Source organism: Amycolatopsis sp. NPDC114505 (genome assembly GCF_055633615.1).
Map to the genome: position 1 here is coordinate 1 of NZ_JBVKDV010000001.1, position 223,988 is coordinate 223,988.

Sequence of the window (223,988 nt, forward strand, 5' to 3'; positions counted from 1 at the left end):
TACTCAATCATTCTCAAAGGAACCTCATACGAGGTTCTATATAAGCTCTACTGGCTTAGTTCACTAGCACACTGTTGAGTTCTCAAGCAACACACTCCGGACTCGCCGCCTTATCAGCGGCTATATCCTCGGCAGTTGTTCCAAGCGATATTCAAAGCTTTTGGTCGAGCATGCCTCAGCCTACGGTGTTAGTCGTAGGGATTCGGCGGCCGCTCGTGGGCCGACGCTGAACATTACCCGGTCCGATCCGCGGTGTCAACCCGCTCGGCCCGGCCGGATCTTCGGGGCTTGCGGCCCCGGGGCGACCCGGTGTTCCTGGCGACGAAGAGAAGATTACATGCCCTGAAACCGGTCCCGAACAGGGGGGTCACTTAACGCCATTGCCGCAGGTCAGAGCGTGTCCGACACCCTACGACGGCAAGGTCGCCAAGTACCGGGGCGGGACCCTCGCCGGAGCCACTCGCGAGAAGTCCGCCGCGAGCGCGAGCATCCGGGCGTCCGACCACCGGGCACCCATGAACGAGATACCCACGGGGAGCGGTCCGGCAAACCCCGCCGGCACCGTCACGTCCGGGTAGCCGGCGACCGCGGCCGGGGTCGACGACGGGATCACGTCGTTGTCCCCCACCGCGCAGTCGGTCTTCCACGCGGGCGGGTTCGTCGGCGACGCGATCGCGTCCAGGTGGTACTTCGCCAGCGTCTCGTCGAGGGAGCGGCGAGCGAGGTCCGACAGCTCGGCGCGGCCGGCGAGGTAGCCCGGGTCGGTCGGCGGCGGCGCGGCCAGTGCCTGCTCGAACAGCTCCTGGCCGGCGAAGCACGTCTGCTCGAGCGGGTCCGCCCGGTTGTAGGCGATCAGCTCCGCCAGGTTCCGCGGGCCGCGCGGGCGGGTCGCCAGGTAGGCGTCGATGTCGCGGTGGAACTCCGTGAGCAGCGCCGGGAACTCCAGCTCGCCGAGGCGCGCCTGGTACGGCGGCGTCACTTCGACGACCGTCGCACCGGCTTTGACCAGGGAGTTCTTCGCGGACGTCATGACCGCGTCCGTCGAAGGGCCGAGCACCGGCAGCCGCCACAGCCCGATCCGCGCGCCGCGCAGGACGCCCGGCTTGAGCAGCTTCGCGTAGTCCGTCGGCTGGGACTTCGGGTACTGGAGCGTCGCGGGATCCGACGGGTCCCGCCCCTGCAGGACCGAGAGCGTCAAGGCGACGTCGACGACGTTGCGGGCGATCGGCCCGGCGGTGTCCTGCTCGGCGGAGATCGGCACCACGCCGGTGCGGCTGACCAGACCGAGGCTCGGTTTGTGCCCGACCGTCGCCGTCATCCCCGCGGGGCACACGATCGAGCCGTCGGTTTCGCTGCCGATCGCCACCTGGGCCAGCGACGCGGCGACGCCGGCCGCGGACCCCGCGGACGACCCGCACGGGTTGCGGTCCAGCACGTACGGGTTGTTCGTCTGTCCCCCGACGCCCGACCAGCCGGACGTCGGCTTCGCGGCGCGGAAGTTCGCCCATTCGGACAGGTTCGCCTTGCCGAGGATCACCGCGCCGGCCGCGCGAAGCCGCGTGATCAGCGTCGCGTCCTTCGCCGGGTAGCTGCGCAGGGCCCGCGAGCCGGCGGTCGTGTGCTGGTCGCGCGTGTCGACGTTGTCCTTGACCAGTACCGGGATGCCGTCGAGCGGGCCGCGCAGGTGGTGCGCGCGACGCCGGGCGTCACTCTCGCGGGCCTGCCCCAACGCGGCCGGGTTGAGCGCCAGGACCGCGTTGACCTTGCCGTCGAGCCGGTGGATCCGCTCGAGGTACGTGCTGGTCAGGCCCACCGCGGTGAGCCGGCCGGCCGCCATCCGCGCCTGCAGCGCCGGGATGTCGGCGGTGTCGAGGTCGAACTTCGCCGGGGAGGCCACGGCGGGTGCCGCGGGGACGAGCACGAGTGCGGCGGCCAGGATCGCGAGGAACACCGGCCGCCGCCCCATCAGAGCACCGGGAGCAGGGTTCGGAGCTCGTACGGGGTGACCGCGCTCCGGTAGTTGTCCCACTCGACGCGTTTGTTCCGGAGGAAGAAGTCGTAGACGTGCTCGCCGAGCGCTTCCGGCAGGAGCTCCGACTTCTCCATCTCGGCCAGCGCCTCTCCCAGGTTCTGGGGCAGCTGCGCGTACCCGGCGGCGCGCCGTTCGGAGTCGCTCAGCTGCCAGATGTTGTCCTCGGCGGGTGGCGGCAGCTCGTAGCCCTTCTCGATCCCCTTCAGCCCGGCGGCCAGGATGACCGAGTACGCCAGGTACGGGTTGCACGCCGAGTCCAGGGTACGGATCTCCACCCGTCGGGATGACGCCTTTCCGGGTGAATACATCGGGACGCGGACGAGCGCGGAGCGGTTCGCGCGGCCCCACGAGACCGTCGTCGGCGCTTCACTGCCGCTGATCAGGCGTTTGTACGAGTTCACCCACTGGTTGGTGACCGCGGAGATCTCCTTGGCGTGGTGCAGCAGGCCGGCGACGAACGCCTTGCCGGTCTCCGACAGCTCGTGCGGGTCCTCGGCGTCGTAGAAGGCGTTGCGGTCGCCTTCGAACAGGCTGATGTGGGTGTGCATGCCCGAGCCGGGCTGGTCCGTGAACGGCTTCGGCATGAACGTCGCGCGCACGCCCTGGGTCAGCGCGACCTCCTTGACGACGTAACGGAACGTCATCACGTTGTCGGCCATCGTCAGCGCATCGGCGTAACGGAGGTCGATCTCCTGCTGGCCCGGTGCCCCTTCGTGGTGGCTGAACTCGACCGAGATGCCCATCGCTTCGAGCGTCTCGATGGCGTGCCGGCGGAAGTGCGTCGCCGTGGCGTGGCTGGCCTGGTCGAAGTAGCCGCCGTTGTCCGCGGGCTCCGGCTCGCTGCCGTCGTCGGGCAGGGTCGAGAGCAGGAAGAACTCGATCTCCGGGTGCACGTAGCAGGTGAAGCCCGCTTCGGCCGCCTTCGACAGCTGGCGGCGCAGGACGTGCCGCGGGTCGGCCCACGACGGCGAGCCGTCCGGCATCGCGATGTCGCAGAACATGCGGGCCGAGTACGGGCCGCCGTCCGGGGTCTCCCACGGCAGCACCTGGAACGTGGACGGGTCGGGCTTGGCGACCATGTCCGATTCGTAGACGCGCGCGAAGCCCTCGATGGCGGAGCCGTCGAAGCCGATTCCCTCGGTGAAAGCGCCCTCGAGCTCGGCCGGGGCGACCGCGACGGACTTGAGGAACCCCAGCACATCGGTGAACCAGAGACGGACGAAACGGATGTCGCGCTCCTCGAGCGTGCGGAGCACGAATTCCTGCTGGCGATCCATGGCCGCACCCTAACGACAGCGTGTTAACGGCATGTTTCACGACGCGCCGAGGGTGACGAAGTCACGTCGTGAGCACCGGGACGGGCTTCTTCGCCCGCTTGATGGCCAGCGAGGCCACGGACGCCAGAACGGCCAGTACCGCGGCCGAATACCAGGCCAGGTTGTAGTTGCCCAGCTGGTCGCGGACCAGGCCGGCGGCCGATGCGGCGAACGCTGCTCCCAGCTGGTGGCAGGCGAAGACCCAGCCGAACACGATCGGGCCTGCTTCGCCGAATGCGCGGACGCAGAGGGCGACCGTTGGCGGGACCGTGGCCACCCAGTCGAGGCCGTAGAACAGGATGAACGCCCACATGCTCGGCTGCACCGAATCCGTGAACAGCTGCGGCAGCAGGGCCAGCGAGAGCCCGCGAAGCGCGTAGTACACGCCGAGCAGGATTCGCGGGTCCACGCGGTCGGTGAGCCAGCCCGAGAAGATCGTGCCGACCACGTCGAAGACGCCGACCAGCGCGAGGAGTCCCGCGGCCGTCGTCTGGGGCATGCCGTGGTCGTGGGCAGCCGGGACGAAGTGGGTGCCGACCAGGCCGTTCGTCGTCGCGCCGCAGATCGCGAAGCCGACCGCCAGCAGCCAGAACGTGCGGGTCTTCGCGGCCTGGCCCAGCACTGAGAGAGCGCGGCGGGCCGAGCCGGTCTTCGGCGCCGGGCGCGCGACCTCCGCGTCCGCGGGTGTGCCGTACGCCGTGGTGCCGACGTCGGCGGGGTGGTCGCGGATGACCAGCAGGACCACCGGGACGACCGCCAGCGCCGCGATCGCGATCACCAGCGACGCCGTCCGCCAGCCCGAGCCGACCGCCAGGTTCGCGATCAGCGGCAGGAAGATCAGCTGGCCGGTGGCGCCCGCCGCGGTCAGGACGCCCGTGACGACGCCGCGGCTGCGGACGAACCACCGCGTCGCGACGGTCGCGGCGAAGCTCATCGCCATCGAGCCCGTGCCCGCGCCGATCAGCACGCCCCAGCAGAGGACCAGCTGCCAGCTCGCGCTCATGAAGACCGTGCCGGCCGCGCCGATGGCGATGACGAACAACGCCGTCGCCGAGACGCGGCGGATGCCGAACCGCTCCATCAACGCGGCCGCGAAGGGCGCGAAGAGGCCGTAGAGCACGAGGTTGACCGAGACGGCCGAACTGATCGTGGCCGTGGACCAGCCGAACTCCTGGTGCAGCGGGTCGATGAGGACACCCGGTGCGGACCGGAAGCCGGCGGAGGCGAGCAGCGCGACGAAGGCGGCACCGGCGATCAGCCAGGCGCGGTGCAGCTTCGGGGCAGGGCGGGTCTCGACAGTCACCAGTGCAGTGTCATCGCGCGCGCGATGACACGAAAGTGGCTTGAAGGACATCATCCGCAAGGATCGGGCCACGGCTAGGCTTCCGGCATGTCCCGCATCGCCCTGCTGCTCGTGGTCCTCCTGACGGCCGGGTGCGCCGGTTCGCCGGACACGCGCGGGCCGTTCCCCGCGGGTGCCGAGCTGGTCCGCGACGCGGCGACGTCGTTCGCGTCGGTGCGGAGCGTGCACTTCGCGGCCGGGGTCAACGGCGTGCTGCCGGACTTCCCGCTGCGGCAGATCGAAGGCGACGCCTCCCTCGACGACGGCGGGTCCGCGACCGGCACGGCCGACGTCCAGGAAGGCGAAGGGCACACCAAGTACCGCTTCACCGTCCGCGGCGGCCAGGTCACCACGGAGGACGGGCACGGGCCGCTGCCCGAGATGTACGCGGTGGGGGCGTTCCTCGGCCCGTCCGCCGGGCTGAAGCGGCTGCTCGACGGCGTCACCGACGCGAAGACCGAGGGCAAGGAGAACGTCGACGGCGCCGCGGCCCTGCGGGTCGGCGGCCGGGTGCCGGCGGCCGTCGCGCACGGCGTGCTGCCGCAGGTCACCGCCGACATCATCGTCAAGGTGTGGGTCTCCGCGGACGGGCCCCGGCGGTTCGCCCGGCTCTGGGTGCAGGTGCCGCCGGCCGGCGACCACCTCAGCCCGGTGATGTTCGAGCTCTCGCTGACCCAGCAGAACGAGCGTGTCAACCTCGACTAGCAGCGGCTGTCGGCGGCCGTCCCGTCGATCAGGTACGCGATGCCCGCGCGGTCCACGCAGGCGTCACCCTGCAGGAACACCGTGTGCTGGACGCCCTCGTAGGTCAGCAACGCGCTCTTGAGGTCCTTCGCGAGGTCGACGCCCTGCTGGTACGGCGTCGCCGGGTCGTGCGTCGTCGAGACGACCAGGGTCTTCGGCAGCCCGGCCGGGTGCGGCGCGTGCTCGGCCGACGTCGGCGCGACCGGCCACGTCGAGCAGATGTCCAGCTCGCTCGTGTCGGGCGTGCCGCCGGCCAAGAAGGGCGCGCCGGCCAGCATCTTCTCGTGCGCGCGGTCGATCGCGGCCCGGTCGGTGACGCGGGTGTGGTCGACGCAGCGGACCGCGAAGTACGCGTCGATCGCGCCGCTGTACTTCCCGTCGCGGTCGCGCTGGTAGTAGCCGTCGGCGAAGGCCAGCAGGGTCCGGCCGTTGCCCTGGGCGATCTGCGCGAGCGCGGCTTTCAGGGCGGGCCAGTCGCCGCGTGAGTAGAGCCCCGCGAACGTGCCCGTGATCGCGTCCTCGAACGACAGCTTCCGCGTCCCGGCCGGAAGGGGCTTGGCGATCAGCGGACGCACGAGCCGCTGGAACGCTTCGGTGGTGCCGGCGGTCGCGCACGCGCACCACTTGCCGAACTCGTTCAGCGCGTCCTGGAAGCCCGCGGCCTGCGTGACCAGCGAATCGACCAGGCCCTGCGCGGGGTCGATGGCGCCGTCGAGCAGCAGCGCGCGGACGTTGCGCGGGTACGCCTCGGCGTAGGCCGCGCCGATCTGCGTCCCGTACGAATAGCCGAGGTAGGTCAGCTTTTCGTCGCCGAGCGCGGCGCGAAGGACGTCGAGATCGCGTACGACGTCTCGCGTGCCGACGTTCGAAAGAAGCGTCTTGCCGTACTTCGACGCTTCGGCGCACTTCGCGCCGTACGCGGTCGTCTCGGCGAGCTGCTTTTTCACTCCGTCGGGCGACATGTCGCTCTCGACGTCGGACGCGCGGTCGGCGTCCTGCTCGGCGCCGGTGCGGCAGGTGATCCGCGGTTCGCTCGTGCCGACGCCGCGCGGGTCGAAGCCGACCAGGTCGAAGCGGTCGAGCAGCGGCGCGGCGGCCGGCGTCTTGGCCAGCGCCGCCGCCGTCGACGTGCCCCAGCCGCCCGGCCCGCCGGGGTTGACGACCAGCGACCCGATCCGCTGCTTCGTGGCCTTGTGCCGCAGCAGGCCGACGGTGATCGCCGGCCCGTCCGGCGCCGCGTAGTCCAGCGGCACGCTCAGGTGCGCGCAGTCCAGCGCGTCTCCGCACGGAGTCCACGCGAGCTTCTGCTGGGTGAACTTCCCCAGGTCAGGAGGCCGGGACGACGACGGGGCGGGCGGCGGCACGGGCGCCGGGGCACTCGTGCACGCCGCCAGCAGCACCGCGCACGCGGCGAGACCTACTGCCCGGTGCACCGGGTCCCCTCCGGCGGCACCGTGCCGTCGACGAGGTAGTCCGTACCCGCCTGGTCCACGCACTTGACGCCCTGCAGGAACACCGTGTGCTGCGTGCCCTCGAAGGTGAGGAGCGCGCCCTTCAGGCCCTTCGCGAGGTTGACGCCCGCCTGGTACGGCGTCGCCGGGTCGTTGGTCGTCGAGATGACCAGCGTCTTCGCCAGGCCTTCGACGTTCGGCACGTGCGGCTCGGACGTGTTCGGCACCGGCCAGAACGCGCACGCGTCGCGAGCCGCCGAAGCCGGGCGGCCGTCGTCGAGGAACGGCGCCACCTTCACGTACTCCTCCTGCGCCTTGAGGATGACGGCCGGGTCGGTGACGCGCGGGTCGTCGACGCAGCGGATCGCGGTGAAGGCGTCCTGCGTGGTGCCGTACTTGCCGGTGGAGTCGCGCTCGTTGTAGATGTCCGCGAGCTTCTCCAGCGTCGCGCCGCGCTGCTGCTTCAGCTCGTTGAGGCCGGTGTTCAGCGCGTCCCAGAGACTCTGCTGGTAGAGCGCCTGGATGACGCCGGTGGTCGCGTCCTCGTAGGAGAGCTTGCGGCCGTCGCCGACCGGCACCGGGAAGTCGATCAGAGGCCGGACGAGGTCCTGGAACACCTTCACCGCGGCGGCCGGGTCCTGGCCGAGCGCGCAGTCCTGCTGGGCGGTGCACGACTTGGCGAACTCCGTGAACGCCGTCCCGAAGCCCTGGCCCTGCGCGACCAGCGACTCGACCGCGTCCTGCTCCGGGTCGACCGCGCCGTCGAGGATCATCGCGCGGACGTTCTTCGGGAACGCCTCGGCGTAGGCCGACCCGATCCGGGTGCCGTAGGAGTAGCCCAGGTAGGTGAGCTTTTCGTCGCCGAGGACCGAGCGGAGGACGTCCAGGTCCTTCACGACGTCGCGCGTGCCGACGTTGGCCAGCATCCCGGTGCCGTCGTCGGTGCGCTGGGCGCACTTCGCGGCGAAGTCCTTCTCCTGCGACTCCTGCTTGAGCACCCCGGCCGGCGAGCCGTCGGTCTCGCTGTCGTCGGCGCGGTCGGCGTCGCGCTCCTGGTCGGTGAGGCAGTGGATGGCCGGCTGGCTGGCGCCGATGCCCCGCGGGTCGAAGCCGACCAGGTCGAAGCGCTTGGCGAGACCAGTGCTCGTGCCGGGCTTGACCAGCCCGGCGGCCGCGACCATGCCCGACGCGCCCGGGCCGCCGGGGTTGACCACCAGCGACCCGATCCGGGAGCCCTCGTCGGTCGCCTTGTGGCGGAGCAGGCCCAGCGTGATGGTGTCGCCGGCCGCCTTCCCGTAGTCCAGCGGCACGGTCAGCCGGGCGCACTGGAGGTCGTTCGCCTGGAACGCCGACCGGGCGTCTTCCGACGTCGCGTAAGGTGCGCAGTCGCCCCAGCTCAGGCTCTGGCCGTAGAACCGCTCCAATCCGGCGGGGACCGGCCCGGACGGCGGGTGCGACTCGGTCGTCGGCGCGACCGGTGCCGGCTTGCCGGTGGACGTGCAGGCGGCCAGCGAGGCCGCGATCAGCACGGATGTCGCAATTGCGGTGATCCGGCGGCGTCGGATACGACCGGACCTGGCGCTGGGATGAGGGAACACGGTTGGATCGTCCCATCCGGCCGCGGAACTCGAACGCACCACCGCCACGTTGGGTGGGGCAGGCCGGTCGAGCGAGAGAGAACGGGAGACCAGGGGTGGCAGCACTGATCAGCCGGGTGGGCAAGAAGCTCCGCCGGATCATCCAGCGGCCGGGCAGCGTCGAGCTGACCCGCTACGAAGCACTGCTGCCCGCGGTCGAGAAGCTCGAACCCGAGCTCGAGAAGCTCTCCGACGAGGAGCTGACCGAGCGGGCGGGCGAACTCCGCGAGAAGCTCAAGGACACCGCCTTCGGCGACAATCACCTGATCGAGGTGTGTGCGCTCGGTCGTGAGGCCGCGCGACGGGCGCTCGGCGAGCGCGCGTTCGACGTCCAGATCCTCGGCACCATGGGCCTGCTCAGCAAGCACGTCGTGCAGATGGAGACCGGTGAGGGCAAGACGCTCGCCGGGGCGCTGGCCGCGGCCGGCTACGCGCTGCGCGGCAAGCGCGCGCACGTCGTCACGGTCAACGACTACCTGGCGCGACGCGACGCGGAGTGGATGGGCCCGGTGTACGCCCTGCTCGGCGTGTCGGTCGGCTGGGTCGAGCCGGCGCACTCGCAGGAGGAGCGCAAGGAGGCCTACGCCAAGGACGTCACGTACGGCGCCGTCGCCGAGATCGGCTTCGACGTGCTGCGCGACCGGCTGGTCAGCTCGGTCGACGACCTGGTCCAGCCCGACCCCGAGGTCGCGATCGTCGACGAGGCGGACTCCGTGCTGGTCGACGAGGCCCGCGTCCCGCTGGTGATGGCCGGCTCGATCGACCACACCGACGCCGACGAAGAGGTCGCGAAGGTCGTCCGGCGGCTGCGGCTCAACCTGCACTACGAAACGGACAGCGAGGGCCGCAACGCCTGGCTGACCGACGCCGGCGCGTCCGTCGTCGCGAAGTCGCTCGGCCTGGAGGTCGACGACCTCTACGACGAGACGGCTTCGGACCGGCTGCCCGCGGTGAACGTCGCGCTGCACGCGCACGCGCTGCTCACCCGCGACGTCGACTACCTGGTCCGCGACGGCAAGGTGCAGCTCATCAACGCCGCCCGCGGCCGCGTCGCCGAGCTGCAGCGCTGGCCGGACGGCCTGCAGGCGGCCGTCGAGGCGAAGGAGCAGGTCACCGCGACCGACCGCGGCGAGATCCTCGACTCGATCACCGTGCAGGCGCTGCTCGCGCGCTACCCCGAGGTCGCCGGCATGACCGGTACCGCGGTGGCCGTCGCCGAGCAGCTTCGGGAGTTCTACGAGCTCGAGGTCGCGGTCATCCCGCCGAACACCCCGAACGTCCGCGAAGACCAGGAGGACCGCGTCTTCGCGTCGCCGTCGCAGAAGCTGCGGGCGATCGAGGAGGAGATCCGCACGGTCCACGAGACCGGGCGGCCGATCCTCGTCGGCACCCAGGACGTCGCCGAGTCCGAAGAGCTGGCCGAGAAGCTGGCGAAGGTCGACCTCGAGTGCGTCGTGCTCAACGCGCGCAACGACGCCGAAGAGGCCGCGATCATCGCCGAGGCCGGCAAGAAGGGCGCGGTCACCGTGTCCACGCAGATGGCAGGCCGCGGTACCGACATCCGGCTGGGCGGCACCGACGGCGCGACCCGCGAAGAGGTCGTCGAGCTGGGCGGGCTGCACGTCATCGGCACCGCGCGGTACCCGTCGAGCCGGCTCGACGGCCAGCTGCGCGGCCGCTCCGGCCGCCAGGGCGACCCGGGCAGCGCGATCTTCTTCGCGAGCCTGAACGACGAGCTCGTGCTGTCGAACGCGCCGGACGTGCCCGAGGGCATCACCGACGACGAAGAGACCGGCGAGATCGTCGACAACGCGGCGCTGCGGCAGCTCAACCACGCCCAGCGCGTCGCCGAGGGCGTCGACCTGGAGATCCACCGCAACACCTGGCGCTACACGCGGCTGATCGAGCGGCAGCGCCGTGACCTGCTGGTGCACCGCGACAAGGTGCTTCGCACCGCGTACGCGGCGGAGCACCTTGAGAAGGCGCACCCGGAGAAGTTCGGCGAGCTGAAGGAGAAGCTGGACGACCAGGACAAGCTGGAGCAGCTGTGCCGCGAGGTGCTGCTGTTCCACGTCGACCAGCTCTGGTCCGACCACCTGGCGTTCCTGACCGACGTCCGCGAGAGCATCCACCTCCGGGCGCTGGCGCGGGAGACGCCGCTGGACGAGTTCCACCGCGCGGCGATCCCGGAGTTCCACAAGATCATCGCCGAGGCCGACTCCCGGGCGGCGAAGACGCTCGAAGAGGCCGAGCTGACCGACGACGGCATCGATCTCGGGGACGCCGGGGTCCGGCGCGCGAACACGACGTGGACCTACCTGGTGCACGACAACCCGTTCGACTCGGACTTCGAGCAGACCATCAAGAAGGTCCGGAGCATGATCAAGCGGAAGTAGCTCGGTTCTCCGAAAACCCCCGTCCGGATTCGTCCGGGCGGGGGTTTTCTCGTTTGCCCGGAGCGAGAGAATCGGGGCATGCGCAAGATCCCGACGCTGTTCCGTCGCGACCCCGAAGACCTCCGGCGTGTGACCCGCGAGGTGCACCCCGAGTGCCAGTGGGTGCTCGACGGCCAAGGCGTGGCCACCCGCAAGTACGACGGCACCTGCGTCCGGCTCGACGAGTCCGGCGACTGGTGGGCGCGGCGCGAGGTGAAGCCGGGCAAGACCGCCCCGGACGGGTTCGAAGCCGTGCAGACCGACCCGGAGACGGGCAAGACGGTCGGCTGGGAGCCGGTCGGGCAGTCGTCGTTCGCGGCGTTCTTCGAGGAGGCGCAGGAGCGGCTCTTCGGCGCGGCGCCCGGCACCTACGAGCTGTGCGGGCCGAAGGTCAACGGCGATCCGGAGAAGCTCGGCACGCACCGGCTGGTCCCGCACGCGACCGCGCAGGAGTTCGCCGGCGTCCCGCGCGACTACGACGGGCTGATGGCGTGGCTGCTCGCGCACCCGGAGTTCGAGGGCGTCGTCTGGCACCACCGGGACGGGCGGATGGCGAAGCTCAAGCACCGGGACGCGGTCGCGTCGGCCTAGGTGGCGTTTCGCCCACATTCGCTCGGCTGGGCGGGTGGCGGTGGGACAGAATGACGGCATGCCGCAACTGCGCATCGCGCTCGCCCAGGTCAACCCCACCGTCGGTGACCTCGACGGCAACGCCGACCTGCACGTCGCCTGGACCCGCCGGGCCGCCGAGGCCGGCGCCCACGTCGTCGTCTTCCCCGAGATGTCCCTGACCGGTTACCCGGTCGAGGACCTTGCGCTGCGCAAGACCTTCGCCGCCGCTTCCCGGCAGGGCGTCGAGTCGCTGGCGCGCCGTCTCGACGAAGCCAGCTGCGGCGAGGTGCTGACCTACGTCGGGTACCTCGACCTCGACGAGGTCGGCCCGCGCGACGCGGCGGCGGCGCTCTACCGCGGCGAGGTCGTCGCGCGGCAGTTCAAGCACCACCTGCCCAACTACGGCGTCTTCGACGAGCACCGCTGGTTCAAGCCGGGCACCGAGCTCGACGTCGTCCGGTTCCACGGGCTCGACATCGGCATGGTCGTCTGCGAGGACATCTGGCAGGACGGCGGGCCGATCTCGGCGCTGGGCCGCGCCGGCGTCGACCTCGTCGTGGCGCCGAACGCGTCGCCGTACGAACGGTCGAAGGACGAGCAGCGGCTGCCGCTCATCGCGCGTCGCGCCGCCGAAGCGGGCGCGCCGCTGGTCTACACCAACCAGATCGGCGGACAGGACGACCTCGTCTTCGACGGCGACTCGCTCGTCGTCGGCGCGGACGGCACGGTGCTGGCGCGCGCGCCGCAGTTCGTCGAGCACCTGCTCCTGCTGGACATGGACCTCGCTGCGGGCGGGCACGCCGGGGACGGCGAGCTCGAAGGCCTGCACGTCCGGCGGCGCGTGCTGAGCGAGGAGCCGGTGCCGTCGTACGAGCCGACCGCCGAGCCGGTGATCAGCGAGCCGCTGTCGGACGAGGCCGAGGTGTGGTCGGCGCTGGTCGTCGGGCTGCGGGACTACGTGCACAAGAACGGCTTCTCGTCGGTGACGTTCGGATTTTCCGGCGGCATCGACTCGGCCGTCTGCGCGTCGCTGGCCGCGGACGCGCTGGGCGGCGACAACGTCTACGGCGTCTCAATGCCGTCGAGGTACTCGTCGGGGCACTCGAAGGACGACGCCGAAGACCTCGCGCGGCGGATCGGGGCGCACTACCGCGTCGAGCCGGTCGAGGACATGGTCCGGGTGTACGTCGAGCAGCTGCACCTGACAGGCCTGGCCGAGGAGAACATCCAGGCGCGGACGCGGGGCATGCTCCTGATGGCACTGTCCAACCTGGACGGTCACCTGGTGCTGGCCACGGGCAACAAGACCGAGCTGGCCGTCGGGTACTCCACGATCTACGGCGACGCGGTCGGCGCGTTCGCCCCGATCAAGGACGTCTTCAAGACGCACGTCTGGCAGCTGGCGCGGTGGCGCAACGCCGAGGCCTTGAAGCGGGGCGAAACCCCGCCGATCCCGGAGAACTCGATCTCGAAGCCGCCGTCGGCCGAGCTGCGGCCGGGTCAGATGGATTCCGACTCGCTGCCCGACTACGCGCTGCTCGACGACATCCTCGACGACTACGTCGAGGGCGACCGCGGGTACGCGGACCTGGTGTCCGCCGGGTTCGAGCCGGAGACGATCGACCGCGTGGTGCGGATGGTCGACAAGGCCGAGTACAAGCGGCGCCAGTACCCGCCGGGCACGAAGATCACGTTCAAGGCGTTCGGCCGCGACCGCCGGCTGCCGATGACCAACCTGTGGCGCGAGGGCAAGGCCTAGGTCAGAGCGACCTGACGGCCTTCGCTCGAGCTGAGGGCCGCCGTCAGGCTGGCTTTTGCGGTGCGGCGGACCAGGAACTCCAGGCCGAGCGCGTCGGTGGCCGTCTGGACCGATGCCGGGTCCGGGTGGGTGCCGGTGACCATCAGGAGCGGGATCGACGGCAGGCCGCGCGTCGTCGGGTGCGGCGTGGTGCCCCAGTCGATCAGGAACGGGCGGAGCGTGCCCGGGGCGCTCGGTGGGGTCAGGCGCCAGCGGAGGAGTTCGCCGTCCTGGGTCTCGCGGGACATCTCGAGCGCGTCGCCGGGGTCGAAGCCGTGGGCTCTCGCCTGGGCGATGGTCGCGTCGAGGTCGGTCGTGCGGACCGCCCAGGCGACGAGCGCGGGCTCGGTCAGGTCGTCGATGCCGAAGGGGCGCGGGTTCGCGGGCTCCGGCTGCGCCGGGTCGGGCCCGACGACCTCCAGGTACATGCCGGCGCCGAGGTCGGCGAGGTGGTTGGCGGTGCCGAGGCCGACGTGGCTGCCGCCGGGAGCGGGCGTGACACCGGTGAGCGCGGTGACGCGGGCGACGGCCTCGGCGAGGTCCGGGCCGGCGTAGACGAGGTGATCGAGCACGGGCCTATTTTGTCGTACCCCGGCCGTAGGCTGGCAAGATGACGATGGGGTTCACGGTGTTCGACACGGCGATCGGCGCGTGCGGGCTCGCGTGGCGCGAGGACGTCGTGGTCGGGGCGTCGCTGCCTTCGCCCGCTTTGGCCGCGTGGTTCGCGCGGCAGTACCCGGAGGCGGTTCCCGGGACGCCGGGTCCGGTGGTGCGGGCCGCCGTCGACGGGATCGTGGCGCTGTTGAGCGGGTCGCGAGTGGATCTGGCTTCGGTTCCGCTGGACTTCTCGGGGGTGCCGTCATTCAACCGGCGCGCGTACGAGGTGGCGCGGACGATCCCGCCAGGCAAGACGCTGACGTACGGCGACATCGCGCACCGGCTGGGGATGCCGGGCTCGGCGCAGGCCGTCGGGCAGGCGATGGGGCACAACCCGTTTCCGCCGATCGTGCCGTGCCACCGGGTTTTGGCCGCGGGTGGGAAGGACGGCGGGTTTTCGGCTCGGGGCGGCGTCGAGACCAAGCGGCGGATGCTGGTGATCGAGGGGGCGTTGGCCGACGAGCCGACGTTGTTCTGACGGTCGTGTCGTGTTCGCGGCCTGCTCACCCTCGCTGGAGAGGGTGAGCAGGGTCGCGGAAGGACGACACGCGTACCCAGGCGGACGACTCGCGTGCCTGGATGGACGACACGCGTGATTGGGGAGTCGACACGGGCCGGTGGGCGGGCCTGGGTCAGGCGGGGGTTGGGGTCCAGGGCTTCATCCATGGGGTTTCCGGCCAGTTCTCCGCCGCGGCCATCAGGGGGATCGCCGTGGCGCCGTCGACGTGCTCGCGGATGATGTCCGCGTGGCCCGCGTGGCGGGCCGTCTCCTCGATCAGGTGCAGCAGGACCCAGCGGACCGACCACGCCTCGACGTCCTGCGGGTACCACGGCACGCCCTTCGGCACCGGGACCGCCTGGCCGAGGTCCTCGATCCCGGCGATCACCTCCGCCGTGCGCGCGGCCACCTCGTCGTAGCGGGCCAGCACGCTCGCCAGCGTCTCCGACGGCCCCAGGGTGTACGCCGCCTGGTAGTCCGCCATCGCCTCGTCGAACGGCTTCTGCGGCAGCTGCAGCAGGATGTCGAGCCAGCCGTCCTCTGTCGACGCCACGTGCTTGACCAGGCCGCCCACCGACAGCGAGCTCTTCGTCGGCGTGAGCCGGGCCTGCTCGTCCGTCAGCCCGTGGGCCGCCACCTTCAGCACGTGCCGCTGCTGCTCCAGGTACCGCAGCAGCCCGTCACGCTCGTCGGCCACCGGGGGCACGTTTCCCGCCATCGAGATCAGCTCCTTCGCGTTCGTCCCCGGAATCGTGCCATCGACCACCGACATTTCCGGCACAAACGGCCAGCACCAGGCCCGCCGCGATCGCGAGCACGCCGCTAGCGGGCCGGCCAGTGCCGTGCCCGCCGGGGTCAGCCCGAACCCGGCCGGCGCCGCGGAGAGACACACCACGAAAACCGGGGCGCCGACGGTCGTCGCGACCAGCGGCGCGGCCGTGAGCGCACCGCACGACGCCGGTCCGGGCGCTGAAGGTGCCCTCGATCCGGATCGCCAGGCCGAGGACGATCGCCACGGCGAACGTCAGCGGGGTCCAGCCGGGCCCGGTGGCCGCGACCACCCCACCCGCCGAGGGACGCGCCGCCGATCTGAGCCAGGTTCAGGGCCAGCCGGAACGCGGCGAACGCGCGTGGCCTTGGCCGTCACCGGCGCCGGCCGTGAGCGGCTCAAGGAAATCGAAGAAATCCAGCACGGGCGCGCCGACGAGACGTTCAGCCGCCTCGAGGCGCGTGTCGGGGCGCGGGCTTGATGAACGCGTACGCCCCGCCCATGCCGTACAGGACGGCGCGCACCACCTGCTGAATCCGGCTGACCACACCTTCGGCGCTGTCCAGCTGCCGCGCCAGCACGAGGGCGGCCCAGGTGAGCACCACGACCACGAGCCCGGCCACGGCGAGCGCGCGCCAGCCCGGTGGCCACCACAGGATCAGGCTGACCACGCCGACCATGAGCACGACGGTCGCCAGCGACGAGAGCACGCCGCTCTGCTCCGGGTAGGCCGCCTGCAGCAGCGCGACCAGACCGAAGACGCTCACCGAGATCGAGCTGAGCCGCGCCGTCCAGTGGACCGGGCCGAGCCGGTGCAGCGGCGGCCCTGCGAGCAGGAACGCGACCCCCGAGACGGCCAGCAGGACGCGGAAGACCGGCGGACCGGTCAGCAGCGCCTCGACCGGGTCGTGCACCGGCGAGACGCCCGTCGGGAGGAAGAACTCCAGGAGCCATCCCGAATACGCGAGGACGGCCAGTCCCATGAGGAGAGCCGAGGCGATCCGAGCCGTGCGCACGAAGCACACATTAAGCGACCCTTGGCGTCTCGGCCGCACCACCGTGATCAGATCGTTCGAGTCGTTACGCCTGCGGACGGACGAAGGGGAACAGGACCGTCTGGCGGATCGAGGCTCCGGTGAGCATCATGAGCAGCCGGTCCACGCCCAGGCCGAGCCCGCCGGTGGGCGGCATGCCGTGCTCCAAAGCCAGCAAAAAGTCCTCGTCCAGCTCCATCGCCTCGACGTCCCCGCTCGCCGCGCGCAGCGACTGCGCCTCCAGCCGGCGCCGCTGTTCGATCGGGTCGGTCAGCTCGGTGTAGGCGGTGCCGACCTCGGAACCGAACGCGATCAGGTCCCAGCGCTCGGCCAGCCGCGGGTCCTCGCGGTGCTGGCGGGTGAGCGGCGAGACGTCGGTCGGGTAGTCCGTGTAGAAGGTCGGCAGCACGGTCGCGCCCTCGACGAGGTGCTCGAACGCCTTGAGCACGAGGTCGCCGTGGCTCGGGTCCTCCCCCACCGGCACGCCCGCCGCCAGGCACAGCCGGCGCAGGTCGGCCACGGGCGTCCCCGAGTCGATCCGCTCCCCGAAGGCCGCCGAAACGGCGTCGTGCACCGTGATCACCGGCCAGTCGCCGGAGATGTCGTGCTCGACGACCCTGCCGTCCGCGTCGGGCCGGCGCACGACCTGCGCGCCGTACGCCGCTTCGGCCGCGTGCTGGACGAGCTCGCGCGTCAGCGTCCGCATCGTGTCGTAGTCGGCGTACGCCTGGTACGCCTCGAGCATCGTGAACTCGGGGTTGTGCGTCGCGTCGACGCCTTCGTTGCGGAAGTTGCGGTTCAGCTCGAAGACGCGCTCGACGCCGGCGACGCACAGCCGCTTCAGGTAGAGCTCCGGCGCGATCCGCAGGTACATCCGCATGTCGTAGGCGTTGATGTGCGTGACGAACGGCCGGGCGTTGGCGCCGCCGTGGACCGTCTGCAGCATCGGCGTCTCGACCTCGAGGTAGTCGGCGTGGTGCAGGCGCTCGCGCACCGCGCGGACCACCGTGGACCGCAGGCGCAGCATGTTCGTCGAGTCCGGGTTGACCGCGAGGTCGAGGTAGCGCTGCCGCACCCGCGTCTCCGGGTCGGTGAGGCCCTTCCGCTTGTCCGGCAACGGGTGCAGGCACTTCGCGGTGACCGTCCACTCGTCGACGAGCACCGACAGCTCGCCCCGCTTCGACGTCACGACCTGGCCGCTGACGCCGACGTGGTCGCCGAGGTCGACGCCGGTCCGCCAGCCCGTGAGGTCGAGCTCGCCGGCCTCCAGCATCAGCTGGATCTCGCCGCTGAAGTCCTTGACGCGCGCGAAGCACAGCCCGCCGAGCGTGCGCATCGCCAGCACGCGCCCGGCGATCCGGACGCGGTGGCCGGTCGCGCTGTCCGGCCGCAGGTCGCCGAACTTCTGCACGACGTCGCCGATGTGGTCGTCCCGGCGGAAGCCGACCGGGTACGGGTCGATCCCGGCCTCGCGCAGCTTGGCCAGCTTGGCCATCCGGACGCGGACCTGCTCCGGGCGCCGGGCCGGCTTCGCCGCCGGGACCGCCGCGGACTCCTCGATCTCCCGGACGCGCGCGACGAAGTCGTCGCCGACCGTCTCCAGCCGCAGTGCCCGCGACCGTCCGGTCGGGACGAACCCTTCGAGCGCGCCCGCGACGATGCCGACGCGCGGGAGCCGCCGCGCCGAGGAGTAGCAGAGGAACCGCGGCTCCCAGTCCGGCCCGTACTTGGCGTTGGACCGGTACAGCGACTCCAGCTGGAAGAACCGCGACGCGAGGCTGAGGATCCCCTTCCAGGCCCGCAGCACCGGGCCGGCGCCGATCCGCTCGCCCTCGGAGAAGACCGCGCGGAACATCGCGAAGTTGAGGGAGATCCGCTGCGCGCCCAGGTGCTGCCCGGCCGCGACGACCTCGGCGATCATGTACTCGTTGAGGCCGTTCTCGGCGTCGCGGTCGCGGCGCATCAGGTCCAGAGAGAGCCCCCGCCGTCCCCACGGGACGAACGACAGCAGGCCGCGCAGGTCGCCGCGGGCGTCGTAGGCCTCGACCATGACGCTGCGGCCGTCGCTCGGGTCGCCGAGGCGGCCCAGCGCCATCGAGAACCCGCGCTCGGTCTCCGCGCCGCGCCAGGCCTGGGCGCGGGCGAGCAGCTCGGCCATCTCGTCGCCGGGGATCTCGCCGTGGCGGCGCACGCGCGAGGTGTAGCCCGCTCGCTCGATGCGCTTGACGGCCTGGCGCACCGAGCGCCGTTCGGGCCCGGCGAGGCTGAACTCGCGGATGTCGAGCACCGCTTCGTCGCCGATTTCCAGGGCACGCAGGCCCGCGTCGGTGTACGCCTTCGCGCCGCGCTCGCTCGCCCCGAGCACGCCCGGCGTCCAGCCGTACGTGCGCGTCTCGTCGAGCCACGCGCGGACGGCGTCCGGCCACGCCTCGGGGTCGCCGATCGGGTCGGCGCTGGCGACGCTGGTTCCGCCGAGCACGCGGTAGGTCACCGCGGCACGGCCGTTCGGCGAGAAGACGACGCTCTTGTCGCGCCGGGTGGCGAAGTAGCCGAGGGAGTCGTCCTCGCCCTGTTCGGCGAGCAGCCGCCGCACGCGAAGCTCTTCTTCGTCCGTGCGCAGGCGACGGCTGCGCACCCCGCGGAAGAGCATGTACAGCGCGGCGGTGGCGACGGCGGTCGCGCTCAGGTCGATGAACACGTCCAGCCAGGCCGGCCCCTCGCCGACACCGATCCGGCGCAGCTGCAGGTTCTCACCGGTGGCGTGGTTGACGACCCAGGCGAAGCGCTCCCACGAGTCGCCGAGCTGCCCGGGAAACGCTTCCGCCAGGCCCCAGCCGACCAGGACGACCGCCGCCAGCCCGCCGAAGAGCATGGTCAGGCCGTCGCGCCAGGCGCTCGGCGCGAGCCGGGCGGGGAACGCCTTGCGCAGCGCGAGCAGGAAGACGATCAGGGCGACCGACAGCACGTCGGCGGCGGTGAGGGCCCACAGCTGGACCGGGATGTGCCGGACCTGCTTCGACCCGAGCGAGAGCAGCTCGGGCGACCACAGCAGCGTCGCCTGCAGGGCGAGGGTGAGCACCAGCCCGACGACCTGGAACAGCACGAGCGTGTACAGCGCGGCCTTCTTGCGACGGCGCAGCGCGCCACCCAGCACCACCAGCAGCAGCACCATCACCAGGCTCGCGCTGGTCGGCACGCTCAGGCTCGAGAACGCCATGTCGATGCCGTTGAGCAGGTGCCCGTGCGGGCCGTTCGTGAACAGGAGGAGCACCGAGAAGACCGCGGCCAGCTGGACCACGGTCGCGATGATGCCGCCCGCTCTCGCCTTCCAGGCGGGGAGGCGCGGGCGCGTGCTCGCGAGGGTTCCCATGGTTGGTTTCGTCGCCTTTCGCGGCCGATCGGTCGTCATGCCCTCTTCTTGACGTAAGTGAACACAGGTTGGTTGTCCCCCGGCATCAACCTGAAGGCTGACGGCGCCTCGTCCCCGAGGGTGTGAAGCTTGTCGCACGCGGTTGGGACGGCTCCGGGAGCGTGTCACGCTTTGAGACGCCCCTGCTCCACGACCCGGGGACCTCACCGAGGCCTCGAGGGAAGGACGGTCGACGACGATGTCTGCTGCCACCGCGAACGGGCCGGAAGAAACGGCCCCCTACGGCACCGGATCCGCCGCTCCCGCGGCACCGGCTCCGGGCCGGAAGGTCCGCGTCCACCACCTGCGCGAGCTCAAGGAACGCGGCGAGCCGTGGCCCATGCTCACCGCGTACGACATGTACACCGCCGCACTGTTCGACGAGGCCGGGATCCCCGTGCTGCTCGTCGGCGACTCCGCGGCCAACAACGTCTTCGGTTACGACACGTCGCTGCCGGTGACGGTCGACGAGCTGCTTCCCCTGGTCCGGGCGGTCACCGGCGCGGTCAAGAAGGCCCTCGTGGTCGCCGACCTGCCGTTCGGCTCCTACCAGCTTTCGCCGGAGCAAGCGCTGGCGACGTCGGTCCGGTTCATGAAGGAGGGCCGCGCGCACGCCGTGAAGCTCGAAGGCGGGCGGCGGTTCGCCACGCACGTCGAGGCCCTGACGTCGGCGGGCGTGCCGGTGATGGGCCACATCGGGTTCACCCCGCAGAGTGAACACAACCTCGGCGGCTACCGGGTGCAGGGGCGCGGCGAAGCGGCGGAAGCGCTGCTCGCCGACGCGCTGGCGCTGCAGGAGGCCGGGGCGTTCGCGGTCGTGATGGAGATGGTGCCCGCCGAAGCCGCGAAGCGCGTCACGGCGGAGCTGAAGATCCCGACGGTCGGCATCGGCGCGGGCCCGGACTGCGACGCGCAGGTGCTCGTCTGGCAGGACATGGCCGGACTGCGCCGCGGGAAGGCACCGCGGTTCGTCAAGCGCTACGCCGACGTCGCGACGGTGCTGCAGAACGCGGCGACGGCGTTCGCGGAGGACGTCCGGCGCGGCGAGTTCCCGGCGCCGGAACACGCTTTCCACGACTAACCCCGCCCCCTGAACCGCTCGGCCAGTGCCGGGTCGTTCTCCCACCAGAGTCCCGATGTCGATGCGGCGCCCGAAGCGGCTTCTTCGTCCAACTGGACGTCGATCTGCTTCGCGCGCCGCTCGTCGTCGCGGGCCCAGCGGACGAACAACGCGACGACGAACGGCAGGCCGGCGACGTCACCGCCGATCCACAGCACGCCCGCGCCGATGATCTGGTCGGTGCGGGGGTCGGGACCGTGCCCCGGGTGCGCGGCCGCGTAGTGCGCCGGCGCCAGCAGCGGCCCGAGCCACAGCACCAGGCCGAGCGCGCCGTCGAAGATCACCTCGGTGAACGCGATCCACACCGACACCAGGTGCGGGTCGCGGCGCGGGGTCGGGTCGAGTCCGAGCCGCGTCCAGAAGTACGTGAAGCCGGACAGGACGAGTGCGAGCCGGACCAGGCCGTCGGCGACCGGCGAGCGCAACGTGAGGTCGTAGAGCGGGGTCAGGTAGAGCACCAGCACCGGTACGACCAGGGTGAGCGTGACGACCGGCGGGAACGTCAGCGCGCGGGCCACCTCGCCGCGGCCGTGCCGCCGCAGCCGGACGGCCGGGCGCGCGTCCAGCAGGAGCCGGATCGGGGCGCCCAGGGCGAGGAGCAGGGGCGTGATCATCAGCAACGTCGTGGTCTGGACCGCGCGGACCCAGAAGTACGTCGTGTCGTAGACCGCCAGCGGTGAGCACGTGACGGCCAGGATCGTCGCCAGGCCGGTGAGGAACGCGGCGGTGCGGCCCGGCGGCCAGCCGCGCCCGCGGGCCGCGCGGACGTAGAGCGTGCCCAGAACCAGCACGCACAGGATCGCCGGGGCGTCGAGTGTCATCTCAGACCGTGAAGAAAATCAGGCTGCCGATTCCGGCGACCACGCAGTAAATGGCGAAGGGGGTCAGAGTACGCGTTTCGAAGTAACCGGTGAGGAACCGGACAGAAATGTACGAAGCGACCCCGGCGACGACGCTGCCGACGAGTGCCGGCCCGAGCGAGGCGTGGTTCTCCGGGGCGAACAGCGTCGGCATCTTCAGCACGCCCGCGGCGAGGATCACCGGGGTGGCGAGCAGGAACGCGAAGCGCGCGGCGTCTTCGTGGCCGAGCCCGCGGCGCAGGCCGGCGACCATCGTGATGCCCGAGCGGCTGATGCCCGGCAGCAGCGCGAAGATCTGCGCCGCGCCGATCAGGACGGCCTCGCCGATGCCCAGCTTCGCCAGCCGGGCGTCGGTCCGCTCGTCGACCGAGACGGCCCGCATCACGAGGGTTTCCTCGGCGGAGAAGTCCACTGTGTCCGCTTCTTCGACGGGCTTCTTCCGGGAGAACTTCTCGGCGGCGTAGAGGACCCCGCCGTTGAGCGCGAGGAAGATCGCGGCCGGCACCGGCTTGCCGAGGTGGTCGCGCAGCAGGCCTTCGAACAGCAGGCCGGCCAGCCCGACCGGGATCGTGGCGAGCACCAGCAGCCACGCGAGCCGCTGGTCCGGGGTGCGGACCTCGCGGTGGCGGATCGACGTCCACAGGCCGCCGATGATCCGCACCCAGTCCTTCCGGAAGAACAGCACGAGCGCCAGCGCGGTGGCGACGTGCATCGCGACGAGCACCGCGAGGTACGGCGAATCCTTGCCGATGCTCAGGTCCCGCTGCCATTGCCCGCCGAGCCAGGCGGGCAGCAGGATGCTGTGGCCGAGACTGGACACCGGAAACAATTCCGACACCCCTTGCAAGGCACCGACGACAATCGCCTCGACATAGGTCACCGCGGACATTCCGAGCCTTTCCGTGCCACTTTTCGAAGCTCCGACACCGGAACGTACCGGCCCATTCGTTAACCACGGGCAAGGGGCACGGCCACGCTCAGCGTCCTCTCAGCGCGCGTTCACGTACATGAACTTCAATCATGTCCTTGACCGACGTTCGGACCTTGGCTTAGCGTTTAGCCCGTCGCCGCCACGACGAAGATTCGAACCCTCGACGAGGAGGACGGGAATGCGTGTGCGGACCACCGGCCGTCGTGACCACACCGACGGCGTCGTCCCTCCTCGCTCGGACGTCAGCGCAGGCGGCTGACCCACGGACGGGAGCCCGCTCAGCCCGGCGGCGGGGGCGGGCTCCCACCTTCTTGGTCGTCGTCCCGGCACCCGGCGGCGGGGCGTCGGGGCGACGGCCAGGACCCTCCGGCAGAGTGTCGGGCATGGACGAGCTCTACCCGCCGATTTCCCCACGCGCCGAAGGGTTCCTGGACACCGGCGACGGGCACCGGATCCGGTGCCAGGAGGCGGGGAACCCGGCCGGGAAGCCGGTCGTGGTCCTGCACGGCGGGCCCGGCAGCGGGATCGCGCCGATGGCGCGGCGGCACTTCGACCCCACGGCCTACCGGATCATCCTGTTCGACCAGCGCGGATCGGGGCAGTCGACGCCGGACGCCGGCGACCTCACGGCCAACACCCTGTGGCACCTGGTCTCGGACATGGAGGCCCTGCGCGAGCGGCTCGGCATCGAACGCTGGCAGCTCTTCGGCGGTTCCTGGGGCGCGACGCTCGCACTGGCCTACGCCCAGACGCACCCTTCCCGCGTCAGCGAAATCATCCTGCGCGGCGTCTTCACCGTGCGGCAGAGCGAACTGGACTGGATCTACCGGGGCGGCGCCGCGAACATGTTCCCCCGCGAATGGGAGGCGTTCCTGGCGCCGATCCCGGCTTCGCTGCGCGATGACCCACTGGCGGCGTACGGCGAGCTTCTGGCCGACCCGGACGAGGAGGTCCGGCACCGGGCCGCGGTCGCGTGGAGCACCTGGGAGGGCGCGACGGTTTCCGTGCAGCCGCAGGAGGCTTTCCTCCGCCAGTACGCGGAACCGGCGTTCGCATGGGCGTTCGCGCGGCTCGCGGTCCACTACTTCCGCCACGGCGCGTGGCTCGAGGACGGGCAGCTGATCCGCGACGCGGGCAAGCTCGCCGGCATCCCGGGCGTGATCGTGCAGGGCCGGTTCGACACGGTGTGCCCGCCGACCACGGCGTACGAGCTGCACCGGGCGTGGCCGGGTTCGGAGCTGAAGCTGCTGGAAGGCGCCGGGCACGCGGTGACGGACCCGGGCGTGCTGGCCGCCCTGCGCGCGGCGACGGACTCATTCCGCCAGTAGCACCGCGAACACCTTCTCGAGCTTCTTCACGACGACCTCTTCGTCGGCGCGCGCGAGCGCGGTGCTGCCGATGAGCGTGCGCATCACCCAGAAACCGGCAATCACCGCCAGTGCCAGCGCCGGTCCTTCGGTGTTCTCCGTCGCCGGGAGGACGTCGGTGAGGTGCTTCTCGACGTGCCGCTCGATGCCCGCGCGCAGGATCTCCGCGGCACGCGGGTTGGGCGCCGAGCGCAGCATCAGCAGGAACGGGTCGAGCTGCCCGGCGTCCGGGGCGGTCCGGCGCACCAGCGCGGCCGCGATGTCCGCGGCGAGCGTCGCCGGGTCGTCGGTGAGCACGGTCCGCTCGGCCATCGCCGCCTCGACGACCTCGGCGAAGAGGCCTTCCTTCGAGCCGAAGTAGCGGTTGACGAGCATCGCGGTGACGCCGGCGGACTCGGCGATCTCGCGCACGCCCACGGCGTCGTACCCGGCCCGGGTGAAGGCTTCGAGCGCCGAGGTCAGGATGGCTTCCCTGGTCGCGGCGGCGTTGCGAGGTCTCATGTATACGAGTGTAGACTTATCGTAAGTCTACAGGTGTATACCTCTTGGGAAGGTGCTTCATGGACCTCGAAATCGCTGGTAAAAGGGCTCTCGTCACCGGCTCCAGCGCCGGCCTCGGTTCCGCGATCGCCCGGCTCTTGGCCGCCGAAGGCGCTTCGGTGGTGGTGCACGGCCGGGACGAGTCCCGCGCCTCGCGGGTCGCCGCGTCGATCGGCGCGGCGGGCGTCGCGATCGGCGACTTGTCGACCGACGAGGGCGCCGACGCGGTGGCTTCGGCGGCGGGCGAGGTCGACATCCTGGTGAACAACGCCGGCTCGTACGACCACCTGTCGTGGACCGAAGCGACCCCGGAGGTGTGGGCGTCGACGTACGAGGCGAACGTCGTGTCGGCGGTCCGGATGATCCACAGGTTCGTCCCGGGCATGCGTTCGCGCGGCTGGGGCCGGGTGATCCAGCTCGGCGGCGGCCTGGCGATCCAGCCGATGGCGACGCAGCCGCACTACACGGCAACGCTGGCGGCACGGCACAACCTGGCGGTGTCGCTGGCCCGGGAGCTGGCGGGGACGGGCGTGACGTCGAACGTGGTGTCCCCGGGGGCGATCCTGGTGGACTCGGTGCGATCGTTGCTGACGTCGATCGCGCCGTCGCAGGGATGGGGCGATTCGTGGGAGGAGATCGAGTCGGGGGCGGCCCGGGACCTGGTCCCGAACGACGTGGGGCGATTAGGGCGTCCGGAGGAGATCGCGGCGGCGGTGGGGTATCTGGTGAGCCCGGCGGCGGCGTACGTCAGCGGCGCGACGATCCGGGTCGACGGTGGCACGATCCGGTCAGTGCACTGACCTTGGCCGGTAGGGGTCGACGGGTGCGGACGACCGGCGTTTTCCGGCTATGGTCGGCCCTCCACGGCTTCGGGGAGGAACCATGCGGGTCAAAGCATTCCTGTGCGCGGTGCTGAGTGCCGCCGGACTGGCCGTCGCTCCGGGGCCGGCTTCGGCCGCGGCTGCCGAGTGCAGCATCGACTTCGACCACATCTGCCTGTGGTCGGACATCAATTACCACAACGGCTACGGCGCTTGGGCGGGCTCGGTGGCGAAGCTTCCGACGGCCCTGAACGGCAAGGTGTCCAGCCTCAAGAACATCATGCCCGGGGCGGTCTTCTTCTATTCCGGCGAGAACTACGGCGGCAGCTCCTTCTGCATCGAACCAGGCGACGTGGACCACGACCTGACCGCTCGCTACGGCGGCGGCATCAGCTGGAACGACCGCATCAGGTCGTTCCGGTACTACCCGGGCGGGTTCTGCAACCTGCCGTGACTCAGAGCCGTCCGCCGGAAGCCGTGTCGCCGGACAGCTTCTGGGCCAGGTACACCGGGACCGTCGACACCACGATCAGCACCGCCGCCACCACGTTCACGATCGGGGCCTGGTTGGGCCGGAACAGGTTGTTGTAGATCCAGATCGGCAGCGTCTCCATGCCCGTGCCCAGGGTGAACGTCGTCACGATGATCTCGTCGAACGACAGCGCGAACGCCAGGAGCCCGCCCGCCAGCAATGCCGAACGCAGCATCGGGAACGTCACCAGGCGGAACGTCGTGAACCCCGTCGCGCCGAGGTCCATCGACGCCTCCTCGAGGTTTCCGCCCATCCGCCGCAACCGCGCGACGACGTTGTTGAACACCACCACGATGCAGAACGTCGCGTGCGCGATGATCGCCGTCAGCAGGCCGAGATCGATGCCCAAGATGGTCCTGAACGCGTTGTTCAGCGCGATGCCCGTCACGATCCCCGGCAGCGCGATCGGCAAAATAATGAGCAGCGACACGGGGTTCCGGCCGAAGAACCGGTAGCGCTGCAACGCGAACGCCGCCATCGTGCCCAGCAGCAACGCGATCGCCGTCGCCGCCAGGCCCGCCTGGACGCTCGTCCACAGCGCGTTCAACGCGCCTTCGTTCGACGAAGCCCGGCTCCACCACTCCAGCGTGAACCGGGACGGCGGCCAGCCGAACGTCGTGTCCGCGTTGAACGAGTTGAGCAGCACCACCAGCAGCGGGAAGTAGATCACCGCCAGGCCCAGGCCCAGCGCCGTCCACAACAGCGCCCGAGACGTCCGCACCGAGACTCCTAGAGGTTGTCCAGCGCGCCGGTGCGGCGCACCGCGGCCAGGTACACGAGCATGATCACGACCGGCACCGTCGCCACCGTCGCCGCGAACGGGAGGTTGTTCGCCGCGCCGATGTTGTCGTAGACGACGTTGCCGAGCATCTGGGACGTGCCGCCGACGATCTTCACCGCGATGTAGTCGCCCAGCGACAGCGAGAACGTGAAGATCGAGCCCGCCACGATCGCCGGGAACGTCAGCGGCAGGATCACCGAGCGGAACGTCCTCAGCGAGCGGGCCCCGAGGTCACCGGAGGCGTCCACCAGCGAGTCCGGCAGCCGGTCGAGACCCGCGTAGATCGGCAGGATCATGTACGGCAGCCACAGGTACGACAGCGTGATGATCGTCGCCGTGACGCCGTAACCCGGCGAAAGCCAGCTCAGGGCACCGTTCCCGGACAGCATCGTGCGCCACGCGTACGCCTTCACCAGGTAGCTCGCCCACAGCGGCGTCATCACCGCGATCACCAGGATCCGCTGCGCCCGCGGCGACGCCAGCTTGGCCATCGCGAACGCCATCGGGAACGCGATGACGGCGTCGATCACCGTCACCAGCGCCGCGATCCCGACCGTGCGGAAGGTGATCGTGCGGTAGACCGCGTCGCTGAACAACGTCGTGAAGTTGTCCAGCGACCACTCGATGACGACCTGGCCGGTGAACGCGTCCGTGTGCCAGAACGCCGTGACGAACAGCGCCGCGAGCGCGCCCAGGTAGGCCAGGCCGAGCCAGAGCAGCGGGGCCGAGAGCAGGAAACCCAGGCGCAGCTTGGGCTTCCGGTAGAAGAAGGCCGACAAGGCGGTCATGTCAGCCCTTGATCTCGGTCCACGCCTTGGTCCACTCGCCGTAGTCCTTGCACTTGACGTCCGTGCGGCCGTCGAGGCACTGCGGGATCGGCGTGGTCCAGTAGGCGATCTTCGACGCGTACGCCGAGTCGTTGGCGTGGTAGGTGTCGCAGAGCGTCTTGTCCGTCATCTCCGCGCACGCCTTCGAGTTCGCCGGCGCCTCGCCGAAGTACTCGGCGACCTGGGCGTTGACCTTCGGGCTGATGATGTAGTCGAGCCACTTGTACGCGCACGTCTTGTGCGCCGACTTCGCCGCGACCATCCAGGTGTCCGACCACCCGGTCGCGCCCTCGCTCGGCACGGACGCCTCCAGCGGCGCGCCCTCGCCCTTGGTCAGGTTGACCGTGACCTGCCAGGCGGTGCCGACGACGGCGTCGGCGTTCTTCAGCGCCTGCGACTCCTTGAGGTAGTCCGACCAGTACTCACTCACCAGCGGACGCTGCTGCTTGAGCAGGTTGACCGCGGCGGTGAACTGCTTGTCGTCGAGGGCGTACGGGTTCTTGATGCCCAGGTCCGGCTGGTGCGTCATCAGGTACAGCGCGGCGTCGGCGATGTAGATCGGCGAGTCGTACGCGATCACCTTGCCCTTGTAGGGCGAGTTCGCGTCGAACATGACCGACCACGACGTCGGTGCGGGCGTCACCTTGTCGGTGCGCCAGGTCAGCAGGTTCGCGCCCCAGCCGTGCGGGATGCCGTAGGAGACGCCGCCGACGCTGTTCCACGACTTGTCCTTGAGGAACGGCTGGACGTCGGCGTAGTTCGGCACGAGCGCGGTGTTCACCGGCTCGGCGTCCCCGGAGGCGACCAGCCGCAGCGACGCGTCGCCCGAGGCGGACACGACGTCGTACTGCCCGGTCTTCATCAGCGTCACGGCCTCGTCGGAGGTGCCGAACGGCTTGACGTTCACCTTGCAGCCGGTCTGCTGCTCGAACGGCGTCACCCAGTTGACCTTCGGGTCGTTGGAGCCGTTCTCGGCGTACCCGGGCCAGGCCAGCACGTTCAGCTGGCCTTCCGGCTGCCCGAGCGCCTTCAGCGCTTCCAGCTTCGGCGGGGTGAAGCCCTGCGCGCCGGGCGGCGCGGCGGAGTTCGAACCCGACGTGCCACATGCAGCCAACAGCAGGCTTGCGCCGAGGAGCCCGGCCAGCCGCGTCTTCCTGTTCTTCATGGCAAACCCTTCACTGACCGGGAACCTGGAAGCTGTGTTCGTGGCGCCAGCTGAGCCGGACCCGGCCCGCCGCCAAGGCGCCGTCGGTGTTCTGCCGGACGACCGAAAGCTGTCCCCCGGCGTCGAGCGCGACGGTGTAGCGCACGGTCGCGCCGGCGTAGACGACGTCGGTGACCGTGCCGGTCGCGCTGGTGTCCCCCGCGGCGGCGGGCTCGGACAGCTCGCCGTCGATGCGGATCTTCTCCGGCCGGATGCTGAACAGCCCCGGCCGGCCGATCACGGACTCGGCGCCGCGCCCGCCCAGGAGGTTCGACGTCCCGACGAACCCGGCGACGAACGCGCTGGCGGGGCGTTCGTAGACCTCTTCGGGCGGGCCGACCTGCTCGATCTTGCCGTCGTTGAACACCGCGATGCGGTCGCTCATGGTGAGCGCTTCGTCCTGGTCGTGGGTGACGAAGACGAACGTGATGCCGACGTCGCGCTGGATCTGCTTGAGCTCGAGCTGCATCGCCTGCCGCAGCTTGAGGTCGAGCGCGCCGAGCGGTTCGTCGAGCAGCAGCACCTTGGGCCGGTTGACGAGCGCGCGGGCGAGCGCGACGCGCTGACGTTGCCCGCCGGACAGCTGCGCGGGCTTGCGCGAGCCGTAGTCGTCCAGCCGCACGGTCTTCAGCGCTTCGAGCGCCCGCTCCCGGCGTTGCTGCTTCGGGACGCGCTTGACGCGCAGGCCGTATTCGACGTTCTGCTGCACGGACATGTGCGGGAACAGCGCGTAGTCCTGGAACACCGTGTTGACGTCGCGTTCGAACGGCGCCAGGTTGCTGACGTCGCGGCCGTCGAGCTCGATCGTGCCCTCGGTGGGCAGCTCGAAGCCGGCGATCATGCGCAGCACGGTCGTTTTGCCGGAGCCGGACGGCCCGAGCATCGAGAAGAACTCGCCGGGCGGGATGTCGAGGTCGACGCCGTCGACCGCGTGGACGTCACCGAAGTGCTTGCGCAGCCCGGAAAGCCGGATCGCTGGCCCGTCGGTTCCGCTCGGCGGCGCGGCGTCCTCCCGCGTCTCGGTGGGTGCTTGGTTGGGCATCGCCAGCCTCACAGTGCGCTCATGACGTGCTTGACGCGGGTGTAGTCCTCCAGGCCGTACAGCGAGAGGTCCTTGCCGTAGCCGGACTTCTTGAAGCCGCCGTGGGGCATCTCGGCGACCAGCGGGATGTGGGTGTTGATCCAGACGCAGCCGAAGTCGAGCTTCGCGGCCAGGCGCATCGCGCGCTGGTGGTCGCGGGTCCAGACCGACGACGCGAGGGCGTACTGGACGCCGTTCGCGGCCTTCAGGGCCTCGGCTTCGTCGGAGAACCGCTGGACGGTGATGACGGGCCCGAAGATCTCGTTCTGGCTCATCTCGTCGTCCTGCTTCAGCCCGGAGACGACGGTGGCCTCGTAGAAGTAGCCCTCGTCGCCGGCGCGGTGGCCTCCACAGTGGACGGTCGCGTGCTCCGGGAGCCGCTCGATGAAACCCGAGACCTTTTCCAGCTGGGCCGCGTTGTTGAGCGGGCCGTACGCGACGTCTTCGTCGTCCGGCTTGCCGGTCTTGGTCCCTTCGGCCTGCCGGGCGAGCGCCGCGACGAACGTGTCGTGCACCTCGTCGGCGACCAGCACGCGGGTGGCGGCCGTGCAGTCCTGGCCCGCGTTGAAGTAGCCCGCGACGGCGATCGCTTCGGCGGCGGCTTCGAGGTCGGCGTCGCCGAAGACGATGACCGGCGCCTTGCCGCCCAGCTCCAGGTGCACGCGCTTGACGTCGTTCGCCGCACTGCGCGCGACGTCGATGCCGGCCCGGACCGAGCCGGTGATCGACACCATCGCCGGGATGTCGTGCTCGACCAGCGCGCGGCCGGTGTCGCGGTCGCCGCAGACGACGTTGAACACGCCCGGCGGCAGGAACTCCCCCGCGATCTCGGCCAGCAGCAGCGACGACGCGGGTGTCGTGTCGGACGGCTTCAGCACGATCGTGTTGCCCGCGGCGAGGGCGGGCGCGATCTTCCAGATGGCCATCAGCAGCGGGTAGTTCCACGGCGTGACCTGCGCGCAGACGCCGACGGGCTCGCGGCGGACGAACGAGGTGTGGCCTTCCATGTACTCGCCCGCGGCCCGCCCTTCGAGCACGCGCGCGGCCCCGGCGAAGAAGCGGACCTGGTCGAGGACCATCGGCATCTCTTCGGCCAGGGTGAGCGCGATCGGCTTGCCGGTGTTCGCGGACTCGACCCGGACGACCTCGTCGGCACGGGCTTCGAGCGCGTCGGCGATCTTGAGCAGCGCGAGCTGGCGCTGGGCCGGCGTCGTCGCGCGCCAGGTCTCGAACGCGGTCGCGGCGACCTGGAGCGCGTTGTCGACGTCGTCGGGCCCGGCGATAGGCGCGGTGCAGTAGGCGCGCCCGGTGACCGGGTCGACGATCTCCGCCGTCCGGCCGGACTTGGACTCGACGTACGCGCCGCCGACGTAGTGCTTCAGCTCCTGCACGGTCACTCCTAGCTCCGATCGGGGCTAAAACATATAAGTCCATATGTAATAGGACAAGAGGATCAGGCAAGATTGGTGCGAACGGGTACCGACGGGCGAAGGGTCACGATGCGCAAGGGCATGTCGCACAGCGCGCGGTCCGCCATGTTCGCGCCGCTCGGCCAGGTCGGCCGGGCGGAAGCGGTGGCGGCGCGGCTGGTCGACGCCATCACGCTCGGCCTGCTCGCCGACGAGGAACAGCTGCCCAGCGAAGCCGACCTGGCCGCGCAGTTCGGCGTCTCGACCGTGACGGTCCGGGAAGCGCTCGTGGCGGTGAGGCAGCAGGGACTGGTCGAGACGCGGCGCGGGCGCAGCGGCGGCAGCTTCGTCCGGGCGCCGGCCAACCCGCCCCCGGACGAGTGGCGCGCGCGGCTGCGCGAGGTGTCCCTGTCGGATCTGCGCGACGTCGGCGACCACTACCTGGCGATCGCCGGGGCAGCCGCGAAGCTCGCCGCCGAGCGCAGCTCACCCGAGGACGTCGCCCGGCTGCGGCTGGCGACCGACGACCTCCGCACGGCGCACGGCATCGACTTCACGCGCGCGGAGCGGCAGTTCCACCTGGAGGTCGCGGCGGCCGCTCAGTCACCGCGGCTGACACACGAGGAGCTCCAGCTGCAGAGCGAACGCGGCGGGCTGCTGTGGCTGCCGCTGGGGGCCCACCCCCACGAGGAGCACGCGGCGATCACCGCGGCGATCGCGTCCGCGGACGGCGAACTGGCCCGCAAACTCACCGAAGAGCACATCCTCGGAGCGCTCGACCGGCTCGCGGACGTGCACCTCGACCTGCTGGCCCCTTAAACTCTGCCGTACTCCCGCGCATCGAGGTGAGCACTGTGAACGACACCCGCACGCTGACCGGCGACGAGGTCGTCGAGCAGGTCTCGGCGTTGGTGGAAGGGGTCTTCGAACGGCTGAAGCCCCTGCTGGCGGCGGCCGAGTCGGTGCTGGCGGACGCTGCTCCTGTCACAGAGGCACTGCACCGGATCCGGCCGCAGGTCACCGAGGCGCTCGGCGGCCTGATCGTCGGCGCGGGGTTCGTCAGCGCACCCCACGTGCTGTCCGACTCGGAGTTCGGCTTCGAGTGGTGGACGGGCTCGGCCGCGGACCCGTCGCAGCTGTTCATCAGCCTGGACCCGGCCGCGGAGAACTTCCTGGACTACACGCGCCAGTCGTGGTTCACGGTCCCCCGCGACACCGGGCGCCGGCACATCAACGGGCCGTACGTGGACTACCTGTGCACCGACGAGTACACGCTGACGTTCACGATCCCGGTGGTCCGCGGCGGTGCGTTCGCGGGCGTGGTCGGCGCGGACGTGTACGTACGCGAGTTCGAGCGGGCGGTCCGGCCCCGGCTGCGGTCACTGGGCCGCGGGGCGGCGCTGCTGAACGCGCAGGGGCGGGTGATCGTGTCCAACAGCGTCCGGCAGCCGACGGGATCGCTGGTCCGGGAAGCCGACGTCCCGGCGTGGTGGTCGGCGGGCGCGGCGCCGGGCCCGGTCCTGCGCCGCTGCGGGGACTCACCGATCGTGCTCGTGAGTGAGAAACAGGGTTAGAACACTGTTTCTCACTCACGAGCCTGCAGCGCGACCCACAGCTCCGCGCGGACGCCGGGTGAGTCGAGGTCGCGGCCGAGCAGTTCCGCCACTTTGCGGATCCGGTTCCGCAAGGTGTGCCGGTGCACCCCGAGCCGCGCGGCGGCGACGTCCCAGTGACCGTGGTGCTCCAGCCAGCAGCGCAAGGACGTCTCCAGGTCGCCGCGGCCCGTCGTGTCGTGGGTGCGAAGCGGGGTGAGCAAGCCGCGCGCAAACGCTTGCGCCACCGTGGGTTCGATCAGCGACAGCAGGCCGCGACCCGTGTGTTCCGCCGCCGACACCAGGGTTTTGTCCTCCGCCAGTGCCGCTTGGGCGGCCAGCTCCGCCTGCTCCAAGCCGGCCGCGAAGTCCGTCGCGGACACCGGGCCCGCCAGTCCACCGTGCAAGCCGCCGATCCGCAGCGCCGCCTCCGCCGCCGGGTCGGCCGGGCCGATCGCGACCACCGACGAGCCGCGCCGCGCGGCGAACACCGGCTCGCCCTCCAGCGCCGCGAGCAACTTCCTCCGCGCGGCGGGCGTCCCGGCGAACACCAGCACCGACCACGGTGCGCGCGGCGGCTCACCGCCCGTCTCGGCCAGTACCCGCAGCGCCAGCTCGGCCTGGCCGCCGATCAGCAGCTCCAGCAACCCCGACCGCAGCGCCTGCCGCGCCGCCGCCTGCGCGCGATCCTGTTCCAGCGCCAGGGAAAGCACCGAGACCGCGGTGTTGACGATGTGCCGCCCCGCGGTGTCGAGCGACGCGCCGACGGCGAGCACCCGGCGCGCGCTCGTGTCGAGGGTCTGCAGGACGACCTCCTGCCCGTCGAGTGCGACCACCCGCGTACCGACGCGAAGGCGCTCCAGCTCTTCTCGCAGCGAAGCGCCGTACGCACGGGCGCCCGCCGGAGCCGCTTCGGTGACGGTTGTCCGGTCGAAGAGCAGCACCCAGCCGTCGATGAGCTTCGCCAGCTTGCGCAGCACCCCCGCCGGGCCGCCTTTGCCGACCGCCGTGCGGGTCAGCTCCTGCTGGGCCTTGCCGATCCGGACCGTCGTCGCGTACTCGTCCGCCGCCACCGCCCGCGAAACGGCGCGCGTGATCGCGATGAACGGCGTCTCGCGCGGCACCTCCAGCACCGGCAGCCCCACCTCGGCCGCCGTCGACACCAGCGCGTGCGGGACGAAGTCGTGGCTGAGCCCGACGCCGAAGCCGAGCCCGGCCACGCCCGCCTCGACCAGGCGGCGCACGTAAGCCGGCGACGTCTCTTCGGCCAGCGCCAGCCCGGTCGTCAGCAGCAGCTCGCCGCCTTCGAGGAACGCCTGCGGGTCCGTCAGCTCCGTCGGGTGCACCCACCCGATCGGGCGGTCCAGGAGATCACCGCCGGTCAGCACCCGCAGCCCAAGCGGGCGGTCGGCGGCCAGTCCGGCCAGCGTGAGTGCCATAACGGCCAATTCTACGCGCCTTCCTGTACGGAAAGGCCAGCTGACGGCCGTCCGGCGGCAGCTCATCCTGAGGACGTCCACCCGACCCGCGTCCGCAGGAGCACGCCGTGACCGCAAGCACCACCGCCGAGCCGCAGGCGCCGGCGCCCCGGCAGCGCAGGCTGCGCACCGAGATCCCCGGCCCCGTCTCGCGCGAGCTGCAGGAGCGCCGCGCGAACGCCGTCGCCGCCGGGGTCAGCTCGGTGCTGCCCGTCTACGTCACCTCCGCCAGCGGCGGCCTGCTCACCGACGCCGACGGCAACGTCCTGATCGACTTCGGCTCCGGCATCGCCGTGACCAACGTCGGGCACTCCGCGCCGGCCGTCGTCGACCGCGTCCGCAAGCAGGCGTGCTGGTTCACCCACACCTGTTTCATGGTCACGCCGTACGAGGGGTACGTCGAGGTCTGCGAAGCGCTGGCCGAGCTGACGCCGGGCGACCACGCGAAGAAGTCGGTGCTGTTCAACTCCGGCGCCGAGGCCGTCGAGAACGCCGTGAAGATCGCCCGCACGGCGACCGGGCGCCAGGCCGTCGTCGTGTTCGACCACGCCTACCACGGCCGCACCAACCTCACCATGGGCATGACCGCGAAGTCGGTGCCCTACAAGCACGGCTTCGGCCCGTTCGCGCCCGAGGTCTACCGCGTGCCGGGCTCGTACCCGTACCGCGACGGCCTGTCCGGCCCCGAGGCGGCCGCGCTGGCCATCGACCGCATCGAGAAGCAGATCGGCGGCGACCAGACGGCCGCCGTCGTCCTGGAGCCGATCCAGGGCGAGGGCGGCTTCATCGAGCCCGCGCGCGGCTTCCTGCCCGCGATTTCCGCGTGGTGCCGCGAAAACGGCGTCGTGTTCGTCGCCGACGAGGTCCAGACGGGCTTCTGCCGCACCGGATCCTGGTTCGCCTCCACCGACGAGGACGTCGTCCCGGACCTGATCGCGACGGCCAAGGGCATCGCGGGCGGCCTCCCGCTCTCGGCGGTCACCGGCCGCGCCGAGCTCCTCGACGCCGTCGGCCCGGGCGGGCTCGGCGGCACGTACGGCGGCAACCCGATCGCCTGCGCCGCCGCGCTCGGCTCGATCGAGACGATGAAGACCGAAGACCTGGCCGCGTCGGCGAAGCGCATCGAAGGTGCTGTCCTGCCACGGTTGCGCGCGCTGGCTGCCGAAACCGGCGTCATCGGCGACGTCCGCGGGCGCGGCGCGATGCTGGCCGCGGAGTTCGTCAAGCCCGGCACGACCGAGCCCGACGCCGGCCTCACCAAGCGCGTCGCCGCGGCCTGCCACCAGGCCGGCGTGATCGTGCTGACCTGCGGTACCTACGGCAACGTCGTCCGGCTGCTGCCGCCGCTGTCCCTGTCCAACGACCTGCTCGACGAGGGCCTCTCGGTCCTCGAGCACGCTGTCCGCACGGAGGCTCGCGCATGACTTTCCCCTTCTGGGTCGCCGGAAAGCCGGTGACCGGCGGCTCGACGGCCGTCGTCCGCCACTCCTACGACGGTTCCGAGGCCGGGTCGCACTTCGTGCCTTCGGCGGAGGACGTCGAAGCCGCGGTGCAGGCCGCGCACGACGTCGCCGACGAGTTCGCGACGCTGCCCGCGCACGTCCGCGCCGGGGCGTTGGACCACGTGTCCCGGGCCTTGGGCGAGCGGTCCGAAGAGATCGCCCAGCTGATCACGGCCGAGTCCGGCAAGCCGCTGAAGTGGGCGCGCGGCGAGGTCGGGCGCGCGGTCTCGACGTTCCGCTGGGCCGCCGAAGAAGCGCGCCGCTTCTCGGGCGAGCTGCAGCGCCTCGACACCGACCCGGGCGGCACCGGCCGGCTGGCGCTGGTCCGGCGCGTCCCGCGCGGGGCCGTCCTGGGCATCACGCCGTTCAACTTCCCGCTGAACCTGGTGGCGCACAAGGTCGCCCCGGCGATCGCGGTCGGCGCGCCGATCGTGCTCAAGCCCGCGCCGGCGACGCCGCTGACGGCGTTGCTGCTCGGCGAAATCCTGGCTGAGACGGACCTGCCCGCGGGGTCGTGGTCGATCCTGCCGGTGGACAACGAGACGTCGTCGAAGCTGGTCGAGGACCCGCGGCTGCCGGTGGTGTCGTTCACCGGCTCGGTCCCGGTCGGCTGGGCCATCCGCGACCGCGTGCCGCGCAAGCACGTGGCGCTGGAGCTGGGCGGCAACGGCGCGGTGCTCGTCTGTCCGGATTGGACGGACCTCGACTTCGCGGCGCAGCGGATCGCGACGTTCGCGATGTACCAGGCGGGCCAGTCGTGCATTTCGGTGCAGCGGGTGTACGTCCACTCGGACGTCTACGACGCTCTGGCCGAGAAGGTCCTGGCGCAGGTCCAGGCTTTGCGCACGGGCGACCCGCGCGCGGACGGCGTCGACGTCGGACCGCTGATCAACGCCGACGCCGCTTCCCGGGTCGAGTCGTGGGTGGCCGACGCGGTTTCGGCCGGCGGCACGCTGCTGACAGGCGGCGGGCGATCGGGTGCCACGGTCGAGCCGACGGTGCTGGCGGACGTCCCCGAAGACGCGTCGGTGATGGCCGAGGAGGTGTTCGGGCCGGTGGTTTCGCTGGTCCGGGTGGCTTCGGTGGCCGAAGGCGTCGAGCGGATCAACGCGTCGCGCTTCGGGCTGCAGGCGGGCGTGTTCACGCGCGACCTGCCGACGGCGTTCGAGGTGTCGGCCAAGCTCCAGGTCGGCGGGGTGCTGGTGGGCGACGTCCCGAGCTTCCGCGCGGACCAGATGCCCTACGGCGGGGTCAAGGACTCCGGCGTGGGCCGCGAGGGCCCGGCGTCGGCGATGGCGGACTTCACCGAGGAGCGCGTCACGGTCCTGACGGGATTGACGCTGTAATCGTTCGCACCCCGCCCGGCGCCAAGCCGACCTACTCGCAGGGGCTCGGCGCGACGATGACCTTCGCGGTCGAACTCGCCGAGCGGCCGGGCGCCACCCTGGTGGTCGACACCGGACGGCCGCGGCCGGACAACTGGCTGCACCTGGCGACCGAGCCGGTCCGGCCGGCCGAGGTCGCCCGCGGCGTTCGCGCCGCGCTGGCCCGCGGGTTCGACTTCACGGCCCGGTAAGAGCTGCCGTCAGCGCGGCGTGCGCCTCGACGAGTGAAGGTCCGTACCACGTGAGGTGGCGGCCCGAGACCAGGACGTACCGCGCGTCCGGGAAGTGGTCCGGGCCGTCCTCCTCCGTGAACAGGTACGGCTCGTCCGGCAGCACCAGCAGGTCCGCGTCCGCCGCGAAGTGCGCGCGCAGCTCGTCGACGTCCGGCCGCGGGTACCTCTCGGGCGACCCCGCGTAGACGTTCGCCACGCCGACGCGCCGCAGGACGTCGCCGCCGAACGTCTCGCGGCCCAGGACGATCCACGGCTTGCGCCACACCGGGACCACTGCGTGGAACCGCACCGGCCGCACCGCGCGCCAGACCTCCTCGGCCTCGACCAGCCAGTCCGGCTCCTCCAGCTCGTACGCCTGGGTCAGGATCCGCCGCAGCGACCCCAGCGCGGCCGGGACCGTCGCCGCCGCGGCCATCACCCAGACCGGGATCCCGTTGGCGCGCAAGCGTTCCACGTCCTCCGGGCGGTTCTCCTCCGAGTTGGCCAGCACGAGGTCCGGCGCCAGGTCCAGCACGTCGTCGATCTTCGGGTACTTCGAGCCACCCACGCGCGGGACGTCCAGCGCGGCCGGGTGCGTGCAGTAGTCGGTCGCCCCGGCGAGCCGGCCGGGCGCGCTGACCTCGACCGCCTCGGTCAGCGACGGCACCAGGGAAACCACGCGGGAAGCCGGGCCGCTCAACGGCACCGGCTCACCGAGATCGTCGACCCAGGTCATGCGCGTTCGAACGACACTTTCCGCTTCTCGACGTCGACCGCGGTCAGCCGGACCCCGATCCGCTCCCCCGCGGTCAGCTTCTCCCCCGCGCACTTCGCCATCACCGTCGGGTCTTCGACCAGGATCTCCGCCTTGTTCTCGTCCGCGCGCAGCACCACCGCGCTGAACTCGCCGCCGATGTGCTCGGCCAGCACCCACGCTTCGACCTGGTCGATGCACGCCCGCTCGACCTTCGCGGCGAGCGTGTCCGACGCCGTCATGCGCTCGGGGACGTCCGCGAGCGCCGCCCGCACCCACGCCGGCACCTCACGCCCGGCCGAGACAGCCAGGCAGATCTCCGTCGCGAACCGGTCGACCAGCCGCCGGATCGGCGCCGTAACGTGCGCGTACGCGCCGCCGATGCCCGCGTGCGTCGTCAACGCCGGCAGCTCGCCGTCGAACGCCGTGTACCCCGCGCCCCGCAGCAGGCGCGTCGTGTCGGCGTAGAGCGCCATCGACGCCGGCTGCCCGGGATCCAACCGGGACAGGAACTCCGAAACGGTCGTCTCCCGCGCCCAGGTGATGCCCAGCGCTTCGGCCGAGCGACGCAGCCAGTCGACGGCTTCGGGCTCCGGGTCGGGCAGCGTGCGCAGGACGCCGACCCGGGCGTCGATCATGATCCGGGCCGCGGCCATGCCGGTGAGCAGCGAGATCTCGGCGTTCCAGGCGTCGACGGCGGTGCGCGGCCGGCGGGCGAGCACCCAGCCGCCGTCCGGGTCGCCGCTGATCTCCTGCTCCGGCAGCTGCAGCTCGACGGCGCCACGCCGGACGGCCAGCTCGCGCCGTCGCCGTCCCAGCTCGGGCAACGCGGCCACGGAGGGGTGCGGGTTGCCGGCGTCGAGCGCGGCCTGCACGGTCTCGTAGTCGAACTGCTCGGTGGACCGGACCAGTGCGCGGCGCACCCGCGTCGTTGTCAGCTCGCCCGCCTCGTCGGTCTCGATGGTCCAGAGCACCGCGGGCCGGATTTCGCCCGGCAGCAGGCTCGCCGCGCCTTCGGAGAGCACCGGCGGGTGCAGCGGGACGTTGCCGTCGGGCAGGTAGAGCGTCTGCCCGCGGGAGCGCGACTCGCGGTCGAGCGCGCCGCCGGGCGGGACGAACGCGGCCAGGTCGGCGATGGCGTAGTGCACGCGGAAGCCGTGCGCGGTCCGTTCGACGACCATCGCCTGGTCGAGGTCCTTGGAGCCCGGCGGATCGATGGTGACGAACGGCAGGTCCGTCGCGTCCTCGCGCGGGCCGGCGCTCGCCAGTGGATCGAGCACCGCGGCTTCCGCTTCGGCCAGCACCTCGGGCCCGAACGACTCCGGCAGCGAAAACTCGGCACGTAGGGGGCCGAAGTCCCCGCCCGCCGAGTGTGTCCTGATCACGAGGGGAGGCACCCCCCAACCCTAACCCTCGAAGAGCCCGATGATCGCCCGATCGGGCGCGGGCCGGTCGGGTGTACGTTGACTTCCGCAATAATGAAAACCGTCTTCATTTCCAGAAGGGGCTCCGACCGTGAAGATCGCGTTCGTCGGCAAGGGCGGCAGCGGGAAGACCACGCTGTCATCGCTGTTCGTCGCGTACCTCGCCGACGCCGGTGCGCCGGTGCTGGCCATCGACGCCGACATCAACCAGCACCTCGCGGTGGCGCTCGGCGCGCCCGAGGAGGAAGCGCTCGCCTGGCCGACGCTCGGCGACAACATGGCCCTGATCAAGGACTACCTGCGTGGCGACAACCCGCGGATCGCGGACGCGGCGTCGATGATCAAGACGACACCGCCGGGGCGCGGGTCGCGGCTGGTCCGGCCGTTCGAGGACAACCCGGTGTTCGCGGCGTGTTTCCGGCAGCTGGGCGGCGTGCGCCTCGGCGTCACCGGGCAGTTCGACGAGGACGACCTCGGCGTCAAGTGCTACCACTCGAAGGTCGGAGCGGCCGAGCTGCTCCTGAACCACATGGTCGACGTCGAGGGCGAGTACGTCGTCATGGACATGACGGCGGGGGCGGACGCGTTCGCGTCGGGCCTGTTCACGCGGTTCGACGTGACGTTCCTGGTGTGCGAGCCGACGGTCCGCAGCGTGGGCGTGTACCGGCAGTACGCGGACTACGCGCGCGACTTCGGCGTGCGGCTCGTGGTGGTGGGCAACAAGGTGACCGACGCCGAGGACGTCGAGTTCCTGCAGGAGCAGGTAGGCGAGGCGCTGCTGGGGTGGATGTCGGCATCCCGCCACGTCCGCGCGGCGGAGCGCGGCACGACCCGGCCGATCACCGAGCTCGAGCCGCGCAACCTCCAGACGCTGTCCTCGATGCGAGCGACGGTCGACGCCGAGCAGCGCGACTGGGCGCGCTACCAGCGTCAAGCCGTCGAGTTCCACCTGCGCAACGCACGGGCCTGGGCGGGCGAGAGCCTGGCGTCGCAGGTGGATCCGGAGTTCGTGCTCGGCCCGCGGCTGCCGGTCTAGTCGTCGGCGTCCTCGGCATCGGCTTGCCGGGTCCGTTCCCGCGCGATGTCGAGGGCCCGCCGGGCGGTGGCCTCGTCGGGGTACGGACCGAGCAGGTCGATGCCGCGGCTGCGTTCGAGGTGCTCGACCTGGCGGGTGCGGGTGTTGTAGTACCAGCCCTTGTCCGGGTTCGGATCGTTCGACATGGTCCTAGGTTCGCACCCGCGAGCCGGGTTGTCAGCGCTTGTACCGGTAGGGGATCTCGGTGGGTTGTCCCGTGGGGCCGAAGTCCTGGTTTTCGTCGGGTTCGGCGGGCTGGTCGGGTAGCTCGTCGAACCAGCCGCGGGGGGTCCCGCGGGGCGGGGTGGCGGGTTCTTGCCGGGAGGGTTGAGGGAGGGCGGTGTCCCGGCCGGGGAAGACGGGCGGCGCCGAGTTCGGGGGGACGGGCGGCATGGTGCCGGGGCCCGGGAAGACCGGGCGGGCCGGGGCGGCGTGGCGGGCCGGGAAGGGCTGGGGGGTTGACTCTGGGCCGGGGAAGACTGGTTTGGAGCGTGTTGGTGGGGTGGGAGCTGGGGCCCAGGGAGGGGTCGCCGGGGCTGGGGGCTGCGGCGGGGTGGGTTGGTGGCTGGCTGGTGGTGGCTGGGGGGCCGGGGGCGGTTGGTGCTGAGCCGCTGGCTGCTGGGCTGCGGGCGGCTGGTGCTGGGCCGGTGACTGCTGGGCTGCGGGCGATTGGTGCTGAGCCGTAGACGGTTGCTGTTGGACCGGTGACTGCGGGGCCACGGGCGGCTGGTGCTGGGCAGCCGGCTGCTGAGCCGCAGACGGTTGCTGTTGAGCCGGTGACTGCGGGACAGCGGGCGGCTGGTGCTGGACCGCTGGCTGCTGAGCAGCAGACGGTTGCTGTTGAGCCGCCGACTCCGGGGCCGCGGGCGTTTGGTGCTGGGCCGCTGTCTGCGAGGCCGCGGGCAATTGCGGTTGAGCCGCTGGCTCCGGGGCTGCGGACGTTTGGTGCTGGACCGGTGACTGCGGCACGGCGGGCGGCTGCCGCTGATCCAGCGGCAGCCGCGCGGCAGGCGATTGCTGCTGGTTCGACGGCTCCAGCGACTGCTGTACGGCGGGCGACTGCTGCTGATCCGGCGCCTGCTGCTGCACGGCCGAGGTCTGTTCCTGGTTCGGCACCTGCGGCAGCGGCTGCACGACCGACGTTGGCCGCTCGTCCGGCGACTGCAGCTCGGCCGCCGACGGCTGCGGCCGATCCGACGATCGCGGACCGGCAGGTTGCTGCGCGGCGGGCGACACCTGCTGCTGCTCGGTCGGCGGCTGCGAACTAGCGGGTTCTTGCTGGCCCAGCGGCTGCGAACCGGCAGCGGGCTGCTGCTGAGTCGGCGATTCCAGGCTGGAAGGTGGCTGAGTCGGCGATTGCGGGCCCGAGTGCGGTGGTGGCTGCGCGGCAGGCGGCTGCTGGCCGGAACCCTGCGAACCGGCAGCCGGGTCCTGCTGAGCCGCGGCCGGCGGCTGCTGGGCCTGCGACGGCGGTCCGGCCGGCTGCGGCGAAGCCGGCGCTTGCGCCATAGTCGGCGGCTGTTGCCAGCTCGGCGACTGCGGCACATCAGGCGACGGTGCAACGGCGGCCGGCGGCTGTGACATGGGAGGTCGCGAAGCCCCGGTGTCCGTCAGCTGTGGCACGGCAGGCTGCGGGGCCGCGGCTGACGACTCGGGCTCCGGCGCAGCAGACGTTTCCGACTGCCCGACGGCAGGCGGCTCCTCCACCTGCGATGCGGTCGGCGCGGCCGACTGCTGCTGGTGCGAACCAGCAGGCTGCTGGCCAGCCGACTGGGGTTCGGCCGCCTCGGACTCCGCAAGATCCCGCGACTCGGACTCAGTCGACGAAGGCGCAGACGCCTCGCGCTGAACCGCGTCCCGCGACTCGTGCTCGGTCGGCGCGGATTCAGCCGCCTCCGGCCGAGCCGCCTCCCAGGGCCTCGCCTCGAGCTGGGGACCGCCCAGCTGTGGCTCATCCCGCGACTCGGGCTCAGCCGACGGAGGCGCAGACGCTCCGGGCCGACCCGCATCCTGCGGCTCACGTTCGGTAGGCGCGGGTTCGGCCGCCTCCGCCCGAGTCGCTTCCTCCGGCTCACGCCCCGCGGGCACGGGTTCGGCCACCTCCGGCCGAACCACATCCTGCAGCTCACGCCCGATAGGCGCGGGTTCGGCCACCTCCGACTGAACCGCTTCCTCCGGTCCACGCCCAGCGGGCACAGGTTCGGCCGTCCCGTGCGGCTCACGCCCGGTTGGCGCAGATTCCGGCTCGACCACATCCCGCGGCTCGTGTTCGACAGGCGCGGGTTCAGCCGCCACCGGCCGCACCGCTTCCCAAGGCTTTGGCTCCGCAGCCGTCTCGGCTCGTTCCGGCGGCGACGCCACCGGCTCGGCCGTGCTCCCAAAACCCGGGCCGGCTGGCTCAGGCGACGACGCCACTGGCTCCGGCGCGGACTCGGCCGAAGCCGCCTCGGCTGACTCCGAGGGCGACGTCACCCGCTCGGCCGCGTACCCACGCCCCGGCTCGGCTGGCTCCGGCGGCGACGCCACCGGCGCGGACGCGTTCCCACGCCCGGGCTCGGCTGGTTCCGGCGCGGCCGCTCGCGCGGGCCGAGGCGCGGATTCGCCCTGCGACGGCGCATGCCCTGCCACTGCCTCAAGCTCATCGATCGACGGCTCCGCACGGCCCGCCCGCGAAGCCGCCACAGGAACATCTGGCACCTCCGGAGCCGCATGGCGAGGCGCCCTCACCGGGCCCGGGGACTCGGACTCCGACGCCACCGACCACTCGCGATCCTCCGGCTGCGGACGCCCGCGTCCCGGCTCCTGGCCCCACGTCGGACCCGCCCCGGACTGCCCCGGCCCCCACCCGGACGGAGGTTGCGGCACCGTCCGCCACACCGGCGCCGGCCCGATGTTCATCGGAGCCGGAGCAGGCGCCGGGGCCTGACCCGGCCGCGCACCCGGAGGCGGCGGCGAAGGACGAGCCGCCGGCTTCGGGATCGGATCCAAGGACGACACCAAAACCGACGTGTTCTCCGGGTCGTCGACCTTCCGTCCACTGCGCTCGCGGTAGACCATGTCGCCGTCGACGTCCATCTCCACCAGGTAGCCCGCCTCCGCGAGCTGCTCCTCGTCGAGGTCCGCGAGCCTCTCGTAGCGCGACGGCACCACGCGATAAATCGGCCAGGTCAGCGATGCGTGCTCCGCGTGGAACTGGGCCAGCAACGCCGACATCTGCTGCTGCCACGGCAGCGACATACCCTCCGCCAGCGACCTGGGCAGCACCACGTACCCCGCGTCGACGCCCGGGTAGCCCTGGCTCAGCTGGTCGGACAGGGGCGTGCTGGACGCGGGGCGCGCCGACTGCCGGGGTGGCTGGGGCGCGCCGAACAGCGATGCCGGGTCTTGGGGCTCGCCCGAACCGGGCTTGCCTCGCTTGCCGAATTTGCGTCCCACGTGCTCATCCTCTGCCAGTACGCGGCCACCTGCTCGTGGAAGCGCCGCGACGTCGGGTGAATCGGCCGAATCCGCCGGCCCCGTTCGGGTCAAGGGCCTCAACCCATGCTAAACGCCGGGACGGACGGCCTGCGGCACCACTTCGGCCTCGTCGAACGAGAACGCCCGTGTGTGCACCGGAACACCGGTCTGCTGCGCCTCGACGACCTTGCCGTCGCCCAGGTACATCATCACGTGGTGGATCGTGTTCGGGTTCGACGGGTCGTTGGCGAGGAACAGCAGGTCACCGGGCTGCGCCTCGCGCACCGGCAGCAGCGCGCCCGCGTGGTACTGGTCGCGCGAAACGCGCGGCAGGATGATCCCCGCCGACTCGTACGCACGCAGCATCAGGCCCGAACAGTCGTACGAATTCGGGCCCGTGGCGCCCCACACATACGGCTTGCCCTGTTCGCCCAGCGCGAAGCTGATCGCCTTCGCCGCGGCCTGGCTCGGCGGCAGCAGCTGACCCAGCCCGGTGCCGCAGGCGACGACGTCGACGACCTGGCCGACGTTCTCCACCAGCGTCGCCGCCATCGGCTCCCACTTGTGGTAGCGGTCCGGGAAGCCCGAGCGCTCGACCGCCTGCGCCGCGTCGCCCGGGCGCTTGTTCTCCCAGTCCGGGACCGCGAGCAGGACGTCGTAGAACTTGTTGACCTCGTACGTCGGGTCGGTGACCTGCGCCACCGTGCCCCAGCCCATCGACGGGCGCATCTGGAAGACGCCCAGCGAATCCCGGTCGCCGTAGGTGAGGTTGTGCAGCCCGGACTCGGTCATCCCGGCCTGGATCGCGACCTGCCACGCGCGCGGCGCCAGCGACCGCTGCTTGCCGATCGTGATGATCAGCGCGACGATCCCCTTTTGCTCGTCGTCCAGCTTCGACGCGTCGACCGTGCCGCGCTCGCCCTCGCCGGGCTGGGTCGGCCCGACCGAGGCGTCGCAGCTGGTCAGGGACACGCCCCGGGCCTGCGCCTGCTGGTTGTCCATGACCACTTTGGCGGCGACGGCGGTGACGATCAGGGCACCGATCGCGACGAACACGACCAGTCCCAGCCACAGCCCCAGCCGCCGCACGCTCAGCTCGCCTGGTCGTAGTCGGCGACGCGCCAGCCGGCGTTGGTGTTCACGACCGTGATGGCCAGCTTCGGCCCGTCGGTCGGGATCGTCAGCTGCACCGAGCTCGTGTACGACGTGCCGACGACCGGCTCACCGGTGACCTTCGTCGCCGGGATGTTCGCCGGGTCGACCGACGCCATCACCGGCAGGTACTCCTCGGTGGTGAAGGGTTTCAGCTTGGCCAGCCACTGGTCGGAGGTGATCCCGGCCGGGTGGTCGACCCACGCCGCGGCCCACTCCTTGGCGACGCGCACGGCGTCCCCGTTGGGCGCCGCCGTCGTCGGGGTGGCCAGCGGCGCGGACAGCCGCGTCGGCAGGTTCGACGTCGGCACCGGCGCCGCGACACCCGGCGGGGTCGCGGTGACGGACGTGGTGGTCGTCCCGGTGGGGGGCGACGCCTTGGCCTGCGGCTTGCCGACCACCTTCGGCAGCACGATGCCGAGCGCGGTGACCAGGATCGCCAGGAAGATCAGCGCCCCCATCAGGTGGCGGGGCGAGCGCAGCGGCCAGCCCCACAGGCGGCGGTAGACCGCGGCGCGGCCGCGGTTGGTGCGGATCGGCATCGGTCACCGCCCCATGGCTTGGTCGGTGTCCCGCTCTTCGCGGACCTCGATGCCCCGGGACGGCCGGTACAGCACGAAGACCGGCTTGCCGGCGACGACTTCGGGGTCGACGCGGCGGGGTTGCGCCCGCACACCCGGCGTCCGCGGCACGTCCTGCGGCGTGTAGTCGCTGAAGCCGGACTCGGGCGCGCGCAGGTCGGACGGCACGACGACGGGCTCGGGCTCGTCGTTCCAGCGGCGGTCGGCCACCGGCGAGGTGTCGACGCGCCGGCTTTCCTCGCCCCGCAGCGTCGGCCGGCCGCCGGCACCGACGACGACGTAGTCGCCGGGGTCGCCGTTGGCCGGGTTGTACTGGCCGAACACGGGGGAACCGGGGCGGCCGCCCGCGGGCAGCGCGCCCGCCGGACCGCCGTTGATGGCCCCCGGCCAGGCCCCGGACCAGGCTGCGGCCGGGCGGCCGGAACCGTTGTCGAGCCGCTGGGAGTTGGCGAAGATCGTGGCCTCCGGCCGGAACCGGCCGCCCCCGGCGGTGGCGCCGAGCGGACCGCGCTGCTCGCCGTCGACGACGTCGTCGGTGTCACGCACGTTCTGCCAGAACTCGTCCTGCGGCGTCGGGCCGTTGCGGTTGCGTTTGAAGCGGGAGAAGATCCCGCCCCCGGGCGACGGCACGGCGGCGCCGACCATGCTGACCGACATCTCGACCATCTGCCACAGGCGCCGCACCGGCCGCCCGACCATGAACAGCAGCACGGTGATGAGCCCGGCGAGGACCATCTGCGTGAGCATGTTCAGCGAGTTCCCGGCGTCGAAGATGGCCTGCAGCAGCAGCGCGTGCACCCCGGCGAGGACGGAGAGCACGACGAGGTTGAACGCGACGCCGCCGGCGACCTTGAGCACGCGGCGCAGGATCTCCGGGTGCAGCAGGGCGACGAGCCCGATCAGCGGCGCGGTGAGCGCGAAGAGGCGGATCAGGACCTGGGCCAAGAGGACACTCGCCTTGGCCAGGAGCTGGAAGAGCGAGTAGACGAGGGCCTGGCCGAGGGAGAGGAAGCCCGCGCCGGTGCGGCCGCCGGCCTCGCCGGTGAAGTAGCCGGTGGCGGGGCCGAGCTTCGTTGAGATGTCCTTGTAGGCGTTCTTCTTGCCGTCGATGACGGACTGGTTGCCGTCGTCGCCGTTCACCAGCTGGTTGCGGGTGAACGCCTGGGCGTCGAGCAGGGGCTTGCCGTACTGATCGGCCTGCGGTGCCGTGGGCGTGCCGAACTCCCCGCGCAGCCAGTTGTTGTAGACGATCTGCGTGTGGAGCTGGGTCGGCAGGATGTCGCGGACGATCCGGTCACCGCTTTCGTCGACGAAGCCCGCCTGGATGTTCGTGGTGGTCTGGACGATCGCTTTGTCGATCGGGTCGAAGTACCGCAACATCGCCAGTGACGACGCGGCCAGCCAGATCCCGGCCAGCGCGTAGAGCGCCCGTTTGCTGACCGCGGCCAGGTCACCCCGCCAGATGTTGCGGAACATCATGATCGAGAGGATCAGCGCTACCAGGCCGAACAGCTGGGCGTAGATGTTGTTGTAGACCTTTTCGGCGCCCGACTTCACCGCGGCGTAGATCGGGTTCAGCAGGCCGCCCTCGAGCACCGTGTAGTGCAGCGAGTTGGTGGCACCGACGATGTTCTTGCCCAGGTTGAACAGCTGGTTGCCACCCCAGGTGTCCAAAGTGGACCCGGCCGGGGTGAGGTTCAGCCCGGAGCAGTTGGTCTCGAAGGTGTTCCAGACCATGCCCGCGTAGGCGTAGTCGATGTAGGCGCTGTTCGGTTCGCCGTGGCCCTCCGGCGGGTCGATCGCGCCGACCATGCCTGCCCCCGGGCGCTCCGGGTTCGGCGCCTCACCACAGGCCGCCGCGCTCGCCGCGGGAGCCGTGGCGATCGCCTGCAAACCGAGCACCAGCATGACGGCGAACATCGTCGCCTTGCGCGACGGCGTGCGCCGGGCCGACCGCGGGCCTTCCTTGATCCGGCGCTTCAGCGCGTGCCATGCGGCGGCCAGCGTCAGCAGCACCGCCAACGTCAGCAGGGTGTTCATGCGGCACCCTCCGCGGTAGCCCGCGGGGGTACGGCCGCCCGCGAGGAACGGCAGGCCCGCCCCGCGCAGCCGGGGGCGGTGCGACTACTTCGGGTCCGGGCGGCGCTCATGCGGCGTCCCGGCCGGTGCCGCCCTTTCCACCCGTGCGGGCGTGCTGCTGCCCACCGTTGCCGTTCGGGGACACACTGCCGTTCGGGGACACTCCGCCGTTCTGGGAGACCCCGCCCTCCACTTCGCCCGTTTCGGACGCCAGCGGGTCCGGGGCCCCGAGCAGGTTCTCGTCGGCCAACCCGACCTCCAGCTCTGCCGCCAGCTCGAAGTCCTGCTCCAGCTCGATGTCGTCCTCCGGTGGGGACGCCACGAACGGCTTCTTCTCCTCCGTGTGCGGGAGGGCCAGCTCGTTGCCAGGGCGGCGGGGCGGGGATGCCGCGTCCTTCGAACCCGGCGTCGTGTCCATCACCGCGCGCAGGTGGTCCAGGTGCGGGCCCGAGAAGTCGACGCGGATGCGCTCCACTCCGCCCGCTCCGTCGCCGAAGATGAACTGGCGGGGCTCGATGTCGCGCTCCAGGCCGCGCTGCTGTGCTCCCGGGCGGCGGCCCAGGGCCGCCACCACCTGCTCGTACCCGACGCCCACCGGGACCTTCAACAGCCGCAACGCGTCGGCCTGCGCGTCGTCGTCATCCAGCCGACCCACGAACACCGAGTCGAGCAGGGTCACGAAACCCTGGATCTTCAGGAAGTCCGCCGGGATCTGGGACGACAGCAGCACGCGGACGTTCCACTTGCGCGAGTCACGCGCGAAGCGGTTCATCAGCACGCGGCCCGTGGGGACCTCGGACAGGAAGAACGCCTCGTCGATCCAGACGCCCTTGCGCATCTCCTTGGGCTTCTCGTACACCGACCGCTGGGTCAGCCACGCCGCCAGGTTCAGCATCTCGACGCCGAGGGACTCCGCGTCCGTCCAGTACTCGCGCGGGACGCCGTCCTTCGGCAGGGTCAGCCCGGCCATCGTCAGGACCGTCAGGCGGTCGTCGCGGGTTTCGGCGTACGGGTCCGCGTCCGTCTCCGGGATCAGCAGCGCCATCCGCTCGCGCATCTCGTCGAGGAAGTCCGCGACCACCCCGGCGTGCTCGTGGTGTTCCGAAGAATCCCGCCTGAGCGCATCGATTACCTGACCCGGGTCCGCGTCGAACCGGCCGCCGACCGTGCGGACCGCGCGCAGCAGCACGATCCGGGTCTGCGCCATCCGCGAGACCTCGTACGGCAGGACACCGGTCAGGACGTCCAGCACGAGACGCCGTCGCGTCGCGCCCGCGAGGGCCTTCTCCCGGCGCCAGGAGCGCTCGGGGTCGTCCTCGTCCATGAAGTGCTCGATCAGCGGCTCGGCGACCACCCGGTACGGGTTCAGGATGCCGGGCTGGGCGTTGAGCAGGTTGATCGGCCGCGCGTACGGGCGCAGCTCCGGCAGGTCGCACAGCCGCGACAGCGGGCCGGACGGGTCGAGGATCGTCCAGCTCGCCCCGGCCCGCAGCGTCTTGTAGACGATGCCGCCGCCGAGGAACGACTTGCCGGCACCCAGGCCGGCGACCATCGCCGTCAGGCCCGAGCCGTCGCGGATCTCCTGGGCCATCCACGGGTCCCAGGCCACCGGGCGCCGGGTCGCCGTGCACGTCTCGCCGAGCAGGATGCCGCGGCGGTCGCCGACCTCCGCGGTCGCCGTCGGGACCGCCGAGGACGCCCAGACCACCGACCCGCGCCGCATGTACGCGGCCGAGGCCAGCGGCTCGCCGGGGATGAACTCCCTGGCCATCGCGTACTGGGCCTCGGGGTGCTCGATGGCGATCTTCGGCTTGTAGAGGTCCAGCAGCTGCTGGGCCAGGCGCAGCGCGTCGCGCTCGGTCGGGCCGGACACCGCCAGCCGCCACCACGAGCGCACGCGGGTGGCGAGCGCGGTGAAGCCCGACGTCATCTCGTCGTCGATCTCCAGCACGCGCCCGGCCTGCCGGTTGAGCGACTGCGGCGGCTCCAGCTCGTGCTCGTCGGTGTAGTGCTTGACCTGCGAGCGCACCTTGTTCATCTGGCGCTGCAGCTCGCTGGCGACCTCCTCGGGCCGCCGGACGTAGATCCGCGCCGACACCTCGACCGCCGCCGGCAGCCGGTCGGCGTGCTGGATCCACGGGTCGTCGACCTCGGGGATCTGCAGGCCGTGCATCTGCCCGACGGTGAGGATCGCCAGGTGGCGCGAGACGCCGGCGTTGGAGCCGGTGCGGCCGCGGACGGTCACCGTCGGCGCGTACGGGTCGGCGTAGTAGTCGGCGGCGTCGGTGAAGCTGGCCAGGTCCTCGGGCTCCCAGGCCGCACCGGGCACGGCGGGCATGTTCCGCGGCGCGGGCAGGCCCAGCGAGCACGAGCGGTGCATCAGCCAGGACATCTCCTCGGCGTGCACCGGGCGGCCCTCCAGCCCCGCGCTGCCGATGACCTGGTCGAGGTGCTCGACCTCGGAGTCCAGCGCCGACAGCTCGGCGTCGACGGCCTCCGGGAGGATCTTGCGCAGCACCGGCGCGGCGCGCTCGACGGCGCGGTCGACCATCCGCCGGGTCTGCACCTGGACGCCGATGTAGACCTCTTTTTCGGCCATCGAGCGGCCCATGAGCTGCTGCTGCTCGCCGATCAGGTAGTCGTCGAACGACATCGCGCCCGGGACGTCGCCGGGGCGGCCGTGCGCGTTGTAGACGTGCGCCTCGGCCCACATCCGGATCGGGTACGGCCGGTTCGTCACGCGCAGGTGCAGCCAGCGGCCCTGCAGCTCGGCGTACTGGCCGGCGATGGCCGCGACGAGGTCGCGCCGCTGCGAGTCCGAGCGGAACGACCAGCGCTGCGGAGCCAGCCGGTACCAGGCGTAGACCTCGTAGCCGGTGCGGACCAGGTGCCCGTCGATGCTGCGCACCGCGATCGAGGGGGTGTACGCGGGGATCGCCTGCTCGCCGGTCAGGCGACGGCCGTTGCCGCCGCCCGAGCCGTTCCGCGCCGCGCGGACCTGCTCGGGCGGTTGCCACGCGCCCGAGTGTGCGTCCCGACCCCGTTTTCCTCGGCTACCGCCGCGACCGAACAACGACTACCTCCCGGCCCGAGCCGTGTTGCCGCGGCTCCGGCGCGCTCGTGGTGATCCCTGGACCACAGCACCCGGCGGCCCGCCGTGGTGCTGGTACTGCCGTTTTCGGCGGTGCTTCGGCAACGGGCGCTCGGCCCGTACCCGGACGCGGCTGGCGCTGACCGCGCCACCGGTGCCCGTGGTCACCTCACGGGGGGTGTTGAGCTCGCGCCCGGCCATCGAGACCACGGTGCCCAGCGGGCGCTCGTGGCTGATCTTGGCCGTCAGCAGCCGGGTGATCACGATGGTCGCGATGAACGCCCACGCCGTCGAGAAGAACCCGAAGCTCCACCCCGCCCAGCGTTCGACGCCGAGCACGACGAAGAACGCCGGGATGCCGATGAGCCACGCCACGTAGCGCGCTCTCCAGGGAAAAGTCGCTTTCGGCGGGCCGAGCCACACGGCGTCGACCCGGTAGACCTCGTCATCAGTCCTGATCCGCACGCCGCCGCCTCAGCCGGTGAACAGGCCGGCGATCCACTGGCCCACGTTCACGCCCGCGCCGCTGACCGCGAGACCGATGATGGCGAGCGCGATGACCACGCCGGCGAGCCGGCGCATGACACCGGCGTTGTCGCCCTTGCCGCCGCCCAGCCAGAGAAGCAGTAGGGCAACGGCCAGCAGCACCAGGGGGATGACGTTGTCGAGCAGCCACTGGCGCACGTTTCCCGTGCCCAGCTCGCCGGCGGCCAGCGTGTCGAGGGTGGTCAAGGTCATCATCGCGTTACTCCCGGTGCGCGGTGGGGCCCGCGCGGCTCTGGCTCAGGCGGTGCTTCGAACAACATCATGGGGGCTACGAGGGGTAGTGGTCAAAGCGCGCTGCGTAGGGGACGGCTGCCTTGTCAACCGCTGTGGCGCGCACGGCGCACGAAAACTCCACGCCACCATCATCGCGGCAAGGGCCCTCGGGTTAAAGCCCGGGCACCCATACTTCTCAGTGTGCTGACGAACTCACCCCATTGCTCGGGATTTGCTCACTGTGGGTATTGGTGCTGTCGCCGTTGTGCGGCCTGGGACAGTGTGACATGACCCGAACGGCCCCGTCGCGCGAGTCCGCTGTGTGACCACCCTCCGCCGGTCCGCGCCCATGTCGATCTTGACGGTCTTCCGCCGTCCGTCACAGGGCGCTCAGGACCTCACACCATTTTCACTACATAGCGTGATCTTGGTCCTCAGGAGCGGGTCTGGGCGAAAACGCCCTTCGGGAACGCACCGGCGGCAACCACGCGGCGGGTGAGGTCCCGGCCGAGCTCCTCCAGCCGGGCCAGCTTCGCCGCCCCGAGGTGGTCCCACGGCGCCTTCGCGGCGGCCTCGGTCGCGACCTCGACGCGGTCACGCACCGCGACGCCCTCGTCGGTGAGTGCGCCTTCGCCGTCGAGGATCCCGCGGTCGCGCAGGCGCTCGCCGGCGGCGGTCCATTGCTCGTCGCTCCAGCCGCGCGTCAGCTTGGCCGCGTCGACGGTGAACCCGGCGCCGGTCGCGACGTGGGTGACGAGCGCTTCCACGCCGCTCAGGCCGTTGAGGAGGAGGGCGGCGATGTGGCCGTCGCCGCGGTGCTCGCGCAGCAGCGTGATGGCGTGCCAGAGGGCGAGGTGCGGCGGCTCGGGCCAGTCCAGCCCGGCGTGCGCGGCGTAGAGGGGACGTCCTTCGGTGGTGCACCCGGCGGTGGCTTCGCGGGCGAGCTCGGCGGCCTCGACGACCTGGTCGCTCTTGAGCTCGCCTTCGCCGAGGAGCCGGGTCAGGGCCCGGTCGACGCCTTCGAGCCGGGCTTCGAGGACCTGCTCCGGCGTCGCGAGGGTCCAGGCGCGCGGGATCACGCGGGCGACGACCTCGGGGTTGAAGTTGTAGAAGGTGGCGGCGACGACCTCGGGCCCGACCGCGCCCATCGCGGCCGAGCGGCCGGCGAAGTAGGGCATCCGCCCCGGTCGCAGCCCGATGCCGGTGAGGGCCGCGTCCACTTCGGGCGCGAAGTACGCCAGAGCGTGCAAGGAATCGAAGGCCGACTTGAACCGCTTCTCGTCACCCGCCATAGCGGCACCCTACTACCGAGTAACCACGCGGGACAGGCTGAAAGGCACCTTCCTCGCATGAGTCGAGAGGAAGGTGCCTTCGGGAGTGAGGCGGACGAGCCGGCATGTAAGCCGGATCCTGTTCCCGGGTCGCCTCGCGGCTCACCGGGCGGCGGCCATCCATCTCGGCCTGCCGTCGCCGGCAGGCTCCAGCGGCCTACCCGCAGACTCGGACGGGCCGTCCTCGAACGCCTGCGCAGGAGCTCGCGCTCCCTCTTGGCCTTGCTCCGGGTGGGGTTTACCCAGCCGTCCCGGTCACCCGGGACGCTGGTGGTCTCTTACACCACCGTTTCACCCTTACCCCGGCCCTCGCGGGCCGTGGCGGTCTGTTTTCTGTGGCACTTTCCCGCGGGTCACCCCGGGTTGCCGTTAGCAACCACCCTGCCCTGTGGAGTCCGGACTTTCCTCGGACCGGGTCACCCCGGCTCGCGACCGCCCTGCCAGCTCGTCCGCGGAGAAGATGGTAGCCCAGCGCCCGGCCACCGCCCGGCCGGGCGACCCCGCTTCGGCGCTCCGCGGCTTCGGGCACCTCTGCCGGCGCCGCCTGCTGGGTCGCGGCCGCTCCTCAAGACCCAACCGCCGCGCGACCCCGCCGAGACGCGACCTGCGGCGGGCGCTCCACGGCTCCGGGCACCCCGGCCGGGAGCGATGCGCCGCACCGGCGGCCAGGGCGCCGACCGCCCGCCGGGCCGCAGCCGACCCTCAGCACCCGGCCGCCCTGCCGGCTCGTCCGCCGAGCAGCTGGCAGCCGGCGGCCGCGCGGCCGTGGTGGCGGCCGGGCAACCCCGCCGAGGCGCGACCTGCAACGCTCCACGGCTCCGGGCACCTCGCCCGGGAGCGAAGCGCCGCACCAGTGGCCCTCGGTACCCGGCCGACCCTCAGTACCCGGCCGCCGCGCGGCTGTGGGGACGAGGACGCTCCGGTTCCGGGGGCCGCTGCGGTGGGACGATCGACGGCGCCGGGTGCTGGCGGGCCAGCTCGGCCGTCCAGTGCAGCACCGCGGCCGGACTGTCGAGGCCGATGAGCCCGACCAGCCTGCCGCCCGAGACGAAGCCCGTGATCGGCCTGGTGCCGGGCACCGGGGACTCCAGGAGCACCGTGTCGCTCCCGAGCATCGGCCGGCCGGCTACCTGGATGCGGACGCCGTGCTGTTCGGACCAGTAGCGCGGCACCGGGGTGTACGCCGGCGAGCCCGACGGCCCGGCCAGGAGGTTCTCGGCCGCCGCGCGGCTCATCTCCACCGCGTTGAGCCAGTGTTCGTCGCGCCTCGGTGTGGCGTCGTAGCGGAGGTTGGGCCAGCGGGCGACGTCGCCCGCCGCGACGATCGTGTCGGAGCCCACGACGTGGCAGGTGGGTCCGCAGACGACGCCGTCGTCGAGGGGCAGCTTCGCGCCGCGCAGCCAGGACACCGCGGGCACGCTCCCGACGGCGACCACGACGCAGGCGACGTCGATGGCGCGGCCGTCGGCGAACTCCAGGCCGACCGACGTGGTCCCCGGGTGCCAGCGGCGGATGGTGGTCCCGAGCTCCAGCCGGACGCCGCGGGCGGTGTGCAGCGCCGTGAGCCAGTCGCCGATGTCGGGGCCGAGCACGTCGGCCAGCAGTCCCCGCGACCGGCCGATGAGGACGACGTCACGATCCATCTCACGCAGGCTCGAAGCGACTTCGCAGCCGATGAAGCCGTCGCCGATGACGGCCACCGGGCCGGAGCTGGTGGCGAGCGCGCGCTGGAGGGCCGTGGTGTCGGACAGGGTCCGGACGACGACGACCCGCGGGTGGCCGTGCGGCGCGCCGGGCATCCGGCGGGGTTCGACGCCGGTCGCGATGATCAGGCCGTCGTAGCGGAGCTCCTCGTCGCGGAGGTGGACGATCTGCCGGTTCGGCGACAGCGCCGTGACCGGCGTGTCGAAGTACCACTCGGCGTCGACTTCCAGGGGGTCGGCGAGCAGGGTCTGGGCCCGGCTGACCGCGCCCGTGAGCAGGCTCTTGGACAGCGCCGGGCGGTGGTAGGCGATGTCGGGCTCGGCGCCGAGGACGATGACTTCGCCGTCGAATCCGAGCTCGCGGAGCCGTTCGGCGGCGCGCAGGCCGGCGAGACCGGCTCCGGCGATGACGATGCGTTCGCTCACGAGGTGGCTCCCAACAGGTGGATGGCTCGCATGGGACAGGCGCGCGCGGCCGCGCGGACGTTCGGCGTTTCCCCGGCTCCCGGCCGTTTCTCGTACTCGAGCTGCCCGTCGTGGCCGAGCTGGAAGACCCCGGGCGCCTCGGACTGGCAGACGCCGTAGGAGTGGCAGCGGTGGCTGTCGACGTCGACCCGCAGCGAGGCGATCTCGGGTTCGTCGGGCACGGGTTCGACCAGCCCGGCCCGGACGAGCGCCGACGCGGGCAGCACCCGCAGGACGGACAGGATCACCGGCGGCACGAGCAGCGTGATCCCGGCGAGCCAGACGACCGACAGGTGCCCGCTCGAGATCGCGCCGAGCCAGGCGTGCCCGGCGAGCAGCCCGATGGCGAGGTAGCCGGCCTGGTGAAAGCGGAGCCAGCGGCCTTCGCGCGCGCCGCGGCGCAGGCCCGCGGTGATCGACACGGCGATGACGAGCTCGAGGCCCGCGATGCCGAGCGCGTGCCGCGGGGTGCCGTCGTAGAACGGGAGCAGCAGGTCGGCGACGCCGAACGGGTCGTCCTCGAGGAAGAGGAACGTCAGCCCGTGCAGGGTGCCGGTGGCGAGGGTGAACGCGGCGAGCAGCACGTGGCCGGTGCGCAGCGCGTCCTGGCCGCTGAACCGGCGGACCCAGCCGGTGGCGGCCAGCACGCCCCAGCACAGCGTCAGGCACATGCAGAGGTAGGTGAGGCGGCCGGACAGCGCGGCGGCCTCGGCGATCCCGGTGTCGTGCGGTGACACAGGGAGCAGCGCGGCGGACGGGGACATGGGCGGGCTTACCTCCGGGTGCGCGGCTGGGTCCTGCCGGGGGTTCCGAGCAGGCGGAGCAGGCCGAACGTGGCGACGGCGGCGAACGCCACGAAAACGGCTCCGAAAGCGAGGTCCGCGCCGCCGAGGGTGTCGTCCTCGGTGGCGGAGACGAGCAGGGACGTGGTCTCGGCGAGCCCGGTGCTCTCCAGCAGCGTCAGGTGGCCGAGCGCGGTGTCGACGGCGGTCTGGGCGAACGCGCGGACGTCGTCGTCGCGGGTGCCGGCGCGGACGTCGGAGGCGAGCCCGAAGAGGGAGCCGTACTCGGCGCGCAGGCGGTTGACGTAGGCGTGGTCGAACGCGTCGCCGGAGTCCCCGGAGAGCTCGTCGGCCCAGCCGCGCTCCTGTGCGGTGGGCGCGGCGGGGAGGGTGATGGCGAGCCGGTCGGCGACCGCGCGCAGGGCGACGTCGAGGCGGGCCTGGTCGTCGGCGATGCGGACGGCGACCGCGCGCACGCGGCGGTTGGTGGCGCGGTCGGCGGCGAGCCTGCTCGCCGGCGTAGCCCACAGCGTGTGCTGCTTCAGGCGCGCCAGCAGGGTGCGGTCGGTCTGCTGCAGCTCGCCGGCGGACGCGGGCAAAGCACAGCCGAGCACGAGCGCGGTCGTGGCGGCCAACAAGGCCACGAATCGGAACGGCATCCCCGTTGTCCCTTCGCGAAGAACGTCTCAACGGGGGTTACGGAAGAACGGCGTTCACCGGTTCTCGCCGTCACCTTTTAGTGACTGTGACGTACATCACAAGACACAATTTGAACCCTCCGTCGCCGGCGCCACGCCTAATGGGGCACGAAAACTAATGCATATGGCCTATTAAGTGTTTTTGCGCTACGCTCCGATGGCCCAACGGTCCGCCAGTCAGGTGAGGTTGCGAGCTTTATGGAAGCACCGGGCAGAGAACGTCTCGGCCACGCCGGCCACACCTCGTCCGCGACCGCGGTGCGAGCGCGTCCCGACACGGGAGACGACCTCGTCCCGCTGCTGTACAAGGACTTCCGCGCCACCCTGTTTTCGCAGGTACTGGCCCTGACCAACCATGATCGGCAGTGGACCGAAGACGTCGTGCAGGAGACCATGATCCGCGCGTGGCAGCACGCCGGCACGCTCGAACGCGAGCCCGGAATGCTGCGCGGCTGGCTGCTCACGGTGGCGCGCCGGATCGTCATCGACGGCTGGCGAAATCGCCGGGTCCGCCCGCAGGAGGTCGCTCTGGAGATCCCGGAAAACGCCGAGTCCACCGATCGCGCGGACAGTTCGTTAGCCGCACTAACGATTAGCCGGGCATTGTCGGAACTGGACGAGAAATATCAGTCCGTCATCACCGAGACATATCTCGTCGGAAACACCGTCCGGCAGGCGGCGACAAATCTGGGAATTCCCGAGGGAACCGTCAAATCGCGGTTGTACACGGCGATGCGGCAATTGCGTAAGGCGCTCGGGGAAATGGCGGTGCGATGAGGGCGAAGCACCGCGACACCGCGGCCTACGAGCTCGGTGTCCTGGACGACCCGGAAGAGTTCGAAACGCACCTGGACGGCTGTCCCCGGTGCCGGGATCTGCTCACCGGGTTCCACCCGGTGTCCGCGGCACTGGCCGAGGCGGCCCGGCTCGGCTACCTGCCGGGCGGCGGTCCCCCTCGCGGCGAGCCGCCGGGCTCCGGTGGCTTGGCCGGCGCCGGCTTCCCGGGCTCCGGTGGCTTGGCCGGCGCCGGCTTCCCGGGCTCCGGTGGCTTGGCCGGCGCCGGCTTCCCGGGCTCCAGTGGCTTGGCCGGCACCGGCGCCCCGGGCGGCGGCTTCCCGGGCTCCGGCAGCCCGACCGATCAGGTGTCCCCCGCGGCCGGCGACCCGGCGGCCGGTGACGCCGCTCGGCTCGACGTCAACTACCCGCCACCGAGCGATGGCGCGGCCCGGCGCCGGAAGCCCCGCGTGTTCTCGCGCCGGCGGGGGATGGCCGCCGGCGCGCTCCTGCTGGGCGTGGCCGTGCTGGTCGTCTGGGCCCGGCCGACCTCCGCGAGGACCTGGTTCGCATCCGCTGCGTCCATCGTCTCCCCTGCTCAGGTTGTGGCCGGTACCGGCCATGACCTGCGGGATCTCCCGTGGTCAGCCGGTTTCCAGTAGTCTGCCCCAACCCAACATGAAAGTCCTTACGGTGGATACCGAAGTAAATTCCGAGCATCCCCCCAGCGGGGCTTCGGTACCGAAGCGCCCCGCCCCGCGGCTCCCCGGCCGCGAACCCGAGCTCAGCCGCCTGACCAGCCTGTTCCCCGTCGCGCTCGGGGGCACGGCCGCGAGCGCGGTCCTCGTCGGCGAGTTCGGCATGGGCAAGAGCGCCACGCTCCGCACCACCGCCGCGCTCGCCGCGGACGCCGGCTTCACCGTCGCGGTCGCCACCGGGTCGCGGCTGGAGAGCCACCTACCCGGCGGGCTCGCCCGCCAGCTGGCCGACGTGCTGGACCCCGGCTCGGCGCAGCTGCCCGCCGAGTGCGGCCCGGCCGGCGAGGGCGAAGCACTGGACCGCTTCTTCCGGATCATCCGGGAAGCGACCGAGCGCGGCCCGCTCTTCCTCGGCATCGACAACGTGCACCTCGCCGACGCCTGGTCGATGCGCTGCCTCGCCTACATCCGGCACCGCGTGCTCGACCTGCCGGTGTTGATCATACTCACGTCCCTGATCGGCCACCCGCCGCACCGCGAGGTGGCGCTGCTGGAGATGGCGGGCTGCACGCCCGCGACGATCACCCTGAACGGCCTCGGCGACGCGGGCGCGGCGGAGATCCTCGGGCTCGCCCCGGGTGAGCTCGCCACGGCCTGCCGCGAGGCGACCGGCGGCAATCCTTACCTGCTGCAGGCGCTGCGGCCGCGGCTGCTGCCCGGCGCGGACCCGCACGAGCTCGGCTCGTCGCTGATCGGGCAGGTGCTCCACACGCGGATGAAGGAGTTCCCGGACGCGCCGGCGATCCTGCACGCGGCCGCGATCCTCGGCGAGGACGCCGGCTTCGACCTGCTGGCCCAGCTCGCGGGTGTCGACGAGCTCGACGCGCTGCAGGCGATCGACACGATGGTCCGGCTGCACGTGCTGAACAACAGCAACGCACCGACGCTGACCTACCCGTTCGTCCGCAACTCCGTGCTGCGGGACATGCCGAAGACGACGCGGGCGGTCAACCACGCGCGGGCGGCGAAGCTGCTGTCGGAGACCGGCGCGCCGGCGGAGCGCGTCGCCGCGCACCTGCTCGACGCGACGTCGATCCGGATCCCGTGGGGCGTGGACGTCCTGCGGCTGAGCGCGCGCAACGCCGTGTTCTCCGGCCGTCCCGAGCTGGGCGCGCGGTACCTGCGGCGCGCGCTGGAGGAGCGCCTGACGTCGGGGCGCCGGGTGGCCGTGCTGCTGCAGCTGGCCCACGCGGAGTTCCAGGTCGACCCGCCCGCCGCGGCGCAGCGGGTGCGGGAGGCCGTCGACACCATCGGCAACCGCGACACGGCCGCGTTCATCGCATCGGCGATGCTGCTGTCGCTCTGCGGCGGCCAGGACGCGCGGCTCGCGATCAGCGCGGCCGGCCAGATCGCCGCCCGGCTCGACGCCGGCGGCCCGGACGCCGTGTGGCCGCTGCTGTGCATGACCTACCTCGCCGAGGCCGGCAGCCGGCTCGGCCCGCCGCCGGAGTTCCGCGACTTCGAGGAGCAGTGGGCGCCGCCGACCGACCCGGCCGCGCAGCGCAGCCGGTCGGCACTGCTGGCGCTGGACGCCGTCCGCAACGGCGAGTCGGCGCCGGAGGCCGTCAAGCACTTCGCGGACGCCTTGAGCCTCACCGCTTCGCCCCCGTCCGGCGAAGGCGAGCTGTTCGAGCAGCACTACTTCTTCACCCTCGCCACGGCGGTGCTCGCGGACGAGCCGGTGCACGTCGACCGGCTGTGCCGCGTCCTGGACGTCGAGCGCGAGCCGTGGGACGTACACGTGCCGCACGGCGCGCTGCCCACCCTGGCCCGCGGGATCGCGCTGCAGGCCAGCGGCGACCTGCAGCGGGCGAGCGTGCACTTCGAGTCGCTGCTGCGCCGCTTCGACGAGCGCGGCGGGACGACGACGTGCCCGGTCGGCGTGCTGTGCGCGGCGAAGCTCGTCGAATGCTGGGTGGACCTGGGCCGGTTCGAGGCGGCGACGTCGTTGCTGGACCGGATGGACTTCGTCGCGAGCCAGGGCCTGTTCACCCACACCTACCTCCTGTACGCGCGCGGCCGCCTGCGCGTCGCGACCGGGTACACGCGCTTCGGGTTCGAGGACCTGCTCAGCTGCGGACGCCGGCTCGCGCACCACGGCATGCGGTTCCCGGGTTTCGTGCCGTGGCGCGCGCACGCCGCGCGGGCGGCGCTGGCGCTGGGCCAGGCCGACGACGCGGCCCGGCTGGCCGAGGAGGACATGACCGCCTCGACTCGCTGGGGCGCGGCGCGGCCGCTGGGCACGGCGCTGACGACGCTCGGGCTCGTGCGCGAGGACGACGAAGCCGAGCGGGCGCTGAACAAGGCGATCACGACGCTTCGCTCGTCCCCGGCCCGCCTCCAGCTGGCGACGGCGCTGACCGAGCTCGGCTCGCTGCAGGCGCGCCACGGTCAGTCCGAAAAGGCCATCGAGACGCTGCGGCAGGCCGTCGAGCTGAGCGAGCACTGCGGCGCGCGTCCGCTCGCCCGGCGCGCGGCGGAAGAGCTGCGTTCGGCGCGGCGGGCGCTGACGCCGGCCAAGGACAACGAGCACGGCCTGACGCGGCAGGAGAACCGCATCGCCGTCATGGCCGCGCAGGGGCTGACGAACCGCGAGATCGCGACCGCGCTGCACCTCACGCGGCGGACGGTGGAGCTGCACCTGTCCGGCGCGTACCGCAAGCTCGGCATCCCCGGCCGCGCGGAACTCGGTGGCGCACTGGCGAAGTCGCAGCGCGGCGGGTGACTTCCCACCGCGTGGACGCGCGTTGACCGTCTCGTGCGTCGTTGCTCTACTCGGGCCATGTCGCTCGAAGAGCCGTTGAAATTCGCCTACTGGGTCCCGAACGTGAGCGGTGGCCTCGTCACGTCCGACATCGAACAGCGGACGGACTGGGGCTACGAGTACAACCGCGATCTCGCTGTGCTGGCCGAGAACAGCGGGTTCGAGTACGCGCTTTCGCAGGTGCGGTACACCGCCAGCTACGGCGCCTCCTACCAGCACGAGTCCACCGGGTTCAGCCTGGCGCTGCTGCTCGCGACGCAGCGGCTCAAGGTGATCGCGGCCGTCCACCCCGGACTGTGGCACCCCGGCGTGCTGGCGAAGTTCATCGCCAGCGCCGACGTCATCTCCGGTGGCCGCGCGGCGGTCAACGTCGTGAGCGGGTGGTTCAAGGGCGAGTTCACCGGCCTCGGCGAGCCGTGGCTGGAGCACGACGAGCGCTACCGGCGGTCCGAGGAGTTCATCCGCGTGCTGCGCGAGCTCTGGACGAACGACCACGCCGAGTTCCGCGGCGACTTCTACCGGATCCACGACTTCGACATCAAGCCGAAGCCGGTCGCGGCACCGCACCCGGAGATCTTCCAGGGCGGCAACTCGACGGCGGCGCGCAAGCTCGCGGGCAGCGTGTCGGACTGGTACTTCAGCAACGGCAAGGACTTCGACGGCTTCAGCGAGCAGGTCTCGGAGGTGCGCGGGTACGCCGCGTCCCACGAGCGGACCGTCCGGTTCGGACTGAACGGGTTCGTGATCGCGCGTGAGTCGGAGAGCGAAGCTCGCGCGGTTCTGAAGGAGATCGTCGCGAAGGCCAACGTCGAGGCGGTCGAGGGGTTCCGGTCGGCCGTGGCGCAGGCCGGGAAGTCCACTTCGGACGCCAAGGGCATGTGGGCCGACTCGGAGTTCGAGGACCTCGTCCAGTACAACGACGGCTTCCGCACGAAGCTGATCGGCACGCCGGAGCAGATCGCCGACCGGGCGATCGAGTACAAGAAGCGCGGGGCGAACCTCCTGCTGCTCGGGTTCCTGCACTACCTCGAGGACGTCGAGCACTTCGGCAAGCACGTGCTGCCGGTCATCCGGGCGAAGGAGCAGGACCTCGCGCGCGGCGCCGCGACCCCGGAGCCGCTGGGCGTCTGAAGGCCCGTCTAGCGTGAGCCGGTGAACTTCTGGGCAGGCGCGGGAAGCCTGATACTGCTGGCCGCCGTGCTGGTCTTCGCGATCGTGCGGCCGCGCGGCTGGCCCGAAGCGGTCGCCGCGGTGCCGGCCGCCGGGCTCGCGCTGCTGCTGGGGCTCGTGCGCCCGGAGGCGGCCGGGCAGCGCGCCGTCGAGATCCTCCCGACGCTGGGCTTTCTGGCCGCGATCCTGCTTTTGTCCTTTTTGGCCAGTGTGGACGGCGTGTTCACCTGGCTCGGCAACCGCCTGGCCGAGGCCTGCCACGGCAAGCCGCGGCGGCTGCTGGTCCTCACCTTCGCCGCGGCGTCCGGGGTGACGGCGATCCTCAGCCTGGACGCGACGGTCGTCCTGCTCACCCCGGTCGTCCTGGCGACGGCGACGAGCCTCCGCCTCCCGGCCCGGCCGCACGTGTACGCGTGCGCGCACCTGGCGAACTCGGCGTCGACGCTGCTGCCGGTGTCGAACCTGACGAACCTGCTGGCGTTCGGTGCGTCCGGCCTGACGTTCGCCGGGTTCACGGCGGCGATGGCGTTGCCGTGGCTGGTCACGATCGGCATCGAGCTGCTGGTGTTCCTGCGCTTCTTCGCCGCCGACCTGCGCCCGCGACCGGCGGCGGAGCCGGTGCGGCACCTGGAGACGCCCACGTTCTCCCTGGTCATCCTGGGTCTGACGCTGGCTGGTTTCGCGCTGGGCCCGCTCGGCCACGTCGAGCCGGTGTGGATCGCGGCGCTGGCGGCGCTGATCCTCGGCACCCGGGCGCTGGCGCTGGGCAAGATCAAGCCGTGGCAGCTGGTCACCGAGGCGGCGCCGCAGCTGGTCCTGTTCGTGCTGGGCCTGGCGGTGGTGGTGGAGGCGGTCTCGGAGCACCTGCTCGGCGGCCTCCTGCGCGACGTCCTGCCGACGTCGGCGGGCCTGGTCGACCTGCTGCTGGCGGCCGGAGTGGCGGCCCTGCTGGCCAACCTGGTGAACAACCTCCCGGCGACGCTGATCCTGCTGTCGGTGCTGGGCCTGCACCCGGCACCGGGGGTGCTGCTGGCAGTGCTGCTGGGCGTCAACATCGGCCCGAACGCGACGTACCTGGGCTCACTGGCGACGCTGCTGTGGCGCCGGACGTTGCCGGAACACCCGTCGGCGAAGACGTTCCACGCGCTGGGGCTCATCACAACGCCCCTGTGCCTGGTGGCGGCGACAGGGGCGTTGTGGCTCGGTCTCAGCTGGGCATCGTGATCGTCTGGCCCGGCTTCATCGTCGCGCCGCAGTCGTCCAGCGGGCCGCCGAAACGGTCCACGGCCACCTCCGGGATCGTCTTCGCCGCGTAGTCCTGGGCCGCCTTCAGCTTCGCCGGGTCGGTCACCGCGTCCTTGCGGACCCAGTCGCCGTTGCGGAGGCCCTCGATCGGGGAGCTGTAGATCAGCACGTAGTCGCGGTCCAGGCGCGGGTCCAGGGCGATCCCGTTGCCCGCGGCCCAAGGGCCCCACGAGTGGATGAACGTCGGCTTCACCGTGTCGAACACGTAGTCGCGCAGGCCGGCGAGGTCGTTGTCGTGGACCAGGTCGGCGATCGGCTTGTTGACCAGGCCCGCCATGTCGACCAGCTCGAGCCGGCTGGTCATCGACGACCCGCCGAGGTCCGGCAGCAGCAGGGACGCCTTCTGGATGCCCAGGATGTCCGCGTACGTGTTGAACCCGCGGCCGAAGCGGTCGGCCACCAGGCACGCCGTGATGTTCGGGTTCTTCGCGAACTTGTCCGCGGCCTGCGCGAACCCGATCGCCGACGGGACGAACGCGCCCACCAGCACCACGACGATCCCGATCCGCAGCAGCGCCCGGCGGTGCTTGAGCAGCTCGCCCGCCGACAGCGTGCCCGCGATGACCGCCAGCGGCCAGATCGGGCTGGCGAACCGGTGCTGGTACATCCAGTCGGCGACCATCACGCCGTACGCGACGATCCCCAGCGCCAGCGGCACCAGCAGCGCGATCAGCGGACGCCGCCACGGGGCCTTGACCAGCGCGAACACGATCACGAGCAGCAGCAGGACGACGCCGGCCCAGCCCGCGTAGCCGGCCAGCTCGAAAGGCCGCTTCAGCGCGTCGAAGCCGGGCAGGCCCTGCTGCTTGGCCACCGACGGGTTGGCCAGCAGGCGCCCGAACTCCGAGTACCGCCAGACGACGTACCCGCCGAACGGGACGGCGAACGCCGCCACCGACAGCAGCGCCAGGCGGAAGCTCTTCCAGAACAGGCCGCCGCGCAGCAGGAACAGCGCCGCCAGCGGGTACGCGCCCGCGTAGATCAGGCCTTCCGGCCGGGTCAGCGCGGCGAACGCGACCATGACGCCCGCCCAGATCGCGACCTTCGGCGTCAGGAGACGGTCGTTGCGGACCGCGACGAACAGCGTCACGGCCAGCGTGACGACCACGAACGCGAACAGCGAGTTCTCCAGGCCCGACACGACCCAGATGACGAACGACGGGATCGTCGCCAGCGTCAGGCCGGCGACCAGCGTGGCCAGCCAGGCGAAGCGCGGGAAGATCTGCTTCGCGGCGATGTAGCCCGCCGTCAGGATGCCGCCCGTGAACAGCAGCCCCAGGGCCTTGGGGAACAGCACGTAGTCCGGGAGGCCGAACAGCATGCCGTGGTCGAAGAGGCCGACGAGCTTGCCGACGCCGAGCAGCACCATCCACGTCGGGTCGGAGAAGCCCTCGACCGGCGGGGCGCCCGGCTGCAGCACCGGGCCGAGGCCGTCGGCGAAGCTGCGGGCGTAGGAGAACGTGATGGCGGCGTCGTCGACGATCCAGTGGCCGTAGCGGGCGGCGTGGACGGCCACCGCCGCGACGCCGGCGAGCACGGCCAGCACCGGCGCCAGCCGCGAGCCCCAGCTCCGCGTGGTCGTCGCGGGTGCCGGGTCCTCGGGGACGTCGCTCGGGGAGGTCTCGGTGAGTGCGCTAGCCGTCATGTCCTCGTCACTGTTCCGCCCGCAGGCCTCTGCCGGTGGGATGCGCACGAGCTGGCGCCCCATGAAGTGGACCCGAGGCCGGGCCCACCGCCGCGGCGTCGCGGTCGAGACACTGTAGCCAATACCCCATCCGGGGTCCGCCACGCGTCGGCATTGAGCGTGATCCGTCCCACATTTCCCTCGTCAGCTCGGTGGCCGGTCAGGTCAGGTGCGACGTGTCGTTGACCAGCCGGACCGAAGCGTTCCCGTCGGGGTAGAACTCGACGATCGACAGCGACGCCAGGTCCAGGTGCAGCCGGAACAGCAGCTGCGGGCCGGCGTCGAGGCCCATCCGCAGCAGCGTCTTGATCGGCGTCACGTGGCTGACCAGCACCAGCGTCTTGCCCCCGTGCTCGGCGATGAGCTCGTCGCGGGCCTTGCGGACGCGCCGGTGGACGACGTCGAAGCTCTCCCCGGCGGGCGGCGGCACCGAGCTGTCGCCCAGCCAGGATGAGTGGAGCTCGGGGTCGCGGTCGGCCGCTTCGGCGAAGGTCAGGCCCTCCCAGTCACCGAAGTCGGTCTCGATGAGCCCGGGGTGGGTCTCGACGCGGCCGCCGAGCGCGTCGGCGACGGCCTGCGCGGTCTGCTTCGTGCGGGTCAGCGGCGAGGAGATGATCGGGACGGCCTCGCCACCGACGCCGCCGTCGACCAGGCCGTCCATCGCGGCCAGCCGCTTCGCCGCCGCGGCGGCCTGCGAGCGGCCCAGCTCGGTCAGCGGGACGTCGCCGCGGCCGGAGTAGCGGCGCAGCGCCGACATCTCCGTCTGGCCGTGACGCAGCAGGAGCAGCCGCGTCGGCGTGCCCTTCGCGCCGGTCCAGGCCACGGTCGCGCGGTCGGGCTTCCGGGTCGGCAGCTTCGGCGCGGGCTTCCCGGCGGCGGGCTTGCCCGTGGCCGCGTCCATGGCTTCGTTGGCCAGCCGGTCGGCGTGGGAGTTCTGCGCCCGCGGGATCCACTCGTACTTGACGCGGGCGAAGCCGGCGGCCAGCTCCTTGGCCCGCTCGGCCAGCGGCTGCATGTCCGGGTGCTTGATCTTCCAGCGCCCGGACATCTGCTCCACGACGAGCTTCGAGTCCATCCGGACGTCCACAGTGGACGCCCCGAGCTCGGCCGCGGCGGCCAGCCCGGCGATCAGGCCGTTGTACTCGGCGACGTTGTTGGTGACGACGCCGAGGCTTTCCTTGCGCTCGGCGAGGACCTCGTCGGTCGCGGCGTCCTTGACGACCGCGCCGTAGCCGGCCGGGCCGGGGTTGCCCCGCGACCCGCCGTCGGCCTCGATGACGACGTGCGAAGTCACAGACCCGACTCCATGGTCCGGACCAGCACCGCACCGCAGTTCTCGCACTGGATGACCTCGTCCTCCGGCGCGACCTTGATCTCGGCGATCGTGTTGCGGTCCATCTCCAGCTGGCACGCGCCGCAGCGGCGGGCCCGCAGCAGCGCGGCGCCGATGCCCTTGTGCTCGCGGACCCTCTCGTACAGCTTGAGCAGCGGCTCCGGGAAGCGCGGCAGCAGCTTCGCGCGGTCTTCGTCGCGGCGGGCGCGGGTGGTGTCGAGGTCCTTGAACGCCTCGTCGCGGCGGGCGACCGCGGCGGCGACCTCGGCCTCGGCCTTGTCGACCTCGGCGCCGGTGCGCTGCGCGTCCAGGCCGAGGGCCTCGCGCTGCTCCATCAGCTCCAGCAGGTCGTCCTCCAGCGCGCTCTGCCGGCGCTGCAGGGTCTGCAGCTCGTGCTCGATGTCGGTCATCTGCTTCGCGTTGACCGAGCCGCCCGCCAGGAGCTTGCGGTCGCGGTCCTCGCGGGCGCGCACCGACTCGATCTCCTTCTCCTGCCGGGCGATCTCGCGGTCGAGGTCGGAGGCGGCGGTCTCCACGGAGACGAGCGCGTCGCGGCGCTCGCGGGCCGTCTTCTCCCCCGCGTCGATCTCGGCCAGCTCGGGCAGGGTGCGACGGCGGTGCGCGGTGCGCGAGAGCTCGGCGTCCACCTTGGCGAGCTCGAGCAACTGGCGCTGCACGGCGGGTTCGGCCTTCACGGTGCTCCCTCTAGATCGATGTGCGCTCGGCGCGGACGTTCCACGGGTCGGTGCACCGCGTGGAGACGTAGGTGTCGACGTTACCCGCAAACGCCTCCGCCACGACCGCCGAGGCTTGCCCGCACCAGGGCCATTCGCTGGCCCAGTGGGTCAGCCCGACCAGCGCGGGCACGGCACCCGGGTTCGCGAGGTGCTCACCGGCGGGGTGATGCCGCAGGTCGGCGGTGACGAAGGCGTCGACGCCGGCCGCGGTGGCCTGCTTCAGGTAGGAGTCCCCGGCGCCGCCGGACACCGCGACGGTGCGGATCGGGCGGTCGGCGTCGCCGGCGCCGAGCACGCCGGGCACGGTCGCGGGGAGAGCGTCGGCGACGCGCTGGACGAACATCGCGAACGGCTCGGCTTCGGGCAGTTCGCCGAGGCGGCCGATGCCGGTGACGCCGTCTTCGTTGGGTGCCAGCGGACCGGTCACGCGCAGCCCGATCGCCCGCGCGAGAGCGTCGGAGACACCGGGGTCGGCGGAGTCGGCGTTGGTGTGCGCGCAGTGGAGGGCGATGCCTTCGCGGATCATCCGGTGCACCAGCGAGCCCTTGGCGGTGTCCGCGGGGACGCCGTGCACGCCGCGCAGCAGCAGCGGGTGGTGCGCGACGATCAGCTGCGCGCCTAGGTCGGCGGCTTCGTCGACGGTCTCGGCGACCGGGTCGACGCAGAACAGCACGCGCGTGACGGGCTCGGCGGGGTCGCCGCAGACGAGGCCGACGGCGTCCCACGACTCGGCGAGCGCGGGCGGGTAGGCCTGGTCCAGGACGGTGATGATTTCGGAAAGCGCGGGCACCGGGGGATCTTCGCATGTACGGTCGCGAGCCATGCGAGTACTGGCTGTGCTCTTCGCGGTGGTGTCCGGCCTGGTCCTGGCTTCGGTCCCGGCCTCGGCGTCGAGCGCTTCGCTGTGGCAGCTGACGGACCTGGCGGCCCAGCGCGTCGCGATCGCCGACAAGGTGGCGGCGGCGAAGTACGGCACGCCGTCCCCGATCGACGACCCGGTGCGCGAGCAGCAGATCTACGACTCAGTGGCGGCGCGGGCCCCGGAGCTGGGCCTCGACCCGGCGGACGCGGTGCGCTTCTTCCACGCCCAGATCGAGGCGAACAAGGTGGTCCAGCGGGGGCTGTACGCGCGCTGGGACGCGCACCCGTCGGAGGCTCCGACGACGAAGCCGGACCTGGGCGAGATCCGCCCGGTGATCGACCGGCTGAACACGGGGCTGCTGACGGAGCTGAGCGCCACGCTCGCGGCGCGGAAGGCCCGTTCGTGCCCGGCGCGTCAGCTGGTGGCGGCGGGCGTCGCGGACGTGGTGCACCGCTTCGACGTCCTGCACGCGCGGGCGTTGAACGAGGCGACGTCGGCGACCTGCATCACCCGTTAGGGGCGCCCCGGCGGCGGGTCCACCGCCGCCGCCGCGAGCGCCGGGTGGAGTGTCAGTTGCAGTTGCCGCAGCAGCCGCAGCCCTGACCCGTGCACTTCGAGCAGCATCCGTGCATGATCGCTTTCCTTCCGGTTCGCGTCCTCGCGCAACCGACGCTAAGTGGCCGCGGCGGTGAGCGGGTACCGCCGAGCGAGCGGGTGACCGGGTGAACCGGCCGGTTACGCTCGCGAGGTGACGCACCTCGTCTTCGTCTGCTCCGGCAACATCTGCCGCTCCCCGATGGCCGAGCTCGTGTTCCGCGCCCACCTCGACGACACCGGCCTGGCCGACGCCGTCCGCGTGTCCAGTGCCGGCACCGGCGGCTGGCACGAAGGGGAACCCGCCGACAAACGCGCTCGCGCGACGCTCAAAGCCCACGGCTACCCGACCGCGCACGTCGCTTCCGAAGTCTCGGACGAAGACCTCGGCGCCGACCTGCTGCTCGCCGCCGACGAAGGGCACGCGGAGTTCCTGCGCTCCCGCGTCGGCGACCCGGCGAAGGTGCGGCTGCTGCGGTCGTTCGACCCGTCGGCCCCCGAAGGCGCCGAAGTCCCGGACCCCTACTACGGCGGTGACGACGGCTTCGAAGACGTCCTCGGCATGATCGAACGCTCGGTGCCCGGTTTGCTGGATTGGGTGCGTTCGCGCGGGTAGAAGTCACAGGTGACGGAGGTCGGCGGGCGGCCGGGGCGGGGCACGGCCTACCGTGGTGGGGTGCGGTTGAGGTTCCTGCTCAAGCCCGGGTGGCTGGCGCTGACGGTGGTGGTGTTCACCTTCGCCATCTGCTGCTTCACGCTGCTTTCACCGTGGCAGTTCAGCCGCAACACCGAACGCGTCGAGCAGAACTCCGCGCTGGAGGCGTCGTTCACCGCGCCGCCCCTGCCGCTGACCCAGCTGCTGCCGCCGGGGAGCGCGCCCGACCAGCACACGGAATGGCACCTCGTCTCGATCACCGGCCAGTACCTCGCGGACAAGGAAGTCGTCGCGCGGCTGCGGACCGTCCAGGGCGAAGGCGCCTTCGAGGTGCTGACGCCGCTGCGGACCACGGACGGCACGGTCGTCCTGGTCGACCGCGGGTACGTCCGGCTCGACAGCAAGTCCGGCGTGCTGCCGTACGCGCCGCCGCCGGCCGGGACCGTTTCCGTGACGGCCCGGGCGCGCGCCGACGAGACCGACCCGAAGAACCGGGACGCGTTCGCCGACTCCTCGACCGGCGGGCAGCTGCAGAGCTACGTCGTCGACTCGCGGGTGGTCGCGCGGGCGGGGAAGCTCGACATCCGGCCGGGGTACTTCCAGCTCGACACGAACCAGCCCGGCGTGCTGGGCGCGCTGCCGCTGCCGCAGACCGATTCGGGGCCGTTCCTGTCGTACGCGCTGCAGTGGATCGCGTTCGGCGCGATGGCGATGCTGGGCTGGCTGTACTTCACGGTGCGTGAGCTGAAGCCGGGTGGCGCGCTGGTCACGTCGTCGGAAGCGCCGACGCGCCGGAGGTCCGTCGCGGAGATCCTCGCCGAGGACGAGCTGGCCGAAAGTGGCCATCAGAAGTAGCTCGTTATTGGCCCTTCTTCCGGGCCACTTGCCGGCGTGACACTGGGATCATGCTGATCCACCCGTGGGACGCCGCTTCGGACGACGAGTGGCGCGAATGGCTGTCCACGCACGACTTCGGCCAGCTGATCGCCGGTGGCACGGGCCGCGACCTGCCGGTGGTGACCCCGGCGCACTTCGCGTTCGACGGCGACCGCACGGTGCTGACGCACCTGGCGCGGCCGAACCCGATCTGGCCGCTCCTGGAGGAGCACCCGCGAGCACTGCTGACGGTGGTCGACGACTACACGTACGTCCGCGCGGACTGGAACACGACGGCGGACCCGGCCTTCGGCGTCCCGACGTCGTACTACGCGACGGTGCAGCTCGAAGGGGACGTGCGGCTGGTCGACGACCCGGAGTCGAAGGCCGCGTTGCTGGAGAAGCAGTTGCGCCACTTCGAGACGGACGGTTCGCGGGCGCGGGTGAGCGCTGCGCCGGAGTCTTCGGACCGGCGGTTGCTGCCGGGGATCCGCGGGATCGAGTTCACGATCACGGGCGTGCGGGCGAAGTTCAAGTTCGGCGGCAACAAGACGGCCGAAGACCGGGAGCGGATCGGTTCCCGGCTGGCCGAACGCGGCGGCCGGCTGGACGCGGAGGCGTTGACGCAGCTGCGCCGGCGCGGCTGACGGGGACCCCACCCCGCCGGAGCCGGGCAGGATCCGGTGCATGACGCACTGGGGAATCCGGCCCGGGCCGCGTGGAGCGGCCGCGCTCTTCCGCGAGCTCGAGGGAATCCGCGCCACCGCCCGGGTGCTCGACCGCGCGCTGGGTGAGGTCGTCATCGACCGGCGCAGAGCGGAGATCCGGGCGCAAGCGCGGGCTTTCGCCGCGGAGCTGCGTGCGACCGCACACCGTCACGACGCGGGGCCGCACCTCGAACCGGCCGCCCGATGCGCGCTGGACATCGCGGCCGGCCTGCCCCTGCTGGGCAACCGGTACGCGACCCTGGTCCGGGCCCGCGACTCGGGTCAGGCGGTCGAACGGGCTGTGGTGGCGGACCTCAGGTCGCGGCTGGCCGCGGCGGTCGCGGGGATCACGGCCGACCTGTCGGACCTCGATCTGTCCGGCTTCGGCCTGTCGAGTCGTGAGCTTTCCCAGCCGGGGACCGGTGACCTGCGCCGGCTGCGGGGCATCGTGTGGACGGCGAAGACGATCTGGCCGCCGGGGCTGGCGCCCAGGGTTCGCGCGCGCTCGCACGAAATCGCCGTGGGCGTGTTCCGCGTCGAGCCGGGCGCTCCGGGCGAGCCGGCGCCGGTCCGGCTGCCGCGGCTCGACTCGCTGGACGTCGAGTTCGGGTGGCAGCTCGCCGAGAGCCTGTTCGCGGAGATCGACCTCGACGCCGCCGCGATCGGGTACGGCGCCGACGGCACCGCGCTCGACGGCTACGACGTCTTCTTCAACAACGTGCGCAGCCCCTGCGGCGGTATCCGGCAGGCGCGGCGGGACGAGGACGCGAACGAGGACCTGATCCGGATCTCGTTCCGCGAACTGGACGCCGACGTGCGGAAGATCGAGTTCGTCGTGACCATCTACGACGCTGCCACCCGCGGTTTGAGCTTCGCGCTGATCGAGGACCCGTACCTCCGGCTCGTCGGTCCGGACGGCGCCGTGCGGGCCGGTCACGGGCCTGACGGCCTCTCCGACGGCACCTCGGCGGTCTGGGGCTCGCTGCGCCGCGACCGGCGTGGCTGGTCCTTCCACCCGGAAGCGCGCGACCACCGGGGCTGGTGACGATCAGCGCGAGCGACGCCAGAGCCCGGCGACCACCGCGAGCACCACCGAAGTCACCCCGGCCAGCCACCCGACCACCCGGGACAGCTCCACCGCCCGCGTCACGTGCCCCGCGTCCGGGTTCCGCCCCACGCCCAGCACCGGCAGCTCCGCCACTCCGTGCGGGTAGACCGTCCGCCCGCCGACGCGGACCTCCAGTGCTCCCGCGAAGGCCGCCTCCACGCGGCCCGCGTTCGGGCTCGGGTGGGCGATCGTGTCGCGGCGCCAAGCGCGCCACGCTCCGCCCGCCGAACCGCCGACCACCGGGGCCGCCAGTACCGTCAAGCCGGCCGCCACGCGGGTCGGGACCAGGTGGACCAGCTCGTCGAGCCGGTCGATCGCCCAGTGGCCCTGACGTCCCAGGCGCGACCCGCGGAGCAGGCTCACCGCCCGCGCGCCGAGCAGGCCCGGGACCCCCGCCACCGCGCCCCAGACCAAGGGCGCCACGACCGCGTCCGACGTGTTCTCCGCCAGCGTCTCCACCGAGGCCCGCGACAGCCCCACCAGCTCCAGGCCGTCGGCCACGCGGGGGTCCAGTTCGGACAGTGTCGCGCGCGCCGGGTCGAAGCGGGACTCTTCGAGGTCGCGCGCCAGCTCCGTGCCCTGCAGGGCCAGTCCGGCGGCGCCGAGCACCGCCCACGTCGACACCGCTGTCGCCGTCGCCTGCACCAGCGGGCGGCCGCGGCCGGCGCGCTCGAGCAGGAGACCGCCGGCCACCACGGCGCCGGCGACCACGATCGCCGGGCCCTGCGGGAGCCGCCGGAACGCCGTCACCGGGGGCCGGCGGCGCGGGTCGCCGAGGGCGCCGTCGGCCGCCACGCCCAACACCAGTCCGATCGCGCGCGCCGCGCTCACCCGTGCCCCCCGGCAGAAGAAAGTCCAGTTCCCGAGGCAGGCTACTCGCCCTCGGGACACTGCCTTACTCGACCAGCGCCGCGATCTCCTCGCGCGCCTGGACGACGATGTCGCGCATCGCCCGCTCCGCCCGGTCCGCGTCGCCCGCCGCCACCGCCGCGGCCACCTCCAGGTGCAGCGCCACGGCCTCGGGCTGCGGCTCCGGCGGCATCAGCCCGTGCCCGGTCCGGCCGGTGAGCACCTCCGCGACGACCTCGGACAGCTGCGCGAACATCGGGTTCCGGGACGCACCGAGCAGCAGGTCGTGGAACGCGATGTCGAACTCGAGGAACGTCGTGAGGTCGCGCGCCCGGGCCGTGCGCGCCAGCCGCTCCCCCAGCGCGCCGAGGCGGCCGCGCTCCTCCGGCGTCGCGCGCAGGGCCGCGTACCGCGCCGCGCACGGCTCGATCGCCGACCGCAGCTCGTTCAGCGTCGCCAGGGCCGCCGGGCGCGCCGGGCCGTCGAGCTGCCAGCGGATCAGCCGCGGGTCGTAGTGGTTCCACTCGGCCGGCTCCCGGACGATCACGCCGACCCGGCGCTTGCTGCTGGTCAGCCGCATCGTCTCCAGCACTCGGACGACTTCGCGCGCCACCGTCCGCGAAGCGCCGAAGCGCTCTTGAAGCTCTTCGGAGCGCAGCACAGTGCCCGGAGTCAGCGATCCGTTCGCGATCGCCGCGCCCAGCGCGTCCAGTACCTGCTCGTGCCTGTCGGTCCCCACTCCGCCAACCTAGCGAACTGATTCGATTAAGTAGTACTTCATCTTGAATAAGTAGTACTTTTGAGTTTGACTCACCTGGGCACAACGACGTGGGAGGTGCGGATGACCGTCATCGTGGTGATGGGGGTGTCAGGCTCCGGCAAGACGACGATCGGCACGGGACTCGCGACCGCGCTGGACGTCGAGTACGCCGAGGCGGACACGTTCCACCCGCAGGCCAACATCGACAAGATGACCGCGGGGCACCCGCTGACCGACGAGGACCGCGCGCCCTGGCTCGAGGCCATCGCCGGCTGGATCCGCGAGCACCAGGCGTCGGGCGGGGTCGTGACGTCGTCGGCGCTCAAGCGCCGGTACCGCGACGTGCTGCGGACCGGCGGGAACGTCTGGTTCGCCCACCTGAAGGGTGATCGCGAGATCCTCGCCGAGCGCATGAAGTCCCGCTCCGGCCACTTCATGCCGGTGTCGCTGCTGGACTCCCAGCTCGCCGACCTCGAACCCCTCGAGCCGGACGAGCCCGGCGCCGTCTTCGACATCCGCGAAACACCGGCCGAGATCACCGAGGCCGCCCTCACCGCCTTCCGGGAGCGTTCATGACCACCGTCCTCGCGGCCGCCTGGACCGGCCACGACACCCGGCTGATCACCGCGACCGTCGTCGCGATCGCCGTCATCGTCGTGCTGATCACGAAGGTGAAGCTGCACCCGTTCCTGTCGCTGGTGCTCGGTTCGCTCGTGCTCGGCCTGACCGCCGGGATGCCCGTCGACAAGCTGCTGAAGAGCTTCAGCGGCGGCGTCGGCAGCACGGTCGCGTCCGTCGGCATCCTGATCGCGCTGGGCGCGATGCTGGGCAAGCTGCTGGCCGACTCCGGTGGCGCCGACCAGATCGTCGACACGGTGCTCGGCAAGGCGCGCGGTGCCGCGCTGCCCTGGGCGATGGCGCTGGTCGCGGCGCTGATCGGGCTGCCGATGTTCTTCGAGATCGGGCTCGTCATGCTGATCCCGGTGGTGCTGCTCGCGGCCAAGCGCACCGGGAAACCGTTGATGCTGCTGGGCATTCCGGCCGTCGCCGGCCTGTCGGTGCTGCACGGCCTGGTCCCGCCGCACCCGGGTCCGCTCGCCGCGGCGGGCGCGCTGAACGCGAACGTCGGGGTCACGCTGGCGTTCGGCCTGCTCGTCGGTATCCCGACGCTGGTCATCGCAGGCCCGCTGTTCGGCAAGCTGGCGGCCCGGCTCGTCCCGGACGCGGCGCCGCCCGAGCGGCTGATCCCCGAGCGCGCGGACCCGGACAAGCCGCGTCCCAGCTTCGCGGCGACGTTGACGACGGTGCTGCTGCCGGTCGTGCTCATGCTGGCGAAAGCGCTCTCGGACATCCTGCTGGCCAAGGACAACGGCGCCCGGAAGGTCCTGGACTTCATCGGCGACCCGCTGATCGCGCTGCTGGCGGCGGTGCTGGTGGGCATGGTGCTGCTGGGCCGCCCGGCGGGTCTCGGCCGCGAAAAGCTGTCCACCGTGGTCGGTGACTCGCTGGGCCCGATCGCGGGCATCCTGCTGATCGTCGGTGCGGGCGGCGGCTTCAAGCAGACCCTGGTCGACGCGGGCGTCGGCGACGTCATCACGGGCCTGGCCAAGGACGCGCACCTGTCCCCGCTGCTGCTGGGCTGGCTGGTGGCGGTGGCGATCCGGCTGGCCACGGGCTCGGCCACGGTGGCGACGGTCTCGGCGGCGGGCATCGTCGCACCGCTGGCGGCGGGGATGGACCCGTCGCAGAGCGCGCTGCTGGTCCTCGCGATCGGCGCGGGGTCGCTGTTCTTCTCGCACGTGAACGACGCCGGGTTCTGGCTGGTGAAGGAGTACTTCGGGCTGTCGGTCGGGCAGACGCTGAAGAGCTGGTCGGTGATGGAGACGCTGATCTCGGTGGTGGCGATCGCGCTGATCCTGCCGCTGTCGCTGATCGTCTAGCGCTTGGTCCGAAGAAGGCCGCCACCCTGGCGAGGGTGGCGGCCTTCTTCGTCCGTTGACATGTGACCTTTTGGTCACCTATCCTCGTCGACGTGCCCGACGACGACCTGGTGTTCAAGGCGCTGGCGGATCCGACCCGCCGGTTCCTGCTCGACCTGCTCTTCGAGCGCGACGGCCGCACGCTCACCGAGCTGGAAACCCAGGTCGACATGACCCGCTTCGGCGTCATGAAGCACCTGAAGCTCCTGGAAGAGGCCGGGCTCGTCGTCGCGCGGAAGGAAGGGCGGGAAAAGCTGCACTTCCTGAACCCCGTGCCCATCCGGCAGATCCACGACCGGTGGATCGACAAGTACACCGAACGCCACGTCACCGCGTTGCTCGACCTCAAGAACGAACTGGAAGGCGAAGAACCATGACGACCACCGTGCAGGTCCACCGCGTCTACATCAAGGCCACCCCGGAGCGCATCTGGGAAGCCATCACCAAGCCCGAGTGGACGCAGAAGTACGGCTACACCGGCCTCGCCGACTTCGACCTCAAGGTCGGCGGCAAGCACCGCACCCGCGCGACGCAGGAGTTCATCGACGCCGGGATCACCGGTGACCTCGTCGACGGCGAAGTCCTCGAGGTCGATCCGCCGCGCAAGCTCGTCATCACCTGGAAACTGCTCATGGGCACCGAAGGGATGGACGCCGAGCCCTACACGACGCTCACCTACGACATCGAGGCGACGAAGACCGCCGGCACCAGACTGACCGTCACGCACGACCTGACCGGCGCGCCGCTGACCGCCGAGATGGTCGCCGGGGTGCACGAAGACGTCAACGCCGGGCCGGGCGAGAACGCCGGTGGCGGCTGGGACTGGATCCTGTCGGACCTCAAGTCGCTGCTGGAGACCGGGGAAATCCTGGTCCCCGCGCCGTGAAAGGGTCTGGTGGCCTGCCTCGCGCCGCTTCGAGGCAGGCCACCAGGTCTAGGTGCGCTGGGTCGCCGCCTTCAGCGACGCCTTCGCGGCGTCCGACGCGCCCAGCGTGTCCAGTCCGAACAATGCCGCTCCCACCACGGGGTTCACGTCGACGACGCGGACCACCGCGCGCGGCGCGACCTTCAGGCAGCGCCGCTCGATCTCCGCGATCACCGGCGCGCCGACCCCGGTCAGCACCCCGCCGCCGAGGACGATCTCCGGCGCGTCCTCGGTCAGGTCCAGGTTCCGCAGGATCACCGCCGCGAACACGCTGACCTCTTCGACGAACCGGCTGACGATGTCCGACGCGACCTCGTCGCCCGCCGCCGCCACCTCGAACAGCAGCGGGCACAGCCCGTGGATCGAGGCGGCGGGGATTTCTTCGAAGTGCAGCCCCTGCACGACGTCCAGCAGCGTCGGCTTCTCGAAGAACCCGGCCACGGCCGCCTCGAGCGCGGTCCGCGGGCCGCGGCCGTCCTCGGCGCGCACGGCCCACCACAGGGCCTCCTCGCCGAGCCGGTAGCCGCCGCCCCAGTCGCCGGAGATCTTGCCCAGCGCGGGAAAGCGGTGCACGCGGCCGTCCGGGCCGACGCCGGCGCCGTTGATCCCGGCGCCGCACACCACCGCGACGCCCACCCCCGCGCTGCCCGCCCGGAGCAGCGCGAGGGTGTCGTTCCCGACCGTCAGGGTGTCGCTCCAGCCACGCGCCGCGAGCGCCGCGTGCAGCGCCTCTTCCTCACGCGGGAAGTCCAGCCCGGCCAGGTACGCCGAGGTGTGGACCGCGCACGGCTTCTCCCCGAACTCGGGAAAAGCCTCCAGCACCAGGCCTTCCAGCGCCGTGACGCAGGCCGCGACGCCGATGTTCTGCGGCGACGCGCCGGGCCCGCGGGACTTGCCCAGCACCACGCCGTCTTCCGAGATCACGAGGACCTCGGTCTTGCTGTTGCCGCCGTCGATAGCGATGATGGCAGGCCTCATCCGCGCGCCCAGGGCAAGTACTCGCGGTTGATCTGCACCAGCGAATCGGCGAGCGTGTCGGCCTTCGTGTACTGGCCGACCAGCGGGTGCGCCAGGAGTGCGTCGGCGACGCGGTCGCGGCCGCCCTTGACCGCCGCCTCCAGCGCGAGGAATTCGTACGCCGTCGTCGCCGCGATGAGGCCGGAGAACTGCGGCTCCACCGGCGTCTGCGCGATCGGCGTCGCACCGTTGGAGTCCACAGTGGACCGTGCCTCGATGACGGCGTCGTCCGGCAGGAACGGGAACGTGCCGTCGTTGCGGACGTTCACCACGTGCTCCTCGGCCGGTCCGCCCGCGGTCAGCGCGTGCACCAGCTGCACCGCGGCTTCCGAGTAGTACGCGCCGCCGCGCTTCTCCAGCGACTCCGGCTTCGTGTTCTGCTCCGGGTCGAGGTAGATCTTCAGCAGCTCTTCCTCGACGTCGGACACGACGTCCGCGCGCGGCCGTTCGGTGCGTTGCTTGGTGACCTGCTCGTCGTGCGCGTAGAAGTACTTCAGGTAGTACGACGGCACGACGTTCATCCGCCGCAACCACTTCTCCGGCACGCTGACCTCGTTGGAGAGGTAGTCGAGGTGCTGGTCCAGCAGCTCGGGCAGCCGGTCGACGCCGTCGACGAGCGCGCCGCGTTCCCAGCTCAGGTGGTTCAGTCCGGTGTGGACGAGCTTGACGTCGTCCGCGCCGACGCCGAGCAGCTTCCCGAACTGGCGCTGCAGGTTGATCGCGACGTTGCACAGCCCGACCGCGCGGTGGCCCTCGTTGAGCAGCGCGCGGGTCACGATGCCGACCGGGTTGGTGAAGTTGACGATCCACGTGTCGTCGCCGGCGATCTTGCGGACGCGGTCGGCGATGTCGAGCACCACCGGCACCGTGCGCAGCGCCTTCGCCAGGCCACCCGCGCCGGTCGTCTCCTGGCCGACGCACCCGCAGGCGTGCGGGAACGTCTCGTCCGACCGCCGCGCGCGCTGGCCGCCGACGCGCAGCTGGATCAGCACCGCCGACGCGCCGTCGACGCCCTCTTCCAGCGACTGCGTGGTCCGTATCCGCGCCGGGTGCCCGGCGTGGTCGAGGATGCGCTGGCTGAACCCGCCGACCGCTTCGACGCGGTAGGCGTCCGGGTCGACCAGCACGATCTCGTCGACGTCCAAAGTGGAGCGGCGGCCGGCGATCCCGTCGATCAGCTCCGGCGTGTAGGTGGACCCGCCACCGACGACTGCCAGCTTCATCCCTTGACTCCCGTGAATGTGATGCCCTTGACGAACGACTTCTGCGCGAAGATGAACAGGACGATCACCGGCGCCATGATCAGCGCGGTCGCCGCCATCGTCATGTTCCACTCGACGTGGTGCATGCCGCGGAAGGACGCGATCGCCAGGGAAAGCGGCCAGTGGTCCTGGTTTTCGCCCGTGTAGAGCAGCGGCCCGAAGTAGTCGTTCCAGGTGAACAGGAAGCAGAACATCGCGGTGGCCGCGATCCCGGGCTTCGCCATCGGGATGAGCACCCGGTACATCGCCTGGAACTCGTTGCAGCCGTCGATCTTCGCCGCTTCGAGGTAGTCCTTCGGAATGGTGAGGAAGAACTGGCGGAGCAGGAAGATCGAGAACGCGTCGAAGAAGAAGTACGGCACGATCAGCGGAACCAGCGTGCCGGTGAGGCCCATCCGGACCCACAGGTCGTACAGCGGCACGATGGTGACCTGCGGCGGCAGCATCATCGCGGCGACCGTGAGCATGAAGAACAGGTTCTGCCCGCGCCACCGCAGTTTCGCCAGCGCGTATGCCGCCGGGATCGCCGAGAGCAGCGCGCCGATGGTCGCCAGCGCCGAATACAGCAGGCTGTTGCCGAAGTACTCCAGCAGCGGCGCCTTCTTGAACACCGTGACGAAGTTTTCGAAGTGCCATTCGGTCGGCCACAGGCTCGCCGTCATCGCCTGGTCGCTCTTCATCACCGCGGTGAGGAACACGAACAGCAGCGGCAGCATGAAGATCACGCCGAGGGCGATCCCGGTCGCGTGCAGCGCGATCCAGGACAGCCGTTTGTCCCAGGTCCGCTTGAACCGCACCCGCGGCGGCACGCCCGCCGGTTTCTGCGGCGCTTCGGCCAGTGCGGTCATGCCCCCTCCTCCTGGTGCTGGGACTTGCGCAGCTGCCTGACGAGAATCCAGGTGAAGCCCGCGCTCACGATGAACAGCAGCACCGCCATCGCCGCCGCGTAACCCATGTTGAAGTAGCGGAAACCCTGGACGTACAGCCAGATCGGGTACGTCAGCGTCGAGTTCTGCGGCGCACCGATGAGTTTCGAGTTGCCGGCGACGTCGGCGGTGCCCGCGGACGCGGAGGCCGCCACGATCGCCTGCGTGAAGAACTGCAGCGCGTAGATGATCGAGTTGACCACGCCGAACAGCAGCACCGGCGAGATCGACGGCAGCGTGACGTGCCAGAACCGCCGGACCGGGCCGGCGCCGTCGAGCTCGGCGGCCTCGTACTGCTCGGTCGGGACGTCCAGCAGCGCGGCCAGGATGATGATCATCAGCTCGCCGGAGCCCCACAGCGCGAGCAGCGTCAGCGCGGGCTTCGACATGGCCGGGCTGTTGAACCACAGCCCGCCGTCGATGCCGATGAGCCGCAGGAACCGGTTCACCGGACCGAATTCGGGGTTGAACACGAAGACGAACGCCAGCGTCGCCGCCGCGGGCGGGGCCAGGGTCGGCAGGTAGCAGAGCGTCCGGACCAGGCCCACGCCCGACTTGAGGCGGGAGATCACCGACGCGATGCCGAGCGAGAACACCACCCGGCACGTCGTCAGGATGACCACCAGCCACAGCGTGTTGTACGCCGCGACGCCGACGAGCGGCTCGGTGGTGAACATCCTGACGTAGTTGTCGAACCCGATGAACTGCGGCGGGTTGATCAGGTCGTACTTGGTGAAGGAGTAGTAGACCGTGGCGATCAGCGGGTAGCCGAAGAAGACCAGGAACCCGATGAGCGCCGGGGCCATGAAGAAGAAGACGGTCCGGCGGCGCTTGGCCCGGCGGGCCCCCGCCCGCGCCTTGGCAGGCGCGGCCGGGGTTCCGTCGGTTTTCGCGGCAAGAGTGGAGGTCATCCGCCCGCGCCCTTTTGCTTCAGTTCGTCGTTGATCTGCGCATCCACCTTCTTCAGGCCTTCGGTCAGATCGGGGATCGAGCCGGCCTGCCACTTCTCGGCGAAGTCGTTGACCGCCTTGAGGTGCGCGTCACCGATCGGCGTGGTCTGGTTCGACACGAGCTTTCCGCTGTCGTACATGTCGAGGAACGTCTTGAACTGCGGCTGCAGGTCGAGGCGCGGCGACGTCAGCGAGGCCTTCGTGCTGGGCACGTTCTTCAGGCCGTTGGCCATGTCCACCAGGGTGTCGGTGTCCAGGGTGACCTGCTTGATCAGCTCCCACGCCGCGCCGGGGTTCTTGGCGCCCTTGGGGATCGCGATGATCGTGCCGGTGGTGAAGGCACTGCCGTACTTGTCCGCCATGGTGGTGAGCACCGGGGCGGGCGCGGTGGCGTAGTTCAGGGTCGGCGCCTGGTCCTTGATGAACGCGGTGCGGAACTCACCGTCGTAGATCATCGCCAGCTTGCCCTTCTGGAAGCCGTTGTCGGCGGAGTACTCGTCCCCGAGACCGGCCTTGAACTTCTCGACCTTGTCGTGGCCGCCGAGCGCGTCGATCAGCTTCTTCTGGAACTCGAACATCGCCTTCCAGCCGGGGTTGGTGGCGAGGTCCGACTTGCCGTCCGGGCCGATGAACGGCGCGCCGAAGTTCGGCGCCCAGTACTGGGCCTGGTTGGCGTAGAACGGCATCGACGGCAGGAAGCCGGCGACCTTGATCGAGCCGTCCGCGTTGTACTCGGTCAGCTTCTTGGCGTCCTCGAGCAGCTCGTCCGTGGTCTTCGGCGGCGAGGTGACGCCCTTCGCCGCGAACATGTCCTTGTTGTAGTAGAAGCCGTAGACGTCGGCGAGCATCGGCATCGCGCACCGCTTGCCCTGGTACTCGGTGTAGTTGCGGACCGCCTCGGGGATCTGGTTGAGGTCGATCTTGTCGCGGTCGATGTAGGGCTTGAGGTCCTGGAAGCTGCCGTTGGAGCACCAGGCACCGAGGTTGTCGGTGTAGAAGGAGATCGCGACGTCGGGCGGGTTGCCGCCGCGGATCGACTGCGTCAGCTTGTCGTCGTCCTGGTTGCCCTCGTGCTTGATCTCGATGTTCGGGTACTTCGCCTTGAGCTTGTTGAGGCCCGCGGTGACCACGCCGTACTCGCGGTCGGTGAACTTGGAGTACACGGTGATCGTGAGCTTTTCGTCCTTGCCGGGCGCGGCGGCCGCGTCACCGCCGCCGCTCGGGGCGGCGGCGCCGGAGCAGGCGCTCGTCAGCAGGACGGACGCCGCGGCGGCGACCGCTAACAGGGCGCCTCGGCGGGTCCGGGTGGTAGGGGGCATGGCCCTCCTCCTCATCGGTTGGGGCTACTCGGTTGGGGACGGGGCGGAACGGGTGTTCGGGAGGGCCTCCGGGGTCTTGCCGAGTGGCTCTCCGACCGCGGGCCTGCGCGACCCGAGGAGTGTGGGGGTGACGACGCCGAAGACGTCCTCACGGGCGGTGGCCAGCGCGGACTGCAGCGCGCCGGCGCGGACGGCGTTGCCCTGCACCGAAGCGCAGCCGACGGGCGTGCGCGGCAGGACCAGTTCGTACAGCTTGTCCTGAACCAGCGCGGCGAAGCTCTCGCCGCCGGCGCGGCTGGTGTCACCGCAGAGGAGCACGAGCTGCGGGTCGGCGACGGCGACGAGGTTGGCGACACCACCGGCGACGCGCCTCGCGAGGTCGTGCCGGAAGGGATGGTCCGGCTCGGTTTTCGCGACGGCGTCCCAGGCGGTTTCGGCTTCGACGCCGTGCGCGGCGGCGAGCCGGCAGACGGCGGGCGAGTCGACGAGGTTGCCGAACCGGGCGCCGGCCTCGGGCCAGACGTCGCCGGTGTCCACGGTGGCCGGGTCGGGCACGCGCATCCAGTCGATCTCGCCGCCCCCACCGGTGGCACCCCGCAGCAGCCGGCGCCCGATGACGACGGCGCCGCCGACGCCTTCGGACAGCCACACCATGACGAAGTCGTCGACGTCCTGGGCCTGCCCGACGCTCATCTCTTCGACGGCGACGAGGTTGACGTCGTTCTCGATGAGGACGTCGACGCCGAGGTCGTCGCTGAGCCGCTGGGGGACGTCGAAGCCGAGCCAGCCGGGGATGTGCGGGGCGGAGGAGAGCAGGCCGGTCCGCGGGTCGAAGGCCCCCTGAGCGCCGATGACGACGTGGGCGAGCTGTGTTCTGGTCAGGCCGGCTTCCCCGGCGACCTTCTGGAGAGCGTCCCCGAAGGTCCCGACGACGTCGGCACCTTCGTGCACGGGCAGCGGGGTGCGGTACTCGGCGAGCACGATCCCGGCGACATCGGCGACGACGAAGTCCGCGATGTGCGGCGTGAGGTCCACGGCGGCGACGAAGGCGAGGCTGCCGTTGGCGGCCCAGAGCTGGGCGCGGGGTCCCCGTCCCCCACCGCGGACGCCGGCCTTGATGACGAGGTTGTCCTGCTCGAGCCGGGTGATGAGCTGCGCGGTGGCGGGCTTGGAGAGCCCGATGGCGAGCTCGAGCTCAGCACGCGTCAAAGGGCCCTCACGCAGGAGAACCTCGATGGCGGCGCGATCGTTGATCTCGCGCAGCATCCGCGGGCTACCGGCTCGCACTCGTCCCTCCGGACTTAATTAGGATACTTTACAGACGGTTTCGCAGGACTGTAGTGAGCCGGGGCACAGCCGTCAACGGGCTTCGGAAACGGCCAGGTAACGCTTGGGGTCGCACTGGGCCACGTGGCGGAAACACCGGTGAACGAGTTGCGCCGGGCGTTGGGGGCCTGGTCAGCGGATTTCCGGTTGCTTGGGCGGGTCTTGGCGCAGCGGGTGCGGACCGCCTGGACCAAGCGGCCCCGGGGCGGCCCGGCGGCTGCCGCGCGCAACCGCTCTCGCTCTTCCCGCCGCTTCCCGGCGCGGCTCTCCACGAGATGCGGGTCGACGAGTCGACCGGCTTCGAGCCGCGGTATGTAGTGCTCGTCGCGCCGTGCGAGTGCGGCGCGCAGTGGAGCTACCGGCTGGATACGCTGAACTTGGCTTATGGCGAGGTCCCCGACTTCACCGGCGAGCCGACCCGCACGGTGATCGAGCGCGGTGACCTGCGATGACGCCGCCGGCGCCAACCAGGTGATCGGCAACTTTGGCCGACGCCCCTGCCGGGCGGGCCATTCGAGTTCAATGTGGTGTGGCGGAAGGCCTGCCTCGCCCGAGCCGTACTGGCCGTGAGGAGTGAGAAGACGGATGTCCGAGCAGTTCGAAGCAGAACGGGACCGAATGGTCGCAACCCTGCGTACCTTGGTCGCCGATTGGGCGGACGGCCCGCCGTCCTGGGAGAACGACACCCTCCCGCGCTACCTGGAAGCTCTCGCCGGGTGGCTGCAGGACTGCGAGGGCCACTACGCGAATCAGGGCGTCCCGTTCCCCGCCGATGGCCGGCAGGTCATCCGGGACGCCCTGGTGGCGGCGACGGTGTACGAGTAGCGGCTACTCCTCCGCGTCCGCCCAGGCCTTGAGCATCACGCGGGCGATCGACGAATTCCCCGGCAGGATGATCTCCGCCGCCCCGCCGGCGATCGGTGTCGGCCGAGCGCCTTCGTTCCGCAGCGAGCTGTTCGCGAACGCCTCACGCACCTCGGCCCGCGACACCCACAGCGCCTCTTCGATCTCACCGTCGGCGGGTACCAAGGGGGCAGCACGATCCGCCCGGGCCGTGAACCCCAGCATGATCGACCGTGGGAACGGCCACGGCTGGCTCCCGAGGTACCGGACGTCCGACACGACCGCCCCCACCTCTTCGTGGATCTCGCGCAGGACGCACGCCTCCAGGGACTCCCCCGCCTCCACGAACCCGGCCAGCACCGAATACCGCCCGGCCGGCCAGATCGGCTGGCGGGCCAGCAGTACGTGGGATCCGTTGGTCCCCTCGAGAGAATGGACCAGGCAGATCACCGCCGGATCCGTGCGCGGGTACTCCTCGCGTCCGTCGTTCGCGCACTTGCTCGCCCAGCCGAACTGGATCAGCTCCGTCGGGTGGCCGCAGCGGGTGCAGAACTTCGCCTGGCGGCGCCAGTTCCGCAGCGCCTGCGCCGTGGTGAACAGGCCCGCCGACGTGTCGTCCAGCAGGTCTCCGTACCCGCGCAGCTCGACCCAGATCTCGCCGTCCGCGCTCGGGACCTCCTCGACGAAGCCCCAGCTGCCCGCCATCTTCACCGTGCCGGCGTCGCCCGACGGGCCGCCTGGCAGCGACCAGTAGTCCGTGTCCTGCCACTCGCCCAGGAACACCGCGTCCGCCGGCGGCGACGTGCCGAAGTCGACGGCCTTGCGGAACGCCAAGACCGACGAGCCCTCGACGACCGGGGTGCGCCCGGTGTCGTCCAAGAGGACGACCCGGGCGTCGGCCCAGCGCGACAACAGCCGCGAAGGGTTGGTGCGCAAGCCTTCCTGACGGTCCACAGTGGACCTTGACAGGGTGGGCAGGTCACCGAGGGTGAACGGGACGGACATCAGGCCGGCTCGCCCACGACGACGTCGCCGAGGGACAGGAGCTTGCGCTCGAGCACCGCCGCGTCACCGACCACCACGCCGGTGAACCGCTTGGGGGCGAAGAACTTCAGCGCCGCTTCGGCCACCTCGTCGGCCGTCACCGCCGCCACCCGCGCCGGGTGCTCGGTGAGCCACTCCAGGCCCAGCCCGGTCGACGCCAGCGCCAGCACCTGGCCGGCCAGCCCGGACTGCGACGACGTCGACGTCAGCAGCGACCCGATCGCGTACTGCCGCACCGACTCCAGCTCGTCGCCGACCGGCGGGACCTGGCCGAGGCGGCCCAGCTCGTAGCGGGTCTCCAGCAGTGCCGGCGCGGTCGCGTCGGTCGCGGTGTCCGCGTCGACGTTGACCACCGCGGTGCCGTCGGTGAACTCGAACCCGGAGTGCGCCGAGTAGGTGTACCCCTTGTTCTCGCGGATGTTCTCCACCAGCCGCGACGAGAAGTACCCGCCGTAGGCCAGGTTCGCCAGCTGCAGAGCCGCGTAGCCGGGGTCGGTGCGCGGCACGGTCTCCGCCGAAAGCCGGATCTGCGACTGCACGGCGCCGGCCCGCGGCACCAGCAGGATGCTCGGCCCGGTCAGCTCCGGCAGCGGCGGCAGCCGGTTCGCGGAACGGTCGGACGCCCAGCCGCCGAGCACCTTCTCCAGCTCGCCGATGACCGCCGCCGGGTCGATGTCGCCGACCAGCACCATGACCGCGCCACGCGGCAGCACCGACGCCTGGTGCAGCGCCCGGACCTGCTCGGGCGTCACGACGGCGACGTCTTCGGCCTTGGGCACCTCGCGCGTGGCGGGGTGGTCGCCGTAGCGGTGCTTCTGCAGCGCCTCCCGCGCGATCGTGCGCGGCTGCGTGCGCGAGACGGCGATCCGCTCGACCAGCCGCTCCTTCTCGCGCGCGATCTCGTCGTCGGCGTAGGTCGCTCCGGTGAGGACGTCGCCGAGCACGTCGAGGAACGTCGGCAGCTTGTCGGCGAGCGCGGATCCGGTCAGCACCAGGCGTTCCGGGTCGACGCCGGCGCCGATGTCGCCGCCGATCAGCGCCAGCTCGGCGTCGATCTCGATGCGGTTGCGGCGCGCGGTGCCGGTCAGGATCGTCTCGGCGAGGACCTCGGACGTCGCCGGGTGCAGCGCGTCGTCACCCGCGAACGGGATCCACAGCCGCGCCTCGACCATCGGCACGGTCGCCTTGCGCACGGCCAGCACGCGCAGGCCGTTCGAGAGCTCGGTGTCCACATGGGACAGATCGCCGGCGGCGCGCTGCTCGCCGAGCGGCGGCAGCGGGCGCGGCCCCCGCGCGGTGCGGCCGATCTCCTCCGCGCTGCGGTGCGTTGCTGAAGTCACTGCTCGTTGGTCCCTTCCGAAGCGGGCTTGACCACCAGGACGGCGCGCGCGTCGGGGCGCAGCGCCTTAGCCGCCGCCGAAACGGCTTCCGAGGTGACGGCGGACATCCGGTCCGCGAGCTGGTAGACCAGCGACGCGTCGCCGTAGAGCAGCTCGAACGAGCCGAGCGCGAGCGTCCGGGAGACCAGCCTGTCGTGCTCGGAGTGCAGGCTCGCCGTCCAGCGGGCGGTGACCTTGCGCAGCTCCTGCTCGTCCGGCGGGTTCCCGGCGATCTTCTCGAGCTCGTCGTCCAGCGCGGCGAGCACGCGCTCGCGCGGCACCTCGTGCGGGTGGATCAGGGTGATGGTGAACGTGTCCGGGTCGCGGGCCTCGAACGGGCCGAACAGCCCGGCGCCGGCGCCGATGTCGACGACCAGCGGCTCCTTGTGGACCAGCCGCTGCTGCAGGCGGGAGCCGTCGCCGTCGGTCAGGACGCCGGCGAGCACGAGGTAGGCCAGGTAGCCGTCGATGTCGTTGATCGGGTCCGGCATCCGGTAGCCGATGCCGAGCGCGGGCAGCGGGGCGTGCGGGTCTTCGACCTCGCCGCGCAGCTCGGTGGTCGGCAGCGGCTCGGCGAAGGACGGCCGCTGCGGCGCGGGCCGGTGCGGGACGTCGCCGAAGTGCGTCTCGATCAGCTTCTTGGCGTTGTCGACCTCGAAGTCGCCCGCCACGGTGAGCACGGCGTTCGCCGGCGCGTAGAAGGTGTCGAAGAACGCGGCGCAGTCTTCGACCGTGGCGCTCTCGAGGTCCTCGAAACCGCCGTAACCGTTGTGCGCGTTGGGGAACGTCGAGTACAGCACCGGCGGCAGGGTGATCCACGGGAACCCGCCGTAGGGCCGGTTCAGCACGTTGAGCCGGATCTCCTCCTTGACGACGTCGATCTGGTTCGCCAGGTTCTCGGCGGTCAGCTTCGGCGCCCGCATCCGATCGGCTTCGAGGAACAGCGCGCGCTCGAGCGCGGCGCTCGGCAGCACCTCGAAGTAGTCGGTGTAGTCCGGGTGGGTGGACCCGTTGAAGGTGCCACCGCTGGACTGCACGTGCCGGAAGTGGGCGAGTTTCTCCAAGCTCTCGCTGCCCTGGAACATCAGGTGCTCGAAGAGGTGCGCGAACCCGGTGCGCCCCTCCGGCTCGGAGCGGAAACCCACGTCGTAGTGCACGCTGACGCCGACCACCGGCGCGGTCGCGTCGGGTGCGAGGACCACGCGCAGACCGTTGTCTAGGGTGTATCGGACGAGCTCGGGATCGGCCATGGCCCCACCCTACGACGGCTCGGGGCCTCCTGGCTTCCCGGCTGGCGGGTGAGAACCGGTGTCCGCGGCCACGGTGGCGAGCAGGCGCCCGCGGTGCGCGCCGGCGAAGCTGCCGGCGAGCGCCGTCGCGAACGATCCGGCCTGGTCAGGGGTGATGTCGCCGTCGTGCCAGTACACCGTCGGCGGGTGGTCGAGGGAGGCGAACGCGGCCACCCACGGCCCGGTTTCGCCCAGAGCTGACGCGTACGGCAGGCTGCGGGAGAACACCACCTCCCGCTGCGGCTCGTCGAAGTCCTCCGGCCGCGCCGCGGCGACCCCTCGCAGGCGGCGCGCGACCTCCGCGCCCGCGCGGCGGCGCGCGGGCAGCGCGGCCGAGACGGCGACCGCAGCGGCCCCGGCCAGCGCGAGGATGACGCCGAGCTGGGCGTACCCGGCGGTCAGCGCGAGCAGGACGATCAGGAACACGCCGTAGAAGACGGCCCGGATCCCGGCGCGCCGAAGCCGCCCGGTCGCGAGCCAGCCGCGGCCGGCGAGGTCGGCGTGCAGCTCGGCCCGGGGAAGCTCGACGTGCCGCTGCCGCAGTTCGGCGAATGTCACCGAGTCGTCCGGCAGGACGGCTTCGTACACCGCACGTTCGAAGGACGTCAGGTGCTCGTCGGGCGGGTTGCGGCGGGTCAGTGTGGGGCCGTCGCTCACCCAGACGTAGTTGCGGACGACCAGGTCGAGCACGGTCGCGGCCAGGTCCGCCGGCCCGGCCCGGCCGTGCAGCAACACACCGGCGTGCCCCGGCAGCACACCCTCCGGAGACGCGAACTCGCCATTCCTCGCGATCAGCTCGGCCTTCGGCGGGTCGCCGGTGTCACGGCGGCGGGCGAAACCGACGAACGCGGCCGCGGCCAGGAGGAGTGCGGCGAAGGCGGCCCAGGCCCAGCCGACGGGGGCGGTGAGCACGAACGCGCCGGCGATCGTCTTGGCCGGGACGAGGACCTCGTTGCCGGGGACGGTGCCCGCGGGCAGCTCGACGGTCGCCGTCATCCGGTCGCCCGCGGCCAGGTTCTGCTGGCTGAACCGCGTGAGCCCGGCGTGGTCGATCTGCGCGGCGGCGCACGGGAAGCCGCCGATAGCGCAGTCGACGGCGACCGGGATCTTCGGCGCCGCGAAGGAGGCGCGGATGAACTTCAGGTCGGCGCTCCAGCCGCCGGCCAGCTCCCAGGTGACGCGGTTCCCGTCGACCGCACCGTCCACTGTGTACCGGACGATCGAGGTGCCGGCGGTGAGGTGGACGGTGAACGCGTCCTGGTCGACGCTCGCCGTGCCGCTGCCTTCGAGGACGACGTCGCGGACGCCGTAGACGCGATCGCGGTGGTGCGGCGCGGCGACCCGCAGCGGGACGCGGCGGTCCATCGTGACGCCGTTGGGCACGGAGATCGCTTCGGCGACCGACAATTCGCCGTTCCGCTCGACTTTCAGCTGGATCTCGGCGCTCTGCGGCACGGTCGGCAGCGGCGGCTGGTCTTGCGCGCCCACCGGCGCCGCGGCCAGGAAGAGCGCCAGCACCGCTCCCGCGAGCACGGTCAGCGGGACGCGCGGGCGGACGCGGTGAGCAGCCCGTCGAGCGCCGTCAGGAACGACGGGAAGTGCGTGCCGAAACGGCGCAGGTCCTGCTCGGTCTCCATGCCGCCGTACCAGTAGAGCCCGGCCGAGCCGTCCGACGCCGGGTTGAGCGTGGCGAAGGCGCCGAGCCAGCGTTCGGTGTCGCCCAGGACGACCGCGTACGGCAGCGAGCGCGAGAACACCATCTCGCGGTCGGCCGGCGGGATGTCCTCGGCCTTGGCGGTGTGCAGGTAGTCGAGCAGGCCGCGGACCTGGCCGACGAGCACCCGGCCGCGGGCGGTGCGCGAGGGCAGCAGCGCGGCCGCCGCGGCGACGGCCAGCCCGGCCAGTGCGACCGCGACGCCGAGCAGCGCTTCGCCGACGGTGAAGGTGAGGACCGCGGTGGCGGCCGCGCCGAGCGCGAAGATGCCGGCGCCGAGCCAGGTCAGCCGGCCGCGGGCGGTGTCCGGGCGGCGGGAGAACCAGCGCTTGGTGACGACGTCGGCGTACATCGCGTCGCTGATCTTGCGCAGGTCGAGGCGGCCGCCGGCGCGCAGCTGCGAGACGAGGACCGCGTCGGTGCCGGCCGGCAGGAGGGTCTCGTAGACGGCGCGTTCGAAGTCGTGGAGGTGCTCGTCCGGCGGGTTGCGGCGGGCGATCTGCCAGTCCTGCCCGGGCATCTCGGCCAGCCACAGGTAGTTGCGGACGGCGAGGTCGACGACGGTGGCGCTGATGTCGACGACGTCGACGGTCTCGTCGACGACGGTGCCGACCTGGCCGGGCAGGACACCGTCCGGGCTGGCGAAGAAGACGCGGTCGCCGTCGCGGAGCAGGACCTCGACCGGGCCGGTGGCGGTGGTGAGCGCGCCGGCGTCCTCCTTGCGGCGGCGCTGGACGAAGATCCCGCCGGCGACGAGGAAGACGAGCAGGAGCGCGAAGACGATGCCGGTCAGCGGGGTGAAGGCGAAGGCGGTGGCGAAGAGGCCGACGTCGGCGAACTTGGCGTTGGCCGGGACGGTGTTCGCGGGCAGGCCGACGAGCAGGTCGACGCGGTCGCCGGGCTGGACGTCGTTCTGTTCGAGGCGGACGACGCCGGTGTGGTCGAGCTCGGCGAGGGTGCAGCGCTGGTTCGAGCCGATCGGGCCGGCGAAGCAGTCCACAGGGGACAGTCGCGGCGACGGCGCGAGGAAGGAGGCGGTGAGTTTCGCGACGGGAGCGTCGAAGCCGCTCGCGACCTGCCAGCGGGCCTGCTGGCGGCCGCTCTGGTCGGCGACGGCGCCGTCGACGGTGAACGTCACGGTCGACGTGCCGCCGGTGAAGGTGAGGACGAGCTGGTCACCGGTGAGCTGGCTGGTGGCGGCGCCTTCGGTCTTGACGTTCCGGGCCTGGAAGACGCGGTCCTGGTCGTCGCCGGCCGAGACTTTCAGCGGAACGCGCGAGGTCAGCTGCTTGCCACCGGGGACGGTGACCTTCTCGGTGACTTCGAGGGAGCCGTCGCGCAGGACCTTGAGGGCGACGTCGGCGGCGGCCCCTTCGGGCGGCTGGACGTTCTCGCCGTTTTCGCCGTTGAGCTGCTGGGGCTTCTTGACCTGTTCGGAGGGCGCGTTCGGCAGGACGGGCCCGGCGGAGGGCCCGGTTTGCGCGGCGGCGGGCCCGGCGGTCACCAAAGCCACGACGACGACCGCGGCGGCGGTCCCCCATTTGCTCAACACAGCACCACACCCTAGAGCACCCGCTCTATGCTGACGCCCGGAACGGCGAGATCTCCGCAGGTACGCCGCTTCCGACGGGGAAATCGCACGGGGGGTTCCGCTTTCATGACGCAAGGCCCACAGGGTCCTGGCTCCGGTCCTGGCTCCGGTCCTGGCCCACACGACCCACGGCGGCCGCCGCCTGGGCGAGGCCCGCTGCCGCCGCCGGGAGTCCGGCCGCTGCCGCCACCTGGGGTTCGGCCGTTGCCGCAGGGCCGGCCGGGACAAAGTGGACAGCCGGGGCAGCCGGGGCAGCCGGGCCCGGCCGGCGCACCCGGCGGCCCTGGGCCCGGTGGAGCGCCCGGCCAGCTCCCCGGCGGGCAGCCCCCGCACGGCCCGGCCGGCGGGCCAGGGCAAGGCGGCACGTCCGGCCAAGGCCCCGGCGGCCAAGCGCCACATGGCGCCCCCGGGCGAGGCGGCGCGCCGCAAACCGGGCCGCTCTCAGCGCCCGGCGGCGTGCCTGGCCAGGGTCAGCAGACCGGTGGCGTGCCCGGGCAGCCCCACGGTCCTGGCGGCCAGCCGCCCGGGCAGCCGCCCCAAGCGCAAGGACCCGCCGGTGCACCCGGGCGGCCGCCTCAAGGTCCGCAGTTCCCAGGCCGGCCGCAATTCCCCGGCCAGCCGCCCCGGGGTCCTCAAGGCACCCAGGGCTTCCCCGCCCACGGCCCGCCGTCCGGTCCCCACCCCCGCCCCGGCGCACCCCTCCCGCCGCCGGCCGCGGCGGCCTCTCAAGCCTTCGCCGGCCCGCCGCCCGGCTCTCCCTTCGGACCGCGGTTCGCGCCCGGCTACCGGCCCTACGTCGCCAAGAAGTCGAACACCGGGGTCATCGTCGCCGTCGCCATCATCGGGATCGTCGCCGTCGTCGGGGGGCTCGTCGCGGCCGTCGCGCTGATCGGGGGCAACACCCGGCACGTCGCCGATGCCGGGTACTCCAGCACCTACCCCTCGGACACCTACGAAACCACCTCCGCCGTCGAGACCACCGCGACCACGTCGTCCACCGAACAGACGACCAGCAGCGAAACCACCGAGCGCACGACCCGCACGTCCGAGGTCCCGCGCGGCCCCCGGTCGGTCGTCGCCACCGGGAACAACCCGCTCTTCGCCAGCGCCGACTACGGCCTGCAGAACGTCCCGTGCTCGCTGAGCCGCTGGGCGACCGACCAGAACAGCGCCACCCGCTTCTTCCAGTCCGGGATCGCCTGCCTCGACGCGATGTGGTCACGCATGCTCGGCGCCGCGGACCTGCCGTTCCGGTCGCCGAACCTGTCGGTGCCGCGGTCGCTGTCGGAATCGTCGACGCCGTGCGGCAGCGGGGGCACGACCACCGGCGTCACGCCGTTCTACTGCCCGTCGAACGACACGATCTACATGCCGATGGACCGCATCGAGATCGACGTCTGGGGCAACCACCCCGGCCCGTACCTGTCGATCCTGGCCCACGAATACGGCCACCACGTGCAGAACCTGGCCGGCATCTCCGAGGCGTACGGCGACCAGCGCTACGACGCGGGCGCGGACTCGGCGGTCGGGCTGGAGCTGTCACGGCGGATGGAGCTCGAGGCGCAGTGCTTCTCGGGCATGTTCCTCGGCTCGGCGTCGGTCTCCGGCGGGTCGGTCGACAAGAACATCTACAACGAGGCCTGGAACGCCCAGGACCGCGGCGACGACTACGCCCGCAACGGCAAGCGCGACCACGGCAGCGCCAGGCACAACATCTCCTGGTGGCAGCACGGCGCGACCAAGAACCGCAACCAGCAGTGCAACACGTGGCTCTCGGCGTCGGGAGACGTCTCCTAGCCCGGCGGCGTGAACGGGTTCTCGGCGGGGGCCACCGGGGTTCCGGACGGCGGAGTCGGCGGATCCACCTCGGCGGCCGGCCAGGGAGCGGACGTCGCTTGCCCGGCCGCATACCCGGCCCGCAGGAACCCCGGCTGGTCCGGCCCCGGGGCGGGCGCGCTGGGGATGTGCCCGCGCGCCGCCGCGACCTGCGCCGCGTAAGCCCGCACCGCGCGCGAGTGGTCCCGGTTGCGCCGTTCGGCCAGCACCGCCGCCAGGAACGCCCACGGCGGCACCCCGGGCGGCACCGGCGTGCCGAGCGCGTTGCCCACCTGCTGGGCCAGCTTCCAGCCGAGCGCGTGCGACGCTTCCGGCGCCAGCTGGCCGAACCGCGCCAGGAACTGACGGCTCGCCAGCGCGAGGTCGTCCGGGAGCCGCGTCAGGTCGAGCTGGGCCGCCCAGCCCTCGAGGCCCGGGGGCATGCCGATCGCCGGGTAGGCCACGCTTTCCGGCGCGCGGTCGCGGACCACCAGCGTCCCGGCGAGGAAGTCGCCGACGCGGCGGCCGTCGGACGAGCACAGCGACACGATCACCGCCACCGCCCCGAACACGCCGAGCGCCCAGAAGTCGATGACGAACCCGGCCAGCCCGCGGGTCAGGGCGTGGCGGAAGCGGATCGGCCCGCCGTCGACGCGCACCACGCGCAGCCCCACCGCCATCTTGCCCAACGAGCGACCGCGGGACAGCGTCTCGAACAGCACCGGGTAGCCGACCATGATCAGCACCAGGAACACCAGCGCGAGGGTCAGCGCGAGCGACTCGTCCTCGCCCGCCACGGTGAGCGTGAGCACGAAGAGGGCGCCCAGCAGGAGCGCGAACTGCACGAGGACGTCGAGCACCATCGCCAGCGCGCGGCTGGCGAGCTTGGCGACGTGCAGGTCCAGGACGACGGCTTCGCCGGTGACCAGCTCGGATTCCTCGCGCACACGGCCCAGCGTAGCGACGGATAGGCTGGCCCCGTGGATGTGGACGTCTTCGTCGCGACGCACTCGGCGGAGTGGAGCCGGCTCGGCGAGCTGACCCACCGCGGCGGCAAGCTGACGGGGGCGGAGGCCGACGAGCTGGTGACGCTCTACCAGCGGACCGCGACGCACCTGTCGATCGCCCGCTCGGTCGCGCCCGACCCGGCCCTGCTGAGCCGGCTGTCCGGGCTGGTCGCCCGCGGCCGGAGCGCGATCTCGGGGTCGCACAACCCCGCGTGGCGCGAGGTCGCCCTGTTCTTCACGCGCCGCTTTCCCGCCGCCGTGTACCTCTCGCGGCGCTGGTGGATCCCGGCCGCGCTGGTGTCGATCGCGGTGATGGCGGTGATCGCCGTGTGGGTGGCGCGCGACCCCGGCGTCCGCGCGTCGATCGGGAGCGCGGACGAGCTGAACCAGCTGACCAAGCCCGGCGGCGAGGCGGAGAGCTACTACTCGACGGGCCCGGCGACGTCGTTCGCGGCGCGCGTGTGGACGAACAACGCGTGGGTGGCGGCGACGTGCCTGTTCCTCGGCATCGCGCTGGGCCTGCCGGTGATCGGCGCGCTGTGGATGAACTCGCTCAACGCGGGCCTGATCATCGGCGCGATGACCGCGGCCGGCCGCGGCGACGTGATGATCGGCCTCCTGCTCCCCCACGGTCTCCTGGAGCTGACGGCGGTGTTCATCGCGGCGGGCACGGGCCTGAAACTCGGCTGGACGGTGGTCGACCCGGGCCGCCGCTCCCGGACCGCCGCGCTGGCCGAGCAGGGCCGGTCGGTGGTGGTGATGGCGCTCGGGCTGGCGTGCGTGCTGTTCGTGTCGGGGCTGATCGAGGCGTTCGTGACGCCGTCAGGCTGGCCGACGTGGGTCCGGGTGGGCATCGGGGTGTTCGTCGAGGTGGCGTTCCTGGTGTACGTGTTCACGCTCGGCCGTCGCGCGGCCCGCGAAGGCGAAGTGGGCGATCTGGACGCACGTGACACCGGGGACGCGTTGCCCGAGTCAGCATAGGCACGAGCCCTCGAAGGCGATCGACGATCCGTCCTCCAGACCGGCCGTCCCGACGAACCGCGCCTCGAACTCCCCCACCTCGGTCAACACCAGTTTCGGGCTCGAGGCCGAACCGTCCGCGCCCGTCTTGACCGTCACCGTCTCACCTCCGCCCTCGAACGCCAATGCGTTCTTCGGACGGGCCGCGCGAACGAAGAACGTCACCGGTACGTCGGCCGCCGGCTGGCCGTTTTCGCCGATCACCCGGACCACGAACGGTGCTCCCGGGTCCTTCGACGCCAGGCGCTGGCCGTTGCCCGACAGGATCGCCAGCGTGCGGCCGCCCGCCGCCCACGTGTTCGCGATGCCCGTCAGGGAACAGACTTCCTGGTACAGCCGGGCGCCCGCGACCGCGCCTTCCGCCGTCAAGCACCGGGCCGTGGCGACGTTCGCGATCTCGACCAGCCCCGGCAGCCCGGCCACGCGCCGCCACGCCTGGTGCTTGTCCGCATCGGAGCAAGCAGCCATCTTCACCGCCACCCCGTCGACCGGGCTCACCGCCGTCAGACACTGTCCACTTGCGACATTCGTGAAGTGCTGCCCGGCGTACGTCCACTTGGCACCCGGGTCCGCCGCGTCCGCCAGCACCGGCTGACCGGAAACCACCGCGAGCGACAGCTTGCCGCCGCCGTCGGCCAGGTAGACGGGAGCACCGTCGGACGCGGGAGCCGAAGCGATCGCCAGGGCCACAGCCATGAGCTTGAACATGCTTCGGGCTTAACAGGACCACCGGCGGCGCACCACCGCAGCCACCCGTTAGAGCCGCCCGGCCGCCTTCAGCGCCAGGTACCGGTCCGCCAGCGCCGGCGGCAGCTCCTCCGGCACCGCGTCCACGACACTGACCCCGTGCCGGGCCAGGCGTTCGGTCACCCGCTGCCGTTCCGCCGTCGTCCGCGACGCCGACGCCGCGTCGTACACGGCCTCCGCGTCGCCCCGGCCGGCCAGCATCTCCGCGACCCGCGGGTCCGCCACCGACGCGACGATCAGCTCGTGCCGGGCGGTCAGCGAGCTCAGCACCGGGAACAGCCCCTCCTCCAGCGGCGCCGCGTCGAGGCCGGTCAGCAGCACCACCAGCGAACGGCGCCGGGTGCGCTGCAGCACCTCCGCGACCATCCCCCGCGCGTCCGTCTCGACGAGCGAAGGCTCGATCGGCGCCATCGCGTTCACCAGCGACGTCAGCAGCGCGGCCCCCGACGAACCGTGCACCGCGGCCCGCAGGCGACGGTCGTACGCCAGCAGGTCGACGCGGTCGCCGGCCCGGGAAGCCAGCACCGCCAGCAACAACGCCGCGTCCATCGCCGCGTCGAGGCGCGGGGCGTCGCCGACCCGGCCCGCCGAGACGCGGCCCGTGTCCAGCACCAGCACCACGTGCCGGTCGCGCTCCGGGCGCCACGTCCGGACCATCACGTCCGCCGCGCGCGCCGTCGCGCGCCAGTCGATCGAGCGGACGTCGTCGCCGATCACGTACTCGCGCAGCGAGTCGAACTCCGTGCCCTGACCGCGGATCAGCACCGCGCTGCGGCCGTCGAGCTGCTGCAGCCGCGCCAGCCGCGACGGCAGGTGCTTGCGGCTGTGGAACGGCGGCAGCACGCGGACCGTCCACGGCACCTCGTGCGAACCCTGCCGCGCCGCCAAACCCAGCGGCCCCACCGAGCGGACCGTCACCCGCGCCGCCGTGCGGTCGCCGCGCCGCGACGGCCGCAAAGACGTCACCAACGCCTGCCGTTCTCCCGCCGGTACACGCAAAGCGTGCCGGTCCGCGGCTCCGGCCGAAGGCGGCCACGCGTCACGCAGCTGCCCGCGGACCGCACGGCCACCGGGGTTCGCGACGACCAGCGTCACCTCGCACGGCTCGCCGAGCCGGACGGACGTGTCGCCCGACCGCCGGAAAGCCAGCGGCCGCACGCTTCCGGCCAGCAGGAGGTCGACGACCACGAGCAGCAGGAGCACCCCGCCGACGGCGAGGATCCCGGTCGTCGACGGCACGAGCAGCCCGACCACCAGCGCGCCGATCAGCGCCAGCAGCCCGAGCCTTCCGGTGACGGCCATGTCAGCGCGGCACGGGCACGGACGCGAGCACGCGGTCGAGCACGCCGTCCGCGGTGACGCCCTCCAGCTCGGCCTCCGGCCGCACGTCCAGGCGGTGCCGCAGCGCGGGCCGCGCGAGGGCCTTGACGTCGTCGGGGGTCGCGTAGTCGCGCCCGGCCAGCCACGCCCAGGCCCGGGTGACCGCGAGCAGCGCCGTGGCGCCACGCGGCGAGACGCCGATGCGCACCGATGGCAGCTGCCGCGTCGCCCGGCACAGGTCGACGACGTACCCGATGACCTCGGGCCCGATCGTCACCTTCGCGACGGCTTCCCGCGCGGCCGCCAGCTCCGGAGCACCCGCGACCGCCTTGAGGCCAGCCGCGGCGAGGTTGCGCGGGTCGAAGCCCTGCGCGTGCCGCCAGAGGATGCCGATCTCGTCCTCGCGCGACGGCGCGGGCATGGTCAGCTTCAGCAGGAACCGGTCCAGCTGCGCCTCCGGCAGCGGGTAGGTGCCCTCGTACTCCACCGGGTTCTGCGTGGCGATCACGATGAACGGGTCGGGCAGCGGCCGCGACTTGCCGTCGAGCGAGACCTGCCGCTCCTCCATGGCCTCCAGCAGCGACGACTGCGTCTTCGGCGGCGTCCGGTTGATCTCGTCGGCGAGCAGCAGGTTCGTGAACACCGGCCCCTCGCGGAAGGAGAACTCGCCGCTGTGCGCGTCGTAGACGATCGAGCCGGTGACGTCGCCGGGCATCAGGTCCGGCGTGAACTGCACCCGAGTGGTCTCCAGGTTCAGCGACGCGGCCAGCGCCCGCACGAGCAGCGTCTTCGCCACGCCCGGGACGCCTTCGAGCAGCACGTGCCCCCGGCACAGCAGCGCCAGGATCAGCCCGGTCACCGCGGCGTCGTTGCCGACGACGGCCTTGGCCACCTCGGCCCGCAACGCGATCAGCGCGTCCCGGGCCCCCGTCGCGTTCTCGCTGGTCAAGATCGCCCCACCTCTCGTTCCACCTGGTCCAGTTCGCCGGCCAGCCGGACCAGCGCGGGATCGTCCGGCACCGGCGGGCCGTGGAGCACCGCGCCGACGTCGTTGGCCGGCCGTCCGGTGCGCGTGCTCACCGCGGTCACCAATGCCGCCGCGTCGGCGTCGCGCGGCAGGCCCAGCGCGGTCCGCAACCGGGCCCGCGACGCCTCCCGCAGCGTCTCGCCCGCGTGTCCCGCGGCCTTCGCCCGCCGGTACAGCCGGGCTCGTCCTTCGGCGGTTTCGGCCGCGCGCACGACGATCGGCAGCGGTTCGGTGACCACCGGGCCGAGCCGGCGCGCCCGCCACAGCGCCAGCAGCGCCACGGCGATGAACGCCTGCGCGGCACCGTAGTAGAAGCCGTCCGGGATCAGCTCGAAGATCGACTTGCGGGTGTCGTCCAGCGCCGGGTCCGCCGTGGACGGCAGGTACCAGACGAGCTTCGGGTGCTGCCCGAGCAGGTGCAGCCCCAGCGCGGCGTTGCCGTCGTCGGCGAGCCGCGCGTTGGTCAGCGGCGCCGACGAGCCGAGCAGCGTCGTCGTGCCGCCCGCGTCGGCGAGCTGCAGCAGCGTGCCGCCGCCGTCCTCACCGGGGTAGCACGAGCGCGCGCCGGGCGAGGCGTAGCCGATGCCGCCGAGGGTGACGTCGCCGGCCGCGACCGCCGCGGCGACCGTGCACTGCGGACTCAGGGTGCCGACGTCGCTCTGGCCGACCGGGCGCACGAGCGGCAGCGAGTCGTGCAGCGTCGGGGCTCCCGGCGTCACGATGACGACGTCCGCGGCGTGCTCCCGCAGCGCGTCGAGGCGCTTCGCCGGGACGAGGTCGGGCTGGGTGACCAGCAGGGTCGCGTCTTCGCTGATCGCGTCGTCGGCTTCGTCGGCGGTGTGCGCCGCCTGGACGTCGACACCCTGGTCCTGCAGGAGCTGCGCGAGCGCGTGCGCGCCGCCGGGTTCGTACGAGCCGGGTTCGAGCGCGCCGTGGGTCTGCTCGCCGCGGCCGAGCAGCAGCAGGGCGCCGGCGGCGAAGATCAGCGCGACCAGGGCGAGCGGGATCCGCACACCGCGCCAGATCCGGCGCACGTCCGGCGATACCGAGGTGCTCACGAGCCCGCCATGGCGACCGGCCGTTCACGGCGGCAGCGTTCGTCCAGCTCGGTCAGGGTGCGGTAGGCCGTTTCGGTGCCTTCGCGGCCGCCGTAGTGGACGTCGTCGAAGAGCCGCGCGCCCTCCCGCAGTTCCGCGGCGACGTTCGGCAGCAGCACCCCGGCCTCGGCGGCGGCCTCGTCCGCCGTCCGGCCGGAGCGGGCGTCGAGCAGCGCGCGTTCCTCCAGTGCCCGGACGACGGCGCGGAAACGGTCGCGGACGGCGTCGCCGTACCGCCCGGCCGCGGCGGCCTCGGCGGCCGAGCGGCGGTAGTCGTCGGCGCTCTGGCGCTTCCCGCCGAAGACCGTCCGGTCGGCCCGGGACGCGCGGGCGATCTTGCCGGTGCGCAGCCGGACCACGACGACGAGCACGATCAGCAGCACGAGGACGAGCAGGACACCCCAGATCCCGCCCGGCACCACCGAAGACATGCCGTTCAGCAGCTTTTCGAGTTGCTCGCCGAGCCACTGCCCGACCTCCTGCAGGAAGTTCGGCCGCGCGTCCCGGTACTTCGGGTCGCTCAGCTCCTCCGCCGCCGCGCGGCGGGCATCGTCCCGGTCGATGTCGACCGGGACGTCGGTGAGCAGCAGCGTCACCACGCCTGCGGCGGCTGCACGCCGGCCGCGCGGGCCAGCTCGATGTCCATGCCTTCGCGGCGCATCCGCTGGTCGAGGTAGACGATCACGGTGACCAGCGTGACGAACGGGATCGCGATCGTGCCGGAGATGATCTGCCCGGCCGACTGCAGCAGCAGGTCACCGGTGCTGGGCAGCGACACCTTGCCCGGGTTGAGCACCTGGTCGAAGACGCCGGTGCCGAGGGCGAACGGCAGTTGGATGATGTTCTCGAAGAGCGACTGGATGACCCGCGCCAGCAGCAGGATGCCCAGCACCCGCCAGAACGCGCCGCTGACCAGCTTGATCGACCGGACGAACGCCTCCCGGAACGTGCCGCGCTCGAGCACGAGCGCCGGCACGGCCAGCGCCCAGAACACCCAGGCCAGCACGCCCGGGATGATGCAGAGCATCAGGCCGACCGTCGTGACCAGGCCGTACACGAACGCCACGCCGAGCAGCGGCAGCAGGCGCGGCTGCAGCTCGCGCCACGCGATGCCGAAGGTGACCTCGCGGCCCAGCGCGGCCCGGCCCATCACCGTGGCCATCAGGCCGGTGGTGACCGCCAGCAGCAGGGTCGAGATCAGCAGCGTCGGGATCAGCACGAGGAAGAGGTCGCCGAAGGTGCCGAAGACGAGGTTGCGCACTTCTTCGTCGGTCGCGCCCGGGCCGAGGGTCGCCGTCGTGGCGAGGTTCTCGAAGTCGGCGAGCACGTACTTCTGCACGAGGAACGTGATCCCGGAGGTGAGCACCGCCATCACCGCGCCGATGCCGAGGATCAGCGCCGGGTGCCGGCGGATCGCCGTGATCGAGCCGTCGAGGATGTCGCCGATGTTGAGCGGCCGCAGCGCGATCACGCCGGGCTTGCCGAGCCCGTGCGGGCTCCAGGGCCGCTGCTGCTGGTACTGCTGCTGGTACTGCTGCTGCCCGCCGTACGGCGGCAGTGGTGCCGGCGGTGTCGGCGGCCGCTCCCAGCCCGGCGGGGTCGCCGGTCCCGGGGTCGCCTGGGCGTCCGGCGGCTGCCACCCGCGCGGCGGCGTCGCCGGTGACGCGGAGTGGTCTTCGGCCGGCTTCGAATCACCCGATCCGGGGGCGGGAATCCGCGGGACGCCCTGGCTGGGTGTCGGCGTGTCGTCGCCCTTGTCGCCGGGCGCGCCACCGGTGTCTGTCATCGAAGCCCCTCGCCTGCGGTACCTGGTTGGCAACACTCTTTCAGAGCCAGTCGCACCCGGCCAGACCTGGGGTGACGTCGGTCCGTGGTGACCGCGTGCGCACGGACGGGTGCGAGAGCCCCCATTCCCCCGATATGCTGAATGGCGGGATCGGGTACCCCCGGTCCGTACCGAGACCTTTCGGGACTGCCTAGTGACGCAACCGCCCCACGGCCAGGTACCGCCTCGCGGAACCGTCCAGCCGCCGCCGGTGCCGGATGCGCAACCGGATCTTCCCTGGCTGGGCCGCCCCCACACCGTGTCCGCGCCGCGCCGCCGGTCTCCGGCCGCAGTGATCGGGGTGTGCCTCGGGGCGGTGGCCGTGCTGGTGCTCGGGCTGGTCGCGATCGTCGCGCTCAACCGCAGCGAGACGCCGCTCGCCAACGCGAACTTCCGTGACACCCCGTCGTCGCAGGACGTCCCGTCGCAGCTGCCCGGCGGCGCGGGCGCCCCGGCCTCGGCGTCGAGCCCGCCGTCCGAGACGTCCGCACCCAGCGCGACCGGTCCGCAGAAGATCCTCAAGCTCGCCGACCACCCGATCCTGCAGGACCCGAACGCCGGCCTCCAGAACCGCGTCTGCACGCTGCCGGCCTGGCAGAGCACGCAGGCGGGCGCGGAAGCGTTCTTCACCGCGGCCAGCAAGTGCCTGGACGCCGCGTGGGGCCCGTTCCTCAGCGCCTACGGGCTGCCGTTCACGTCGCCGGCACTGCACTTCCCGACGGGCGCGAGCTTCGAGACCGAGTGCGGCACCATCCAGGTCGGCATCGCGACCGCCGCGTACTACTGCGAAAACAACCTGTACGTCCCGTTCCGCGGGCTGCAGACCGACCAGTACGGCAACAACCCCGGCGTCTACCTGGCCCTGTTCGCCCACGAGTACGGCCACCACGTGCAGGAGGTCGCCGGCCTGATGGACGCGGCCTGGCAGAAGATCTACGAGGCCGGCCAGAACAGCCCCGCCGGCCTGGAGATGTCGCGGCGCAAGGAATTGCAGGCCCAGTGCTTCTCGGGCATGTTCCTCGGCGCGCACGTCGACCAGGGCGGCACGATCAGCCGCGACATGTACAACAAGGCCTGGAACGACCAGGAGACCCGCGGCGACAACACGTCCCGCAGCCACGACCACGGGACGAACGCGCACTACGCGTCCTGGTGGCGGGCGGGCGCGACGAGCAACCGGATCTCCGACTGCAACACCTTCGCGGCGCCGTCGTCCGAGGTCAGCTGACCTTCGGGGCCGGCTTCGGCCGCAGCGGGATGCTCAGCCACAGGTAGACGAACATCCCGCCCGAGAAGCACGCGAACACCAGCAGGAACAGGCCGATCGGACGGCGCGCGTCCGAAGCGCCGGCGGACGTGTCCGCGACGCGGACCGTGACCGTGCCCTGGTCCGGCAGCACCTCCGGGACGCCGACGTCGACGCGCTCACCCTGGCCGTGCCCGCAGCCGTTGAGCGTGCCCTCGTGGGTCTTGCCCGCGACGGTGAACTTCACGGTCTCGACCGCGTCCGGCCGATCGCACGGCGCGGGCTTGGTGACCTCGGCCGTCACCGGTGCGCCCAAGTCGTCGTTGGTGATGCCCAGCAGCCCCGGCCCGGCGAGCCAGCACAGCAGCACGACGAGCAAGCCCGCCGCGGCGGGAATCGCCACCGTGGGCCACTTGAGATCGAGTGATCGCGGGGGCACTTCGCCATGGTTCCAGATCCCGCGGGCAAAACCCAGGCGCCCCGGTCCCGGCCACCAGGTCCCCGCCGGGTCTCGCCGGGTCTCGCCGGGCGAACCGGACCTACCGCTCGATCTTCTCCGTCTGCGTCACCTTCTTGACGTAGAGCAGCTTGTCGCCCGGCTCGATGGCGTCGGCCTGCGGGGAGTCCACGCGGTACAGGACGCCGTCGCGGACCAGGCCGAGGACGAGGTCGGACAGGTGCCGCGGCGACCCGCCCTCCTCGGCCGGCTCCACCGCGCGTTCGGCGATGGCCAGCCCGGACTCGGGCGTGAGCAGGTCCTCCATGATGTCCACGACCAGCGGCGTCGACGTCGCCATGCCGAGCAGCCGCCCGGCCGTCTCGCTGGAGACGACGACCTGGTCGGCGCCGGACTGCTTGAGCAGGTGGACGTTCTCCGCCTCCCGCACCGACGCGACGATGTGCGCCTTGGGCGCCAGCTCGCGGGCGGTGAGCGTGACGAGCACCGCCGTGTCGTCGCGGTTCGGGGCGACGACGACCGCGCGCGCGTGCTGCACGGCGGCGACGCGCAGGACGTCGGAGCGGGTGGCCGAGCCGTGCACGGCGACGAGGCCGAGCGCGCTCGCCGCGTCGAGGGCCTGCTGGTCGGTGTCGACGACGACGATCTGCCCCGGGGCGATGTTCTCGTCACCGAGCAGCGCGTTGACGGCGGACCGGCCCTTGGTGCCGAACCCGACGACGACCGTGTGGTCGCGCACCTTCGTCCTCCACTTCTGGATCTTGAACGCCTGCCGGGAGCGCTCGGTGAGCACCTCCAGCGTGGTCCCGACCAGGACGATCAGGAAGAGCACCCGCAGCGGGGTGATCACCAGAACGTTCACCAGGCGGGCGGACGAGGTGGCCGGGGCGATGTCGCCGTAGCCGGTCGTCGAGAGGGAAACGGTGGCGTAGTACAGGCTGTCGAGCAGGGACAGGCCGTCACCGTTGGCGTCGCGGTAGCCGTCGCGGTCGACGTAGACGATGATCACCGTCAGCAGCAGCGCGAGCGTCGCGCCGATGACCCGCTTCATGATCGAGCGCAGCGGGCTGACCGTCAGCTCGGGCATCCGCAGGACGCCGACGAGCTCGTGGTCCGGCCGATCGGTGAGACTGCCCAGCGGCAACCGCCTCAGTGCCTTCATGCACCGGCTCCCCGCGGCAGGTGTCGAGCGTCACTCACGCCCGGAGGATAGCCGAACGGAGTACCCGGCCGCCGCGTGGAACGATCAGCTCATGGCAACTTCACAACGGCCCGCGCATTTCCTGGCCGGCGTGCTGGGCACGATGGGCGTCCTGCACTTCGCCGTGCCGAAGCCGTTCGACGGCCTGATCCCCGCTTCCCTCCCGGGCTCCCGGCGGGCGTGGACGTACGGTTCGGGCGTCGCGGAGTTGGCGATCGGTGCCGCGGTGGCGGTCCCCCGCTCCCGCCGCTTGGGCGGCCTGGCCGCGGCACTGCTGTTCCTGGGCGTCTTCCCGGGCAACGTGAAGATGGCCGTCGACGCGTCCGCCGCGCCGGCCCCGCAACGCGCGATGGCCTGGGCCCGCCTCCCCCTGCAGTGGCCCCTGATCGCATGGGCCCTTCGAGTCCGCGACCACGCATAACCGGGCATCACGCGTGATTGAGCAGGCATCACGCGTGATCAGGCGGGCATCACGCGTGATTGGAGGGGCATCAGCGCGATGCCCCTCCAGACACGGCTGATGCCCCGCTGATCACGCGTGATGCCCCTCCAGACACGGCTGATGCCCCGCTGATCACGCGTGATGCCCCTCCAGACACGCGTGATGCCTCTCGGGTCACGCTTCGGGGATGTCGCGGAGGATTTGGCGGAGGCCTTCGGGGTCCAGGAGGTCGGCCGGGCGGATCGTGCGGTTCGCGCGGACGTAGTGGAATGCCGCGCGGACCTCCTCCACCGGGACGTTCTTCAGCGCCGCCCAGGCCATCCGGTACGCCGCCAGCTGGACCGCCAGCGCCGGCAGCCGGGACTCCGGCGGGACCGCGCCCGTCTTCCAGTCCACGACCTCCCAGTACCCGTCGGGGTGGCGGAAGACCGCGTCCATGCGGCCGCGCAGGGTGATGCCCTCGACGTCGGCCGAGAACGAGATCTCCACCGCGTGCGGGACGCGGGAGGCCCACTCGCTCTTCTCGAACTCCGTCTGCAGCTCTTCGAAGTCCGCGTCGGGCGCTTCGTCGAAGTCGGCCGCGCCCGGGAGGTCGTCGATCTCGATGAGCTGGTCGCCTCCGAAGCGGCGCTCCAGCCAGCCGTGGAACTCCGTGCCGCGACGGGCGAAGCTGTTGGGCTCCACCGGCAGCGGACGGCGCAGGTCCGCCGCCAGCTTGCCGGCGTCGTCGGCCAGCGCGACCAGCTGGCTCACCGAAAGCCGCGACGGCAGCGGGACGCGCTTGACCTGGTCGTCCTTGCGCGCCCACTCCTCGAGCAGGACGTCGGTGTCGGTCAGCCAGCCGTCCGGATCGTCCTCTTCGGACTCCTCCGGCAAGTCCACAGCGGACAGTGCCTCGGACACCAGCTCCACCCCGGTCTGCACGCCGGTGCGGCGGTCGGCCAGCGGGTCGACCGGCCAGCGGGCCGTCCGCGAGTCCGACACCAGCGGGTTCTCGTCGTCGGCGGACGGCTCCGGCGCCCACTCGGCGAGCTGCCCGACGCCGGTCTCGCGCAGGACGTCGCCGATCTCCGTCAGGAACTCCGACGGCCCCTTGGACCGGCTGCTGCTCTCGTTCCACCAGTGCCCGGACACGATCAGCGCGTGCTCGGACCGCGTCAGCGCGACGTAGCAGAGCCGCCGTTCCTCCGACTGCTCCCGCTCGACGAACCCGGCTTCGTGCAGCTCCAGTCCTTCTTGGACTTCCTTGCGGTCGTAGCCCTCGGCGATCCGCAGCTCCGGCAGGTCCTGCGCGTCACCGCGCAACGCCGCGGGCAGCGCCGTCGCGGTCCGCAGCCACGACGACGACCGCCGTCGGCCGGGGAAGACGTCCTGCACGAGGTGCGGGACGGCGACGACCTCCCATTCGAGGCCCTTCGCCGAGTGCACGGTGAGCACCTGCACGCGGTCCGGCACGACCTCGACCTCACCGGGGGTGAGCCCGTCTTCCGCGTGCGCGGCGGTGTTCAGGTAGTCCACAAAGGACAGTAGAGTCGCCGTCGGCGCGGTTTCGGCGTAGTCGGTGACGACTTCGGCGAACGCGTCCAGGTGCGCGCGCCCGGCGGATCCGGGGCGTGCCAACGACTCCACGTCGAGGAGCATCGTGCGTTCGACGTCGGCGACGAGCTCCGGCAGCGACTGGTCGAGCCGCCGCCGCAACGCCGACAGCTCCCAGCCGACCCGCCGGATGCGCTTGTAGCCCTCGTCGGAATACCGGTCCGGCGCGCCCGGCTCGTCGATGGCGTCGATCAGCCCGGCCTGCTCGAGGCGCTCCACGACCAGCTCCGGCCCGTCCGGTTTCTCCGGGCTGGAAAGCTCACCCGCGCGCCGCCACAACGCGGCGACGTCGGCGGCCGCGAGCCGCCAGCGCGCGCCGGTCAGCATCCGGGCCGCGGCGCTGCCCGACAGCGGATCGGCGAGCACCTTGAGCGTCGAGACGAGGTCAGCGACCTCGGGTTCGTCCAGCAGCCCGCCGAGCCCGACGACCTCGACCGGCAGGCCGCGCGCCCGCAGTTCGGCGGCGATCGGGGCCATGTCGGCGCGGCGCCGGACGAGCACGGCGGCGGTCGGCGGCTTCCCCGTCTGTTCCTGGACGGCGTGCCAGCGCCGGGCGAGGGCGTCGGCCACCCAGTCGCGTTCGGCGCGGATGTCCGGTAGCAGCGCGCACGCGATGTCCGCGGGCCCGGCACCTTCGCGCGCCCGCAGCCGTTCGACGCCGAGGCCGCGCGCCCGCAGCGGTTCGGCGATGGCGTTGGCGAGGTCGAGGATCTCCGGTGGGTTTCGGAAGCTCGTCAGCAGGCCGAAATCGCTCGCGGGGACGAGCTTTTCGCCGTCGTGACGCGGGAAGTCCGTCGTGAAGCGGGGCAGGTTGGCCGCGCTCGCCCCGCGCCAGCCGTAGATCGCCTGGGCCGGATCGCCGACCGCGGTGACCGGCATCGGCTGGTTCTCGACGCCACCGAACAGCGCCCGCAGCAGGACGCGCTGAGCGTGCCCGGTGTCCTGGTATTCGTCGAGCAGCACCGCGCCGAAGCGTTCACGCTCGCCGCGCACGACCGACGGGTAGTCGCTCGCCAGCTGCGCGGCCAGCGACATCTGGTCGGCGAAGTCGAGCGCGCCTTCGTTGCGCTTGCGGCGGTGGTACTCCTCGACCAGCGGCAGCAGCGCGAGCCGGAAGTGTTGCGCCGCCATGATTTCCGTGAGCTTCTGCGGCAGCGCGGCCCGCTGTCCCTTGGCGCGCGGCGCGTTCTCGATGACGCGGCACATCCACGTCGTGTACTCGGCGAGCTGGTCGACCGAGATGAGGTGCTCACCGAGCTCACCGGCCAGCTGCAGGACGTCCGCGGTGACGGTCGGCGGGACGCGGTCGGTGTCGAGCTCGTTGTCCCAAGTGGACACGACGCGGTGCGCGATCTGCCACGACGACGTCTCGGACAGCAGCCGGACGCCGGGCTGGACCGGCAGCCGCAGGCCGTGTTCGGACAGCAGGCGCCCGGCGTAGGCGTGGTAGGTGAGGACGGTCGGCTCGCCGGCGACCACAGTGGACCGCAGGCCGCCGGAGGGATCGAGCCGGTCGAGCAGCCCGGACCCGGCGAGCCGCCGCAGCCGCGCGCGGACGCGTTCGCCGAGCTGGCGCGCGGCCTTGCGGGTGAAGGTGAGGCCCAGGACGCGGTCGGGGCTGACGATCCCGTTGGCCACGAGCCAGACGACGCGCGCGGCCATGGTTTCGGTCTTGCCGGCGCCCGCGCCCGCCACCACGAGCGACGGCTCGACGGGCGCGGCGATGACGGTGGCCTGCTCGGGGGTCGGCCGGTGCAGCCCGAGCGCGTCAGCGAGTTCGGCGGGCTCGACGGGGTTGGCGATGACGACCGGGCTCACGCACGCCTCCCGGCCGGTCGTGAGTGGGAAACAGGGTTAGAACACTGTTTCCCACTCACGACGTCTTCGCGACGGGTCACGGGCCCGGCACCTGCCTGCCTTCGGGCCGCAGCGGGCAGCACCCGCGAGCCGGGCAACGGTCGCAGTCCGGGTTCTCCTGGGCCTGGTAGTCCGGCCCCGCCGCCGACGCCGCCGCGTCGCGGACCAGCTCCAGCCACTGCTTGCCGCCCACCTCGTCGAGCGGGGGCTGGGACCGCTCGGTCGCGCCCGTCTTGTTGTTGGCCTTCGCCACGTACACCAGCCGCGCGCCGCCGGGCTCGTTGCTGCCCTTGATCGCGCCCAGCAGCACCGCCAGCTGGTACGCCGCCAGCTGCGGGTGTTCTTCAGCGTCCTTTCCGGACACCGGGACCTTGCCGGTCTTGATGTCGACGATCACCGGGCGGCCCTCGGCGTCCAGCTCGACGCGGTCGACGCGGCCGCGCAGCAGCACCCGGACCTCGTCCTCGCCCCCGGCCGGCAGCTCGACCTCGATGTCCTGCTCGACGCCCGCCGCCTTGAGCTCGGCGCGGCTGCGCTCCAGCCACGTGACGAAGTTCTGCAGCATCTGCTCGACCCGCCGCCGCTCCCGCCGGGAGAACCACGGCGCACCTGCGTCGACGCGCACCCACGCGTCGTCCAAGGCTGCCTGCAGCTCCGCGTCGGTCTTGCCGGACGCGACGGACTCCGCCAGCCCGTGCACCAGCGTCCCGGTCACCGCGGCCAGCTGGGCCGGGTCGCTGCCGCCGTGGCGCTCGATCATCCAGCGCAGCGGGCACTTCGTCAGGATTTCCACTGTGGACGGTGAGATCCGGATCAGGTCGCCGGCCCGGTGCACCGGCTCGTCGGTCGACGCCGGGAGCAGGCCGTACCAGGTCGACGGGTGCGCGCCGGGCACCTTCGCGTCGGCGAGCCGGGCGAGCTGCTTCGCGGCCCGGCGCCGGCGCGCGGGATCGGCCTTGTCGTCGCAGACGACCTCGCGCAGCTCCCCCACCAGCTCGGCCAGCACCAGCGACCGGCCCGGCGGCTTCATCCGCGAGTCGAGGCCGCCGTCGTCGGCGCCGTTCTCCTCGAGGTCGTCGAGGAACCGCGACGGCTGTTCGTCCTCTCCGGACACCGCGGTGACCAGCAGCGTCTGCTTCGCCCGGCTCATCGCGAGGTAGAACAGGCGCCGCTCCTCGGCGAGGATCGGCGCGGTCGCGGAGACGGCGTCATCGTCCACACCGGACATCAGGTCCTTCAGCCGTTCCACGCCCAGCACGGATCCGCGCAGCCGCAGGTCCGGCCACGCACCCTCCTGGACGCCGGCGACGGCGACGACCGTCCACTCGCGACCGGCGGCGGCGTGCGCGGTGAGCAGCGAGACACCGTCGGACGGGACCGCCGCCGGAGCGAGGGTGTCCCCCGCGATCTGTTGCGCCCCCAGGTAATCCGCGAAGGACGCGACACTCGCGCGAGGCAGCCGGTCGACGTACCGGCCGGCCGCGTCGAAGAGCGCGACGACGGCGTCGAGGTCACGGTCGGCCTGCGCGCCCAGCGACCCGCCGCGCTCGACCTGTTTCAGGAGCTTGTCCTGCAGGCCGCTTTCCTTCCACAGCTGCCACACGACCTGCTCGACGCCGTCACCTCGGGCCACGGCCTGGTGCGTGAGGCGCAGCAGCCCGCCGACGCGCCGCACCGGTTCGGCCTCGGCGTCGGCCAGCCCGACGAGGATGTCCCCACCGCGCAACGCTTCCACGAGCAGTTCGTCGCTCGAGCGCTGCCCGCCGCCGGCCAGTTCGAGCCGGCGCAGACCGCGGCGCAACCGCCGCAGCGCCAGGGGATCCGCGCCGCCGAGCGACGACGACAGCAGCATCTCGGCGAGGTCGATGTCGAGCAGCTCCGGCGCGGGCGCGAGCTTCAGCACGGCCAGCAACGGCCGCACCGCGGGCTGGCGAGCCAGCGGCAGCTCCTCCGTCGCCGAGCCGATCGGGACGCCGGCCGCGCGCAAAGCGCGTTGCAGCACCAGGAAAGTCCGGGCCGGCGACCGGACGAGCACCGCGATCTCCGACCACGGCACGCCGTCGACGAGGTGCGCGCGCCGCAGCTGGTCGGCGATCCAGCTCGCCTCGGCGGCTGGCGTCGGCATCACGCGGACCCGGACGTTACCGCCGGAAGCACCCGCGGGCGGGAGGATCTTGCGGTGCTGGGACAGCCCGGGCAGCGTCGCGCCGATCTTCGCCACCGCCAGGCGGACGACCGGGGCCAGCCGGTGCGACGTCGTGAGCGTGACGGTCCGGCTGCCGTCCGGGTCGGCGTCGGCGAACAGGCTCGCGTCGGCGCCGCGGAAGGAGAACACGTTCTGGTCGGGGTCGCCGGCGACGACGAACTCGGCCGCGGTGTGCCCGATCATCCGGACCAGGCTGGTCTGCAGCGGGTCGAGGTGGTGGGCGTCGTCGACGAAGAGGTGCCGCACGCGGGTGCGCTCGCGTTCGCGCAGCTCGTCGTCGTCTTCGAGGGCGAGCAGCGCGGAGGTGACCAGCTCGGCGGCGTCCAGCGCGGGCGCGCTCGCCACGCCGAGGGCGTTGCCACCCGCACCCTGCAGCTGCGTGACTTCTTCGTACTGCGCCCAGAACTGCCCGGCGGCGATCCACTCGTCGCGGCCGCGGCGGCGCCCCAGCTCGGCGAGGTCCTCCGGGCCGAGCCCGCGTTCCGCGGCCCGCATCAGCAGGTCGCGCAGCTCTTCGGCGAAACCGGGGACCATCAGCGCCGGCCGCAGCTGCTCGGGCCAGTACCCGGCTTCTTCGTCGAGGTCACCGGCGAGCAGCTCGCGGACGACGACGTCCTGCTCGGCCCCGGCGAGCAGGCGCGGCGGCGGGAGCTCCTCGGCCATCGCTTCCAGCCTCAGCAGCGAGTAGGCGTACGAGTGCACCGTGCGGACGAGGGGCTCGCGGACGGTCCGGGGCAGCGGCCGGGCCTGGTCGGGGTCGGCGGTGAGCCGGCGGGTGATGTCGGCGCGCAGCGCGTCGGCGGACTTGCGCGACGTCGTGAGCACCAGCACGCTCTCGGGGTCCGCGCCCTCGGCGATGCGGCGGGTGGCGGCCGACGCGAGCAGCGCCGTCTTGCCGGTGCCGGGACCGCCGAGCACGCGCCGGAAACCCCCGGGTGCGGAGAGCATCCGCCGGGCGCCTTCGTCCCAGGTGAACGAGGGTGTGGCGGTGATCGGCGTGCGCACCAGCCGCGCGTCCGCCTGCGCCGTTCGCCTCGCGTTCACCCAGCGATGGAACCACGACCGGAGTAGTGGGTGCGGCACCGGCACGCCTTAACGGGGCTGCGTGCGATGAAGGTGCCGGAGCGTGCGCCGGGTGGCCACCGAAAGTGTCGTACCCCTCCGGCAGAGTGGGGGTATGGACGACGTTCTGCACGAGCGCGTGCGGGAAATCATCGAGTCGGTGCCGGCCGGCACGGTCGCGACGTACGGCGACATCGCGGCGCTCGCCGGCGCGCCCTCGCCGCGGATGGTCGGCGCCATCCTGGCCGAGGACGGGCACGACCTGCCGTGGCACCGGATCCTGCGCGCGAACGGGACACCGGCACCGCACCTGGTCCACGACCAGCTCGAACGACTGCGCGCGGAGGGCGTCCTGGCCGACGGCCAGCGCGTCGACCTGCGCAAGTACCGCTGGAAGCCCGGCGGTGACGAAGATCCCGGTGAGGAGGGACTGTTCTGATCACTGATATTTAGGTTAGCCTCGCCTAATTACGACGCAGGTGGAGCGACCGGCTTTGACGTACCACCGGGCGCGGGTGACCGTGGTCCGGCCGCTGACGCCGCACATGGTGCGCGTGACGTTCGAGGCGGCCACCTTCCGCGAAGTCCCGGCCGGGTCGCCCGACCAGTACGTCAAGGTCTTCTTCCCCCAGCCGGGCCAGGACGAGCCTGAGCTGCCGGAGGCCGCCTCCGACGTCATGTCGTGGTACCGCACGTACCTCGCGATGCCCGACGACCTCCGCCCGCCGATGCGCACGTACACGGTCCGGGCGCACCGGCCGGCGTCGGCGGAGATCGACGTCGACTTCGTGCTGCACGGCGACAGCGGCCCGGCCTCGGCGTGGGCGTCCCGCGTGACGCCGGGCGACCGCGTCGCGTTCACCGGCCCGTACGGCTTGTACGACCTGCCCGCCGAGGCCGACTGGCAGCTGCTGGTGGGCGACGAAACGGCGTTGCCGGCGATCGGCTCGATCATCGAGCAGCTTCCGGCGGGCACGCGCGTTTCGGCGTACATCGAGGTCTCGGAGCGCGAAGAGCGTCAGACGTTCGAGACGCGCGGAGCCGTCGAAGTCCACTGGCTGCTTCGCGGGTCGCGTCCGCTGGGCGAGGCATTGCTGGACGCGGTGCGTACAGCGACTTTCCCCGGCGGAGCGCCGTACGCGTGGGTGTCGGGCGAAGCGGGCGTCGTGAAGCTGGTCCGGCGGCACCTGGTGCGGGAGCGCGAAGTCGACAAGCGGCGGATCTGCTTCACCGGCTATTGGCGCACGGGAGTCAGCGAAGAGGCCGCGAGCCGCGAAGCGGTCCGCGCGGCCGACGCGGGCGAGATCCCGGCCGATGAGGACTGAAGTGCAACCCTGAGGTTGCACCACTGTCTCTCTTGTGCAACCCTGGAGTTGCACGCGAGAGGAGAGTCTCATGATCGAACGCGAGATCCTGATCGCCGCCGCACCGGAGAAGGTCTGGCCGCTGGTGGCCGAGCCCGGGTTCTGGGCGACCGACGACGAAACCGTCCGCGGCACGCTGGCCGAAGAGGGACAGACCCTGGTCGTCCGGCACTCGGAACACGGCGAGTTCCCGCTGCGCGTGGTGAAGGTCGACCCGCCGCACTACCTGGCGTACCGCTGGGTGAGCGCGTTCCCGGGCGAGGAGCTGCGGGAGGACAATTCGACGCTGGTCGAGTTCACCCTGACCCCCGACGGCGACGGCACCCGGCTGCGCGTGGTCGAGAGCGGGTTCGCCGCTCTGCCGACGTCGGAGGCGAACCGCGCCGACGTCGTCAAGGACCACACGGCGGGCTGGGAACAGTGCCTCCCCGCGCTGGCCGGCCGCGTCGGATGAGCGACGTCGTCGACGGCGTCCTGGCCGCGTTGGCCGATCCGACGCGTCGGCAGCTCCTGGACCTGCTGGCCGCCCACGGCCAGGCCACCGCGACGACCCTGGCGGGCGGGCTGCCCGTGTCGCGCCAGGCGATCGTCAAGCACCTCACCGTCCTCGACGCGGCCGGACTGGTGAGCAGCGTGAAGATCGGCCGCGAAGTCCGCTACGGCGTCCGTCCCGAGGCGCTCGACGAGACGGCCCGCTGGATGGCCGCGCTCGCCGCCGACTGGGACCGCCGGCTGGCGAAGATCAAGCGCATCGCCGAGGAGTCCTGATGACCACACCGGAGATCGTCGACCGAAGCACGTTCCAGAACGAGCTGGATCGCTTGCGCACCAGGGAAAAGGCCCACACGCGCGAAGGCGACGCGATCGCCGCGGCCCGGCGCCGCCTGCCGGCGGTCGAGGTGGACGCGACGCTCGAGCTGCTCGGCCCGGACGGGCCGGCCACGCTGCTCGACGCGTTCGAAGGCCGCCGCCAGCTCATCGCGTACTACTTCATGTGGAACCCGGGGCGCCCCGCGGCCGAGCAGTGCGAGGGCTGCACGTTCTACACCAACCAGGTCGCGGAGCTCGCCAACCTGCACTCACGGGACATCACGTACGCGGTGTTCTCGCAGGGCCGCAACGTCGCGACCGAACCGGCCGACGCGCGGACGTCGTACGCGGAAAGCCTGCGCTACCGGACGTTCATGGACTGGCGGATGCCCTGGTATTCGGCCCAGCCGTCCCTCGAGACGCTCCTGGCCGGGCGCGAGATCGGCCTGTTCCACCTGATCTGCTACCTGCGGGACGGCGACCGAGTCTTCGAGACGTACTGGACGAAACGCCGTGGCGTGGAGGCGATGGACTACAGCTACGCGCTGATGGACCTGACGGTGTTCGGCCGCCAGGAGGCTTGGGAGGACTCACCGGACGGCCGACCGCAGGAGTGCACCAACGTCCGGACCGACGCGGGGGCACCCGACTGGACTCCGCTGGCCGGCGAGGGCGGGCGTCCGATCGCCCAGTGGCCTCGGCTGGCCGCCGGCCGCGACGACGACCTCGGCGCTACGACCGGCTCCCCGGCGACCCACCGGTGCCACTGAGGGTCGTGACCAGCAGTTTCACCAGGGCGCCGAGGCGCTGCCGCTCCGGCTGCAGCGTCTCGACGCCCGCGTCTTCCAGCGGCGCCGCCGTCACCGGGCCCACGCACGCGACCACCAGCGGCCCGCGCAGCGCCGCGATCACCGAGTCGTACCGGCCGTAGTCCCGGGCCAACGTCAAGAAGTTCGCCGCCGCCGGAGCACTCGTGAACGCCAGTGCGTCCAGGTCTCCGTCGATCGCCGCGTCGATCAGGTCGTGCACGGGCCGGACGTCCGGCGGCGAGAACCAGCGATAGGGCTGCACCTCGATCAGCGTCGCCCCGGCGGTCGCCAGCGGGCCGGTGTGCTCCGGCAGCGGGGTGCCGTGCAGCTGCACGGCGATCCGCGCGCCGTCGACCTCGGTCAAGGCGCCGAAGAGCTCCGCGTTGCTCTCCGACTCGGCGGAGAACGCCTCGCGCAGCCCGGCGCCGCGGACCGCACCCACCGCCTTGGGGCCACGGGCGTAGATCCGGGACTCACCCACGCGGTCCAGCAGGGGCTCCCGCAGGCCCCAGCCTTCGGCCGCGTGGAGCCAGCCGCGGAAGCCCGCGCCGGTCGTCACCACCGTGAAGTCGACCGGCCGCTCGACCAGCGCCGAGGTGGCCGCGCGCAGGTCGGGGTCGCCGTCCAGGGGCACGATGGTGATCGTCGGCGCGTGCCGGACGTCGGCGCCGTGGCGTTCGAGCGCGCCGATGAACTCCTCGGCGCGGCGCTCGGCCGTCACGCCGATCGCGATCCCGCTCAGCTCACCCATAGATCGCACCCATCCGCTCGATCGCTTCGGCCAGCTCCGCCCGCAGGTCCGCCGGGGCGACGACCTCCAGGTGCGGCCCGAACCGCAGCAGCTCGCCGATGGCCGGTTCGCCCGGCTCCACCGGCAGCTCCACGGTGAGCCAGCCGTCCGCGTCGGGCTCCCCGGTCGCCGCGCGCAGCGCGCGGGCGCCGACGGAACCCGCGTAGAACGGTACGAGAGCCTGCGCCCGCGGGGACAGCCGCACCACGGCGACGCGCGGGAACATCCGGCGTTCGAACTGCTCGGACCACTCTCGCCAGTACTCCGCGAGGTCGAACCCAGCGGGCCGTTCGAACTCCTCGCCGAGGTCGGTCAGCTCCAGCACCCGCGAGATCCGGTAGGTGCGGTCGGTGCCCTCGCAGCGGCCGGCGAGGTACCAGTTTCCCCCTTTGAGGATCAGGCCCAGCGGCTCGACGTCCCGCTCGACGACCCGCTGGCCCCACCGTTCGTAGCGGATCCGGATCCGGTGCGACGACCACACGGCGTCGGCGATCGCGGACAGCGCCGGCAGGCTTTCGATGCCCCGGTGCCAGCCGGGGACGTCCAGGTAGAACCGCTCGGCGACGCGCCCGGCGCGGTCGCGCAGCTCCGACGGCAGCGCCGCGTACAGCTTGAGCTGGGCCGCGGCGAGGACGGTGCCGAGGCCCAGCTCGGCCGCCGCCACCGGCAGCCCGGCGAGCGACAGCGACTGCGCCTCCTCCTCGGTCATCCCGGTGAGACGCGTGCGGTAGCCGTCGACCAGGCGATACCCGCCGGTCCGGCCGCGGTCGGCGTACACCGGGACGCCGGACGCCGACAGCGCGTCGATGTCCCGGTAGACCGTCCGGACCGAGACCTCGAGCTCCTCGGCCAGCTCTTCGGCCGTCATCCGGCCGCGGTTCTGCAGCAGGAGGAGGACGGACAGGAGGCGGCTGGCGCGCATGCCTCCGATTCTGGCAGAAATACCTGACACAAGCTGACAGGTATGCCCGGCAGAGTGGTCCCCATGAACGCATTCACCATGAAGAACTGGGAAGAGAACGTCGTCAGCGGGACCGAAGGCGGGCCTCGGGTGGCGTACGCGCACGCCTCGATGGCGTACGACGGCGTCATCGAGGGTGAATCGGTCTGCGATCTCCTGCTGTACTACGCGGGCGAAGGCTACGAGAGCGGCACGACGACGTCGCCGAGCTTCGAGCGCTTCGAGGGCAAGGTCGACGGTCGCGAAGGGACGTTCATCGTGAAGCACGAGTTCACGTTCGACGCCCAGGGCATCGCGTCGATGTTCAGCGTCGTCCCCGGCTCGGGCACCGGCGGGCTGGCGGGACTCACCGGGAGCGGCACCGTCGGTGGCGCGATGGGTGAGGAGAAGATGGGGTACACCTTCGAGTACACGTTCTAGGAGTCGCACGTGGACCGTCGTCAGGTACTCGCCTACCGCATCGCCGAGCACGGGCTGCACCGCACCGCGCGGGACGTCACCGACCTCGCGGTCGTGCGGGCCGGGCTGCAGGACAGCATGCGCGACACCGCGCTGATCGCCCTGGTGGCCCGGCTCGACGAGCCCGTGTCCCCGGTGGACGATCCGCGGCTCGTGCTCGCGTGGACGTTGCGGGGCGCGCCGCACTACCACCTCGACCTGGCCGAGGTGACGCGCGCGCTGGTGCCCCTGGACGACGCGGACGCGCTGGCCCGGATGCTCTGGCAGCGCAAGGAGATCGCGGCGACCGGGCTCGACGCGGCCGAGGTGGTGTTCACGGCGGCGGCCGCCCTCCGCACGGTGGTCAAGAAGCCGATGACCAAGGGTGCGGTTTCGACGGCGGTGACGAAGGCGCTGCCACCGGAGTTCTCCCGCTGGTGCCGCGGCTGCAACGCGACGCACATCCAGGAGCAGCTGATGCGCATCGCGGCCCCGCACGCGGGCGTCCGCCTGGTGGCCGGCGCTTCTCCGGCGACGCTGGCGCCCCTCGAGGGGCGTGGCCGGATGCGCCGCACTCCGGACGTTGCGGCGGCGACGTCGGTGGTCGAGTCGTACCTGCGGCTCAACGGGCCGGCGTCGCCGGGCGAGGCGGCGGAGTTCGTGGGGACGGCGCGGGCGGTCGTGGACAAGACGTGGCCGTCGGACCTGGCGTCGGTGAAGGTGGAGGACAAGGTCCGCTACCTGCCGTCGTCTTGCTTGCCGGCGCTGGAGAACCCGCCCGAGCCGGACGTCGTGCGGCTGCTGCCGCCGTGGGACCCGTTCATCCAGGCGCGCGACAAGGCGCTGCTGGTCCCGGATCCCGCGCGGCGCAAGGAGGTCTGGAAGATGCTGGGCAACCCCGGGGTGCTGCTGGCGGACGGCGACATCGCGGGGACCTGGCGGACGAAGGGCAGCGGCGCGAAGCTGGCGTTCACGGTGACGGCGTTCGACCCGCTGCGCCCGGAGGTACGGGAGAACGCCGAAGCCGAGGCTGCACGCGTGGCGGCGGCGCGGGGGTTCGAGAAGCACACGGTGGCCTGGGCGGAGTAGTGAGCACTCAGGCGTCCACCGCCAGCCGGTAGCCGCGCTTCACCACCGTCTGGACCACCCTCCCGCCGCCCAGCGACGTCCGGAGCCGGCCGATCGCCGTCTCCACCGCGTGTTCCTCCCCTCCCCCGGGCAACGCCGAAATCAGCTCCCTCCGCGACACCACCCGCCCCGGCGAGGCCGCCAACGCGCGCAGCAGCGCCATCGGGGCCGGGGCCACCTCGCGCCACTCGCCGTCCACCACCGCCGACTGGCCGCGCAACTCGATCGACAACCCTCCCGCCGAAAACCTCGGGGAACGTGCCAGCAGCGTCTCCGACACCGTCCTGGCCAGCGCTCCGATGCGGGCCCGGTGCGGTTGCACCGTCGGCACGCCGAGCGCCGCCAACGGGCCCGCCGTGATCGGCCCGACGCACGCCGCCACCACCGGGCCCGACAACGCCGAGACCAGACCCGGCAGCCGGCCCGTGCGGCGGGCCAGCGCCACCAGCGAAGCCACCGCCGGGGCGCTCGTGAACGGCAACGCGTGGATCGATCCGTCCAAGACCCCCTCGAGCAGCCGGTCGACCGGGCCGGGGTCGACCGGGCCGACCCAGCGGTACACCGAGACCTCGATGACCTCCGCCCCGGCCGAACGCAGCGCGTCGACGAAGTACGGGAGCGGCTCGCCGTGCAACTGGACCGCGATCCGCTTGCCCGTGACGTCCGAAGAAAGCAGGTGCTGCAACAACTCCGCGTTGCTCTCCGACGCCGGCGAGTACGACTCCGAAAGACCCGCCGCGCGGATCGCGCCCGTCACCTTCGGGCCGCGCGCCAGCAGCGATGACGACGAGAGGCGCGACAGCAGCGCGTCGCCCAGGCCCCAGCCCTCGGCCGCCTCGAGCCAGCCGCGGAAGCCGATGCCCGTCGTCGCCACGACGGCGTCCACATGCGACTCAAGCAACGCCGACGTCGCCCGGTGCAGCTCCGTGTCGTCCGTCAGCGGCACGATCCGGATCGCCGGGCCGTACCGGACGCTCGCCCCCTTGCGCACGAACAGCGCGCCGAGCTCGTCCGCCCGGCGCGCCGCGGTGATGCCGACCACGAACCCGGTCAGCGGCAGGATCACGGGCTCTCCACTTCGACCACGCCCTCTCGCACGCGCACCTCGTACACCGGGACCGTCACCCCGGAGGCGTCCAGGCACTGTCCACTGTCGAGCGCGAACCGTTCCTTGTAGACCGGCGAGGCGACCACCGGGACCCCGCCCGCGTCCCCGACGATGCCGCGCGAGAGCACCGCCGCACCGCTGCACGGGTCCCAGTTGGACAGTGCGTACCACCGCGCGCCGGGCAGGTGGAAGATCGCCACCTGCACGCCGCCGTCGAGCAGCGCGGCGACCCCCGCGTACTCCGGCACCGCGCCGGCGGAACAGACCGCCGTCCAGGTCTTCTCGATGGACGTCGTCATCGGCGCACCTCCGGGACTCCCAGCATGACCGGGACTTTCTGCTCCCGCTCCGAGCGGAACGAGATCGCCGGGTCGGGCGTGCCCGGCGCATTGACGAAGGAGGAGAACCGGGCGAGCTTTTCCGGGTCCTCGAGGACGCCCTTCCACTCGTCGGCGTAGTTGTCGACGTGCTTGGCCATCGCCGCGTCGAGGTCTTCGCAGATGCCGAGCGAGTCGTCGACGATCACCGCGCGCAGGTGGTCGAGGCCGCCGTCCAGCTCCTCGATCCACGGCGCCGTCCGCTGCAGCCGGTCGGCGGTGCGCACGTAGAACATGAGGAACCGGTCGATCGTCCGGATCAGCGTCGCCGTGTCCACATCGGACAAGAGCAGCTCGGCGTGCCGGGGCGTCGTGCCGCCGTTGCCGCCGACGTAGAGGTTCCAGCCGTTCTCCGTGGCGATGATCCCGAAGTCCTTGCTGCGCGCCTCCGCGCACTCCCGCGCGCACCCCGACACCGCCGACTTGAGCTTGTGCGGCGACCGCAGCCCGCGGTAACGCAGCTCCAGCTCGATGGCGAGCCCGACGCTGTCCTGCACGCCGTAGCGGCACCACGTCGACCCGACACACGACTTCACTGTCCGCAGCGCCTTGCCGTACGCGTGCCCGGACTCGAACCCCGCGTCGACCAGCCGCCGCCAGATCTCCGGCAGCTGGTCCACCGTGGCCCCGAACAGGTCGATCCGCTGGCCGCCGGTGATCTTCGTGTACAGCCCGAAGTCCTGGGCGACCTGGCCGATGACGATCAGCTTCTCCGGCGTGATCTCGCCGCCGGGGATCCGTGGGACCACCGAGTACGTGCCGTTGCGCTGCAGGTTCGCCAGGTACCGGTCGTTGGTGTCCTGCAGCGTCATCTGCTCGCCGGCGAGCACGTGCCCGTTGCCGAGGGTGGCCAGGATGGACGCCACCGCGGGCTTGCAGACCGCGCAGCCGCTACCCGAGCCGTAGCGGCCGATCAGCTCGCTGAACGTCGTGATCCGGGTGGCCTGGACGATCTCGAACAGCTCCGCGCGCGACTGCGGGAAGTGCTCGCACACGGCCTTCGACTGCTCGACGCCGCACGCGGTGAGCAGCTTGCCGAGCAGCGGGACGCACGAGCCGCACGCGGTGCCGGCGCGGGTGCACGCTTTGAGCTTCGGGACGGTGTCGCAGCCGTCCTCGTGGATCGCCCGCGTGATCGCGCCCTTGGACACCGCGTTGCACGAACAGATCTGCGCCACGTCGGGCAGCGCGTCGACACCGACCGCGGCGCCCCCGCCCGCCGGGGCGAGGATCGCGCCGGGCTCGGCCGGCAGCGGACGGCCGACCAGCGCGCGCAGCGTGTTGTACTCGGTCGCGTCGCCGACGAACACGCCGCCGAGCAGCGTCTTGCCGTCGTCGGTGACCACGAGCTTCTTGTACGTCCCGGCGACCGCGTCGTTGACCGCGACCTCCAGCGCACCTTCGGTCTGCGCGTGCGCATCGCCGAAGGACGCGACGTCGACGCCCATCAGCTTCAGCTTCGTGGACGTGTCCGGCTCCGGGAACTCGCCGGAACCGCCGGTCAGCTGGGCGGCGACGATCTCGGCCATCGCGTAGCCGGGCGCCACGATGCCGTACACGCGCCCCTCGACGGCCGCGCACTCGCCGATCGCGTACACCGCCGGATCGCTGGTGCGGCACGACGAGTCCGTCAGCACCCCGCCGCGCGGGCCGACGTCCAAACCGGACTGCCGGGCGAGGTCGTCGCGCGGCCGGACACCGGCGGAGAACACGACGAGGTCGACGTCCAGCTCGGTGCCGTTGCCCAGCTTGGCCACCAGCCGCGAACCGTCGGCCTCGATGGCGTCGGTGGAGGTTCCCGTGTGGACGGTCACGTCCAGCGAAGTGATGAGCCGCCGCAGCAGCGACCCGCCGCCTTCGTCGACCTGCAGCGGCATCAGCCGGGGCGCCATCTCGACGACGTGCGGGGAGAGGCCCATGTCCCGCAACGCCTTCGCGGCCTCCAGGCCGAGCAGGCCGCCGCCGATGACCACGGCCGAGCGCCGCCCGCGTCCCGGCTTCTCGATGGCCGCCGCGCGGATCGCGTCGAGGTCCTCGATGGTCCGGTAGACGAAGCAGCCGGGCAGGTCGTGCCCGGGCACCGGCGGCACGAACGGCCGCGAGCCGGTGGCCAGGACCAGCGCGTCGTAGGAGACCGAGTCGCCGGACGCGGTGGTGACCGTCTTCGAAGCTCGGTCCACCGACACGACCAGCTTGCCCAGGCGGAGATCCACAAAGGAGTCGTCCGCGTAGTCCGAACCGGCCAGCGCGAGCGAAGCCGGGTCCCAAGTCTCCACGTAGGAGGTGAGCGCCACCCGGTCGTACGCCGGGCGCGGCTCCTCGGACAGGACGACGATGTGCCAAGTGCCGGAAGGGTCTTCCGCGCGCACCGCCTCCACGAGCCGGTGGGCGACCATGCCGTGTCCGGCGACGACCAGGGTGGGCATCTCAGACCTCCGCTCCCGCGAGCGCCAGACCGCGCTCACTCGTGGGCTGTTCGGCGGGCTTGCGCAGGTAGACCGCCCAGGTGACGGCGAAGCACAGCCCGTAGAAGACGAGGAACCCGATGAACGCGGGGATCCCGCTCTTGGCGTCGGCGAACGACTGCCGGAAGGCGAGGTTGATGAACAGGCCGCCCTCGGCGCCGATCGCGCCGGCCAGCCCGATCAACGCTCCAGACAGGCGGCGCGCCTTGAGCAGCTCGGCCGCCTCCTCCGCGCCGTTCGCGATGGCCGTGGCGGCCTTCGCCCGGAAGATCGCCGGGATCATCTTGTACGTCGAGCCGTTGCCGACGCCGGCGAGCACGAACAGCACGATGAACGCGATCGTGAACAGCGTCAGGGACTTCGACGTCGACGCGAGGATCAGCACGACCGTGGCCAGCGCCATCCCGATGAACGTGAAGAAGGTGATCTTGCCGCCGCCGACCCGGTCGGCCAGCCAGCCGCCCGCCGGCCGCGAGAGCGAGCCGAGCAGCGGGCCGAGGAACGTGACCGCCGCGGCCTGCAGCGGGGTGCGGCCGAACTGGTTCTGCAGCACCAGCCCGAACGCGAAGCTGTAGCCGATGAACGAGCCGAACGTGCCGACGTAGAGGAACGACATCACCCAGGTGTGCGGGTCCTTGACGACTTCGCGCATCGCCTTCGTGTCGCCGCGGACCGTGGCGAGGTTGTCCATGTAGAAGTACGCGCAGAGCGCGGCCACCACGACCAGCGGGATGTAGACGTAGAGCACGATCCGCGGTGCGGTCGCGCCCGCCGTGCCGATCACCAGCAGCCCGACCAGCTGGATCGCGGCGACGCCGAGGTTGCCGCCGCCGGCGTTGAGGCCGAGCGCCCAGCCCTTGTGCTTCTCCGGGTAGAAGGTGTTGATGTTCGTCATCGACGACGCGAAGTTGCCGCCGCCGACCCCGCCGAGTGCCGCGACCAGCATGAACGTGCCGAGCGACGTTCCCGGGTGCAGCACGACCGCGGCCAGGATCGTCGGGATCAGCAGCAGCAGGGCGCTGACGACCGTCCAGTTGCGACCGCCGAACTTCGCCACGGCGAAGGTGTAGGGCAGCCGCATCAGGCCGCCGATGAGCGTCGGCGTCGAGACGAGCAGGAACTTGTCGGCCGCGGAGAACCCGTACTGCGGGCCCATGAACAGGACGATGACCGACCACAGTGTCCAGACCGAGAAGCCGATGTGCTCGGCGAACACGGAGAACCAGAGGTTGCGGCGCGCGACCTTCTTGCCCGTCGCCTCCCAGAACTGCTCGTTCTCCGGTTCCCAGTGCTCGATCCAGTGCTTTCCTTGGTGTTGCACGGCGTTCTCCTCAGTGCGGGTCGAGTCGGTCATTGCGCCGCGAGCCAGCCGGCGATGCCGCCGACGGTGTCGGAACACCCGCCGCAGCCCGTCGTCGCTCGCGTGGCCCGCGCCAGTGCGGGAGTGTCGGTGGCCCCGGCCTTCCAGGCTTCGACCAGCCGGCCCTTGGTGACGTTGTTGCAGCGGCAGATCACCGCCGTCGCGGGCAGGTCGGCCGGGCTGGCCGCCGGGGCACTGCCGGTGGGCAGCGCGCGGCCCAGCAGGATCGCGAGGCGGTCGTCGGGCAGCAGGGTGCCGCGGTCGTGGAACTGGGTGATGGTCGCGGCCGCGTCGGGCAGGCCGAGCAGGATCGCGCCGGTGACGCGGTTTTCGCGGACGACGAGCTTGCCGTACCGCCCGCCGGTGGGGTCGTTGAAGGTCAGCACCTCGACGTCCGGGGTACCGGCGTCGAGCTGCGTCTCGCCCAGCGCGGCGAGGTCGATGCCGCGGGCCTTGAGCCGGGTGACGGCCGTGGTCCCGCGGTAGCGGGCGGCCGCGTTCGTGCCGGTCAGGACGTCGGCGAGGACCGCCGCCTGCTCCCACGCGGGCTGGATCAGCCCGGCCGGGGCGCCGGGGTGGCGGGCGCAGTCGCCGAGGGCGTGGATGCGGCCGTCGCTGGTGCGCAGGACGTCGTCCACGAGCACGGCGCCGTCGACGTCGAGGCCGGCTTCCGCGGCCAGCCGCGTCTCGGCGCGGACGCCGGCGGCGACCACGACCAGATCGGCGGGGACGAGCGTGCCGTCGTCGAGCTTGAGGCCGTCGCCGGGCAGGTAGCGGGCGGCGGTGGCGCCGAACCGGAACGTCACGCCCATGTCGGTGAGCTGCCGGGCCAGCACGTGCCCGGCGGCCGGGTCGAGCTGGCGTTCCATGACGTGCCCGAGCGGGTGCACAACGGTCACCTGGTTGCCGCGCCCGGCCAGGCCGCGGGCGGCTTCGAGGCCGAGCAGGCCGCCGCCGAGCACCGCGACCGGCGCGCCGTAGCGGGCGGCGTCGAGGATCTTGGCGCAGTCGTCGAGGCTGCGGAACGCGACCACGCCCGGTCCCGGCTCCAGCCCCTCGACCGGCGGGATCCACGGGTTGGCGCCGGTCGCGAGGACCAACGCGTCGTAGTCCACAGTGGATCCGTCGCCGAGTTCGACCCAGCGCTTCTCACGGTCGATCCTGGCGACGTCGACCCCGAGCCGCAGGTCGATGTTGTGCCGCGCGGCCCATTCGTCGTCGTGCAGGCGGACGCTCTCGGCGCTCATCCCGCCGGCGACGACGGCCGACAGCAGGACGCGGTTGTAGGCGGCGTGCTTCTCGGCGCCGAGCACGGTCAGGCGGACGCGTTCGGCGATCGGGTCGCGGCGGCGGATCTCGTCGGCCAGCCGGGCACCGGCCATCCCGTACCCGACGATGACGACTTCACGGGGGCTCATGCGGCACCATCCACAGTAGACAAGGAAACGGCACACACCTTGAACTCCGGCATCCGGCTGACCGGGTCGAGCGCCGGGTTGGTGAACAGGTTCGCGCGCTGCTCACCGGGGAAGTGGAACGGCAGGAACACGAGGTCGGGCTTGAGGCTCTGGACGAACCGGACCTTGGCGACCGTTTCTCCGCGTCGCGACCGGATCCGGGCAGGATCGCCTTCTTCCAGCCCGGCCCGCTTGGCCGTGTCCGGGTGGACCTCGACGAACACCGCCGGGACGACGTCGTTCAGCTCCTGGATGAGCCGCGTCTGCGCACCCGACTGGTAGTGCTGCAGCACGCGGCCGGTGGTGGCCTGCAGCGGGAACTCGTCGTCGGGCAGCTCGGCCGGTCCGGTGTGCTCGACGGCTGCGAACCGCGCGCGGCCGTCCGGGTGGGCGAAGGCGTCGAGGAACATCCGCGGAGTGCCGGGGTGGTCGTTCTCCGGGACCGGCCAGTGCAGGGCTTCCCCCGCGCGGAGCCGGTCGTAGCTGACGCCGGAGTAGTCGGCGATCCCGCCCTTGGACGCGATCCGCAGCTCCTCGAACGCCGTCTCGGCGTCGGTCGGGAACCGGTCCGCGGGCTGGCCGAGCCGGTCGGCCAGTCCACTGAGGACGTCCAAGTCGGACCGGACGCCGACCGGCGGGGCGATGGCCTTGCGCCGCAGCAGGATCCGGCCTTCGAGGTTCGTGAGCGTCCCATCTTCCTCGGCCCACTGCGTGACCGGGAGGACGACGTCGGCCAGCGCGGCGGTCTCCGAAAGCACGAAGTCGGCGACGACCAGGAAGTCCAAAGCGGACAGCCGGTCTTGGACGCGCTCCGATCGCGGCGCCGAGACGACGACGTTGCTGCCGAACACCATCAGCGCCTTCGGGCCCTCTTCGGTACCCAGCGCGTCGAGCAGCTCGGCGGCCGACCGCCCGGGCCCGGGCAGGCTGTCCGGGTCGACGCCCCAGACGCCGGCGACGTACTCGCGCGCGGCCGGGTCGTCGAGCTTGCGGTAGCCGGGCAGCTGGTCGGCCTTCTGACCGTGCTCGCGGCCGCCCTGGCCGTTGCCCTGGCCGGTGAGGCAGCCGAAGCCGGAGCCCGCGCGGCCGGGCAGGCCCAGCGAGAGGGCGAGGTTGATCCAGCCGCCGACGGTCGCGGTGCCGGTGGCGTGCTGTTCGGTGCCGCGGGCGGTGAGAATGTAGGCGTTGCGGGCAGTGGCGAGCTTGGTGGCGGCGAGGCGCATGTCGGCGGCCGAGACGCCGGTGACGCGCTCGGCGCGCTCCGGCCACCACGACGCGGCGATCCGCCACATCGCGTCGAAGCCGCTCGTCCGCCGGTCCACATAGGACTGGTCGAGGTGCCCGCCTTCGACGACGGCGTGCAGGATGCCCAGTGCCAGCGCGAGATCCGTGCCCGGCGCCGGCGCGAGGTGCAGGCTCGCCAGCTCGGCGGTCGGGGTGCGCCGCGGGTCGACGACGATCAGGTCGGCGCCGCGCAGGTGCTGGGTGAACGGCGGCATCGTCTCGGCCGGGTTCGCCCCGGCGAGCAGCACGACGTCCGCGTTCTTGAGATCGGTGACGGGGAACGGCATCCCGCGGTCCGCCCCGAAGGCTTTGGTGCCCGCGGCGGCGGCCGAGGACATGCAGAAGCGGCCGTTGTAGTCGATCTGCGAGGTGCCGAGCGCGACCCGGGCGAACTTGCCCAGCAGGTAGGCCTTCTCGTTGGTCAACCCGCCGCCCCCGAAGACCGCGACGGCATCCGGGCCGTGGAGTTCCTTCAGCTCGGCCAGTTTCCGCGCGACGAGGTCGAGAGCGAAGTCCCAGCTGCAGGGTTCGAGCGCGCCGTCCACCCGGATCATCGGGGTGGTCAGCCGCCGCGGCGAGGTCAGCAGCGAGCCGGACGTCCAGCCCTTCTGGCACAGGCCGCCGGCGTTCACCGGGAAGTCCCGCGGCGTCACGCGGACGCCGTCGAGGCGCATCCCGCACTGCAGCGCGCAGTACGGGCAGTGGGTGTCGACCTGCGGCACGGGCACCTCCTCGGCGGTTCGGGGATTGCCCTGACGCTAAGGAGGCCGTGTTAACCGGATTCGACCGAATGTTTCAGGCAGTTGACATTGCGGCGGGAATCACGAGCCCCCGGCGGTGAGGTGCGTGACCGGGGTCACCAGCCGTTCTGGTCCCGCAGCCGCCGCTCGAACCACCACGGCGACGTGCCGAGCGAATCGGGCAGGGTCCGGCTCGCGTACCGCCGGTCGGCGCGCGCCAGCACGGCACCGACCGACGCCCGGTCGCGGCGGGGCAGTTCGCTCAGCCTGAGGCCGAGGTCGGCCCGGGCGCCGACCGGGTCGCAGCCGGGACAGGAACAGTGCGGCCACGACGGCCGCGTCATGCGCCGCGTCCCGTGCAGCCAGGCCCGGAGCAGGTCGGAAACGGCGCCGGGCCACAGGCCGGCGTCCACTTCGGCGAAGGCGAGCTGCCGCTGAGCGCGGCGGGAGAGGTGGGGGATCTTGGCCGGCGGTGGCCCCGCGACGTCGAGCCGGCGGGTGCCACGCAAGCTTCCGGGCCGCCTACGCGGCATGGCCCTTTCGGCAGGAAGAGATCATGAGCTCAGCATCGCAGCCCGCCGCGCCCGTCACAAGATTCCGCTGACCTCGCGCGCCGCCACTCGCAGGCCGTCCAGCGAGGCCTGCGTCGACCGGGGGTTGAGGGAGTTCGACGCCAGCCGGAACAGGACCGCGCGCAGCAGCAGCTGCGGCCACTCCGGCAGGTGGGCCCAGCGCTCCAGCAGCTCCCGCGTCGCGCCGCCCCAGGCCAGGGCGTCCACCGCCACGATCGCCGCGCCGTACTCGCCCGGCCGGTAGTACGGGACGAAGTCGACGACGCCCGGGGCCGCGTCGCCGTCGAACAGCAGCCCGGCCAGCAGCTCGCCGTGGGCCACCTGCAGCGGCAGGCGGATCGGGCGGCGGGCGCCGGCGAGGACCTCGAACCAGCGGCCGCCCTTCGTCTCCTCCAGCGGGACCTCGAGCTCTTCCCACGCGACGCGGTCGGCGACGGCGTCGATATCGCGCCGGCCGGCGAGGAAGTCCGGCCGGGGCAGGCCGATGGTCGCGCGGTGCAGCTTCACCGCCGCCAGCACCGACGCGTCCCCGAGGTGCTCGGGGGTGCCCGAAACGAACCGGGAGGCCGTCCAGCCGCCGACGATCCAGCGGCCGTCGGTCGAGCGGACCGGCTTGGCGACGCGCAGGCCCGGCTCGTCGGCGTAGTCGAGCGCGCGGGCCGTCCACAGCGTCCTGGCCTTGTCGGTGACCGGCTTGAACACGAGGTCGCCGCTGCGCCACGCCGTCGAGTCCGGCAGCGGTTCGCCGCCGTCGTCAAGGCCGCCGAAGGCCGCGCTGACGTGCGCCGGAGGGCGTTCGAGGGTTGTCCGCACAACTGGTGACGGTACCCGGCCGGGTGGTCCACGATCGAGAAGACGCGCTGGTCACGCAGTGTTTTACGGGGTGCCCGGAATGTCGTGAAGGCCGCCTCCGAAGCCGGAGACGGCCTTCACGGACGACCACTGTCAGTAGGTCGGCAGGCTCGGGTCGATCTGCTTGGCCCAGGCCAGCACGCCGCCGCCGAGGTGCGTCGCGTCCTTGAAACCGGCCGCGTGCAGCGCGGCGAGCGCCTCCGCCGAACGCGCGCCCGACTTGCAGTGCAGGACGATCGGCTTGTCCTGCGGCAGCTCGGCCAGCGCCTCGCCCGAGAGGATCCGGTCCTTCGGGATCAGCGTCGCGCCCTTGATGTTGACGATCTCGTACTCGTGCGGCTCGCGGACGTCGATCAGGGCGAAGTTCTCGCCGCTGTCGAACTTGGCCTTGAGCTCGGCGGGCGTGATGGTGCTGCCCGTCGCGGCCTGGGCCGCCTCGTCCGAAACCACGCCGCAGAACGCCTCGTAGTCGATCAGCTCGGTGATCTTCGGGGTGTCCGGATCCTTGCGGATCTTCACCTCGCGGTACTTCATGTCCAGCGCGTCGTAGCTGATCAGGCGGCCGAGCAGCGGGTCGCCGATGCCGGTGATGAGCTTGATCGCCTCGGTCACCATGATCGAGCCGATGGACGCGCAGAGCACGCCCAGCACGCCACCCTCGGCGCACGACGGGACCATGCCCGGGGGCGGCGGCTCCGGGTAGAGGTCGCGGTAGTTGAGGCCCTTGCCGTTCGGCGCGTCCTCCCAGAACACGCTGACCTGGCCCTCGAACCGGAAGATCGAGCCCCAGACGTACGGCTTGCCCAGCAGCACCGCGGCGTCGTTCACCAGGTAGCGCGTGGCGAAGTTGTCGGTGCCGTCGACGATCAGGTCGTACTGCCCGAAGATCTCGAGCGCGTTCGACGAGTCGAGGCGCTCGGTGTGCAGGTACACCTTGACCAGCGGGTTGATCTCGGCGATCGACTCCTGCGCGGACGCGGCCTTGAGCTTGCCGACGTCGGACTGGCCGTGGATGACCTGGCGCTGCAGGTTCGACTCGTCCACGACGTCGAAGTCGACGATGCCGAGCGTGCCGACCCCGGCCGCGGCCAGGTACAGCAGCGCGGGGCTGCCGAGGCCGCCGGCGCCGATGACCAGGACCTTCGCGTTCTTCAGCCGCTTCTGCCCGGTCACCCCGACGTCCGGGATGATCAGGTGACGGCTGTACCGGGCCACCTCGTCCTTGGTGAGCTCGGCAGCCGGCTCGACGAGCGGCGGCAGTGCTGACATCGGGTCCTCCATCTCGCGCGGATCGCGTCCATCCCACTATGCACAACACGCGCAGGCAAATAAGGCTTCCCGGTTTCAGATGGTGGGAAGACCTACTGCGTTTTGGGAGTGGGGTTCGGCCAGGCGTTGGGGATGCAGGTGAGGCCGTCCTTGGCCACCTTGCCCTTGTCGCCGCCGGGGATGTCGTTGAGCATCGACACGTAGTTGTCGTCCACGCCGAAGGACTGCTGCATCATCACCGGCGCGGGCTGGTTCTGGCCGCCGCAGCCGACGTGCTGGTTGCCCAGTGCGTGCCCGACCTCGTGGTTGATGGCGTACTGCCGGTAGCCGGTCATGTCGGCGTTGAACGCCTTCGCGCCGCGGACCCAGCGGGCCAGGTTGATCAGCACGCGGCCCAGGCTCTTGCGGTAGCAGGACGCCTCGAACTTGATCTGGAAGCCGCAGGCGTCGGCCCGGTGGGTGGTGTCCGGCGTGGTGAGGCTCACCTTGAACGTCGGGTTCGGGAAGTTGGCGTCGACGCGCTGCAGCGCGATCTTGCCGTCCCAGGTCCAGCCCTTCTTGGGGTCGGACAGCGTGCCCTGGACGGCCGCCGCGAACGCGTCGTCGCCGGCGTAGCTGGCCGGGTCGATGCCGTCCTCGACCTCGATCGTGTAGGTGTACAGCTTCCCGGTGCCGACCTTGGGGCCGTTGCCCGGAACGACGTGCCACGTCCCGGCGCCGGCCTGGGTGAACGGGCTGCCCTCGGGCAGGTCGGCGGTCGGCACCTTGAGGTCGACCGGCGTGGCCGGGTTCTCCGGGATGGCCTGCTCGCCGTTGCCGTCGATCGCGCCGCCCGCCGCGTCGCCGCCCGCCGACTCGACGTTCGCGGGGGCGCCCTGCTCGGCGATCGGCTCGGCCGGGCTGTTCGCGGTGTTGAAGACGACGAGCACGGTCAGCACGACGAGGATCGGCAGGGCGTAGACGCGCCAGCCGTAGGTCTTGGTGAACTTCGAGAGGCCGGCCTGCGGCGGCTCCGGCTTCTCGCGCGGAGTCTCGGCCTGCGGCTTCCAGGAGGCGCTCAGCGGCTCGGCGCTGGTCCGGCGCCCGCCCGGGCGGTAGCGGTCCTCGCCGACGCGCTGGGCGGGCTGCCGGGCGGGGCGGTACTGGCCGGTCCGCGGGGTGTCTTCGGGCTCCGGGGCGCGGCGGGCCGACGCGCGGTGGGGAGCCCGCCGATCTTCGCCTCGCGCGTCGTGCTTCACCCGGTCCACCGCACCAGGGTGCCACAGCGCCACCGAACCGTTATCGGCGACTGGCGGTCCACCCGGGGATTGTTGTCGCCCGATCGGGCTACCAGGTGCCGGCCTCGACGTGCTCCCACATGCCGAGCACGGCCTTCGCCACGACGATCGGACGCTCCATCTGCGCGACGTGGCCCGTCCGCGGCAGGACGAGCAGCCGGGCCCGCGGGATCACCCGGGCCGTCCGCGTGGCGCGGCGCACGGAGATGACCCGGTCCTCGCGGCCCCAGACCACCAGCGTCGGCGCCCGCACCCGCGGCGCCGCCGACCAGAGGGACGCCTTCCCGAGCGTCGACCACGCCCGGAAGATCGCGAACGTGCTGCGGGCCATGGCCGGCGCGGCCCAGGTGAACCCGGCGCGGGCGCCGTGCTCGTCGGCCAGCTCGTCCAGCCGGCTTTCCGGGAACCGCGACGGGTCGGCGAAGCACAGCTTGATCACCTGCGCGGCGCGTTCGCGCGGGCCGAGGGCGGCCAGCTGCGCCCGCACCCGCGCGCCGACCAGCGGCAGGTACGCCAGCGCCATCCGCGGGTCCGACAGCCGCCGCGGGTCGACGCGGCGGTCCGGCATCGCGGGCGAGATCAAGGTCAGCGTCTTGACCAGCTCGGGACGGCGTTCGGCGATGAGCAGCGCGATCGCCCCGCCCATCGAGTTGCCGAGCAGGTGCACCGGCGCGCCGACGTCCTCGATGTGCCGCGCGACGACCTCGGCGTGGGCCTGGAGGCTGAAGTCGAAGCCCTTCTCGGGCTCCGAATAGCCGAAGCCGGGCAGGTCGGGCGCGGTGCCGCCGGCGACCGGCGCGAGGAGCGCGGCCAGGTCGGTCCAGTTCGTCGACGAGCCGCCGAGACCGTGCACGTAGACCGCCGGAACGCCGTCCGGGCCGGGCGTGCGGCGGACGTTCAGGCGGGCCGTGCCGACTTCTTCGAAAGTCGCCGGCCACGGCGGGAGGATCGGCTCCAGGGCGGGTAACTCCCTGGTCGAGAGGGGCACGTGGGTGAGGGGCACCCGCGTCGTCACGGCGGCGTTCACGGGTCCAGGATGCCCGACACTTGGCAAGGCATACATACCGGCGAGTAATCTTCAGGACGACTTCACGCGGTGGCGACCCCGCCCGTCGAAGGTGTGAAGACGGGAGGATGGGCATGACGGAGATGACGCGGCTGCAGCAACGTGGGGTGCGCCTGCCCCGGACCGAGCGCCGGGCCCAGCTCCTCGCCGCGGCGCAGCGGGTCTTCGCCGAGAACGGCTACCACGCCGCCGCCATGGACGAGATCGCCGAGGTGGCCGGCGTCAGCAAGCCGGTGCTGTACCAGCACTTCCCCGGCAAGCTCGATCTCTACATCGCGCTGCTGGAGAGCCACGTCGACGAGCTGGTCAAGCGCGTGCAGACGGCGCTGGACTCCACCACGGAGAACCGCCAGCGCGTCCCGGCGACGGTCGGCGCGTTCTTCGACTTCGTCAGCAACGACGCGGGCGCGTTCCGGATGGTGTTCGAGTCCGACCTGCGCGGCGAGCCGGCGGTCCAGGAAGCGGTCGACCGCGCGACGTCGGCGAGCGTGGACGCGATCACGGAGACGATCACGGCGGACGCGGGCCTCGACGAGGACAAGGCACGGCTGCTGGCGGTGGGCCTGGTCGGGATGAGCCAGGTCAGCGCGAGGTTCTGGCTGCAGCACCACCAGTCGATGAGCCGCGAGGAAGCGGTCGCGCTGACGGCCAACCTGGCGTGGCGTGGCATCGGTGGTGGCTTCCCGCTCAAGGACTCCTGACCCGCCGAAGCGGCACTTCCCCGGGGAAGTGCCGCTTCGCGGTCAGCGGGTGGCGGCCACCCGGACCAGCGCGCTGATCCTGCGGGCGACCTCGAACGGACGCTCCTGCGGCAGCATGTGCCCGGCTCCCGGGAACCGGACGAACTCCGCGTGCGGCAGCTCGTCCGCGATCACCTTGGCGTGCGCCAGCGGGCAGAGCCGGTCCTTCTCCCCCGCGAGCACCACCGACGGGACGTCGCACAGCGCGCCCAGGCCGCCGACGCCGCGGTGGGCCGCGATCGCGTCCAGGAACATCCCCGCGCTCGCCGGGTGCGCGCTGAGCAGCTGCTCGACGACGCTGTCCACCTGCTCGCGCCCCGGACGAAGACCGAAGACGAGCCGTCGGGCGCCCGAGCGGACCATCCCCGGGCGCAGCCGCAGCGTGTCCGACCGGAGCCGGGCGAGCAGGCGGGCCACCCGCGGCTCGAAGCGCGTTACACCCCGGCCGACCAGGCCCGGGAAGCCCAGCGTCAGCTGGTCCATGTCCCCCGACGACGTCGCGACGAACGCCGCGCCCGCCAGCCGCTCGCGGACGAGAGCGGGGTGCCGTTCGGCGAGCACCATCAGCGTCATGCCGCCCATCGAGTGCCCGGCCAGCACCAGCGGCCCTTCCGGGACGCGGTCGGCGATCAGCTCGGCCAGGTCGTCGGCGAGCCGGGCGATCGACGCCGAGCCCGCGCGGGCGTGCGCCGAGCCGCCGTGGCCGCGCAGGTCGTAGCGCAGGACGCGCACGCCGGGGTCGAGGTGCGGCAGCACGAAGTCCCACGTCCGGTGGTCCTGCGTCCAGCCGTGCACCAGCACCAGCGTCACGGCCGAATCGGCCGGGCCCGACTGCGACACGTGCAGCGCGGCGCCGTCGCTCGCGACGAACCGGTGACCGAGCGACGGGTCCCGGAGCCGCGACGCGGTCGTCACCGGCCCGCCGGGAGCAGGAACGACTTGCGCCAGAAGTACTTCCCGGGCAGCCCGACCAGGCCGGACTCCTCCAGGAACGGCATGATCTTCTCCCCTGCCCACGCGATGGTCCCCTGCCAGTGCGGGTTGTTCAGCGCCGCTTCGACGCCGTCGCGCGGCCGGATGCCGACCGCCTTGTAGACGTTCGGGTTGATGAACGCCCGCGTCACGAAGTACGAGATGAGCGCGATGACGAACTGCTGGTAGCCGATCTCGGCCTTCGACAGCTTCGCCATGCCGCGAGTGACCTCTTCGCGGGCGAAGGTGACGTGGCGCGCCTCTTCGAGGACGTGGATCCGGTTGACCATCCGGACCAGCGGCTGGACGCCGTCGTCGTTCATCTGCTCGCGCTGCAGCCGGTCCAGGACCTCCTCGGCCACCAGGATCGCGCCGTAGCGCGCCGGGCCGTAGGAGATCGTGGGCATCAGCTTCGCCAGCTTCCGCAGCCACGGCACCGGGCCGTAGGCGGGGCAGCCGATCCGCGTCGCCATCCGCGCGAACATCGTCGAGTGCCGGCACTCGTCGGCGATCTCGGTGAGGGCGAACTGCGCGTGCGCCGACGTCGGGTCCTGCTCGTAGACCTCCTTGAGCAGCATCTGCATCAGGAGGATCTCGAACCACAACCCGGTCGTCGCGACGCTCGCGACCTCGTGCTTGCCCAGCTCGATGCGCTGCTCGGGGGTCAGCTTGTCCCAGAGTTCGGTGCCGTAGAGCGAAGAGCGCTCGTCGAGGATGAAACGCTTGCCCTCGACCAGGGGCGCCGCCCAGTCGATGTCGACGTCCGGGTCGTAGAACTTGTTGGCCGACGACTTCAGCAGGCGGTCCGCGGTCTTTTCGCGATCCGGTTCCTTCAGCGTCCGCGTCATCGCCGACACCCCTTCCAACATGTAACTTGAGGTAACAGTTACCTCTGGTAGCATGACCCTGGTGATCGAACGTGTCAAGCGCTCCGGCAAGCCGTCCAAGCACTCGTCGCGCGACGAGGAGGCGACCGGCGATGCCCGGCGCGACCGCTGGCGCAAGCACCGGATCGCGCGGCGCAAGGAGTTCGTCGAGGCCGCGCTGCGGGCGCTCGACACCCACGGACCGGACCTCGGCATGGAGGACGTCGCCGCGGAGGCCGGTGTCACAAAACCCGTGCTGTACCGGCACTTCGACGACAAGGCCGACCTGTACGTGGCCCTCGGCCAGCGCGGCACGGAGATCCTCTTCGAGCGGCTGATCCCGGCGATCAACGCCGAACTGGCGCCGGTGCCGCGGATCCGGATGGCGCTCGACGCGTTCTTCACGGTCATCGAGGAACACCCGAACCTGTACCGGCTGCTGGCGCACGGGCGGCCGGAGAAGCCGGTCTCGTCGGACGTCGTGGCCGAGGACAAGGAACTGATCGCGACGGCGCTGACCGCGCTGCTGGGCGACTACATGCGGATGTTCAACATGGACTCCGGCGCGGCCGAGCCGTGGGCGCACGGCATCGTCGGCATGGTCCAGAACACGGGCGAGTGGTGGCTCGGCCGCCGCTCGATGGGCCGCGACGCGGTCGTCGAGTATCTGACGCAGATCATCTGGGCGGCGATCGACGGGCTGACCCGCCAGAACGGCGTGGTCATCGACCCGAACCTGCCCCTGGAAGCCAACAAGGTGGTCCAGCTGGGCCGCGCGGAGTCTTCGGAGTCCTTGGAGGAGACGTCATGAGCGAGCACGACGAAGACGGCTACAGCGGCGAGGCGACCTTGGTCGTCGACGGCGTTTCCCTGACGACGACGGTGGAGCTGCGCGGCTACTTCCAGCCGATCGACGGCTTCTACCGCTGGTACGGGCGGGTCGCGGTGAACGAGGAGCTGACGAAGCTGGCCGGCGGCAAGAAGAAGCCGGTGTCGATCCAGGCCGGTTCGTACGCGGCCGACGGGGAGCTGTCGGACCCGGACCCGTGGGGGCGCTACCGGATCATGGGGACGAGCACCCCGCCGTTCCACGTGCCGACGTCGCTCGAGGAGCTCAACGCCTGAAAGCCGGGGCGGCCGACCCGCGCGGCGGCCGACCCGGCCGGATCAGGGGTGGCGCGGGCCGGGCAACGGGCCCGGCAGCTCACGCCCGGGCAGCCAGCCGTTCGGGATGTCCGTCGCGCGCCACTTGCGGACGCTCAGGCGCACGGCGGTGACCGGGGCTGCCAGGAACGGCCCCGCCTCGGGCACCTTCGCGACGAGCAGGTCGCGCACCAGCGCGTCGTCGTCGGCCGGGACGACCTCGGCCAGCGCCTGGGCCTGCAGGAACGGCTGCATCGGCGAGCCCGTCGACACCACCACCGAGACGACCGGGTTCTCGCGGACGGCGGCCAGCGTGCGGCCCCGATCCTCGAGGACGAGGTTCAGCGTGAACGGTCCGCTCTCGGCGAAATACACGCCGCCGACCCACGGGCCGTCGCTGCCCGAGGTCGCGAGGAACATCGACTTGTGCGCGGAGAGGGTGTTCCGCACGAGATCCGCCACGTCGCTCGCCATCGGCTCGACAGTGGTCATGCTGGGTGCTCCTGGGGGTCGTGGCGTCCGGGTCCCGTGACACCGGATCGCTCGCCGAAGTTAGGCGGCGGAATCGCGACACACCAAGGAGAACCGACCGATCCGGTGAACCCCGGAGCGCACGAAGGCCACCCCGGGCGGTCCCGGGGTGGCCTTCGAGTGGCTACGGGTCAGTCGCCGACGCCGAAGCCGACCTTGCGGACGTCGGACGGGGCGATCTCGACGTACGCGATGCGGTCGGACGGGACGATGTACTTGCGTCCCTTCTCGTCGCTGATGCGGAAGAGCCCGTCACCGGCCGTCAGGGCCTCGGCGACCAGCTTCTCCACCTCTTCGGGAGACTGGCCACTGGACACCACCAGCTCGCGCGGCGTGTCCTTGATGCCGATCTTGACCTCCACGTGGGACCTCCGCTGGAAATTCGTAAGGGATGTGCTCGGCAAGGCTAACCGAACGGGCTCGTTCCGGTGGCGCATGTCCGCACCTGACCGCGTCGTCACTTCCGGGTACTCCATCGGGATCAGCCCAGGCCGAGCGCCTGCATGCGCTTGGTGTGCCCCTGTTGCAACCGCCGGAACAACGCGGCAATTCCGGAGAGGTCACCCGAGCCGCCGATGATCAGCTCGGCCAGCCCGTCGCGCTCGGCGACGACGTACTGGGCCTGGGTCAGCGCCTCGCCGAGCAGGCGGCGCCCCCACAGGGCGAGCTTGTCGCGGGTCTTGGGGTCGGCTTCGATGCCGGCCGCGACTTCGCGTTCGGCGAACGCCGAGTGGCCGGTGTCGGCCAGCACGGTGAGCACGAGGTCCTTGGTCTCCGGGTCGAGCCAGCTGGCGATCTCCCGGTAGAGGTCGGCGGCCAGCCCGTCGCCGACGTAGGCCTTGACCAGCGACTCCAGCCACGACTTGGGCGGCGTCGAGGCGTGCCAGGCGTCGACCTGGGCCACGAACGGCTCCATCGCGTCTTCGATCTTGACGTCGTGCGCGGCCAGGTGCTGGGCGAGCAGGCCGTAGTGACCGATCTCCGCGGCCGCCATCTGCGCCAGCGCGGCCCGCCCGGCGAGCGTCGGGGCGCTGCGCGCGTCTTCGGCCATCCGGTCGAACGCGGAAAGTTCGAGGTAGGCGATCACACCCAGAAGGTCTACGACGCCTTCGGGAGTCTCTTTCGGCTCGGTCACGGGGGCAGGGTATCGCCGAAGCACCCGGGCGTGTCGGGACGAGACCGATCACACTGGTTCCGGCGTGCCGGGTAGTGTCGAAAAACTGCTGACCAGGTACACTGCGGATGATATCGAAGCTTCCGTACGCCATACCGGCGTCGGGATCAGGCAGGTCACGTGGCTTGCCGACGTACTGCAATGTGCGTGCACGCCTCTTCCGGCATTCCCGGGACGGACCGGTTCCGCGCTCAAGATCAGCGCCAGGGACCAGGGTTTACTCCCGGTCGAGTGTCGAGCGGACCCAGGGCTGTGCGCGCTGGTCACGAGAGAGGCGATCACCCTGACCGCAGAAATTCCCACAACCGAACAGTCCCCCGCCGTCGCGCTGGAACACAGCGAGACCGGTCCGGCCGCGCTCGACACCTCGCACCCGCTCCAGGCGGGCGTCGAGGTCGAGCCCGAAAACCCGACCTTCGCGTCCTTCGGCGTCAAGCCGGAGATCGTCAAGGCCCTCGGCGAGGCCGGCATCGAGCGCACCTTCGCGATCCAGGAGCTCACCCTGCCGCTGGCCATGGCCGGCGACGACCTCATCGGCCAGGCCCGCACCGGCATGGGCAAGACGCTGGGCTTCGGCGTCCCGCTGCTGCACCGCGTGCAGGTCCCCGGCGACGGCACCCCGCAGGTGCTGGTCGTGGTGCCGACCCGCGAGCTGTGCATCCAGGTCGCCAACGACCTCAAGGGCGCCGGCAAGCACCTCGGCATCCGCACCCTCGCCATCTACGGCGGCCGCCCCTACGAGCCCCAGATCGAGGCGCTCCGCAAGGGCATCGACGTCGTCGTCGGCACCCCGGGCCGCCTGCTCGACCTGGCCGAGCAGCAGCACCTGGTGCTGGGCAAGGTCCGCGGGCTGGTGCTCGACGAGGCCGACGAGATGCTCGACCTGGGCTTCCTGCCCGACATCGAGCGCATCCTCCGGATGGTGCCGGACGAGCGGCAGACCATGCTGTTCTCGGCCACCATGCCCGGCCCGATCATCACGCTGGCCCGCACGTTCCTGCGCCAGCCGACGCACATCCGCGCCGAAGAGAACGACGCGAGCGCGATCCACGAGCGCACCACCCAGTTCGTCTACCGGGCGCACTCGATGGACAAGCCCGAGGTGATCGCCCGCGTCCTGCAGGCGAAGGACCGCGGCCTGACGATGATCTTCAGCCGCACCAAGCGCACCGCGCAGAAGGTGGCCGACGACCTGGTCGAGCGCGGCTTCGCGGCCGCCGCCGTACACGGTGACCTCGGCCAGGGCGCCCGCGAGCAGGCACTGCGCGCGTTCCGCTCCGGCAAGGTCGATGTGCTGGTCGCGACCGACGTCGCCGCCCGCGGCATCGACATCGACGACGTCACGCACGTCATCAACTACCAGTGCCCGGACGACGAGAAGACCTACGTCCACCGCATCGGCCGCACCGGCCGCGCGGGTCGCACCGGGGTCGCGGTCACCCTCGTCGACTGGGACGAGATGCCGCGCTGGAAGCTGATTTCGGACACCCTCGGCCTCGACAAGCCGGAGCCGGTGGAGACGTACTCGTCGTCGAAGCACCTGTACGAGGACCTGGGCATCCCCGAGGGCACCACCGGCAGGCTGCCGCTGGGCAAGCGCACCCGCGCCGGCCTGGGCGCCGAGGTCGAAGAGGACCTGGGCGGCAAGCGCCGCGGCCCGCGTGGCCGGGGCAAGACCGAGGACACCCCGGCGGAAGACGCGCCGCGCAAGCGCAACCGCACCCCGCGCAAGCGGACCCGCGGCGGAGCGCGGTCGGCCGAGGGGATCGAGGCCGCGGACAACGCCGCCGCCGCTTCGCCGGACGAGGCCCCGGCCTCGGAGGGACGCACCCGGTCGCGTCGCCGCACCCGCGGCACCGCGCCCGAAGCGACCGGCCCGGCCACCGAGAAGGAAGCCGGCGACAACGCCGAGCGGCCCGCTCGGCGGCGCCGCCGTCGCCGTCCCGCCGCGACGTCTGATACACCTGCGTCGGCAGACTGAACCTGAGCGCGGGGGTCCGGGCACGTGAGCGACGACGTCGAGAAGGCGCCTGAAGACGCGCCCGAAGAGACCCCCGAGTACGGCTCGGAGGACGTCCTCGAGGACGTCGAAAGCACTCCGCCCGCCCCGCGGGTCAAGGCGCGTCGTTCGCCTTGGAACCGCGGGCGGGACCGGGTGATCGCGGCGCTGGTCGCGGTCACCGCGGTCGCCGTCGCGCTGGTGGTCGGCGTGACGAGCGACAGCGCGGCGACCGACCGGACCGAGGCGGCGGCACCCCCGCCGTTGCCGGCGGCGCCGGACAAGGTGCCCGGCTCGCTGGCCGAGATCTGGAGCGCCCGCAGCGGCGCGACCCCGGTCCCGGTGGTGGCGGGCGACACCGTGGCGACGGCGGACGGCGGCGAGGTCGCCGCCCGCGACCCGCTGACCGGGCAGATCCGCTGGCACTACACGCGTGACCTGCCGTTGTGCACGGTGAACGAGACGTGGGGGCGGCTGAACGCCGTCTACCACAAGACCGAGAACTGCAGCGAAGTCACGCAGCTCGACCCGGGCACCGGGCGGATCACGGCGCAGCGCAACGGCAACGCGGAGCTGGGCACGCGCCTGGTCGGCGACGGTTCGCACGTGACCGCGACGGGCAAGAAGCTGCTGACGACGTGGCGCGACGACCTGGTGCAGAGCGCCGAGTACGGCCAGGTCCCGGCGCTGGTCAACGCGGGCAAGCAGCCCCGCACCGGCTGCACGTACGGCACGGTCGCGGCGGCGTCGGGCAAGGTCGGCGTCATCGAGCACTGCCCGGGCGACCCGGCCGACCGCCTGACGGTCTACAAGGCGGCGCCGGAGAAGGACGACGAGCCATCGGTGTCGTTCAGCAGCGTCCTGGCGGGCAAGCGGGCGCGTGTGATCGCGATGTCCGGCGACCTGACGGCGGTGGTCCTGCCGGACCAGAAGCTGATGGTGGTCTACAACGGCGACGGTTCCCAGCGCGCGGCCTACCCCCTGGACGTCCCGGCGGCCGACCTGGCGGCGGATCCCCCCGGCGGCGTCGAGGCCACGACCCAGACGGCGCAGAACCTGTACTGGTTCAGCGGGTCGAAGGTGGTGGCGTTGTCGCGTGACGACCTTTCGCCCCGGTGGACGCTGAGCAGCGCTTCGGGCCCGGGGATCATGTTCGCCGCGCAGCTGGTGGTCCCGATCAAGGGCGGCCTGGCGGTGCTGAACGAGAACGACGGTTCGACCATCCGCACGGTGGGCGTGGACCGGCGCGGTTATGCCGGAGTGGTCCGGCTGGGCGCGGCGGGCCCGGTGCTGCTGGAAGAACGCGGCGACACGCTGACCGCCCTGAAGTAGGGCCACAGGCAGGCGACTTCACCGCGCGCGTGATCGGGCGGGCTTCGCGCGTGTCTGCGCGGGCATCACGCGTGATGGGAGGGGCATCACGCGCGAGCCGGGCTCAGGTGAGCCAGAAGAGGGTCAGGGCCGAGACCGTGAACAGCACGACCGCGAGGCCGGCGCCCACGGCCGGGGCGCCGTTGCGGCGGTCCGCGACCCGCTGGGCCAGCAAGGCCAGGATCGCCGCCACCGGGTGACCGATCAGCAGGACCGCGCCGGGGCCCGGGGCGCCCGTGTTCAGGTCGATCCCCGCCACCACCAGGACTCCGATGGCCAGGACCGTGAGCCCGGCGGCGAGTGAGCCGGTGAACCCGCGCCACCAGCGGCCGCCTTGCTTCGCGGGCGCAGCGGGTTCAGCGGGCGCGGCGGGCTCTTCGGACGCGTCCGGCGGCTCGGGCTCGACGCGTTCCTGGGGAACCGTCTGCTCCTCGCCCGGCTCAAGCGCGATCGGCTCGGTCTGCTGCCGCGGAACCACCGGCTCGGCGCCCGCGGGCAGGGGCACCGTGGCCAGCTCGTCGGTCTCCGGTGAAGCCACTTTCCCTCCCTGTCACGGCGCGAGCAGGTCCCACGGCTGCATCTGCGGGGCCGCTTCCTGCCCCGCCTTGCAGCTCGGCCTGAAGTCGCACCAGGCGCAACGGCGGTCCGGGCGGGCCGGGAACAGCACGTCCCCGTCGCCGCCCGCGTCCAGGGTATCCGTGGCCAGCCTGAGGTCTCCGGCGGTCTCTTCGGCGCGTTGCAGCTGCCGCCGCAGGCTCTCCGGCGTGTGCTCGGCCGCCGCGATCGTGCCGGTCGGGAGGTGGTGCAGCTCCACGGTCGTGCACGGCATCCGCAGCGTCCGCGCCGCCGCCACCGCGTACAGCGCCAGTGCCTGCGACGCGCGGGCCTCGTACTCGTCCGGCGGACGGCGTCCGGTTTTGTAGTCCACGATGACCAGTTCACCGTCACGGGCGTCGATGCGGTCCGCGCGGCCCTCGATGATCATCGACGGCTTCTCCCCCGGCGTCGCGCTGACCGGTGCCGACACCCAGCGCTCGAGGCCGACGGGGTCGTGCGTGACGTCGTTGTCCTCGACGTACTCCGCCACCCACCCCTTCGCGCGCGCCCGGTAGCGCGCCGCCTGCTCGTCGCTCTCGAAGCCCGCGTCCTTCCAGAACTCCGCCACCAGCGCCACCGCGCGCTGCGGCACGCGCTTGAGCACCGGCAGGTCGAACAACGCCCGCAGCGCGTTGTGCACCACCGCGCCGAGCGTGCTGTGCGCCCACGGCCCCGTGCGTTGCGGGGTAGGCCGTTCGAGGTACGCGAGCCGGTACCGGCGCGGGCAGTCGTCGAAGGTGGCCAGCCTCGCCGGCGACACCTTCGTGAGCCGCACCGGTTGCGCCACGCCGAAGTCGAACCCCATCTGCTCCTTCACGGCTGCCACGCTACGCACCACCACCGACACTTTCCGCGCGGGGCGAGGCCGCCCCGCGCGGAAAGTGCGGCTACCGCACCACCAGGACCGTGTGCGTCCCGCCGGAAACGGCCAGCGCACCGCCGGCCGCGGCCCGCATCGGGCGCCCGTCGAGCAGCACCAGCCGGCCGCCCGGGACCACCAGCGAACCGGACGTCCCGCGCGGTGCCGTCACCGTCAACGAGAACACCGAACCCTGCTGGGTCCACGAAGCCGACACCGCGCCCTTCGGCGTCGGCACCGCTCCCCTCGCCCAGGCAACGGAACCCGGGTGCGGCGAAACCGTCCACGTCGCGAAGCCCGGCGAAGTCGGCGAGACGCCCAGCAGCTCGTTCGTCAGAGCGGGCACGACCCCGGTCGACCAGCCGTGCGCGGCCGACGTGTAGCCCTGCTCGTAGTGCGATCCGCCGTCGCCGATGCCTTCCCACGCCGTGATGCCCGGGTCGTGGGACGCCATCCAGCCGTACATCCGCTTGATCTGGTCGATCGCCGACGTCGCCTGCCCGGTCCGGAACCGCGCCTGGATCTCCGGGAACGACGTGAACGCGTACACGCGCTTCGTCCCGTCACCGACGAGAGTGTCGTTGTCCATGAACGGATTCCCGTACGGCAACGCCCCGGCCGCGAGCCGCGCCAGCGACGACGTGGCCTGCGCCGGCGACGCGATCCCCGCGACGATCGCCTGGCTGTTGCCGTCCTGGCCGTGGCGCACGGCGCCCGTCCCCGAGTCGAGGTACGCGCCCGCCGCCGGGTCCCACAGGTACTGGTTCACCGCCGCCGCGACGCCGGAAGCCCGCGAAAGCCACCGATCCGCGTCGGACGTGTGCCCGGTCGCCCGAGCGAGCCCGGCTGCGCCTTGAAGCGCGCGGACGTACAACGCGTTGTAGTACGTCACTTCGCCGGTACGCGGCAGGAACGCGTAGTCGCCGTAGCCGCCGGTGCCGTTGAGGCCCTTCGAGAGCAACCCGCGCGAATCGGTGACCGACGGGTACCACGCGTCAAGCGTCTTCACGAGGTTCGAGTAGTACGAAGACGCGTACGCGGTGTCGCCCGTGTAGAGCACGTAGTCCCAGCTCGACGTCACCCACCAGAGCGGATAGTCGAACAGCGGCAAGGTGTAGTTGTTGATCGACGCGGGCGGGATCCAGCCGTCCGCGCGCTGGTGGTCGGCCAGGTCGGCGAGCACGTTGCGCGCCGCGGTGCCGTCCTGGTGGGTCAGGTACTGCGTCAGCCCGGACACCGCGACGTCGCCGACGTACGGGTCCCGGTCGCGCTTGGCGCCGTCGTGCAGCACCAGTTTCCCGTCCAGTGAAGGCGAGAACGCACCGCGTGGGTCCACATCGGACTCGCGGAAGGTGTCCATGCCCAGCTCGTTCGTGTAGGACGCGGCGTACCAGTAGCGGTTCAGGGCGTCATCGGACGACTCGAACCAGCCGCGGTAGCTGCTCGGGGTCCCGAGGAACGGCGTGAAGTCGAGCGAGACGCCGTTGATCCGCACCTCACCCGACGGCTGCGTGAGCGGCGCGTCCGACGCGAGCGCGTCGAGGCTGATCCGCAGGTAGCGGAAGCCGCGCAGGCCGTCCGCGCACACCCGGGAACCGGCCGCGCAACCCTTGGTGTCCCGCCAGACGGTCGGCGTCGCGGGCACGGCGATCTGGTCGCTGCCCGGCCCGCCGGAGAAGTCCGAGCGCGAGAAGTCGGACCGTTCGCCCAGGTACTGCTGGGTTTCCGAGGTCGACACCCGGACGCCGGGGTGGTTCGCCGACGCGCCCGCGAACGAGATCTTCGGGTACCCCGCGACGACCTTGCCGAAGTCGACCACCGCGACCGGCACCGGCGGGTCGGCGACCAGGCCGGGCCAGACCTCGGTGACGCGGCTGAACTCGCCCGAAGGCGTGCTCTGGTCCTTCGTGACGGTGATGCGGACCTGCGCGGTCGTCACCGGCCGGTCGAAGGTGACCGCCCGCTGGACGGCGGTGTTGCCACTCACCGAAGCCGCGACGCGCCAGGCGCCGCCGTCCAGCACCTCCACCGTGTAGTCCTGCGGCACACCGTCCACACTGGACAGAACGGTGACGCCGGGGAGCGCCACCGACGCGGCCGAGGTGATGGTCAGGACGTCCGGGTAGGCGCCGATCGTGTCGTCGTTCCAGAACGTGTCGAGGTTGCCGTCGACGGCGTTGCCGGGCGCGTACGTCCGCGGCTGGCCGTTCCCGCCGTTGTTCGGCGCGTGGAACGACGACGCGGCCGCCGTGGTCCCCGCGGGCCAGGCCGGCTTCGGCGGCGGCGCCTGGCGCTTGAACGTCGTGACGCCCCGGCCGAGCAGGCCGTCCGGGTTCGTGACGTCGCCGGTGGTGGACAGGACCTTCACCGGCCGCACGTCCCGGCTCGTCGGCGCGACGACGTACTTCTGCCAGCTCGGACCGGGCAGGGCGGTCGCCGCCGGCGCCGCGACCACGCCGCTCGCCACCAGGACCGTGACCGGCAGGATTGCTCTGAGCCACTTCATCGAGGCCTCCGCAAGGCGTTTGAATCGTTTCAAGCGCTGGGCTGGGATTCAATCTGCGGGAGGCGTGCCAACGATGTCAACGAACCCGCCGGTTCCTGTCCGGCAGGACAACCCGAAAGGCGGGGTCAGCTGCCGCCGGCGATGAAGCCCCGGACGGAGTTCGCGACGAGCTCCACGGCGATGGCCGCGAGCAGCAGGCCGGCGACCTTGGCCAGCAGCGTGATGCCGCTTTCCTTGATCAGCCTAATGACGACGCCCGAGTAGCGCATGCAGATGTAGATCACGAAGTGCGTGGTCACGATCGCCAGCGCCAGCGCGATGTACGCGCCGATGTGCCCGTCGGCCTGGCGGACGAACACGATGGTCGCGGCGATCGCGCCGGGCCCGGCCAGCAGCGGCGTGCCGAGCGGCACCAGCGCGACGTTGACATCCTCCGCGGCCGCCTCGGGCTCGTGGCCGCTGCCGGTGAGCAGCTGCAGCGCGATGAGCAGGAGCAGCAGGCCGCCGGCGCCCTGCAGCGCCGGGATGCCGATGCCGAGGTAGGCCAGGATCGCCTGGCCGGCGACCGCGAACAGGCTGATGACCAGCAGCGACACCAGGACGGCCTGCCGGGCGGCGCGCGCCCGCGTCGCCAGCGGCTTGCGGCCGACCAGGCTCAGGAACACCGGCACCGTGCCGGGCGGGTCCATGATCACGACCAGGGTGATCGTCGCGCTCATGAAGAGCTTGGCGTCGAAGAAGTCGGCGATCGCCATGTCAGCTCTTCACGACCTGGAAGCCGGTCGCGCGCGCGACGAGCTCCTCGAGCTGCCCGGGGTCGGTGGTGCACTCGCCGAGCGCGATCGTCTTGTTCGTGCCGTGGTAGTCGCTCGACCCGGTGACGAGCAGGCCGAGCTCGCCGGCCAGCGCACGGGTGCGGGCGCGCGTCGGCGCGTCGTGGTTGGGGTGGTCGGCCTCGACGCCGGTGAGCCCGTGCGCGGCCAGGCCGGCGAGGGTCTCTTCGCTGATCGTGGCGCCGCGGCTGAAGGCGAAGGGGTGCGCGATGACCGTGACGCCGCCGGCCGCGGCGATCATGTCGATGGCTTCCTCGACCGGCGTGTCGCGGCGGGCGACGTAGTAGCCGCGGCGCGGGCTGAGGTAGTCGGCGAAGGCCTCGTCGACGGACTTGACCAGCCCGGCCCGGACCAGCGCCTGGGCCAGGTGCGGACGCCCGGGCGGCGAGTCCTCGGGGAGCAGGCCGAAGATCTCGTCGGCGTCGATCGGGAGGCCGTCGGCGGCCATCCGCTCGGCCATCCGGCGCAGGCGCGTGCGGCGCTCGACGCGCAGCCGGGTCTGCTCGGTGACGACCGGCTCGGACGTCGGGTCGAAGAGGTAGGCCAGCAGGTGGACGCTGATCTGCCGGCCGGTTTCGGGGTTGATCGACACCGTCGAGAGCTCGGCGCCGGGGACCAGCGTCAGGCCCGGCGGCATGGCTTCGGTGGCGGGCGCCCAGCCCGCGGTGGTGTCGTGGTCGGTGATCGCGACGACGTCGAGCCCGGCTCTCGCGGCCGCGGCGACGAGCCCGGCCGGCGAGTCGGTGCCGTCGGAAGCGGTGGAATGGGCGTGCAGGTCGATGCGCATCGGGTCCATTGTCGACGATGCGCTGCGTCACACGCGCGGCGGGATGAGGCTAGCCGACCGGCTTCTTGCCCCGGGCGGCTCGCTGGGCCTTGATCATCGAGAAGCGCTCGGCCTGCTTCTGCTTGTCACCGAAGACGAGCTCCGAGATCGTGTCGTAGAACTCTTCGGGCCGCGGCAGGAAGTCGATCTTGTTGAGGGCCTGGATCTGACCGGCCGACTCGACGACCATCGTGCCGTAGCCCATCATGCGGCCGGTGGCGGTGCGGACGTAGCTGAGGTCGGTGACCTTGCTGATCGGCATCATCAGGACCTTGGTGGTGAACACCCCGGTGGTCATGACGAACCGCTTGTCGGTGACCACCAGCCGCTCGACCCACCACTCCATCACCACGTAGGCGAACCGCAGCACGACGAGGAGCGCGACGTACCAGAGGATGTTCTGGCCGATGTACAGCGCCGGTGGCAGCAGGTAGGACACCAGGACGCAGACGGCCAGCAGGGCCGCCGCTTCGAAGGTGTCCCACAGCAGCACCGCCCAGTGGCGGCGGATCCGGATGACCCGCCGCTCGGTGTCGAGGAGGTACTCGTCGGGATCGCGAGGCGCGAACATGGTTCGAGGGTAGCCTCGCGATCAGCCCTTGAACACGTTGCTGACGAAGGTGATCACCGATTCGGCCGAGTCCCGGAGGAACTGGACGATGTTGCCCACAAGCCCCGCGGCCTGACCGGGCTGGGCAATGACGAAGAACAGCACCAACGCGATACCGGCGAGGCCCGCAATCTTCTTCACGTTCACCGCGATCAAATCCCGTCTCTTACGGTGACACCGGACAACAGCTGAAAGCCTGACTTTTACGTTGTACCGCACTGAACAGGCACACGGGAGGTAAGTCCCGCGCTTGGGTCAGCACGTGGTCCGAAGTGTACCGTACGGCTACTCTCCGTGTACAGGACATCCGTTTTCAAGTCGGTCACGTCTACCCTTCGGGACATGGACCGCCTCACCAGCACCACGATCCGCTGTGTCGGCGGCATCGCGTTCGACCCGCACGGCCGCTTGCTGCTCATCCGGCGGGCGAATGACCCCGGTTCGGGGCAATGGTCGCTGCCGGGTGGCCGAATCGAACCGGGCGAAACGGACAAAGAGGCCGTGGTCAGGGAGCTTTTGGAAGAGACCGGCCTCGACGTGATTCCCGGCACACTGGTCGGGACGGTGACCCGCGGGCCGTACGAAATCCACGACTACTGGTGCTCTGTCGCCGGCGGGGTCCTCACGGCGGGTGACGACGCGTCGGACGCGCGTTGGTCCGATGCGGCAGACCTGTCGGCGCTGGAGGCGGCCGGGGCCCTGGTGGATCTCCTGTACGTGACCCTCCGCGACTGGAACTCGCTGCCGCGGGCCTGAAAAGCCGCGAAGGCCCCCATAACGGCCACAAAAGCCGGCACGAAGGCCTTCACCGCTCACGTCAGAGCGGCAGCCAGGTCATCCGCTGACCGTGCGGAGCGGTCCGGGCCAAGGCATGAGCCTCCGCCTTGCCGCCCTCCCACCGCACGACGCCCAGCGTCGCCAGCCCGTCGCCCACCAGGTCGTCCCGGCCCGGCAGGACCAGCTCCAGCCCGGCGCCGTAGAACTCCTCCGACACCCACCACAGCGGCCGTGAAGCCGCGAGCGAGGCCAGCTGCTCGACGAACTCGGCCCGCCGGTCGGCCGGGAAGTACGCCAGCGCGTGGCTCGTGACCACCACCAGCGGCCCTTCCAGCGACTCGGCGGCCGAAGCGAGGTCGTCGACGCCGTCGCCCGCCATGAGGCGGGGGCGGTGCTTCGCCTGCTCGGCCGCCGCCGTCCTCAGCAGCCGGATGCGGTCCGGCTGGTCGGCCCAGACGCACGCCTCCAGCCACGCGAGCTCGTCCTCGTCCGAGAGGTCCACCGGCGCGCGGTCCAGCCCGGCCCGGTCGAGCAGGGCGAGCTTCTTCGGCAGCTTCGGGGTCACCGCGCCGGGCGCCAGGTCGAGCGCGCAGTGCAGCCCGACCGGGGTCTTCGCCGGGCCCGCCGTCAGCTGCTCGCCGCCGTCGCACTGGTAGCGGTAGCCGAAGCGGTCGAGGCCCAGCAGCAGCCCCGCGCTGCAGCCGACCTCCAGCAGCGAGACCTTCCCGCCCGCTTCCTTGGCCGCGCGGGCCACCCCGGGGTACAGCAGCGCGGCCCGCCGGACCTCGTTGGTCTGCGTGTAGCGCGAGGCGATCAGGGCCCGCGCCTTGTCCGCCCGCTCCAGCAGGAACGACCGGAACAGCGGCCAGGTCTCCGAGTCGACGCCGTCGAAGCCGCCCAGCGACGGGTAGTACCGCGAAAGCGGGTGGATGGGGTCGGCCTGCACGAGCCGGTGCGCGGTCGCCATCAGCAGCGTGCCGCGCACCTCGCCGTCGCGCGCCGAGGCGAGCAGGCCCGCCACGTCGTCGTCCGACGCGGCCTGCGTCGCCAGGTGCTCGTACAGCGGCGAGACCCCGCGGGCCTCGACTTCCGCGAACGTGCGCAGTATTTCCTTGATGTGATCCAGGTCCATCAGAGCCTCATTCGTGGGGCACCGGACGGCCCGGCTGCTCCCCGCCCCGAGTTTCCCCGTAAGAGCGCTTGGGCACCATCACCTTCCGCCGGAAGGTGCACACGATCAGGCCATCCTGCTTGTAACCGCGGGTCTCGACGTACACGACACCGCGGTCGTCCTTCGACTTCGACGGCGTCTTGTCCAGCACCTCGGTCTCGCCGTAGATGGTGTCGCCGTGGAAGGTCGGCTTGACGTGCTTCAGCGACTCGACCTCGAGGTTCGCGATGGCCTTGCCGGAGACGTCGGGCACGGACATGCCCAGCAGCAGCGAGTAGACGTAGTTCCCGACCACGACGTTCTTGCCGAAGTCCGTGGTCTCTTCGGCGTAGTGCGCGTCGAGGTGCAGCGGGTGGTGGTTCATGGTGATCAGGCAGAAGAGGTGGTCGTCGTATTCGGTGACCGTTTTGCCCGGCCAGTGCTTGTAGACCGCACCGACCTCGAACTCCTCGTAGTACCGACCGAACTGCACTCGTCTCTCCCTGTTCCGCGTAACACCGCGTGAGGCTGGTACGACACGCATCCGTAGTGAGGAGTACCCTCAACCATTGGTGTTCGCGCGTCAACGCGAGCCCCACCACTCTGGACCCGGCCCGAAGGAGGTGAGGAACCCCGATGAGTAGTGGCGATAGTCCGCTCCCTAGTACTCCCAGCGTTCCCACCACACCCGCCGGCCGGCTCATCTCCTGGTAGGCCTTTTCCCGGGAACGCTGGTGTCGCCGGGCGGACGCGTTCCGCCCCTGGTCAGTCGTCTTCGCACGACCACGCACGACGCCCAGGAGATCCCATGCCTGCCATTCCCTCGCTCGGTGGCCTCCGCGGCCGCGGCAACAAGGGCGCCGTCCCCGTCCGCCCGGTCCCGGTGCCGCTGTCCGCGTACGTCGTGGACTGCGCGGTGTACGTCTCGGGCGAGCGCCTGCCCGGCCGCTGGACGCACATCGAAGCGATCAAAGAGGTCCGCAAGCGCCACGAGGGGTTCGTCTGGATCGGGCTGCACGAGCCCGACTCCCAGCAGATCCAGGGCATCGCGGAGACGTTCGGGCTGCACGAGCTGGCCGTCGAAGACGCTCTCGAAGCGCACCAGCGCCCGAAGCTGGAGCGCTACGACGACACGCTCTTCCTGGTGGTCAAGACCGTCCGGTACGTCGAACACGAATCACCCACCACGGCGAACGAGATCGTCGAGACCGGCGAGCTCATGGTGTTCCTCGGCCGCGACTTCGTGATCACCGTCCGGCACGGGAACCACTCGGGCCTGGCGCGCCTGCGCCGTGAGCTCGACGACGACTCCGAACGCCTGCAGCTCGGCCCGGCCGCGGTCGTGCACGCGATCACCGACCACGTCGTCGACCACTACCTCGACGTCACGGGCCGGATCGAGAACGACATCGACGTCATGGAGGCGCAGGTCTTCGCGCCCCGGTCGCAGGTCAGCGCCGAGCAGATCTACCTGATGAAGCGGGAGGTCCTCGAGCTGCGCCGGGCGGTGATGCCGCTCGCGACGCCGATCCAGCGGCTGGCCGAGGGCTACACGCGGCTGGTGCCGGACGAGGTCCGCTCGTACTTCCGCGACGTCGCCGACCACCTCACGACCGTGTCCGAGCGGGTGGCGGCGTTCGACGAGCTGCTGTCCACACTGGTCGACGCGACGGTCGCGAAGATCTCCCTGCAGCAGAACACCGACATGCGCAAGATCACGTCGTGGGCGGCGATCATCACTGTGCCGACGATGATCGCGGGCATCTACGGGATGAACTTCGACTACCTGCCCGAGCTGCACTGGAAGTTCGGGTACCCGCTGGTGATCACGGTGATCCTGGCGATCTGCCTGTTGCTGTACCGAATATTCCGGAAGAACGGCTGGCTCTAGGTCCCCTTCCTCCCCACCGGAACCCTTCGGAGAACCGCCATGTCCAGGATGCTGTCCAACCTGAAGTTCTGGGCGCTCGCGCTCAGCGTGCTGTGGATCGTCGTCATCACTTTCGTCATCGTCGCCGACCCCGGGTTCGCGCACGGCATGAAATAACGCCCGGGGTCGTACCCTGGGTCCATGCCGAAAGCGCTGGTCGTCTCCGACGAGGTCGACGAGCGGCTGTGGACCGACGCGGTCCGCGCCGTCGCCGTCGACCTCGTCATCGGTGCCGGCGACCTCCCCTACGACTACCTCGCGTTCCTGGCCAGCGCGCTCGACGCACCGTGCGTGTTCGTGCCGGGCAACCACGACCCGGACCTGAGCGGCTACACGCGCTACGGCGGACTGTCCATGAAGGACGGTTTCCCCACGGTCTGGCCGGGCCCGGCGGGCGGCGTCAACGCCGACGGCCGGGTCGTCGACGTCGCCGGGCTCCGGTTCGCCGGGCTCGGCGGCTCGATCCGCTACAACGACGGTCCGAACCAGTGGACGCAGCGCCAGCAGGCGCGCCGGGCCCGCGGCCTGGTGCGGCGCGCGCGGTGGCGGCGCCGTCGTGACGGCCGCGACGTCGACGTCCTGCTGACGCACTCGCCGCCGCTGGACCTCGGCGACCGGGCGGACCCGCCGCACCGCGGGTTCGCGTGCCTGCACCGGACGATCGACGTGCTGCGCCCGAAGTGGTTGCTGCACGGGCACATCCACCCCCACGGCGAACCCGTACCGGACCGGGTCGTCGGCGAAACCCGGATCCGCAACGTGGTGGGCCACCGGATCATGGAGTTCTCATGAAAGAGACGGGGTTTCCCCGCGCCGACGCGGAGAACGACTTCCTCCGCGCGCGCCGGGGCCAGGTGCTCTCGCGGCTTTCGACGTGGCTGCGCCGAGAGCCCGACGACGTCAACATCATGCTGCCGTTCCACGAGGTGGTGGAGGCACTCGGGTACGCGGGCGAGCACCGGATCGGGCTGCGGGTGATCAAGCTGGACTCGATCGTCGGCACGGTCGACCGCAGCCGCGACTTCGACCGCCGCTTCCGGCCGACGACCGGCCGGGTCCGCGAGCGCTGGGAACGCTTGGCGTTGGCGGCGCGGCGGGGTGAGGAGATCCCGCCGATCGAGGTGTACCGCGTCGGCGAGCTGCACTTCATCATCGACGGCCACCACCGCGTGTCGGTGGCCCTCGCCCAGGGACTGTCCACAATAGAGGCATTCGTGACGGTGGTCCGGACCAAGCTGGACCCGAGCGGCATCCGCCACCGAGGCGACCTGATCGTCAAGGACTACCGGCGGCTGTTCCTGGAGCGCGTGCCGTTGACTGGGCACGCGCGGGCGTCGGTGATCGTGTCGGACCCGTGGGACTACGCGAAGCTGGGCGAACACGTGGAGGCGTGGGGGTTCCGGCTGATGCAGGACGAAGGCAAGTTCTGCGACCGGCCGACCGTGGCGCAGCGGTGGTTCGACGAGGAGTTCGTGCCGGTGGTCGGGATGCTGCGGCAGGCGGACATGATCGGCGACCGGACGGACGCCGAGGCGTACATGTGGGTGGCGGCGGAGCGGTACCGGCTGATCCGCACGCATCGCTGGGACGACGAGGTCATCGAAGCGTTGCGAGCCAAGGGACGTTAGAAACCCAGCCCCGGCGTCAACGCCAGCCGCCGGATCTGGTCCTCCGTCAAGACCGGCTCCGGGCGCTGCTCCGGCAGGTGGACGTCCTTCTGCTCCAGCACCCCGCTGTTGTTCGACCAGACCTGCAGGTACCCCCACGGTGCCGACAACGACGCCCGGAAGCTCAGCGCGCCCGAAGTCCGGTCCGTGCTCAGCATCAGGCCGCCCTCGGGGAGCTGCTCCACCCCGCACCGGACCTCGACCGTCGTGGGGCGGCCGCACCGGGGCGTCCCCGCGGCTCCGGACGGCAGCATCAGCACGTACACCGAGCCCGTCCCGCGCGCGTCCGTCACCCGGACGCCCATGTGGAACAGCGCTTCCCGCGGCGCGTCCCCCATCGGGTCGGCGACCAGGTGGAACGGATCGGCCGGCGGGGTCTCCCCCGGGGTCGTCAACCGCGTGATCCGCACGTCGGGGTCGAGCATCGACCGGACCGCGTTGCCGATCAGGCAGCTCAGCCGGTCGACGATCGCCGCGCGTGTGTCCGACGCCGTGGGGCACGGCGGTGCCGCCACCGGGGCGCGGTGCGGCAGCACCACCACCGCCAACCCGAGCGCGAGCACCACCACGACCAGCGCCACCGCCCCCGTGAGCAGGTGCTGCCGTCGCGAACGGCGGGCCGACGCCAGCACGCCGGCCGTGGAGAGACCCAGCGGGGGCTCGCCTTCGGTCACGTAGGCCGTCAAGGCGGATCGGATGTCCTTCATCACCGCTCCTCCCCCGTCGGCGCGGGCAGGACCGCGCGCAGCGCCTCGACCCCGCGGGCCGTCTGGGACTTGACCGTGCCCTCGGCGACGCCGAGCAGCGAAGCGACCTCCGCCACCGGGAGGTCTTCGAGGAACCGCAGCACGACCATCGCGCGCTGCCGGGGCGTGAGGTCGGCCAGCGCGCGTTCGACGTCGAGCCGCGCGTGCGTGTCACGGCCTGGCGGTGACTCCTGTTCCGGCACCACCGACGTCACGTACTCGCGCACGGAGGTCCGCCGGCCGGCGAGGAACAGGTTCAGCAGGATGCGGCGGGCGTACGCGTCGACCGTGTCCGGCCGGACGCGCCGCCAGCGGCGGTACAGCTGCACGAACATGGCCTGGACCAGGTCTTCGGCCTGGTGCCAGTCGCCGCAGAAGGCGAACGCCACGCGGCGGAAGCGCTGCACCCGCGCGGCGAAGTACTCGCTGAAATCGAGGTCTCTCGACGCCCCCACCCGGCCCTCCTTCGCACCTTTCAGTGTTACTAGTGCGCGGAGGGCCGGGAAGGTTCAAGCGGACTTACATGTGGACGGCGCCCGGCGCCGCCTCACCCTTCGGGACACCCGACTGCAGCAGCAGGCCGCTGAGCACCGCACCCACCGCGAAGATCACCGCGGCCCACGTGAACGCCGTCGTGTAGCTCTCGATCGCCGCCTCGGCCGCCAGCTGCGGGGTCGGGACCTTGTCCGCGAGGTACGACGTCGCCGCGTTGCCGGCCAGCGTCGACAGCAGCGCCGTGCCGATCGAGCCGCCGACCTGCTGCATCGTGTTGACCGCGGCCGACGCGACACCCGCGTCGTGCGCCTCGACGCCGAACGTCGCGACGCTCATCGCCGGCGCCATCGCCAGGCCGATGCCGAAGCCCATCACCAGCAGCGGGCCGAGGACGCCGGACGCGTACGTGCTCTCGAGCCCGATGCCGCTCAGCCAGAACAGCCCGACCGCGGCGATCGCCATGCCCGTCGGCACCAGCGGACGCGGGCCGAACCGCGGCAGCAGCACGGCCGTCGCCGTCGTCGCGGCCAGCATCAGCGTCGCGACCATCGGCAGGAAGCCGACGCCGCTCTCGATCGGCGTGAACTTCAGGTTCTGCTGCACGTAGAACGTCAGGAACAGGAAGATCGCGAACATGCCGATGGCCAGCAGGAACATCGCCAGGTACGAGCCGCCGCGGTTGCGGTCCAGCAGCACACGCAGCGGGAGCAGCGGGTGCGAGACGCGCTGCTGCAGCCACACGAACACGCCCAGCAGCACGACGCCGGCCGTCAGGAAGCCCCAGACCGAGGCCGACGACCACGAGTTCGACTCGGCGTTCGCGAAGCCGTAGACCAGCGCGAACAGACCGGCCGACGCGGTGACCGTGCCCGGCAGGTCGAGCTTCGGGCGCGGGCCGCCGTCCTTCTGGTTGCTCAGCAGGACGGAGCTGCCGACGAACGCGATGACCGCGAAGATGATGTTGACGAACATGCACCAGCGCCAGTCGAGGTACTCGGTGAGCACCCCGCCGAGCAGCAGCCCGACCGCCGCGCCGCCACCGCCGATGGCACCGAACACGCCGAACGCGCGACCGCGCTCCTTCGGGTCGGTGAACGTCGTGGTCAGCAGCGAAAGCGCGGCCGGCGCGAGCAGCGCGCCGAACACACCCTGCGCCGCGCGGGCGACCAGCAGCATTTCGATGTTGGTGGCCGCGCCCCCGAGCGCGGACACCGCGGCGAAGCCGGCCAGGCCGACGAGCAGCGCGTTCTTGCGGCCGAAGACGTCCGCGAGCCGCCCGCCGAGCAGCAGCAGGCTGCCGAACGCGAGCGCGTAAGCCGTGACGACCCACTGGCGGGCGTCGTTGGAAAAGCCCAGGTCGACCTGGGCGGAGGGCAGCGCGATGTTCACGACGGTCGCGTCCAGCACGACCATCAGCTGCGCCAGCCCGATCATCACCAGGATCAGCCACCGACGGCTGTGGTGGGGGTTCTCGGCGGCGCGCGCGTCCCCCGGCGGCGCGACGGCGAGAGTGGATTCGGACATGGGTGTCCCCTCACTGGGAGTGATCAGGAAGCTATGTGGAGTAGGTATCTCCCCTTACGCGTCCCAAGGTACACACAAACCGGAGAGGGTGCCTCTACTTTGTGAGCTAGACTGGTGGCATGACACGGGACGCAGGTCCCGCCGCACCGGCGCGGCCGCTGCGGCGCGACGCCGAACTCAACCGCCGCCGCATCCTCCAGTCGGCCCGGGAAGTCTTCGGCCGACGAGGCCTCGAAGCCACGCTCGACGACATCGCGCACCACGCCGGTCTTGGCGTCGGCACGGTGTACCGGCGCTTCCCCAGCAAGGAACACCTGGTCGAAGCCATGTTCGCCGAACGGATGGAAGAAATCGGCGATCTCGCGGAGGAAGCGCTCAAGGCCGAAGACGCTTGGCAGGCGTTCGTCGACTTCACCTGGAAGTCGATCGAGCTTCATTCCGGGGACCGCGGACTGCGCGAGATCATGCTGTCCAACAAGTTCGGCCACGAGCACGTCGCCGAAGAAAAGGCCCGCATGGTGCCCTTGATCACACAGCTCGTCGAGCGGGCGAAGGCGGCGGGCGGCCTGCGCGCCGACTTCTCTCCGACGGACATCCCCCTGCTGCACATGATGGTCGGCTCGGCGATCGAGTTCACGTCCGCGGTGGAGCCGGACCTGTGGCGCCGCTGCCTGGCGATGCTGCTGGACGGGCTGCGCGCGCAGCCCGGCAAGCCCTCGGAGCTACCTCACCCGCCGCTCGGGGTGGACGAGGTCGACGAAGCGATGTCCTGCTGGCGCCCCTGAAACACCGCTCGCGCCGAATCGCCGTCACTCGGACGGGATGATCGCCCACAGGATCAGGTAGGCCACGAACTGCGGCCCGGGCAGCAGGCAGGACAGCACGGCCAGCAGCCGCACGGTGCTGGTCTTCATGCCCCACCGCTGGGCGAGACCCGCGCACACGCCGCCGATCATGCGGCCGTAGCGGGGACGGGACAGCCGTCGGGTGGTGACCGGTGCGCTCATCGTCTTTCCCTTTCCTCGAAGTTCGATATCCCCAGTTGACCACCGGAGCACCCGCTTCCGCATCGCTCGCGAGAAGGATCGCTCCCTTAGGGGACGGTAAAAGCGAAATTCGTTCGGAAGCCCCGGCGAAACCCGGGAAACCGGTGCGGAAAGCGGTGACCTGCGCGTTCTCCTTGCGGGGCGCGAAAAACTTTGAGAGATGTCCCCGTCAGGGCTGGTTTTTCGCTTCGATCCGGTGATACTTGCACACCGTGTACCCGCGTCCGCTTTCCTTGGTCGTCGCCATGCTCTGCGCCCTGCTCACCGCCGGGTGCGCGACGACCCAGGCCGCTCCCGAGACGTCGTCGGGGCCCACGCCGCTGACCGCTTCCGCCGCGCTCGGGGACTTCGCGACCGTCGACTACTGCAGCCTGCTCGACGTGCCCAAGGTCGCACCGGGCGCGGTCACCACCCCGACGTTCGAGACCTGCCGGGCCGACGCCGGCGGGCGCACGATCCTGGTGGGGCCGCTGGCCTTCGACTCCGACCCGAACATCAAGCCCTACACCTACGAAGGACCGGTGCCCGACGGCGTCGCGGTGCAGCAGTCGATGTTCAACGACCGCAGCGCGTGCACCCGGGCGATCACCTTCGCCGACGGCAACCGGCTCGACCTCTCGGTCACCGACGCCGGTGACGACCAGGACGGCCGCTGCGGCGTCGCGGACGCGGCCGTCGGCTCGGTGCTGGCCGCGGTCACCGCGGACAAGGTGGGCCGGCTGAAGTTCCCGGACCGCTCGTGGGGCCTGGTGGCGCCGTGCGTGCTGCTGGACACCCCCGACCTCGGCGCCGTCGCGGGCGCCGGCAGCCGGCCGGCGATCGGACTGTCCGGGCACAGCTGCATCCGCGGCAAGGTGAGCTTCAAGCTGACCGTGCAGACGGACGAGGCGACGGCCCCGGCCGGACCGCCCGAGACGCTCGGCGGCCGCGAAGCCCGGGTCCGCGTCACGGGTGCGTTCTGCCTGGTCGACACCACGCAGCCGGCGTCTGGCCTGCCCGGCCACCGCGAACTGGCGGAGCTCAGCGTGGTGGAGACGGCGGGCACGGCGGGTGACGCCACGTGCGAGCTGGCTCGCACCGCGGCGAACGCGATCCTGCCGCGCCTCCCCATGGCGTAACCCGCGACTTTCCCCAAAACTTTTCTCCTGGCGATGTCGAACGGCGCCCAGCCCGTTCGTAGCCAGGGTGAGGGACCGGCACCGAGCCGGTCGCCCCGCCCGGAGGAAGGAGCCCCGTGATGAGGCAGTACCTGCTCGCCGTCCAGCTCGACGAAAGCGCGCCGCCGGAGCCCGAAGAAGAGCTGCAGGCGCAGATGGCCCGCACCGGCCAGGTCGTCGACGAGATGAAGAACGCCGGGGTGTGGGTGTTCGTCGGCGGCCTGCAGCACTCGGACGCCTCGACGGTCGTGCGCACCGCGGGTGGCACCACCACGATCACCGACGGCCCGTTCGCCGAGACGAAGGAGCAGCTCGGCGGGTTCTGGGTGATCCAGGCCGACGACCTCGACCAGGCGCTCGCCTGGGCCGAGAAGTGCTCGCTGGCCTGCCGGCAGCCGATCGAGGTGCGCCCGTTCGACGACGGCTCGCGCCGGCGCTGATGGACCTGGACGCCGTCTACCGGGCGGAGTACGGCCGGTGCGTGGCCACGCTGACGCGCATCCTCGGGGACATCGGGCTCGCCGAGGAGGCCGTGCAGGACGCGTTCGCGGTGGCCGTCACGAAGTGGGACGACGCGCTGCCGCCCAACCCGGGCGCGTGGATCGTGACCACCGCCCGCAACCGGGCGATCGACCGCCTGCGCCGGGAAAGCACCCGCGAAGCCCGGCACGCGCAGGCGTTGCTGCTGCGGCAACCCGACGAACCCGAGGAGGTGGGACCGGTGCGCGACGACCAGCTCAGCCTGATCTTCACCTGCTGTCACCCGGCGCTGTCGCCACTCGCGCGGACGGCACTCACCCTGCGGCTGCTCGGCGGCCTGGAGGTGCCGGAGATCGCGCGCGCCTACCTCGTCCCGGAAGCGACCATCTCGCAGCGGATCGTCCGCGCGAAGAAAAAGATCCGCGACGCCGGGATCCCCTACCGCGTGCCGGACGCCGCCGAGCTCCCCGACCGGCTGGCCTCGGTGCTCACCGTGCTGTACCTGATCTTCAACGAGGGGTACGCGTCGACGTCCGGGGAGCTGCTGCGGACGGACCTGTGCGCCGACGCCGTCCGCCTCGCGCGGGCGCTCGCCGAGCTGATGCCGGACGAGCCCGAGGTCCTCGGGTTGCTGGCGCTGCTGCTGCTCACCGAAGCCCGGCGGCCGGCGCGGGTGGGTCCCTCGGGTGAGCTGGTGGTGCTCGCGCGGCAGGACCGGTCGCGCTGGAACCAGGAGCTGATCGCCGAGGGGCACGAGCTCGTGCGGCGGTGCCTGCGCCGCAACCGGCCGGGGCCGTACCAGCTGCAGGCCGCGATCAACGCCGTGCACACGGACGGGCCGTCGACCGACTGGACGCAGGTGCTGGCGCTCTACGACCAGCTGCTGGCGCAGAACCCGACGCCGATCGTCGCGCTCAACCGCGCGGTCGCCGTCGCCGAGGTGCACGGCCCGGCGCTGGCGCTGGCCACCATCGAAGACCTGGACCTGCCGGGCTACCACCTGCTGCCCGCCACCCGCGCGGACCTGCTGACCCGCCTCGGCCGGCTCGCCGAGGCCGCCACCGCCTACGACGAGGCGATCGCGCTGGCCGGCAACGAAACCGAACGGACCTTCCTGGAGACCCGGCGAGCCCGCCTGGCTCCGGACGATGAAAGGACGCGACCTTGACCGCCACCTACACCTTCGACGTCTTCTGCAGCCTCGACGGCTTCGGTGACCACCACGGCGACTGGGGTGGCTACTGGGGCAAGCAAGGTCCCGAGCTGCTCGCGCACCGCCTGGCCCAGTACGAGGCGGACCAGCGGATGGTCTTCGGCGCCACGACCTTCCGGACGAACGTGGCGATGCTGGCCGGCGTCCCCGACGACGAGCTCGACCCGTGGGTGCGGCGGCTGCGGGGCCTGCCGGCCACGGTCGTGTCGAACACCCTCGGAGAGACGCTCGACTGGCCGGACGCGACCGTCCTGGGCGGCGACGCCGTCGACGTCGTGGCCCGGCTCAAGAAGGAGTCCGACGTACCGCTGCGCTCGCACGGCAGCCTCGCGATGAACCGGGCGCTGCTGGCCGCCGGCATGGTCGACCGCGTCCAGGTGACGCTCTACCCGGTCATCACCGGCAAGACCGGCGTGAACCCGATCTTCGCCGGTGCCGGGGACTTCGACCTCGAGCTGCTCGAGACCCGGACGCTCGACGGCAGCATCCAGGAGCTGGTCTACCGCCCCACGTTGCACCCCTGAAACGCCGTGAAGGCCACCTCCGAGCCGAGGTGGCCTTCACGGACTCGCGGGTCAGTCCTCGTAGGTGAGGTTCTTGCCGTTCGACGGGTCGAACAGCTTGATCTTGTCCGCGTCGTACCAGACCTCGAGGTCCTCGTTCTCCTTCGCCGACGACTCCGCCGAGAGGCGGGCCACGATCTGGGACTCCGAGCCGGGGACGTCGGCCGAACCGCTGTCCGCGGCCAGTTCCGCCAGTTCCGCGGACGTCGCCGTCTCACCCTCCACCGTGAAGTGGGCGAACTTCTCCGAGCCCATCGACTCGAGGACGTCGATGTGCGCGGTGAACGTGCCGCCGCCGGACTTCTGGGCCGCGTCGACGAGCGCCGCGTCCTCGAAGTGCTCCGGCCGGATGCCGACCAGCACCTCGCGCGGCGCGTCCGCCTTCTCCACCAGCTGCCGGATCCGGTCCGTCAGCGGCGTGACCCCGAGCGGCGTCCGCAGTTCGTTGTTCTCCAGCGTGGCCGGCACGAAGTTCATCGACGGCGAGCCGATGAACCCCGCGACGAACAGGTTCGCCGGGTTCTCGTAGAGGAACTGCGGGGCGCCGATCTGCTGCACGAACCCGCCGCGCAGCACCACGACCCGGTCGCCGAGGGTCATGGCCTCGGTCTGGTCGTGCGTGACGTACAGCGTCGTCGTGCCGAGCTGCTTCTGGATCTTCGACACCGACGTCCGCATCTGGCCGCGGAGCTTGGCGTCCAGGTTGGACAGTGGCTCGTCCATCAGGAACGCCTTCGGGTTCCGGACGATCGCCCGGCCCATCGCGACGCGCTGGCGCTGGCCACCGGAGAGGTTGGCCGGCTTGCGGTCCAGGTGCGCGGTCAGGTCGAGGATCGTCGCCGCTTCCTCCACCTTCGCCCGCACCGTCTGGTCGTCGACCTTGGCCAGCCGCAGCGGGAAGGCCATGTTCTCCCGCACGCTCATGTGCGGGTAGAGCGCGTAGGACTGGAACACCATCGCGATGTCCCGGTCCTTCGGGGCCTTCTCGTTGACGCGCTTGCCGTCGATGCGCAGCTCGCCGGAGGAGATGTCCTCCAGGCCCGCCACCATGTTCAGCATGGTCGACTTCCCGCAGCCGGACGGCCCGACCAGCACCAGGAACTCGCCGTCGGCGATGGTGATGTCCACTTCGGACACCGCGAGCGCGCCGTCGGGGTACTTCTTCGACACCTTGTCGAGGACGATTTCTGCCATGACTACCCCTTCACCGCACCGGAGGTCAGCCCCGCCACGATGCGACGCTGGAAGAACAACACGAACACAATGATCGGGATGGTGATGACGACCGCGGCCGCGCTCACCTGCCCGGTCGGGTCCTCGAACTGCGACGACCCGGTGAAGAACGACAGCGCCGCCGGCACCGTGCGCGACGCCGTGGTCGACGTCAGCGAGATGGCGAACAGGAAGTCGTTCCAGCAGAAGATGAACACCAGGATCGCGGTGGTGAACACACCCGGCGCGGCCAGCGGCGCGATCACCTTCCGGAACGCCTGGGCCGGCGTCGCGCCGTCCATCTTCGCCGCCTTTTCCAGCTCCCACGGGATTTCCCGGAAGAACGCCGACAGCGTGTAGATCGACAGCGGCAGGGCGAACGTGATGTAGGGCAGGATCAGCCCCGGCCAGGTGTCGAACAGCGCCAGGTTCCGCTCGATGTTGAACAGCGGGGTCACCAGCGACACCTGCGGGAACATCGCGATCAGCAGCGAGAGGCCGACGAGCAGCTGCTTGCCGGGGAACTCCAGCCGGGCGATCGCGTACGCGGCCATCGTGCCCAGCACCACCGCGATCACCGTGGAGATGATCGCGATGCCGATCGAGTTGACCAGCGCCAGCAGGAACTCCGACGTCTGGAAGATGTCCGCGTAGTTCTGCCAGGTCCACGACTGCGGGATGAAGTACCCGTCGGTCAGCGTGTCCTTGGTCTTGAACGACAGCGAAACGACCCAGAGCACCGGCACCAGCGCGAACACGAGCACGAGGATGTCGACCAGGCCCCAGCGAACTTTGCGGCCCGTCGTGACGGTTCCCATCACCATCAGCGCTTACCCCCGTCGTCCGAGCCAGGTGCGGCCGTGCCGAACACCTTGATGAAGATGAAGGCGATGATCGCCACGGTGATGAAGATCAGCACCGCCATCGTCGACCCGATCCCGAGGTTGAGCCCCTTGACCAGGTTGTCGTAGGTCTGCATGGACACCGATCCGGTGTCCTGCGCGCCACCCGTGAGCACGTAGATGTTGTCGAAGATCCGGAACGCGTCGAGCGTGCGGAACAGCAGTGCCACCAGGATCGCCGGCTTCATCACCGGCAGCATCACCTTCGTGAACCGCTGCCACCCGCTCGCGCCGTCCATCGCCGCGGCCTTGAGCAGGTCGTCCGGCACCAGCGCGAGGCCGGCCATCAGCAGCAGCGCCATGAACGGCGTGGTCTTCCACACCTCGGCGAGGATGATGATGAACATCGACGGCCACTGGTCGGTCAGCGGCGCGCCGTCGGAGGCGAGCCAGTTGGCCAGGTAGCCGGTCTTCGGCGTCCACGCGTAGTACCACGAGAACGCCGCGACGACCGTGACGATGCCGTACGGGATCAGGGCGACCGTGCGGACCAGGCCGCGCCCGACGAGCGTGCGGTGCATGACCAGGGCGAGCGCCATGCCGAGCACGAACTCGATCGCCACCGACACCACGGTCAGGAACATCGTGGTGCCGAACGCCGTCCACCAGTACGAGTTGGACAGCACGGCGCCGTAGTTGTCGAAGCCGACGAACTCCTGCTGCGCCGGGAACCTCAGGTCGTAGCGCTGCAGGGACAGCCAGATCGAGTAGACGATCGGGTAGCCGGTGACCGCGATCATCACGACGAACGCGGGTGCGCACAACCACAGCCCGAGCTTCCGCTCGGCCTTCTTCCCTTCCGACAGGGCGGGTTTGCCCTTCTTGTGGGAGGTCGCCTCCTGGGCGACCGTGGCCCCGGAGGTGTCCGCCGGGGTCGAGTCCTGGACGGTCACGGGATCACTCCCTTCGACTGGAGCGCGTCGTTGAGCTGCTCGCGCAGCTTGTCCGCGGTGGCCTTCGGGTCGATGTCACCCGGCGGGGAAAGGACTTTCGACATCACGGTCGACATGTTCTGGTACGCCGGGGTCAGCGGCCGCACCGCCGAGTCCTTGATGGCGTCGATGATCGAGTCGCGCATCGGGTACTTGAGCGCCATGTTCGGGTTGTCGGCGCTCGCCGGCTTCGACGGGTCGAGCGGCGCGTCGTTGTGGTACACCGATTCGATGGTCGGCGGCACCCCGTCGTTGATCGCCGAGAACTTCTGGTTCTCCGCGTTGCGCAGGCACAGCGCCGCTTCGAACGCCTCGGGCTTGTGCTGCGACAGCGAGCTGACGCCGAGGTCGTAGCCACCGATCGTGGTCTTGGCCGGCGTGCCGGCCTGCGCCTCGGGGTAGACGGCCCACTTGAAGTGCGAGACGTCCTGCGGCTTTTCCTTGGCGTAGGAGGCGTAGACGAACGGCCAGTTGAGCTCGAACGCGGCGTCACCGCGCTGGAACGTCTGCCGGACGTCGTCCTCCTTCGAGTTGGTCAGCGACGGGTCGGTGATGCCCGACGAAGCGATCTGCTTCAGCAGCGCCAGCGCCTTCACCGCGCCGTCGTCCAGGACGACGGACTTGCCGTCGTCGGACAGGATGTGCCCGCCCATCGACTCCACGAGCGTGTTGTAGAAGACGACCAGGCCTTCGTACTGCGCGCCGGTGAACACGATGCTGTACGGCTTGCCGCGTTGTTTCAGGTCCTTCGACGTCTGGATCATCTCGTCCCACGTCTTCGGTGGCGTGGGCGTGATCCGGTCGTCGTACCAGAGCAGCTGGACGTTGGTGTTCTTGGTGGCCGCGTAGAGCTTCCCGTTGTAGGTCGCCGTTTCGAGCGGTCCCTGCAGGACGCCTTCGGTCGCCGCCGCCTTGTTCTGGTCCTTCCACTCCTCGACCCAGCCGGCTTCGGCGAACTCCGAAACCCAGGTCACGTCGAGGCCGAGGACGTCCATCGCGGTGTCGCCCGCGGCGAGCCGCCGGGCCATCTGCAGGCGCTGGTCGTCCGCACCGCGCTGCAGCTTGTTGTAGACGATTTCGTACTTGCCGTTCGCCGCCGCGTTGCAGTTGTCGACGACTTTCTGAAAGCTGTCTTCGGGCGCGTAGTAAACGTTGATCTTGAGCCCGCCGCTCGATCCGCAACCGGCCAGCATGCCGGTCACCAGAGCCCCTGCCCCCAGCAGGACCGCGGTACGGCCGGGCGAGCGCCCCCGTTTGCCCGCGCCGATCCTCTTCCCCATAAGGCCTCCTCACCCGCATGCACGCCGGATACCGCGGTGCCGGTGGCACCACGACGCGATGAGGCGAACCGCGCCAGCACCCCGACGTGCTAGTGATCGGGCCGCCGCGCTGGTAGGGCGAGGCCGCCCGACTGGTGTCGGACAACTTATGCCGGGCGATCACACCCCGCAAGCAGTATCGGTAACGATTCAGCCCACTGCAGACTGAACTGTGATTTTCCCCTGGTATTGGCGGTGTTTTCCAGGGTTTCTTTCAGATGTTGGCCGGCGGCGGCTTGAGCGCCAGCTTGGCGAGCAGCTCCCGGGCCCGCTCGGCCGAGCGCGGCTGGCACAGGACGTCGTAGCGGCCGGCGACCAGCTGGCTCGCCGAGGAGAAGTCCCGCCGCCCGCGCGACATGCTGTACCCGATGGCGGCGAACATCAGCCCGGAGAGGACGCCCAGCACGAGCCCGGTGAGCAGCTGCAGCGCGAAGCCCTGGTTGACGAAGAGCCCGAGCAGCAACCCCGCGAACAGGCCGAACCAGGCGCCCGAGACGGCGCCGGTGCCGAGCACGCGGCCCCAGCTGAGCTTCCCGATGACGCGTTCGACGAGCATCAGGTCGACGCCGACGATCGTGACGTCGCTGACGGAGAACTCGCTGTCCGCGAGGAAGTCGACGGCCTGCTGCGCCTCGCCGTAGGTCGCGTACGACCCGATCGGCCAGCCGGTCGGCGGGGTCGGCAGCCGCGGGAGGCCACCTTGCGCCCGGCCCCCGCCAAAGGGACTACTCACCATCATCACCTGCGCACTCGTGGGTCTGGGCGTCCATCTTGTCAAGAACGCCCGGACCGTGCGAGCCGCTTACCCCGAAAGGCCGGGCGCCGACTGTCGCCGTATCGACAATCGGCGCCTTCCTTCAGGAGCGGGACTTGTACTCGCGCAGCAGGCCGCGGCTGATGATGGTCTTCTGGATCTCGCTCGTCCCCTCGCCGATCAGCAGGAACGGGGCCTCGCGCATCAGGCGCTCGATCTCGTACTCCTTCGAGTACCCGTAACCGCCGTGGATGCGGAAGGCGTCCTGCGTGACCTCCGCGCAGTACTCCGACGCGATCAGCTTCGCCATGCCCGCCTCGACGTCGTTGCGCTCGCCCGAGTCCTTCAGCCGCGCCGCGTTCACCATCATCAGGTGCGCCGCCTCGACCTTGGTCGCCATCTCGGCCAGCTTGAACGCCACGGCCTGGTGCTCGGCGATGGCCTTGCCGAACGTCTTGCGCTGCTGCGCGTACTCCACCGCCAGCTCGAACGCCCGGATCGCGATGCCGCACGCCCGCGCGGCGACGTTCACGCGGCCGACCTCGACACCGTCCATCATGTACGCGAAGCCCTTGCCCGGCGCCTCGCCGAGCACCATGTCGGCACCGATCTTGTAGCCGTCGAAGACCGCTTCGGTCGTGTCGACGCCCTTGTAGCCCATCTTGTCGATCTTGCCGGGGATCGTCAGGCCCGGCGCCACCTCGCCGAAGCCCTCCGGCTTCTCGACGAGGAACGCCGTCAGGTTCTGGTGGGCCTTCTCGGCCCCTTCGTCGGTCTTGACCAGCAGCGCGATCAGGTTCGACGAGCCGCCGTTGGTCAGCCACATCTTGGCGCCGTCGATGACGTAGCCGTCGTCGGTCTTCTTCGCCTTGGTCTTGATCGCCGCGACGTCCGAGCCGAGGTCCGGCTCCGACATCGAGAACGAGCCGCGCACCTCGCCGGTCGCCATGCGCGGCAGGAAGTGCTGCTTCTGCGCCTCGGTGCCGTGGCGGGTGATCATGTGCGCCACGATGAAGTGGGTGTTGATCACGCCGGACACGCTCATCCAGCCCCGCGCGATCTCCTCGACGACCAGCGCGTAGGTCAGCAGCGACTCGCCGAGCCCGCCGTACTCCTCCGGGATGGTGATCCCGAACAGGCCCATCTCCTTCATGCCCTCGACGATGTCCGCCGGGTAGGTGTCGGAGTGCTCGAGCTCCTGCGCGTGCGGGATGACCTCCTTGTCCACGAACGAGCGGACGGTCGCGAGGATCTCCGACTGCACGTCGGTCAAGCCGGCGGTCTGGGCGAGACGGGCCATCACGGCTCCCTTTCCGGTTGCGACGCCGGCTCCCGGCGCTGGGTTACCGGTGAGTATGACCCGAAAGCCCCAACCCTGCTATGAGGGCGCTCACGCTGCCCGTGATCTGCACCGTAAAGTGCTCCGCGGGAGGGAAAACCATGACTTATCCGCAGGACCCGAACAATCCGTACGGCCAGCAGCCGCCTTCGGGCGGCTACGAGCAGCCCGGTTACGGCCAGCAGTACCCGACCGGCGGCTTTCCGCAGTACCCGCCGCAGTACCCCGGCGGGATGCAGCGCCCGCCGGAGGGGCCGGGGCTCGCCGTCGGCGCCCTGATCTGCTCGATCCTCGGCATCTTCCTCTGCTTCCTCGTCACCATCGCGGGCATCGTGATGGGCCACATCGCCCTCGCCAAGGCGAAGCGCGGCGAGGCGGAGGGGCAGGGGCTCGCGCTGGCGGCGGTCATCGTGGGGTACGCCGGGGTCGCGCTGAACATCGCGCTGGTGGCCCTGCTCTTCACCCTCGGCTTCTTCGGAGGCCTGCGCTGAACGCCCGCTAACGTTGGCTTCCTGCACGCACCGAGGGGACCCGCCATGACCGACCCGTCCGGGGACAAGGACCGTCCGGAAGACCCGGCTGTCTCGTACGACCCGCCGCCCACCGCGGAGCCCGCGTCGTACACGCCGGAGAACTACGACCCGCCGGCGGCCGACAGCACGATCGCCGGCGCCACCGTCCCGGACACCGCCGTCTCGGACACCGCCGTCTCGGAAACCTCCGCACCGGCTCCGGAGCCGCCCGCTCCGGAGCCGGCCGGTGAGCTGCCGCCCGGCGCGTTCGAAGCCCCGGCCGCGCACATCCCCGGCACGCCGTACGTCGCTCCCGGTACGCCGCAGCCGACGTACGCGTACCAGTACCAGCAGCCGTACCAGCCGGCCTACGGTCAGCCGTACGGCGGCCCGGCGCCCTACGTCCAGCCGCCGTATGTCCCCGCCTCGCGCCGCGCGGACAACGCGCTGGCGATCGGCGCGCTGGTGTGCTCGATCCTCGGCTTCTGCTCCGGCATCACCGCGATCGCCGGGCTGGTCATGGGCCACCTCGCGCTGAGCAAGACGAACCGCGGCGAAGCGGGCGGCCGCGGGCTGGCGACGGCCGCCGTCATCGTGGGCTACGTCGTGATCGCGCTGTGGGTCGGCTTCTTCACCACTCTCATCATCCTGACCGCGAACGGCCAGCTGACCTAGTCCGCCGGCAGCACCGCGTCGCCGGGGCTGCGCGGCGACGGCGTCGCGTGGCCGTTCGCCTCCGGCTTCGCCTCCACGGCTTCGGGCTCCGGCTGGGCCGCGGGCGCGGGAGCCGCGGGTGCGGCCTTCGGCGTGTGCGCGTCGAGGAAGCGCAGCAACTCCACCGGGAACGGCAGGATCAGCGTCGAGTTCTTCTCCGACGACACCTGGACCACCGTCTCCAGCAGCCGCAGCTGCATCGCCGACGGAGTGTCGGCCATCGTCGCCGCGGCCTGCGCGAGCTTGTGCGACGCCTGCAGCTCACCGTCGGCGGAGATGACGCGCGCGCGCCGTTCCCGCTCCGCCTCGGCCTGCCGCGACATCGACCGCTTCATCGCCTCCGGCAGCGCGACGTCCTTGATCTCGACGCGGTCGATGTGGATGCCCCAGTCCAGCGCCGGGCTGTCGATCATCAGCTCCAGGCCCTCGTTGAGGCGCTCGCGGTTGGAGAGCAGGTCGTCGAGCTCGCTCTTGCCGATGATCGAGCGCAGCGACGTCTGCGCGACCTGGCCGACCGCCGACCGGTAGTCCTGGACGTTGACCGCCGCGACGACCGGGTCGATGACCTTGAAGTAGACGACCGCGTCGACCCGGACCGTGACGTTGTCCCGGGTGATGCCGTCCTGGGCGGGGATCGGCAGGGTCACGATCTGCATGTTGACCTTCTGCATCCGGTCCACGAACGGCACCAGCAGCGTCAGGCCGGGGTCCGAGACCCGGGCCCGCACCCGGCCGAACCGGAAGACCAGCCCTCGTTCGTACTGCTTCACGACGCGCACACCGGCCGCGAGCCAGGCTCCGCCCGCGACGACTACGGCGCTGAGGATCTCCACCACCATGGCTGCTCCCGGGGTTGCGATTTTCCCCTGAAACCCCAGCGTACGCCCGCCCCGACCAGGACGAAACGCACTGGACGCGCCGACCAGACTGGGGTGGTGAACGATCTCCGCGTCCCGCCGCTGTTCGCCGACCGGGCGCCCCGGGTGCTCGGCCCGGAGGCCGCCGCCTGGGTGGCCGCCCTGCCGGACCTGGCCGCCGGGTACGCCCGGAAGTGGGGCCTGACGTTCGAGGGCGTGGCCATGCACGGCTACGTCGGCGTGGTGCAGCCCGCGCGCCTGCCCGATGGCACGCCGGTGGTGCTTAAACTCGGTTGGCGCGACGAAGAGTCCGCCGACGAGCCGCTCGCACTGTCCACATGGGCCGGCCGGGGTGCGGTGCTGCTGCTGGAGTCCGCCCCGGAGGACGGCGTCCTGCTGCTCGAACGGCTCGACGCCACGCGCACCCTCGACGACCTCCCGCTGCGCGAAGCCGTCCCGCTGCTCGGCTCGCTGGCCCGCCGCCTGGCCGTCCCCGCGCCGCCGGGGCTGGCCAGGAGTGTGCGTGCGGAGGCCGAAAGACTCGCCGAAGAGCTGCCCCGCCGGTGGGCCGAGCTGGGCGAGCCGTTCGAGCGGCGGCTCGTCGACGACGCCGTCGCGATCTGCCGCGAACTGGGGCCGGACGCGGGATCGCTGCTGGTGAACGAGGACCTGCACTTCCAGAACGTCCTGGCCGGCACGCGGGAGCCGTGGCTGGTCATCGACCCGAAGCCGCTGGCCGGCGACCTCGAGTACGGCGTGATCCCGTTGTTCTGGAACCGCTTCACCGAGTCCACACTGGACGAACGGATGGCGCTGATCGTCGCTTCGCTGGAGCTGGACGCCGAGAAAGCACGCGCCTGGACGCTCGTGCGCGCGGTGCAGAACTGGATCTGGATGGTCGAGGAGTTCGCGGACTCCGGCGAGGACAGCGACGACCCGGCGTTCGCCACCGTGGCGGAAATCGCTCCGTGGGCAGCCAGCCGATAGGGTCGGCGGCATGGCCGCGGTCAACAGGGTTTTCGCAGCTCAGCTGTCCGGGTTGCCGGTTTTCGGGCCGGACGGCGAGTCCATCGGACGCGTCCGCGACCTGGTCGCCGGCCTGCGTCTCGACGCGCAGCCACCGCGGATCCTCGGGCTGGTCGTCGAGCTGACCACGCGGCGGCGGGTGTTCGTGCCGATGCTGCGCGTCACCTCGATCGAACCGAGCGCCGTGACGCTCGCCACCGGCTCGGTCAACATGCGCCAGTTCAACCAGCGCCCCAACGAGGTCCTGGTGCTCGGCCAGCTGCTCGACGCGCACGCGACGCTGGCCGGGTCCGGCACCCGGATCACCGTCGTCGACGCCGGGATGGAGCCGACCCGCACCCGCGACTGGGTGCTGGCCAAGATCGCCATCCGCGAGCGGCGCGCCGGGCTGGGGCGCCGCCGGTCGGCCATGCAGGTGCTGCGGTGGGAGGAGGTCGCCGGGCTGGGGCTCGCCGACCTGGCGAAGCAGCCGCAGGGCGCGGGCCAGCTGCTCATGCTGTTCGACACCATGCGCTCGGTCGACGTCGCCGCGACCGTCCGCGACCTGCCGCTCAAGCGCCGGCACGAGGTCGCCGACGCGATGGACGACGAGCGCCTCGCCGACGTCCTCGAGGAGCTGCCGGACGACGACCAGAAGGAGCTGCTGTCCTACCTCGCCGAGGAGCGCGCGGCCGACATCCTCGAGGCGATGAACCCGGACGACGCCGCCGACCTGCTCGCCGAGCTCGCCCCCGCGGAGCAGAGCCGGCTGCTGGAGCTGATGGAGCCGGAGGAGTCCGCGCCGGTCAAGCGGCTGCTGGCCTACTCGTCCGACACCGCCGGCGGCCTGATGACCCCGGAGCCGGTGGTGCTCACGCCCGACACGACGATCGCCGAGGCGCTGGCCCACATCCGCAACGCCGAGCTGCCGCCCGCGCTGGCCAGCATGGTGTTCGTCTGCCGCCCGCCGACCGCGACGCCGACCGGGCGCTTCGTCGGCGTCGTGCACTTCCAGCGGCTGCTGCGCGAGCCGCCGGCGGAACTCGTGGCGAGCGCCGTCGACACCGGTCTGGCGGCGCTGCGGCCCAACGCGACGCTGGCCGAGGTCACGCGGTACTTCGCCGCCTACAACCTGACCTGCGGGCCGGTCGTCGACACCGAAGACCACCTGCTCGGCGCGGTCACCGTGGACGACGTGCTCGACCACCTGCTGCCCGAGGACTGGCGCGAAACCGGCCTGCACGACACCACCGGCGAGACCGGCGAACACCTGGAGGAGGCGGACCGTGCCTGAACTGACGACCGGACGGCGGCTCGACCAGCCGCGCAGCCAGAGCCGGTTCAAGCTGAACATCGATCCGGACACCTTCGGCAGGCTCACCGAGCGCGTCGCCCGGTTCCTCGGCACCGGGAAGTACCTGTTCTGGCAGACGCTGCTGGTGTTCGTCTGGATCGTGCTGAACCTGTTCGCGGTGTCACTGCAGTGGGACCCGTACCCGTTCATCCTGCTCAACCTGGCCTTTTCGACGCAGGCGGCGTACGCGGCGCCGCTGATCCTGCTCGCGCAGAACCGGCAGGACGACCGCGACCGCGTCTCGCTGGACGAGGACCGGAACCGGGCCGCGCAGACGAAGGCCGACACCGAGTACCTGGCCCGGGAGCTGGCGGCGCTGCGGCTGGCGGTCGGCGAGGTCGCGACGCGGGACTACCTTCGCAGCGAGCTGGACCGGCTGCGGGAGGACCTCGACGTCCAGCCCAGGAAGGCCAAACCGAACCGCACTCCTACCGGCTCGTAACATGGACGGGGTGACCAGCACTCAGCAGCTCCCCAGCGTCGACGACGTCCGCAGCGCGCTGAAGAGCGTGCAAGATCCCGAGATCCACAAACCCATCACGGACCTGGGGATGGTGAAGGACGTCGTCGTCGGCGAAGACGGTGTCGTCACCGTCGGGATCTACCTGACGGTGGCCGGCTGCCCGCTGAAGGCGACGCTGACCAACGACACGAAGGAAGCCGTCTCGAAGCTCCCGGGCGTCGCCGACGTCCGCGTGGAGCTCGACGTCATGAGTGACGAGCAGCGCTCCGAGCTGCGGAAGTCGCTGCGCGGGGACGCCGCGGAACCGGTCATCCCGTTCGCGCAGCCGGGCTCGATGACGCGGGTGTACTGCGTGGCGTCGGGCAAGGGCGGCGTCGGCAAGTCGTCGGTCACGGTCAACCTGGCCGCGGCGATGGCCCAGCGGGGCCTCTCGGTGGGTGTCGTCGACGCCGACATCTACGGCCACTCGATCCCCCGCATGCTGGGCACACGCGAGAAGCCGACCAAGGTCGACACGATGATCATGCCGCCGCAGGCACACGGCGTGAAGGTGATCTCGATCGGCATGTTCACCCCGGGCAACACGCCGGTGGTGTGGCGCGGGCCGATGCTGCACCGCGCGCTGCAGCAGTTCCTGGCGGACGTCTTCTGGGGCGACCTCGACATCCTGCTGCTGGACCTGCCGCCGGGCACCGGCGACATCGCGATCTCGGTGGCCCAGCTGATCCCGAACGCGGAGATCCTGGTGGTCACGACCCCGCAGCAGGCCGCGGCGGAGGTGGCCGAACGGGCCGGCGCGATCGCGCTGCAAACGCGTCAGCGCGTCGCCGGGGTCATCGAGAACATGTCATGGCTGGAGCAGGAAGACGGCTCCCGCCTGGAGATCTTCGGCTCGGGCGGCGGCCAGACCGTGGCCGAGTCGCTGACGAAGTCGATCGGCTCCGAGGTGCCGCTGCTGGGTCAGGTGCCGCTGGACCCGCGCCTGCGCGAGCAGGGCGACGCGGGGACGCCGCTGGTGCTGACCGCCCCGGACGCGCCGGCGTCGGTGGTGCTGAAGGAGACGGCGAAGAAGCTGACGGTCCGGGCGCGCGGCCTGGCCGGGATGATGCTGAACGTCACCCCGGCCGGCCGCTGAGCCGTCCCTAGGAGCAGCGCCAGACGTACGCGGTGGAGTGCTGCGTCGCGGAGTCGTGGCGGTAGCCACCCACGGTGCCGTCGTCGCCGACGACCACGGGCAGGTCGGCCTTGAGGTCACCGAACTTCGAGACGAACGTGCCCTGGTTCCAGACGCCGTAGCCGGTGCCCGCCGCGTCGTTGCCGCCGTTCGCTTCGTCGATCCGGCCGGTGATCAGGCCGCTCGCGTTGATGGAGAAGCCCGGGTTGCCGTTGGACAGGTTGTAGCTGGACTTCGGCAGGACGTGGGCGGCGTGCTGCTGGTCCCAGTAGACGCCGACCTTCTTACCGTTGTAGACGCCGTAGCCGACGACGCGGCCGTCCTTGATGGCCTCGGGCCACGCGAACTCGAGGCCCGGCAGGGTGCCCAGGTGGGTCAGCGTCCCGTCGCGCCAGATGTCCCCGCTGTTCAGCACGATCGAGCCGTCCGTGTCGACCGCGGCCAGGCCCGACGGCAGGCCGGTCAGCAGCGTCACGGTGCCCGGCTGGGCGGCGGGCCAGCGGACCGGGGTCGTGCCTGAGCCGTTCTGCTTGCGCACGACGCCGATGACGTCGCCGGAGTCGGTGATGCCGAGGGCGCTCGAGAGCGTGTAGCCCGCGGGCAGCTGGCTCGAGGTCGGGAACGGCAGCTGCACGAGGGTGCCGCCGGAGCTCTTGAAGGCCTTCTGGAAGACGAAGCCGGACCCGAAGAGCGAGTAGCTCGCGGTCCCGGCGACGGCGCCCGAGCGGTTCTCGGCGGTCACGGCGGCACCGGCGGTACCCGCCGTGCCGAGGTCGGTGAACGCCGCGCCGGTCCAGGAAGCGGCGCGGCGGGTCACGCCGAACTCGTCGGTCGGCAGTGTCCAGCCGGCGAAGTTCCCCTTGTCGTCGGTGGCGGTCACCTGCGCGCTGACGGCGGTGCCCGCGCCGAGGGCGGTGGGCTTCCAGGTGCAGGCGGCGGCGGTTTCCGCGGCGGAGGCCGTTTGCGCCGACCCCAGCAGTCCTGCCGCGAGCAGGACACAGCCCAGCGACTTGAGTTTCATTTGTCCCCCATTTGTCGACGGGGCCACAAAAGCAGCCCCCACCCTCTCCGGGGGTCCGGCCCCGCTCTTATTTTACCGGGGGCAGCACACGGAAAACCCTAAATGCCTCGGCAATGGCCGACTTGTCCACATCACGGCTGAGCTGTGGATAACCAGCTGAGGCTACGTGGCGTCCGGGTCGATCGGCGGGCGCTCCCCCGGCTTCAGCGGCTGAGACTACGTGGCGTCCGGGTCGATCGGCGGGCGCTCTCCCGGCTTCAGCGGCTCCGGCTGCTTCGCCTGGGGCGCCGTGTACCCGTTCGTCCCGTTGGAACCGTTGCTCCCGCTCAGGTTCGGGCTGCCGTTCGTGATGCCCTTGATGCCGAGCGGGTCCGCGTCACCGTCGAACAGGTGCTGCGTCACCACCCGCTTCGGGTCGAAGTTGCGCAGCCCGCGCAGGTCTTCGAGCGGCTTGCGGAGCTGGTCGAACTCCGGGCCCATCTCCTCACGGAGCTGTTCCCGCGCGCCGGTCGCGAAGTCGCGGACCTTCTTCACGCTCTTCGCCATCCAGGACGCCGCTTCGGGAAGCCGTTCCGGGCCGAGGATGAAAAGACCGGCGATGATGAGGACGAGGATTTCCCCCCATCCGACACTGTCGAACACCGTCTACCTCCGCTCGGAACCTACCCGCCCAGGGTACCCGCCCCGGCCCGCGCTCCGGCAGGCCGAACGCGGGAACTCAGTCGGAAGCCAGGGTTACGTCGACGACGAAGCTCGCGCCGTCCCGGACCAGCTGCACCGGAACGACCTCGCCGACGTCGTGGGCGCGCACCGCGACCGTCAGCTCGGAGGAGTCCCGCACCAGGCGGCCGCCGATCTTCGTGATGACGTCGCCCTCCTTGATGCCGGCGTTCGCGGCCGGCCCGCCGGGCGCGACGTTCTTCACCTGGGCGCCCATGGTGGAGGAGCCGGCGACGGTCGAGGAGGCGTTGATGCCGATGTCGGCGTGCTGGACCTTGCCGTCCTTGATCAGCGCCTTCGCGATCTTGACCGCGTAGTCGCTCGGGATGGCGAAGCCGATGCCGATGCTGCCGCCGTCCGCGCCGGAGGAGCGGATCGACGAGTTGATCCCGACCAGCGCGCCGGTGGAGTCGACGAGCGCGCCGCCCGAGTTGCCGTGGTTGATGGCGGCGTCGGTCTGGATGGCTTCGTAGGTGACCGGCGGGGCGCCGTTGTCGCCGCCCGCGGTGATCGGCCGGTTCAGGGCGCTGACGATGCCGGCGGTCACGGAGTTCTGCAGCGCGAGCGGCGAGCCGATGGCCATCACGGTGTCGCCGACCTGCAGGTCCGAGGACTTGCCGATCTGCAGGACGGTCGGGTTGGTGACGTTGACCTTGACGACGGCGAGGTCGGTCTTCTGGTCGGAGCCGACGAGCTTCGCCTCGGTGCGGGTGCCGTCGATGAAGATCGCGGTGACCTTGACGGCCGGGTCGGCGCTCGCGGACGAGATCACGTGCTCGTTGGTGAGGATGTAGCCCTGGGGGTCGATCATGACGCCGGAGCCCTGCTCGCCGGAGTCGGCGCCGGGCTTGAAGACCTCGAGCGAGACGACGGCGGGCGCGACGCGCTTGGTGATCTCTGCGATGGAACCGGCGGGGCGTTCCTTGGCGGCTTCGGCTTCGGAGATGGTGGCGGAGCCGGTGAGGCCGTTCCCGGTGTCGGCGACCCACCAGCCGACGAACCCGCCGGCGGCCCCGATGAGCAGCGCGACGACCCCGAGCAGGACCAGCGCCTTCGGCCGCACACGGCGTCCGAAGAGGACCTCGGGCAGGCTGAGCAGGGCGCCGGGCGGACGTTTGGCGGGCTTTTCCTCGTCTTCGGCGGGCACCGCCGGGCCGGCGAGGACGGCGCCCGCGCCCGGATCGCGCCAGGGATCGCTGGTGCTGTTCCAGAGGGGCGGCTCGTGCTCTTTCGGGTCGCCGGTGGCTTCCCGCGGCCGTTCGAGCAGCACGCCTTCGGCCCCGGGCGGCCGGCGGAAGGCTTCGGCGAGCGACTCGGGAGCGGGCGGCGCGAGCCGGACACCGTTGGACTTCTGCGGGGAGTAGAGCTGGTCGAACGCCCCGTCGACCCCACTCGGCCTGCCGAAGACGGCGGCCTGCGCCGCATCGACGGCCGGCCGCGCGAGCGGCCGCGGACCCAGCCGGTCGGCGTCAGGCGCGCCGGGCTGCTCGGGATTCACGTTCGGCTCGGTCATTCATTCCCCGGTGCTGAAGATCAGGTGGCTGGGCGTGACGATACCCAAACCCGGTGCCGCGAGTCTGCCGGTCCGTCAGTGAAATGGCTGTTGCTTGGCCCGGGCACCGGACATGACGAAGGCCGCCCCGAGGAGTCCCTCATGGCGGCCTTCGCGAGAAACAGGTCTCAGCGGATCCCGGCCGGCACGGCCGTCGGCGAGCTCACCGGGGTGGACGTCGGGGCCTGGACCACCGGCCGCGGCACCGCCATCTGGGCCGGCAGCAGGTTCGCCGGCTGCGGCGCCCCTCCCCCGGTCTCCGGGCTGCCGTCGCCGCTGTCCGCGGTCGTCCCGACCAGCGCCAGCGCGCTCAGCACCAGCCCGGAAACCACCACGCCGGCTCCCTGCGCGGCGCGGCGCTTAAGCCGGCCACCGCCGAGAACGTTCGGTGACTGGCCCAGTGGCGCCGTTGATCCCAACGGCGCGACACCACCCAGGACGCCCGTGTCCCGCAGCCCCGCCACCCGGTCCGGGCGCTGGACCGCGACCAGCTGGCCGTCGGCGGTGATCGCCAGGTTGTCCGGCGCGCTCGGGAGGTCGGTGTGCTCCGGGATCGACTGCAGGCTCGCCAGGAACCCCGCCGACATCGACGGCGCGCCCGCGCGGCGGATCGCGTCCACCGTCTGGCGCTGGGCGCGCACTTCGGCGGCGCACCCGGGGCAGCGCGTGATGTGGGACGCCGCGCGGTCGCGGGCGCCGTGCGAAAGCTCACCGTCGACGAACGCCACCACGGCGTCCGGCAGCAGGTGCGACTCGGGGAGTCCCCAGCCTCGGGGTGCGGTCATACCGACACCTTCGCAGACTCCAGGGCGTGAGCGCGCCGGCGCTCGAGCGACGCGCGCAGGGCCTGCCGGCCGCGGTGGATCCGGCTGCGGACGGTGCCCAGCTTGACACCGAGCGTCGCGCCGATCTCCTCGTACGAGAGACCTTCGACGTCACACAGCACCACGGCGGCGCGGAACTCCGGCGGCAGCTCGTCGAGCGCGGCCTGCAGGTCCGGGTCCAGGTGGGTGTCGGAGAAGACCTGCTCGGGGCTCGGGTCGTCGCCCACGATGCGGTCGGTGTCCTCCGGCAGGCCTTCCATCCGCACGCGCGAGCGGCGGCGGGCCATGTCGAGGAAGAGGTTGGTGGTGATCCGGTGCAGCCAGCCCTCGAACGTGCCGGGCTTGTAGGACGCCAGCGACCGGAAGACCCGGATGAAGGTCTCCTGGGTGAGGTCCTCGGCGTCGTGCGTGTTGCCGGTCAGGCGGTAGGCGAGCCGGTAGACCCGGTCGCTGTGCTCGCGGACGACCTCGTCCCAGGACGGTGGCGTCCAAGCCGCCTCGTCCAGGGACACGGGCTGAGCCGCGTCGGCGTCGTTATCGGCAACGGCGTTCTGCATCGCGGGAGCAGGCACCTCCATCTGTGTTCTCCTGTCTGCTCCACCCAACGCGGGCTGTCGCCACGGTGTTCCCCGTGGGCTCGGATTTCAGTCTCTCGGGACTCCTTATGGTTCTAGTGAGACTGGGCTGAGAGCGGGCTGAGAACTTCTTCCGGGGTGCTTACCAGGGAGCCTGCGCGGATTTATCGACAACCAACGCTAACCTCCGTGCGTGAACACGCCCACCCCCGCGGCCGCACCGGCCGACTCCGGGTTCGTCGACGGGTACCTGCCCGACGACGAGGTGCTGTCTTCGGCGCGCGCACGAGCCGATGACCTGGGCTGCAGCTCCCTGAGCGCGGGCGCGGGCGCGACCCTGCGCTTCCTGGCCGCGACGCTGCGCGCGAAGGCCGTCGTCGAGGTCGGCACGGGCGCCGGGGTGAGCGGGCTGAGCCTGCTGCGCGGAATGGCCCCGGACGGCATCCTGACCTCGATCGACGTCGAGCCGGAGTACCAGCGAGCGGCCCGCGCGACGTTCCGCGAGGCCGGCTACGCACCGGGCCGCACGCGCTTGATCGTCGGCCGCGCACTGGACGTCCTCCAGCGGCTGACGCCGGGCGGCTACGACCTGGTGTTCGTCGACGCCGCCCACATCGAGTACCCGGGGTGCTACGAGCTGGGGGTGTCCCTGCTGCGGCGCGGCGGGATCATCGCGTTCCACAACGTGCTGGCGGGCGGCCGCGTGATCGACCCGTCCCACCGCGACCCGGAGACCCTGGCACTGCGCGAGGTGGCACGAGCGTTCCGCGAAGACGAACGCCTGGTCCCCGCCCTGCTACCGGTAGGCGGCGGCCTGCTCGTCGCGGCGGCGACCTGACGTCAGGCCGCGTTGACCAGCTCGCGCCGCTCCTCGCGGACCCGCGTGCCGGCGGTGACCGCGGCCGCCGCCAGCAAAAGCCACGCCGCCACCAGTGCGATCAGCCACGACCAGCCCGCGTGCCCGTAGACCCACGCTCCCGCCGCCCCTCCGACGCTGCTGCCCAGGTAGTACGTCGCCGTGTACATGCCGCCCACCTGGCCGCGGGCGTTCTCCGGCGCGTCGGCCGCCGCCCAGCCGTTCGCGACCGCGTGCGCCGCGAAGAACGCGCAGGTCAGCACCAGGAACCCGGCGATGACCAGCGGCAGTGACTCCGGCAGCGTCAACGCCGCGCCGACGGCCGTCAGCAGCAACGCGCCGATCAGCGCCCGACGTCGTCCCACTCGCGCCACGAGCCGGCCGGCCGCGGCCGACGACACCGAGCCCGTCGCGTAGGCCAGGAAGACCAGCGACGCGATCGCCGGCGACAGGTCCAGCGGATGACCCGTCAGCCGGAACCCGGCCGCGTTGTAGAGCGCGACGAACGAGCCCATCGCCAGCAGCGCGACGGCGTACTGGGCGAGCAGCACCGGCTTGCTCAACGCCGTGACCAGGCCTTTCGCCACCGCCCTGAGCTGGGCTTCGCCGCGTGGGCGGGTGCCCGGTGGCAGCGTCACGACGGTGATCGCCGAGCAGATCGCCCCCACGCCCGCGACGACGAACAGCGCGCCGCGCCAGCCGAGCGGCCCGGCGGTGAACCCGCTGGCCAGACGGCCGAGCATGCCGCCGATCGTGTTGCCCGCGATCATCGCGCCGACGGCGGCGGCGACGCCCGCGCGGCCGAGGCGTTCGGCCAGGTAGGCGGCCGCGACGCCGGGGAAACCGGCGATCGCGATGCCTTGAAGCGCACGCAGGATGAGCAGCGCGGAGTACGTCGGCATCAGCGGCAGCAGCAGCCCGAAGACGACGGACGCGATCACCGACGTCAGGATCACCGGGCGCCGGCCGACCACCTCGGACAGCGCGGCGATCGGCAGGACGGCGATCGCGAGCGCGCCGGTCGCGACGCTGACCGCGAGCGCCGCGCCGCCGGGGTCGAGGTGGTACTGCGCGGCGAGCTGGGGCAGCACCGGCTGCGGCGCGTAGAGCAGGGCGAAGGAGGAGATCCCGGCCGCGGCGACGGCGGTCTTGACTCGGCGCGTGGAAGTCACCACCTGAAAGTAAGCAGAGCTAACCAATACGTCCAATGCGTCAACCTGGCATGATTGATGCTGTGACGTATGACTCGCTGACGGCGCAGGTGGCGCCCCACCTGCCGTTGCTCGCCGCGCTGCGCGAGACGAGGAACGTCACACGCGCGGCCGAGCTGCTGGGCGTCCCGCAGCCGACGGTGAGCCGCCGCCTCGCGGCGCTGGCGGACGCGCTGGGGGCGCCCCTGACGGTTCCGGACGGCCGCGGCATCCGCCTCACGCGCGCGGCGGAGCTGCTGGCCGAAGCGGCCGAGCGCGGCTTGGCGGCGCTGGACACGGGCGTCCGGCTGGCGCGCGAGGAGGTGGCGCCAGAGTCGGGACACGTCGTGCTGGGGTTCCTGCACCTGCTCGGGCGGTCACTGGTGCCGTCGCTGCTGCGCGGGCACCGGGCGCGGTACCCGGGAGTGCGGTTCACGCTGGTCCAGGGGTCGCGGCAGGAGATGATCGACCGTCTGGTGGGCGGCGAGCTGGACCTCGCCCTGCTGGCGCCGCTGCCCGCGGAGCCGTCGCTGGCCACGGCGGGCCTGGTGGCGGAGGAGATCCTGCTGTCGGTCCCGGCGGGCCACCACCTGGCGGGCCGTGAGTCGGTGCGGATGACGGAGCTGGCCGACGAGGAGTTCGTGCTGCTGGAGCAGGGCTACGGAGTCCGGACCCTGACGGACGAGCTGTGCGCGGCGGCGGGTTTCACGCCGAAGATCGCGTTCGAGGGCCAGGAGTCGGACACGGTGCGAGGGCTGGTGGCGGCGGGCCTGGGGGTGGCACTGCTGCCGCGGTTCGGCCCGGGCAGCCCGGCGGGGGTGGCGGAGGTACCGCTGGACCCACGCCCGTACCGGACGATCGGCCTGGCGTGGCGCGCGGAGGAGCCGACGACCCCGGCGGTGACCGGCTTCCGCGACCACGTCCTGGCCACGGCCCCCGGTCGTGAGTGAGAAACAGTGTTCTAACCCTGTTTCCCACTCACGACCTCAGGCCAGCGAAGCCGCCAGCTCCACCAGCGTCCGGGCCGCGAAGCCCGTCGCCCCCGGGACCACGTCGTCGTAGTTCTTCTCCGACCTCGCCGGCCCCGCGATGTCCAGGTGGGCCCACGGCAGCCCCGACGTGAACTCCCGCAAGAACAGCGCCGCCGTGATGCTGCCCGGGCCCGCCGGGGTCTGGCGGACGTCGCCGAACTCGCCGCGGACGTTCTCCGCGTAGTCCTCCGTCAGCGGCATGCGCCACCACGCCTCGCCCACGCGCTCCCCCGCCGCGCGAACCAGCGAAGCCAGCGAGTCTTCCGAAGCGAACAGCCCGCCCGTACGCAGCCCCAGCGACACCTTCATCGCGCCGGTCAACGTCGCCGCGTCGACGACCAGGTCCGGCGAAAACTTGCGGATTCCGTAGACCAGCGCGTCGGCCAGGACCATGCGGCCCTCCGCGTCCGTGTTGCCGACCTCGGTCGTCTTGCCGCCGTAGTGCCGGACGATGTCGCCCGGCCGGTACGCCGAACCCGACACGTGGTTCTCCGCCGCCGGCACCAGCGCCGTCACGCGGACCGGGAGCTCCAGTGCCGCGATGCCGCGGATCGCCGCGATCACCGCCGCGCCGCCCGCCATGTCCGTGCGCATCAGGTGCATGCCGTCGGCCGGCTTGATCGACAGGCCGCCCGTGTCGAACGTGATGCCCTTGCCCACCAGCAGCAGGTGCTTCGCCGCCCCCGACGGCTTGTACGTCATTTCGATCAGCCGCGGCGGCCGCGACGACCCGCCGCCGACCGCCAGGACGCCGCCGAAGCCCTGCGTCGTCAGCCACTTCTCGTCGCGGATCGCCACCTCGACGCGCGGGCCGGCCACCCGGGCCGCGGTGTCGGCGAGCCAGGCCGGGCTCTTGACATTGGACGGCGTGTTCGCGAGGTCGCGCGTCAACGCCGTCGACGCGGCCAGCACCGACGCCCGCGAAACCAGCGCCGTGAACGACTCGACCGCCCGGTCGTGCGCCACCAGCCGCACGGTCCGCACCGACGGCGAAGGCTCCTCACCCGTCACCTTGAACTTGTAGCCGCCGAGCAGCAGCCCCAGCGCCAGCTCGGTGACGTGCTCGCCGGATGCTTCCTCCGGCAGCACCAGCTGCACCGCGCGAAACGCCTTGCCGCCATGGTCGACGTCGTCCGCCAGCCCCGCGTTGACCGCGCGGACGAGCGCCGCGCCCGCCTTCCGGTACTGCTTCGGCTCGCCGTTGCCCAAGCCCGCGACCCAGCGGGCTTCGCCGGCGGGGACCGTCTGCACGTCGCCCGCCTTGCCGGTGATCCGGACACCGCCGATCTCCAGCGGCTCGGACTCGACGTCGTCGGCGGGGGCCGTCACCAGCCGGGCCACCGGGGCGCCGCGACGGAGGTCGCCCGCCACCTCGATGTCGAGCAGACTGGTCGGAACGGGGGGTAGCGGATTACGCACAGTGAGCAACCTTCGGGCGCAGAGGAACCGCGACCCCGGCCTCCGAAGGGAGACCGGGGTGCGACGGAAGGACGGTTCGAGGGGGTCGGCTCAGCCGGTGACCTCCGCCAAAGCGGCGCCGAGGTCCTTCGCTTCTTCCGCGGAAAGTTCGACGACGAGTCGCCCACCACCCTCGAGCGGTACGCGCATCACGAGGCCCCGCCCCTCCTTAGTCACTTCGAGGGGACCATCTCCGGTCCGGGGCTTCATGGCCGCCATAGCGTGCTCCCTCCGTCTCAACCGGCGCGCCCGGGTCGCGCTCGCGTGAAAGCCAGCCGGGTCTTGGTGTCCATTGTCCCTCATCAGCGGCCGGGCGCATCAGCGGACCGATCTTTTGCCGCCGTATCGGTGCTGGTATGCGGCTCGCGGGAGGTGAAAGGATGGGGTGGAAGACTGTCGGACGACCGACGTATCCGCGCAAGGAGAAGACGTGACCACATCCGACGTCCTGCTGATCGCCGACGCCGACGGGGTGCGCACCCTGACCCTCAACCGGCCCCAGGCGTACAACTCGCTGACCGTCGAGCTGAAGGAAGCGCTGCTCGCGGCCCTGCGCGAGGCCGCGGACGACGACGCCGTCCGCGCGGTCGTCCTGACCGGTTCCGGCAAGGCGTTCTGCGCCGGCCAGGATTTGAAGGAACATGTAGGACTGCTCCAGGCGGGTGACCCCGCCCCGCTACACACGGTGAAGGAGCACTACAACCCGATCGTCCAGGCGATCGTGTCGATGGAGAAGCCGGTCATCGCGGCGGTCAACGGCACCGCCGCCGGCGCCGGGGCCGCCTTCGCCTACGCCAGTGACCTGCGGATCGCCGCCGAGTCGTCGTCGTTCCTGATGGCGTTCGCCAATGTCGGGCTCGGCCCGGACTCGGGTGCGTCCTGGACGCTGCAGCGGCTGGTCGGCTACGGCCGCGCCGCCGAGCTGATGCTGCTGGCCCGGACCGTCGACGCGGCGGAGGCGCTGCGGCTCGGCCTGGTCGGCGAGGTCGTGCCGGACGAGGAGCTGCCGGGACGCGCCCAGAAGATCGCGGCGAAGCTCGCGGCCGGCCCGACGGTCGCCTACGCGAAGATCAAGGGAGTCCTCAACCTGGCGGCGCAGTCGACGTTCGACGAGGCCCTCGCCGCCGAGGACGCCGCCCAGACCGCGCTCGGCGCGACGGCCGACCACAGCGAAGCCGTCGAGGCCTTCGTCGGCAAGCGCAAGCCGAACTTCCAGGGCAAGTGAGCGTCGTGAGTGAGAAACAGTGTTCTAACCCTGTTTCTCACTCACGACCGGCCCGGAAGCAGCCTTCGACGTGGTCGTCGACCATGCCGGTGGCCTGCATCAGCGCGTAGCACGTGGTCGGGCCGAGGAACACGAAGCCGCGCTTCTTCAGTTCCTTCGCCATCGCCTTGGACTCGTCGGTGATGGCCGGGACGTCGGCCATCGTCTTCGGCCGGACATGATCAGCGGGCGCGAACGACCACAGCAGGTCGTCCAGCGGCGTGTCCAGCGCGGCGATCGCCTTCGCGTTGTTGATCGCGGCCAGGATCTTCGCCCGGTTCCGCACGATCGACGCGTCCTGCATCAGCCGCTCGACGTCGGCGTCGCCGAACTTCGCCACCTTCGCCGGCTTGAACTGCTTGAACGCCTTCCGGAAGCCCTCGCGCTTGCGCAGGATCGTGATCCACGAGAGGCCCGACTGGAACGACTCGAGGCACAGCCGCTCGTACAGCTCGTCCTGCCCGCGCAGCGGCGTGCCCCACTCCTTGTCGTGGTAGTCCGCGTAGTCCGGGGTCGAATTGCCCCAGCCGCACCGTGCGACGCCGTCGGCGCCGAGAAGCTCACTCATCCCCACCCACCGAATAGTCCTCCGCGAACCGCGCGAACCGCCGCAGCGACTGGCGCACCCCCAGCGCGAACGCCGGTTTCACCACCGGCCAGCCGAGCCGGCCCAGCGGCCCGAACGGCAGCCGCAGGTGCTCGGCCCAGACGAACGTCGAGCGCGTCGCGCCCTTGGGCACCACCTGGAACACGCCCGTGCCCTGCACGACGCTGCCGAGGTGGCGGACCCCGCACCGCACCGGCGGCTCCCAGCTGGTGATCTCCATCGTGTCGGTGAACCCGACCCCGGCCACCCCGGTGAACGCCGACAGGCGCGACCCGACGCTGCGGCCGTTGCCCTCGACGACCTCGACCTCGGTGCCGAGCATCCACTCGCCCTGGCGCGTCCAGTCCGTGAGCGCGAGCCAGGTCGTCCCGGCCGGCGCGCGGACGTCGACCGACAGGATCAGATCCGTCACTGGGCGCCTTCGGGCGAGCTCTCCCGCTCGTGTTCGCGCTGCTCCAGCTCGGCGACGCGGTCACGCAGCTCGTCGAGCTCGACGCCGAGGCGGCGCATCACCCAGTCCACTTCGGACATCTTGTAGCCGCGCAGGACCTGCTGGAAGCAGACGTCCCGCAGGTCCTCGCCGGTGATGTCCTCGGCGGGCAGGCGCGTCGGCGAGCTGCCCGGCGGCAGTGGGGCGAGCTCCTCACCCCGGCCGAAGACCACGGCGGCGAGCAGGAACACCACGGCGGCCACCAGCAGCATGACTACGAGGTAGATCAGCGCGGTCGTCACGCGACGATCGTGGCATACCCACCCCAGGATCGTCTCGCGAGCACGACGAGCCGCAGCGAAAGCAGCACCCACGCGACCATCAACAGGACGCACGGGACGCTCAAGAACAGCCTCGAGACGTCGACCAAGCCGGTCGAGCCGATGACCAGCCCGACCGAGGCGAGGTTGATGCCGACGGCCAGCGCGATCAGGACTCCGCACAACCGGGCGAGCCGGACGGCGTCGAGGCGGCGGCTGAGCCAGCGGATGCCGAGCAGGGCGATCAGACCGATCACCGGCACCACGAAGACGGCGCCGTGGGTGGCGTGGGCGATCACCTTGTACCACTCCGGCGTGGGCGTCGACAGGTTCGTCCACTCGCCGAAGGTGAGGATCCGGGCGTAGTCCCAGGAGGCCTGCATCAACGGGACGCCGATGACGAGCTTCCACAGCGTCCGGACGCCGCTGAGCATGCCGAGCTCGGCCTGGTAGTCGCGGGCGACGACGGCCGCCGGGCCGAAGTCGGCGACCGCGCGGCGCTCGGCGTCCTCGTCGCTCCAGCCGCCGGCGCGGTAGGCGTCGGCGGCGTCGTGCAGGCCGTCGCGGGCCTCGCCCAGCAGGTCGGCCTTGAAGCGCCCGCAGCCGTGCAGCCGGTGGTCCAGCTCCTGGATGTAGCCGTCGATCATGCTTCCGCCCCCAGCACTCCCCCGATGACCGCCGTGAACTCCCGCCACTCGGCGCGTTCGGCGGCCAAGGCCTGCTGCCCGGAGCGGGTGAGCCGGTAGGTGCGGCGCTTCCGGCCGGACACGACGTCCCATTCGCTGGCCAGCCAGCCGGCCCGCTCGAGCCGGCGCAGCGCCGGGTAGACGGTGCCGGTCGGCAGGTCGAGCGCGCCGTCGCTGCGCAGCTGGAGCGCCTCGATGATCGCGTAGCCGTGCAGCTTCCGGCCGTCGAGCACGGCCAGCAGCAACGCGTCGAGGTGCCCGCGCAAGGTGTCCGCCTTCATAGGTACGCAGTCTACGCATGCCCACCCCGGACACGCTATTGACCGGACACTCCGGACACACCGGGGTATTTCCCGGAGATGACCCGGATCTCATGGATTTACCGGCTACATGTAGCCAGACTACGTATATAGTCGGCCGGCATGGACGCACTCCCGGTCGCGAGACTCCAGTTCGCGACGACGACCTCGTTCCACTTCCTGTTCGTGCTGCTCACACTGGGGTTGGTCACGCTGGTGGCCGTGATGCAGACGCGCTGGACGCTCGGCGGCAAGCCCGAACTGCTCCGGATGACGCGCTTCTGGGGCCGCCTGTACGTGATCAACTACGCGCTGGGGATCGTCACCGGAATCGTGATGGAATTCCAGTTCGGCCTGACCTGGACCGGTCTTTCCGCTTTCGCCGGTGACGTCTTCGGCGCACCGCTGGCCATTGAGACGCTGGTCGCGTTCTTCCTCGAGTCGACCTTCCTCGGCCTGTGGATCTTCGGCTTCGGACGGCTCAACAAGTGGCTGCACCTGACGCTGATCTGGCTGGTCACGCTGACCGCGTACGCGTCGGCGCTGTTCATCATGCTGGCCAACTCGTTCCTGCAGAACCCGGTCGGCAGCCGGCTCGAGGGCGGCACGCTGCACCTCGACGACTTCGGCGCCCTATTCTCCAACCCGGCGCTGGTCGCGTCGCTGCCGCACGTGCTCAGTGCCGCGCTGGTGACCGGCGGGTTCTTCGTGGTCGGCGTCAGCGCGTACCACTTCCTGAAGCGCACCGCCGAGGTCGAGTTCTTCCGCCGCTCGATGCGGATCGGCGTCGTCGCGGCGCTCGTCGGGTCGATCTTCGTGGTCAACCAGGGCTTCGCGCAGTTCGGCGAGCTGAAGATGTACCAACCGGACAAGCTGGGGGAAGGCGCGGTGGGCGCGCCGCTCGGCGCGATGATCGGGCTCGGGTTCCTCATGTTCCTCTGCGCGATCCTCGGCACGCTGCTGCTGGTCCGGAACTGGATCACCCGAGCCCGGTTCCTGCACTACCTGATGGTCGCGGCGATCCCGTTGCCCTTCCTCGCGGCGATCATGGGCTGGCTGGTGCGCGAGCTCGGCCGCCAGCCGTGGCTGGTCTGGGGGAAGCTGCGTACCGCGGACGCGATCGCGGACGTCCCCGCCGGCCAGATCCTCTTCTCCTTCATCGCTTTCTCACTGCTGTTCGCCGCGCTCGCGGTCGCCGACTGGGTGCTCATGGCGCGGGTCGCCAAGCGCGGCCCGGAGCCGGTCGGTGACCCCGATGAGCCCACCGCGCCCGCCGAACTGCCCGTCCTGAGCGGAGTCTGACCGATGACGACTTTCTGGTGGTGCCTGCTGGGCCTGCTGACCTGCGGGTACTTCGCGCTGGCGGGCTACGACTACGGCGTCGGCATGCTGCTGCCCGCGTTCGAGGCCGACGAGCGGCGGCGACGGCAGACGCTCGGCGCGCTCGGGCCGTTCTTCCTGGCCAACGAGGTGTGGCTGGTGGCCGCGGTCGGCGTGCTGTTCGGCGCGTTCCCGCACCTGGAGGGCAGGGTGTTCGCCGGGGCGTACGTCCTGGTCGTGACGCTGTTGCTCGGCCTGGTCACGTTCACGGCGTCGATGCAGCTGCGCAGCCGCCGCCCGGACGCGCGCCGCGGCGCCTGGACGGCGGGCATCGTCGGCGGCGCGCTGGTGACGGCGTTGTCGTGGGGCCTGTTCCTCGGCAACCTCGTGCGCGGCCTGCCCTTGGACGCCGACGGCTCGCCGTCCGGGAACGTGCTCGCGCTGTTCGACCCGTACGCGGTGCTCTGGGGACTCGGGTTCGTCGCGCTGTTCTGCCTGCAGGGCGCGGCGTTCCTCGCCGTGCGCGCGCCGGCGGAGCTGGCCGGCCGCGCGGTGCGGCTGGCGCGGGCCTTCTCGGCGCCCGTGCTCGCCTTCCTCGTGATCGCCACGGTGTGGGGGTTCTTCACCCTGGACGGCGGCACGGTGCTCGGCGTGGGGGTGGTCGTGCTGACGTTCGCCGCGTTCGCCGTCTTCCGGCTGGCGCTGGCGGGCCGGCGGTACCGGGTGGCGCTCATCGGGGCGATGGTGCTCGCGGCCTGCCCGGCGCTGCTCGCCGGCACGCTGCGGTTCCCCTCGGTGCTCGTCTCGCCGGACTACGCGCTGAGCGTCGACCAGGCGGCGACGGCGGCCGGCACGTTCGCGGTGCTGGGCTGGTTCGCCGTGCCGGCGGTGCCGGTGCTCCTGGTGGTGCAGTGGCTGACCTGGCGCGCGCACCGGCATCCGCTCGACCAGCGCTCGCTGCTGCACTTCTGAGGGGGATTCGGTGCCTGCTCTGCCCGGACTCCGGCGGTACCTGGTCGTGCTGGCCGTGCTCGGAGTGCTCTCCGCCGTTCTGGTGCTGGTCCAGGCCGAAGGGCTGGCCACGCTGCTCACCGGCGGCGGGGTCTCGCTCTTCCTGGTCGTGGCGCTTTTCGGCCGAGCCGTGCTCACCTGGGGGCACAGTGTCCTCAGTGGACGGTTCGCGGCTTCGGTCCGCGCCGGCCTGCGCCGTCGGCTGCTCGGCTCGGCTTCGGACCGCGCCGGGGTCGTGGCCACGCAGATCACGCGCGGTGTCGACGCGACGGACAGCTACCTGACCGGGTACCTGCCGTCGCTGGTCGTCTCGGTGGTGGTGCCGATCGCGGTGATCGTGCGGCTGTTCACGACCGACGTCGTGTCGGCGCTGGTCGTGACGGCGACGCTGCCGCTGATCCCGGTGTTCGCGATCCTGGTCGGGAAGCACACGGCGGCGCGGACGTCACGGCAGTGGTCGTTGCTGACGAAGCTGGGCGGGCACTTCCTCGACGTCGTCCGCGGGCTCGAGACGCTGAAGGTGTTCGGGCGGGCGTCGGCGCAGGCGTCGACGGTCCGTTCGATGGCGTCCGCCCACGCCGACGCGACGGTGAAGACGCTGCGGGTGGCCTTCCTGTCGTCGCTGGTGCTGGAACTGGTGGCGACCATGTCGGTGGCCTTGGTCGCGGTGCCGATCGGGTTCCGGCTGCTCTCCGGTGGTCTCGACGCCCGCACGGCGCTGCTGATCCTGGTCCTGGCGCCGGAGGCGTACTTGCCGCTGCGGGCGGCGGGCGCGAAGTTCCACGCGGCGGCGGAGGGGCTGACGGCGTTGCGGGAGGCCTTGGCGGTGCCGGTGGTGCTTCCCCGGCCGGCCACTTCCACTCGACGGCGGGGTGCGCCTTCCGTGGTCTTCGAGCGGGTTTCGGTGTCCTACGACGGCCGGCCCGCTCTGTCCGATGTGGACTTGACGGTGCCCGCCGAGTCCCGGGTGGCCTTGGTCGGACCGAGCGGGTCGGGGAAGAGCACGCTGCTCGCGGTGCTGCTGGGGTTCGTCTCGCCTTCTTCGGGACGGGTTCTGATCGACGGCGTGGACCTGCGGACGCTCTCGCCTTCGGACTGGCTGGCCGACGTGGCGTGGGTGCCGCAGCGGCCGACGCTGTTCCGGGGGTCGCTGGCTTCGAACATCGCACTGGGGTCGGCCGCGGACGTCCCGGCGGCGGCCCGGGCGGCGTCGCTGGATTCGGTGGCGGCGGGGTTGCCGGCCGGGTTCGAGACGCCGGTGGGCGAGCTGGGCGAGGTCCTGTCGGCGGGTCAGCGCCAGCGAGTCGGGCTGGCCCGGGCGCTGGCCCGGACGTCGGCGGGGCTGGTGCTGCTCGACGAGCCGACGGCCCGGCTGGACACCCGCACAGAGGCGGCGGTGCTGTCGGCGACGCGCCGGCTGCTGCCCGGCCGGACGGCGGTGCTGGTCGCCCACCGCCCGGCGATGGCCGCGTTGGCGGACCGGGTGATCGAGCTGCGCGACGGCCGGGTGCGCACGGAGGTGGCGGCATGACTACCTGGGCCCTGTCCCGCAAAAACATCCTCCGGCTCCTACGCGCCGGCCGGGTGCGCACGGAGGTGGCCGCATGAACATCTGGGCCCTGTCCCGCAAGGACATCCTCCGGCTTCTGCGCGCCGCCGTCCTCGGTGCCGGGGCCGAACTCGCCGCCCTCGCGCTCATGGCCACCGCCGCCTGGCTGCTGCTGCGCGCCGCGGAACGGCCGCCGCTCGAGGCCCTCACCGTCGCCATCGTCGCCGTCCGGACCCTCGCCCTCCTGCGCGGGGGCCTCCGGTACGCCGAACGGCTCGCCGGGCACGAAGTCGTCCTGCGGTGGCTCGGGGCCGTTCGCACCCGCGTCTACCAGGCCCTCATCCCCGGCACGCGCCACTCCGGCGGCGACCTCGTCACCCGGCTCGTGTCCGATGTGGACGATCTGCAGGACGCCGTCCTGCGGTGGCTGCTGCCCGCCGGGGTCGCCGCGCTCGTCGGGACCGCCGCCGTGGCCGTCACCGCCACCGCGTCGGCGCCGGCCGCCGCCACGCTCGCGGGTGGGCTGCTCGTCGGCGGGGTGCTGCTGCCGTGGCTGGTCGTGCGGGTCACCCGGCACGCGGCCCGGGAAGACGCGCCGAAGCGGGCGGAACTCGCCGAACGGGCCGTCGAGCTCGTCACCGGGCACCGCGAGCTCGTCGCCGCCGGTGCTCTGGAGCCGACCCGCGCGCGGGCCACCGCCGTCGTCGACCAGCTCGCCGCCAGCGAACGGCAAGCGTCGGCGAACGCCGCCCTGCTCGCCGCCGCCGGGACGCTCGTCCAGCTGCTCACCACCGCCGCCGTCGCGCTGCTCTGCCACGCCTCCGTGCCCTGGACCGCCGCGCTCGCCCTGGCCGCCATGACCACCTTCGAAGTCGTCCTGCCGCTCATCGGCGCCACCCGGCGCGTGCCCGGGATCCGCGCGTCGGCCGCGCGGGTGAAGGCCGTGCTCACCGAACCCGCCCGGCCCCGGGGCACCCGGTCCGTACAAAGTGGACACTTCACGCTCCGGAAGGCCGGTGTCCGGTACCCCGGCCGCGCGCCCGCGCTGAAAGACGTCGACCTCGACCTCCCGCCCGGCAAGCGCGTCGGGATCCTCGGTCCCAGCGGCGCCGGCAAGACGACGCTGCTCCGGCTCCTCCTCGGCCTCGAAACCCCCACGGACGGCCAGGTGCTCCTCGACGGCCGGCCGGTCGCCGAGTACGCCGACCTGCCGCGACTCGTCACCGGCGCGCTGGCCGACGCCCACGTCTTCCACACGACCGTCCGCGAGAACCTCCTGCTCGCCAAGCCGGCAGCCACCGACGAAGAGCTGCGGGAAGCCTGCGCGACCGCCGATTTCGACGTCGGCCTGGACCGCGACACGGGCCCGGACGGCGACGCGCTCTCCGGCGGTCAGCGCCAGCGGCTGATCCTCGCCCGCGCGGTCCTGGCCGCGCCAAGGGTCCTCGTGCTCGACGAGCCGGTCGAAGGCCTCGACCCCGCCCACGGCGACGCCGTCCTCGCGAAGGTCCTGGCGAAGGCGCGAGGCAGCGTCGTCCTGGTGACGCACCGCCCCGAACACCTGGCGGGCTTCGACGAGGTCGTCACCCTCGAGGACGGGCGAGCACTTCCCGCATCGGCGGCCGGTCCGCGACCCGGACCTCGGTGACGTCGGGCAGCCACTCCTCGTCCACCTGCACGAACTGCGTGAACGGCACGTCCGCGGCCGGGATCCCGCAGCGCGCGAGCGCCGTGCCCAGGATCTGCCGGGACATCGCGCCCAGCTGCGGCAGGGACCGGTTCCGGTGCTTGCGGACGCCGAGGTTGACCTGCGCGAGCCCGTCGAGGCCGTGGCGCGCCTCGGCGTCGAGCAGCAGCCCGATCTCGACGCCGTAGCCGGCGGCGAACGGCACCGACTCCAGGAACTCGCGCGTGCCCGCGTACTCGCCGCCGAGGGGCTGGATCAGCTCGCCGAGCGCGGGGCGCAACGCCGAGAGCACCGGCCGCGCGAGCAGCTCGGTGACGCGGCCACCGCCCGAGCTCTCCAGCCGCAGCGGACGGCGGTAGAAGCCCTTGACCAGGTGGACGTCGCTTTCGGACACGAGCGGCCCGAGCAGCGACGGCACGAACGCCGGGTCCGGGTCGACGAGGTCGGAGTCGAGGAAGACGACGAAGTCGCCACTGGTCGCGGCCAGCGAGCGCCACAGCACCTCGCCCTTGCCGGGCACCGGCGGCAGGTCGGGCAGGACGTCCTCGCGGCGGACGACCCGCGCGCCGGCGGCCTCGGCGGTTGGGACCGTGCGGTCCGTGGAACCCGAGTCCATGACGATCAGCTCGTCGACGACGCTGCCGACGAGCGGCCGGACGGACGCGACGACGTCACCGACGGTCCGCTCTTCGTCCAGCGCCGGTAGCACCACCGAAACCGTGCGGTCACCCTTCGCGGTCACGATGTCGTCAGGCGTCCAACCGGGCTCCTGCCAGGTACGCCGCTCGAACCAACTCACGAGTAGCGATCGTGCCATGCTGAGGTGACCGCACCCGATGAGGAGGACCACTTGATCGCGCTGCTTGTCCGGTTCGTGCTGGGGCCGCTGGCCAGGGCGGTGTACCGGCCCGAGGTGATCGGCGTCGAGAACGTGCCGACGACGGGCCCGGTGATCTTGGCGGCCAACCACCGCGCCGCGCTCGACACCGGCGTGATCACGTTCGCGACGCCGCGGCAGGTCAAGTTCCTCGGCAAGGCGGAGTACTTCACCGGCAAGGGCGCCAAGGGCAAGCTGATGGCCGGGTTCGTCGGCGGGCTCGGCTACATCCCGGTCGAACGCGGCAACGCCCAGGCCGGGCTGGCGGCGCTGGAGGCGGCGCGCAAGGTGCTCGACGCGGGCGGCGTCTTCGCGATCTACCCCGAGGGCACCCGCTCCCTGGACGGCCGGCTGCACCGCGGCCACACGGGCGTCGCGGCGCTGGCACTGGCGACGGGCGCGAAGGTGGTGCCGGTCGCGCTGACCGGCACCGAGCAGCTCCAGCCCGCGGGCAAGCGCGTCCCGCGCCCGGCCAAGATCAGCATCACGTTCGGCGAGCCGCTGGACTTCTCGCGCTACGAGGGCCAGGACTACTCGCCGGCGATCCGCCGCTCGGTCACCGATGAGGTCATGTACCAGATCCTGGAGATCTCGGGCCAGGAGTACGTGGACACGTACCACAAGCGGCCCAGCGAGGGCGTCGCCTAGATGCCGGGCGGCTCCTTCGCCCACTTCGGCGGCGCCGGCGGAACGTAGGTCTCGAACCGGTCGAGCAGCACCGCCGGGTCGGCGTCGGTCATCAGGAGCTCGCGGTACTCCGGCTTGACGAACCCCTCGGTCACCATGTGGTCGGCGAACGCGACCAGCGGCCCGTAGTACCCGTCGACGTCGACCAGGCCGATCGGCTTGCCGTGCAGGCCGAGCTGGGCCCACGTCCAGACCTCGAACAGCTCCTCGAGCGTGCCCGCGCCGCCCGGGAGGGCCAGGAAGCCGTCGGACAGGGCCGCCATCTTGGCCTTGCGCTCGTGCATGTCCGCCACGACGTGCAGCTCGGACAGTCCCGCGTGGGAGATCTCGACCGACGAGAGCGCCTCCGGGATCACGCCGATCACCTCGCCGCCCGCGGCCAGCGCCGCGTCGGCGACGACGCCCATCGTGCCGACGCTCGCGCCGCCGTAGACCAGGCCGATGCCGCGCTGGGCCAGCAGCTTGCCCAGCGCCGCCGCCTGCTCGGCGTAGCGCGGCGAGAACCCCATCGACGAGCCGCAGAAGACACAGATCCGGCTCATCAGTGGGTGTCCTCCCATGCCTGGTAGGACTCCTGGACCACGCGGACGGCGTCGTCGATGTCGTCGGTGACGTGCAGCAGGTCCAGGTCGTGCGGGCTGACCTTGCCCTCGCCCTGCACGGTCTTGGCGATCCAGTCGTAGAGCCCGCCCCAGTAGTCGCTGCCGAACAGCACCACCGGGAACTTCGTGACCTTCTTCGTCTGCACCAGCGTCAGCGCCTCGAACAGCTCGTCGAGCGTGCCGAAGCCGCCGGGCAGGCAGATGAAGGCCTGCGAATACTTGATGAACATCGTCTTCCGGGCGAAGAAGTACCGGAAGTTGACGCCGAGGTCGACCCACGGGTTCAGGCCCTGCTCGAACGGCAGCTCGATGCCCAGCCCGACAGAGAAGCCGCCGGCCTCGGCCGCGCCGCGGTTGACGGCCTCCATCGCGCCCGGGCCGCCGCCGGTCATCACGGCGAAGCCGGCGTTGGCCAGCGCCGCGCCGATCTTGCGGCCGAGCTCGTACTCCGGGTGGTCGCGCTTGGTGCGGGCCGAGCCGAACACGGTGACCGCGCGCGGGACCTCGGCGAGCGCGCCGAAGCCCTCGACGAACTCGGCCTGGATGCGCAGCACGCGCCACGGGTCGGTGTGCACCCAGTCGCTCGGGCCGCGCGCGTCCAGGAGGCGCTGGTCGGTGGTGCTGCCCTGGTCGCGGCGGTCGCGACGCAGCACGACCGGGCCCTTGTGGCGCTCTACCGGGCGCTCGGGGTACTGGCCGTCCGGAAACTCAGATTGTTCACTCACTTCCCCATGCTACGGCCTGCCCGCCAGCGAGAATGCCAACAACGCCGTGGAGGTGAAGTCGATGGCCGGCTCGTTGCTGGGCCATGAACTCAGGTCGTCCGCGTAGCGACTTCCCTGGCCGTCGAAGGATTCATACGGACGGGTGCATTCCTTCGCGCCCGCCGGGAACGGCAGATCGGCGAAGTTGTCCGCGCCGTTCGGGCCGTTGACGACCGCGCCGTACAGCACTTTCGAAGGTCCGGCGAGGTTCGCGGCCTGGTGGTGCGGGCACTGCGGGAACGTCGAGCCGACGCCGACCACGAGCGACACGCCCCAGGCGTTCGCGCCGAGCGTGAAGTCACGCTGTCGCGCGCCGAAGGCGGCGTAGCGGGTGTCGCCGGTGACGCGCTGGTAGAGCCGCGCGGTGGCCGCGAAGCCGAAGCTCTTGCTGGCGGCGTCGAAGTCCGTGACGTCGACCGCGGTCCGGAATGGACTCTTCTTCGCCGCCTCGACGCCCGCGTCCAGCTGACGGCGGAGATCCGCGGCCAGCTCGCGGACGCCGAGGGCCGCTCCGGGGACACCGGTGCGCAGCACGCCGGCGAGGTCGGCGTGGGCGAGCGCGCTGGTGTCGTAGAGGTTCAACGTGCTCGTGTCGTCGCTGCCGATGTACGCCTTCGCCCACTTCGCCGCGTCGCGGGCCCAGCCGTTCGCGCGCGGGTCGCCGAGCTTGCGGGCGGCCAGCGCGAGCTGCGTCGCGCCGAGCTCCAGGTCGTCCTCCCAGGACGACTCCGGATAGTAGGCGTGCGGGAACGCGCTGACGAGCTCGCCGACGCCGGTCGTCTTGGCCTGGGCGAACACCGCCGCGGCCTCGCTCAGGTAGTGCCGGGCCAGGCGCGGGTCGCGGTGGGCCTGGATCTGCGCGCCGAGCGCGAAGGCGGCGGCGACGCGGCCGGCGAGGTTCGGCGACAGCGGCGCGCCCGCGGGGGCGGCCGGGAACACCGGGCGGTACTTGACGAAGTAGGCGGGATCGCCGGGCTTGACGTCGAGGGCGTCGTCGTCCTGCGGCTCGCGCCAGACGTCGTGGTCGCCGAGGAAGCCGAACTCCTCGCTGCCGGTGCCGATGCCGACCTGGGCGTAGAGGGTCTTCGTCTTGCCGTCCCACATCTTGTCGAGCCAGTCGAGGCCGAAGCGGACCTCCTTGGCCAGCACCGGATCGGGGTCGTCGCGCAGCACGAAACCCAGCTCGGCCAGCGAATACGCGGTGTTCGAGGTGAACTTGACGAAGTCGCCGGCGTCGACCCAGCCGCCTTCGACGTCGACCGGGCCACCCTGCGGCTTCAGCGGTTCGACGATTTCGTCGCCGCCCTCGCCGGCGAACTTCGGCTCGGCGTAGACGGTGGCTTTCCGGTCGGCGAGGTGCGACGGTTCGCGATCGAGGCGGCCGGGGACGACGTCATGGCCGTCGCGCTGGGCCTGGAAGAACTCGGTGGTGGCCCGCACGAGCGGACGGAACAGGCGGCTCGCGGTATCGATCCGGAACGGCGGCGACGTCGCTCCGGCGGCCTTGACGCGGTAGGTTCCTGGCCGGTCCACAGTGGACAAGTCAAGATCGAAAACGTTGGCGTACCGCGCGTTCCAGGCGCCGAGGCTGGCGCCGGTGCGGCCCTCACGGACCGTGCGGCCGCGTTCGTCGACGACGGTGAACTTCCCCGCCGCGCCGCCGAGCAGGTAGGCGTGCTTCGCCTCGCCCAGCGCGTACCCGACTTGGTCGACGCGCACCTCGGCCGGCGTCGCGGCTTCGGCCGGGGCCGCGGCGAGGGGGACGGCCAGCGCGGCCGCCGTCGCGAGGGGAAGCAGGCGCATGGTCGCCCTCCACTTTGTTAGGAAAGTTTCCTATTTAGCGAGAGAACGCTATCCCGGCGCGGGCGGGCCGTCAATATGTCCGTTTCCGCGCGTGACTGGACAGGCATCACGCGTGATTGAGCGGGCATCACGCGTGACTGGGCGGGCATCACGCGTGATGCCCCTCGAATCACGCGTGATGCCCCTCTGATCACGGGTGATGCCTCTCTGATCACGGGTGATGCCTCCGTGGACACACGTGATGCCCGTCCGGGCACGCCCGCGTCTCTGGCGTGACGGCTCCGCGAGGCCATGACCTACCGTGGGGAGATGACCGAACCGCTCGGCGCGCGGATCCGCCGGCTGCGCGCCGACCGCGGGTGGACTCAGCGCGAGCTGGCCGAGCCGGGGTACGACCGGGGGTTTCTCGCGAAGGTCGAGACCGGCAGCCGGCCGCCGTCGGAGGAGATGCTCGCCTACCTGGCGCGGCGGCTCGGCCTCACCGCCGACGACCTGCGGTTCGGCCGTCCGCCGGGGGTCGCCGACGAGCTGCGCGCGTCCCTCGACGAGGGCTATCGCGACCTCGAACAGGGCCGGATCGCCGTCGCGACCGATCGGTTCGCCCTCGCCGGGAAGCAGGCGGCGGGCTACCGCCTTGACGACGTCGAGTGCTACGCGCGGTTCTGCCTCGCCGAGGTGAAGTGGCAGCAGTTCGACGTCGAAGGCGCCCAGAAAGAGCTGGAGCACGCGTCGGAACTGGCCGACGCGGCGCCGCCGTGGCTGCGGGCGATGATCGTGCACCGCTGGTCGGGCTGCCGGTACCTCAGCGGCGACGCCGGCGCCGCGATCGCGCGCGTCGAGTCGGCGCTCGCCGCTCCGGACCTCGACCCCGACGCCGAGCTGTGCCTGCTCAGCGCGTTGATCCACCCGCTGATGGAGATGGGCGGGCTGCACCGGGCGCAGCGCGCGGCCGTCGCCGGCCTTCGCCTGGTCCGGGTGGCCACGCGGCCCGACTTCGTCGCGCGGTTCCACCGGCAGGCGTCGCAGGTCTGGCAGGCGACGGGCCAGTCCGACCGGGCGGAGCAGGACCTGATCGAGGCGTGCCGCCTGTTCGCGTCGGTGGGCTTCGACCGCGACGCGGCCCGCTGCCGCTGGGCCCGCGGCTACCTGCTGCGCCGGCTGGGCCGCCTGGACGAGGCCCGCGACGAGCTGACGTCGGCCCGCGACGAGCTGGCGGCGATCGGCGCGGAGGAAGGCGTCGCTGGGGCGACGCTCGAGCTGGCCGAGGTCCGCCTCCGGCAAGGGGCCGCTTCCGACGCGGCCACGCTCGTCGCCGACGTCTGGCCGCTCCTGGCCCGCGACGTCGAGTCCCTCGGCGAGGCGACGGGCCTGCTCGGCCAGATCGCACAGTCCCGCGGCGACCTTCCCGAGGCGACCCGCCTCCTGCGCGAGGCGGCGGAAATCCAGACCCGGGCCTCCCTGCACGGCGCGGCGGTCTCGACGTCCCTCCGCCTCGGCGACGTCCTCCGACAACGTGGTCATCTCACCGACGCGATCCAGGCCTACCAAAAAGGCCTCAACTCCGCCGCCGCCACCGACTCGTAACGGACGACACGCGTACCCACACGGACGACACGCGTACCTGGATGGACGACACGGCCCAGGAGACCGGCGAGCCCGTGTCGTCCGTCGGGGTACGCGTGTCGTCCGGTGCGGTACGGCGGACCTGCGGGACTGGTGGTCCGGGTGGGGGAAGTTTCCTACCAAAGTCTGGTGAATTGGTTCAGACCAGTCGGCAACCGGGGTGTTTCCTGCGGTTTTGCGCGGGACGTCGTGATCTTCGCGGGCGGCGACTGGGCCGTTCGGCCCATTGACCGACCGGCGACCGGAACCTTTACTCGGACGCGTCCGGCGGAATAACACCAGTTATTTCGCCGGGCACACTCCTCGCGTCCCCGGAAAGGTTCCCCATGAGATCCCCACGAGGGCTGGCGGCGATCGCCGGCCTTGCCCTGATCTTCGCGGTGCCGGCGATCCCGGCCACCGCCCAAGCCCAGCCACCGGCCGTCCCGCCCGAGGCGCTCGCCGCCCGTGCCGCCGACCAGGCCGCCCTGAACGGCGCCGACCGGCTCGCCAAGGGCGCCGGGGAGGCCTTCCTCCGCACCGGGGTCACCCCGGGTGGCGGCGGGCTCTACTACGCCTCCTACCAGCGCACTTACCACGGCCTGCCGGTCGTCGGCGGGGACGCGGTCGTCGTCGCCGACGGGGCCGGGCGCGTCCGCGGCACCGAAGCCGCCCGCACCGCGCCGATCACGGTGAAGACCCAGGCGAGCCTCAACGCCGTGCAGGCCACCAAGATCGCCGAAGCAAAGGTGTCCACAGTAGACAGCAGCACCGCGCCGAAGCTGGTCGTGCTGGCCGGCCAAGACCCGAAGCTCGCCTACGAGGTCGTCGTCAGCGGCCGCGACAACACCAAACCCACCAAGCTGCACGTCTTCGTCGACAGCGCCACCGGCAAGGTCCTCGACACCCGCGACGACGTCCGCGAAGCGGGCACCGGCAACTCCTACTACGCCGGCACCGTCCCGATCGACACGTCCGGCTCCGGCAGCTCCTACTCGATGACCGACCCCGGCCGCCGCGGCATCGCCTGCGGCCGCGAAGGCGGCGCGATCTTCACCAAGAGCACCAACACCTGGGGCAACGCCTCGGGCACCGACCTCGAAACCGGCTGCGTCGACGCGCTCTACAGCGTCCAGACCGAGTGGAAGATGCTGTCGGAGTGGCTGGGCCGCAACGGCATCGACGGCGCCGGCGGCGGCTTCCGCGCGAGCGTCGGCCTCAACGACGTCAACGCCTACTGGGACGGCTCCTCGACCCACTTCGGGCACTCGCAGGACAACCGCCGCCAGGCGACGCCGATGGACGTCGTCGGCCACGAGTACGGGCACGCGATCTTCCAGACGACCCCGGGCGGCGCCGGGTCGGGCAACGAGAACGGTGGCCTCAACGAGTCCACCGGCGACATCTTCGGCGCGCTGACCGAGTACTACGCCAACAACCCGAAGGACACCCCGGACTTCAGCGTCGGCGAGGGCGTCAACCTCGTCGGCCAGGGCCCGATCCGCTACATGGACAACCCGTCGAAGGTCGGCGACCCGAACTGCTATTCGGCGTCGATCCCGAGCACCGAGGTGCACGCCGCCGCGGGCCCGCAGAACCACTGGTTCTACCTGCTCTCCCAGGGCAGCGGCGCCAGCCCGACGTGCAACAACAGCACCGTCACCGGCGTCGGCATCCAGAAGGCCGGCAAGATCTTCTACAACGGACTGCTGAAGAAGACGTCCTCCTGGAACCACAAGGCCGCCCGCAAGGCCACGCTCGAAGCCGCGATCGCGCTCTTCCCGGGCAGCTGCACCGAGTTCACCGCCACCAAGGCCGCCTGGGACGCGGTGAGCGTGCCGGCCGTCAGCGGTGAACCGACCTGCAGCGGCCAGCCGCCGGCCGGCAACGACTACTCGCTGACGCTGTCGCCGACGTCGGCGTCCGTCCAACCGGGACAGACCGCGACCACCACGGTGACCACCCGGGTCACGCAAGGCAGCGCCCAGACGGTGCAGTTGCTCGCGACCGGCCTCCCCGAAGGCGCGAAGGCGACCTTCAGCCCGGCGAGCGTCCAGTCCGGCGGCACGTCGACGCTGACCATCGCCACCTCGGCGACCACGCCGCAGGGCACCAGCCAGGTGACGGTCACCGGCGACGGCACCGACGCCGACCACACCGCGCAGTTCTCGCTCACCGTCGGCACCGGCACGCCGCCGACCGGCTGTGACGGTATCGCCGAGTGGGACACCGCGAAGGCCTACGTGCCCAACGACGTCGTCGGCCACAACGGTCACAAGTGGACGTCCCTGTGGTACTCGACCGGTGCCGAGCCCGGCGCGCCCACCTCGTGGGCCGTGTGGAGCGACGGCGGCGCCTGCTGAACCCGGTCGCGTGGCGGCGGGCGACTCCCCCGCCGCCACGCGGCCTACCCTGAACCGGTGGAAGGGCGACCCGAGTGAGCGAGAGCGTCGGCGAACGCCTGCGTGAGCTGCGCACCGAGCGCGGGCTCACGCAGCGCGAACTGGCCGGGCCGCAGTACTCCGCGGCGTACGTGTCGTCGGTCGAGACCGGCGCGCGGACGCCGTCGGGCGACGCGCTGCGGTTCTTCGCCCAGCAGCTGGGCATCGATCCGGACGAGCTGCTCGGCGGCAGCTCGCCCCGGGAGCTCCTGGAGCTCGACCTCGAGCTGATCGAGACGGCGGACCGGTTCCTGACCGGCGACGCCCGCCGCGCGACCCCGCGGATGCAGCGGATCCGGCGCCACGCCGAACGTCTCGACCGGCCGCGGCAGGCGGGCATCGCGCTGCTGTGGCTGGCCGGGTACTCCACCGGCGACGCCCGCACGAAGTACGTCGCCGAGGCCGAGACGGCGTTGTCGGGCGAGCCGCCGCCGGTGCGGGCGATGGTCGTCCCCTTGCGCGCGGCGGTGCTGAGCGGCTGGGGCGAGGCGCAGTATTCCTTGCACCTGCTGGAAACCTGCCACGCGGAGCTGCTGCGTGACGGGTACCCACAGCCGTCGATGCTGCTGACGCTGCGGGCGTGCCTCGCCGAGCGGCACCTGCGTCAGGGCGATCTGGAGCGGGCCGCGGAGTACGCCGAGTCGGCGCTGCGGCTCACCCGCGGTGGCCCGGCGGTGCTGGCCGAGCTGACCCGCAGCCACGTCGAGGTGTGCCGCAGCCACCTCGCGGCCGACCGGTTCGCCGACGCGGCCGCGTCGGTCGCCGCGGCCTACGACCTCATGCAGGAACGGGCGCTGCACCCGGCGATGGCGCACTGCCTGCTGGCCAGGGCCCGGATCCGCGGCCGCGCGGGTGACGTCGAGGGCGCGCTGGCCGACCTCGGCGCGGCGCGGGAAACGGCGTGGCCCGACGACGTCCCGGCGATCACAGTCGAGCTGGCGTCGGAGTACCTGGCGGCGGGCCGGCTGGAGACGGCGGGCGCGCTGCTCGACCAGGTCCGCCCGGCCGTCGTGGCGGGCACGGCCTTGGCGGCGGAGCTCCGGTTGCAGCTGGGGTCGCTGGCTCGCGCCCGCGGTGACGCCCGGAGCGCGGCGGAGTACCTGCGGGCGGCGGTCGAACTGGCCACCGGGCTCGGGGCGCGGGGTGTGCTGGTGCGCGCCCTGCGGCCGCTGAGCGAGCTGCTGGGCGAGACCGGGCGGGCGGAAGAAGCCGCGAACGTGCTGCGGAACGGGCTGCTCGCGTTGGGTGCCGAAGCCGACTGACATCGTTTTCTTAAGCAGTACTAACGATTCCCGTTGATCGAGACCTCCCGGCGTTCGGATGGTGTCCGGGACAGTCCCTACGAAAGTCGTTCCGGTGCGAAATGCGTCGAGAATCCCCAGCACCGGCGGGGTTTGTACGAATTGACCGCCGAATCCGGAACGTGGCATTGGTCCGTTCGGCGCATTGACGCCCCGATCCGCTGATCCTTTACTCGGATGCGTCCGGACGCATACCTCCTGTTAGCAGCTTGGACACGTCCCCTTCTTCCCCCGCACCGCTCCCATCCTCCTGCCTTCATGGAAGGAAGACCTCGATGACCCATCGTGGGTTCAGAACGGGCTTGGCGGCCGCCGCCGGGCTCGCCATGACGCTCGCGCTGCCGGTGGCACCGGCGAGCGCGTCTCCCCAGGTCCAGCCCGCCGCTCCCGACGTCGCGGCCGCCCGCGCCGCCGACCAGGCCGCGGCTTCCGGACTGGACGCGCTCAAGCGCGGACCGGCGGAATCGTTCCAGCGCATCGGGCTCACCGCCGGTGGCGGCGGCCTGTTCTACGGCGCCTACCAGCGGACCTACCAGGGCCTGCGGGTCGTGGGCGGGGACGCGGTCGTCGTCGCCGACGGGGCCGGGCGCGTCCGCGGCACCAGCACCGCCGAGACCGCGGCCATCACGGTCGGGACGCAGGCCGCCCTCGACGCCGCGAAGGCCGCGGCCACCGCGCGCGCCCAACTGCCCACTGTGGACAGTGTGAGCGCGCCGGAGAAGGTCGTGCTGGCCGGGGCGAGCCCCAAGCTCGCCTACGAGGTCGTCGTCGCCGGGCGCACCGCCACGGCGCCGAGCAACCTGCACGTGTTCGTCGACGCCGCCACCGGCGCGATCCTCGACAAGCGCGACGACGTCAAGATGTTCGCCTCCGGGGCGAAGACCCAGGCCCAGCCGAACACGGTGAACGTCGCCGGCACCGGCAACAGCTACTACGTCGGCAACGTCTCCATCGACACGACGCAGTCCGGCACCACCTACACCATGCGCGACCCGGGCCGCACCGGCATCAGCTGCGGCCGTGAAGGCGGTTCCGTCTACAGCGGCACCGACAACGCCTGGGGCAACGGCACCGGCACGGACCTCGAGACCGCCTGCGTCGACACGCTCTTCGGCGTGCAGACCGAGTGGAAGATGCTCGCCGACTGGCTGGGCCGCAACGGCATCAACGGCAGCGGCACCGGTTACCCGGCGTCGGTCGGCCTGAGCGACGTCAACGCCTACTGGAACGGTTCGTCGACGCACTTCGGGCACTCGCAGGACAACCAGCGCCAGGCCACCTCGATGGACGTCGTCGGCCACGAGTTCGGGCACGGCATCTTCCAGTTCACCCCGGGCGGTGCCGGTTCCGGCAACGAGAACGGCGGGATGAACGAGTCGACGGGTGACATCTTCGGCGCGCTGACCGAGGCGTACGCCAACAACCCGAAGGACGTCCCGGACTACCAGGTCGGCGAGGGCGTCAACCTGGTCGGCCAGGGCCCGATCCGCTACATGTACCAGCCCTCGCTGGTCGGCGACCCGAACTGCTACTCGTCGTCGATCCCGAGCACCGAGGTGCACGCGGCGGCCGGCCCGCAGAACCACTGGTTCTACCTGCTCGCCGAGGGCTCCGCGCCAGGCGGCGGCAAGCCGAACAGCCCGACGTGCAACAGCTCGTCGGTCACCGGCGTCGGCATCCAGAAGGCAGGCAAGATCTTCTACAACGGCCTGCTGAAGAAGACCTCGTCGTGGAACCACAAGGCCGCCCGCAAGGCGACCCTCGAAGCCGCGATCGCGCTCTTCCCGGGCAGCTGCACCGAGTACAACGCCACCAAGGCCGCGTGGGACGCCGTCTCCGTCACCACCGCGACCGGTGAGCCCACCTCGTGCAGCGGCGGCGGTCCGGACTTCTCCGTCGCGCTGAACCCGGCTTCGGGTTCCGTGCAGCCGGGCGCCTCGGCGACCACCACCGTCGGCACCGCGATCACCTCCGGCGCGGCACAGTCGATCACGCTGTCCGCCTCGGGTCTCCCGGCCGGCGCGACCGCGTCGTTCAGCCCGGCGACCATCCAGTCCGGCGGCTCCTCGACGCTGACGATCGCGACGACGTCGTCGACGCCGACCGGCAGCTTCCCGATCACCATCACCGCCGACGGGGCCAGCACGGACCACACGGCGCAGTACACGCTGTCCGTCGGGACCACGGGTTCGTGCGCCGCGGTGACCAACGGGACCCGGCTGAACATCCCGGACTACCCGGGTGCCGCGGTCAGCAGCTCGAACACCGTGGCGGGCTGCGCGCGCAACGCGTCGTCGACCACCAAGGTCGAGGTGCACATCACCCACACCTACAGCGGTGACCTGGTCCTCGACCTGGTCGCGCCGGACGGCACCGCCTACCGGCTGAAGAACTCCAGCTCGTCGTCGACGCCGAACATCAACACCACCTACACCGTCAACGCTTCTTCGGAAGCCGCGAACGGCGCGTGGCAGCTCCGCATCCGAGACGTCGGCCCCGCCGACACCGGTTACCTGTCCTCCTGGACGTTGACCGTGTAGCAGTTCCCCACCCGTGAAGGCCGCACCAGCCCGGTGCGGCCTTCACGGCCGTTCTCCCCCAACCCCCACCGAAGGAACTCACCGCCATGAAGTGGACAACACGACTCGGCGCCGGGGTCACCGCCCTGGCCGCCGTGCTGGGCGTCGTCTCCGCGCCAGCGGCCACCGCCGCGCCGGCCACGGCACTCGCCGCGCCGGACATCTCGCTGGCCAACATCAAGACCCACCTCAACCAGCTGCAGACCATCGCCAACAACAACGGCGGCACGCGCTCCCCGCGCGGCGCCGGGTACGCGGCGTCGGTGTCCTATGTGGAGAACCTGCTGAAGAACGCCGGGTTCACCACGACCCGCCAGACGTGCACCAGCTGCATCGGGCAGTCGCAGAACCTGATCGCGGAGTGGCCGCAGGGTGACGCGAGCCAGGTCATCATGCTCGGCGCGCACCTCGACAGCGTGAGCGCCGGCCCCGGCATCAACGACAACGGCTCCGGCAGCGCGTCGATCCTCGAGACGGCGCTGACGCTGGCCCGCACCAACCCGGCGATGGCCAAGCGCGTCCGCTTCGCCTGGTGGGCCGACGAGGAGTCCGGCCTGGTCGGCTCGAAGTACTACGTCAACAACCTCCCGAGCGCCGAGCGCACGAAGATCAAGACCTACCTCAACTTCGACATGATCGGCTCGAAGAACTGGGGCTACTTCGTCTACGACGACGTCGCTTCGGTCAAGGCGATCTTCGACGAGTACTTCTCGTCCATCGGCATCCAGACCGAGGGCGACAGCGAAGGCGACGGCCGCTCCGACCACGCGTCGTTCAAGAGCGCGGGCATCCCGGTCGGCGGCCTGGCCACCGGCGCCGGCGACATCAAGAGCTCGGCGCAGGCCCAGAAGTGGGGCGGTACCGCGGGTGCGGCGTTCGACAACTGCTACCACCGCGCCTGCGACACGACGGCGAACATCCCGGACACCCCGCTGGAGAAGAACTCCGACGCGATCGGGTACGCGCTGTGGAAGCTGGCCGTCGCGACGACGACGGGCAACGACTTCTCGGTGAACCTGAACCCGACCGCCGGGACCGTCCAACCCGGACAGTCGCTGCAGGTCGCGGTCAGCACCGCGACGACGTCCGGCAGCGCGCAGTCCATCTCGCTGTCGGCTTCGGGGCTGCCGTCCGGTGCGACGGCGTCGTTCAGCCCGGCCACCGTCCAGTCGGGCGGTTCTTCGACGCTGACGATCACGACGTCTTCGAGCACTCCGACCGGCAGTTTCCCGGTCACCGTGACAGCGGACGGCGCGAGCGTCGACCACACGGCGTCGTTCACCCTCGGCGTCGGGACGTCCTCGTGCGCGCCGGTCACCAACGGGACGCGGCTGAACATCCCGGACTACCCGGGTGCGGCGGTGAACAGCACGGCGACCGTCGGCGGCTGCGCGCGCAACGCGTCCACCGCCACCAAGGTCGAGGTGCACATCACCCACACCTACCGCGGTGACCTGGTCCTCGACCTCGTCGCCCCGGACGGCACGGCGTACCGGCTGAAGAACTCCAGCAGCGACTCGACGCCGAACCTCGACACCACCTACACCGTCAACGCGTCTTCGGAGGCCGCGAACGGTGCCTGGCAGCTGCGGCTGCGGGACGTCGGCCCGGCCGACACCGGTTACCTGTCCTCCTGGACGCTGACCGTCTGACCCCGGCCTGGGGCGCTCCTCACCGGGCGCCCCAGGTTGTCTAGACCACCCGTTCGTAGGTAGTCAGCGCTTTCCCCGGTTCCCTATCGTGGACGCCACACGCCGCGTTCGCCCTCAACGACGATGGGAATCGGTATGTCCGGTCGCAGAACCCGCCTGTTCGGAACCCTTCTGGCGGCGGTCCTGGCCGTCCCGCTGCTCGTGTCGGCCCCCGCGCAGGGGGCGGTGCAGGCCGACACGTGCGCGGTGAAATCCCGGCCCACCGGCAAGGTCCTCCAGGGGTACTGGGAGAACTGGGACGGCGCCGCGAACGGCGTCCACCCGGGGATGGGCTGGGTGCCGATCACCGACAGCCGCATGGCGCAGCACGGCTACAACGTCATCAACGCCGCGTTCCCGGTGATCCGGTCCGACGGGACCGTGTTGTGGGAGAACGGGATGGACGCCGGCGTCAAGGTGTCGACGCCCGCCGAGATGTGCGCGGCGAAGGCCGCGGGTGCGACGCTCCTGATGTCGATCGGCGGCGCGGCGGCCGGCATCGACCTGTCGTCGTCGGCGGTGGCCGACAAGTTCGTCGCCACGGTCGTGCCGATCCTGAAGGCGTACAACTTCGACGGGATCGACATCGACATCGAGACCGGGCTGACCGGCAGCGGCAACATCAAGACGCTGTCGGCGTCGCAGTCCAACCTGATCCGGATCATCGACGGCGTGCTCGCGAAGATGCCGTCGAACTTCGGGCTCACGATGGCGCCGGAGACGGCGTACGTGACCGGCGGCAGCATCACGTATGGCTCGATCTGGGGCGCGTACCTGCCGATCATCAAGAAGTACGCGGACAACGGCCGGCTGTGGTGGCTGAACATGCAGTACTACAACGGGTCGATGTACGGCTGCTCGGGCGACTCGTACCAGGCCGGGACCGTGCAGGGCTTCACCGTGCAGACGCAGTGCCTGAACAACGGCCTGGTCGTGCAGGGCACGACGATCCGCGTCCCGTACGACAAGCAGGTGCCCGGGTTGCCGGCGCAGCCCGGCGCGGGCGGCGGGTACATGTCGACGAGCCTGGTTTCCCAGGCGTGGCGGTCGGTTCCGGGGCTCAAGGGCCTGATGGACTGGTCGATCAACTGGGACGGCTCGAAGGGCTGGACCTTCGGCAACAACGTCAAGTCGTTGCAGGGCCGCTAGGAGTCGCACCGGCCCGGACTCGTTCCGGGCCGGTGGTCCCGATCAGCGTCCCACGAGCTCCGACCGCACCAGCTCCAGCAGGCGCCCCACCCAGTTGGCGCCGCTGGAGCTCCAGTACCGCGAACCCCAATCGCCGTAGAGCAGCCGGGCGTCGCCGGTTTCCCGCAGCCGCTGCGCCATCGCCGGATGCCGGTCGAACTTGTCCCGCAGGAGCGCGGCCATCACCCCGAGCCGCACCGCGGACCAGCCGTCCCGGCGGGGTGCCCGCTCGGCGAGGATCCGGGCTTCGCGGCCGAGCTCGACGGCGGCGATCCGATCGTGCCAGGCGGCGTCGCCGGTGGACAGCGCCCAGTAGGCGTGCATGACCGTCCGGTACTCCCGGCCGTCGTGCACAACCGGTGCCGGGTAGTCGATCTGCAGCACCTCGGGGCCCGGTGGCTCCGGCCAGCCGGTCGGGTAGACCCCGACGTCGATCCGCAGCGGGATCGCGCCCGGTGTCTCCGGCCCGTCCGCCGCGTTCCGCTGCCGCGACTGGGCGACACCGCGCTCGCCGCGGCGGAAGTACTCCAGCGCCCACTCCTGCTTCTCCGGCGTCACGGTGATCGTGCGGTCCGGGTCCCGGGCGGGGATCGTCTCGCCCGGCGCGGCGAGCAGGATCCGCACCGGCACGTCGTTCTGGTCCATGTCGCCGAGCACGTAGATCCGCCGGTGCTCGGGCACCGCGTGGTACCGCTCGCGGACGATCTCCAGGTTGGCGGGGCTCGGCTCGGCGGCATACGCGAGAAGCGCGTCCCAGCAGCGCCCGGAGGAATCCTGGCCGGTCGTTGAGCCGGTCCACCTCATCGGAGAGGTCCGCGATGAGGAGGTCGGGCGTCAACCAGGACTCCAGCCGCACTGTGCCGGCGGCGGTGCCGTTCACGATGACCCTCGCGTCCTCGGGTGGGGTCAGGGTGAGGGTGCCGTCGGCGAACGCGGTGCGAAGGCCGTCGAAGTCGGTCGTCCCCCACCGCCAGGCGACGACGCCGTCGGCGTAGACGGCGAGCGTGGTCAGGATGCAGCTGTCGTGTTCGTTGACGAAGATCAGGCGTTGCCGCCCCTGAACGACGTCGTCCTCGACGGTGCGCCAGGTCGGAGTGGTGTCCGGCATGCGGCAAGCCTAGGAGTCGCCGGCCGGGATCGGGTCGTTGTACTCGCCCGACGGGCCGGCGTACTCGCGGCCGTTCGGGAAGGGCCAGGGGTTCGGGACGCAGCCGTGCAGCCCGAGCGTCTGCTGCTCCATCACCGGCGCCGGCCGGCCCGCGCCCGGGCACAGCTCGTGGCCGTGGCCGAGCCGGTGCCCGGTCTCGTGGGTGACCATGTACCGCCGGTAGACGTCGAGCGGGGCGCCGTAGTTCGGGACGGCGTTGGCCCAGCGGGCGACGTTGAGCACGACGTTGCTGCCGTTGCGGCAGGAGGTGTAGCTGTCCGCCGTGCCACCGCAGAGCCTGTCGCGGCTGGCCGGCGTCGCGAGGTAGATCGTGAAGTCGGCGGGGTCCTCGGGCCCGACCTCCTGCAGCCGCCACTCGCCGCCGCCGGTCCAGCCGCGCGGGTCGCCGAGGATGCCGCGGATGCTCTTGGCGAACGCGGCCGGCCCGACGCCGTCGATGTCGGTTTCCAGGGCGATCCGGTAGCGCATGAGCTTGCCGGCGGTTCCGGCCACCTCGTCGCTGCCGGGGGTGAACATCCACTGGCCGGAGCCGGTCCGCGGGAAGGTGATGGCGACTTCGACGGGTGCGGTCTGCGTGACGGGCTGCCGCTCGTCGGGCGGCGGCGGGAGCGCGGTGGCATCCCCGATGGCGGTGACGATCGGCCCGGCCGCGGGCGCGGCGACGGGCTGCTGCTCACAGGCGGTGAGCGCACCGACGACCGCCAGCGCGAGCACGGCGACGGCCGCGGCCCGTCTCGCGGTTTTCGACATGGTCCCTCCCGGAATCACCCTCACCGGGAGATACGGCCGGCGACACGGAAAAGTTGCGGTGACGCACTATGGCACAGAGTCACCGCAGCTCAGCCGCCGCGAGTGTGACGACGGCCACTCAGGACAGGAACTTGCGCAGCACCTCGGTCACCTGGCGGATCTCCGCCGTGTGGACGTTCTCCTGCTTCGTGTGGGCCAGGGTCGGGTTGCCCGGGCCGAAGTTCACCGCCGGCATCCCCAGTGCCGCGAAGCGTGCCACGTCCGTCCAGCCCAGTTTTGCCGCCGCGCGGCCGCCCGCTGCCGCCACCAGCTCGGCCGCCGCCGGGGCCGACAACCCCGGGAGTGCGCCCGGGGACATGTCCACAACGGACAGTTCGTAGCCGTCGAACACGTCGCGCACGTGACGTTCCGCTGCCTCCGGGGAACGGCCGGGGGCGAAGCGGAAGTTCACCGTCAGCACCGCCGAATCCGGGACCACGTTGCCCGCGACGCCGCCGTTGATCTTCGTCGCCTGCAGGCCCTCGCGGTAGGTCAGCCCGTCGATGTCCACCACCCGCGGCGCGTACTCCGCCAGCCGCCGCAACGGCTCGGCCAGCGCGTGGATCGCGTTCTCCCCCATCCACGCCCGCGCCGTGTGCGCGCGCTTGCCGGCCAGGCTCAGCTCGACGCGCATCGTGCCCTGGCAGCCCGCCTCGATCACCCCGTTCGACGGCTCGCCCACGATCGCCAGGTCGCCCGCCAGCCACTCCGGCAGCTCGCGCTCGATCCGGCCGAGGCCGTTCTTGACCGCTTCGACCTCTTCGTTGTCGTAGAAGACGAAAGTGATGTCGTGCCTGGGCGAAGGCAAGGTCGCGGCGAGGTGCAGGAACACCGCGTCGCCGCTCTTCATGTCGACCGTGCCGAGGCCGTGCAGGATCTCGTCGGCGCCGGTGCCTTCGCGCCGCGAAGGGAAGTTTCCGTTTTCCGGCACGGTGTCCAGGTGCCCGGCGAGCACCACCCGCGACGCGCGGCCGAGGTTCGTGCGTGCCAGGACGGCGTCGCCGCTGCGGATCACCTCGAGGTGCGGTGCCTGCTTCTCCAGCGCCGCCTGCACCAACGCCGCCAGCTCGGCCTCGCTGCCCGACACGCTGAAGACGTCCACGAGCGCGGCGGTCAGGTCGACGGGGTCGGCGTGCAGGTCGAGGCTCATGCCCGGCACGCTACCGTGAGGGTGTGCGTAGGTTCCCGGTCGCCGTGGGCGGCACGTTGCTGGTCCTGGTCCTGTCCGGCTGCGGAAACGAAGCCGGCCCGACCCCCAAGCAGGGCGGCGAGCCCGGACCGGACGCGCTCCCGACGAAGCTGGACGCGCTGACCGCCGACCAGTGCTACGCGAGCCCGCGCACCCAGCTGCCGAAGGGCTGTGAGAAGTACGTCACGGAGGTCGCGAACGTCCCGGGCACGGCCCGCAAGCGCGCGGACGACCGCGACCCGCAGCTGGTCGCCGAAGCGGACAAGCTCGACACCGCCGTGAAGGCCTTCCGCGGCGCCGGCTGCACGACCGTGCCCGCCCCGGGCGGCCCCTGCACGCAGGCGCTGGTCGACGTCGCCGCCGCTCTCGACGGGCTGAAGAAGCAGGTAGCGGCCCGGCCCACGAGTGGTTGATCCGCGTCACTCGACTACCGTGTCGGGCGTGAGCGAGCAGAGCCCGAACCCCGAAACGACCGGCGCCAGCGGCGTCGGGCTGGCCACCGTCGCGACCGACGGGACCGTCCTCGACACCTGGTACCCGCAGCCGAAGCTGACCGAAGGTGGCACCGCCGGCACGGAACGCCTCGGCACCGAAGAGGCCACCGAGCTGCTCGGCGAGGCCGCCGCGGCGCTGCTCGGCCCGGACACCGACCGCGGGATCGAGGTCGTCGCCGTCCGCACCACGATCGGCAAGCTCGCCGACGCGCCCGTGGACACCCACGACATGTACCTGCGGCTGCACCTGCTCTCGCACCGCCTGGTCCGCCCGCACGGCCAGAACCTCGACGGCATGTTCGGCCTGCTGGCCAACGTCGTGTGGACCAACCACGGCCCGTGCCCGGTCGAGGGCTTCGAGACGACGCGGCTGCGGCTGCGCTCGCGCGGCGCGGTGACCGTCTACAGCGTCGACAAGTTCCCGCGGATGGTCGACTACGTCCTGCCCGCCGGCGTCCGGATCGGCGACGCGGACCGCGTCCGGCTCGGCGCGCACCTGGCGAGCGGCACGACCGTGATGCACGAGGGCTTCGTGAACTTCAACGCCGGCACGCTCGGCGCGTCGATGGTCGAAGGCCGGATTTCGGCCGGCGTGGTGGTCGGCGACGGCTCGGACGTCGGCGGCGGCGCGTCGATCATGGGCACGCTCTCGGGCGGCGGCAAGGAGACGATCTCGCTGGGCGAGCGCTGCCTGATCGGCGCGAACGGCGGCGTCGGGATCTCGCTGGGCGACGACACGGTCGTCGAGGCCGGGCTGTACGTGACGGCGGGGACGAAGGTCGTCGTCGACGGCAAGGTCGTCAAGGCCCGCGAGCTCAACGGCGTCTCGGGCGCGGTGTTCCGCCGCAACTCGGCGACCGGCGCGGTCGAGGTCGTGCCGCGGACCGGGGCCGGCGTCGAGCTGAACTCGATCCTGCACGCCAACGACTGAGCGGCGGAATTCACTTAGTATTCATGGTGTGACCACCGAATCGTTGCCGCATACCCCGGCCGAGCTGGGCCTGCCGGAGCTCCCGGTCGAGGCGGGTCCGGCGGATCCGGCGGTCCACCACGTGCGAGCCAAGCTCGACCGGGAGATCCGGGCGCTGCTCGCGTACGAACCCGGTACGCGCTCGGGCGCCGACCCCGAGGACCTGCACCAGATGCGCGTCGCCCTGCGGCGGATGCGCAGCGTGCTGAAGCTGTCCGGCACGCTGGTCGGGGACGGCGCCGAGCCGGTGCGCGCGGAGCTGGGCTGGCTCGGCCAGTCGCTCGGCGAGGTGCGGGACCACGACGTCCTGATCGGGCACCTGCGCGAGGTCATCGCCGACTTCGAGGTCCGCGACCAGGCCGCCGGGCGCCGGCTGGTGTCCCGGTTCGTCACCGAGCGCACCGCGGCGAAACGGCGGCTGACCAGGGCGTTGTCCAGTGCGCGCTACTCGACGCTGTTGCGCGAGGTCAGCCTGCTGACCCGCGACCGGGAGGCCGCCGCCGAGGTGGCGGAGCAGTCGCACGACCTGGTCGCCGGGCTGGCGAAGCCGCACCGCAAGCTCGCCAAAGCCGTCCGAGCGCTGCCCGCCGACCCGCCGGACGACGACCTGCACGACCTGCGCATCCACGGCAAGAAGCTGCGCTACGCCGCCGAGCTGGCCCAGACGTCGGCGAAGAAGAAGCAGGCCAAGCGGATCAAGCGGCTGATCAAGGCGACCCGGGACTTCCAGACCGTGCTCGGCGACCACCAGGACGCGGTGATCGCGGCGGAGCGGATGCGCACGGTGCTGGACACGGCGGACGGCGAGGTCGGCTTCGTCGCCGGCCGGATCGCCGAGCGCGAGCTGGCCCGCCGAGCCGAGGCCCGCGCGGTCTGGCGCGCGTCCTGGGCCGGGGTCGACGACGCCGCCCGGGCTCTGCACGCCTGATCGCCCCGAAGCCTTGCCGCCGACCGTAAGCTCGGCTGATGGCGACCGCACTGACCCTGGCCATCGGCGGAGTGGTCCTGCTGCTCCTGATCATTCTCACGATCGGCGTCCTGGCCGGCCGCCGGGTGCGGCGCGGGCGGAAGCTCGGCCGCTACCCGTACCGCGCCAAGCCGAACGGCACCTACGACAACTCCACGCACAGCGGGATGTCGTGATCAGGCGATCGACCAGACGTACCCGTCGGGCCGGACGAGCACCTGCCGGCCGCCCTCGGCCTCGTACGCCGCGTACGCGTGGCCACCGTCGTCGACCAGGTCGGTGCCGGTCGCGACACTTCCCGCGGGCAGGATCCGGCAGCCCTCCGCCGGGCCGTCGCCGAAGGTCAGCGACGTCGCGTGCGGGCCGCGGAACAGCTCGAAGAGCCGCACGCGCTTGCCGTTCGCGTCGGTCAGGGGCGCGTCCGGGGCGCGGTCGCCCGGCTGGAGAGCACCCGAGCCGGCCGGGGACAGCGGGCCGCCGCGGTAGCTGATGTCCAGCTGCTGGGTGTCCTCGCCGCGCTTGTGCGCGTCCTCGTCGCCGTCGACGTACTTCTGCATCAGCTCGGTCGAGATCCCGAGCACGCGCGCCGCGTTCGTCCGGCGCTCGACCTCGTAGCTGTCGATCAGCTCGGGTGAGCCGTCCGCGAGCTTCCAGCCCAGGTTGTAGCCGTCTCCGACGCCGGTGTTCAGGCCCTGGCCGCCGGTCGGCGGGTGGACGTGCGCGGCGTCGCCGACCAGGAAGACCCGGCCGTCGCGGAAGCGCGCCGCGAGCCGGACGTTCGGCCGCCACACCGTCGACCAGGCCAGGTCGGACAGCTTGACGGTGCCGCCGCTGAGCGCGTCGAGCCGGGCCTGGACCGCGGGCAGCGCGGTCTCGACGTCGAGCTCACCGTCGCCGAGCGGCGCGCCGAACTGGAACCACGGGGTGCCCGGCAGCGGGCTGAACATCATGCCGCTCATCGGGTCTTCCGGCGCCGCGAACCAGTGGCCGTACGCGCGGTCGAGGCCCTCGGCGTGGACGTCGCCGAGCAGCATCCGGATCGACTCGTCGGTGGTGCCCTCGAACGCGATCCCCAGCGTCTTGCGGACGACGCTCTTACCGCCGTCGGCGCCGACCAGGTACTCGGCGCAGACCGTCTCGCCCGTGCTGAGCGTGGCCGTGACGCCGTCGGCGTCCTGCTCGAAGCCGGTCAGCGCGGTGTTCAGCTCGACGTGGACGCCGAACTCGGCCAGCCGGTCGCGCAGGATGCCCTCGGTCTGCGACTGGCCGAGGAACCAGCCGGTCGGGTACGGCTTCGCCGGCGTCGGCTCGACGGGGTCGAACATCATCCGCTCGCCGACGACCTCGCCGCCGAGGTGGATCTTCATCGGCACCGGCGCGGCCCCCGCGGCCAGCACCGCGTCGAGCACGCCGAGGTCTTCGAAGATCTCCAGCGTGCGGGGCTGGAGCCCGTCGCCGCGCGAGCCGACGAAGTACGTCTCGGCCTTGTCGATGATCCGCACGGCGACGTCGCGCCGCGCCAGCTCGATGGCCAGCGTCAGCCCGGTCGGCCCGGCTCCCGCGATCAGCACCCGTGTGTCCATCTCGTCCTCCCAGTGAATTGAAATTCAGTGAATCTGGATTCAGAATGACACTGCTAGCGTCCGGCGTCAAGGAGGTGGCGGTGAACCGCAAGGAGAAGGCCGCGGAGACGGAGACCGCACTGAAGGCGGCGGCCCGGCGCGTGTTCGCGCGCAAGGGCTACCTGAACACGAAGATCACGGACATCACCGCCGAGGCCGGCCGGGCCGCGGGGTCGTTCTACAACCACTTCGCGGGCAAGGAGGAGCTGCTCGAGGCGCTCCTGGCCGACATCGCGGCCTCAGGCGACGAGAGCGCGCTGACCGAGGGTCACCTGTCGGACTTCAGCGACCCGGCGGCGGTCCGCTGGCACGTGGCCCAGTACTGGGACTTCTACCGGGAACACGCGTCGACGATGCAGGCCCTGCGCCAGGCGTCGATGGTCAACGACGCGTTCGCCCGCACACTGGCGAGCTTCGGCGCGACCCAGGCATCGGACCTCAACGGCCACCTGGCCCACGTGACGGCGGCGGGGATGCGCCTCCCGGCGAGCACGGAGCTGTCGATCGCGATGATGTACCAGCTGGTCGACAGCTTCGCCCAGATGTGGCTCCTCGACCCGGCTCCGGCGGGCTGGACCCCACCGACGGACGAAGAGGCGATCGAGGCGCTCACGCGGTTCGTCTACCGGGGCTTCACGGGCCGGGACTACTGACGGGTTCCGGCCAGGCATCGACGACCTCGACGTGACGCGGCCCCGCGGACGTGCCGATGTGCCGGAACCAGGCGGCGCACTCGGGCACCGAGCCGATCAGCCGGGCTGCCTCATCGGCCTCGGCCCGACTGCGCCAGAGGACGACGTCCAGCCAGCCACCGTCGTCCTCGCGGGTCAGGTACGCGGCGAGACAACCGGGGAACCGCCGTCGCATCGCCTCGACCATCGCCGGGCGCTCCGCCACCAGCTGTTCCACCGCGGCATCGTCGACCCGGAAGCGGGCCAGTTCGATCGTCGTCACCGCTGGAACCTAGCCGGGGAGCACCGACAGTTTTCGCCGTTAGGCGGTCAGGCGCTCCACAGCGGCGTCAACGCGCTCATCCGTCGCGGTCAACGCGACCCGGACGTGCTTACCGCCGGCCGGGCCGTAGAACGTGCCCGGGGCCACCAGGATCCCGCGGTCGGCCAGCCACTCGACCGTCGCCGACGCTTCCTCATCCCGCGTGGCCCACAAGTACAGCCCCGCCTCGGAATGGTCGATCCGGAAACCGTTGTCCTGCAACGCCTTCCGCAACGCCAGCCGGCGCCGTGCGTAACGCTCGCGCTGAGCGGTGAGGGCCTCGTCGTCGGTCAGAGCGGCGACCATCGCCTCCTGGACCGGGCGGGGCACGATCATGCCCGCGTGCTTGCGGATCTCCAGCAGCTGGGCGATCAGCCGGGGGTCGCCGGTCAAAAAACCGGCTCGATAACTGGCCAGGTTCGCCGACTTCGACAGCGAATGCACCGCGATCAGGCCCTCGGTGCTGCCGCCGCAGACGTCCGGGTGCAGCACCGACAGCGGCGACGTCTCCCAGCCCAGCGCCAGGTAGCACTCGTCGGACACCACCACGACCTCGCGCTCGCGGGCCCACTCGACGACCTTGCGCAGGTGCTCGACCGGGAGCACCTTGCCGGTCGGGTTGGACGGCGAGTTGATCCAGATCATCGCCGGCCGCTGCGGGCCGAGCGCGACCGTGCTGTCCGCGCGCAGGATCGACGCGCCCGCCAGGAGCGCCCCTACCTCGTACGTCGGGTAGGCCAGCTCCGGGATGACGACGAGGTCACCCGCGCCGAAGCCGAGCAGCCGCGGCAGCCAGGCCACGGCCTCCTTCGACCCGATCGTCGGGAGCACGGCGTCCGGCTCGATGCCGGTGACGCCGTGACGGCGGCCCAGTGCGGCGATGGCCGCCGCGCGCAGGGCGGGGATGCCGTGCGTCGTCGGGTAGCCCGGGATCTCCGACACCGACGCGAGCGCGTCGCGGATGCCGGCCGGGACCGGGTCGACGGGCGTGCCGATGGAGAGGTCGACCATCCCGCCGGGGTGCGCGCTCGCCGTGGCCTTGACCTCGGCGAGCGAATCCCAGGGAAAGTCGGGCAGCGCGACCCGGCTCATTCGCCCTGCGGGGGCAGGGCCTTGATGAACCCCGGGTCGTGCGCGGTCTTGCCCACCTTGGAGGCGCCGCCGGGCGAGCCCAGCTCATCGAAGAAGTCGACGTTGGCCTTGGTGTAGTCCGACCAGTTGTCCGGGACGTCGTCCTCGTAGTAGATCGCCTCGACCGGGCAGACCGGCTCGCAGGCGCCGCAGTCGACGCACTCGTCCGGGTGGATGTACAGCATCCGCTCGCCCTCGTAGATGCAGTCCACGGGGCACTCGTCGATACACGCCTTGTCGAGCACGTCGACGCAGGGCTCGGCGATCACGTAGGTCACTGCGCACTCCTGCTTTTCTCTGCAAACAGCCAGTCGTGGCCGACACTACGCGGTTCGGCCACCCGTTCGGTTGGTGAGGCAAGCCTTAGCCATTCCCCGGGTATGGCGCTCACCTCTCCCGGCGCCGCGGTGGGGTGGCCCGCGCGTCGCCGGTGATGACGAAGCGGGGTTTGGGTGCCTCGCCCGCGTCACTGTCGGACTTCTTCTCCCCCACGGCGCGGTTGAACCCTTCGGAGATCTCGTCGACGAGCTTCTCGTTGTGCCGCTCGTCCTTGCGCTGGATGCCCACGGCCACCTCCTCGGGAAAATCCGCTCCGCGCCTTTCACGGCCTTGGGGACAATCTAGCGGTGAACGCACCCGAGACGCTCGAAATCGCCTGCAGCAGAGCATGGCCGCCGCTGGTCGAAAAACCCTTGGGGACCTGGCGGCTGCGCTGGGCGGACGGCTTCACCGGCCGTGCGAACAGCGCGCTCGCCGTCGGCGACCCCGGCCTGCCGATCCCGGACGCCCTGCGCGCGGTGTGTGACTTCGCCCACGATCGGGGGATCCAGCCGATGGTGCAGGTGCTCCGCGACAGCCCGAACGAGCGGGCGATCGTCGCCGAGGGCTGGTTCCAGGCGACGCGGCACCACCGCGGCCACGAGGTCGTCGTGCTCACCGCGCCGCTGACCGGCGCGTCCCCGGCCGACGGCGTCGTCGTGCACGACGAGCCGACGCCGGCGTGGTGGGACCTCACGCTCGGGCCCGGCGAGGACATCCCGGCCGCCCGGAGCGTCCTGACCGGTGGGAAGGTCGGGTACGGCGTCGCGACGCTCGACGGCGCCACCGCCGGGGTCGTCCGCGGCGCACTGGTCGACGGCTGGCTGCACGTCGGGCGCCTGGAGGTGGATCCCGCCTTCCGCCGCCGCGGGCTCGCGTCGGCGCTGATGGGCGCTCTGCACACGTGGGGCGCGGAACACGGAGCGGACCACGGGGTGTTGCAGGTGGCGGAGGGGAACTCGGGCGCGCTCGCGCTCTACGCGGGGCTCGGCTACGCCCCGCACCACAGATACCGGTACTGGGTGCCCGCACCCGGCTCGTGCGAGGATTCGACGTCGTGAAGATCGTGGTAATGGTCGGCGGAGTGGGCGGGGCCCGCTTCCTGCTGGGTTTGAAGTCGGCGCTGGGCATGTCGCCCGAAGGCGCGAGCGAGTCGGAGCACGAGGTGACGGCGCTGGTCAACACCGGCGACGACGTCTGGATGCACGGCCTGCGGATCTGCCCGGACCTGGACACCTGCATGTACACCCTGGGCGGCGGAATCGACAAGGAACGCGGCTGGGGGCACTCGGGCGAGACCTGGGTGGTCAAGGAGGAGCTGGCGGCCTACGGCGCCGACCCGGACTGGTTCGGGCTCGGGGACAAGGACATCGCCACCCACCTCATCCGGTCGCGGATGCTGCGCGCGGGCTACCCGCTGTCGGCGGTGACCGAGGCCCTGTGCGACCGCTGGCAGCCCGGCGTCCGGCTGCTGCCGATGTCGGACGACCGCGTCGAGACGCACGTCGTCATCGACGACCCGGAGCAGGACGGACAGCAGAAGGCCATCCACTTCCAGGAGTGGTGGGTGCGCTACCGCGCCGAGCCGAAGGCGCACTCGATCGTCGCGGTCGGCAACGACGAGGCCAAGCCCGCGCCCGGCGTGCTCGAGGCCATCAAGGACGCCGACGCCGTGCTGCTCGCGCCGTCGAACCCGGTGGTGTCGGTCGGCACCACGCTGGGCGTGCCGGGGATCCGGGACGCGCTGCGCAAGACGTCCGCGGGTGTCGTCGGGGTGTCGCCGATCATCGGCGGCAAGGCGCTGCGCGGCATGGCCGACGCGTGCCTGACCGCGATCGGCGTCGAGACGTCGGCGGAGGCGGTGGGCCGGCACTACGGCTCGCGCAAGGCCGACGGCGTGCTGGACGGCTGGCTGATCGCGGAAGGCGAGACGGCGGACGTGCCGGGCGTGACCGTCCGCGACGTCCCGCTGCTGATGTCCGATGTGGACGCGACCGCGGCGATGGCCCGTGCCGCGCTCGAACTGGCTGGAGCCCCCGTTGAATGACCACGCCTCGCCCAAGCTGGAGATCCTGCCCGTCAGCGGGCTGCCGGAGTTCCGCCCCGGCGACGACCTGACCGGCGCGATCGTCGAGGCCGCGCCCTGGCTGCGCTCGGGTGACGTCCTGGTCGTGACCAGCAAGATCGTCTCGAAGGCCGAGGGCAGGCTCGTCAAGGTGCCCGCGGACCCCGAGGTACGCGACGCCGAGCGCCGCAAGCTCGTCGACCGCGAGGCCGTCCGGGTGGTCGCGCGGATCGCGCGCACGGTGATCACCCAGAACCACCTGGGGATCGTGCAGGCGGCGTCGGGCATCGACGCGTCGAACGTCGAGGGTGACGAGGTCGCGCTGCTGCCGGCTGACCCGGACGCGTCGGCGCTGGCGCTGCGCAACGGGCTGCGCGAGCGGCTCGGCGTCGAGGTCGCGGTGGTCGTCACGGACACGATGGGCCGCGCGTGGCGGGTCGGGCAGACCGACGCCGCGATCGGCTCGTCCGGGCTGCGCGTGCTGCACGCCTACCGCGGCGAGATCGACGGGCAGGGCAACGAGCTGGCCGTCACCGAGGTCGCGATCGCCGACGAGCTCGCCGCGGCCGCCGACCTGGTCAAGGGCAAGCTCGGCGGCACGCCGGTCGCCGTCGTCCGCGGTCTGGACATCTTCGACGACGGCTCGACGGCCCGGAACCTGGTCCGCCCGCTCGAGGAGGACCTCTTCCGGCTGGGCACGAACGAGGCCATCGCGCAGGGCCGCCGGGAAGCGGTGCCGGTCCGGCGGTCCGTGCGGCAGTTCAGCGACGAACCGGTCTCGCCGACGTCGATCCGGCGGGCGGTCGGCTCCGCGCTCACCGCGCCCGCGCCGCACCACACGCACCCGGTGCGGTTCGTCTGGCTGCGCGACGGCGGGAAACGCAAGCAGCTGCTCGACGCGATGCGCGAAGCGTGGCAGGCCGACCTGTCCGGTGACGAATTCACGCCGGAGCAGGTCGCGAAACGGCTCAGCCGCGGTGACATCCTTTACCGGGCACCGGAAGTCGTCATCCCCTTCCTGGTGCCGGACGGCGCGCACACCTACCCCGACGCCCGCCGCAACGACTGCGAACGGACGATGTTCACCGTCGCCGGCGGGGCCGCGGTGCAGGGCCTGCTGGTCGCGCTCGCCGCCGAAGGCCTCGGCTCGTGCTGGATCGGGTCGACGATCTTCGCGGCCGACATCGTGCGTGACGTCCTCGGCCTGGCCGAAAACTGGCAGCCACTGGGCTCGGTCGCGATCGGCGTCCCGCTCACCGAACCGGCCCCGCGGGGGTCGGCCTCGCCGGGCGAAGGGTTGCTGGAGCTGTGAGCCTGCACGAAGACGCCGTCACGACGCTGGATTCGTGGCGGCCCGCGCTCGCGTCCCAGGAGTCGCTGCGGCAGGCGTTCCTCGGGTTCCTCGCGGCGCGCGAGGACAGCTGTCAGCGCTCGTGCGAGGCCGGGCACCTCACGGCGTCGGCGGTGGTTTTGGACCACACCGGGACGCGGGTGCTGCTGACGTTGCACCCGCGCGTCGGCCGCTGGCTGCAGCTCGGCGGGCACTGCGAACCTTCCGACATCTCGCTGGCCGGGGCGGCGCTGCGGGAGGCCACCGAGGAGTCCGGCATGACCGGGCTGCGGATCTCCCCGGAGCCGGTGCACCTCGACGTCCACCCGATCACCTGCTCCCTCGGCGTGCCGACGCGGCACTTCGACGTCCGGTACGCGGTGCACGCCCCGGCGGGCGCGGAGCCGGTGCGCAGCGACGAGTCCGACGACCTGCGGTGGTGGCCGGTGGACGCGCTCCCGGCGGGGTCCGAAGATCTCGCCGATCTGGTGAAAGCGGCCGTTCCTGTCGGTGCCGGGCACTAGCCTGGGCTGCGGAGAGGGAGGGACCACATGGCTACGCAGTTCCCCGAGCGGGTGCACTATCACTCCGGCAGCGGCGGGGACAGCGGGGTGTTCGGCTACATAGTCGTCGGCCTGCTGATCCTGGCGATCATCGTGTTCGTGATCGTGGTGGCGGTGCGGGTGTCGAAGATGCGCCGCGAAGAGGCGATGAAGAAGAGCGGGCAGTTCCCTCCGAACTTCCCGCCGCAGCAAGGGTTTCCGCCGCCGCCGCAGGGGTTCACGCAGCCGTATCCGCCGCAGCAGGGTTTCGCGCCGCAGCAGCAGGGATTCCCGCCGCAGCAGGCGTACCCGCCGTCACAGCCGATGCCCCAGCAGCAGTACGCGCCGCAGGGTCCGTACGGGCAACGGCCGCCGGGCCCGGGAGCGGGTCCGCAGAGCTGGTGATCATCCCCTTCGACAGCGGTTCGCCGGTCCCCCCGTTCGAGCAGGTCCGGTCCGGGCTGGCGACGCGCATCAACGACCGTTCGCTGGCGGTCGGCACGAAGCTGCCCACGGTCCGGCAGTTCGCCGCCGACCTGGGGATCGCCCCGAACACGGTGGCCCGCGCATACCGCGAGCTGGAGGAAGCAGGCCTGATCGAGACGCGCGGCCGGGCGGGCAGCTTCGTCGCGGCATCAGGCGACCAGAGCCGCCGCCGCGCCCAGCAGGCGGCGGCGGAATACGCTGCGCTCACCCGCAAACTGGGCCTGGACGACGCGGAAGCGCTGGCGATCGCCCGCGCCGCACTCGACGAGGGGAAGAGCTGACCGTGAGCGTGCTGATGCTGCTGATCATCCTGATACCGGTCGCGCTGGTCGCGACGGTCGTGGTGGTCTTGATCAACGTGAACAACAAGCCGAAGCTGCCGCCGTACCCGCCGCAGCACTACCCCGGCTACCCGCCGCAGCAGGGCTACCCGGGCCAGCAGCCGGGTTATCCGGGCCAGCAGCCGGGATACCCGCCGGCGCAGCCCGGCTACCCGCCGCAGCAGGGGTACCCGGGTCAGCAGCCGGGATATCCGCCGCAGCAAGGCTTTCCGGGGCAGCAGCCGCCTTACCCGCCGCAGCAGTAGCCCGCGTCGTCACATCGCGCGGTAGTCGCGCAGCTCGATCCGCGGACCGAGGCCGCCGGTGCCCCGACGGCGCAGTCCGGCCACCGCCGCAGCAGTAGCCCGGGGCGTCACATCGCGCGGTAGTCGCGCAGCTCGATCCGTGGGCCGAACCGTGGCCGCCGATGCCCTGCCGCCTCCAGATAGCGCACCGCTCGCTGCCGCTGCGGGGCATACGGCGCCAAGACCTCCGCCATGCCCGCGTCGTCGAGTTTCAGGCCCAGCACGGCGTTCCCGACCATCGACGGGATGTTGTAGTCGCCGAAGCTGACCGCGTCCGGGTCGCCCCACGCGCGCTGCGCCACCTCCGCCGCCGTCCACACCCCGATGCCCGGGACGTGCCGGAGCAGATGACGGCCCTCGAGTCCGCGCAGCTCCACCGCCCGCTCCAGGTGACCGGCGACGCGCGCCGCGTTGAGCAACGCCGTGCGGCGCTTGATGTCGACACCCGCGCGGTGCCAGTGCCAGTCCGGCAGCGACCGCAGCGCCACCGGTGTCGGCGGCACGCGCAGCCGCTCCGGCCCCGGCCCGGGCGCCGGCGTGCCGAACCGGCGGCACAGCTCGGCCCACGACCGGATCGCCTCCTTGCCGGTCACCTTCTGCTCCAGCACCGCGAGCACCAGCCAGTCCCACACCACCCCGGTCGAGCCGAGCCGCAGCCCCGGGTTCTCCCGCCGGGCGCGCGCGACGACGTCGTGGTGCGCGACGAACTCCGAATCGTCGTCGTCCGCGCCGAGCAGCGCGGGAACGCCGGTGAGCAGCCGGTCCGCGCCGTCGCCCCAGGCCGCCGCCTCGATCCGGCCGTCGGTCAGCTTGCGCAGGGCGAGCGTGCCCGGGCCGTCCGGGGTGTTCGACGCGAGCCACGTGATCCCGCGCTCGTCGGTGAGGATGTTCAGCGAGCCGCGCCCGCGCTTCAGCGGACCCAGGACACCGCCCAGGTCGACCTCGAACGCGGGACGCCAGAACATCGCTACGCGTCGCTCGAGAAGCGGACGGAACCGTCCGGCAGCACGACGTCCGGCCAGATCCGGGCGCCGTCGAGCAGCTCGCAGCCGGCGCCGACGGACGCGCCGTCGCCCAGCACGACCCCGCGCAGCACCGCGCCGGCACCGACGCGCGCGCCGTGTCCCAGCACCGAGCGCTCGACGATCGCGCCCTCGGACACGGCAGCGCCGTCGAAGAGCACCGAGCCGTCGATCTTCGCGCCCGAGCCGACCACGGCGGCGACGCCGATCGTCGAGCCGCCGGACAGCTGGGCGTCTTCGGCCACGGAAGCGCCGTCGAGCACCAGGAAGTCACCGGGGCGGCCGGGCAGCGCCGACGTCGGCGCCACGCCCCGCACGAGGTCGGCCGACCCGCGGACGAACGCTTCGGGCGTGCCGACGTCCAGCCAGTAGGACGCGTCGACGAAGCCCTGGATGTGCGCGCCCTGCTCCAGCAGCTGCGGGAACGTCTCGCGCTCGACGGAGACTCGACGCCCGGTCGGGATGGCCTCGATCACCGGGCGGCGGAAGACGTAGCAGCCGGCGTTGATCTGGTCGGTCGGCGGGTTCGGCGTCTTCTCGAGGAACGCCTGGACGCGGCCGGTCTCGTCGGTCGGCACCGAGCCGAACCGGCTCGGGTCGGGCACGCGCTGCAGGTGCAGCGTGACGTCGGCCTCGGACTCGCGGTGCACGCGCAGCTGCTCGCCGAGGTCCGAGCCGGAGATGATGTCACCGTTGAAGACGATCACGTGGTCGGCGCGCAGCTTGTCGTAGACGTTCCGGATGGCGCCCGCCGTGTCGAGCGGGTTCTCCTCGACGACGTACTCGAGGTCCAGACCGATCGACTTGCCGTCGCCGAAGTACTCCTCGAACACCTCCGCCCGGTAGCTCGTCCCCAGCACCACGTGCCGGATCCCGGCCTCGCGGATGCGCGAGAACAGGTGGCTCAGGTAGGGCGTCCCGGCTGTCGGGAGCATCGGCTTCGGCGCCGATAGCGTCAGTGGCCGCAGGCGCGTGCCCTTGCCCCCGACCAGCACGACGGCGTCGATCTCGACCTCGGACGTCACGGAAATCTCCTCCTGTATCACGCACCGCTGAGCGACAAGCCGCGGGAAACCCTGACGGAGGTCGCCCGGAGGGCCTACCCTAGACAGGAAACAGGCGGGCCTTTCCCCAGAGGGCCCCGGGTCAGTCGGGAGGCCGAGGGGATGGACCCCCGCGATCGGGCGGACGCCCTGCTCGCACGAGCCCAGGCGCGCGGTGTGTTCGTGGTGACGCCGGACAGCGCCATCTCGCCGATGGACGCCTCGAACACGCAGCAGATACCGCGTGCCGCCATCGACGGCCTCGACAGACGCCAGGACCCGGACACGACCACGCAGCTCCCGGCGTCGCTGATCGAGGAGAACGACCACCCGCTCGCGGGTGCGTCGCCCACGCGGCGGCTGGAGGCCACCGGTGGCTCGGCCGTCCGTCGTCCGCAGGCGACAGCGCCGCTGAGCACGCCGTCGCCGACGACACCGATGAAGACCCCGGTGACGACGCCGCTGGCCCGCCGTCCCCAGGCCGAGCCGATCACGAGCCCGCTGAAGGAACCCGACCCGGAGGACACCGGACTGGTGCCGACGGTGACGCAGACCAACGGCCGGTCCGACCTTTCGCGCCGGCTCGACGGGATCTAGCGGGTCTCGAGCTTCAGCCTGAGCGCGAGGCCGAGCTTCGCGGCGGCCAGCACCGGCTTCCAGACGAGGCCCGGGTGGCGGTCGGCGAGGTAGCGGTAAGCGCTGTCGTGGTGGGCCTTGAGCATCTTCTTCGACGCCTGCGACGTGGAGTGCCCGCCTTCGTGGGTGACGCTCGCGGACGGCGCGTAGACGTTCAGCCAGCCCGCCTGCGCCAGCCGGTCGCCGAGGTCGACGTCCTCGAAGTACATGAAGTAGCGCGTGTCGAAGCCGCCGACGGAGTCGAACGCCTCCCGGCGGATGAGCTGGCACGAACCGGACAGCCAGCCCGACGTGCGCTCGACCGGCGTGCCGGTCTCCTGGCGGTACTGCTTCGTCCAGGGGTTGCCCGGCCAGACCTTCGCGAAGGCGGCGTGCCCGATGCCGCGCCCGAACGACGGCAGCAGCCGCGCCGAGGGGTAGACGGTGCCGTCGAGGTCGTGGATGAGCGGCCCGAAGGCACCCCCTCGCGGCCACCGGCTCGCGACGTCGAGGAGCGCGTCGAGCGAGCCCGGCTCCCATTCGAGGTCCGGGTTGACGACGACGACCCAGCCGTACCGGTCGTCCAGCTCGGCGGCACCGCGGTTGGCGGCGGCCCCGTAGCCGACGTTTCCCCCGATGTTGAGCAGCTGCACGTTCTTGTGCTTTTTCGCGACTTCTTCGAGGGCACCCTCGACGGACGCGTTGTCCGCGACGACCACCTTGACCTCGCGCTCGGTGGCCTTCTCGAGGGTCTCGAGGAACCGCTCGATGGTGTCCTCGGAGAAGTAGGTCACGGTCACGACGCCGACATCGTCGCCATAGCGGGAGTGCTCAGTCACCCGGCCATTGTCCACCGGTCACCCAACGCAACCCCGCCACCCCGCGACCGGTGACCAAAACACCGCCTGTCACCAAAAGTAGTCACCCGAACGCGGCGCGTAGAACCAGCTCGTCATGATGGAGCCATGACGGTGCACGCCTTCGTCGACGAGTCAGCTCGCGCCGGCACTTATCTGCTGTGCGCGACGATCGTGGAACCCGCGCATCTGACCCCCACCCGGCGAGCGTTGCTGTCACTCCTGCTCCGCGGCGC

The 223,988-nt window shown here is 71.5% G+C and carries 215 protein-coding genes, 1 other RNA gene and 1 pseudogene (1 of these 217 running past the window's edge); 90 read left to right on the top strand and 127 right to left on the bottom strand.

The annotated features are described in order from the left end of the window. Positions 1-409: 409 nt before the first annotated feature. From ACZ7OU_RS00005 to ACZ7OU_RS00015, 3 genes are all read right to left on the bottom strand, one after another. On the bottom strand, positions 410-1,966 hold the full coding sequence (locus ACZ7OU_RS00005; protein ID WP_470253729.1) for an amidase: 1,557 nt from the start codon (positions 1,964-1,966) through the stop codon (positions 410-412). Next, positions 1,966-3,309, bottom strand: coding sequence for a type I glutamate--ammonia ligase (gene glnA, locus ACZ7OU_RS00010; protein WP_470239048.1), 1,344 nt, complete (start codon positions 3,307-3,309; stop codon positions 1,966-1,968). The genes ACZ7OU_RS00005 and glnA overlap by 1 nt, the downstream gene beginning before the upstream one ends. 61 nt (positions 3,310-3,370) lie before the next feature. Beyond that, entirely contained in the window at positions 3,371-4,651 is a 1,281-nt protein-coding gene (locus ACZ7OU_RS00015) for an MFS transporter (RefSeq protein WP_470253730.1), read from the bottom strand. An 87-nt stretch (positions 4,652-4,738) separates the two neighbouring features. On the opposite strand from ACZ7OU_RS00015, the gene ACZ7OU_RS00020 reads away from it, so the two are divergent. Further along, positions 4,739-5,395, top strand: a complete 657-nt coding sequence (locus ACZ7OU_RS00020) for an LppX_LprAFG lipoprotein (protein ID WP_470253731.1) — start codon at positions 4,739-4,741, stop codon at positions 5,393-5,395. On the opposite strand, the gene ACZ7OU_RS00025 is transcribed toward ACZ7OU_RS00020, so the two are convergent. Then, on the bottom strand, positions 5,392-6,867 hold the full coding sequence (locus ACZ7OU_RS00025; RefSeq protein ID WP_470253732.1) for an alpha/beta hydrolase: 1,476 nt from the start codon (positions 6,865-6,867) through the stop codon (positions 5,392-5,394). The two genes, ACZ7OU_RS00020 and ACZ7OU_RS00025, sit on opposite strands and share 4 nt — an antisense overlap. Further along, positions 6,852-8,414: an alpha/beta hydrolase gene (locus ACZ7OU_RS00030; RefSeq protein WP_470253733.1), complete on the bottom strand. Its 1,563-nt coding sequence runs from the start codon at positions 8,412-8,414 to the stop codon at positions 6,852-6,854. The genes ACZ7OU_RS00025 and ACZ7OU_RS00030 overlap by 16 nt, the downstream gene beginning before the upstream one ends. A gap of 164 nt (positions 8,415-8,578) precedes the next feature. Here ACZ7OU_RS00030 and secA2 point away from each other — a divergent pair, with 164 nt between their 5' ends. From secA2 to ACZ7OU_RS00045, 3 genes are all read left to right on the top strand, one after another. Next, positions 8,579-10,918 carry an accessory Sec system translocase SecA2 gene (gene secA2 / locus ACZ7OU_RS00035; protein ID WP_470253734.1) on the top strand — a complete coding sequence of 780 codons (2,340 nt, stop codon included), beginning with the start codon at positions 8,579-8,581 and terminating at the stop codon, positions 10,916-10,918. 78 nt (positions 10,919-10,996) lie between these two features. Further along, positions 10,997-11,548 (top strand): RNA ligase 1 family protein, encoded by a 552-nt coding sequence (locus ACZ7OU_RS00040; protein ID WP_155549956.1) that lies wholly within the window; start codon positions 10,997-10,999, stop codon positions 11,546-11,548. Between the two features lie 58 nt (positions 11,549-11,606). Further along, positions 11,607-13,328 (top strand): NAD+ synthase, encoded by a 1,722-nt coding sequence (locus ACZ7OU_RS00045; protein WP_470253735.1) that lies wholly within the window; start codon positions 11,607-11,609, stop codon positions 13,326-13,328. Here ACZ7OU_RS00045 and ACZ7OU_RS00050 read toward each other — a convergent pair. Beyond that, the gene (locus tag ACZ7OU_RS00050) at positions 13,325-13,939 is read right to left on the bottom strand and encodes a VOC family protein (protein ID WP_470253736.1); all 615 of its coding nucleotides are present in this window, start codon (positions 13,937-13,939) and stop codon (positions 13,325-13,327) included. The two genes, ACZ7OU_RS00045 and ACZ7OU_RS00050, sit on opposite strands and share 4 nt — an antisense overlap. Before the next feature lie 44 nt (positions 13,940-13,983). Between ACZ7OU_RS00050 and ACZ7OU_RS00055 the strand changes: the two genes are divergently transcribed. Then, the gene (locus ACZ7OU_RS00055) at positions 13,984-14,502 is read left to right on the top strand and encodes a methylated-DNA--[protein]-cysteine S-methyltransferase (protein WP_470255849.1); all 519 of its coding nucleotides are present in this window, start codon (positions 13,984-13,986) and stop codon (positions 14,500-14,502) included. Positions 14,503-14,656: 154 nt separating this feature from the next. On the opposite strand, the gene ACZ7OU_RS00060 is transcribed toward ACZ7OU_RS00055, so the two are convergent. From ACZ7OU_RS00060 to lysX, 3 genes are all read right to left on the bottom strand, one after another. Beyond that, entirely contained in the window at positions 14,657-15,241 is a 585-nt protein-coding gene (locus ACZ7OU_RS00060; protein WP_470255850.1) for a DinB family protein, read from the bottom strand. A 494-nt stretch (positions 15,242-15,735) separates the two neighbouring features. Next, positions 15,736-16,308 (bottom strand): hypothetical protein, encoded by a 573-nt coding sequence (locus ACZ7OU_RS00065; RefSeq protein ID WP_470239057.1) that lies wholly within the window; start codon positions 16,306-16,308, stop codon positions 15,736-15,738. A gap of 64 nt (positions 16,309-16,372) precedes the next feature. After that, entirely contained in the window at positions 16,373-19,696 is a 3,324-nt protein-coding gene (gene lysX / locus ACZ7OU_RS00070; RefSeq protein WP_470253737.1) for a bifunctional lysylphosphatidylglycerol synthetase/lysine--tRNA ligase LysX, read from the bottom strand. A 238-nt stretch (positions 19,697-19,934) separates the two neighbouring features. On the opposite strand from lysX, the gene panB reads away from it, so the two are divergent. Beyond that, the gene (gene panB, locus ACZ7OU_RS00075; RefSeq protein ID WP_470239059.1) at positions 19,935-20,816 is read left to right on the top strand and encodes a 3-methyl-2-oxobutanoate hydroxymethyltransferase; all 882 of its coding nucleotides are present in this window, start codon (positions 19,935-19,937) and stop codon (positions 20,814-20,816) included. Here the strand turns inward: panB and ACZ7OU_RS00080 are convergent. Both ACZ7OU_RS00080 and ACZ7OU_RS00085 read right to left on the bottom strand, forming a co-directional pair. Continuing rightward, entirely contained in the window at positions 20,813-21,676 is an 864-nt protein-coding gene (locus tag ACZ7OU_RS00080; RefSeq protein WP_470253738.1) for a cytochrome c oxidase assembly protein, read from the bottom strand. The genes panB and ACZ7OU_RS00080 overlap by 4 nt on opposite strands. Before the next feature lies 1 nt (position 21,677). Beyond that, positions 21,678-22,604, bottom strand: coding sequence for an undecaprenyl-diphosphate phosphatase (locus ACZ7OU_RS00085; RefSeq protein WP_470253739.1), 927 nt, complete (start codon positions 22,602-22,604; stop codon positions 21,678-21,680). A gap of 425 nt (positions 22,605-23,029) precedes the next feature. Between ACZ7OU_RS00085 and pip the strand changes: the two genes are divergently transcribed. After that, positions 23,030-23,974: a prolyl aminopeptidase gene (gene pip / locus ACZ7OU_RS00090; protein ID WP_470253740.1), complete on the top strand. Its 945-nt coding sequence runs from the start codon at positions 23,030-23,032 to the stop codon at positions 23,972-23,974. Here the strand turns inward: pip and ACZ7OU_RS00095 are convergent. Then, positions 23,960-24,514, bottom strand: coding sequence for a TetR/AcrR family transcriptional regulator (locus ACZ7OU_RS00095; RefSeq protein ID WP_470253741.1), 555 nt, complete (start codon positions 24,512-24,514; stop codon positions 23,960-23,962). The two genes, pip and ACZ7OU_RS00095, sit on opposite strands and share 15 nt — an antisense overlap. 59 nt (positions 24,515-24,573) lie before the next feature. Between ACZ7OU_RS00095 and ACZ7OU_RS00100 the strand changes: the two genes are divergently transcribed. Further along, a complete protein-coding gene (locus ACZ7OU_RS00100) occupies positions 24,574-25,353 on the top strand; it encodes an SDR family NAD(P)-dependent oxidoreductase (protein ID WP_470253742.1) in 780 nt (259 codons plus the stop codon). Between the two features lie 82 nt (positions 25,354-25,435). Next, complete coding sequence (locus ACZ7OU_RS00105) at positions 25,436-25,828, top strand: peptidase inhibitor family I36 protein (RefSeq protein ID WP_470253743.1); 393 nt, start codon at positions 25,436-25,438, stop codon at positions 25,826-25,828. A gap of 1 nt (position 25,829) precedes the next feature. Here the strand turns inward: ACZ7OU_RS00105 and ACZ7OU_RS00110 are convergent, their stop codons facing one another. The 5 genes from ACZ7OU_RS00110 to ACZ7OU_RS00130 are packed head-to-tail and all read right to left on the bottom strand — an operon-like array spanning position 25,830 to position 31,190. Beyond that, complete coding sequence (locus ACZ7OU_RS00110; RefSeq protein WP_470253744.1) at positions 25,830-26,627, bottom strand: ABC transporter permease; 798 nt, start codon at positions 26,625-26,627, stop codon at positions 25,830-25,832. 8 nt (positions 26,628-26,635) lie between these two features. Next, entirely contained in the window at positions 26,636-27,475 is an 840-nt protein-coding gene (locus tag ACZ7OU_RS00115; RefSeq protein ID WP_470239066.1) for an ABC transporter permease, read from the bottom strand. Between the two features lies 1 nt (position 27,476). Beyond that, complete coding sequence (locus ACZ7OU_RS00120) at positions 27,477-28,679, bottom strand: ABC transporter substrate-binding protein (protein WP_470253745.1); 1,203 nt, start codon at positions 28,677-28,679, stop codon at positions 27,477-27,479. 10 nt (positions 28,680-28,689) lie between these two features. Continuing rightward, positions 28,690-29,760 carry an ABC transporter ATP-binding protein gene (locus ACZ7OU_RS00125; protein WP_470253746.1) on the bottom strand — a complete coding sequence of 357 codons (1,071 nt, stop codon included), beginning with the start codon at positions 29,758-29,760 and terminating at the stop codon, positions 28,690-28,692. Positions 29,761-29,768: 8 nt separating this feature from the next. Then, positions 29,769-31,190 carry a gamma-aminobutyraldehyde dehydrogenase gene (locus tag ACZ7OU_RS00130; RefSeq protein ID WP_470253747.1) on the bottom strand — a complete coding sequence of 474 codons (1,422 nt, stop codon included), beginning with the start codon at positions 31,188-31,190 and terminating at the stop codon, positions 29,769-29,771. A 108-nt stretch (positions 31,191-31,298) separates the two neighbouring features. On the opposite strand from ACZ7OU_RS00130, the gene ACZ7OU_RS00135 reads away from it, so the two are divergent. Together ACZ7OU_RS00135 and ACZ7OU_RS00140 are read left to right on the top strand one after the other, a co-directional pair. Next, positions 31,299-32,027, top strand: a complete 729-nt coding sequence (locus ACZ7OU_RS00135; protein ID WP_470253748.1) for a FadR/GntR family transcriptional regulator — start codon at positions 31,299-31,301, stop codon at positions 32,025-32,027. Positions 32,028-32,062: 35 nt separating this feature from the next. After that, complete coding sequence (locus ACZ7OU_RS00140; RefSeq protein ID WP_470253749.1) at positions 32,063-32,782, top strand: cache domain-containing protein; 720 nt, start codon at positions 32,063-32,065, stop codon at positions 32,780-32,782. An 11-nt stretch (positions 32,783-32,793) separates the two neighbouring features. Here ACZ7OU_RS00140 and ACZ7OU_RS00145 read toward each other — a convergent pair whose 3' ends face one another. Further along, complete coding sequence (locus ACZ7OU_RS00145) at positions 32,794-34,239, bottom strand: PucR family transcriptional regulator (RefSeq protein WP_470253750.1); 1,446 nt, start codon at positions 34,237-34,239, stop codon at positions 32,794-32,796. A 107-nt stretch (positions 34,240-34,346) separates the two neighbouring features. Between ACZ7OU_RS00145 and gabT the strand changes: the two genes are divergently transcribed. From gabT to ACZ7OU_RS00160, 3 genes are read left to right on the top strand one after another with little or no spacing between them, the layout of a single operon-like run. Next, complete coding sequence (gene gabT / locus ACZ7OU_RS00150; protein WP_470253751.1) at positions 34,347-35,702, top strand: 4-aminobutyrate--2-oxoglutarate transaminase; 1,356 nt, start codon at positions 34,347-34,349, stop codon at positions 35,700-35,702. Next, entirely contained in the window at positions 35,699-37,126 is a 1,428-nt protein-coding gene (locus ACZ7OU_RS00155) for an aldehyde dehydrogenase family protein (RefSeq protein ID WP_470253752.1), read from the top strand. Before gabT ends, ACZ7OU_RS00155 begins: the two co-directional genes overlap by 4 nt. A gap of 56 nt (positions 37,127-37,182) precedes the next feature. Next, a complete protein-coding gene (locus ACZ7OU_RS00160) occupies positions 37,183-37,356 on the top strand; it encodes a hypothetical protein (protein WP_470253753.1) in 174 nt (57 codons plus the stop codon). On the opposite strand, the gene ACZ7OU_RS00165 is transcribed toward ACZ7OU_RS00160, so the two are convergent. Beyond that, positions 37,343-38,113, bottom strand: a complete 771-nt coding sequence (locus ACZ7OU_RS00165; protein ID WP_470239076.1) for a helical backbone metal receptor — start codon at positions 38,111-38,113, stop codon at positions 37,343-37,345. The two genes, ACZ7OU_RS00160 and ACZ7OU_RS00165, sit on opposite strands and share 14 nt — an antisense overlap. Further along, the gene (locus tag ACZ7OU_RS00170) at positions 38,110-39,516 is read right to left on the bottom strand and encodes an RNB domain-containing ribonuclease (RefSeq protein WP_470239077.1); all 1,407 of its coding nucleotides are present in this window, start codon (positions 39,514-39,516) and stop codon (positions 38,110-38,112) included. Before ACZ7OU_RS00170 ends, ACZ7OU_RS00165 begins: the two co-directional genes overlap by 4 nt. 130 nt (positions 39,517-39,646) lie before the next feature. Here ACZ7OU_RS00170 and ACZ7OU_RS00175 point away from each other — a divergent pair, with 130 nt between their 5' ends. Further along, positions 39,647-40,591 (top strand): ATP-binding protein, encoded by a 945-nt coding sequence (locus ACZ7OU_RS00175; protein ID WP_470253754.1) that lies wholly within the window; start codon positions 39,647-39,649, stop codon positions 40,589-40,591. On the opposite strand, the gene ACZ7OU_RS00180 is transcribed toward ACZ7OU_RS00175, so the two are convergent. The 12 genes from ACZ7OU_RS00180 to ACZ7OU_RS00235 all read right to left on the bottom strand — a co-directional run bounded on the left by ACZ7OU_RS00180 (position 40,588) and on the right by ACZ7OU_RS00235 (position 56,688). After that, positions 40,588-40,776 carry a hypothetical protein gene (locus ACZ7OU_RS00180; RefSeq protein ID WP_470239079.1) on the bottom strand — a complete coding sequence of 63 codons (189 nt, stop codon included), beginning with the start codon at positions 40,774-40,776 and terminating at the stop codon, positions 40,588-40,590. The two genes, ACZ7OU_RS00175 and ACZ7OU_RS00180, sit on opposite strands and share 4 nt — an antisense overlap. Before the next feature lie 3,397 nt (positions 40,777-44,173). Then, positions 44,174-45,175 carry a C40 family peptidase gene (locus ACZ7OU_RS00185; RefSeq protein ID WP_470253755.1) on the bottom strand — a complete coding sequence of 334 codons (1,002 nt, stop codon included), beginning with the start codon at positions 45,173-45,175 and terminating at the stop codon, positions 44,174-44,176. A gap of 2 nt (positions 45,176-45,177) precedes the next feature. Continuing rightward, a complete protein-coding gene (locus ACZ7OU_RS00190) occupies positions 45,178-45,780 on the bottom strand; it encodes a hypothetical protein (RefSeq protein ID WP_470239082.1) in 603 nt (200 codons plus the stop codon). A 3-nt stretch (positions 45,781-45,783) separates the two neighbouring features. Further along, positions 45,784-47,859, bottom strand: coding sequence for a magnesium transporter (locus tag ACZ7OU_RS00195; protein WP_470253756.1), 2,076 nt, complete (start codon positions 47,857-47,859; stop codon positions 45,784-45,786). A 106-nt stretch (positions 47,860-47,965) separates the two neighbouring features. Further along, a complete protein-coding gene (locus ACZ7OU_RS00200) occupies positions 47,966-50,971 on the bottom strand; it encodes an ATP-binding protein (protein ID WP_470253757.1) in 3,006 nt (1,001 codons plus the stop codon). A gap of 3 nt (positions 50,972-50,974) precedes the next feature. Next, positions 50,975-51,454, bottom strand: coding sequence for a hypothetical protein (locus ACZ7OU_RS00205; RefSeq protein ID WP_470239085.1), 480 nt, complete (start codon positions 51,452-51,454; stop codon positions 50,975-50,977). A 9-nt stretch (positions 51,455-51,463) separates the two neighbouring features. Continuing rightward, positions 51,464-51,730 carry a hypothetical protein gene (locus tag ACZ7OU_RS00210; protein ID WP_004562703.1) on the bottom strand — a complete coding sequence of 89 codons (267 nt, stop codon included), beginning with the start codon at positions 51,728-51,730 and terminating at the stop codon, positions 51,464-51,466. A 452-nt stretch (positions 51,731-52,182) separates the two neighbouring features. Next, a complete protein-coding gene (locus ACZ7OU_RS00215; RefSeq protein ID WP_470253758.1) occupies positions 52,183-53,040 on the bottom strand; it encodes an SCO6745 family protein in 858 nt (285 codons plus the stop codon). Positions 53,041-53,131: 91 nt separating this feature from the next. Next, positions 53,132-53,527, bottom strand: an RNA gene (gene rnpB, locus ACZ7OU_RS00220) — RNase P RNA component class A. A 430-nt stretch (positions 53,528-53,957) separates the two neighbouring features. After that, entirely contained in the window at positions 53,958-55,208 is a 1,251-nt protein-coding gene (locus ACZ7OU_RS00225; RefSeq protein ID WP_470253759.1) for an NAD(P)/FAD-dependent oxidoreductase, read from the bottom strand. Then, the gene (locus tag ACZ7OU_RS00230) at positions 55,205-56,011 is read right to left on the bottom strand and encodes a 4Fe-4S domain-containing protein (RefSeq protein WP_470253760.1); all 807 of its coding nucleotides are present in this window, start codon (positions 56,009-56,011) and stop codon (positions 55,205-55,207) included. The genes ACZ7OU_RS00225 and ACZ7OU_RS00230 overlap by 4 nt, the downstream gene beginning before the upstream one ends. A gap of 8 nt (positions 56,012-56,019) precedes the next feature. Continuing rightward, on the bottom strand, positions 56,020-56,688 hold the full coding sequence (locus ACZ7OU_RS00235; RefSeq protein WP_470253761.1) for a DUF4142 domain-containing protein: 669 nt from the start codon (positions 56,686-56,688) through the stop codon (positions 56,020-56,022). A gap of 237 nt (positions 56,689-56,925) precedes the next feature. On the opposite strand from ACZ7OU_RS00235, the gene ACZ7OU_RS00240 reads away from it, so the two are divergent. From ACZ7OU_RS00240 to ACZ7OU_RS00260, 5 genes are read left to right on the top strand one after another with little or no spacing between them, the layout of a single operon-like run. Continuing rightward, entirely contained in the window at positions 56,926-57,504 is a 579-nt protein-coding gene (locus ACZ7OU_RS00240) for a sigma-70 family RNA polymerase sigma factor (protein WP_470239090.1), read from the top strand. Next, positions 57,501-58,163: a zf-HC2 domain-containing protein gene (locus ACZ7OU_RS00245; RefSeq protein ID WP_470253762.1), complete on the top strand. Its 663-nt coding sequence runs from the start codon at positions 57,501-57,503 to the stop codon at positions 58,161-58,163. The genes ACZ7OU_RS00240 and ACZ7OU_RS00245 overlap by 4 nt, the downstream gene beginning before the upstream one ends. 31 nt (positions 58,164-58,194) lie before the next feature. Next, positions 58,195-60,984, top strand: coding sequence for an AAA family ATPase (locus tag ACZ7OU_RS00250; protein ID WP_470239092.1), 2,790 nt, complete (start codon positions 58,195-58,197; stop codon positions 60,982-60,984). Between the two features lie 57 nt (positions 60,985-61,041). Next, complete coding sequence (gene sfnG / locus ACZ7OU_RS00255) at positions 61,042-62,154, top strand: dimethylsulfone monooxygenase SfnG (RefSeq protein WP_470253763.1); 1,113 nt, start codon at positions 61,042-61,044, stop codon at positions 62,152-62,154. 21 nt (positions 62,155-62,175) lie between these two features. After that, positions 62,176-63,417 carry an SLC13 family permease gene (locus ACZ7OU_RS00260; protein ID WP_470253764.1) on the top strand — a complete coding sequence of 414 codons (1,242 nt, stop codon included), beginning with the start codon at positions 62,176-62,178 and terminating at the stop codon, positions 63,415-63,417. Here the strand turns inward: ACZ7OU_RS00260 and ACZ7OU_RS00265 are convergent. The 4 genes from ACZ7OU_RS00265 to ACZ7OU_RS00280 form a co-directional block, all read right to left on the bottom strand. After that, the gene (locus tag ACZ7OU_RS00265) at positions 63,401-65,143 is read right to left on the bottom strand and encodes a hypothetical protein (protein ID WP_470253765.1); all 1,743 of its coding nucleotides are present in this window, start codon (positions 65,141-65,143) and stop codon (positions 63,401-63,403) included. The two genes, ACZ7OU_RS00260 and ACZ7OU_RS00265, sit on opposite strands and share 17 nt — an antisense overlap. 199 nt (positions 65,144-65,342) lie before the next feature. After that, entirely contained in the window at positions 65,343-66,476 is a 1,134-nt protein-coding gene (locus tag ACZ7OU_RS00270) for a bifunctional RNase H/acid phosphatase (protein ID WP_470253766.1), read from the bottom strand. Then, positions 66,473-67,210, bottom strand: a complete 738-nt coding sequence (locus ACZ7OU_RS00275; RefSeq protein ID WP_470239097.1) for a zinc ribbon domain-containing protein — start codon at positions 67,208-67,210, stop codon at positions 66,473-66,475. Before ACZ7OU_RS00275 ends, ACZ7OU_RS00270 begins: the two co-directional genes overlap by 4 nt. 10 nt (positions 67,211-67,220) lie before the next feature. Next, positions 67,221-68,042, bottom strand: coding sequence for a Nif3-like dinuclear metal center hexameric protein (locus tag ACZ7OU_RS00280; RefSeq protein ID WP_470253767.1), 822 nt, complete (start codon positions 68,040-68,042; stop codon positions 67,221-67,223). 31 nt (positions 68,043-68,073) lie between these two features. Here ACZ7OU_RS00280 and ACZ7OU_RS00285 point away from each other — a divergent pair, with 31 nt between their 5' ends. The 5 genes from ACZ7OU_RS00285 to ACZ7OU_RS00305 all read left to right on the top strand — a co-directional run bounded on the left by ACZ7OU_RS00285 (position 68,074) and on the right by ACZ7OU_RS00305 (position 71,991). Beyond that, a complete protein-coding gene (locus ACZ7OU_RS00285) occupies positions 68,074-68,631 on the top strand; it encodes a chorismate mutase (RefSeq protein WP_470239099.1) in 558 nt (185 codons plus the stop codon). 231 nt (positions 68,632-68,862) lie between these two features. Further along, complete coding sequence (locus ACZ7OU_RS00290; protein WP_470253768.1) at positions 68,863-69,324, top strand: low molecular weight protein-tyrosine-phosphatase; 462 nt, start codon at positions 68,863-68,865, stop codon at positions 69,322-69,324. Positions 69,325-69,384: 60 nt separating this feature from the next. Next, the gene (locus ACZ7OU_RS00295) at positions 69,385-70,218 is read left to right on the top strand and encodes an SURF1 family cytochrome oxidase biogenesis protein (RefSeq protein WP_470253770.1); all 834 of its coding nucleotides are present in this window, start codon (positions 69,385-69,387) and stop codon (positions 70,216-70,218) included. 50 nt (positions 70,219-70,268) lie between these two features. Beyond that, complete coding sequence (locus ACZ7OU_RS00300; RefSeq protein ID WP_470253771.1) at positions 70,269-70,886, top strand: FMN-binding negative transcriptional regulator; 618 nt, start codon at positions 70,269-70,271, stop codon at positions 70,884-70,886. 40 nt (positions 70,887-70,926) lie between these two features. Beyond that, positions 70,927-71,991, top strand: a complete 1,065-nt coding sequence (locus tag ACZ7OU_RS00305; protein ID WP_470253772.1) for a TerD family protein — start codon at positions 70,927-70,929, stop codon at positions 71,989-71,991. Positions 71,992-71,994: 3 nt separating this feature from the next. Here the strand turns inward: ACZ7OU_RS00305 and ACZ7OU_RS00310 are convergent, their stop codons facing one another. Together ACZ7OU_RS00310 and ACZ7OU_RS00315 are read right to left on the bottom strand one after the other, a co-directional pair. After that, positions 71,995-72,885 (bottom strand): cobalamin biosynthesis protein CobD/CbiB, encoded by an 891-nt coding sequence (locus tag ACZ7OU_RS00310; protein ID WP_470239104.1) that lies wholly within the window; start codon positions 72,883-72,885, stop codon positions 71,995-71,997. 64 nt (positions 72,886-72,949) lie between these two features. Continuing rightward, positions 72,950-73,642, bottom strand: a complete 693-nt coding sequence (locus tag ACZ7OU_RS00315; RefSeq protein WP_470253773.1) for a FadR/GntR family transcriptional regulator — start codon at positions 73,640-73,642, stop codon at positions 72,950-72,952. 102 nt (positions 73,643-73,744) lie between these two features. Between ACZ7OU_RS00315 and ACZ7OU_RS00320 the strand changes: the two genes are divergently transcribed. The 4 genes from ACZ7OU_RS00320 to ACZ7OU_RS00335 all read left to right on the top strand — a co-directional run bounded on the left by ACZ7OU_RS00320 (position 73,745) and on the right by ACZ7OU_RS00335 (position 76,528). Continuing rightward, positions 73,745-74,239 (top strand): gluconokinase, encoded by a 495-nt coding sequence (locus tag ACZ7OU_RS00320; protein ID WP_470239106.1) that lies wholly within the window; start codon positions 73,745-73,747, stop codon positions 74,237-74,239. Next, complete coding sequence (locus ACZ7OU_RS00325) at positions 74,236-75,603, top strand: GntT/GntP/DsdX family permease (RefSeq protein ID WP_470253774.1); 1,368 nt, start codon at positions 74,236-74,238, stop codon at positions 75,601-75,603. The genes ACZ7OU_RS00320 and ACZ7OU_RS00325 overlap by 4 nt, the downstream gene beginning before the upstream one ends. A 92-nt stretch (positions 75,604-75,695) precedes the next feature. Continuing rightward, positions 75,696-76,019, top strand: a complete 324-nt coding sequence (locus tag ACZ7OU_RS00330) for an ArsR/SmtB family transcription factor (RefSeq protein ID WP_372672176.1) — start codon at positions 75,696-75,698, stop codon at positions 76,017-76,019. Then, the gene (locus ACZ7OU_RS00335) at positions 76,016-76,528 is read left to right on the top strand and encodes an SRPBCC domain-containing protein (protein ID WP_470239108.1); all 513 of its coding nucleotides are present in this window, start codon (positions 76,016-76,018) and stop codon (positions 76,526-76,528) included. Before ACZ7OU_RS00330 ends, ACZ7OU_RS00335 begins: the two co-directional genes overlap by 4 nt. 48 nt (positions 76,529-76,576) lie before the next feature. Here the strand turns inward: ACZ7OU_RS00335 and ACZ7OU_RS00340 are convergent, their stop codons facing one another. The 6 genes from ACZ7OU_RS00340 to ACZ7OU_RS00365 are packed head-to-tail and all read right to left on the bottom strand — an operon-like array spanning position 76,577 to position 83,307. After that, positions 76,577-77,545: an N-acetylglucosamine kinase gene (locus tag ACZ7OU_RS00340; RefSeq protein ID WP_470253775.1), complete on the bottom strand. Its 969-nt coding sequence runs from the start codon at positions 77,543-77,545 to the stop codon at positions 76,577-76,579. After that, complete coding sequence (locus ACZ7OU_RS00345; RefSeq protein ID WP_470253776.1) at positions 77,542-78,807, bottom strand: 6-phospho-beta-glucosidase; 1,266 nt, start codon at positions 78,805-78,807, stop codon at positions 77,542-77,544. The genes ACZ7OU_RS00340 and ACZ7OU_RS00345 overlap by 4 nt, the downstream gene beginning before the upstream one ends. Beyond that, positions 78,804-79,694, bottom strand: coding sequence for a carbohydrate ABC transporter permease (locus tag ACZ7OU_RS00350; RefSeq protein ID WP_364617005.1), 891 nt, complete (start codon positions 79,692-79,694; stop codon positions 78,804-78,806). Before ACZ7OU_RS00350 ends, ACZ7OU_RS00345 begins: the two co-directional genes overlap by 4 nt. Then, positions 79,691-80,683: a carbohydrate ABC transporter permease gene (locus ACZ7OU_RS00355; protein ID WP_470253777.1), complete on the bottom strand. Its 993-nt coding sequence runs from the start codon at positions 80,681-80,683 to the stop codon at positions 79,691-79,693. Before ACZ7OU_RS00355 ends, ACZ7OU_RS00350 begins: the two co-directional genes overlap by 4 nt. Beyond that, entirely contained in the window at positions 80,680-82,041 is a 1,362-nt protein-coding gene (locus tag ACZ7OU_RS00360; protein ID WP_470253778.1) for an extracellular solute-binding protein, read from the bottom strand. The genes ACZ7OU_RS00355 and ACZ7OU_RS00360 overlap by 4 nt, the downstream gene beginning before the upstream one ends. 24 nt (positions 82,042-82,065) lie before the next feature. Beyond that, a complete protein-coding gene (locus ACZ7OU_RS00365) occupies positions 82,066-83,307 on the bottom strand; it encodes an ROK family transcriptional regulator (RefSeq protein ID WP_470255851.1) in 1,242 nt (413 codons plus the stop codon). Between the two features lie 335 nt (positions 83,308-83,642). Between ACZ7OU_RS00365 and ACZ7OU_RS00370 the strand changes: the two genes are divergently transcribed. Further along, positions 83,643-83,819, top strand: a complete 177-nt coding sequence (locus tag ACZ7OU_RS00370; protein WP_470253779.1) for a hypothetical protein — start codon at positions 83,643-83,645, stop codon at positions 83,817-83,819. Between the two features lie 166 nt (positions 83,820-83,985). Continuing rightward, the gene (locus tag ACZ7OU_RS00375; protein ID WP_470255852.1) at positions 83,986-84,192 is read left to right on the top strand and encodes a DUF7660 family protein; all 207 of its coding nucleotides are present in this window, start codon (positions 83,986-83,988) and stop codon (positions 84,190-84,192) included. A 3-nt stretch (positions 84,193-84,195) separates the two neighbouring features. Here the strand turns inward: ACZ7OU_RS00375 and nudC are convergent, their stop codons facing one another. The 5 genes from nudC to ACZ7OU_RS00400 are packed head-to-tail and all read right to left on the bottom strand — an operon-like array spanning position 84,196 to position 91,188. Next, positions 84,196-85,215, bottom strand: a complete 1,020-nt coding sequence (nudC, locus tag ACZ7OU_RS00380; RefSeq protein ID WP_470253780.1) for an NAD(+) diphosphatase — start codon at positions 85,213-85,215, stop codon at positions 84,196-84,198. Then, a complete protein-coding gene (locus ACZ7OU_RS00385; RefSeq protein ID WP_470253781.1) occupies positions 85,215-86,594 on the bottom strand; it encodes a M16 family metallopeptidase in 1,380 nt (459 codons plus the stop codon). The genes nudC and ACZ7OU_RS00385 overlap by 1 nt, the downstream gene beginning before the upstream one ends. Next, positions 86,591-87,883 carry a M16 family metallopeptidase gene (locus tag ACZ7OU_RS00390; RefSeq protein ID WP_470239115.1) on the bottom strand — a complete coding sequence of 431 codons (1,293 nt, stop codon included), beginning with the start codon at positions 87,881-87,883 and terminating at the stop codon, positions 86,591-86,593. The genes ACZ7OU_RS00385 and ACZ7OU_RS00390 overlap by 4 nt, the downstream gene beginning before the upstream one ends. A 9-nt stretch (positions 87,884-87,892) precedes the next feature. After that, positions 87,893-89,440: a DUF2207 family protein gene (locus ACZ7OU_RS00395; RefSeq protein ID WP_470253782.1), complete on the bottom strand. Its 1,548-nt coding sequence runs from the start codon at positions 89,438-89,440 to the stop codon at positions 87,893-87,895. Between the two features lie 17 nt (positions 89,441-89,457). Then, positions 89,458-91,188, bottom strand: a complete 1,731-nt coding sequence (locus ACZ7OU_RS00400; RefSeq protein ID WP_470253783.1) for a DUF2207 family protein — start codon at positions 91,186-91,188, stop codon at positions 89,458-89,460. Positions 91,189-91,713: 525 nt separating this feature from the next. On the opposite strand from ACZ7OU_RS00400, the gene ACZ7OU_RS00405 reads away from it, so the two are divergent. Further along, on the top strand, positions 91,714-93,024 hold the full coding sequence (locus ACZ7OU_RS00405; protein WP_470253784.1) for a neutral zinc metallopeptidase: 1,311 nt from the start codon (positions 91,714-91,716) through the stop codon (positions 93,022-93,024). Here ACZ7OU_RS00405 and ACZ7OU_RS00410 read toward each other — a convergent pair. After that, complete coding sequence (locus ACZ7OU_RS00410) at positions 93,021-93,989, bottom strand: RDD family protein (RefSeq protein ID WP_470253785.1); 969 nt, start codon at positions 93,987-93,989, stop codon at positions 93,021-93,023. The genes ACZ7OU_RS00405 and ACZ7OU_RS00410 overlap by 4 nt on opposite strands. 33 nt (positions 93,990-94,022) lie before the next feature. Between ACZ7OU_RS00410 and ACZ7OU_RS00415 the strand changes: the two genes are divergently transcribed. Then, the gene (locus ACZ7OU_RS00415) at positions 94,023-95,030 is read left to right on the top strand and encodes a stage II sporulation protein M (protein ID WP_470253786.1); all 1,008 of its coding nucleotides are present in this window, start codon (positions 94,023-94,025) and stop codon (positions 95,028-95,030) included. Here ACZ7OU_RS00415 and ACZ7OU_RS00420 read toward each other — a convergent pair. Genes ACZ7OU_RS00420 through ACZ7OU_RS00445 form a run of 6 tightly spaced genes read right to left on the bottom strand, consistent with a single transcriptional unit; the run spans position 95,022 to position 101,046 of the window. Next, positions 95,022-95,765, bottom strand: a complete 744-nt coding sequence (locus tag ACZ7OU_RS00420; RefSeq protein WP_470253787.1) for a hypothetical protein — start codon at positions 95,763-95,765, stop codon at positions 95,022-95,024. The two genes, ACZ7OU_RS00415 and ACZ7OU_RS00420, sit on opposite strands and share 9 nt — an antisense overlap. Positions 95,766-95,825: 60 nt before the next feature. Further along, positions 95,826-97,118, bottom strand: coding sequence for a DUF58 domain-containing protein (locus ACZ7OU_RS00425; protein WP_470253788.1), 1,293 nt, complete (start codon positions 97,116-97,118; stop codon positions 95,826-95,828). Position 97,119: 1 nt separating this feature from the next. Further along, positions 97,120-98,085, bottom strand: coding sequence for an AAA family ATPase (locus ACZ7OU_RS00430; protein WP_470239123.1), 966 nt, complete (start codon positions 98,083-98,085; stop codon positions 97,120-97,122). After that, on the bottom strand, positions 98,082-99,221 hold the full coding sequence (locus ACZ7OU_RS00435) for a DUF4350 domain-containing protein (protein ID WP_470239124.1): 1,140 nt from the start codon (positions 99,219-99,221) through the stop codon (positions 98,082-98,084). Before ACZ7OU_RS00435 ends, ACZ7OU_RS00430 begins: the two co-directional genes overlap by 4 nt. After that, the gene (locus ACZ7OU_RS00440) at positions 99,218-99,859 is read right to left on the bottom strand and encodes a DUF4129 domain-containing protein (RefSeq protein WP_470253789.1); all 642 of its coding nucleotides are present in this window, start codon (positions 99,857-99,859) and stop codon (positions 99,218-99,220) included. Before ACZ7OU_RS00440 ends, ACZ7OU_RS00435 begins: the two co-directional genes overlap by 4 nt. After that, positions 99,853-101,046, bottom strand: coding sequence for a hypothetical protein (locus tag ACZ7OU_RS00445; RefSeq protein WP_470253790.1), 1,194 nt, complete (start codon positions 101,044-101,046; stop codon positions 99,853-99,855). The genes ACZ7OU_RS00440 and ACZ7OU_RS00445 overlap by 7 nt, the downstream gene beginning before the upstream one ends. A 250-nt stretch (positions 101,047-101,296) precedes the next feature. On the opposite strand from ACZ7OU_RS00445, the gene ACZ7OU_RS00450 reads away from it, so the two are divergent. Beyond that, positions 101,297-102,313 (top strand): neutral zinc metallopeptidase, encoded by a 1,017-nt coding sequence (locus ACZ7OU_RS00450; protein ID WP_470239127.1) that lies wholly within the window; start codon positions 101,297-101,299, stop codon positions 102,311-102,313. On the opposite strand, the gene ACZ7OU_RS00455 is transcribed toward ACZ7OU_RS00450, so the two are convergent. Together ACZ7OU_RS00455 and ACZ7OU_RS00460 are read right to left on the bottom strand one after the other, a co-directional pair. Then, positions 102,306-102,734, bottom strand: coding sequence for a P-loop NTPase family protein (locus ACZ7OU_RS00455; RefSeq protein ID WP_470240735.1), 429 nt, complete (start codon positions 102,732-102,734; stop codon positions 102,306-102,308). The genes ACZ7OU_RS00450 and ACZ7OU_RS00455 overlap by 8 nt on opposite strands. A 136-nt stretch (positions 102,735-102,870) precedes the next feature. After that, on the bottom strand, positions 102,871-103,950 hold the full coding sequence (locus ACZ7OU_RS00460; RefSeq protein ID WP_470239128.1) for a potassium channel family protein: 1,080 nt from the start codon (positions 103,948-103,950) through the stop codon (positions 102,871-102,873). A gap of 91 nt (positions 103,951-104,041) precedes the next feature. Between ACZ7OU_RS00460 and ACZ7OU_RS00465 the strand changes: the two genes are divergently transcribed. Further along, positions 104,042-104,410 carry a DoxX family protein gene (locus tag ACZ7OU_RS00465; protein ID WP_470253791.1) on the top strand — a complete coding sequence of 123 codons (369 nt, stop codon included), beginning with the start codon at positions 104,042-104,044 and terminating at the stop codon, positions 104,408-104,410. 195 nt (positions 104,411-104,605) lie between these two features. Here the strand turns inward: ACZ7OU_RS00465 and ACZ7OU_RS00470 are convergent, their stop codons facing one another. Both ACZ7OU_RS00470 and ACZ7OU_RS00475 read right to left on the bottom strand, forming a co-directional pair. Continuing rightward, positions 104,606-107,845 carry an ATP-dependent helicase gene (locus ACZ7OU_RS00470; protein ID WP_470253792.1) on the bottom strand — a complete coding sequence of 1,080 codons (3,240 nt, stop codon included), beginning with the start codon at positions 107,843-107,845 and terminating at the stop codon, positions 104,606-104,608. 76 nt (positions 107,846-107,921) lie between these two features. After that, on the bottom strand, positions 107,922-111,095 hold the full coding sequence (locus ACZ7OU_RS00475) for an ATP-dependent helicase (protein ID WP_470255853.1): 3,174 nt from the start codon (positions 111,093-111,095) through the stop codon (positions 107,922-107,924). A gap of 172 nt (positions 111,096-111,267) precedes the next feature. On the opposite strand from ACZ7OU_RS00475, the gene ACZ7OU_RS00480 reads away from it, so the two are divergent. The 5 genes from ACZ7OU_RS00480 (at position 111,268) to ACZ7OU_RS00500 (ending at position 114,096) form a co-directional block, all read left to right on the top strand. After that, entirely contained in the window at positions 111,268-111,591 is a 324-nt protein-coding gene (locus ACZ7OU_RS00480) for an MGMT family protein (RefSeq protein WP_364375660.1), read from the top strand. 55 nt (positions 111,592-111,646) lie between these two features. Further along, positions 111,647-112,477, top strand: coding sequence for a siderophore-interacting protein (locus tag ACZ7OU_RS00485; protein ID WP_470253793.1), 831 nt, complete (start codon positions 111,647-111,649; stop codon positions 112,475-112,477). A gap of 70 nt (positions 112,478-112,547) precedes the next feature. Continuing rightward, positions 112,548-112,970, top strand: a complete 423-nt coding sequence (locus ACZ7OU_RS00490) for an SRPBCC domain-containing protein (RefSeq protein WP_470253794.1) — start codon at positions 112,548-112,550, stop codon at positions 112,968-112,970. Continuing rightward, positions 112,967-113,284 (top strand): ArsR/SmtB family transcription factor, encoded by a 318-nt coding sequence (locus tag ACZ7OU_RS00495; protein WP_470239134.1) that lies wholly within the window; start codon positions 112,967-112,969, stop codon positions 113,282-113,284. The genes ACZ7OU_RS00490 and ACZ7OU_RS00495 overlap by 4 nt, the downstream gene beginning before the upstream one ends. Next, complete coding sequence (locus ACZ7OU_RS00500) at positions 113,284-114,096, top strand: DUF899 family protein (RefSeq protein WP_470253795.1); 813 nt, start codon at positions 113,284-113,286, stop codon at positions 114,094-114,096. The genes ACZ7OU_RS00495 and ACZ7OU_RS00500 overlap by 1 nt, the downstream gene beginning before the upstream one ends. On the opposite strand, the gene ACZ7OU_RS00505 is transcribed toward ACZ7OU_RS00500, so the two are convergent. Together ACZ7OU_RS00505 and ACZ7OU_RS00510 are read right to left on the bottom strand one after the other, a co-directional pair. Then, positions 114,059-114,886, bottom strand: a complete 828-nt coding sequence (locus ACZ7OU_RS00505; protein ID WP_470253796.1) for a uroporphyrinogen-III synthase — start codon at positions 114,884-114,886, stop codon at positions 114,059-114,061. The genes ACZ7OU_RS00500 and ACZ7OU_RS00505 overlap by 38 nt on opposite strands. Further along, on the bottom strand, positions 114,879-115,847 hold the full coding sequence (locus ACZ7OU_RS00510) for a helix-turn-helix transcriptional regulator (RefSeq protein ID WP_470253797.1): 969 nt from the start codon (positions 115,845-115,847) through the stop codon (positions 114,879-114,881). The genes ACZ7OU_RS00505 and ACZ7OU_RS00510 overlap by 8 nt, the downstream gene beginning before the upstream one ends. A 63-nt stretch (positions 115,848-115,910) precedes the next feature. Between ACZ7OU_RS00510 and ACZ7OU_RS00515 the strand changes: the two genes are divergently transcribed. After that, on the top strand, positions 115,911-116,306 hold the full coding sequence (locus ACZ7OU_RS00515) for a DUF3224 domain-containing protein (protein ID WP_470239138.1): 396 nt from the start codon (positions 115,911-115,913) through the stop codon (positions 116,304-116,306). A 9-nt stretch (positions 116,307-116,315) separates the two neighbouring features. Next, complete coding sequence (locus ACZ7OU_RS00520) at positions 116,316-117,413, top strand: DNA glycosylase AlkZ-like family protein (protein WP_470253798.1); 1,098 nt, start codon at positions 116,316-116,318, stop codon at positions 117,411-117,413. Positions 117,414-117,420: 7 nt separating this feature from the next. On the opposite strand, the gene ACZ7OU_RS00525 is transcribed toward ACZ7OU_RS00520, so the two are convergent. The 11 genes from ACZ7OU_RS00525 to ACZ7OU_RS00575 form a co-directional block, all read right to left on the bottom strand. Continuing rightward, the gene (locus tag ACZ7OU_RS00525; RefSeq protein ID WP_470239140.1) at positions 117,421-118,518 is read right to left on the bottom strand and encodes a uroporphyrinogen-III synthase; all 1,098 of its coding nucleotides are present in this window, start codon (positions 118,516-118,518) and stop codon (positions 117,421-117,423) included. Continuing rightward, positions 118,515-118,859 (bottom strand): nitrite reductase small subunit NirD, encoded by a 345-nt coding sequence (gene nirD / locus ACZ7OU_RS00530; protein WP_470239141.1) that lies wholly within the window; start codon positions 118,857-118,859, stop codon positions 118,515-118,517. The genes ACZ7OU_RS00525 and nirD overlap by 4 nt, the downstream gene beginning before the upstream one ends. Continuing rightward, a complete protein-coding gene (gene nirB / locus ACZ7OU_RS00535; RefSeq protein ID WP_470253799.1) occupies positions 118,856-121,363 on the bottom strand; it encodes a nitrite reductase large subunit NirB in 2,508 nt (835 codons plus the stop codon). Before nirB ends, nirD begins: the two co-directional genes overlap by 4 nt. 1 nt (position 121,364) lies before the next feature. After that, positions 121,365-122,756 carry a nitrate/nitrite transporter gene (locus tag ACZ7OU_RS00540; protein ID WP_470253800.1) on the bottom strand — a complete coding sequence of 464 codons (1,392 nt, stop codon included), beginning with the start codon at positions 122,754-122,756 and terminating at the stop codon, positions 121,365-121,367. After that, positions 122,753-124,180: an FAD-dependent oxidoreductase gene (locus ACZ7OU_RS00545; protein ID WP_470253801.1), complete on the bottom strand. Its 1,428-nt coding sequence runs from the start codon at positions 124,178-124,180 to the stop codon at positions 122,753-122,755. The genes ACZ7OU_RS00540 and ACZ7OU_RS00545 overlap by 4 nt, the downstream gene beginning before the upstream one ends. Further along, positions 124,177-126,225, bottom strand: a complete 2,049-nt coding sequence (locus ACZ7OU_RS00550; RefSeq protein WP_470253802.1) for a molybdopterin oxidoreductase family protein — start codon at positions 126,223-126,225, stop codon at positions 124,177-124,179. Before ACZ7OU_RS00550 ends, ACZ7OU_RS00545 begins: the two co-directional genes overlap by 4 nt. A gap of 134 nt (positions 126,226-126,359) precedes the next feature. Further along, positions 126,360-126,752 (bottom strand): hypothetical protein, encoded by a 393-nt coding sequence (locus tag ACZ7OU_RS00555; RefSeq protein WP_470239146.1) that lies wholly within the window; start codon positions 126,750-126,752, stop codon positions 126,360-126,362. A gap of 78 nt (positions 126,753-126,830) precedes the next feature. Continuing rightward, positions 126,831-127,628: a TIGR02569 family protein gene (locus ACZ7OU_RS00560; RefSeq protein ID WP_470253803.1), complete on the bottom strand. Its 798-nt coding sequence runs from the start codon at positions 127,626-127,628 to the stop codon at positions 126,831-126,833. Between the two features lie 132 nt (positions 127,629-127,760). Next, a complete protein-coding gene (moeZ, locus tag ACZ7OU_RS00565; protein ID WP_470239148.1) occupies positions 127,761-128,936 on the bottom strand; it encodes an adenylyltransferase/sulfurtransferase MoeZ in 1,176 nt (391 codons plus the stop codon). Positions 128,937-129,028: 92 nt separating this feature from the next. Continuing rightward, positions 129,029-130,183, bottom strand: coding sequence for a DUF3152 domain-containing protein (locus ACZ7OU_RS00570; RefSeq protein WP_470239149.1), 1,155 nt, complete (start codon positions 130,181-130,183; stop codon positions 129,029-129,031). Between the two features lie 79 nt (positions 130,184-130,262). Continuing rightward, a complete protein-coding gene (locus ACZ7OU_RS00575; protein ID WP_470239150.1) occupies positions 130,263-131,276 on the bottom strand; it encodes an alpha/beta fold hydrolase in 1,014 nt (337 codons plus the stop codon). Between the two features lie 77 nt (positions 131,277-131,353). On the opposite strand from ACZ7OU_RS00575, the gene ACZ7OU_RS00580 reads away from it, so the two are divergent. Further along, entirely contained in the window at positions 131,354-131,980 is a 627-nt protein-coding gene (locus tag ACZ7OU_RS00580; RefSeq protein WP_125307066.1) for a TetR/AcrR family transcriptional regulator, read from the top strand. 42 nt (positions 131,981-132,022) lie between these two features. On the opposite strand, the gene ACZ7OU_RS00585 is transcribed toward ACZ7OU_RS00580, so the two are convergent. Further along, a complete protein-coding gene (locus ACZ7OU_RS00585; RefSeq protein WP_470239151.1) occupies positions 132,023-132,934 on the bottom strand; it encodes an alpha/beta fold hydrolase in 912 nt (303 codons plus the stop codon). Next, positions 132,931-133,839 (bottom strand): AurF N-oxygenase family protein, encoded by a 909-nt coding sequence (locus tag ACZ7OU_RS00590; RefSeq protein ID WP_470253804.1) that lies wholly within the window; start codon positions 133,837-133,839, stop codon positions 132,931-132,933. The genes ACZ7OU_RS00585 and ACZ7OU_RS00590 overlap by 4 nt, the downstream gene beginning before the upstream one ends. Positions 133,840-133,891: 52 nt before the next feature. Here ACZ7OU_RS00590 and ACZ7OU_RS00595 point away from each other — a divergent pair, with 52 nt between their 5' ends. Beyond that, positions 133,892-134,668: a TetR/AcrR family transcriptional regulator gene (locus tag ACZ7OU_RS00595; protein WP_470239153.1), complete on the top strand. Its 777-nt coding sequence runs from the start codon at positions 133,892-133,894 to the stop codon at positions 134,666-134,668. Next, positions 134,665-134,982, top strand: coding sequence for a DUF4873 domain-containing protein (locus ACZ7OU_RS00600; RefSeq protein ID WP_470253805.1), 318 nt, complete (start codon positions 134,665-134,667; stop codon positions 134,980-134,982). The genes ACZ7OU_RS00595 and ACZ7OU_RS00600 overlap by 4 nt, the downstream gene beginning before the upstream one ends. 42 nt (positions 134,983-135,024) lie before the next feature. Here the strand turns inward: ACZ7OU_RS00600 and ACZ7OU_RS00605 are convergent, their stop codons facing one another. From ACZ7OU_RS00605 to ACZ7OU_RS00615, 3 genes are all read right to left on the bottom strand, one after another. Then, a complete protein-coding gene (locus ACZ7OU_RS00605) occupies positions 135,025-135,492 on the bottom strand; it encodes a pyridoxamine 5'-phosphate oxidase family protein (RefSeq protein ID WP_155549232.1) in 468 nt (155 codons plus the stop codon). 170 nt (positions 135,493-135,662) lie between these two features. Next, positions 135,663-135,893 carry a DUF3107 domain-containing protein gene (locus ACZ7OU_RS00610; protein ID WP_125307071.1) on the bottom strand — a complete coding sequence of 77 codons (231 nt, stop codon included), beginning with the start codon at positions 135,891-135,893 and terminating at the stop codon, positions 135,663-135,665. 119 nt (positions 135,894-136,012) lie between these two features. After that, positions 136,013-136,666 carry a ferritin-like fold-containing protein gene (locus ACZ7OU_RS00615; RefSeq protein WP_470239155.1) on the bottom strand — a complete coding sequence of 218 codons (654 nt, stop codon included), beginning with the start codon at positions 136,664-136,666 and terminating at the stop codon, positions 136,013-136,015. A 289-nt stretch (positions 136,667-136,955) separates the two neighbouring features. On the opposite strand from ACZ7OU_RS00615, the gene ACZ7OU_RS00620 reads away from it, so the two are divergent. Further along, positions 136,956-138,686, top strand: coding sequence for a DEAD/DEAH box helicase (locus tag ACZ7OU_RS00620; protein WP_470255854.1), 1,731 nt, complete (start codon positions 136,956-136,958; stop codon positions 138,684-138,686). Between the two features lie 24 nt (positions 138,687-138,710). Continuing rightward, positions 138,711-140,036, top strand: a complete 1,326-nt coding sequence (locus tag ACZ7OU_RS00625; protein WP_470239157.1) for an Rv3212 family protein — start codon at positions 138,711-138,713, stop codon at positions 140,034-140,036. A gap of 103 nt (positions 140,037-140,139) precedes the next feature. Here ACZ7OU_RS00625 and ACZ7OU_RS00630 read toward each other — a convergent pair whose 3' ends face one another. From ACZ7OU_RS00630 to ACZ7OU_RS00660, 7 genes are all read right to left on the bottom strand, one after another. After that, positions 140,140-140,613 (bottom strand): hypothetical protein, encoded by a 474-nt coding sequence (locus ACZ7OU_RS00630; RefSeq protein WP_470253806.1) that lies wholly within the window; start codon positions 140,611-140,613, stop codon positions 140,140-140,142. A gap of 12 nt (positions 140,614-140,625) precedes the next feature. Further along, positions 140,626-141,477, bottom strand: coding sequence for a RecB family exonuclease (locus ACZ7OU_RS00635; RefSeq protein ID WP_470255855.1), 852 nt, complete (start codon positions 141,475-141,477; stop codon positions 140,626-140,628). An 82-nt stretch (positions 141,478-141,559) separates the two neighbouring features. After that, complete coding sequence (locus ACZ7OU_RS00640; protein ID WP_470253807.1) at positions 141,560-144,037, bottom strand: alpha-L-rhamnosidase-related protein; 2,478 nt, start codon at positions 144,035-144,037, stop codon at positions 141,560-141,562. Positions 144,038-144,162: 125 nt separating this feature from the next. Then, positions 144,163-144,792 (bottom strand): MarC family protein, encoded by a 630-nt coding sequence (locus tag ACZ7OU_RS00645; RefSeq protein WP_364523743.1) that lies wholly within the window; start codon positions 144,790-144,792, stop codon positions 144,163-144,165. Position 144,793: 1 nt separating this feature from the next. Continuing rightward, a complete protein-coding gene (locus ACZ7OU_RS00650; protein ID WP_470239160.1) occupies positions 144,794-145,657 on the bottom strand; it encodes a PHP domain-containing protein in 864 nt (287 codons plus the stop codon). 49 nt (positions 145,658-145,706) lie between these two features. Next, complete coding sequence (locus tag ACZ7OU_RS00655) at positions 145,707-146,267, bottom strand: PH domain-containing protein (RefSeq protein ID WP_003095467.1); 561 nt, start codon at positions 146,265-146,267, stop codon at positions 145,707-145,709. 21 nt (positions 146,268-146,288) lie between these two features. Beyond that, positions 146,289-146,453, bottom strand: coding sequence for a hypothetical protein (locus ACZ7OU_RS00660; protein ID WP_196425937.1), 165 nt, complete (start codon positions 146,451-146,453; stop codon positions 146,289-146,291). 195 nt (positions 146,454-146,648) lie between these two features. Between ACZ7OU_RS00660 and ACZ7OU_RS00665 the strand changes: the two genes are divergently transcribed. Further along, positions 146,649-147,062 (top strand): NUDIX hydrolase, encoded by a 414-nt coding sequence (locus ACZ7OU_RS00665; protein WP_470253808.1) that lies wholly within the window; start codon positions 146,649-146,651, stop codon positions 147,060-147,062. Positions 147,063-147,123: 61 nt separating this feature from the next. On the opposite strand, the gene ACZ7OU_RS00670 is transcribed toward ACZ7OU_RS00665, so the two are convergent. Together ACZ7OU_RS00670 and ACZ7OU_RS00675 are read right to left on the bottom strand one after the other, a co-directional pair. Further along, entirely contained in the window at positions 147,124-148,215 is a 1,092-nt protein-coding gene (locus tag ACZ7OU_RS00670; protein ID WP_470253809.1) for a DUF2332 domain-containing protein, read from the bottom strand. Between the two features lie 7 nt (positions 148,216-148,222). Then, entirely contained in the window at positions 148,223-148,726 is a 504-nt protein-coding gene (locus tag ACZ7OU_RS00675) for a MaoC family dehydratase (RefSeq protein WP_013223004.1), read from the bottom strand. Between the two features lie 315 nt (positions 148,727-149,041). Between ACZ7OU_RS00675 and corA the strand changes: the two genes are divergently transcribed. The 3 genes from corA to ACZ7OU_RS00690 all read left to right on the top strand — a co-directional run bounded on the left by corA (position 149,042) and on the right by ACZ7OU_RS00690 (position 151,791). After that, a complete protein-coding gene (gene corA, locus ACZ7OU_RS00680) occupies positions 149,042-150,124 on the top strand; it encodes a magnesium/cobalt transporter CorA (protein WP_470239163.1) in 1,083 nt (360 codons plus the stop codon). A 180-nt stretch (positions 150,125-150,304) separates the two neighbouring features. Next, complete coding sequence (locus tag ACZ7OU_RS00685; RefSeq protein ID WP_470239164.1) at positions 150,305-150,955, top strand: metallophosphoesterase family protein; 651 nt, start codon at positions 150,305-150,307, stop codon at positions 150,953-150,955. After that, positions 150,952-151,791 (top strand): chromosome partitioning protein ParB, encoded by an 840-nt coding sequence (locus ACZ7OU_RS00690; protein ID WP_470239165.1) that lies wholly within the window; start codon positions 150,952-150,954, stop codon positions 151,789-151,791. The genes ACZ7OU_RS00685 and ACZ7OU_RS00690 overlap by 4 nt, the downstream gene beginning before the upstream one ends. Here ACZ7OU_RS00690 and ACZ7OU_RS00695 read toward each other — a convergent pair. From ACZ7OU_RS00695 to ACZ7OU_RS00705, 3 genes are all read right to left on the bottom strand, one after another. Beyond that, positions 151,788-152,537 carry a hypothetical protein gene (locus tag ACZ7OU_RS00695; protein WP_470253810.1) on the bottom strand — a complete coding sequence of 250 codons (750 nt, stop codon included), beginning with the start codon at positions 152,535-152,537 and terminating at the stop codon, positions 151,788-151,790. The genes ACZ7OU_RS00690 and ACZ7OU_RS00695 overlap by 4 nt on opposite strands. Next, positions 152,537-153,031 (bottom strand): SigE family RNA polymerase sigma factor, encoded by a 495-nt coding sequence (locus tag ACZ7OU_RS00700; protein WP_470253811.1) that lies wholly within the window; start codon positions 153,029-153,031, stop codon positions 152,537-152,539. The genes ACZ7OU_RS00695 and ACZ7OU_RS00700 overlap by 1 nt, the downstream gene beginning before the upstream one ends. Positions 153,032-153,095: 64 nt before the next feature. Further along, positions 153,096-154,595 carry an MFS transporter gene (locus ACZ7OU_RS00705; protein ID WP_470239168.1) on the bottom strand — a complete coding sequence of 500 codons (1,500 nt, stop codon included), beginning with the start codon at positions 154,593-154,595 and terminating at the stop codon, positions 153,096-153,098. A 119-nt stretch (positions 154,596-154,714) separates the two neighbouring features. Between ACZ7OU_RS00705 and ACZ7OU_RS00710 the strand changes: the two genes are divergently transcribed. After that, positions 154,715-155,380, top strand: coding sequence for a TetR/AcrR family transcriptional regulator (locus tag ACZ7OU_RS00710; protein WP_470239169.1), 666 nt, complete (start codon positions 154,715-154,717; stop codon positions 155,378-155,380). A 24-nt stretch (positions 155,381-155,404) separates the two neighbouring features. On the opposite strand, the gene ACZ7OU_RS00715 is transcribed toward ACZ7OU_RS00710, so the two are convergent. After that, positions 155,405-155,602 carry a PspC domain-containing protein gene (locus ACZ7OU_RS00715; protein WP_155549215.1) on the bottom strand — a complete coding sequence of 66 codons (198 nt, stop codon included), beginning with the start codon at positions 155,600-155,602 and terminating at the stop codon, positions 155,405-155,407. A 284-nt stretch (positions 155,603-155,886) separates the two neighbouring features. Here ACZ7OU_RS00715 and ACZ7OU_RS00720 point away from each other — a divergent pair, with 284 nt between their 5' ends. The 4 genes from ACZ7OU_RS00720 (at position 155,887) to ACZ7OU_RS00735 (ending at position 159,015) form a co-directional block, all read left to right on the top strand. Then, positions 155,887-156,759, top strand: coding sequence for a hypothetical protein (locus ACZ7OU_RS00720; protein WP_470255856.1), 873 nt, complete (start codon positions 155,887-155,889; stop codon positions 156,757-156,759). 119 nt (positions 156,760-156,878) lie between these two features. Next, the gene (locus tag ACZ7OU_RS00725) at positions 156,879-157,238 is read left to right on the top strand and encodes a YciI family protein (RefSeq protein WP_470239170.1); all 360 of its coding nucleotides are present in this window, start codon (positions 156,879-156,881) and stop codon (positions 157,236-157,238) included. Continuing rightward, positions 157,238-158,446, top strand: a complete 1,209-nt coding sequence (locus ACZ7OU_RS00730) for an RNA polymerase sigma factor (protein WP_470253812.1) — start codon at positions 157,238-157,240, stop codon at positions 158,444-158,446. Before ACZ7OU_RS00725 ends, ACZ7OU_RS00730 begins: the two co-directional genes overlap by 1 nt. After that, entirely contained in the window at positions 158,443-159,015 is a 573-nt protein-coding gene (locus tag ACZ7OU_RS00735; RefSeq protein ID WP_470253813.1) for a dihydrofolate reductase family protein, read from the top strand. Before ACZ7OU_RS00730 ends, ACZ7OU_RS00735 begins: the two co-directional genes overlap by 4 nt. 51 nt (positions 159,016-159,066) lie before the next feature. On the opposite strand, the gene ACZ7OU_RS00740 is transcribed toward ACZ7OU_RS00735, so the two are convergent. From ACZ7OU_RS00740 to ACZ7OU_RS00765, 6 genes are all read right to left on the bottom strand, one after another. Next, positions 159,067-160,248, bottom strand: a complete 1,182-nt coding sequence (locus tag ACZ7OU_RS00740) for an ABC transporter ATP-binding protein (RefSeq protein ID WP_360469667.1) — start codon at positions 160,246-160,248, stop codon at positions 159,067-159,069. Positions 160,249-160,250: 2 nt separating this feature from the next. Further along, positions 160,251-161,090 carry a carbohydrate ABC transporter permease gene (locus ACZ7OU_RS00745; RefSeq protein ID WP_323334521.1) on the bottom strand — a complete coding sequence of 280 codons (840 nt, stop codon included), beginning with the start codon at positions 161,088-161,090 and terminating at the stop codon, positions 160,251-160,253. Then, a complete protein-coding gene (locus tag ACZ7OU_RS00750; RefSeq protein ID WP_470239173.1) occupies positions 161,090-162,061 on the bottom strand; it encodes a carbohydrate ABC transporter permease in 972 nt (323 codons plus the stop codon). The genes ACZ7OU_RS00745 and ACZ7OU_RS00750 overlap by 1 nt, the downstream gene beginning before the upstream one ends. Continuing rightward, complete coding sequence (locus ACZ7OU_RS00755) at positions 162,058-163,380, bottom strand: ABC transporter substrate-binding protein (protein ID WP_470239174.1); 1,323 nt, start codon at positions 163,378-163,380, stop codon at positions 162,058-162,060. The genes ACZ7OU_RS00750 and ACZ7OU_RS00755 overlap by 4 nt, the downstream gene beginning before the upstream one ends. A 253-nt stretch (positions 163,381-163,633) precedes the next feature. After that, positions 163,634-164,158, bottom strand: a complete 525-nt coding sequence (locus ACZ7OU_RS00760) for a YflT domain-containing protein (RefSeq protein ID WP_470239175.1) — start codon at positions 164,156-164,158, stop codon at positions 163,634-163,636. A gap of 118 nt (positions 164,159-164,276) precedes the next feature. Then, entirely contained in the window at positions 164,277-165,473 is a 1,197-nt protein-coding gene (locus ACZ7OU_RS00765; protein ID WP_470253814.1) for an acyl-CoA dehydrogenase family protein, read from the bottom strand. Between the two features lie 140 nt (positions 165,474-165,613). Here ACZ7OU_RS00765 and ACZ7OU_RS00770 point away from each other — a divergent pair, with 140 nt between their 5' ends. Together ACZ7OU_RS00770 and ACZ7OU_RS00775 are read left to right on the top strand one after the other, a co-directional pair. Next, the gene (locus ACZ7OU_RS00770; RefSeq protein WP_470253815.1) at positions 165,614-166,003 is read left to right on the top strand and encodes a DUF4190 domain-containing protein; all 390 of its coding nucleotides are present in this window, start codon (positions 165,614-165,616) and stop codon (positions 166,001-166,003) included. Positions 166,004-166,048: 45 nt separating this feature from the next. Beyond that, a complete protein-coding gene (locus ACZ7OU_RS00775; protein ID WP_470253816.1) occupies positions 166,049-166,699 on the top strand; it encodes a DUF4190 domain-containing protein in 651 nt (216 codons plus the stop codon). On the opposite strand, the gene ACZ7OU_RS00780 is transcribed toward ACZ7OU_RS00775, so the two are convergent. Next, complete coding sequence (locus ACZ7OU_RS00780; RefSeq protein WP_470253817.1) at positions 166,696-167,577, bottom strand: slipin family protein; 882 nt, start codon at positions 167,575-167,577, stop codon at positions 166,696-166,698. The two genes, ACZ7OU_RS00775 and ACZ7OU_RS00780, sit on opposite strands and share 4 nt — an antisense overlap. Before the next feature lie 93 nt (positions 167,578-167,670). Between ACZ7OU_RS00780 and ACZ7OU_RS00785 the strand changes: the two genes are divergently transcribed. From ACZ7OU_RS00785 to ACZ7OU_RS00800, 4 genes are read left to right on the top strand one after another with little or no spacing between them, the layout of a single operon-like run. Then, entirely contained in the window at positions 167,671-168,582 is a 912-nt protein-coding gene (locus tag ACZ7OU_RS00785) for an aminoglycoside phosphotransferase family protein (RefSeq protein WP_470253818.1), read from the top strand. Between the two features lie 10 nt (positions 168,583-168,592). Next, positions 168,593-169,894: a magnesium transporter MgtE N-terminal domain-containing protein gene (locus ACZ7OU_RS00790; protein WP_470239181.1), complete on the top strand. Its 1,302-nt coding sequence runs from the start codon at positions 168,593-168,595 to the stop codon at positions 169,892-169,894. Then, the gene (locus ACZ7OU_RS00795) at positions 169,887-170,396 is read left to right on the top strand and encodes a DUF1003 domain-containing protein (protein ID WP_470253819.1); all 510 of its coding nucleotides are present in this window, start codon (positions 169,887-169,889) and stop codon (positions 170,394-170,396) included. The genes ACZ7OU_RS00790 and ACZ7OU_RS00795 overlap by 8 nt, the downstream gene beginning before the upstream one ends. 10 nt (positions 170,397-170,406) lie before the next feature. Next, positions 170,407-171,552 carry an Mrp/NBP35 family ATP-binding protein gene (locus tag ACZ7OU_RS00800; RefSeq protein ID WP_470239182.1) on the top strand — a complete coding sequence of 382 codons (1,146 nt, stop codon included), beginning with the start codon at positions 170,407-170,409 and terminating at the stop codon, positions 171,550-171,552. Between the two features lie 7 nt (positions 171,553-171,559). Here the strand turns inward: ACZ7OU_RS00800 and ACZ7OU_RS00805 are convergent, their stop codons facing one another. The 5 genes from ACZ7OU_RS00805 to sigE all read right to left on the bottom strand — a co-directional run bounded on the left by ACZ7OU_RS00805 (position 171,560) and on the right by sigE (position 176,265). Beyond that, positions 171,560-172,612 carry a hypothetical protein gene (locus ACZ7OU_RS00805; RefSeq protein WP_470253820.1) on the bottom strand — a complete coding sequence of 351 codons (1,053 nt, stop codon included), beginning with the start codon at positions 172,610-172,612 and terminating at the stop codon, positions 171,560-171,562. A 216-nt stretch (positions 172,613-172,828) separates the two neighbouring features. Continuing rightward, a complete protein-coding gene (tatB, locus tag ACZ7OU_RS00810; protein WP_470239184.1) occupies positions 172,829-173,254 on the bottom strand; it encodes a Sec-independent protein translocase protein TatB in 426 nt (141 codons plus the stop codon). Between the two features lie 76 nt (positions 173,255-173,330). After that, positions 173,331-174,845 (bottom strand): S1C family serine protease, encoded by a 1,515-nt coding sequence (locus ACZ7OU_RS00815; protein WP_470239185.1) that lies wholly within the window; start codon positions 174,843-174,845, stop codon positions 173,331-173,333. Positions 174,846-175,012: 167 nt separating this feature from the next. Continuing rightward, positions 175,013-175,669: an anti-sigma factor family protein gene (locus ACZ7OU_RS00820; protein ID WP_470253821.1), complete on the bottom strand. Its 657-nt coding sequence runs from the start codon at positions 175,667-175,669 to the stop codon at positions 175,013-175,015. Continuing rightward, the gene (sigE, locus tag ACZ7OU_RS00825) at positions 175,666-176,265 is read right to left on the bottom strand and encodes an RNA polymerase sigma factor SigE (protein ID WP_470255857.1); all 600 of its coding nucleotides are present in this window, start codon (positions 176,263-176,265) and stop codon (positions 175,666-175,668) included. The genes ACZ7OU_RS00820 and sigE overlap by 4 nt, the downstream gene beginning before the upstream one ends. 211 nt (positions 176,266-176,476) lie before the next feature. Here sigE and ACZ7OU_RS00830 point away from each other — a divergent pair, with 211 nt between their 5' ends. Beyond that, positions 176,477-177,121: an O-methyltransferase gene (locus tag ACZ7OU_RS00830; protein WP_470239187.1), complete on the top strand. Its 645-nt coding sequence runs from the start codon at positions 176,477-176,479 to the stop codon at positions 177,119-177,121. Positions 177,122-177,123: 2 nt separating this feature from the next. Here ACZ7OU_RS00830 and ACZ7OU_RS00835 read toward each other — a convergent pair whose 3' ends face one another. Then, positions 177,124-178,311, bottom strand: a complete 1,188-nt coding sequence (locus tag ACZ7OU_RS00835) for an MFS transporter (RefSeq protein WP_470253822.1) — start codon at positions 178,309-178,311, stop codon at positions 177,124-177,126. Positions 178,312-178,361: 50 nt separating this feature from the next. Here ACZ7OU_RS00835 and ACZ7OU_RS00840 point away from each other — a divergent pair, with 50 nt between their 5' ends. Beyond that, positions 178,362-179,279: a LysR family transcriptional regulator gene (locus ACZ7OU_RS00840; RefSeq protein ID WP_470253823.1), complete on the top strand. Its 918-nt coding sequence runs from the start codon at positions 178,362-178,364 to the stop codon at positions 179,277-179,279. Positions 179,280-179,315: 36 nt separating this feature from the next. Here ACZ7OU_RS00840 and ACZ7OU_RS00845 read toward each other — a convergent pair whose 3' ends face one another. Together ACZ7OU_RS00845 and ACZ7OU_RS00850 are read right to left on the bottom strand one after the other, a co-directional pair. After that, complete coding sequence (locus ACZ7OU_RS00845; protein ID WP_470253824.1) at positions 179,316-180,779, bottom strand: leucyl aminopeptidase family protein; 1,464 nt, start codon at positions 180,777-180,779, stop codon at positions 179,316-179,318. A 90-nt stretch (positions 180,780-180,869) separates the two neighbouring features. Further along, positions 180,870-181,037: a DUF3117 domain-containing protein gene (locus ACZ7OU_RS00850; protein WP_013222969.1), complete on the bottom strand. Its 168-nt coding sequence runs from the start codon at positions 181,035-181,037 to the stop codon at positions 180,870-180,872. A gap of 211 nt (positions 181,038-181,248) precedes the next feature. Between ACZ7OU_RS00850 and ACZ7OU_RS00855 the strand changes: the two genes are divergently transcribed. Then, positions 181,249-182,043: an enoyl-CoA hydratase-related protein gene (locus ACZ7OU_RS00855; RefSeq protein WP_470239191.1), complete on the top strand. Its 795-nt coding sequence runs from the start codon at positions 181,249-181,251 to the stop codon at positions 182,041-182,043. Between the two features lie 37 nt (positions 182,044-182,080). On the opposite strand, the gene ACZ7OU_RS00860 is transcribed toward ACZ7OU_RS00855, so the two are convergent. The 5 genes from ACZ7OU_RS00860 to ACZ7OU_RS00880 are packed head-to-tail and all read right to left on the bottom strand — an operon-like array spanning position 182,081 to position 184,406. Continuing rightward, entirely contained in the window at positions 182,081-182,650 is a 570-nt protein-coding gene (locus ACZ7OU_RS00860) for a DNA-3-methyladenine glycosylase I (RefSeq protein WP_470253825.1), read from the bottom strand. Next, on the bottom strand, positions 182,643-183,101 hold the full coding sequence (locus ACZ7OU_RS00865; protein WP_470239193.1) for an SRPBCC family protein: 459 nt from the start codon (positions 183,099-183,101) through the stop codon (positions 182,643-182,645). Before ACZ7OU_RS00865 ends, ACZ7OU_RS00860 begins: the two co-directional genes overlap by 8 nt. Continuing rightward, complete coding sequence (locus ACZ7OU_RS00870; RefSeq protein ID WP_470253826.1) at positions 183,098-183,421, bottom strand: DivIVA domain-containing protein; 324 nt, start codon at positions 183,419-183,421, stop codon at positions 183,098-183,100. The genes ACZ7OU_RS00865 and ACZ7OU_RS00870 overlap by 4 nt, the downstream gene beginning before the upstream one ends. Beyond that, positions 183,418-184,086: a permease prefix domain 1-containing protein gene (locus tag ACZ7OU_RS00875; RefSeq protein WP_470253827.1), complete on the bottom strand. Its 669-nt coding sequence runs from the start codon at positions 184,084-184,086 to the stop codon at positions 183,418-183,420. Before ACZ7OU_RS00875 ends, ACZ7OU_RS00870 begins: the two co-directional genes overlap by 4 nt. Continuing rightward, entirely contained in the window at positions 184,083-184,406 is a 324-nt protein-coding gene (locus tag ACZ7OU_RS00880) for a helix-turn-helix transcriptional regulator (protein ID WP_470253828.1), read from the bottom strand. The genes ACZ7OU_RS00875 and ACZ7OU_RS00880 overlap by 4 nt, the downstream gene beginning before the upstream one ends. A gap of 141 nt (positions 184,407-184,547) precedes the next feature. On the opposite strand from ACZ7OU_RS00880, the gene ACZ7OU_RS00885 reads away from it, so the two are divergent. The 4 genes from ACZ7OU_RS00885 (at position 184,548) to cydC (ending at position 189,952) form a co-directional block, all read left to right on the top strand. After that, positions 184,548-185,726: a cytochrome ubiquinol oxidase subunit I gene (locus ACZ7OU_RS00885; RefSeq protein ID WP_470253829.1), complete on the top strand. Its 1,179-nt coding sequence runs from the start codon at positions 184,548-184,550 to the stop codon at positions 185,724-185,726. Positions 185,727-185,729: 3 nt separating this feature from the next. Beyond that, on the top strand, positions 185,730-186,716 hold the full coding sequence (cydB, locus tag ACZ7OU_RS00890; RefSeq protein ID WP_470253830.1) for a cytochrome d ubiquinol oxidase subunit II: 987 nt from the start codon (positions 185,730-185,732) through the stop codon (positions 186,714-186,716). A gap of 10 nt (positions 186,717-186,726) precedes the next feature. Beyond that, positions 186,727-188,286, top strand: a complete 1,560-nt coding sequence (cydD, locus tag ACZ7OU_RS00895) for a thiol reductant ABC exporter subunit CydD (protein WP_470253831.1) — start codon at positions 186,727-186,729, stop codon at positions 188,284-188,286. Positions 188,287-188,359: 73 nt separating this feature from the next. Then, positions 188,360-189,952 (top strand): thiol reductant ABC exporter subunit CydC, encoded by a 1,593-nt coding sequence (gene cydC / locus ACZ7OU_RS00900; protein WP_470253832.1) that lies wholly within the window; start codon positions 188,360-188,362, stop codon positions 189,950-189,952. On the opposite strand, the gene ACZ7OU_RS00905 is transcribed toward cydC, so the two are convergent. Beyond that, entirely contained in the window at positions 189,888-190,790 is a 903-nt protein-coding gene (locus ACZ7OU_RS00905) for a glucosyl-3-phosphoglycerate synthase (protein ID WP_470253833.1), read from the bottom strand. The genes cydC and ACZ7OU_RS00905 overlap by 65 nt on opposite strands. Before the next feature lie 51 nt (positions 190,791-190,841). Between ACZ7OU_RS00905 and ACZ7OU_RS00910 the strand changes: the two genes are divergently transcribed. Next, positions 190,842-191,516, top strand: coding sequence for a lysophospholipid acyltransferase family protein (locus ACZ7OU_RS00910; protein ID WP_470239202.1), 675 nt, complete (start codon positions 190,842-190,844; stop codon positions 191,514-191,516). Here ACZ7OU_RS00910 and ACZ7OU_RS00915 read toward each other — a convergent pair. The 3 genes from ACZ7OU_RS00915 to ACZ7OU_RS00925 are packed head-to-tail and all read right to left on the bottom strand — an operon-like array spanning position 191,513 to position 194,724. Beyond that, positions 191,513-192,097 carry an LOG family protein gene (locus tag ACZ7OU_RS00915; RefSeq protein WP_470253834.1) on the bottom strand — a complete coding sequence of 195 codons (585 nt, stop codon included), beginning with the start codon at positions 192,095-192,097 and terminating at the stop codon, positions 191,513-191,515. The genes ACZ7OU_RS00910 and ACZ7OU_RS00915 overlap by 4 nt on opposite strands. Continuing rightward, the gene (locus tag ACZ7OU_RS00920) at positions 192,097-192,882 is read right to left on the bottom strand and encodes an LOG family protein (protein WP_470239204.1); all 786 of its coding nucleotides are present in this window, start codon (positions 192,880-192,882) and stop codon (positions 192,097-192,099) included. Before ACZ7OU_RS00920 ends, ACZ7OU_RS00915 begins: the two co-directional genes overlap by 1 nt. 9 nt (positions 192,883-192,891) lie before the next feature. Next, positions 192,892-194,724 carry a glycoside hydrolase family 9 protein gene (locus tag ACZ7OU_RS00925; RefSeq protein WP_470253835.1) on the bottom strand — a complete coding sequence of 611 codons (1,833 nt, stop codon included), beginning with the start codon at positions 194,722-194,724 and terminating at the stop codon, positions 192,892-192,894. Between the two features lie 291 nt (positions 194,725-195,015). Between ACZ7OU_RS00925 and ACZ7OU_RS00930 the strand changes: the two genes are divergently transcribed. The 6 genes from ACZ7OU_RS00930 to ACZ7OU_RS00955 all read left to right on the top strand — a co-directional run bounded on the left by ACZ7OU_RS00930 (position 195,016) and on the right by ACZ7OU_RS00955 (position 205,487). Continuing rightward, complete coding sequence (locus ACZ7OU_RS00930; protein ID WP_470253836.1) at positions 195,016-196,308, top strand: helix-turn-helix domain-containing protein; 1,293 nt, start codon at positions 195,016-195,018, stop codon at positions 196,306-196,308. A 365-nt stretch (positions 196,309-196,673) separates the two neighbouring features. After that, positions 196,674-198,689 (top strand): M4 family metallopeptidase, encoded by a 2,016-nt coding sequence (locus tag ACZ7OU_RS00935; protein ID WP_470253837.1) that lies wholly within the window; start codon positions 196,674-196,676, stop codon positions 198,687-198,689. A gap of 74 nt (positions 198,690-198,763) precedes the next feature. Further along, positions 198,764-200,029, top strand: coding sequence for a helix-turn-helix domain-containing protein (locus ACZ7OU_RS00940; protein ID WP_470253838.1), 1,266 nt, complete (start codon positions 198,764-198,766; stop codon positions 200,027-200,029). Between the two features lie 314 nt (positions 200,030-200,343). After that, positions 200,344-202,608, top strand: a complete 2,265-nt coding sequence (locus ACZ7OU_RS00945; protein WP_470253839.1) for a M4 family metallopeptidase — start codon at positions 200,344-200,346, stop codon at positions 202,606-202,608. Between the two features lie 86 nt (positions 202,609-202,694). Then, entirely contained in the window at positions 202,695-204,299 is a 1,605-nt protein-coding gene (locus ACZ7OU_RS00950) for a M28 family peptidase (protein WP_470253840.1), read from the top strand. A gap of 135 nt (positions 204,300-204,434) precedes the next feature. Beyond that, the gene (locus ACZ7OU_RS00955; protein WP_470253841.1) at positions 204,435-205,487 is read left to right on the top strand and encodes a chitinase; all 1,053 of its coding nucleotides are present in this window, start codon (positions 204,435-204,437) and stop codon (positions 205,485-205,487) included. Between the two features lie 42 nt (positions 205,488-205,529). Here ACZ7OU_RS00955 and ACZ7OU_RS00960 read toward each other — a convergent pair whose 3' ends face one another. The 4 genes and pseudogenes from ACZ7OU_RS00960 to dapE all read right to left on the bottom strand — a co-directional run bounded on the left by ACZ7OU_RS00960 (position 205,530) and on the right by dapE (position 208,633). Further along, a complete protein-coding gene (locus tag ACZ7OU_RS00960; protein ID WP_470253842.1) occupies positions 205,530-206,330 on the bottom strand; it encodes an NADAR family protein in 801 nt (266 codons plus the stop codon). Between the two features lie 31 nt (positions 206,331-206,361). After that, a pseudogene (locus ACZ7OU_RS00965) lies at positions 206,362-206,634 on the bottom strand (DUF7638 domain-containing protein); the annotation flags it as partial. A 9-nt stretch (positions 206,635-206,643) separates the two neighbouring features. Then, positions 206,644-207,444 (bottom strand): DUF3152 domain-containing protein, encoded by an 801-nt coding sequence (locus ACZ7OU_RS00970; protein ID WP_470253843.1) that lies wholly within the window; start codon positions 207,442-207,444, stop codon positions 206,644-206,646. A 118-nt stretch (positions 207,445-207,562) separates the two neighbouring features. Next, the gene (gene dapE, locus ACZ7OU_RS00975; RefSeq protein WP_470253844.1) at positions 207,563-208,633 is read right to left on the bottom strand and encodes a succinyl-diaminopimelate desuccinylase; all 1,071 of its coding nucleotides are present in this window, start codon (positions 208,631-208,633) and stop codon (positions 207,563-207,565) included. Between the two features lie 44 nt (positions 208,634-208,677). Between dapE and ACZ7OU_RS00980 the strand changes: the two genes are divergently transcribed. The 4 genes from ACZ7OU_RS00980 to ACZ7OU_RS00995 are packed head-to-tail and all read left to right on the top strand — an operon-like array spanning position 208,678 to position 211,279. Continuing rightward, positions 208,678-209,085 carry a hypothetical protein gene (locus ACZ7OU_RS00980; RefSeq protein ID WP_470255858.1) on the top strand — a complete coding sequence of 136 codons (408 nt, stop codon included), beginning with the start codon at positions 208,678-208,680 and terminating at the stop codon, positions 209,083-209,085. A 28-nt stretch (positions 209,086-209,113) separates the two neighbouring features. Next, positions 209,114-210,097 (top strand): 2,3,4,5-tetrahydropyridine-2,6-dicarboxylate N-succinyltransferase, encoded by a 984-nt coding sequence (gene dapD, locus ACZ7OU_RS00985; RefSeq protein WP_470253845.1) that lies wholly within the window; start codon positions 209,114-209,116, stop codon positions 210,095-210,097. A gap of 28 nt (positions 210,098-210,125) precedes the next feature. Then, positions 210,126-211,064: a CHAD domain-containing protein gene (locus ACZ7OU_RS00990; protein ID WP_470253846.1), complete on the top strand. Its 939-nt coding sequence runs from the start codon at positions 210,126-210,128 to the stop codon at positions 211,062-211,064. Between the two features lie 38 nt (positions 211,065-211,102). Next, positions 211,103-211,279 (top strand): hypothetical protein, encoded by a 177-nt coding sequence (locus ACZ7OU_RS00995; protein ID WP_470239217.1) that lies wholly within the window; start codon positions 211,103-211,105, stop codon positions 211,277-211,279. On the opposite strand, the gene ACZ7OU_RS01000 is transcribed toward ACZ7OU_RS00995, so the two are convergent. Then, positions 211,280-212,686, bottom strand: a complete 1,407-nt coding sequence (locus tag ACZ7OU_RS01000) for an FAD-dependent monooxygenase (RefSeq protein ID WP_470253847.1) — start codon at positions 212,684-212,686, stop codon at positions 211,280-211,282. 44 nt (positions 212,687-212,730) lie between these two features. Between ACZ7OU_RS01000 and ACZ7OU_RS01005 the strand changes: the two genes are divergently transcribed. After that, positions 212,731-213,378 carry a TetR/AcrR family transcriptional regulator gene (locus ACZ7OU_RS01005; RefSeq protein WP_470253848.1) on the top strand — a complete coding sequence of 216 codons (648 nt, stop codon included), beginning with the start codon at positions 212,731-212,733 and terminating at the stop codon, positions 213,376-213,378. On the opposite strand, the gene ACZ7OU_RS01010 is transcribed toward ACZ7OU_RS01005, so the two are convergent. The 4 genes from ACZ7OU_RS01010 to ACZ7OU_RS01025 all read right to left on the bottom strand — a co-directional run bounded on the left by ACZ7OU_RS01010 (position 213,359) and on the right by ACZ7OU_RS01025 (position 215,416). Further along, positions 213,359-213,679 carry an antibiotic biosynthesis monooxygenase gene (locus ACZ7OU_RS01010; protein ID WP_470253849.1) on the bottom strand — a complete coding sequence of 107 codons (321 nt, stop codon included), beginning with the start codon at positions 213,677-213,679 and terminating at the stop codon, positions 213,359-213,361. The two genes, ACZ7OU_RS01005 and ACZ7OU_RS01010, sit on opposite strands and share 20 nt — an antisense overlap. 39 nt (positions 213,680-213,718) lie before the next feature. Continuing rightward, positions 213,719-214,810: a succinyldiaminopimelate transaminase gene (gene dapC, locus ACZ7OU_RS01015; RefSeq protein WP_470253850.1), complete on the bottom strand. Its 1,092-nt coding sequence runs from the start codon at positions 214,808-214,810 to the stop codon at positions 213,719-213,721. Then, complete coding sequence (fdxA, locus tag ACZ7OU_RS01020; RefSeq protein ID WP_086680320.1) at positions 214,807-215,127, bottom strand: ferredoxin; 321 nt, start codon at positions 215,125-215,127, stop codon at positions 214,807-214,809. The genes dapC and fdxA overlap by 4 nt, the downstream gene beginning before the upstream one ends. A gap of 109 nt (positions 215,128-215,236) precedes the next feature. Then, positions 215,237-215,416: a hypothetical protein gene (locus ACZ7OU_RS01025; protein ID WP_470239222.1), complete on the bottom strand. Its 180-nt coding sequence runs from the start codon at positions 215,414-215,416 to the stop codon at positions 215,237-215,239. A gap of 59 nt (positions 215,417-215,475) precedes the next feature. Here ACZ7OU_RS01025 and ACZ7OU_RS01030 point away from each other — a divergent pair, with 59 nt between their 5' ends. Genes ACZ7OU_RS01030 through ACZ7OU_RS01060 form a run of 7 tightly spaced genes read left to right on the top strand, consistent with a single transcriptional unit; the run spans position 215,476 to position 220,176 of the window. Then, a complete protein-coding gene (locus ACZ7OU_RS01030; protein ID WP_470239223.1) occupies positions 215,476-216,228 on the top strand; it encodes a GNAT family N-acetyltransferase in 753 nt (250 codons plus the stop codon). Further along, positions 216,225-217,214, top strand: a complete 990-nt coding sequence (cofD, locus tag ACZ7OU_RS01035; RefSeq protein ID WP_470239224.1) for a 2-phospho-L-lactate transferase — start codon at positions 216,225-216,227, stop codon at positions 217,212-217,214. The genes ACZ7OU_RS01030 and cofD overlap by 4 nt, the downstream gene beginning before the upstream one ends. Further along, the gene (locus tag ACZ7OU_RS01040) at positions 217,150-218,544 is read left to right on the top strand and encodes a coenzyme F420-0:L-glutamate ligase (RefSeq protein ID WP_470253851.1); all 1,395 of its coding nucleotides are present in this window, start codon (positions 217,150-217,152) and stop codon (positions 218,542-218,544) included. Before cofD ends, ACZ7OU_RS01040 begins: the two co-directional genes overlap by 65 nt. Then, positions 218,541-219,086, top strand: coding sequence for an NUDIX hydrolase (locus ACZ7OU_RS01045; protein ID WP_470253852.1), 546 nt, complete (start codon positions 218,541-218,543; stop codon positions 219,084-219,086). Before ACZ7OU_RS01040 ends, ACZ7OU_RS01045 begins: the two co-directional genes overlap by 4 nt. Before the next feature lie 27 nt (positions 219,087-219,113). Continuing rightward, entirely contained in the window at positions 219,114-219,509 is a 396-nt protein-coding gene (locus tag ACZ7OU_RS01050) for a hypothetical protein (RefSeq protein WP_470253853.1), read from the top strand. Further along, positions 219,506-219,871 carry a GntR family transcriptional regulator gene (locus ACZ7OU_RS01055; RefSeq protein WP_470239228.1) on the top strand — a complete coding sequence of 122 codons (366 nt, stop codon included), beginning with the start codon at positions 219,506-219,508 and terminating at the stop codon, positions 219,869-219,871. Before ACZ7OU_RS01050 ends, ACZ7OU_RS01055 begins: the two co-directional genes overlap by 4 nt. Before the next feature lie 2 nt (positions 219,872-219,873). Further along, the gene (locus tag ACZ7OU_RS01060; RefSeq protein ID WP_470239229.1) at positions 219,874-220,176 is read left to right on the top strand and encodes a hypothetical protein; all 303 of its coding nucleotides are present in this window, start codon (positions 219,874-219,876) and stop codon (positions 220,174-220,176) included. 107 nt (positions 220,177-220,283) lie between these two features. Here the strand turns inward: ACZ7OU_RS01060 and ACZ7OU_RS01065 are convergent, their stop codons facing one another. Together ACZ7OU_RS01065 and manB are read right to left on the bottom strand one after the other, a co-directional pair. Continuing rightward, positions 220,284-221,180 (bottom strand): DNA-3-methyladenine glycosylase family protein, encoded by an 897-nt coding sequence (locus ACZ7OU_RS01065; RefSeq protein ID WP_470253854.1) that lies wholly within the window; start codon positions 221,178-221,180, stop codon positions 220,284-220,286. A 2-nt stretch (positions 221,181-221,182) separates the two neighbouring features. Beyond that, entirely contained in the window at positions 221,183-222,262 is a 1,080-nt protein-coding gene (gene manB / locus ACZ7OU_RS01070; RefSeq protein ID WP_470239231.1) for a mannose-1-phosphate guanylyltransferase, read from the bottom strand. A 141-nt stretch (positions 222,263-222,403) separates the two neighbouring features. Here manB and ACZ7OU_RS01075 point away from each other — a divergent pair, with 141 nt between their 5' ends. Continuing rightward, positions 222,404-222,877 carry a hypothetical protein gene (locus ACZ7OU_RS01075; RefSeq protein WP_470239232.1) on the top strand — a complete coding sequence of 158 codons (474 nt, stop codon included), beginning with the start codon at positions 222,404-222,406 and terminating at the stop codon, positions 222,875-222,877. Here the strand turns inward: ACZ7OU_RS01075 and ACZ7OU_RS01080 are convergent. Beyond that, positions 222,874-223,734 (bottom strand): glycosyltransferase family 2 protein, encoded by an 861-nt coding sequence (locus tag ACZ7OU_RS01080; protein WP_470253855.1) that lies wholly within the window; start codon positions 223,732-223,734, stop codon positions 222,874-222,876. The genes ACZ7OU_RS01075 and ACZ7OU_RS01080 overlap by 4 nt on opposite strands. 126 nt (positions 223,735-223,860) lie before the next feature. On the opposite strand from ACZ7OU_RS01080, the gene ACZ7OU_RS01085 reads away from it, so the two are divergent. After that, on the top strand, positions 223,861-223,988 hold the 5' portion of the coding sequence (locus ACZ7OU_RS01085) for a hypothetical protein (RefSeq protein WP_470253856.1). The gene runs 406 nt beyond the window's last position; 128 of the gene's 534 nt are visible here — the first part of the coding sequence; it begins with the start codon at positions 223,861-223,863; its stop codon lies beyond the right edge, outside the window.

What these genes read in the sequence shown, in the direction of transcription:
- ACZ7OU_RS00670 (WP_470253809.1), bottom strand. Translation starts at nt 148,215, where the DNA reads ATGGACCTGGATCACATCAAGGAAATACTGCGCACGTTCGCGGAAGTC.
- ACZ7OU_RS00650 (WP_470239160.1), bottom strand. Translation starts at nt 145,657, where the DNA reads ATGCGCATCGACCTGCACGCCCATTCCACCGCTTCCGACGGCACCGAC.
- ACZ7OU_RS00120 (WP_470253745.1), bottom strand. Translation starts at nt 28,679, where the DNA reads ATGAAGAACAGGAAGACGCGGCTGGCCGGGCTCCTCGGCGCAAGCCTG.
- ACZ7OU_RS00345 (WP_470253776.1), bottom strand. Translation starts at nt 78,807, where the DNA reads ATGAAGCTGGCAGTCGTCGGTGGCGGGTCCACCTACACGCCGGAGCTG.
- ACZ7OU_RS00335 (WP_470239108.1), top strand. Translation starts at nt 76,016, where the DNA reads ATGACGACCACCGTGCAGGTCCACCGCGTCTACATCAAGGCCACCCCG.
- ACZ7OU_RS00995 (WP_470239217.1), top strand. Translation starts at nt 211,103, where the DNA reads ATGGCGACCGCACTGACCCTGGCCATCGGCGGAGTGGTCCTGCTGCTC.
- ACZ7OU_RS00325 (WP_470253774.1), top strand. Translation starts at nt 74,236, where the DNA reads ATGACCACCGTCCTCGCGGCCGCCTGGACCGGCCACGACACCCGGCTG.
- cydC (WP_470253832.1), top strand. Translation starts at nt 188,360, where the DNA reads ATGAACATCTGGGCCCTGTCCCGCAAGGACATCCTCCGGCTTCTGCGC.
- ACZ7OU_RS00135 (WP_470253748.1), top strand. Translation starts at nt 31,299, where the DNA reads ATGCGCAAGGGCATGTCGCACAGCGCGCGGTCCGCCATGTTCGCGCCG.
- ACZ7OU_RS00760 (WP_470239175.1), bottom strand. Translation starts at nt 164,158, where the DNA reads ATGATGGTGAGTAGTCCCTTTGGCGGGGGCCGGGCGCAAGGTGGCCTC.
- ACZ7OU_RS01075 (WP_470239232.1), top strand. Translation starts at nt 222,404, where the DNA reads ATGGACCCCCGCGATCGGGCGGACGCCCTGCTCGCACGAGCCCAGGCG.
- ACZ7OU_RS00765 (WP_470253814.1), bottom strand. Translation starts at nt 165,473, where the DNA reads ATGGCCCGTCTCGCCCAGACCGCCGGCTTGACCGACGTGCAGTCGGAG.
- ACZ7OU_RS00115 (WP_470239066.1), bottom strand. Translation starts at nt 27,475, where the DNA reads ATGACCGCCTTGTCGGCCTTCTTCTACCGGAAGCCCAAGCTGCGCCTG.
- ACZ7OU_RS00695 (WP_470253810.1), bottom strand. Translation starts at nt 152,537, where the DNA reads ATGAAGGACATCCGATCCGCCTTGACGGCCTACGTGACCGAAGGCGAG.
- ACZ7OU_RS00245 (WP_470253762.1), top strand. Translation starts at nt 57,501, where the DNA reads ATGAGGGCGAAGCACCGCGACACCGCGGCCTACGAGCTCGGTGTCCTG.
- sfnG (WP_470253763.1), top strand. Translation starts at nt 61,042, where the DNA reads ATGTCGCTCGAAGAGCCGTTGAAATTCGCCTACTGGGTCCCGAACGTG.
- ACZ7OU_RS00390 (WP_470239115.1), bottom strand. Translation starts at nt 87,883, where the DNA reads ATGGCCGATCCCGAGCTCGTCCGATACACCCTAGACAACGGTCTGCGC.
- ACZ7OU_RS00145 (WP_470253750.1), bottom strand. Translation starts at nt 34,239, where the DNA reads ATGGCACTCACGCTGGCCGGACTGGCCGCCGACCGCCCGCTTGGGCTG.
- ACZ7OU_RS00770 (WP_470253815.1), top strand. Translation starts at nt 165,614, where the DNA reads ATGACTTATCCGCAGGACCCGAACAATCCGTACGGCCAGCAGCCGCCT.
- ACZ7OU_RS00515 (WP_470239138.1), top strand. Translation starts at nt 115,911, where the DNA reads ATGAACGCATTCACCATGAAGAACTGGGAAGAGAACGTCGTCAGCGGG.
- panB (WP_470239059.1), top strand. Translation starts at nt 19,935, where the DNA reads ATGTCTGCTGCCACCGCGAACGGGCCGGAAGAAACGGCCCCCTACGGC.
- nudC (WP_470253780.1), bottom strand. Translation starts at nt 85,215, where the DNA reads ATGTCCGTCCCGTTCACCCTCGGTGACCTGCCCACCCTGTCAAGGTCC.
- ACZ7OU_RS00230 (WP_470253760.1), bottom strand. Translation starts at nt 56,011, where the DNA reads ATGTCCCCGTCCGCCGCGCTGCTCCCTGTGTCACCGCACGACACCGGG.
- ACZ7OU_RS00320 (WP_470239106.1), top strand. Translation starts at nt 73,745, where the DNA reads ATGACCGTCATCGTGGTGATGGGGGTGTCAGGCTCCGGCAAGACGACG.
- ACZ7OU_RS00040 (WP_155549956.1), top strand. Translation starts at nt 10,997, where the DNA reads ATGCGCAAGATCCCGACGCTGTTCCGTCGCGACCCCGAAGACCTCCGG.
- ACZ7OU_RS00580 (WP_125307066.1), top strand. Translation starts at nt 131,354, where the DNA reads ATGACGGAGATGACGCGGCTGCAGCAACGTGGGGTGCGCCTGCCCCGG.
- ACZ7OU_RS00690 (WP_470239165.1), top strand. Translation starts at nt 150,952, where the DNA reads ATGAAAGAGACGGGGTTTCCCCGCGCCGACGCGGAGAACGACTTCCTC.
- ACZ7OU_RS00575 (WP_470239150.1), bottom strand. Translation starts at nt 131,276, where the DNA reads ATGTATGCCTTGCCAAGTGTCGGGCATCCTGGACCCGTGAACGCCGCC.
- ACZ7OU_RS00305 (WP_470253772.1), top strand. Translation starts at nt 70,927, where the DNA reads ATGACGCACTGGGGAATCCGGCCCGGGCCGCGTGGAGCGGCCGCGCTC.
- ACZ7OU_RS00885 (WP_470253829.1), top strand. Translation starts at nt 184,548, where the DNA reads ATGGACGCACTCCCGGTCGCGAGACTCCAGTTCGCGACGACGACCTCG.
- ACZ7OU_RS00495 (WP_470239134.1), top strand. Translation starts at nt 112,967, where the DNA reads ATGAGCGACGTCGTCGACGGCGTCCTGGCCGCGTTGGCCGATCCGACG.
- ACZ7OU_RS00045 (WP_470253735.1), top strand. Translation starts at nt 11,607, where the DNA reads ATGCCGCAACTGCGCATCGCGCTCGCCCAGGTCAACCCCACCGTCGGT.
- glnA (WP_470239048.1), bottom strand. Translation starts at nt 3,309, where the DNA reads ATGGATCGCCAGCAGGAATTCGTGCTCCGCACGCTCGAGGAGCGCGAC.
- ACZ7OU_RS00715 (WP_155549215.1), bottom strand. Translation starts at nt 155,602, where the DNA reads ATGAGCGCACCGGTCACCACCCGACGGCTGTCCCGTCCCCGCTACGGC.
- ACZ7OU_RS00710 (WP_470239169.1), top strand. Translation starts at nt 154,715, where the DNA reads ATGACACGGGACGCAGGTCCCGCCGCACCGGCGCGGCCGCTGCGGCGC.
- lysX (WP_470253737.1), bottom strand. Translation starts at nt 19,696, where the DNA reads ATGGGAACCCTCGCGAGCACGCGCCCGCGCCTCCCCGCCTGGAAGGCG.
- ACZ7OU_RS00425 (WP_470253788.1), bottom strand. Translation starts at nt 97,118, where the DNA reads ATGGCCGTCACCGGAAGGCTCGGGCTGCTGGCGCTGATCGGCGCGCTG.
- ACZ7OU_RS00850 (WP_013222969.1), bottom strand. Translation starts at nt 181,037, where the DNA reads ATGGCGGCCATGAAGCCCCGGACCGGAGATGGTCCCCTCGAAGTGACT.
- sigE (WP_470255857.1), bottom strand. Translation starts at nt 176,265, where the DNA reads ATGCAGAACGCCGTTGCCGATAACGACGCCGACGCGGCTCAGCCCGTG.
- ACZ7OU_RS00640 (WP_470253807.1), bottom strand. Translation starts at nt 144,037, where the DNA reads ATGAAGTGGCTCAGAGCAATCCTGCCGGTCACGGTCCTGGTGGCGAGC.
- ACZ7OU_RS00340 (WP_470253775.1), bottom strand. Translation starts at nt 77,545, where the DNA reads ATGAGGCCTGCCATCATCGCTATCGACGGCGGCAACAGCAAGACCGAG.
- ACZ7OU_RS01005 (WP_470253848.1), top strand. Translation starts at nt 212,731, where the DNA reads ATGACACTGCTAGCGTCCGGCGTCAAGGAGGTGGCGGTGAACCGCAAG.
- ACZ7OU_RS00730 (WP_470253812.1), top strand. Translation starts at nt 157,238, where the DNA reads ATGGACCTGGACGCCGTCTACCGGGCGGAGTACGGCCGGTGCGTGGCC.
- ACZ7OU_RS00080 (WP_470253738.1), bottom strand. Translation starts at nt 21,676, where the DNA reads ATGACACTCGACGCCCCGGCGATCCTGTGCGTGCTGGTTCTGGGCACG.
- ACZ7OU_RS00155 (WP_470253752.1), top strand. Translation starts at nt 35,699, where the DNA reads ATGACTTTCCCCTTCTGGGTCGCCGGAAAGCCGGTGACCGGCGGCTCG.
- ACZ7OU_RS00360 (WP_470253778.1), bottom strand. Translation starts at nt 82,041, where the DNA reads ATGCCCCCTACCACCCGGACCCGCCGAGGCGCCCTGTTAGCGGTCGCC.
- ACZ7OU_RS00190 (WP_470239082.1), bottom strand. Translation starts at nt 45,780, where the DNA reads ATGCCGATCCGCACCAACCGCGGCCGCGCCGCGGTCTACCGCCGCCTG.
- ACZ7OU_RS00935 (WP_470253837.1), top strand. Translation starts at nt 196,674, where the DNA reads ATGAGATCCCCACGAGGGCTGGCGGCGATCGCCGGCCTTGCCCTGATC.
- ACZ7OU_RS00605 (WP_155549232.1), bottom strand. Translation starts at nt 135,492, where the DNA reads ATGACCACTGTCGAGCCGATGGCGAGCGACGTGGCGGATCTCGTGCGG.
- ACZ7OU_RS00705 (WP_470239168.1), bottom strand. Translation starts at nt 154,595, where the DNA reads ATGTCCGAATCCACTCTCGCCGTCGCGCCGCCGGGGGACGCGCGCGCC.
- ACZ7OU_RS00100 (WP_470253742.1), top strand. Translation starts at nt 24,574, where the DNA reads ATGGACCTCGAAATCGCTGGTAAAAGGGCTCTCGTCACCGGCTCCAGC.
- ACZ7OU_RS00840 (WP_470253823.1), top strand. Translation starts at nt 178,362, where the DNA reads ATGATTGATGCTGTGACGTATGACTCGCTGACGGCGCAGGTGGCGCCC.
- dapC (WP_470253850.1), bottom strand. Translation starts at nt 214,810, where the DNA reads ATGAGCCGGGTCGCGCTGCCCGACTTTCCCTGGGATTCGCTCGCCGAG.
- ACZ7OU_RS00095 (WP_470253741.1), bottom strand. Translation starts at nt 24,514, where the DNA reads ATGAGACCTCGCAACGCCGCCGCGACCAGGGAAGCCATCCTGACCTCG.
- ACZ7OU_RS00645 (WP_364523743.1), bottom strand. Translation starts at nt 144,792, where the DNA reads ATGGCGATCGCCGACTTCTTCGACGCCAAGCTCTTCATGAGCGCGACG.
- ACZ7OU_RS00510 (WP_470253797.1), bottom strand. Translation starts at nt 115,847, where the DNA reads ATGCGCGCCAGCCGCCTCCTGTCCGTCCTCCTCCTGCTGCAGAACCGC.
- ACZ7OU_RS00490 (WP_470253794.1), top strand. Translation starts at nt 112,548, where the DNA reads ATGATCGAACGCGAGATCCTGATCGCCGCCGCACCGGAGAAGGTCTGG.
- ACZ7OU_RS00725 (WP_470239170.1), top strand. Translation starts at nt 156,879, where the DNA reads ATGAGGCAGTACCTGCTCGCCGTCCAGCTCGACGAAAGCGCGCCGCCG.
- ACZ7OU_RS00505 (WP_470253796.1), bottom strand. Translation starts at nt 114,886, where the DNA reads ATGGGTGAGCTGAGCGGGATCGCGATCGGCGTGACGGCCGAGCGCCGC.
- ACZ7OU_RS00720 (WP_470255856.1), top strand. Translation starts at nt 155,887, where the DNA reads ATGCTCTGCGCCCTGCTCACCGCCGGGTGCGCGACGACCCAGGCCGCT.
- ACZ7OU_RS00780 (WP_470253817.1), bottom strand. Translation starts at nt 167,577, where the DNA reads ATGGTGGTGGAGATCCTCAGCGCCGTAGTCGTCGCGGGCGGAGCCTGG.
- ACZ7OU_RS00020 (WP_470253731.1), top strand. Translation starts at nt 4,739, where the DNA reads ATGTCCCGCATCGCCCTGCTGCTCGTGGTCCTCCTGACGGCCGGGTGC.
- ACZ7OU_RS00160 (WP_470253753.1), top strand. Translation starts at nt 37,183, where the DNA reads ATGACCTTCGCGGTCGAACTCGCCGAGCGGCCGGGCGCCACCCTGGTG.
- ACZ7OU_RS00465 (WP_470253791.1), top strand. Translation starts at nt 104,042, where the DNA reads ATGGCAACTTCACAACGGCCCGCGCATTTCCTGGCCGGCGTGCTGGGC.
- ACZ7OU_RS00370 (WP_470253779.1), top strand. Translation starts at nt 83,643, where the DNA reads ATGCGGGTCGACGAGTCGACCGGCTTCGAGCCGCGGTATGTAGTGCTC.
- ACZ7OU_RS00815 (WP_470239185.1), bottom strand. Translation starts at nt 174,845, where the DNA reads ATGACCGAGCCGAACGTGAATCCCGAGCAGCCCGGCGCGCCTGACGCC.
- ACZ7OU_RS00925 (WP_470253835.1), bottom strand. Translation starts at nt 194,724, where the DNA reads ATGCGCCTGCTTCCCCTCGCGACGGCGGCCGCGCTGGCCGTCCCCCTC.
- ACZ7OU_RS00655 (WP_003095467.1), bottom strand. Translation starts at nt 146,267, where the DNA reads ATGTTCGCGCCTCGCGATCCCGACGAGTACCTCCTCGACACCGAGCGG.
- ACZ7OU_RS01050 (WP_470253853.1), top strand. Translation starts at nt 219,114, where the DNA reads ATGGCTACGCAGTTCCCCGAGCGGGTGCACTATCACTCCGGCAGCGGC.
- ACZ7OU_RS00805 (WP_470253820.1), bottom strand. Translation starts at nt 172,612, where the DNA reads ATGAAACTCAAGTCGCTGGGCTGTGTCCTGCTCGCGGCAGGACTGCTG.
- ACZ7OU_RS00235 (WP_470253761.1), bottom strand. Translation starts at nt 56,688, where the DNA reads ATGCCGTTCCGATTCGTGGCCTTGTTGGCCGCCACGACCGCGCTCGTG.
- ACZ7OU_RS00005 (WP_470253729.1), bottom strand. Translation starts at nt 1,966, where the DNA reads ATGGGGCGGCGGCCGGTGTTCCTCGCGATCCTGGCCGCCGCACTCGTG.
- ACZ7OU_RS00365 (WP_470255851.1), bottom strand. Translation starts at nt 83,307, where the DNA reads ATGCTGCGCGAGATCAACGATCGCGCCGCCATCGAGGTTCTCCTGCGT.
- ACZ7OU_RS00590 (WP_470253804.1), bottom strand. Translation starts at nt 133,839, where the DNA reads ATGACGCGGACGCTGAAGGAACCGGATCGCGAAAAGACCGCGGACCGC.
- pip (WP_470253740.1), top strand. Translation starts at nt 23,030, where the DNA reads ATGGACGAGCTCTACCCGCCGATTTCCCCACGCGCCGAAGGGTTCCTG.
- ACZ7OU_RS00915 (WP_470253834.1), bottom strand. Translation starts at nt 192,097, where the DNA reads ATGAGCCGGATCTGTGTCTTCTGCGGCTCGTCGATGGGGTTCTCGCCG.
- ACZ7OU_RS00945 (WP_470253839.1), top strand. Translation starts at nt 200,344, where the DNA reads ATGACCCATCGTGGGTTCAGAACGGGCTTGGCGGCCGCCGCCGGGCTC.
- ACZ7OU_RS00880 (WP_470253828.1), bottom strand. Translation starts at nt 184,406, where the DNA reads ATGAAGGCGGACACCTTGCGCGGGCACCTCGACGCGTTGCTGCTGGCC.
- ACZ7OU_RS00790 (WP_470239181.1), top strand. Translation starts at nt 168,593, where the DNA reads ATGGCCGCGGTCAACAGGGTTTTCGCAGCTCAGCTGTCCGGGTTGCCG.
- ACZ7OU_RS00285 (WP_470239099.1), top strand. Translation starts at nt 68,074, where the DNA reads ATGCGAGTACTGGCTGTGCTCTTCGCGGTGGTGTCCGGCCTGGTCCTG.
- corA (WP_470239163.1), top strand. Translation starts at nt 149,042, where the DNA reads ATGCCTGCCATTCCCTCGCTCGGTGGCCTCCGCGGCCGCGGCAACAAG.
- ACZ7OU_RS00055 (WP_470255849.1), top strand. Translation starts at nt 13,984, where the DNA reads ATGGGGTTCACGGTGTTCGACACGGCGATCGGCGCGTGCGGGCTCGCG.
- ACZ7OU_RS00960 (WP_470253842.1), bottom strand. Translation starts at nt 206,330, where the DNA reads ATGAGGTGGACCGGCTCAACGACCGGCCAGGATTCCTCCGGGCGCTGC.
- ACZ7OU_RS00955 (WP_470253841.1), top strand. Translation starts at nt 204,435, where the DNA reads ATGTCCGGTCGCAGAACCCGCCTGTTCGGAACCCTTCTGGCGGCGGTC.
- ACZ7OU_RS00355 (WP_470253777.1), bottom strand. Translation starts at nt 80,683, where the DNA reads ATGACCTCCACTCTTGCCGCGAAAACCGACGGAACCCCGGCCGCGCCT.
- ACZ7OU_RS00210 (WP_004562703.1), bottom strand. Translation starts at nt 51,730, where the DNA reads ATGATGACCTTGACCACCCTCGACACGCTGGCCGCCGGCGAGCTGGGC.
- ACZ7OU_RS00875 (WP_470253827.1), bottom strand. Translation starts at nt 184,086, where the DNA reads ATGATCGACGGCTACATCCAGGAGCTGGACCACCGGCTGCACGGCTGC.
- ACZ7OU_RS00480 (WP_364375660.1), top strand. Translation starts at nt 111,268, where the DNA reads ATGGACGACGTTCTGCACGAGCGCGTGCGGGAAATCATCGAGTCGGTG.
- ACZ7OU_RS00300 (WP_470253771.1), top strand. Translation starts at nt 70,269, where the DNA reads ATGCTGATCCACCCGTGGGACGCCGCTTCGGACGACGAGTGGCGCGAA.
- ACZ7OU_RS01040 (WP_470253851.1), top strand. Translation starts at nt 217,150, where the DNA reads ATGTGGACGCGACCGCGGCGATGGCCCGTGCCGCGCTCGAACTGGCTG.
- nirD (WP_470239141.1), bottom strand. Translation starts at nt 118,859, where the DNA reads ATGACGACGTCCATCGAGAAGACCTGGACGGCGGTCTGTTCCGCCGGC.
- ACZ7OU_RS00165 (WP_470239076.1), bottom strand. Translation starts at nt 38,113, where the DNA reads ATGACCTGGGTCGACGATCTCGGTGAGCCGGTGCCGTTGAGCGGCCCG.
- ACZ7OU_RS00195 (WP_470253756.1), bottom strand. Translation starts at nt 47,859, where the DNA reads ATGAACACCCTGCTGACGTTGGCGGTGCTGCTGACGCTGGCCGCCGCA.
- ACZ7OU_RS00820 (WP_470253821.1), bottom strand. Translation starts at nt 175,669, where the DNA reads ATGACCGCACCCCGAGGCTGGGGACTCCCCGAGTCGCACCTGCTGCCG.
- ACZ7OU_RS00970 (WP_470253843.1), bottom strand. Translation starts at nt 207,444, where the DNA reads ATGTCGAAAACCGCGAGACGGGCCGCGGCCGTCGCCGTGCTCGCGCTG.
- nirB (WP_470253799.1), bottom strand. Translation starts at nt 121,363, where the DNA reads ATGCCCACCCTGGTCGTCGCCGGACACGGCATGGTCGCCCACCGGCTC.
- ACZ7OU_RS00265 (WP_470253765.1), bottom strand. Translation starts at nt 65,143, where the DNA reads ATGACGGCTAGCGCACTCACCGAGACCTCCCCGAGCGACGTCCCCGAG.
- ACZ7OU_RS00745 (WP_323334521.1), bottom strand. Translation starts at nt 161,090, where the DNA reads ATGGTGATGGGAACCGTCACGACGGGCCGCAAAGTTCGCTGGGGCCTG.
- ACZ7OU_RS00665 (WP_470253808.1), top strand. Translation starts at nt 146,649, where the DNA reads ATGGACCGCCTCACCAGCACCACGATCCGCTGTGTCGGCGGCATCGCG.
- ACZ7OU_RS00445 (WP_470253790.1), bottom strand. Translation starts at nt 101,046, where the DNA reads ATGACAGACACCGGTGGCGCGCCCGGCGACAAGGGCGACGACACGCCG.
- ACZ7OU_RS00600 (WP_470253805.1), top strand. Translation starts at nt 134,665, where the DNA reads ATGAGCGAGCACGACGAAGACGGCTACAGCGGCGAGGCGACCTTGGTC.
- ACZ7OU_RS00755 (WP_470239174.1), bottom strand. Translation starts at nt 163,380, where the DNA reads ATGGGGAAGAGGATCGGCGCGGGCAAACGGGGGCGCTCGCCCGGCCGT.
- ACZ7OU_RS00950 (WP_470253840.1), top strand. Translation starts at nt 202,695, where the DNA reads ATGAAGTGGACAACACGACTCGGCGCCGGGGTCACCGCCCTGGCCGCC.
- ACZ7OU_RS00930 (WP_470253836.1), top strand. Translation starts at nt 195,016, where the DNA reads ATGACCTACCGTGGGGAGATGACCGAACCGCTCGGCGCGCGGATCCGC.
- ACZ7OU_RS00540 (WP_470253800.1), bottom strand. Translation starts at nt 122,756, where the DNA reads ATGACCGACTCGACCCGCACTGAGGAGAACGCCGTGCAACACCAAGGA.
- ACZ7OU_RS01065 (WP_470253854.1), bottom strand. Translation starts at nt 221,180, where the DNA reads ATGTTCTGGCGTCCCGCGTTCGAGGTCGACCTGGGCGGTGTCCTGGGT.
- ACZ7OU_RS00635 (WP_470255855.1), bottom strand. Translation starts at nt 141,477, where the DNA reads ATGGGGTTCGACTTCGGCGTGGCGCAACCGGTGCGGCTCACGAAGGTG.
- ACZ7OU_RS00545 (WP_470253801.1), bottom strand. Translation starts at nt 124,180, where the DNA reads ATGAGCCCCCGTGAAGTCGTCATCGTCGGGTACGGGATGGCCGGTGCC.
- ACZ7OU_RS00420 (WP_470253787.1), bottom strand. Translation starts at nt 95,765, where the DNA reads ATGGCTGTGGCCCTGGCGATCGCTTCGGCTCCCGCGTCCGACGGTGCT.
- ACZ7OU_RS00180 (WP_470239079.1), bottom strand. Translation starts at nt 40,776, where the DNA reads ATGTCGAACGATCCGAACCCGGACAAGGGCTGGTACTACAACACCCGC.
- ACZ7OU_RS00215 (WP_470253758.1), bottom strand. Translation starts at nt 53,040, where the DNA reads ATGGCGGGTGACGAGAAGCGGTTCAAGTCGGCCTTCGATTCCTTGCAC.
- ACZ7OU_RS00105 (WP_470253743.1), top strand. Translation starts at nt 25,436, where the DNA reads ATGCGGGTCAAAGCATTCCTGTGCGCGGTGCTGAGTGCCGCCGGACTG.
- ACZ7OU_RS00460 (WP_470239128.1), bottom strand. Translation starts at nt 103,950, where the DNA reads ATGAAGGCACTGAGGCGGTTGCCGCTGGGCAGTCTCACCGATCGGCCG.
- ACZ7OU_RS00085 (WP_470253739.1), bottom strand. Translation starts at nt 22,604, where the DNA reads ATGTCCGCGGTGACCTATGTCGAGGCGATTGTCGTCGGTGCCTTGCAA.
- ACZ7OU_RS00500 (WP_470253795.1), top strand. Translation starts at nt 113,284, where the DNA reads ATGACCACACCGGAGATCGTCGACCGAAGCACGTTCCAGAACGAGCTG.
- ACZ7OU_RS00375 (WP_470255852.1), top strand. Translation starts at nt 83,986, where the DNA reads ATGGTCGCAACCCTGCGTACCTTGGTCGCCGATTGGGCGGACGGCCCG.
- ACZ7OU_RS00775 (WP_470253816.1), top strand. Translation starts at nt 166,049, where the DNA reads ATGACCGACCCGTCCGGGGACAAGGACCGTCCGGAAGACCCGGCTGTC.
- moeZ (WP_470239148.1), bottom strand. Translation starts at nt 128,936, where the DNA reads ATGTCAGCACTGCCGCCGCTCGTCGAGCCGGCTGCCGAGCTCACCAAG.
- ACZ7OU_RS00860 (WP_470253825.1), bottom strand. Translation starts at nt 182,650, where the DNA reads ATGAGTGAGCTTCTCGGCGCCGACGGCGTCGCACGGTGCGGCTGGGGC.
- dapE (WP_470253844.1), bottom strand. Translation starts at nt 208,633, where the DNA reads ATGAGCCTCGACCTGCACGCCGACCCCGTCGACCTGACCGCCGCGCTC.
- ACZ7OU_RS00240 (WP_470239090.1), top strand. Translation starts at nt 56,926, where the DNA reads ATGGAAGCACCGGGCAGAGAACGTCTCGGCCACGCCGGCCACACCTCG.
- ACZ7OU_RS00685 (WP_470239164.1), top strand. Translation starts at nt 150,305, where the DNA reads ATGCCGAAAGCGCTGGTCGTCTCCGACGAGGTCGACGAGCGGCTGTGG.
- ACZ7OU_RS00740 (WP_360469667.1), bottom strand. Translation starts at nt 160,248, where the DNA reads ATGGCAGAAATCGTCCTCGACAAGGTGTCGAAGAAGTACCCCGACGGC.
- ACZ7OU_RS00060 (WP_470255850.1), bottom strand. Translation starts at nt 15,241, where the DNA reads ATGGCGGGAAACGTGCCCCCGGTGGCCGACGAGCGTGACGGGCTGCTG.
- ACZ7OU_RS00125 (WP_470253746.1), bottom strand. Translation starts at nt 29,760, where the DNA reads ATGCCCAACCAAGCACCCACCGAGACGCGGGAGGACGCCGCGCCGCCG.
- cydB (WP_470253830.1), top strand. Translation starts at nt 185,730, where the DNA reads ATGACGACTTTCTGGTGGTGCCTGCTGGGCCTGCTGACCTGCGGGTAC.
- ACZ7OU_RS00350 (WP_364617005.1), bottom strand. Translation starts at nt 79,694, where the DNA reads ATGACCGCACTGGCCGAAGCGCCGCAGAAACCGGCGGGCGTGCCGCCG.
- ACZ7OU_RS01000 (WP_470253847.1), bottom strand. Translation starts at nt 212,686, where the DNA reads ATGGACACACGGGTGCTGATCGCGGGAGCCGGGCCGACCGGGCTGACG.
- ACZ7OU_RS00595 (WP_470239153.1), top strand. Translation starts at nt 133,892, where the DNA reads ATGACCCTGGTGATCGAACGTGTCAAGCGCTCCGGCAAGCCGTCCAAG.